This window comes from Allobosea sp. 10N428, assembly GCF_056394545.1.
Window position 1 is genome coordinate 1 of record NZ_JBFTIC010000008.1, and the last position, 225,466, is coordinate 225,466.

The following is a 225,466-nucleotide window of genomic DNA, read 5'->3' on the forward strand; positions in this document are numbered from 1 at the left end:
CTTCGATCGCGATCTCGTCGACCATCAATCCTGAAGGAACCAGGTTGGCTGGCCGAAATCGCTGCTTCATCATGCTGATTCCTTCTGGAAACCAGCGTCAGAACAGCCCCAACCTGCAGCGAAACTGAGTCAGACCCAATATTGGACGCCGATCGGGGGGCAACATTGCGCGCCGTTTGACACGCCAGTAGCCGTTCGAGTCTGAGCAATAGGTATAGTCGCGCCGAAGCGACGCGCCATAGGCGCTGGCGAGACCGCCGATCTCGTCGGCATCGAAGGTGAGCAGGTTCGACAGGCCCGGATTGTGCCAGCTCACAGATCGGATAGGCTGCTCGAGGATTAGTTCAAGACTGGCCCGCTCGCGCGATAAGGCACGTTCGACTTCCGATAGCGTCCAGGTTTCGATGCCATAGGCGGCCGCATCGAAATAGGTGGCGGTACGCCTTCCTCGGCTTCGATGGCCGCAAGCATGGCAGCCCGGTGCATCGAACAGTTGACGTCGTGCCGCCAGATGACGTGGCGATCGCCAGCATTCTCGCCGTAGCGTGCGAAGCGATAACGAGCTGTCTTCATCTGTCGGAGCAGATTGCGGAAGCCCACTTCGGTGAACTCTGTGAAGTCGCCGGAAGAGCCGCTCATGCGACGGTGTCCGCCAAGATCGCCATCACGACCTCGTCCTGCCAGCACCCATCGATGAAGGCAGCGCGACGAAGGCGCCCTTCTGTTTGCAGCCCGGCTTTCTCGTAGGCGCGGATCGCCCTCGCATTGTCAGCGAATACTTTCAGCGAGACGCGCTGCAGGTTGCGGTCGCGAAAGGCGAACTCCGTCATCAGCCGGACCGCCTCGCTACCAAAGCCCTGCCCGCGATCATCATCCACGCCGATGCGAATGATCAGCTCGGCACTGCGATGAACCGGGTGAAGATCGACCAGCTGGATGACTCCAACGAGCCGTTGCGTCGACAATTCACGGATGCCGAAGATGATGCGCCCGGGATCGGTCGTCACGCGTTCCAGCCAGGCGAGGTGGCCAGGCTCGTGGACAGGCGCGAAAGGCGCGTTGAACCGGACGGTCTCGGGGGTGTTGATCCAGTCAAACAGGATATCGGCGTCGTTCTTGCGCAATGCGGTCAGCGCTACCTTGGTCCCGGCAAGCACGCTAGTCCTCCATGAAGGCGTCGAGCGGCCGCCCGTCATGCATCAGGTAGTCGATGGTCGACAGGCCGGCAATGAAGCGCGCTTCATTGCCATAAGGTCGCGGCGCGAAGCCCTGATAGACGAGATCGATCCCTGCTGCGGCGAAGGCCTCGTCCTGCTGATAGCCGCCGGCTCCGCCACCGGCCAGATATGCCTGCCCTCCGGAGGCTTTGACGAGCGAAATCAGCAGATCGGTCGCCTTGCCTTCGCCCGGCAGGTTGGACTGCCGTACAAAACGCGTCTTCACCGCTAGCCGGTCTGCAATCGCCTCGATCGCCGCGATATTGAAGGCCGCCAAGTTGTTCTCGGGCGAGAGGATCAAGGGTTCTAGCAGCGTCATCGCCTCTGCGTAACACGCCGCCTTGCGATAATTGGCTTCGAGCGTTCGCAGCAGCTTCGTTCGCCAAGGTTGATTGTCGTCAATTGTGATCGCGTTGATCGGTTCGCCCAGGCTCGCTCGTTTGACTGGACAGGTGATCCATCGCGCTTCGCCCTGGACCTCGGCGCGAACCCTGTTGCACCAGGAGCCCATTCCGCCGGAGCCGGAGCGCGGATAGTCGACGGCATCGAGGAAAACGAAGACGTCGGCGCGCCGGATTTTGTCGAAATAGCCCATCCAGGGAAAGAAATTGGGCTGATGGATCGCGACGAGGGTCGGCATGGCCGCCGTCACAGCCGTGTGTCGAAGAATGATTTTAGGCGCCGGAACCACCACAGCCCGGCTGCGACGAGTGCAGACGATACCAGCGCGAGATAGGCGAGCATCCAGAGCTCCGGCAGGGTGCCGGTCAGGAGTGGCGCACGATAGCACTCAGCCAGGACGTAGAAAGGATTGAAGACCAGGATCTTCTGGATGACGGCAGGATACGAGGAGATCTGATAGAAGATGGGCGATGCGAACAGCAGGATGGTGAGCACGCTCGGCAGCGCGAGGGCCGTATCGCGGACGAACACGTTCAGCGCTGACAGAAATAGGCCGAGCCCCGAAACGAACACCAACTGCAGCGCGATCACCACTGGCACGGCGATCACGGTCCAGCTCAGCCCCTCGCCCGAGATCAGCTTGAGGACGACGACCAGACCGAGGCCGACGCTCAGCGGCACCAGCCCGAGCATCGCGCCGACCACCGGCAGCAGCTCTGATTTGAAGGCAATGTTCTTGACGATGCCGGCGCTGCTCGTGACCGAGCTTGTCGCCGAACTCAGTCCTTCGCTGATGCCCAGCCACGGCCCGTAGCCACTAATCAGCCAGATGACGAAAGGCAGCGCGCCGTCGCGCCCGGGCAGCCTGCTGGGAAACACGAAGGTGAAGACGAAGACGAAGATGCCCATCAACATGAGCGGCGAGAGCACAGCCCAGATGAGGCCCAGTGCAGAGCCCAGAAAACGGTCGCTCAGTGCCATTCGGAACAGACTGAGCAGCATGCCGAGATCGCGCCGGTCGAACCCAGCGAACGTCATGAGGTTTCTCCCAGCGGCTTTGAAGTGATCACGGGCGGATAATAGAGCAGGGGCACGCCGCCGAACTGCCCTTCCTCGTCGACGATTTCGACGACCCGGTGTACCGCGTCGATCGGGCCGCTCGAATCGAGCAGGGTGATGTCGAAGCGATAGAGCCCGGCTCCCAGGATCATCGGATCTAGAGTCACGGTGAGCCTGAAAGGGCCGCTGGACGGCAGCGCATGGCCAGCTTGGGCCAGGTGCCGGCTGAGGATGCGGCGCCCGTCCACCCTGAGGATCGAGATGCTTACGTCCGTCGCTCCGACGGGCCGGTGGATCTGGCCTGAGACTATGAGGTGCAACGGGACGAAGGCCCTTGCGCTCGCTGCGAGGACGGAACCTTCCTGCTCGAGCGCGGTGCTCTCCAGGCGGCCGATGTCCGGGCGCCGGGCCAGAGGTTCGCCGCTTCCGAATTTCGCAGCGAGTTCGGCTTCGTCCGCCTGTTCCACAGCCCGCTCATAGGCCGCAGTCACCTCTTCGGCCGGGCCGTCCATGACCAGTTCACCCTGATCGAGCCAAAGGCAGCGGTCGCAGATCTCGTTGATGACGGCCAGGGCGTGGCTGACCACGATGACGATGCGCCCCTGCGCCGTGATCTCCTTCATCCGGCGGCTTGCCTTAGCGGCGAAGAAGACGTCGCCGACGGATAAGGTCTCGTCGATGATCAACACATCCGGGTCGATGAAGGCGCCCATGGAGAAGGCCAGCCGCGCCTTCATCCCCGATGAGTAGGTACGCACCGGGCGGTCGATGAATTCGCCGAGCTCCGAGAAGGCGATGACCTCCTCGACATGCGCTTCGATCTCTGCGTGGCTTTTTCCGTGCACCGCTCCGTCGAGATAGATGTTCTCGCGCCCGCTTACCTCGTCGCGCAGGACCGCTCCGATTGTCAGCATGGCGTGAACATCGCCCTGGATCGCGATCGAGCCTGCCGTCGGCTCGGTGATCCCGGCGAGCATGGAGAGCAGGGTCGTCTTGCCGGCTCCGTTGCGGCCGATGATTCCGACGCGCTCGCCCTGATGAATCGCGAAGGAGACATCCCGCAAGGCGCGCACTTCGCGCTGCGTTGCCTGTCGCCGCCCCGTCCGCAGGGCATCGCGCAGCGAGACGGGGCCGCTGCCCATCTCGGACAGTGCAAAAGTCTTGACGAGATTGCGGACGTTAACGGACGCGTTCATCCGTGAATGGCTCCCGGTGCCGTCAGGGCCCAGGTCAGGGGCAGGGACATGCCTTGCTCGCTATCTCCCGTGACCTCGAGCGCAAGGCCGTTTCCATTCAGCCAGGTCCAGCCATCCAGCAGTACGCGGCGGCCAGCCTGCTCCKGGTCGGGTCCGGTCAGATGGAGACTGATCTGGTAGGAGCCGGCATCGAGCGGGAGGGCAGGCAAGCTCAGATGCAGTTCATGGCGGCCCACTGTGTCTCCGACCGGGACGGGCTTGCGCGTCATCAGGGCCGTTTCCCATCCGAAGCCGGGTTGCAGGCGTTCGATGGCGCAGGTGCACGCCACCTCGCCCGGGGCCGCGATCTCGACGACGAGCGACAGGCGGAGGTCGCTTCCGGTCGGCACGTTGATCGGCGACGCTGGGCGGGAGGCGAAGCGGGCGATTCCCGTCACATAATTCTGCTGGGCATCCTCGCCATAGAGGTAGATTCGGGCAGCCCGCTCCGCAGGGCCGCCAAAGACCACCTTGCCCTTGTCGAGCACATAGGCGGTTTCGCACATGCGCATGATGGCTGCCCAGTCATGCGTCACGAGGACACCGGATGCGCCTTGGGAAATGCGGGCGCGCAGCCTACGCCAGCACTTGGCCTGGAAATGCTGGTCGCCGACGGAGAGGATTTCGTCGAGCAGGTAGACATCATAGCTCCCGGCCGTAGCCGTCGAGAAGAACAGGCGTGCTGTCATTCCGGCCGAGTAGGTCAGAACGGGGTCCTCGAAGCGGTCGCCGAGTTCTGAGAACTCGTGGATATCGAGGATCATCTCGGCACGCTCGCGGGCGGAGAAGCCGTGCACGGTTAGCAGACGGTCGGCATAGGCGCGGCCGGTCAATTGGGGATTTCCCACGAGGCCGAGTTCATAGATGGCGGAGAGCGCACCGTTGACCGCGACCTGCCCGGTATCGCTGGCGTAGACACCGCCGATCACGCGCAGCAGCGTCGACTTGCCGGCGCCGTTGCGGCCGAGGATGCCGACGAACTGCCCTTTCGGCACCTCGAAGCTGACGTCCTGCAATGACTGGTAGACGGGCACGTTCCTGCCCGAGGCGAAGGCAAGCCGCCACGCATTGCCACCGTCGACCAGCGCGAAACGCTTCGACACGCCTTGGCAGGTAATGGCTATTGCTTCTGGCATCGGCAAAACAGCTGCGGGCAGGTCACGAGTCGAAGCGTTTGTGTGCCGAACGAAACAGATTGTCGAGTTGATGGACGCCGTCCTCGTTCGAAGCCTCCACGATTCGAAGCAATCCGTCGCTGGCGAAGGCCAGCGTCACGTCGGTTCCTCCGAGCAGCAGCAGGCTATCCGACATGGGAATGATCCCCGTTCAGAAACACCCGGCACCATTGCTCGAAGGAGAGGAAGGACCAAATCAGCAGCCGATGGTTCTTCTGGCCGGACATATGCTCGTCGACAGTCTCGTGAATGAAATCCGCGTCGAGATAGGCGCTCGAGACGAGATCCGAGCCGAGAAGCATCTCGCGGACATAATCGGCATTCTCGCCGCGATACCAGGAAGCTTCGGGCGAGGAAAAGCCTTGCTTGCGTCGTTCCATGATTTCGGGCGGCAGGACATGCGCCATCGCCTGCCGCAGACAGCTTTTGCCGCCGGAGAAGCTGTCCTCGGCGAGCAGCTTTTTACGCACTGCGTCCTCGTCCACGGTGAGCATGTGCTGGAGGTCGGCGAGCTTGTGCTGAGCCGGCAGGCGCATGGCGAAATCGACGAGCGCGTTGTCAAGGAAGGGAAAGCGCTCTTCGAGACCGCTCGCCATGGCGAGCTTGTCGCCGACGAGCAGGAGGCCAGACAGGAAGGTGCGGCACTCGAAATAGAGCGCTGCGGAGATGTGATCCTCCGGTGTTTCGAAGGACAGGCCGGGCGCATTGGCATAGACCGAGCGGAAGACATCGAACATTTCCGCCTCATCGTCGGCCGAGGCGCCGAAGAGCCGCTTGCGCTCCTGCGCCGTGGTCAGGCGCTGCCAGAAACCGTAGTAGTTCGAGAGATAGTCGTCGCGGCCGAGCGAGCGGAAGACCCGATAGTAGCGCCATGGATAGCCGCCGAAAAGCTCGTCTCCGCCTGCCCCGGACAGGCAGACCTTGACGAATTTCGAGGCCAGCCGCGCGATGTAGTAATTCGGATAGCTCATGCCGAGCCGCAGATCTTCGAGGTGCCAGACGACGCGCGGCAGCGACCAGCGGATATCGCCGGCATTGATGACCTGCTCGTAGTGCTCGGTCTTGTAGCTGTAGGCCATCAGCTCGGCGTCGCGGCGCTCGTCGAAGCCGGCCTCCGCGCCGCGAACCCGACTCATCTCGAAGCCGGCGGTGAAAGTCTGCATGCGCGGAATGTGCTGAGCGGCTAAAGCCACCAGCGTGCCTGAATCCATACCGCCCGAGAGATAGGCTCCGACCGGGACGTCGGACACGAGCTGGCGCTCCACGGCCCGGCCCATCAGCGTCTCTAGCTCTGCGACGGCCTCGTCGGGGCCGATGGCGAGGGGCTTGGAAAAATCGTAATCCCAATAGGTTTCGCGGCGCTCGCCGGAATCGTCGACGACGAGGATCGTCGCAGGCGGCAGGTGCTCGACGCCTTCGAAGAGGGTGTGCGGGCGAAACAGGTTTTGGAAAGTGAAATATTCCCGCAAGGCCGCTTCGTTGACCCTGGCCTTGAACTCCGGATGCGCCAGGAAAGCCTTGATCTCGGAGGCGAAGGCGAGGCGGCCGCCGGTGCGCCAGAGATAGAGCGGCTTCACGCCGTAGCGGTCTCGCACGAGGAAAAGCCGCCTTTCGACGGCGTCCCAGAGTGCGAAGGCGGCCATGCCGTCGATCCGACGCGCAAGTTCGTGGACGCCCCAGATCTCCGCACCGGCGAGCAGAACTTCGGTGTCGGACCGCGTCCGAAAGCGCCAGCCTTCCCGTTCGAGCTCCCGCCTGAGCTCGCGAAAATTATAGATCTCGCCGTTGAAGATGATCGTCCAGCGCCCGTCCGGCGAATGCATAGGCTGGCTCGCCACCGCGCGAAGGTCGATGATCGATAATCTGCGGTGGCCGAGCCCGACCGGACCGTCCAAGTGCAAGCCCTTGCCGTCGGGTCCGCGATGCGCGATCGCGTCCCGCATCGCGGCGACAATCTTGCCGTCCGCCGGCGCGCCGTCGCGATTGAGATAGCCGGCTATGCCGCACATGGCCGGCGACCTACCAGAGATTGGGGCGGCCGGAGCGGGCTACCGTTTCATCGTACCAGTTGCCCATTGCGGTCGCATAGCCGTCGATCGCACGCTGCAGTCGGGCACGCGGCGCCATGACATCTCGGGTCCACCATTCAGGGTGGGTCAAGACTTGGAGGTGCTCTTCCCGAGCTTCAGCTAGGACATCGCGGAGGCGACGGTACAGCCAGACACCGTTGGAATCGGACGCGTAGCCGTAGTCCTCGCGCAGTCGCCTTGAATAGGCATTCACCAGACCGGCTAGTTCGTCGTTTTCCGGCATCGGTTGTTCCAGCACTCCATAGAGGTGGAAGCTCACCGCGGTAGGAGCGACGCCAAATTCTCTGTGCAGCAGATCGCGCTCCTCGGCGATGGCCGAGATCAGAGCGTCTCCGTTCAATGCATGACGAAAATGCGTGGGATCGAAATGCAACGCGATCTCGTGGCCGAGGCCGAGAATGCGTTCGACGGCCCGGTGTATCTCGGTAGAGAGCAAGTTATAGAAGATCGATCGCGGATATACGAAATAGGTAGCCGAAACGCCTTCTTCGGCCTCGATTTCAGCCAATCTCAAACCACGGTGCATCGACACGTCGACATCGTGGCGCCACAGGATGCTCCGCGCCGCTCGCGGCGATCGATAGCCGCAAAATTGATAATTTTCCCGAGCAAGACGCAGGAGGTCGCGATAGCGGTCTTCCGTGAAGTCGCCGAACTCTCGCTTGTGGTCTGGATTTTGGCGCATATCGTCTTAGCTTCGATGAATGGAGGACGCGAGGTCCGGACCTTTGCGGAGGCCCGCCGCGGCGATCAGAAAGAAGATGGCTTGGTTGCCTTGATATAGACGCCGTAGCGGTGCCGATCGCCCTTCCAGCTGTACCGATGAACTGATTCGATCGCAAAGTCTCGCAGCAACCCCTGCAGCTCCCACTCGCGGAAATGATGGAAGTGCACGGTGTCCTTGATCAATGAGGCGTTGGAGAGCCAAACCAAGGACGCCAGATAAAGCGATCCGCCCGGCCGCAATACGCGGAAAGCCTCTTCCATCGCTTGTGAGGCGTCGAGAATATGGTCGAGGCTCGTCATCAGGGCCACGTTATCGAAGCTGGCATCGCGGAAGGGGAGGAACTCCGCCATACCGCAGATACAGAACTGTTCGCTGAGTGTAAGCGAGGGTTCCAGTCCGATATAGGTGACGGCGGCCGGGAACATCCGGCTACTGATCTCTGGTGTATCGCAGCCGATATCGAGCAGTGACCCGCTCGCATCTTCGGTCAGACGCCGCGCGCGAAACAGATGTCGCTCATACCATATGTCTCCATAGGCGGAGTTCTGCTCTCCTCCATGGGCCTTAACGTCCGCCAGGTAGAGATATTGCATGCCAGGTTGATCGAGCGATTCCGTATCGAAGTGATATCGGCCATCTCTAATCTGCGAGCGAGCAAAGGCGGGGAGCAGCATTGGGCGCTGGCCGAGCATGGGGACTGGAGTACCGTCCGAGAAGCTGAGGGCGCCGCCCGGCGAGCCGCGAAGTTCGGACTGGTCGTCGGGATCCGCAAGCATCGGCAGAGCTTCCCCTGCGGACAAGCAGTGCGCGGCGCCTTTTTGGCGCAAATCATCGAGCGATATGGCATTCTCGTCGAATTGGATCGCTATGCGCGCCCAAGGGGTTTCCATCTCTGGCAGCCTAATCCGTGGGGTCTATCGGTTGGCCGCTCTTATGCGAGATTGGGGTTTGTCAAAGCAAGCCCCGCGAGACCCGATTTTACGCCGGTGGGAGCTGGGCCGAGTTGCGTGACCATTCGGGTCGTATCGGCGACGAAATTGCCGGGTTTGCCATCGGTGCTTGAAAAAATAGGAGCCCTTCCAAGCAGCGCAGCGAGAAGATCCGCGATTTCCCGGATGCTTACGATTTCAGGACCAGCGATGTTGGAGACGAGCGGCTGAGGCAGATCAAGCGCTGCTGTGAAAGCGGCTGCCGCGTCCTCTACATGAATTGGATTGATGAGAGGTCCGGTCCCCCCTTCCAGGCGGATCGGAAGGCCGTCTCGAATCGAGCGGACCAGCCGCGGCATCAAAAACGTCTCATTTTGTCCGGCGCCGTATACGAAGAATGGGCGCAGTATATGGATCCTCAAATGCTTTTCGAAGTACTGCAGCATTTGCTCTGCAGCCGCCTTTGTGGCCAAGTAGAAGCCAAGGTCGGCAGCAGGCTTGATCGGCGTCGTTTCTGCGATCGGATGATCGGACGGGCCGTAAATTCCGCCGGACGAAGCTAGGACGAAGGTATCTGCTCCAACTTCAACTGCGGCTTCGGCAAGATGGGCTGTCGCTGCGACGCTGAGCGCTGCGACTTGGCCGGCATGCTTGGGAAAGTCATGCCAGCCGGGAGCTTGGGCTAAGTGAATGACAGCCTGCAACGGCCCAAGCGTGGCGAGCGACTTGGCAGATGCCTGCGCGAGGTCGAGCTCGATCCTTGTCACCTCGCTTGGGAATCGGGTCGTGCTTTGGGGACGGACAACGGCGACCACATCGTCGCCACGCTGAATCAGCCGATGGGTGACGGCGCGCCCGATCAGGCCAGTTGCTCCAGTTACCAGAACGCGTCGTCTAGTCATCTCTTCGGCCATTCATGCATACCGTTTGCCCGCGCGCTGCCTGCCGATCACGGAACCTCGTCCTCCGACGGCGGGCGCCCATGTTCTCGAAGATGGTCGTAAACACGTTCGAAGCGTTCGGCGAGGCGATCTCCGGACCACCATTGGATCGCATGCTCTCTGCTTGCCCGGCCGATGGAATCCCGCTTGGCCGGGTCGAGAGCGAGATCGCGGAGGACATCGATGATGGTCGTTTCATCCGCATTAACAATGGGAGTGTCCAAGATGCAACGTGTTGCCGGGAGGCTGTCTCCGTCCATTTTGTTGACTCGGCCGACGACCGGTTTGCCCAACATCATGCCCTCGCGGGCCAAGGCGCCATATCTGCCATAGTTGAGCTGATCAACGATGATATCGGCTTGCGCTTGGACGTAGCGGTTATCGCGTGTGGGCATGTTCTCGACGAAGTCGAGTCTAATTTTTATCCCTTCGCTTTGAAGCCTCTGGACTGCTCCAACCACGGCGCCGGTTCCCTTGACATTTCGTCCCTCCCGCGAACGGAGTTTGTAGTTCCCCATCGCATGGTAGACCACGACTTCGTCTTCTACCCTCTTTCTGTCGTACTCAGAGGGGATCTGCAGGTCTTCTGGCCAGAAATCAGGATCTATTGCGAATGTCAGCGGGGCTCGGAAGGTTTTTTCCGAGCTCTTGTAATCCAGCGGCGGGTCGGTTTCAGTGCAGAACAAGTCTACGATGCTTGTGGCTTTGCGGCCCCATTCTAGGTTGCGCGTGTCGGAGCAAACCGTGGGTTCGTTCTCCCAAGGGCAGTTCGCGCATGTTGAAGGGCTCCACGCCCTGAATGAGCTTTGTGACACACCGTCAAGGCAGCCGCTATGAGTATATCCAATCAGAACGCCACGGCGCTTCGCTTCGAGCACATCCCACGGATAGCCGGTTGTATGAGAGGGGGAAGCGTGATTTTCCGAGAATAAACTCAAAATACCAACACCGTAACTATGAATGATCCCGAATCTATCGGCGTTTTCTTTAAGAAAAGATTGAATCATCCGTTTGTGAACAGTCGGGTCTGAGTCAAATATGGTGATATCTTCGCCGTGATAGAATCGACGATTTGGATTTTCGGGATGTTCTACCGAAAGGGAAATGGCATCCCATCCACGCGAGCGTAATGATTTGGAAAGGTAGTAAAAATTATAATAGGAGTGGTGGGTGAATATTACAGATCTGCGTTTCGGTTGCGCCGGGATAAAATCTGGAAGCAAGGCCGGTTCATCGAACGGAGTATTCGTGACGACGGTCTTTTTTCCTGTCGTAAACGAGCCTAGCGCATGAAAATCCAGCCGGTCGAGATCGCTTAAAATATCGTCCAGTTTCGCAAAATAGTCTGTGTCGGGCTCGACCCGATTTCCGGGCGGCTTCCTTGCTTCCGCCCAGGCCAGGGCGCCCGATGGCGTCCTGACGATGGCGGCCAGGAATTCGGCGCAGCGATGCGGGATGGTCTGGCCCCCGCCGTCAGGCACGAGGACGATCGCTTCGCGAATCGAGCCGTCCAGCGCGGACTTGATCGCCAAAACAGGGTCGAGGCCGCCGAGGCTGTCGATCAGCGGGTCGTTCTGGGCGAGGAAAAGCGCGAGCAGGGTCCCGCTCCGCCGGGCGAGCAGGACCTGATAGTCATTACCGAGGGCGGCTATCGCATCTATGCGTTCCAGGAACGGGCCGGCCACGGCCGCCTGGAATGCGAGACCGTCCTGCCCCGCCAGAAGATCCTGGCGAAACGAGAGGCGATCCAGCTTGGCGGATAGCTCCTCGATCGTCGCCCGAAGCTCGGAAACCCGGTTTCGGCGGTCATGCTCGCTCTCCCGGATAGCTTCGAATGCCTGTTTGAGATGGGAAAGCTCGGAGGTGGCAGATGCGAGGATCCGCTCGACATGCGCCTTCCAAGCCTTGCCCCGCTGCAGCAGTTGAAAGGGTCTCGATATCACGGCTTGGACAATCCGGTGCTGGCGAGCAGCAGCGCAGACCCCCTGGCATCGGTTTTGGCGGCGGCCTGTCCTTGCATCGTCAGTCTGCTTTCTCGCTGTCCGCCTTGCGCCAGGCGATCAATCGGCGCAGTCCTTCATCGAGATCGACCTCCGCGGTGAAGCCGATCTCTTCGGAGGCCCGCTTGGGGCTGCCAATGCGGTTGCGGACTAGGGTTGCCTGGCTGCGAGGCGCATAATTGATTGGCTGATTGCTTCCGGTCAGATGGCAGATGCGTTCGGCAAGCTCCTTCAGCGACGTTCGTGTTCCGGTCCCGACATTGTAGAAGCGGTCAACAGTCTCGGCCCGCATCGCGCAGAGATTGGCCCGTGCGCAGTCTTCGACCGCGACGAAGTCGAATGCCTCGGAACCATCGCCAAGGATCGTCGGGCCTTCTCCACGGTCAATCGCGTCGAGCATCTTCATGATCACGGCGATATAGGCCCCGCGATAATCCTGCCGCGGTCCGTAGACATTCATATATCGCAATCCAACAAGATTTAGGCCGTAGCGGTGATGGAATGCGCGGGCCATCGCTTCGCCGGCGATCTTGGTGGCCCCGTAGAAGTTCTTGTTGTTGAAGGGGTGGTCCTCGGTCATGGGCTCTTCGACAGCATCGCCATAGACGGAGGCGGAGGAAGAATAGACGAGGCGCTTGACGTTCTTGGCAACGCAGGCTTCCAGGACGTTGAAAGTGCCGCGAACGTTCACGTCGAAAGCCGATCGCGGGAAGTCGTGGCATTGCAACAGCCAAAGGGCCGCGAAATGGAAGACACCGCTCGCGCCATCGAGCGCTGACTGGAGCACGTCGGTCTGCAGAATATCGCCGCCCACATCATAGATCTTAACACGCGGATCCGTAAGCGCGCCCGTGAGATTGCCCGTCCGGCCGCGCACGAAATTGTCGTAAACTAGGATCTCGCCGACATCGGTCCGTGTCAGCTGATCGACGGTGTGGGAGCCGATGAGGCCGGCGCCACCGATCACTACTACTTTCTCGCCGCTGAGCTTCATCGTCCGTCCAAGCCTGGATGTTGTCTGATTTCGGTGTGCCTAACGGCCTAAAGCGCCGCGTGCAGAAGCCGGGCGATGGCTTCCGCCGAGTGCCCGTCGCCATAATCCGGGATATCCCGGCGGGGATGGTAGTCTGGACCGGTCCAGAGGCGGTTCCAGCCGGCCTCGATCGTCTCGACCCATTCCGTCTCGTCGCGTAGCGTCACACAGGGGACGCGGTGGAAATAGGCTTCCTTCTGAAGGCCCCCGGAATCGGTAAAGACGGCTGTTGCGTGGCTGAGCAGGCGGGCCATGTCGAGATAGCCGATCGGGTCGATTAGGGTCACTGCAGCGGGAGCGAGGTCGCGGCCGGCAAGCAGCTTGCGGGTGCGCGGGTGGACCGGCATCACCACTGGCGCTTCGCGAGCGGCCACCTCGAGCCAAGCGATGACCCGTGCGAAGCGCTCTGGATCGTCGGTGTTCTCGGCACGGTGGATTGTTGCGACGGCATAGCCGCCCGGGGTCAAATTCTGCGTTTCGAGAATGTTCGAACGGCCCTCGGCTCGCTTCACGGCGGCAACCGTGGTGTCGAACATCACGTCGCCGACAGCGTGAACGCCTTTGGTGATACCTTCTGCTGCGAGATTGGCGACCGCGGTCTGCGTTGGGCAGAACAGTAGCGTGCTGACATGGTCGGCGATGACGCGGTTAACCTCCTCCGGCATGCGCCTGTTGAAAGAACGCAGTCCGGCCTCGATATGCGCTACGGGGATATTGAGTTTGGCGGCTGCGAGGGCGCCGGCTACGGTGGAATTGGTATCACCATAGATCAGGACGAGGTCAGGCCTCTCAGCAAGCATCGCGTTCTCGAGTTTTTCGAGCATGCGGCCTGTCATGGCGCCGTGGCCGAGGCTGTTGATCTCGAGATTGTAGCCAGGCTTCGGGATGTCGAGTTCGTCGAAAAAGACATCCGACATCAGCGCATCGAAATGCTGGCCGGTATGGACGATGATCTCGGTCATACCTGCTTCGGCGATGGCGCGGCTGACCGGCGCAGCTTTGATGAATTGCGGCCGGGCGCCGAGGACGGTGAGAATGTGAGACATTATCGATCCGCTGCCGAGGCAGGCTCTTCCTTGGGCTTGGCTTCTCATGTGGCGAATAGCCGACCGTCGCCGTCGACGCAAATGTGGAGGCAGTGATGCGGATACATTGCCGCAAGGCGCGGCGGCTGGCGGCGGGGATGGCAAGCTTCGGGCTTGAACAACGTCCCGATGCAAGGAATGGAAGCCAGATAAGCCCGACAGCGCTGCGATGCTTGACCGATCGTCTCGCTTCCACCTATGCACGGCTCGGCAAGAATGGGGTTCGAAATTTGTCAAGCGTTCGGCGTGCGCTGGTAGCTTATTCGATGTCGAGTACGTTCGTGCAGACGACGCTCGACTATCTCAAGGCATTCAAGCGGTTCAGCGGGTTTGATGTAGACTATGTTCATGTCACCCATCATGCGTCGATGGGTTTCGATTTCGATGGCTATGACATCGTTTTTCATAGCTACTGCGCGCGCTTATGTTTCGAGGGCTATGTTTCCGAGAGCTATCGCGAACATCTGCGGAATTTTCCTGGCGTCAAGGTTCTCGCCGTTCAGGACGAGTATGATCACACAGACACCTTGAAGGCGGCAATCAAGGATCTGAAATTCGACATCGTCCTGACCTGTGTTCCGCAGGACAGCCTGGAGTATGTCTATCCCCGGGCGGAGTTCCCGGATGTCGAGTTCATCACGGTCTTCACCGGCTATGTGCCGGACGATTTCGCCTCTTCTTTGCCACCGGCCAAGCCGCTGGCAGAACGCCCGATCTTCATCGGCTATCGCGGGCGCGATATCGGTGGCCGCTACGGCCGGCTGGGTTTCGACAAGTTCGAGATCGGCCGGCGGATGAAGGAACTCTGCGATGCCCGTGGCATCGAGACGGACATCGCCATGGACGAAGCCAGTCGGATCTACGGCACGGCATGGCTCGATTTCGTCGGGAGCTGCCGTGCTATGCTAGGCTCGGAATCCGGCTCCAATGTTTTCGATTTCGACGGTCGCATCGACGCCCGCTTCAAGGAGGCGACGGCGGCAAACGGGGGCGTTCCCCCGAGTTATTCTGATTTCCTGCCAATCGTTGCCGATCGCGATATAGAAATCGCGATGGGGCAAATTTCACCCCGCGTTTTTGAATGCGCGATAATGCGAACGCCGATGGTCCTGTTCAAAGGCCGGTACTCTGACGCGATCATTCCAGACGAGCACTATATTTCGTTGGAGAAGGACTTCTCCAACTTCGAAGACGTGTTGGCGCGACTACGCGACCTGCCGGAGCTCGAGAATATGACCCGGCGCGCCTTCGGCCATCTCGTCGGGACAGGGCGTTTCACATACAAAACCTTCTATGCAGGCGTCGCTGCGGCCATTGGGAAGAAGCTTGAAGGGAGGTTGCGGAAAACGGCGGGTCTCTCGACGCCGGTTTCGATACTTATGCTCGGCGAGGACGGTCGAATTGTTGAGACGCCGACATCGTGGCCGATGGGCCCCACGGCTTTCGAAATTCGACAAAGCGTCGAAGAGGCAATGAATTATCGGCGGCAGTGCGATACATTGATTGTGGAATTCGATCGCGTGCGATCTGTTTTTGAATTTGAACTTGATAGGGTTCAAGAAATTTATGCAAAAGAGCTTCAACACATTGACAGGGAAGGTAAAAGTCATGAAGAATTTTTGTCAAATTGTGATTTTTCTTGCTCTGAATTGACAAAATTAATCAATTATTACGATAATGAATGCGCTGATCTCTCAAGAGAGCGCCGTGAAGCATTTGATGCATTTCAAGCTGCGCTCGCCAATGGACTCGAGGTCCTGAGCTGCGAGGCGGCGCGGCTGCTCTTCAACCGCGAAAAATGCGGGTATTTCCGCATGATCGAGCGGCTCAAGCAGTTGAACGAAGCTTACCAGGCGGAGCGGGCCCAACTGGAGCGCGCGTATCGCGTTTATCTCGATGAACTGAGCAGGAAGGCGCCGTCGCCGGCGAGCGAGCATCTGTCAAACGAAGCGCCGCGCCCCGTCCTGATCCATCGCCTGTTAAAAGTCGTGTCTGCGGTCAAGTCGTTGATAAAGCGGATTGCGATTTGGCGTCGCGGTTGATGTGGTTCGGGATTGGCCGCAATGATTATTTCGTTGCGGTGGCGTAAAGGTCTAGGCCGAACCAGCGCGGAATCCAGCTCTTCAGGAGTTCACGCCGTGGCGGACTGCGTTCGAAGGGGGGGCCGTTATCGATGTTTTCGGTCTGTCCGGAGAAGGACGTATAGCCGCGGCAGAGCTTGCGCAGCGAGCGGATCGAGATCCAATCCGTGTGGGGCGCGCTTTCACCCGCCTGGTTCGCGTCATAGGCCGCACGCTCTGCCTGCGCGCTTTGGCCGACAACCCCGCGGTGGCCAAAAGTCTCGCGTAGCAGGTATCTCAGGGTTTCAGGGCGAGCTTGGCAGAGGCGTCGGTAGGAGTACGCGTAATAGACCATGAAGACGAGTTTGCCGCCAGGGCGCAGAACCCGCCGACACTCCTCAAGCGCCTTATGCAGGTCACCTGTATGATGCAGGCAGCCGATCGCAACAACGTAGTCGAAGCTCGCGTCCGCGAATGGTGCATGGAGGATTGAGCCTTGGCGAGCTTCGCCTTCGAGGCCAGCCTGCTTTAGGCGATGATTGACCATCGCAACCGGACCCGGTGCAATATCGAGTCCCTCATATCGCGCTCCGGCCTCGGCGAGACGCTGCGAAACGGTTCCATATCCCAGGCCGATTTCAAGAACGTCTTTGCCGTTCATGTCCTCGAACGGGATGTGGATGAAAAGATACGGATAGAAGGCGAAATACCAGTCGTCGAATTTCTTTAGCGACCTCGGTGAATCGTCGATGACGCCCAGCGACTTGGCGAACTGCGTCCCGCACAGCTCGCTCCAGAATGCGGAGTTGCGCGAATCGACTGCAGCTTGATCCACTGTGTTCGACATGGGAACCTTAATGATCGATGTCTTGCGCGGGTGAGCCGCGCCAGCGGCTTGATAGAAGCAATGGCACCGTATTCCAAGTCTGTTCTCCGATGGATTTCGGCGATTGCGGTGTCTTCAGTTGCGTGCCTGAGTTGCCGGAGGGGCGTCGCTTCGATTGCTCCTGCATGCGTCGACAGGGGTAATGGCATCGTGTAACAGGGCGCCTGCACACTGGTTCAGCCAGTGACGAAAATCCAGCATTTGCACTTAATGGCAGGTTCAGCAGTGGAAAGCTTCGATTCGGTCGTCCTGCTGACCTGGTCGGATTGGCATACCGAGCCGCGAAGCAACCGATATCATTATGCCGTTCGGTTTGCGCGTCGATGGCCGACTTTCTTCGTCCAGACGAACGGCGACGATGAGACAATTACCTTCGAGGCTGTCGAGGGGCACGACATCACGATCGTTCGGATCGGGCCAACCCACAGTCCGGCACAAGCGTCACGTTTGGCTGCGAAGCTGCGCGAGCGCGGCGTCACGAGGCCGCTGGTCTGGCTCTATAATCTTCATTTGGCAGAGGCTGCCCCGCGATTGCATCCGATTGCGGTAGTCTATCATGCTACCGAAGACTACCTCGCCAAGGCAGACAATGTCAGCATAACCAAGACCGATATCTCCGGGCTCGCCCTAAAGGCGATCGAGCGCGCCGATTTGGTCGTGGCGGTTTCAGAAGGCGTCGCCCAGACCCACCGTCGCGCTGTTCCATCAAGCAAGCCGATCGTCGTTCTGCCGAACGGTTGCGATTTTAGGTTCTGGCAACAGAGTGGCGCAGCCAAATATGTGAGGCCGGCCGCTGGCAAGGTTGCCTTATTTCAAGGGGGAATAAACGGTCGGTTGGACTTTTCCCTCCTGATGGAGCTCACGGAAATGTTGCCGGACTGGCAATTCTGGTTCTGCGGAAAGTCCGAGGACGGCGGCGATGATTGGGCGCGGCTGCAGCGACAGCCTAATGTCATATATCATGGGCTGCTTGACAGTGCCGGCATCGCCGATCTGGCTCGCCAATCCTGTGTCGGGCTGATCCCATTCAAGGACAGCGATCTGATGCGCAGATCGCTGCCGCTCAAGGCTTATGAATATCTGGCCTGTGGGCTGCCTGTCGTGACGACGCCGGTTGACGCTCTTGCCGACCGGCCCGAGTTATTCCTGACCGCGACCACTGCGGAGGAGTTCGCGACAGCGATCCGTCGGCTGGAGGTCTCGCGCAACAATACCGTCGTCGTCGCGCATCGCCTCGAAGCGGCGGCGTTGAGTTCTTATGATGCCCGATTCGACGAACTGCTGTCGCACCTCGACGGGTTCATCGCGCGTCAGGCGCAATTCCGGCCGGCCCTGAACGTGCTGATGCTCTATGACGACAACTCGACACATGTCAGCACGATCACAGAGCATCTCGAGGCGTTTCGAAAGCACTCACAGCACCGCTTTTTCTTTATGCCAGCAACTGAATTCGTCGGATTGGCGGACGCCCCCGGCGCCGAGCTGGACCTGTCCACTTATGACGCGCTTGCCATCCACTATTCCGTGAGAGTGTCGGTTCCCGCCCATCTGTCGGCCGGCATCGCCGCGACCATTGCAGCCTACCGCGGGCCGAAGCTGCTGTTTGTGCAGGACGAGTACGACAATGTCGAAATGGCTCGTCGCTGGATGGAAAGGCTCGGCGTTGACGCGCTCTTCACCAATGTACCGCAGGAAAGTCTCGACCTCGTCTATCCGCGCGATCGTTTCGCGAAGGTCGACTTCATCCCGACGTTGACGGGTTATGTTCCTGAAGATCCGGCGATCGATGCGTTCGTGATGCCGATGGCGGAGCGGGCGCTGCGTATCGCCTATCGCGGTCGCTCGCTGCCGCATCAGTACGGCGCGCTGGGCCGCGAGAAATATACGATCGGCCTCGATATGCGACGGCTGGCAATGCTGCGTGGGCTGGCGGCCGACATTGAGGTCGCCGAGGACAAGCGCATCTACGGTGCTGACTGGTATCGCTTCATCGGTTCTGCGCGTGCAACACTCGGCACGGAGAGCGGTTGCAATGTATTTGACTTCGACGGCGAGCTAAAAAAACTGGCGCGGGAACACGAGGACATGCCGTTCGAAATGTTCGCCGAGCGCTATTTGAAAGAGCATGACGGTCGGGTGAAAATGAACCAGATCTCGCCGAAGATCTTCGAAGCCATCCGCTTACGTACCGCTCTGGTGCTTTTCGAGGGGGAGTATTCTGGCGTTGTTCGCCCCCGAGAACACTATATTCCGTTGAAGAAAGATTATTCCAATGTCGATGACGTCTTTTCCCAATTGGAGGACGTCGATTCCCTCGACGCGATGACGGAACGCGCGTATCGCGACGTCGTCCTGACCGGTCAATACTCACTCCGGCGTTTCATCGAAGGCGTCGACGATTATCTGTCACGGCGTGCAATGGGGCGGCGGCGGGCAACTGTCATAAGCGTTCCAGTTGCGGCGATTTATGGCAATGAAGGGGCCGAGTTGCTGATGCGCCCCGGGCCGGACGCAATACTGCTTTCCGATACTGTTCTTGCGCATCAGCTCGGGCGGGCGCAGGTCTCGACAATCGGCGAAGCCTTGGCTGCAATCGGCGCAAGCGGAGGTCAGCACGACATGATCACCGACCTGCGGGGCGCGCAGGAACCTCGGCAACGCGGGATTGCTTTCAATCTGCTCAGGTTTCTTTGGCGTCGTGTGCCCAAGCGGCTGCGCTTTGCCTTCGTGGCACGGATTCGAACCCAATCGGACTTCGAGAACGGCGCGGTTTCGGGTCTTTTGCGCGCGATTCGAAGACGGTCGTTGTGAGTGCTGGTTTCGGCGGGGGGCGCACACCTCGGATCGGACTGATTTCGGTATCGACAATCGCGGATGATCCGCGCGTCCGGCGTCAAGGTGATCTGTTTCGGGAACGTGGCTGGAATGTCGTAGCCATCGGCCTCCCGGGCGCTCTTTCGCCGGAGCCGGCATGGCCATGCCTTTCAGTTGACACAGGTGGGCCGGCGAACAATGGCTCCACCACGGTGGTCGTCTCTGAGATAGGCACCGCGAACGATGCCGGTGACATCGAGCAGAGGGGAGGAGCCGAGGTAGTCCTGCGAGTCTGGCGCCGTCGTTTGCCGCCACTCGAGAGCACAATGCTGCGTCCCTTCTTGGTGTCGACACTGCGGCGTTTGCGCCGCGCCAAGGATGTCGCTGGTGTGTATCTGACGCCAGATCGAGCGATTTCGACCTATTGGGGGATCAACGACCGCTTCGACGGGATCTATCGTCTTGCAAGTGGTCAACACGCCGATGTCTGGTTGGCGAACGATTGGACGGCATTGCCAATCGTCCAGCGGCTGGCGACAGAGCAGGGCGTGCCTTACGCTTATGACACGCACGAGCTTGCCGTGGACGAGTATGCCCAGAGCTGGCGCTGGCGTTTGATCCACAGGCCCGTCATTGCCGCGATTGAGCGGATGGGTACAGCCGGTGCTGCCGTGACGAGCTGCGTCTCCCAGGGCATCGCCGACCGTCTGCACGCGCTTTACGCCCTGCCTGAAAAGCCGCTGCTGATCCGCAATATGCCGCGCTACGAAGCGCATTCGTTCCGCCTCTCCGGCGAGCGGATCGCGGTGCTCTACCATGGGGTGGTCAATGAGGGGCGCGGGCTCGAGGCCTGCATCGATAGCGTTGCGTTGTGGCGCCCGGAATTCCACCTGACCATTCGCGGCCCCAGTCCGGCCGCCTATCTCGAGAGCTTGGCCGCACGCATCCGTTCCGCCGGTCTGGAGGATCGTGTCACCTTGGCGCCGCCGGTGCCGATGATCGATCTGGTGCGGGAGGCTGCGCGGTTCGACGTCGGCCTGTTCGCGTTGCCCGGGCATTCGGCGCAGAACGTCCATGTCCTGCCCAACAAGTTCTTCGAATACACCATGGCCGGGCTCGCGCTCTGTGTCTCCGACCTGCCGGAGATGACGGCCTTGCTGCGGCAGCACGGGCTCGGCCGGTCGATTCCCGACGTGACCCCACAAGCCATCGCCGCCGCAATCAACGGCTTCACGCACGCGGAGATTGACGCTTGCAAGCAGCGCGCGCTCGACGCCGCCAAGCTGCTGAACTGGGAAGCCGAATCGGATCGCCTGTTCACAGCGATCGAGCGGGTCGTACTCTCGGCTCGCGGGGCCGGGCGCGACGCCGCGCAATAGGCTAAGGCGCGGCCTTAACGCGGGGTCCGGGGGCGGCAAGCCTGCCGATCAGCGCGAGCAGCTTGGTGCCTTCCATGTCAAAGTTGAGATCGCGAGCGCGTGCGAGCGCCGCATGCTTGCACGCATCGATGCGAACTGGATCGAGGCCGGCGAGGCAGCTTGCGATCGTCTCGGGCGTATCGCCGGCGAGCAAGGCGCCGCAGCCAGCGGTCTCAATGACGTTGCGAATTTCTGGCAGGTCGCTGCTGATGACCATCAGCCCCGCCTGCATGTACTCGAAGATCTTGTTCGGCATGGCGAAGCGCGCATGCGTCGTGCTGTTCGACAGGAGGAAAATGCCGATATCGGCTTGCGCGGCAGTGGCGATCAACTGAGCGGGCGGTACCGGCGGTTCAATCTTGACACGATCGCCGAATGGGTCCGCAAGCTGCTGCAGATGCCGCTCGAAGCCCCCCTGCGCCGGACCGCGGATCACCAGGCGGAAATGCGCCGGCCAGAGCCGCACGCTCTCGATCAGTGCTTCCAAACCGCGTCTTGGAACGATTGCACCATGATAGAGGACTGTAATCGGCGTCCTCGTCGGCCGGAATGAGGTCGCATGCCAGCTGGGCGTATTGGCGATGACCATGGGTCGAGGCAGAGTGTAGAGCCGGGCCAGGGCGTCCGCGATGCCTTCGCTGACGGTGACGACCGCGTCGGCGCCGCGGATATAGCGGTCTTCGATCCGCACGACATGCTGTCGCGCCAGCAGGTTCCAGCGCCAGCTATCGGCGAATTCCTCGGTTCCGAATTCGTGGCTGTCGTAGACGATGCGAGCGGCGCTGGTCCGCTTGGCCGCGAAGGCTACCGGCAGGGAGCGCCAGTCATTGGCGATGATGATCTCCGGCGCGAACCGCTTCAGTTCGCGCAAGGCTGTCAATTTTGTGTACGACAGCCAGTATGTGAAATCGGCGGTCGCCGACAAAATCGTCGCGGGGGCCTGCCTGAAGACCATGCCCAGGCGGACGCGCCAGTCATTGCCGGGGCCCGGCAGGGGCGTCACCGCGCAGGGCTGTTCGTCGGGCAGCGGGCGCTGTGCGAAGATGCGGACATCGTAGCCCGCTCCGGCCAGCAGCGTGGCGTGCCGAAGCACGCGTGAATCGTGCCGCAAGGGCGAGAGGCAGAGAAGGGCGACGCGCATCATTCACTGCCAGCGCGGAGCGCATGTCGATGCTTGGGTGCACCATGAGTTGTGCGTGGGATCATTCTGACGAAGCCCTGAATAGGGGCCATCCACCGGGTCGCATGCGTGGCTGGGAAGCGGGCAACCACATAAGCTTCCTATCAGCTCTTGGAAATGAAAATAAACGGAGGAGGTGAGCGCTAATACCAATTGTCGACAAGACCGGCGCGACAGGGGTGGCTTTCGCGATGTCCACCCGGCGCCGCCGAACCCGTTCAGCGGAATGCACGACATGCTTCTGGTACCTCAGCCGTTCCGGGCGGGGACTAAGGCCGGTTTTCGCGGCCATTCCGGATGAGGGGGGTTATCTGTTCGGCAATTTCCTTCGCGCGGCTCTGCCAGCTGGCAAAGCGCTCAACATATCGCCGGCCGTTGTCTCCACGCTGCTGCGCCAGACCCGGCTCCGCCGCAGTTTGCGATGCAGCTGCCGCCAAGGCAGAAGGGCTCGCCATCGGGATCACGATGCCTGTCTCGTGCTCCCGCACCACATCGCCCTGGAATGGCAGATCCGTGACGATGACCGGCACGCCGCTCGCCATCGCCTCGAACAGCTTCAAGGGGGCTACGCCCGTGTTCAGGTGCCCGGCTGAGTCTTCGGTTACCGACAGGGCCGCGATGGCGCCGCGCAGATAGCTTGCCACTTCCTTCGGAGGGCGCCGGCCGAGCCAGCGTACGCGCGGATGGGCGGCGGTATCCTTCAGCCGGTCGCGCTCGACGCCGTCGCCGATCATCACGAGCGCGACGCCCTCGGGCCAGCCCGGCTCCTTCGTCGCCGCAATCATCGTCGCGATCCCATGCCAGGCGGTGAGGCCGCCAACGAAGGCGATATAGCGCTCCGGCTCGGCCGGCCGGGGGCCGTCCGGGTTGAACAGGTCGATATCGGCGCCGTTGGTCACGACGCTGACCCGGTCATGCCCCGCCTCTGCCAGCGCCCAGCCACGCAGGCCGTCTGTCACCACGAAGACATGGGAGGCCATCCGCATCTGGGTGCGATAGAGCCAGCGGATCAAGGGGCCGATCCAGCGCAACCAGCGATAGGTGACGAGGATGTCGGCGGGAAGGCCGTTAATCTCCTGGAAAACCGGCACGCCGCGCAGCTTCGCCCAGGCGGAAAGCGGCATCGCAGCAAAATGGGCTCGCATGAAAACTGCGTCGTAGCTCTTCAGGCGCCAGGCCGCCTGCCATTGGACGCGGACGTAATCCGCGAGCCTCGCCAGATAGCGGGTGCCAGAACTGGCCCCGCCCCGGCTTGTCGCCAGCAGGTCCACCACCCAACCGATCTTGCGCAGGCCGCGGATGATCTCGTGGACATGCGTATACGTCGCCTGTCCCTCGCGCGGCGTCTCCAGCGAGAGGTAGAGGAGTCGCGGCTCGGTTGTCACGCCGCGACTGCGGTCTTCAACGCATCCTGAACCGCCGCGATGATGTAATCCTGCGTCGCCTCGTCGAGATAGGGGTGCATCGGCAGCGCGACGACCTCCTGCGCGGCGCGCTCCGAAATCGGCAGGCCGTTTCCGGCCACCGGATAGTGCTTATAGGCGGTCTGCTGGTGCAGCGGCTTCGGGTAGTAGACCGTGGTCGGCACGCCCTTGGCCTTCAGCGCCGCCTGGAAGGTGTCGCGGCGGTCGGCGGCGACGCGGATCGTGTACTGGGCCCAGGTCGAGACGCAATCAGCCATGACATGAGGCGTCACCACGACGTCCTTGAGCGCAGCGGTGTATCGCTGGGCCACGACCTGCCGCTTCTCGAGCTCCTCGGCATAAACCTTGAGCTTCTCGATCAGCACGGCCGCCTGGATGGTGTCGAGCCGCGAATTCACGCCGACGCGGACATTGTCGTATTTGTACGAGCCCTTGCCGTGGAACCGCAGCGACATCAGCAGCGCGGCGTGCTCGTCGTTGTCGGTCAGGATAGCGCCGCCGTCACCATAGCAGCCGAGCGGCTTGGCCGGGAAGAAGCTCGTCGTGGCGAAATCGCCGATCGCGCCGGCAACGCGGCCCTTGTAGCGCGCGCCGTAGCCTTGAGCCGAATCCGAGATCAGGACGAGGCCATTCTGCTTGCAGAAGGCTTCGATCGGCTCGTAGTCGCAGGCCTGGCCGAAGAGATCGACGCTGATCAGGGCGCGAGGATTGAGCTTGTGCTGCTTCGCGGTTTCGAGAGCGGCGCTGAGACCCTTCGGGTCGATATTGTAGGTGGCTTCGTCTATCTCGGCGAAGACGGGCGTCGCGCCCATCCACGCGGCCACTTCGGCGGTCGCGGCGAAGGTGAAGCTCGGGCAGATCACGGCGTCGCCGGGGCCGATGCCGAGCGCTTCGAGCACGAGGATCAGCGCGTCCGTGCCGTTGGCGACGCCGATCGCGTGCTTGGCGCCGCAGAAGGCGGCAAGCTCGGTCTCGAATTGCTGGACCTGCTGGCCGAGGATGTAGTTGCCGTCATGGACGACCTTGAGGATGGCGTCGTCCATGGCCTTGCCGATGTGCTGGCGCTGGGCTTTGAGGTCGATGAACTCGATCGCGGGGCGTTCGCTCATCAGGCAATCTCCTCCAGATGCTCCGGGCTTGTTTCCCGATAGCGCGTTCCGCTCAGTGGGCAGGTCAGATCCGGACCGAGCTTCTCGCCCGCCTTGCTCATCCAGCCGATTCGGCGCGCCGGCACGCCGGCCATCAGAGCATAGTCGGGCACGTCCCTGGTCACCACCGCGCCCGCGGCAATGAAGCAATACGCCCCGAGCGTATGACCGCAGACGATCGTCGCATTGGCGCCGATGCTCGCGCCCTGCTTGACCAGCGTACGCCGGAACTCGGCCTTGCGGTTCATGAAGGCGCGGGGGTTATTGACGTTGGTAAAGACGCAGGAGGGGCCGCAGAACACGTCCGCCTCCAGCTCGACGCCGTCATAGAGCGCGACATTGTTCTGGATCTTGCAGCCGTCGCCGATGCGCACGCGCGGGCCGGCCATCACGTTCTGGCCGAGCACGCAGTCGCGGCCGATCTCGGTCTGGCCGAGCACATGGACGAAGTGCCAGATCTTGCTGCCGGCGCCGAGCGCTGCACCCTCGTCGACATAGGCGCTCTCATGGATAAGCGCGCCAGGAAAGCGCGGATCTTCCCGCATCTGCGACGCGCCGGCCATGGTCAGCCCTTAATGTATTTCGCCGCGAAGGGGTGCTTCTCGCCGCCGGTCACAACGGGCAGCTGGCGGAACTGCGAGACGACTTCGATCGAGAAACGGACATCCTCGAGCCCGTAGCCCTTGCCGGCGAGAATCTCTTCGTAGCTGCGGGTGTGCAGGTCGGTGAAGCCGTCCGAGAACTCGACCTCCTCGCCGTCGACGGTGATCGAGCGGAAGGTCGTCTTCTGGCCTTTCACGCCGTCGGGCAGGTCGTCCGAGTCGACCGAGAGGAACCAGCGCACATCGGCCTTCTCATAGGAGAGGAGGCCACCCGCGCGCGCACCCTCGCGCAGATTGGCCGTCTGCGATTGCAGAGGGCCGAAGACGAAGGCCAGCATGTCAAAGAAGTGCACGCCGATATTGGTCGCGACGCCGCCGGACTTGGTGTCTTCGCCCTTCCAGGAGGCGTGATACCAGCGTCCACGCGAGGTGATATAGGTCAGGTCGACCGAATGGCGCTGGTTCGAGGCGGCGACGCGGTCGCGCAGCGCGATGATCGCCGGGTGAAGGCGCAGCTGCAGGATGGTGTTGACCTTGTGGCCGGTGTCGCGCTCGATTTCGGCCAGCCCGTCGATGTTCCACGGATTGAGGACGAGCGGCTTCTCGCAGATTACCTCGCTGCCGGCGCGCAGGCCGAAGCGGATATGGGCGTCGTGCAGGTAGTTCGGCGAGCAGATGCTGACATAGTTGATGCGCTCGTCGCGGCGGCGCAGCTTGTCGACATGGCGGTCGAAGCGTTCGAATTCGGTGAAGAAATGCGCCTGCGGGAAGTGGCTGTCGATGATGCCAACGGAGTCATTGGGGTCGAACGCGACCTTGAGATCGCCGCCGACCGCCTTCATGGCCTTCATATGGCGCGGCGCGATGTAGCCGGCAGCACCGATCAGTGCGAATGACGTCATGGTATTGTTCTCTGGCGTTTCCTGGTGCGTCCTGGCTCAGGCCTTGACGATGTTTTCACCGGTTAATCCGGCCTTGGCGCAAGCATTGCGCGTGTCGATGACGAGGCGGGCAGCGCTGACGAGCGCCTTGTAATCGACCGCGTCGTGGTCCGTTGCGATCAGTACGGCGTCGTAACCCTTGACCGCCTCGGACGAAAGCGAGACGGAAGACCGGCCGGTCAGGTTGGCGTGCTCGCGGGTCGGGGGGATCACCGGCACATGCGGGTCATGATAGTCGGCCTTCGCCCCACGCTCTTCAAGCAATTCGATCAGGCGCAGCGACGGGCTCTCGCGCATGTCGTCGATATTCTTCTTGTAGGCGATGCCCATCACCAGGATCTTCGCCTTGCTAAGCCCACGGCCTTGCTGGCGGTCGAGCGCCTCGGCGACGCGGTCGACGACCCAGTGCGGCATAGCGGTATTAATTTGGCCGGCGAGCTCGATGAAGCGCGTGGTGACGTCGAATTCGCGCGCCTTCCAGGTCAGGTAGAACGGGTCGATCGGGATGCAGTGTCCGCCGAGCCCGGGGCCGGGATAGAACGGCATGAAGCCGAAGGGCTTGGTCTTGGCGGCATCGATCACCTCCCAGACATCGATACCCATCTTGCCGTAGATCACCTTCAGCTCATTCACGAGCGCGATGTTGACGGCGCGGAAGATGTTCTCGGTTAGCTTCACCGCCTCGGCCGTGGCCGAGCTCGATACCGGCACGGTCTTGACGACGAGGGCGCTGTAGACGGCGTTCGCCAGCTCGAGCGCCTCGGCGCCGTCGCCGCCGACGACCTTCGGGATGGTCGAGGTGCCGAAATCCGGATTGCCCGGGTCCTCGCGCTCCGGCGAGAAGGCAAGATAGAAGTCGACGCCGCTCTTCAGCCCGGTCGCCTCGAAGATCGGACGCATCACCTCGTCGGTCGTGCCCGGCCAGGTCGTCGATTCCAGCACGACGAGATGGCCTTTGCGCAGCCGCGGCGCGATGGTCCGCGCCGTGCTCTCGACATAGGACAGGTCGGGCTCGCGATGCTTGGTCAGCGGCGTCGGCACCGCGATGATGATGGCGTCGACGTTGCGCAGTTCGTCGAAATCGACGGTGGCGCGAAAGCGCTCCTCTTTGATCGCGGCAGCAATCGCAGTGGTTGGAATGTGCTTGATGAAGCTCTCGCCGCGGTTGATCTGGTCGACGCGCTTCGCGTCGATGTCGAAACCGACAACCTTGAAGCCGGCCTTGCACGCCGTCAGCGCCAGCGGGATGCCGACATAGCCGAGGCCGATGATGCCGATCCGGTAGTCCTTGGTGGCGACACGGGCGAGTTGCCCGGACAGGCTCTCAGGGGCCGAGTCGGTACGAGCGGTCGTCGAGGCAGACATGAAGAGCTTTCCACCTAGTGGAGCGCGCGCAAGCGCTGGGACGAGAATGACGGGTCGCTTTGCCGCTGTGTTAGAACGATGTCAACCTATGCTGCCAGTGGCAGGGTCGGTAATCGCTCGTTTCGCAACGGTATTCCTGCGTTTTTGATCTGCGAATATTCACGGCCATTCCACCCGGTGCGAAAATCCGCGCTGCCGCTTCGCAGAGCGAAACGCGACGACCGCGCCCGGATAGGCTCGTCGTCGCGGCGTCCTTCACGCTCAGCAATATGGCGATTTTCCTGCGCGGCTCGCCGGCCTTTGAAAATCTTCCACAGTTCCTATCTGGAAACCGGTGGGGCGAGCGGCAAAAGGGCCCTCTTGCCCGCATCCTCTCGCCTGCGCGATAAGCGGATGTCCGGTCTTCTTGTGCCGGTGTAACGGAGTCTCCATGAGTTTCCGCAACATCCATTCGCACGGTCTCGTCCGGATCGCATGCGCCGCGCCGCGCCTCAAGGTGGCTGATCCGGCCTTCAACGTGGCCGAGACGATTGCGTTGCTGCGGCGGGCGGATGAGAGCGGGGCGTCGCTGACCCTGTTTCCGGAGCTCGGCATCAGCGCCTATGCGATTGACGATCTGCTGCAGCAGAATGCATTGCTGGATGCCGTACGCGACGCCTTGGGTCGCCTCGTCGAGGAGAGCCGTGCGCTGCGTGGCGTCGTCGTGGTCGGCGCGCCGCTCAGGGTCGAGGGGCGGCTGTTCAACTGCGCCGTCGCTGTTCATCGCGGGCGCATCCTCGCCGCTGTGCCCAAGACCTATCTGCCGAACTATCGCGAATTCTACGAGCGCCGGCAGTTTGCCTCGGGCGAGCGGGCGAGCGCGCTCTATATCGATCTTTGCGGCCAGGACGTGCCATTCGGCACGGATATCCTGCTGACGGCGACCGATATCCCGGATTTCGTCGTCCATATGGAGATTTGCGAGGACGTCTGGACGCCGATCCCGCCCTCGTCCTTTGCGGCGCTTGCGGGCGCGACCGTCCTGCTCAACCTCTCCGCGTCCAACGTCACCATCGGCAAGTCGGACTGGCGCCATGCGCTCTGCAAGGCCCATTCCGGCCGCTGTATCGCGGCCTACGCCTATTCCGCTGCCGGCACTGGCGAGTCGACCACCGACCTCGCTTGGGACGGGCAGGCGATGATCTACGAAAATGGTGCGCTGCTGGCCGAAGCCGAGCGCTTCGCCGCCGAGCCGCAGCTCATCCTCGCCGATATCGATCTCGAACGGCTAGCGATGGACCGCATCCGCCAGAACACCTTCGGCGACAGCGCCGACGTGAACCGCGACCGGCTCGGCTTCCGCCGCATCGAGTTCACTCTGGAGCCGGACCGCGAGAACGATCTGGGTCTCGCCCGCACCGTCGAGCGCTTCCCTTTCGTGCCGAGCGACGATGCCAGGCTGAACGAACTCTGCTTCGAGGCCTACAACATCCAGTCGCATGGCCTGCGCAAGCGGCTGGAGAGCACGCGGCTCGACAAGGTCGTGATCGGCGTTTCCGGCGGTCTCGATTCGACGCAGGCGCTGATCGTCGCGGCCCACACCTTCGATGCGCTCGGCCTGCCCCGCGAGAACATCCTCGCCTACACGCTGCCAGCCTTCGCCACCAGCAAGGACACCAAGGACAATGCCTGGCGGCTGATGCGGGCGCTCGGCGTCAGCGCCGAGGAGATCGACATGACGCCGGCCTGCCGGCAGATGCTGGTCGATATCGGCCATCCCTTCGCCGCGGGCGAGCCCGTCTACGATATTACTTTTGAAAACGTACAGGCCGGCGCGCGCACCTCCGTGCTGTTCCGCCTCGCCAACCGGCACAATGGCCTGGTGATGGGCACCGGCGACCTCTCGGAGCTCGCGCTCGGCTGGTGCACCTATGGCGTCGGCGATCACATGTCGCATTACAACGTCAACGGCTCGGTGCCGAAGACGTTGATCCAGCATCTGATCCGCTGGGTGGCGCAGTCCGGCCGTTTCGGCGCCGAGGCCTCGGATGTCATGCTCGACATCCTCGCGACCGAGATCTCGCCGGAGTTGGTGCCCGGCGATGGCGACAAGCCCGCGCAGAAGACCGAGGATTTCGTCGGCCCCTATGCGCTGCAGGACTTCAACCTGTTCTACACGACGCGCTACGGCTTCCGCCCGAGCAAGATCGCTTTCCTGTCCGAGCACGCCTGGCGCGATGCCGGAGCAGGCGACTGGCCGCCGAACATGGAAGCGGGCAAGCGCGTCGCCTACGACCTGCCCACCATCAAGCGCTGGCTCGGCGTCTTTATCCGCCGCTTCTTCGAGACCAGCCAGTTCAAGCGCTCGGCCGTGCCGAACGGCCCGAAGGTCTCCTCTGGCGGCTCGCTCTCGCCGCGCGGCGACTGGCGCGCGCCGAGCGATGCGTCGGCTGCGCCATGGCTCAAGGACTGGGAGCGGATTCCCGACTGAGGGAGGGAGCCGGAGCCGGCGGCCTCTATCCCAGCCTAAACGGCGAAACCCGTCACGTCGGCGGTCGACCCTGTGTGGCGCGTTTACTCTGAACGATCTCCCCAAGGCGCCGGGCAACCTATCCGAACCCGGCCGGGCCTCCTGACGGCGCCTTGATCGGCTCCCGGCGGCACCTTGTCGAGATCATCGTTCAACGAAGGTGATTACCGAGTTGCTGATCGAGGCTACATTCGCCTTGGGCGGTCAGGCGCCGGAGGCGGCTACGACGACGACGGGGATCGCGACCGAGCTGGGCAAAGCCCACCGATCTGTCCAAGAATAGGGGAGCGCCTTACTCGCCGGACAGAGCGGCTGAGCCAGCCGAAGACGGGGGAACAGGTCGATGCGATTTGTCCTATGGACAGGGGCTCTCCTCATCGTCGCCGCCCTCGCGGCGGCAATCCATTACTGGTCCCCGCACGCGACCTTGCGGGTGACAACGGGGGCCTTCGGCACCGACGCTCAGCGTTTTATCGGCGCTCTCATCACCGAGACGGCCAAGGATCACCCCCGCATCAGGCTCCAACCCGTTCAGGTCAACGATCTGGCTGCCAGTTCAAAAGCGATCGAAAACGGCGATGTAGACCTCGCGCTGATCCGCAGTGACGTCTCGCCTCCGACCAATGGCCAGACGATCGCGATCCTGCGCCGCGACGTCGTCGCTTTCGTGCTGCCGCCGAAATCGGCCATCGACAGCATTGGCAAGCTCGAAGGCAAGACGATCGCAATTCCGCAAGGGCGCCTGCAGGACACCAACGCCGCGCTGCTCGACGTGATCCTGAGCTTCTACAATGTCGCGCCTCAAGAGGTGAAGCGCCTGTTCCTCTCGCCTGACGAACTGGTCGCGGCGGTTCGCCAGCGGCACGTTGCCGCCATCCTTGCCGTGGGGCCCATCGGGCCGGGGGAGGTGGTGGGCGCCGTTACGGCGATGGCCAAGGGGGCCGCTGGGACACCGACGATCCTGGCGTTCTCTGATGCGGATGCCTTCAATCGGCGCTTTCCGGCGTTCGAATCGTATGATGTGCCGGAAGGTGCCTTCAAGTCTCGCCCGGCGACCCCCGACGACACGGTCACGACGCTCGCCGTGACATACCGGCTCGTCGCGCCCGATACGATGCTCGATCTTGTCGCCGGGGCCATAGGCCGGACCCTCTTCACCTCAAAGTCAAAGCTGACTGCACTCACCCCTCTGGCGAGCCAAATCGAAGCGCCAGACCCCGACGCGAAGAACCCCATCCTGCCGATCCATCCCGGCGTCGCCAATTACCTCAACAACGGCGAACAGAGCTTTTTCGATGAGTTTCAGGGCTATTTCTACCTTGCGGCGGCCCTGTTCAGCCTCCTGGCTTCGCTTGCGACGATTGTCATGGGGAGTGTGAAGTCGAGGCGCATGCATCAGGAACAGGGGCGGATCGGGCAGTTGATCCAGATCGCCGACCAGGCGCAGAGCGCTGATGCCGAGGCACTGGAGGCGCTTGATCGCTCACTTCATCACCTGATCGCCGAGGCCGTTGCCTCCGCTGGCCGCTCTGGCAATGATTCCACGATGGCCCTCGCGATCAACCACGCCCGTTATTCCGTCAGGGAGCGCCGGGCGCTGCTGAGTTCCCGGGGCGTGCGAGCCTCCGGGCATTCTTCGGTGTCGATCTAGAAGGCTGGGTCTCCGACCCAGGCAGGAGGATCGCATGAGCGCCCGCTTACGGTCCCGAGGCCAAGGTCGGCGCATGGCGCCGCCCAGCCCAGGGGAAGGCGCCCAACGAGCTTCCGCGTCCCACCCGACTGGGACATTCCCGCCGCCCAGTAAAAAAGCCCGCGGCGCGTGCCGCGGGCTGATCGTTTCAAGCTTCGACAGGCTCACGCCGCGACGGCGGTCGGCTCCTTCTTTTCCCATTCCTCGCCCCAGATCATCACGGCATGGCCGGGCGAGACCTCGCGGTACTGGCGCACGGGCACGACATAATCGGGCGCTCGCACCGGGCTCTTGATCTCGTCGTTCGAGACAGGGCGCTTCTCCAGGCGCCGGGCCGGATCGGCGATCGGCACGGCGGCGAGCAGCCGCTTGGTGTAGGGATGCTGCGGGTTCTGGAAGATCGCCTCGCGCGGGCCGATCTCGACGATCTCGCCGAGATACATCACCGCGACGCGATGGCTGACGCGCTCCACCACCGCCATGTCGTGCGAGATGAAGAGATAGCCCAGACCCATGCGGGCCTGCAGATCGAGCATCAGGTTGACGACCTGCGCCTTCACCGAGACGTCGAGCGCCGAGACCGCCTCGTCCGCCACGATCAGGCGCGGCTCCACCGCGAGCGCACGCGCGATGCAGATGCGTTGGCGCTGGCCGCCCGAGAATTCGTGCGGGAAGCGGTTGGCCATCTCAGGCAGCAGCCCGACGCGCTTGAGCAGGTCGGCGACCTTGTCGCGCGCTTCCGAGCGGGTGGCGAGGTTGTTGATCAGCAGCGGTTCGGCGACGGCCGTACCGACATTCATGCGCGGATTGAGCGAGGCGAACGGGTCCTGGAAGATCATCTGCATGCGCTTGCGCTGCTCGCGAAGGTCATGCTGGTTGAGCTTGAGGACGTCGACGCCGTCGAGCAGCACCGAGCCGGCGAGCGGCTCGATCAGACGCATCACCGAGCGGCCGGTGGTCGACTTGCCGCAGCCGGATTCGCCGACCAGCGCGAGGGTCTCGCCGGCCTTCAGGCTGAAGGAGACGTTCTCGACCGCGTGCACCCGGCCCTTGACCGAGGAGAGCAGGCCGCCGCGGATTTCGAAGCGAGTGGTGAGGCCGGCGACCTCGAGCACGGGGCGCTCGGCCGCCTGGACGGTATCGGGCACCTCGGTCGGCACGTCCGAGAGACCGGTCGCGCGGTCGACGACCGGAAAGCGCATCGGCCGCCGGCGGCCTTCCATCGAGCCCAGCTTCGGCACGGCCGAGAGCAGCGCCTTGGTGTAGGGCTTCTGCGGATTGCGGAAGATGTCGTCGGTGTTACCCGTCTCGATCTCGTCGCCGTTGTACATCACGACGGTGCGGTCGGCGATCTCGGCGACGACGCCCATGTCATGGGTGATGAAGAGGACGGACATGCCCTCTTCATCCTGCAACTGCTTGATGAGCTCGAGGATCTGCGCCTGGATGGTGACGTCGAGCGCGGTGGTCGGCTCGTCGGCGATCAGGAGCTTCGGCTTGCAGGCCAGCGCCATCGCGATCATCACGCGCTGGCGCATGCCGCCCGAGAAGCGGTGCGGATATTCGTGGAAGCGCGACTTCGCCGCGGGAATGCGGACCTTCTCGAGCAGGCGCACCGTCTCGGCTTCGGCCTCCGAGCGCGACAGGCCGCGATGCAGGATCAGCGCCTCGGCGATCTGGAAGCCGATGGTCAGCACCGGGTTCAGCGAGGTCATCGGCTCCTGGAAGATCATCGCGATCTCGTTGCCGCGGATGTGGCGCATGTCGGAATCCGGCAGCGTCAGCAGCTCCTTCCCGTTGAGCTTGATCGAGCCTTCGATCTTGCTCGACTGGGGCGGGGTGAGGCGCATGATCGAGAGCGCGGTCACGCTCTTGCCGGAGCCGGATTCACCGACGACCGCCAGCGTCTCCTTCGGCTTGATGTCGAAGGAGATGTTGCGGACTACTGATTTCCATTGGCCTTCCACGCGGAAGGAGGTCGAGAGGTTCGAAACCGACAGGATCGGGGAGGTCATTTCGGGTCCTTCTCTGGATCAGATCACGCGGCGCGGGTCGAGCGCATCGCGCAGGCCGTCGCCGATGAAGTTGATCGACAACACGGTCAGGAAGATCGCGGCGCCGGGGAACAGCGCCCAGTGCGGCGCCGAGTCGAGGTGGTCCTTGGCGTCGAACAGCAGGCGCCCCCAGGTCGGGATGTCCGGCGGGAAGCCGAGGCCAAGGAAGGAGAGCGTCGATTCGGCGATGATCGCCGATGACACCTCGATCGTCGAGGCGACGATGACCGGACCGAGCGCGTTGGGCAGGATGTGGCGCGTCATCTGGCGGAACTTGGTCGCGCCCTGGGCGCGGGCCGCCTCGACGAACTCCTTCTCGCGCAGCGAGAGGAACTGCGCACGCACCAGCCGCGCTACCGGCATCCAGCGCAGCCCGCCGATGACGACAACGATCAGCACGAAGACACCGCCCTCGACACCGAACACCGCCTTCAGCTGCTCGCGGAACAGATAGATGATCAGCAGCAGCAGCGGCAGCTGCGGCAGCGACAGGAACAGGTCGGTCACCCACATCAGGACGGGGTCGGCGACCTTGCGGGACATGCCGGCGAAGGCGCCGACGATGACGCCCACGATGGTCGCCACGATCATCGCGGCGAGGCCGACGGCGAGCGAGATGCGCCCGCCATACATCATCCGCGCCAGGATATCCTGGCCGAGGTCGTCCGTGCCGAGCGGGTGCGACCAGGACGGCCCCTGGAGCTGTGCCGAGAAGTCGATATCGTTGATCGGGATGGTCCAGAACCAGGGCCCGACGACGACGGCGAGGATCAGGAAGGCGAGCACGAAGGTGCTGGCCATGGCGAGCTTGTGCCGGCGGAACCGGCGCCACGTCTCGCGCCCCGGCGAGACCACGGCGGTGGTGGCTGCTGCGGTTGCCATCGGATCAGCTGAAGGAGATGCGAGGGTCGAGCCAGCCATAAAGGACATCCGCGATGAGATTGAACAGGACCACCAGGCAGGCGAAGACGAAAGTCACGGCCATGATCACAGGTGTGTCGTTGGCGAGGATCGCGTCGATCAGAAGCGAACCGATGCCGGGGATTCGGAAGATTTGCTCGGTCACGATGGCGCCGCCGAAGACGGCGGGCATCTGCAGCGCGACCAGCGTCACGACCGGGATCAGCGCGTTGCGCGTGATGTGCCGCAGCGTGACCTTGCGTTCGCTGAGGCCCTTGGCGCGCGCCGTGGTGACGTAGTCGAGCCGGATGACGTCGAGCACGGCCGAGCGCACATAGCGCGTATAGGAAGCCGCCTGGAACAGGCCCAGCACCATGATCGGCATGATCGCCTGGCGGAACATCTCCCAGTACCAGCGCCAGCCGGTGGCGGCGACGTCGGAGCGATAGACGAAGGGGAACCAGTCCAGCGTCACCGAGAAGAGCAGGATGAAGAGCAGGCCGGTGAAGAAGGTCGGCAGCGAGAAGCCGACGAAGGCGAGCGTGTTGGCGATCTGGTCGAAGACCGAATAGGGCCGCGTCGCCGCGTAGATGCCGACCGGCAGGGCGATGCATAGCGCCAGGATCTGCGAGGAGCCGACCACGAATAGCGTCGTCGGCACGCGCTGCAGAATGAGCTGGTCGACATTGATGCGGCTGGCGAAGGAGAAGCCCCAATCACCCTGCACCATCGCGCCGAGCCAGCGCAGATAGCGCACCATGATCGGGTCGTTCAGGCCAAAGCTGGCACGGATGGCTTCACGCACCTCGGGCGGCACGTTGGGATTCGTCGCCATCTCGGAAAAGGGATCGCCCGGCGCCAATGCAAGCACCGTGAACAGGATCAGGCTGATTCCGAGAAGGCTGGGAATGGCGATCAGAAGCCGCCGTATGAGATAGGTCGCCATGTAGTGTTTTTCTCTTTGCGTGCGCGGCGTTGCCGCGGACTGAACGCCGATTGCAACCTACTCATCCCTTGCAGCTACCGAAAGCCGAGGGGGTGAGCGGGTGCAAAAGCGCCCCTCGCGGAGATCATCTCTCCGCGAGGGGCTAATCGGCACTTAGCTGCGATACCAGGCCGCGAGGTTCCAGGTATCGACGTCCCAACCGGAATGGTCGTGGGAGATATTGTTCAAGGCTGCAGCCACGCGGGTGCGCGAGAGCAGCGGCAGGATGATGTTGGCCTCGCAGAAGATCTCGTTGACCTTGATCAGGAGCGCAGCGCGCTTGGCCGGGTCGAGCTCCTTCTGCGCGGCCTTGTAGGCCTTGTCGGCCTCAGGGTCCGAGTAGCGCGAGACGTTGCGGCCCAGCCACTTGTTCTCCTTGGTCGCGATCTCCCAGGAGGTGAACTGGTTAAGGAAGCGCTCCGGATCAGGCTGCGGCTGCGTGGTCGTATACATCTCCATGTCGACATAGAGCTTGGTGTAGGTGTCGGGGTTGGCAACATCCGACGAGAAGAACACCGAGGCCGTGACCGACTTCAGCTCCAGATCGATGCCGGCGCGCTGGCAGGCCTGCTTGATGATGGCCTGGGTCTTCTGGCGGGGGGCGTTGATCGAGGTCTGGAAGACGTATTTGAGCTTCTTGCCATCCTTCTCGCGGATGCCGTCGGCGCCCTTCTTCCAGCCGGCCTCGTCGAGGATCTTGTTGGCCTTGTCGATGTTGAATTCGTATTTGAGCTTCTGCGACTTGAACTGCTTGGGCTCGTTGACGAAGCTCGCTGTCGCGGTGCCGCCGCGGCCATAGATGAACTTCTGCACCGAATCGCGGTCGATCAGCAGGTTGATCGCCTGGCGGACGGCCGGATCCGACAGCGTCGGGTGCTTGGTCTTGATGCTCGAGCGCTCGCCGTCGACCTCGGTCCACGGATCGGTCGGGTTCAGGATGATGAACTCGATGTCGCCCGAGGGCACGGCGCTGACCTTGCCGCGTCCACCGGTCTCCATGCGCTTGAGGACCTCGTCCTCGACCTGCAGGTTCCAGGCATAGTCGTATTCGCCGGTCTGGAGCACGGCGCGGGCCGCCGAGACCGCGTCACCGCCGCCCTTGACCTCGAGCGTGTCGAAATGCGGCTGGTTCTTGACGTGGTAGTCGGGATTGCGCTCGGCGGTGATGATGTCGCCCGGCTTGAACTCGACGAACTTGTAGGGGCCGGTGCCGATGGGCTTCAGGTTGCCGGGAGCCTCGCGCGACTTGGCGCCGATGTAATCGCCGAACTGATGCTTCGGCAGGATCTGGCCGGTCACGCCGACGAAGGCGTCGGCCCAGAACGGCGTCGCCTCGGGGAAGATCACCTTGACGGTGAGGTCGTTGACCTTCTCGACCTTGATGTCCTTGTAGGCGCCGGTGGTGTAGGCGGCTGTCGCCGGATCCTTGGCATATTCCCAGGTGAAGACGACGTCGTCGGCGGTGAGCGGCTTGCCGTCATGCCACTTCACGCCCGGCTTCAGCTTCCAGGTGACGGACTTGCCGTCCTCGGACAGGCCGCCATTGGCGCGGGTCGGCACTTCAGCCGCGAGCTGCGGAATGAGGTTACCCTCCTTGTCCCAGCCGGCGAGCGGCTCGAAGAAGATGCGCGAGGCGATCTGGTCCTTGGTGCCCGAGGCGAAATGCGGGTTGAGCAGGGTCGGGGCCTGCCAGAGCAGGATCTTCAGCGGGCCGCCGCCGCCGGCCTTGGTCGGTTTGTAGGGCAGCGTGGCATCCGCCATCGCAACGCCGTTCCAGACGAGGATCTGGCTCGCGATCGGCGCGGCAATACCCACCGCCGCCATCTTCTGGATGAAGGATCGTCGCGACAGCGCGCCACCCTTCACATCCGCGACCATGCCGCGGATTTCCTGCTCATTCATCGAACTGCCTCCACCATATAAACAATAAGACATCCCCAGCGCTTTCGCGCCGTTTTCTCGTTGATGGTCTCAGCAAGGCATGTGCCAACGAAAGCGTCAACTGTGCGGCGCGGGACCGTTCGGTCCCGGTGAGGGCTTTGGGCGGTTTGAAGCGGTAAGCTTTGCATGAATGTGCCTTCCATTCACGCGATGTCGCAATTTTATGCGGGTCACCCCGTAAAGACGACAGTTTTCTTTCCGTTGAGAATGATGCGGTCCTCCAGATGATGGAGGACGGCACCCGCCAGGACGCGCCGCTCGATGTCGCGACCCTTGCGGACGAGGTCGTCGGGCGTGTCGCGATGCGAAATCCGCTCGACGTCCTGCTCGATGATCGGACCCTCGTCGAGATCGGAGGTCACGTAGTGCGCGGTGGCGCCGATCAGCTTCACCCCGCGCTCATGCGCCTGATGATAGGGCTTGGCGCCTTTGAAGCCAGGCAGGAAGGAATGATGAATATTGATGCAGCGCCCGGCGAGCTTGGCCGAAAGCCCGTCCGACAGGACCTGCATGTAGCGTGCGAGAACGACGAGGTCGGTCTGCGTCTCTTGGATCAACTGCCAGATCTGCGCTTCCTGCTCCATCTTGGTCTGGCGGGTGACCGGCAGATGGTAGAAGGGCAGGTCGCCGAGATCGGTCGAGGCGATGTGCTCGCGCGCGTGGTTTGAGACGACGCCGGTGATGTCCATCGGCAATTCGCCGATGCGCCAGCGGTAGATCAGATCCGCCAGGCAATGGTCGAATTTCGAGACCAGCAGCATGACGCGCTTCCGGCGGCTGGCCTTATGCAGTCTGAGCTCCATGCCGAAGCGCCGGCCGAGTTCGGCGAGCGCTTCGGCGATGGCCTCGTGCGGCTGGCTGCCTTCGAGCCGGTTGAACACGACGCGCATGAAGAACCGGTCGGACTCGGTGTCGTCGAACTGCTGGGCGTCGAGGATGTTGCAGCCGGCTTCGAACAGCAGGGTCGAGACGGCGGCAACGATGCCCGGGCGGTTCGGGCAGGCGAGGGTGAGGGTCGAGCTGAGATCGAGCATGGCTGATGCCGCCGAGGGGGCGGCCCTTTCAAGGAAACGACAAAGACGCGAAAAGAAGACGGCTGCGCGCGGCGCGCTGCGGTCAACCTCGTCCGGTCGCGCGCCGGAAGGCGACCGGTTCTGAGCAACGCTGTGGCCGGGAAAGGGCCTTCGGTCTCGCGGTCGTCATGATCGTATGGTTTGCACGGGCTCGCTGGTCGGGGACCATGCCGGACCAAACACCGCCTTCGCTGCTTTTTGTCAACGCGAGCGTCCGGATCGTCTTGACTTGGCTATGCCGGAAATGGAATGTTTATTCCATCGAGCGGGAGCCCTAAAAAATTCCTGCCGTTTCCGGGAGACAGCTACCTTGCCGCAAGCCAGTTCGTTCAGCCGTGACCTTCATGGCAAGGCGGCCGTCATCACCGGTGCCAGCCAGGGCCTCGGCGAGGCAATCGCGCGCGAATTCGTCGGCCGCGGCCTCAAGGCGGTGCTGCTGACCGGGCGCAATGCCGCGCGCGGCGAGGCGGTGGCGGAAAGCCTGCGCATCGAGGGCTGCGATGCCCGCTTCCATCAGGTCGATCTCGCCGATCTCGACGCCGTCAGGCAGATCGTCCCGGCAGCCGAGAAAGCCTTCGGCCGGCTCGACATCCTCGTCAACGCGGCGGGAGACACCGATCGCGGCACGATCTTCGACACCTCGCCCGCGCTCTACGAACGCATCATGGCGGTGAATCTGCGCGCGCCCTTCTTCCTGATCCAGGATGCGGCCGAGCTGATGCACCGGCAGGAGATCGCGGGCGCCATCGTCAATATCCAGTCCATGTCGGCCCATGGCGGCCAGCCCTTCCTTTCCGCCTACAGCGTCTCGAAGGGCGCGCTCGCGGTGCTGACGAAGAACGTCGCCTATGGCCTGATCAAGCACCGCATCCGCGTCAACGGCCTGAATATCGGCTGGATGGCGACGCCGGGCGAGGATGCCATCATGAAGCTGCGCCACGACGCCAAGGACGGGTGGCTGGAGGAGGCCGAGGCCGGTCAGCCCTTCGGCCGGCTGATCGATCCGCGCGAGGTCGCCAAGGCCGTCGCTTATCTCGCATCGGCCGAGTCCGGGCTGATGACCGGCGCCAATATCGACTTCGACCAGAACATTCTCGGCGCGCACGACTAGCGCCGGCCCCAATCGCGGCAGGAGCGCCGCCTGACATGACCACGGGACTGAAGACGACCATGAAAATCGGATTGCTGGGCGCCGGCCGCATCGGGCGCATCCACGGGCTGAACGTTGCCGCGCGTGGCGATGCCGAGTTGGTCGCCGTCACCGACGCGATGCCGGAGGCCGCCGCCTCGCTCGCCGCCGCTGCTGGTGCCAAGGCGACGACGACCGAGGCGATCCTTGCGGATGCCGCGGTTGACGCCGTGCTGATCTGCACGCCGACCGACACCCATGCCGATCTGATCGAGCAGGCGGTTTCGGCGGGAAAGGCCGTCTTCTGCGAGAAGCCGGTCGATCTCGACGCCGCCCGCATCCGCCGCTGCCTCGCCACCGTCGAGAAGTCCGGCAAGCCGTTGATGATTGGCTTCAACCGCCGCTTCGACCCGAACTTCGCCGCGCTGGAGAAGCGGCTGCGCGCGGGCGAGGCCGGCGCGATCGAGCTCGTCACCGTGATCTCGCGCGATCCGTCGCCGCCGCCGGTCGATTACGTCAAGCGCTCGGGCGGCCTCTTCCGCGACATGATGATCCATGATTTCGACATGGCCCGCTTCCTCTTGGCCGAGGATCCCATCGAGGTCTTCGCGCTGGGCTCGGCCCTCGTCGACAAGGCGATCGGCGAGGCCGGCGACGTCGATACCGCCGCGGTGGTGATGAAGACGGCCAGCGGCAAGATCGCCCAGATCTCCAATTCCCGCCGCGCGACCTATGGCTACGACCAGCGCATCGAGGTCCACGGCTCGCAGGGCATGCTGCGCGCCGGCAATATCCACGAGACGACCGTGGAAAGCGCCACCGCCTCCGGCTTCCGCGCCGATCCCGTGCAGAATTTCTTCCTCGAGCGCTACGCTGCGGCCTACCGCGCCGAGCTCGACGCCTTCATCGCCGCCTGCCACGGCAAGGCCGCGGCCTCGCCGACCGGCCTCGATGGGCTGAAGGCCCAGATCCTCGCCGATGCCGCGACCGAATCCGCGCAGACCGGCAAGCCGGTTCGCGTCGACCTGGGGGCCAAGTGATGGCTGGTGGTTCGATGACCCCGGCGGAACGCGATCTGCGCTACTATGCGGCGCTCGGCCTTGCGGCCGAGGCGAGCCATCTGGCGCTGGGCTACTTCAACAAGCGCGAGTCGCTCGGCGTCACCATGAAAGGCGCGCAGGATTGGCTCACCGTCGCCGACGGCAAGGTCGAGGACTTCCTGCGCCAGCGCCTGTCCACGCTGTTCCCGAACGACTCCGTCATCGGCGAGGAGGGCGGGGGCCAGGCTTCGGACGCGGTCTGGATCCTCGATCCCATCGACGGCACCGCCAACTTCGCCCATGGCGACCGCAACTGGTGCATCTCGATCGGCTTCCTCGCGAACCGCGCGCCCGAGATCGGTGTCGTGGCGGCGCCGGCGCTGGGCGAGGTCTATGCTGCCCGGCGCGGTGCCGGCGCGACCCTGAACGGCGATCCGATCAAGGTTTCCGGCGCCACCGACATCGCCCGCGCCTCGGTGGAACTGGGATGGTCGACCCGCGTGCCCGCGGCGAACTATCTCAAGGTGATCGAGCGTGGCTATACCGCGGGCGCGGCGATGAAGCGCGGCGGTTCGGGCACGCTCGGCCTCTGCCATGTCGCCAACGGCAGCAGCGATGCCTATGCCGAGCTGCACATCAACGCTTGGGACGTTGCGGCCGGCATCGTCATCGCCAGCGAGGCGGGTGCCTCCATCAACGATTTCTTCGCGGGCGAGGGGATCGCGAAGGGCAACCCGATCCTGTGCTGCACGCCGAAACTGGCTCCGACACTCCAGGAGATCACAGGAATCGCTTAGCCGGCGCTGTATTTCATTGATCTTTCGCAACCATTCGTCTCAGTTTCACATCAGTCACAAGAACCGGACATAGAAGCCGGGTTCTTCGATCAGGGAGGTTAGCATGTCATCGAAATCCTGGCTCAAGGCGGGGCTCTTCGCCGCGCTTGCCACAGCGGCCTTCGCCGCCACCCCGGCCCGCGCGCAAGGGTCGCTCGTCATGTATTGCGGGGTCCAGGAGGAATGGTGCCGCGCCATGTCGACGGCCTTCGAGAAGGACACCGGCATCAAGGTCGCCATGACCCGCAAATCGGCGGGCGAGATCTATGCCCAGCTCAAGGCCGAGTCCTCGAACCCGCGCGGCGACATCTGGTGGGGCGGCACGGGCGATCCGCATCTGCAGGCGGCGGAGGAGGGGCTGACCCTCGAATACGAGTCGCCGAAGAACGCCGAGCTGCACGGCTGGGCGCTCGATCAGTGGAAGGCGGCCAAGCAGCGCTCGATCGGCATCTACGCCGGCGCGCTCGGCTTCGGCTACAACACCGAGCAGATCAAGGCGAAGGGCATTCCGGAGCCGAAATGCTGGGCCGATCTGCTCAATCCCAAGCTCAAGGACGACGTCCAGGTCGCCGATCCCAACTCGTCGGGCACCGCCTACAACCTGCTCGCCACCGTCGTGCAGTTGATGGGCGAGGAGAAGGGCTTCGACTATCTGAAGCAGCTCCACAAGAACGTCAGCCAGTACACCAAGTCGGGTGCGGCACCGGCCAAGGCGGCGAGCCTCGGCGAGACCGCGGTCGGCATCGTCTTCATCCATGACGCGGTGGTCTTCGCCGTGCAGGGCGACCCGATCAAGCCGGTCGCACCCTGCGAGGGCACGGGCTACGAGATCGGCTCGATGTCGATCGTCAAGGGCGCGCGCAATCTCGACAACGCCAAGAAGTTCTACGACTGGGCCCTGACGCCTGCGGCCCAGGCGCTTGCCGCCCCGGCCAAGTCCTATCAGGTGCCGTCGAACAAGGCGGCGCCGGTGCCGGCGCAGTCGCCCAAGATGGATCAGATGAAGCTGATCAACTACGACTTCGTGAAATACGGCTCCTCGGCCGAGCGCAACCGCCTGCTCGCCAAGTGGGACAAGGAAGTCAAGGCGCTGCCAAAGTAAGGCGCGTCTCTCCGGCATGTTTCCGGATGATCTCGGAAACACGCCGTCATCCCGGGCTTGACCCGGGATCCATGCCTGAACCTCCGCCGGATGCGCTCCGGCATGGATCCCGGATCTCCGCTTCGCTGCGTCCGGGATGACGCTGGAGATTCGGGCGCAGGACAAGGGCTGGGCTCTGAAAGCCGGGGCAACCGGTTCGGGCCAACGGAAACTGTGAGGGCAGGGCAAGCATGGCACCGGCGACGCGATTCGTGCTGCTGATCGGCTGGCTCGGCTATGCGCTGATGCCCTGGTATCTCGTCGAAGGCATGAGCCTGACGAGCTGGGGCTGGCTGGCGGAATATCCGTTCGGCAAGGCCGGCAGCGCGCTGGCGCTCGCCCTCTCCGGTCAGACGCCCTGGCTCCTGCCGGTCGGCGTCGCGCTCGCGGCGGCGACATTCTTCTGGGGCAGTCAGGACCGGCAGCGCACGGCCGCCGTGCTGATCTGGGCCGGCGCGCTCGGCCTGCTGCTGTTCTTCGCCCAGGCCTTCGCCATCGTGCTGAAGGATCAGGGCATCGGCTGGCTCGCCGCCCTGCTCGGCGGGGCCGGCGCCGCGCAGCGCGGCATCGGCGGCGGCGCCTTCGTCACGCTGCTCTCGCTGCTCTTCCTGCTCTGTCACGGCCTCGCCTATCGCGGTGTCTGCCGGGGCGATCTCTTCACCACCTCGACGATCGGCCTGATCATCCTGCTGATCGGTGTCTTCATCTTCTTCCCGGTCGCGATCATCCTGAGGAGCGCGCTGGTCGACCAGAGCGGCGCCTTTGCCCTCTCGGCCTTCGTCGCGCGCTTCCTCGATTCCTCGATCTGGGGTCTTGGCTGCGTTACCAGCAACACCAATTGCGGTGTCGCCTGGAACACGCTTGTCCTGGCCGTGCTCTGCGGCGTCATCACGACGCTGCTCGGCCTCGCCTGCGCTTTGCTGATCCTGCGCACCGGCATGCCGGGCAAGCGCATCATGCGCGCGCTCACCGTGCTGCCGATCATCACCCCGCCCTTCGTTATCGGCCTCGCGCTGATCCTGCTCTTCGGCCGCGCCGGCGCCATCTCGACGCTGCTGTATGAGTGGTTCGACATCCCGCGCTCCCGCTGGCTCTACGGCCTGCCGGGCGTGCTGCTGGCGCAGGTGCTCGCCTTCGCGCCGATCGCCTTCCTCGTGCTGATCGGCGTGGTGCAGGGCATCTCGCCCAGCCTGGAGGAAGCCTCGCAGACCCTCGGCGCCAAGCGGTGGCAGACCTTCCGCACCGTGACCTGGCCGCTGCTCAAGCCCGGCATCGCCAATGCCTTCCTGCTCGGTTTCGTCGAGAGCATGGCCGATTTCGGCAACCCACTGGTGCTCGGCGGCAATTTCGAGGTGCTTTCGACCAAGATCTTCTTCGCGGTGGTCGGCGCTTCCTACAATCAGGGGCAGGCGGCGGTGCTCGCCATCGTGCTGCTCGCTTTCACGCTCGGCGCCTTCTGGGTGCAGCAGCGCTGGCTCGGCGGCAAATCCTATACGACCGTGACCGGCAAGGGCGATGCGGGCCTGCCGACGCCCTTGCCGCGCCGCATCACCTGGCTCTCCGTCGCTGTGATCGTGCCCTGGGTCGCGCTGACGCTGGTGATCTACATCGTCATCCTGATCGGCGGCTTCGTCCGCAACATGGGCCGCGACTTCACGCCGACGCTGCAGCATTATCTCACCGGCTTCGCCATCGATTTCAGCAACGGCATCTATTTCCAGGGCTCCGCCTGGCCGTCCTTCTTCACTACGATCAAGGTCGCGGCCATCTCGGCGCCGCTGACCGCGATCATTGGCCTGCTGACCGCCTATCTGCTGACGCGCCAGCGCTTCCGCGGCCGCGGCGCGCTCGAATTCGCGACGATGCTCTCCTTCGCCATTCCCGGCACAGTGCTCGGCGTCGCCTATATCCTCGCCTTCAACGTGCCCCCGATCGAGATCACCGGCACGGGGCTGATCCTCATCATCGCCTTCGTCTTCCGCAACATGCCGGTCGGCGTCCGCTCGGGCATCGCCGGCCTGTCGCAGATCGACAAGAGCCTGGACGAGGCTTCGACCACGCTGCGCGCCCGGAGCTTCACCACGCTCTGGCGCGTCGTGCTGCCGCTGCTGAAGCCCGCGCTGGTCTCGGCGCTGGTCTATTCCTTCGTGCGCTCGATGACGGCGGTCAGCGCCGTGATCTTCCTGGTCTCGGCCGAGTACAACCTCTCGACGGCCTATATCGTCGGGCGCGTGGAAGCCGGCGAGTTCGGTCTCGCCATCGCCTATTCCTCGGTGCTGATCGTCTTCATGGCGCTCGGCATCGGCCTCATCCAGCTCGGCGTCGGCGAGCGTAAGCTCGGCCGCCGCAAGCTCATCCCGCTGTCGAGTTCGGCCGCCGAGCCGCTCAAGCCAGGAGTAGCCGCATCGTGAAGGCCGGGCCCGCTTCCGTCGAATTCCGCAACGTCTCCATGCGCTACGGCGCGGTGACGGCGGTCGACAACGTCAATTTCACCATCGAGGCCGGCAAGCTCGTCACGCTGCTCGGGCCCTCCGGCTGCGGCAAGACCACGACGTTGCGCATGATCGCCGGGCTGGAGATCGCCAGCGAAGGCCAGATCCTGATCGGCGGCAAGGACGTGACGAAGCTCTCCGCCGCTGACCGCGACGTCTCCATGGTCTTCCAGTCCTACGCACTCTTTCCCCATATGAGCGTGCTGGAGAACGCGGCCTACGGCCCGACCGTGAAGGGTCTCGGCAAGGAGCAGGCGAAGCAGATGGCGCTGGAGAAGCTGGCGCTCGTCGGCCTCAAGGGCTTCGAGAACCGCTACCCGTCCGAGCTGTCCGGCGGCCAGCAGCAGCGCGTCGCAGTGGCGCGCGCCCTCGTGCTGGAGCCGCAAGTGCTGCTCTTCGACGAGCCGCTCTCCAACCTCGACGCCAAGCTCCGCCGCCGCGTGCGCGAGGAGATCCGCGAATTGCAGCAGGATCTCAACCTGACCGTCGCCTATGTCACCCACGACCAGGAGGAGGCGCTCGCCGTCTCCGACCGCATCATCGTGATGTCGAATTCGCGGATCGCGCAGGAGGCCGCCCCGCGCGACCTCTACGAGCAGCCTTCCAACGCCTTCGTCGCGGACTTCATCGGCGACGCCAATCTGGTGGATGTCACGGTGAAGGCGGTGGCGGACGGCCGCGCCGATGTCGGCATCGGTTCGGCGACCGTGTCGCTGCCGGCGCGCGGGCTCGGTCCCGGCCCGGCCAAGGTCGCGATCCGGCCGGAATCCCTGCTGCTCGGCGAGACCGGTCTGGCTGGCTCGCTGCCGGGCACGATCCGCAAATGCGCCTATCTCGGCAATCACCTCGACATCATGGTCGAGACCGAGGTCGGCGAGCTTTTCGTGGTGCAGTATGGTGCTCGCGATTTGCTGGAGCAGGGTGCTCCGGTCGCGGTTTCCTTCGCGAAATCGGGCGTGACGCTGATTCCGCCAGCCTGAAGGCCGCCACAGGAAATCGCGCACATATGCGGCAGGAAACTGCCGCATTCTCAGCACTTTCACTGCTTATATCTGTTGAGTTGGCTAATCAAAAACTGTTAGATTCGGCCTGTCATCATCACCTGAATCGGGAAAAGACCGCACAAAAATGGCCACGGGCGAGAGCGCAACCAATATCCTGATCCATCTGGCGGGCGGCGTCGCGCTGCTGATCTGGGCGGTCAGATTGGTGCGAACCGGCGCGATGCGCGCCTTCGGCTCGCAGCTCAGGCATGCCCTGCAGAGCTTCACGCGCAATCGCTTCGCCGCGTTCGGCAGCGGCGTCGTCGTGACCATGGTGCTGCAGAGCTCGACCGCCACGACGCTCCTGGTCTCCTCCTTCGCCGGTCAGGCGTTGATCGGCTCGGCCATGGCGCTCGCCGTGCTGCTCGGCGCCAATCTCGGCACGGCGCTCGCCGCCTTCGTCATCTCGATGGATCTCGGCTGGCTCTGGGGCCTCTGCATCGCCATCGGCGTCGCCATGTATCTTTCGAGCGAGGCGATGGAGCGGCCGCGCAACATCGGCCGCGTCCTCGTCGGCATCGGCCTGATTCTGCTCTCGCTGATCGAATTGAATACCGCAGCCGCGCCGCTCGCCCAGTCGCCGACCTTCCGGGTGGTTCTGGGCGCTCTCGGCAGCGAGCCGCTGCTCGCTGTCCTCGTCGCCATTGCGGCGACCTGGATGGTGCATTCCAGTATCGCGATCATCTTGCTGGTCGCGACCTTCGCGGCGTCGGGCCTGTTCCCGCCGGCCACCGCGCTGACGCTGGTCATCGGCGCCAATCTCGGCAATGCGCTGATCCCGGTGCTGGACCAGCTCGGCGCGCCCGCAGCCCAGCGCCGCGCCGCCGTCGGCAACCTGCTGACGCGCCTCCTGCTGGCGCTCGCCGTCATCCCCTTCGTCGGCCCGCTGTCGGCCTGGCTCACCAGCCTGCCGATCGCCGGCCAGCGTTTCGCCATCGAGTTCCATGTCGGGCTGAATCTGGTCGGCGCGCTGATCTTCCTGCCCTTCGTCGGGCCGATCGCCGCCCTGGTCGAGCGTTTCATGCCCGGCAAGCAGGTGAAATCCGAGGCTGTGGCGCCGCGCTATCTCGACCCCAACGCCCTCGACAGCCCGACCGAGGCGCTCGCCGGCGCGATGCGCGAGGCGCTGCGGCTGGGCGACCGCGTCGAGGCCATGCTGCGCGATACGATGACCCTGCTCGAGAAGGACGAACTCAAGCTTTCCCGCGCCATCGCCCAGGCCGATGACGGCGTCGACACCATCCACGAGTCGATCAAACTCTATCTGGTCAAGGTCTCGCGCAACGAGCTGACCGAGGAGGAGAGCCGCCGCCTGTTCGAGATCATCACCCTGATCACCAATCTCGAGCATATCGGCGACATCATCGACAAGAACCTGCGCGAGCTCGCCGAGAAGAAGATCCGCAAGCGCTACAGCTTCTCGCCTGAGGGGCTGGCCGAGATCCGCGATTTCCATCAGCGCGTCGCCTCGGCGCTGGCGCTGGCGCTCAACGTCTTCGCTACGCGTGACATCGTGCTCGCACGCCAGCTCTTCGCCGACAAGGCCGCGATGCGCGAGGCCGAGCGGCACGCTGCCGACAGCCATTTCCAGCGCCTGCGTTCGGGGCGGCCGGAATCGATCGAGACCAGCGCGATCCATCTCGACATCATCCGGGACCTCAAGCGCATCCACGGCCATGTCGTCTCGATCGCCTATCCGATCCTCGAGAGCGCCAACGAATTGCGCGAAAGCCGCCTGCGCGAGAACAAGGAAGCGGCGCGCAATCGTGAGACGCCGGCCGTGCTCATCCCCGCCCCGCATTCGGGCAGGTGAGGACTTTCTGAACGCCTGCTCCCGTCATGGTCGGGCTTGTCCCGGCCATCCACGTCTTCTTCGATGCAATGCGGTGTTCAAGACGTGGATGCTCGCCACAAGGGCGAGCATGACGGCGGCTTGAATGTCGGCGGCGTCTTGGTGGCCGGAAGAGCTGGCTTTACCGCGGCGCCGCCAGGATGAGCGCGGCGCCGGCGAGGCAGATGGCGCCGCCGGTCAAATCCCAGCGGTCCGGCCTGACGCCCTCGACGGCCCAGAGCCAGCCGAGCGAGGCGGCAATATAGACCCCGCCATAAGCGGCGAAGGCGCGCCCTGCCGCTGCGCTCTCGACCAGCGTCAGCAGCCAGGCGAAGAGCCCGAGCGACACCAGCCCCGGCAGCAGCCACCAGACCGGCTTGCCGAGCCTGAGCCAGCCCCAGAAGGCGAAGCAGCCGGCGATTTCGAAAAGCGCGGCGCCGATATAGGCGGCGATAGTGGGCATGGAGCGTCCTGCTGGGGCTTCTCGCGGCGGGAGCGCCAGTCTAAAGCCAAGCCTTGCGGAAACAACGCTGTCCTGGACCTCCGCTTCGCTCCGTCCGGGATGATGCCTCAGGATGCGAGAGCCCATGCCCGACATCGCCATCATCGGCGCCGGCCCTGCCGGACTGATCGCCGCCGAGCGGCTGGCCGAGGCCGGGCATCGCGTCACGATTTATGAGCGCATGGCCTCCCCGGCCCGCAAGCTCCTGCTCGCCGGGCGCGGCGGCCTGAACCTCACCCATTCCGAGCCGTTCGACGCCTTTCTCAGCCGCTATCGCGAGACGCAGGGCTGGCTGGAGCCGGCGCTGCGCGCCTTCCCGCCGCAGGCCCTGCGCGACTGGGCCGATGCGCTCGGCGCCGAGACCTTCGTCGGTTCGAGCGGCCGCGTCTTTCCGCGCGCGATGAAGGCCTCGCCGCTGCTGCGCGCCTGGCTACGGCGTCTCGAAGCGTTAGGCGTGACGCTCGCGTCGGGCCGGCTCTGGACCGGCTGGGGCGTGGATGGCGCCCTGAACTTTCGCCTTGCGAGCGGCGAAATGGAGCTTGTTCGCCCCGATGCGGCTTTGCTGGCGCTGGGCGGCGCGAGCTGGCCGCGGCTCGGCTCCGATGGCGGCTGGGTGCCTTTGCTGGCCGAGCGCGGCGTCGCTGTCTCGGCGCTCCGGCCGGCAAATGGCGGCTTCGCGGTCGCCTGGTCGCCATTGATGAAGGAGCGCTTCGCCGGCCATCCCCTCAAGCGCATCGTGATCCGTTTCGGCGGCGAGGCAGCCTCTGGCGAGGCGATGATCGATGCTGATGGCATCGAGGGCGGCGCGATCTACGCGCTCTCGGCGCCGATCCGCGAGGCGATCCTGCGCGACGGCGCGGCTGGGATCGCGATCGACCTGCGGCCCGATCTTGCGATGGGCGATCTTGCCATGCGCCTGGCGAAGCGCCGCAAGGGCGAGACGCTGAGCAACCACCTGCGCAAGGCCGGGGGGCTTTCGCCCGTCGCCGCAGCGCTCCTGCGCGAGTCGACCGGTAACGCACTGCCGACTGAACCCGAGGGTTTGGCATCGCTGATCAAGGCCGTGCCGCTGCGCCTCGACGCGCCGATGCCGATCGCACGCGCCATCTCGACGGCCGGCGGGATCGTTCATAACGAGCTCGATGCCGGCTTCATGCTGAAGCGCCTGCCGGGCGTCTTCGCCGCCGGCGAGATGCTCGACTGGGAGGCCCCGACCGGCGGCTATCTGCTGCAGGCGAGCTTTGCGACCGGCGTCGCTGCTGCCGCCGGAATCGCAACTTGGCTCCAGGAGGAAGGCCGCACCCGTTGAACCTCTGCCTGCCCCTCGGCGTTGTTTCCAGACCGAAGGAGGGGAGTGTCGTGCGATGATCATGAGGGGAGCGGCTGCGATGCAGCATGTCGACCTCACGCCGCCTGAAACCGTCGCCAAGGCGGCTGCGAAAGGTCTGAGATTGCGCCAGAAGTTTAACCGCGGCGGCACGCAGATCGGCGTCGCGCGCGCCCGCGATCTCAGTCATCGCAGGCCCCTGAGCGAGGAAACCGTGCGTCGCATGGTGAGCTATTTCGCTCGCCACGCCGTCGACTGCCAGGCCAAGGGCTTCGGCGACAAGGACAATCCCTCGCCCGGCTGGATCGCCTGGCTGCTCTGGGGCGGCGACGAGGGCCGCGTCTGGTGCGAGCGCAAGCAGGCGGAACTCGACCGGGCTGAAGGACACGGGCAGAAGCCAGCCTGAGCCCGCTCATCCCGTGGCGCTCAGGCGGCGCGCGAAGCGGCGCCCGCCATCGACAGTCGAGATTTCGCCGACGCGGGCCAGCGACACCAGGATGCAGCGGATTGCGCGCTCGACCTTGCGGCCCTGCCGGAAGCGCGCGGCGATTGCGGCAGCGTCGAGCGCTGTCGGCGCATAGACGAGAACCGACAGTAAGCGGGCGACCCTCTCCACCGGATCGAGCGGGAAGAGCGGTCGCTGCGTGCCAACCGGCAGCGCTGCAGCCAGCCCTTCCGCCTCGATCTGCTCGCCGCCCCGGCCGGCATCGCCGAAGCGCGGGCGCTGATAGTCCGGTCTCAGCCAGCGCACCATGCCACGCGCCTCTTCCTGAAGGCGCCGCCGGTTCAGGGCGACGAGCCGCGTCAGTACCTCTTCGGCGGTCAGATCGGCCGGCCAGCCATAGGCAGCGGCGACCGCGGCATCGATGGCGTCGTGATGCTCGTCGAGGATCAGCACAAGCCCGCGGTCGCGGATATCGGCCTCGGCCGTCGTCAGGGCGCGGCCGGCGCGGATCGCCTCGCGCACATTGTAGAGCTTGGTCAGGGTGAGATCGGGGTGATCGGCCAGCACCTGTTTGCGCAGCGCGTCCAGTTTCTCCGCAGGTCGGCGGATGGCTTCCTTCTGAAGCTCCGCCGCATCGGGAAGAGGGAAGGGGTCGAAGCAGCGGGATTTCGAGTAGCGCGGGCGATCTTCCAGGGTCGCGCCCTGCGCCAGGCACCAGGTGACGTGGATGCGCGAGGATAGCACGCCGAGATGGAACGCGTCGGAGAGAGCCACCGCGACCAGCATGTTGTCGGGCAGGATCGACGCGTCGAGGAACTGGAAAACCCGGTGCTTGGCGTTCTCGACCGTGGCGATATAGCGCTGAAGTGGCGCGAGGACGGGGCGGATTTCATCGCGCGTCCGTCCGAAGAGCCACCATCGTGCCCTGATATCGGCATCCCTGTTGCGGTCCCGCTCGACCTTCACGGTCCGGAGCAGATGCTGATAGACCTCCGGGTATTGTTCCCGGACATGGTCGGGCCGCAGCCCATAGAGATCGATGGCCATCGCGCCTCGCGGGCGAGCCATCAGGTCGCGGCCGTTGCGATAGAGGCGGATGTGCTCCTCCAGGCCTGCCCTGCGTCCGAGGCCGAGCGCTTCCGCCTGTTGAGGCGACACGATGAACCCCTTGCCGAACAGCATCATCCCGCGGGAGCTCAGCCCTGCATTGGCCTGCAGGCCCATGGCCTGGCTGGTATCGGTGCCGACCGTCAGATCGGCGTTGATCCGCCCCTCGCATGCGCGCAATTCGATATGAGGCTGGTCGGTGTCGAGCGCCGCCTCGGACGTGACCTCGCAAAGCCTTCCATCATGCCGCCCCGCCTGCGCCACCGTCATCGCGATCCGCACCGCGGCGGTGTCCTTGCCGGCCTTGGTCCAGGGGTGGTCGGGGATCGCCATGACCAGCGAGAGCGGCCGTCGCGCCGCCAGATGCCGCTCGATCGTGCGGCGCTGGAAGAGCTGCGTGATCGAGTTGGTGGTGACGAAGCCGAAACGCCGCAGTTTGGTGTCCGGCCGAGTCAGCCGCTCGGCGGCCCGGTCCCACCAATACATCACGAAATCGGCGCTCTCGTTCATCTGCGGATGCACCGCCCACAGCGCCTCCGCATAGACGTCGGTGAGTCGGCCGCGCAGATCCTTGCCGCCGATGAAAGGCGGGTTGCCGACGATGAACTCGCTCTCCGGCCATTCCGGACGGCGCGGATTCGGCAGGAACTCCTTGCCATTGCGCCAGCCCGGGATCGGCCAGTCGTCCCACGACAGAACGGCGTCGCGCTTGTGGATGTGATTGAGCTTTTCGAGGATCGGTTCCTTGGGAGCGAAGCCGCGCGTGCGGAAATGCCATTGCAGATGACCGATCCAAAGCACGAGATCGGCAATGGCGACAGCGCGGCGATTGATCTCCATGCCGAGGAACTGGTGCGGACCTACCGCATGTCGCGCAAAGCCGCCGAGCGTTTCGGCACTGCCGAGCTCACTTGCGGCGTCGAGCACCTCGCCTTCGAGCTTCTTCATCAGCTCCTGAGCGACGTGCAGAAAGTTCCCGGTTCCGCAGGCCGGATCGAGCACGCACGTTCGGCACAGGGCTTCGTGAAAGCTCTCGACCAACGCCAGGGCCTTGTTCGCGTCGCCGCCATCGCGCGCCTGCTGGGCGGCGGCGAGCACCGCCCGCCAGTCTTCGCGCAATGGCCCGATCACCGTTTCGACGACAAGCCGCTCGACATAGGCCCGCGGCGTGTAATGCGCGCCCAGCCGGGCGCGCTCCTTCTCGTCGAGCGCCTGCTCCAGCAGCGTGCCGAAGATCGCGGGCTCGACCTCCTTCCAGTCATGCTCGGCGGCGGCGAGCAATTCGCCGATCTCCTCGCGCCCGAGCGGGTAGACCTTGGCGTCCTCGTAAAGCTTGCCGTTGAAGCGCTTCATCCGCTCGCGTACCGAGGTCGAGTAGGAGCCCTTGTCCATCGCCTGCCACAGCTCCGATACCAGCGGCAGGAAGGAGGCGGGGTCGTCGCGACAATCGCGCAGCAATGTCTTGAAGGCGTCCTTGCGGATCAGTCCGACATCCTCGGCGAACATCGTGAACAGGCAGCGCATCAGGAAGAGCGCGACCTCCTCGGGGTCATGTTCGCGCTCCAACGCCTTGGAGACGGCCGCCAGCCTCTCGGCGATGGCGCGGGTGACGCGCGCGGCGTGGCGGGTCGGGTCGAGCGAAAGCGGCTCGGTCCAGATCATCGCGAGGCGGCGACGCACGGCCTCGTCGCGCAGATCGTCGAGATAGACGCGGTAGCTCTGCCGGTCCGGGAACTGGACGTAGTTCTTACCATGCCCGGTGAAGTCGGCGTAGAACTCGAAGCAGTGGCCGACGTCGCAGACGATCAGGAAGGGCGGCCAGCCATGCGGGGCCGGCAGGGCCTTGGCATAGTCCTCCGCCTGGCGCCTGGCGTTGAGCATCAGCACGTCCCAGGCGCGATCGGCGCCGCGCCGGCCGCGCGGTCCCGCCGGCTCCGCGAAGGGCAGGGCGCCCTGTGCCGGCAATATCTCCTTCGCTTGCCCCTTAAGCCGGCTCTGCTTGGCTTCGAGGACGAAGGCGCCCTTTCGGTAAAGATCGATGCGCGCCGTGCTGTGGCCGCCCTGCCCATCGGGAAAGCGCACGGGATATTCGAAGCGATAGGTCACAGCGTCGGTATCGCTGGTCGGCGGCTGCGGCGGCTCGACGCCGATCAGCCGGCAGAGCTCGCTAAGGAACTGCGCATAGGCGGCGCGCTCCGCTCCCTCCGAAACCCGCCAGCGGGCGATGAAGGTCTCGATTTCATCGCCCGCCGGCACGGACCTACTCCTCAATACGGCACGTCCTGCTGGTTGGTAATGTCAATTATATACAACTTAAAATAGCAAGACGGACCCCTGTCAACTCCTGTCACCAATCGCGCTGGCGAGGCGCCGCGCCCTCTCGCATCCGCAGCCGTTCCGCCCCATATTGCGGCCATGCCGAAAAGCCCCGACAGCACGACCACCAAGCCGAAAGCCGCGAAGAAGCCGTCGAGCGCCCGCACGCCGAATTCGAAGGCGTCGAAGCCGGAGCTGAAGCCGCTCGAAGGCTATCTCGCCGATCTGCTGAACCCCGCGATCAACCGCGGCACGGCGGTGCCTGGCGGCGCCTCTGGCTTCAGTGACCAGCCGCAGGCCGGCTATGAGGCCGAGGCCCGCCCCGGCGATGGCGACACCCGGCCGAAGAAGAAGCTGTCGAAGAAGGCCGATTCCGCTTTCGCCGGCGCCGAGGGGGCGGCGGCCGCGACCGCAACCTCGCTGCAGCATCTGCTCGAAACAGGCAGTCCCTTTATCGATCCGGGCAAGGCCTGGACGCCGCATCGCCCGCCGCGCCCCGAGAAGTCGGAAGGCGGCATCGCCTTCACGATGAAGTCGGAGTTCTCCCCGTCCGGCGACCAGCCGACCGCGATCGCCGATCTCGTCGACGGCATCCGCCGGCAGGAGCGCGACCAGGTGCTGCTCGGCGTCACCGGCTCGGGCAAGACCTTCACCATGGCCAAGGTGATCGAGGAGACGCAGCGCCCGGCGCTGGTGCTCGCGCCGAACAAGACGCTGGCGGCGCAGCTTTACGGGGAATTCAAAAGCTTCTTCCCCGACAACGCGGTCGAGTACTTCGTCTCCTATTACGACTATTACCAGCCGGAGGCCTATGTTCCGCGCTCGGACACCTATATCGAGAAGGAATCCTCGATCAACGAGCAGATCGACCGGATGCGCCACGCCGCGACGCGCTCCCTGCTCGAACGCGACGATGTGATCATCGTCGCCTCCGTCTCCTGCATCTACGGTATCGGCTCGGTCGAGACCTATACGGCCATGACCTTCTCGGTGAAGCTCGGCGAGCGCATCGAGCAGCGCCAGCTCATCGCCGATCTCGTTGCCCTGCAATACAAGCGCACGCTCGGCGATTTCGCCCGCGGCACCTTCCGCGTGCGCGGCGACGTCATCGAGCTGTTCCCGGCGCACTATGAGGACCGGGCCTGGCGCATCGGCCTGTTCGGCGACGAGGTCGAGAGCATCAGCGAGTTCGACCCGCTCACCGGCCAGAAGACCGGCGAGCTCGAATTCATCAAGGTCTACGGCAATTCGCACTACACCACGCCGCGCCCGACGCTGACGCAAGCGGTCAAGTCGATCAAGCAGGAGCTGAAGGCCCGCCTCGACGAGCTCAACCGCATGGGCCGCTATCTGGAGGCGCAGCGGCTCGACCAGCGCTGCACCTTCGACATCGAGATGATCGAGGCCACCGGCTCCTGCAACGGCATCGAGAACTATTCGCGCTATCTCACCGGCCGCAAGCCGGGCGAGCCGCCGCCGACCCTGTTCGAATACCTGCCCGACAACGCGCTGGTCTTCACCGACGAGAGCCATGTCTCGGTCCCGCAGATCGGCGCGATGTACAAGGGCGACTTCCGCCGCAAGGCGACGCTGGCCGAATACGGCTTCCGCCTGCCCTCCTGCATGGACAACCGGCCGCTGCGCTTCGAGGAATGGGACGCGATGCGGCCCCAGTCGGTGCATGTCTCGGCCACGCCCGGCGGCTGGGAGATGGACCAGACCGGCGGCGTCTTCACCGAGCAGGTCATCCGCCCGACAGGTTTGATCGATCCGCCGGTCGAGATCCGCCCGGCCAAGCATCAGGTCGCGGACCTCCTCGACGAGGTCAAGGAGGTCACTTCGAGCGGCTACCGCACCCTCGTCACCGTGCTGACCAAGCGCATGGCCGAGGACCTGACCGAATACCTGCACGAGAACGGTATTCGCGTGCGCTACATGCACTCGGACATCGACACGATCGAGCGCATCGAGATTCTCCGCGATCTCAGGCTGGGCGCGTTCGATGTCCTCGTCGGCATCAACCTGCTGCGCGAGGGCCTCGACATCCCCGAATGCGGCTTCGTCGCCATCCTCGACGCCGACAAGGAGGGCTTCCTGCGCTCCGAGACCTCGCTGATCCAGACCATCGGCCGCGCCGCCCGCAATGTCGACGGCAAGGTCATTCTCTATGCCGATCACATCACCGGCTCGATGGAGCGGGCGATGGCGGAGACCAATCGGCGCCGCGAGAAGCAGGTCGCCTATAACGAGGCCAACGGCATCACGCCGCAGACGATCAAGCGCGCCATCGGCGACATCCTCGGCTCGGTCTATGAGCGCGACCATGTCACGGTCGACAAGGGGCTGGTGGCGCCGGCCTCGGGCCACAACCTCAAGGCCGCGATCGCCGATCTCGAGAAGCGCATGCGCGAGGCCGCGGCCGATCTCGAATTCGAGACCGCCGCGCGTCTGCGCGACGAGATCAAGCGCCTGCAGGCGACGGAGCTGGCGATCTCGGACGACCCGCTCGCCCGCCAGAGCGATGTCGAGGCCTCCGCCGGCAAGTACAAGGGCGAGCGCTCTTACGGCTCCAGCGCCAACCTGCCGCCGACCCGCGCCCGGAAACCGACGGACGCCGACATGGGCCCGCATAATTTCGGCGGCGGCGAGGGCAAGCCGAAAGCCGGCGAGAAGCCGAACCCGCTGCTCACCGGCAGCTCACGCGCCCGCAAGCCGACCCTGGACGAGATGGGCCCGGTGCCGGAATCGCGGCCGAAGGGGGCGGGGGAGAGAAGGCGACGGAGGTAGATCGATAGATACGCTAACTGTGTGTATGTTATGAGATGCTGGTATCTGGCTGGCGTGAATGGCTAAACGGAGATGCGATCTGTCATCTGTCAATCCTTGTGTTACCCCGGTGGGTATGCTAAAAAATAAAAACGGCGGGGCCTAAACCCCGCCGCTGAGATTCGTTAACAAGAGCAATGGGTAACGAACGGGGACCAGCCGTCCGTGCCCGAGACGGTTTCGCACCGTCACTCTCCTTCCGCTCGGCGTCCATCGCCGGCTATGCCGCAGTCACGGAGGCCTCGGAACTCACCGAGGCCTTTGCGGTTTCTGGCCGCTTAGAAACCATAGCGGATGCATTCAGGACATACAAGCGGGTTTTCCTTGCGTGAGCGCGTTTTCGTATGTAGCGCTGTATGGAACGAATGGGGACCATCGGAATGGACGCGGCCTACAAGAACGCGATGGCAAGGCGCGACCAACTCGCCGCGGAAATAAATCAGATACAACAAAGGCTTGACGAGCTTCGCCGAGAGATTGGTCGCGTCGATAGCTTTCTTCGAGACTGGGCGGAATTCGCAGGTGCGCCCGCAGCCACCGTTGTGGATAGCCCGGATACGAGAGCAACTTCGTCTGACGAAACAAAGCCGCGAGCGAAGAATCCTCCGAAAGAAGCTGTTGTGGAGGTTGCGCGAGAAATCCTGCGGAGCAGAGGCGAGCCGATGGGACGTAGTGCTCTCTACAACGCTTTGCTTAAGCGCGGCGTGGTTCTTGAGGGGGCGGACCCTGAAATGGTTCTATCAACGATGCTGTGGCGGATGAAGGACGAGATTGTAAGGATTCCAAAGCACGGTTATTGGCTTGCAGATGTTTCTCACGAGTCATCTGGATATGTCGCTCCACAAGACGCAAAGGTAGAGCATAARTATCTTATTGAACAAATAGAGAAGGCTAATCACGAATATAACCGAGATTATCCTACTTTTTCAGATGCTGATTATGATAATATGAGAAGAAGAATAAGATATTTGGAGGAGATTTATCCCGATATTGTTTGATCGCACGTAGTTTAGTTTGCCATCGGCTCGCGCGATTTCGAGCGTTTCGTATCTGCCAAGCGCGGTAACGAAATCTGCGGGGAACCCCTCTCCCGGATGGAAGCAGGGCGGGGGGCAGGGCCTGCCGCAGATCGTCAAGCTGCAACGGCGCCGCTGCGCCTTCTACGGATAGCGCACACCCTCATCCGGCGCTCCGCGCCATCTTCTCCCATCCGGGAGAAGGATAGCGTCGCGGTTCATGCGCTCTGCCGTCATGCTCGGCCTTGTGCCGAGCATCCACGTCTTGCGACGTTGATGGCGGGCGGCCTCGTCGGGATGGTCGGCGAAGCCATGGCCAAGACGTGGATGGTCGGGACGAGCCCGACCATGACGGCGGTGGCGCCATCGCCCATCCTCCCGCCATGACCGTCCCCTCCACCTTCGTCTACGCCTCGCGCGATCTCGGACGCTTCCTGCTCGATGCGCGCGATGAAGCGAAGAGCGGGGAACCCCTCTCCCGCAGCGAAGTCGGCTGTTGCCGACTTCGCCACTTGAAGTGCTGATCTCGGGCAAGCCCGAGATCAGTGAGAGTGGCAGGGGTGAGGGACCGCCGCTGATTACCTGAGCGCAACGGAGCCGCTGCGCCTTCTCCGGCAACCGCACACCCTCATCCGGCGCTCCGCGCCACCTTCTCCCATTCGGGAGAAGGATGGCGTCGCGGTTCATGCGCTCTGCCGTCATGCTCGGCCTTGTGCCGAGCATCCACGTCTTGCGACGTTGATGACGGGCGCCCCCATCGGGAATGCCTCGCTCAGCCATGGCAAAGACGTGGATGGTCGGGACGAGCCCGGCCATGACGGCGGAGGCGCCATCGCCTATCCTCCGGCGGTGACCGTCCCCTCCGGTGTCGCGGTCCCCGCACGAAACTTGTCCCCGCCTTCCCAATTCGCCCTATCCTCGGCCCACCTCACCCCGAGGGGCGGCCATCCGGAGGCATGCTGCATGGCGGGGTGGGGGCGGCGCCCTGCGGCCGGGTTTGCACCCCGGACTCGGGAGGCTGCGGGGCACCGCCCTGGGGGTACTACGGCCCCTGTGCGAGGAGCTCGCTGGAAGGTTGGGGGCGTCCAGCTTTGACGCGGAGCGGATGACGAGGCGATGAGCCGAACTGATCCGCGAAGCGTCGGGCACGAGGAGACCCCGGCCGGATAAGCGCGGCCCGTGGCTTTCAAATCGCCGGCAAGCGGAGCGCCACGGGGCGTGCGGAAGGTGGCTCAATCCTTCCGCGCCGCATCCTGGCTCAACGGAAGCGGCCCGATACCCACGCGCCTCGCGGCGCTCCGCTGCCCCTCGTTAGCGAACGCCCGCGCGGAAGCGTGGGCGGGTGAAAACACGCGCGTCATTCTCGGGCGACCGGAGGGAGGCCCGGGAATCTCAGCCCGGAACAGCCTGCGGGAGACTCCTTGTCCGGAGATGGCCGGGTCAAGCCCGGGCATGACGCGAGCGGCAAGCCCGGGCGTGAGACGGGAGGGAGGCCCGGGCGTGATGCGACAACAAATACATCGATCGCCGCCAGCGCGTCCGGTCGGGCGCATGGTGGTCCACGTGCGGTCCCCTCAGGGGGAGATGCCTTGCACCGCCCAGGCGCGTGCCTCCAGCGGGATCGTGCCGTCGGAGGCGAAGGGCAGGCTTTCGCGCAGCCGCTGCCGCAGCTGCTCGCGCGCGGCCAGTGACAGATTCGCACAATAGCCGGGCGCCGGGCCGGTGCCGAGCGTGAAGGGCTGCCAGAAATCGTCGAAGCTGCGGAACAGCGTCGGCACCGACATCGCCTCGCAGGCGATGTCGATCAGCCCGGCGGCGGCGGCGAGCTCGGTCAGCCCCTCGGCCGTGCAGTACGGGAAGCGCCTGTCCACGGCCAGGTCCGTCGCCTGCGGGTCGAGCGCCGTCGCCGCGGTCCAGAAGGCGCGCACGAATTGTGGAGCGCCGCCCGGATAGTCCCAGACATAGAAGCTGACGAGCCCGCCCGGCCGCACGGCGCGGCGCATCTCGGCCAGCGCCCTCGCCCGGTCGGGCACGAAGTTGAGCATCAGCGCCGAGCCGACGGCGTCGCAGCTCGCGGTCTCGACCGGCAGCGCCTCGGCGCTGCCCTGCCGGAAGCTGACGCGCCAGTTGGTGATGCGCTCGCGCGCCAGTGCCAGGAGCCCCTCCGAGGGGTCGATCCCGATGATGCTGACCGGCACGGCGCCGCCGAGCAGCGCCTCGGTCAGCGCGCCGGTGCCGCAGCCGACATCGAGCCATTCGAAGCCGGGCAGGGGGTTGAGCCAATCGACGAAAAGAGGCGCGAGCTCGCGGCTCCAGCGCCCCATATAGCGATCGTAATTCTCGCCGGCCTGCCATGCGTCATGGCGAGTCTGGTCGGGCATTCTTTGGCCCTTTGGTCCGGAAAGGCTGACTTTACGTCATTTGGGCAGATTCTGCCAGTTGAAGATGTGTTGCAGCGCGCAAGCGGCGATGCCTCGACGGAATCTACACGAATTGGTTTCCGCTTTTTATTGGCTTCAACTTATTCGCGAGCTGTGCCATCAGAACGATATATCGTATTCGAGGTGGACGCGGCTGCGCTCATGCATCGACAGGCGGCCTCACGCCGCCAAAGCGGGCAGGCGTTCCAGCTTGCGGATGGCCGTGCTGAGCTCCGGCTCGTCGACGAGATCGGCGGCGTCGGCCAGCTTGAACCAGTGCAGGTCGCGCTGATGCTGCTCGGAGAAGTTCTCGAACTGCTCCTCGACCTCGAGCAGATAGAGATTGACCTCGCAGAGCACGAAATGGTCGCTCATGCGCTTCCAGTAATTGTAGCGCCCCGCCGGCTCGCTGCTGATGCGGCCGACGACGCCGGCCTCCTCGAAGGCCTCGCGGGCGGCCGCGTCATGATCCTTCAAGCCCTTCATGGGCCAGCCCTTAGGCACGATCCACCGGCGCGTCGTGCGCGAGGTGACGAGCAGAATCTCCCGCGAGCCGTCGGCAGCGTGGCGGATCGGCATGGCGGCGATCTGCGACCGCTTCTCCCCCGGTTTCCGCTTGGCCTTCTTCATCGGCTCTGGACGCTCCTCACTGGTTGCGGGCTCGCTCCGGCTACGAATCGGGAATGGCTGCCGGAGCGAATAAATATTGCATCGCTGCGCGAAAATGGAAGAGGCGTTCTGCCAAAAAGGTGAACAGATCAGCCTTGCTTCTTGTGCATAACCTCGCCCGGACAAAGCCTTAGCAGCAGCCAGCCGCCGATGCCGGAGAGCAGCGAGCCGGCCAGGACACCGATCTTCGTCTGGTTTTGGAGCGCCTCGGAATCCGGGAAGGCGAGCAGGCCGATGAAGAGGCTCATGGTGAAGCCGATGCCGCAGAGCAGGGCGATGCCATAGAACTGCGGCCAGGAGGCGCGGGCCGGCAGATCGGCGAGGCCGGCGCGGATCGCCAGCCAGCCGAAGCCGAAGACGCCGACCTGCTTGCCGAGGAACAGGCCGAGCATGATGCCGAGCGGCACCGGCGCGGCGAGCGTGCCGAGCCCGAGGCCGCTGAAGGAGACGCCGGCATTGGCGAAGCCGAAGACGGGGATGACCAGGAAGGCGACATAGGGGTGCAGCCCGTGTTCGAGCTTGTGCAGCGGCGATGCGGCGTCATCGGGCCGGGCGGGGGAGGGTTTCAGAGGGATGGTCAAGGCCAGCGCGACGCCCGCCAGCGTCGCATGCACGCCGGACTTCAGGGTGAAGTACCAGAGCGCCGCGCCGAGCAGGAGATAGGGCACCAGCCGCGTCACGCCGAAGCGGTTCAGCGCCGTCAGGACGACAAGCGTCGCCGCGGCGAGGCCGAGATACAGGCCCGACAGCTCGGCAGTGTAGAAGATCGCGATGATGATCACCGCGCCGAGGTCGTCGAGGATGGCGAGTGCCGTCAGGAAGACCTTGAGAGAGGCCGGCACGCGCGGCCCGAGCAGCGAGAGCACGCCGAGCGCGAAGGCGATGTCGGTCGCGGTCGGGATCGCCCAGCCCCGCAGGCTTTCCGGTGAGCCGAGATTGAAGGCGAGGTAGAACAGCGCCGGCGCGATCATGCCGCCGAGCGCAGCGAAGCCGGGCAGCACCCGCCGCCCCCAGCTGGAAAGCTGGCCGTCCAGCATCTCGCGCTTGATCTCGAGGCCGACGAGCAGGAAGAACACCGCCATCAGCGCGTCGTTGATCCAGTGCAGGACGGAGAGGCCCAGCACATAACTCTTCAGCGCGCCGAAATAGAGCGGCGCCGCTGGCGAGTTGGCGATGACGAGCGCAAGCGCCGCGACCGCCATCAGGATGATGCCGCCGGCGGCCTCGCTGCGCAGGAAGTCCCGCAATGCGGAAAGGGGTCTCGTCCGGGGGGCGGGGCCGGCCATCAGGCTCTCCTCTGTCGATCAGGCAGAAGGAGATACGACAGGCCGGCGCCGAAGGCCAAATTCGCTGTCGTCGCAGCGCGCTTCAGAGCTTCTTGCCGTCCTTGTCGAACTGCTTGAGGAAGACGATCAGATCCTTGATCTCCTTCTCGTTCTTGATGCCCGCGAAGATCATCTTGGTGCCGGGGATCTTGGCCCTGGGATCCTTGATGTAGTCGGTGAAGGTGGCCTCGTCCCAGGTCAGGCCGGAGCTCTTGTTGGCGGTCGAATAGCTGTAGGCTTCGACCGCGCCCGAATGCCGTCCGATGAGGCCGTTGAGCTCGGGGCCGACGAGGTTGCGCGCGCCTTCGCCGATCTGGTGGCAGGCGCGGCATTTGTTGAAGGATCGCTCGCCGGCAGCGGCGTCCTGCGCTGCGGCAGGCTGCGCGAAAAAGGGCAGGATCAGGAGGAGGCTCGGGAGAATCGCGCGCATGGGCAGGTCTTTCGACTTGGAGGCGTTCTCATTTAGCCCGAAGCCGCGCGGCGTCGCATGGGCCATTTCGCCGCGCCACGCGACTTCAGAGCCCCGGCCTCAGAGCTCGCCGATCCACTCCGCTACGGTCGCCGTGAAGGCGTCCGGCCGCGACACCGGGAAAAGATGCCCGCCGGTCTCCATGATCGCCCGGCGGCAGCCGGGCAGAGCGGCAGCGAGCGCTTCCTGATGGTAGACGGGGACGACGATGTCGTCGCGCGTGCCGAGGATCAGGATCGGCATCGGCAGCGAGCCGATATCGGCCGAGCCGTCGAAGGCGAGGAGGGCGTTGAGCCGCTCACGGGTCACGATCTTCGCGTGCTCGCTGACCGGGGCCGCTTCCAGCGCATCGTCATAGACGTGCCAATTCTGCTCGATCCAGCGCGGCTGATAGCCGCTGAGCACCGAAATGGCGGCATAAGCGTAGGGGTCCGCCTCGAGGATTGCGAGGCGCGCCCCGAACAGCGCGCTCAGGAAACGGCTGGGGGCAAGCCAGCTTGCGCTGAGGATGAGTCCGTCCACGCGCTCCGGCGCGAGTTTGGCGATCATCTGGGCGATGCAGCCGCCGGTGGAATGACCGAGCACCACCGCGCGCCCAACGCCGGCTGCGTCGAGCACGGCAAGGCTGTCGCGGGCCAGGAGTTCCATGTCGCAGGGAGCATCGCCGCGCGTGCTGGCGCCGATGCCGCGCTGATCGAAGCGGATGACCTGAAAGGAGCGCGACAGCGTCGTCGCGATGTCTTTCCAGAACGCGGCTGTGCCGCTGAGGCCGCTGACCAGAAGAAGCGGCTGCCCATGTCCTTCCTTGAAGGCGTGCAGCGTCGCGCCGTCGGGCGTTTCGACCTTGAAATCGGTGATCTCGGTGGTAGCTGTCATGCGTCACCTCGCGAAAGGCGGCATGCGTTGTTGCGCCTGGCGCGCAGGATCCCGGACATGGCCCCATCCTCCCTGAAAGCTTAGGTCGCCCACCCGCCGGTCGTTCGGCCTTGATCTGGCCGATAGGACCGGTTCGTGCGAGGATGGCGCATCAGGGCCGCACCTGCCATGGCTTGAGCGCAGGGGGCGGGATGTTTCTGGCGCAGGTCGAATAGACCAAAGACTAATTGGCCTGCGTCTAGTGCATGGCTTTGTGCCTTATCGCCGCAAGCCATTCCGCCGAGCGGAGAAGAGAGTTGGCGTACAGGTGTCAGCGACGCCGGTTCGCCGCTGCCGGATCGTCGCGCCAGGTCGTCACGGACATGGTCGGCAGGTCGAAATAGTCGCGCGTGGTCGCGTAGCCGTGTCCGCCCATGCGTCCGACGGCATCGAGCGCGGCCGGGTCGACATAGAGCTTCTGCGGATCGACCGCGTCGGCGCGGAAATGGGCGTAGACGACCTCGCCGAGAATGATTTCGCGCGAATTGCCGATGCCGAGCGTCGTGTGGTGCCGGCATTCGAAGGCTGCCGGCGCCTGTCCGATCCACGGGCAGGGCACCTTGACGCCGGGCATCGCGGTCAATCCGGCTTCGGCCAGTTCGTCGGCGCCGGGCTCGAAGGGCACCGCGCAGACATTCATGCCTTCCAGGAGCGCGTCCGAGACGATGTTGACGGTGAAGGCCAGGGTCTGTCGGACATTGCGGCCGGTGTCCTTCTGCGCGCCGGTCGGTCGGTATTCGACCCCGAGCGCGAGGATGGCCGGGTCGGCGGACAGGCAGTTGAAGAAGGAGAAGGGGGCGGCATTGACCGTGCCGTGCTCGTCGACCGTGGTCACCAGCGCGATCGGGCGCGGCACGACGGCGCCTATCAGCAGCTTGTAGCGCTCGCGCGGGGTCAGCGCTGCGAAGTCGAAGGTGACGACGCCGGGGGCGGTTTCGGCGCGCGGCTGTCCGGTCGGGTGGGCGGTCACGATGGGGTCAATCCTTCGCTGCGGGCGTAGGGGGCGAGCACGTCGCGGATGTCCCGCTCGACGCGTGGCGTCAGCAAGGCGCGGGTCACGACGGCGCGCAGATGGTGGTCCATGAGATCGGCGGCGCGGGCGGCATCGCCGGAGCGCAGGGCCTCGATCAACTGGCGGTGTTCGGAGACCGCGCATTCGCTGGAGTGCGGGCGGCCGTAAATGGCCAGGATCAGCGAGCAGCGCGACGATGCTTCCTGGACATAGCGCAGCAGCAGCGCATTGCCGGTCATCGTTGCGAGCTTGATGTGGAACTCGCCGGAGAGGCGGATCGATTCCGGCCCGTCCTGTTCATGCGCCTTCTCTTCCTGCTCGACATGGGCTTCGAGCTCGGCCGCCTGGGACGCCGTCAGGCGCCCGGCCAAGTTCTCCGCGACCAGCCGCTCCAGCCCGCGCCGGACCTCGAAGACGTCGCGCGCTTCTTCCAGAGTCGGATAGGCGACGGAGGCGCCGCGATTGGGCTTGAGCTCCACCAGCCCTTCGACGGCGAGGCGCCCGAAGGCCTCGCGCACCAGCGTGCGGCTGACCCCGAGCTGCTCCCCGATCGAATCCTCCGGCAGCTTCACGCCGGGCTTCAATGCCTGCTCGATGATCGCGCGCCGGAGCGCCCTGTATACGGATTCCGCCCGCAGAACCGGCGTACGACGCTCGCCCATCTCCGCTTTCCCTCGTCCTGATCTGACCATTTGCCGGGGCGTCAATGTCACGATCGTGGGCTCCGATCCAGTTTCTGCTTGTGTTCAATAATTGCATACAATACGATATTTTCATCGTATGCAAGTTTGTTCAATAATCGCACACGAGATGGCGATCAAAACGCCACGGTGCCCAAACAGGCGGCAACGATGATCCGGGCCCGCTACGGCGGGGTCGAACACAAAAGGGGAGAGTTGGATGAAGAAGGCCTGGTTACTGGCGGCCGTTGCCGCTTTAGCCCTGACGGGAGCCGCCGAGGCGAAGACGCTGAAATGGGGGTCGGCGCGCGAAATCGCCTCGCTCGATCCCTACTCCTTCGGTGAGACCTTCACCCTGTCGGTGCTGAACCATGTTTATGAGGGGTTGGTGCGCTACACCGGCGACCTCAAGATCGAGCCGGCGCTGGCGGAGTCGTGGGAGACGGTGTCGCCGACGATCTGGCGCTTCAAGCTGCGCCAGGGCGTCAAGTTCCACAACGGCAATCCCTTCACGGCCGATGACGTCATCGCCTCGCTGGCGCGCGTCACCCATCCGGATTCGCCGCTCAAGGGCAATTTGCCGGCCTATAAATCCTCGAAGAAGATCGACGACTACACCGTCGAGATCGAGGTCAACGGCCCCTATCCGCTGCTGCTCAACGACCTCACCAACATCTTCATCTTCGACAAGGAGTGGATGGAGGCCAACAACTCGCTGCTCCCCACCGATTCCGGCAAGGGCGTGAAGGGCTATGCCACCGACAACGCCAACGGCACCGGCCCGTTCTTTGTCGAAAGCCGCCGCGCCGACTCCAAGACCGTCTTCGCGAAGAACCCGAACTGGTGGGACAAGCCGAAGCACAACATCGACAAGATCGAGTTCACGCCGATCACCTCGTCCTCGACGCGGGTCGCGGCCCTGCTGTCCGGCGAGATCGACTTCACCAACGTCGCCCCGCTGCAGGACCTGCCGCGCCTGTCCGCCTCCCCGGACGTCAAGGTGCTGCAGACCAACGAGCTGCGTTCTGTCTTCTTTGCCTTCAACCTGACGGACAAGCTCTTCGAGAGCGACGTGAAGGACAAGAACCCCTTCAAGGACATCAAGGTGCGCGAGGCGCTCTACCGCGCCATCGACATCGACGCCGTCCAGAAGCGGGCGATGCGCGGCCTCTCGCGCAACACCGGCGCGCTCGTCGCTCCCGCGATCCCCGGCTACGAGCCCTCGCAGGACGAACGCCTGCCCTTCGACCTGAACGGCGCCAAGAAGCTCCTGGCGGATGCCGGCTATCCCAACGGCTTCTCCTTCCAGCTGAACTGCCAGAGCGACTCCCTCGTCAACGAGGAGGAGTTCTGTCAGGCGGTCGCCTCGATGTGGGCGCGCGCGGGCCTGAAACCCAATCTCAGCATGGCGCCGCGCAGCCAGCAGGCGCCGAAACGGGTCAAGGGCGATTTCGACGTCATTTCCTTCGGCTGGGCCAACGAGCCCATGATCGACGCCTATTCGCTGCTGGTGCAGGTGATGCGCTCGAAGAGCGGCACGGGCGGCGTCTTCAACTGGGGCAACTGGGGCGATCCGCGCATCGACGCGCTGATCGACAAGGCCGGTGTCGAACTCGACACGCCCAAGCGCATCGAGCTGATGAAGGAAGCGCTCAAGATCGCCAAGGCCGAACACCTCTTCATCCCGCTGCATCAGCAACCGATGGCCTGGGCGATGCGTTCGACCGTGGCCTCGACCGTGCAGGCCTCGGACAACAAGCCGCGCCTCTGGCTGACCATGATGAAGTGAGGCAGGCGCGACGTCATGGCCGGGCTTGACCCGGCCATCTCGGAAACCAGCGCCTCTCGTCCTGAGATTCCCAGGTCTTCGCTCTGCGAAGCCCGGGAATGACGCCGGAACGCAGGAGCTTTCCATGCCGGCCTTTCTCTTCAAGCGACTGCTCAACGCCGCCGGCGTCATGCTGGCGGTGGCCTTCCTCGCCTTCCTGATCTTCCGCTTCGTCGGCGATCCCGTCGAGCTGATGCTGAACGAGCAGGCGAGCCAGCAGCAGCGCGACGAGCTGCGCGTCCGGCTCGGCCTCGATAAGGGCTTCGCGATGCAGTTCGCAACCTTTGTCGGCAATGCCGCGCGCGGCGATTTCGGCATCTCCTACCGCAACCAGCAGGACGTCTTCACGCTGATCTCGGAGCGCTTCCCGGCGACCTTCGAGCTCGTGCTCGTCGCGACCTTCCTGTCGCTCGCCATAGGCATCCCGCTCGGCGTCTATACCGCCATCCGACGAAACAGCATTCTCGCCAGGGCGCTGGAATTCGTCTCGGTGCTGGGTGTTTCGCTGCCGAGCTTCGCGCTCGGCATCCTCTTCATCCTGGTCTTCTCGGTCTCGCTGCAATGGCTGCCGGCCTTCGGCCGCGGCGAGGTCGTCCAGATCGGCTGGTGGAGCACCGGCTTCCTCACCGCTTCCGGACGCAAGGCGCTGATCCTGCCCAGCATCACGCTCTCGCTCTTCCAGATCACGCTGGTGATGCGCCTCGTCCGCGCCGAGATGCTCGAGACCATGCGCACCGATTTCATCCGCTTCGCCCGGGCCCGCGGCCTGCCATCGCGCGCCATCCATTTCGGCCACGCGCTGCGCAACTGCCTGATGCCGGTCATCACCGTCACCGGCCTGCAGATCGGCAATCTCATCGCCTTCGCGCTGGTCACGGAGACGGTGTTCCAGTGGCCGGGCATGGGCATGCTCTTCGTCCAGGCCGTCACCTTCGTCGATATCCCGGTGATGGCGGCCTATCTGATCGTCGTCTCCCTCATCTTCGTCACGCTCAACACGCTGGTCGACCTCACCTATGCCTGGGTCGATCCGCGCCTGCGCGAAGACGCCCTCACGGGAGGCGCCAATGCTCGTTGAGAAGACCCGGCCCGCTGACACCGCCAGGAAACCCGGCCGCCTGCGCCGCTTCCTCGACAGCGACATCGGTTGGAGCTTCTGCCACAGCCCGGTCGCCTGGCTCTCGGCACTGGTGCTGTCGCTGCTCGTGCTCAGCGCGCTCTTCGCGCCGCTGATCGCGCCGCAGAACCCCTACGACCTCACCCAGATCTTCATCGACAAGGCGGAGATTCCGCCGATTTGGCAGGAGGGCGGCGAGTGGCCCTTCCTGCTCGGCACCGATCCGCAGGGCCGCGACGTGCTCTCCGCCATCCTCTACGGCTCGCGCATCTCGCTGATCATCGGTTTCTCCGCCGTCGTCGTCTCGATGCTGATCGGCGTCTCGATCGGGCTTTGCGCCGGCTTCTATGGCGGGCGCGTCGACAACCTGCTGATGCGCCTCGGCGATACCGTGCTGTCGATCCCGACGCTGCTGATGGCGATCCTGGTCTCCGCGATCTTCCGCGAGATGCTGCCGCCGGCGCTGCGCGAGCCCTTCGCCGCCGTGGTGCTGGTGCTCTCGATCGCGCTGACGAGCTGGGTGCAATACGCCCGCACCGTGCGCGCGCTGACCATGGTCGAGCGCCGCAAGGAATATGTGCTGGCAGCCCGGATCATCCGCGTGCCGGCGGCGCGGATCATGGGCCGCCACATCCTGCCCAACACGATGACGCCGGTGCTCGTCTCGGCCACGCTCAATCTCGGCCTCGCCATCCTCTCGGAGGCGACTTTGTCCTTCCTGGGCGTCGGCATGCCGATCACCCAGCCCTCGCTGGGCACGCTGATCCGCATCGGCAACCAGTACCTGTTCTCCGGTTCCTGGTGGCTCGTCGTTTTCCCCTCGCTGCAGCTCGGCCTGATCGTGCTCTCGGTCAACCTGCTCGGCGATTGGCTGCGCGATGCGCTCAACCCGAAACTCCGCTGACAAGAAACCATGAGGATACGCCTGCGATGACTGCCTCCCTCCTGATCCGCAATGTCCGCCCGAACGCCGGAGCGGCGGTCGATATCCTGGTCGAGAACGGCCGCATCAGCCGCATGGCGAAGGATATCGCCGCGCCCGCAGGCGCGGCGGTCGAGGATGGCCGCGGCGAGATCGTCATTCCCGGCCTCGTCGAGGCGCACACCCATCTCGACAAGAGCCTCTGGGGCCAGTCCTGGTACGTCAACGAAGTCGGCCCCAAGCTCCTCGACAAGATCGACAATGAGCGGGAGAGCAAGAAGCGCCTCGACATCGATCCCGCGCGCCAGTCGGCCCGGCAGGCGATCCAGTCCTCGCTGATGGGCACGACCCATATCCGCAGCCATGTCGACATCGACACCGAGCACGGGCAGTGGGGCGTCGAGGGCCTGATGAAGACCCGCGACGGCTATCGCGACATCGTCGACATCGAGCTCGTCGCCTTCCCGCAATCGGGCCTGCTGCGCCGCCCCGGCACGCTGGAGCTGATGGATCAGGCGATGAAGGCGGGCTGCGAGATCGTCGGCGGTCTCGACCCCTGCGGCATCGACCGCGACCCGAAGGGGCATCTCGATGCGGTCTTCGACCTCTGCCAGACCTATGGCAAGCCGCTCGACATCCACCTGCACGAGCCCGGCGAGATGGGCGCCTTCTCGATGGACCTGATCATCGAGCGCACCCGCGCGCTCGGCATGAAGGGCAAGGTCACGGTCAGCCACGCCTTCTGCCTCGGCTCGCCCGATATGGCCCTGGTCGATCCGCTGATCGAGCAGCTTGCCGAACTCGACATCGCGATCATGACGACGGCTCCATCCCGCAGCGCCGCGCCGCCGGTCAGGAAGCTGCTCGATGCCGGCGTGCGGGTCTGCTCCGGCTCGGACGGTATCCGTGACACCTGGGGCCCCTACGGCAACGCCGACATGGTCGAGCGCGCCATGTTTGTCGGCCTGCGCAACAATTTCCGCCGTGACGATGAGCTGAAGCTCGCCTTCGACGTCTGCACGACCGAGGGCGCCAAGGTCATGGAGATCGCCGATTACGGTCTCGCCGAGGGCAAGGCCGCCGATTTCGTCATCATGCCCGGCGAGACGCTGGCGGAGCTGATCGTCACCCGTTCGCCGAAGCGCCGCGTCGTCAAGCGCGGCCGCATCGTCGCCCGCGACGGCGTCTCGGTGAGGGCCGCCCCGTGAGCCTGCAGGCAGCCAAACGGCCGCAGGGCCGCGTCCTGATGACCGCGCGCTGGGTCGTCGGCCACAAGGACGGGCGCCATCGTCTCTACGAGAACGGCGAGGTCGTGTTCGAGAACGGCGCAATCGTCTTCGTCGGCCACGGCTTCCCCGGAGAGATCGGCAGGCGCATCGACTATGGCAATGCCCTGATCGGGCCGGGCTTCGTCGATTGCGATGCCCTCTCCGACCTCGACACCACGATCCTCGCCTATGACAACCAGCCGGCCTGGAAGAAGGGCCGGGTCTGGCCGCGCAGCTATCTCGAGGCCGGTCCCTACGAGATGTATACCCGCGAGGAGCTGGCCTTCCAGAAGCGCTATGCCTTCGCCTCGCTGATCCGCAACGGCATCACGACCGCCCTGCCGATCGCCTCGCTGTTCTACCGCGCCTGGGGCGAGACGGTGCAGGAGTTCGAGGATGCCGCGCAGGCTGCCGCCGATCTCGGCCTGCGCGCCTATCTCGGCCCGGCCTATCGCACCGGCAACCAGATCGTCGAGACCGATGGGCGCGTCGTCACCCATTATGACGAGGCGCGCGGCCTCACCGAGCTCGACGCCGCCATCGACTTCGCCCGGCGCCATGAGGGAGCCGCGGGCGGCCTCATCCGCGCCATGTTCGCGCCCGATCGGATCGAGACCTCGACCGCCGAGCTGCTGCGCCGCACCGCTGCCGCCTCGCGCGAGCTCGACGTGCCCGTGCGGCTGCATTGCTGCCAGTCGAAGATCGAATACGACCTCGTCCTCGCCCAGCACGGCGTGAGCCCGCCGGAATGGCTCGAGAGCCTCGGCTTCCTGAGCGAGCGCTGCCTCCTGCCGCATGGCACGGTCGTCTCCGGCAGCAGGCTGATCGACCGGCCCGGCCGCGATCTCGAGATCATCCGGGATTCCGGCGCGAGCATCGTCCACTGCCCCCTGGTCTCCGGTCGGCACGGCAATGCCATCGACCATTTCGGCCGCTACCGCGCCATGGGGCTGAACATCGCCATGGGCACGGATACCAGCCCGCCGGACATGGTGATGAACCTTCAGACCGGCATGATCCTCGCACGCATCATGGCGGGAAATGTCGCCGCCGTGCGCTCGGAGGACTATTACGACGCAGCGACCATCGGCGGCGCAGATGCGCTGCAGCGCCCCGATCTCGGGCGGCTCCAGCCGGGTGCGCGGGCCGATATCACCGTCTTCGAGCTCGACCGGCCCCATAGCGGCCAGGTCATCGACCCCATCCAGACGATGATGCTGACCGGCCATGGCCGCGATTTCTCGACGGTGGTGATCGACGGGCGCTTCGTCATGGAAAACCGGGCAATCCCCGGCCAGGACGAGGCCGCCGACAATGCCCGCGCCCAGAAGCAGTTCGAGGGCGTCATGGCGCGCTATCCCGAGCGCACGCTCGGCCACCCGCCGATGAGCGAGATCTTCTCGTCGAGCTACGCGATCGAACGCAGCGAGGCCATCGCATGACCGCTTCCGCCGCCGCGCCTCTCCTGTCCGTGCGCGACCTGCGCATCGTCTTCGACGGTCGCCACGGCCCGTTGACGGCGCTGGACGGCATCAGCTTCGACATCGCGCCGGGGGAGATCCTCGGCATGGTCGGCGAGTCCGGTGCGGGCAAGTCGCTGACGGGCACCGCGGTGATCGGTCTGCTCGATCCGCCCGGGCGCGTCGCCGGCGGCGAGATCCATCTCTCGGGCGAGCGCATCGACAACCTGCCGGCCGAAGCGATGCGCAAGCTGCGCGGGCGGCGCATCGGCGCGATCTTCCAGGACCCGCTGACCTCGCTGCACCCGCTGCTCAAGGTCGGCGACCAGATCGTCGAGACGATCATGACGCATCTGCCGGTGAGCCGGGCGGAGGCCCGCAAGCGGGCGCTCGAGCTGCTCAAGGAGGTCGGCATCCCCGCCGCCGAGACGCGTATCGACGCCTACCCACACCAGTTCTCGGGCGGCATGCGCCAGCGCGTCGTCATCGCGCTCGCGCTTTGCGCCGAGCCCTCGCTGATCATCGCCGACGAGCCGACAACTGCTCTCGATGTCTCCATTCAGGCGCAGATCACCACGCTGCTGAAGCGGCTCTGCCGCGAGCACGGGACGTCGATCATGCTGGTCACCCACGACATGGGCGTGATCGCCGAGACGGCCGACCGGGTCGCCGTGATGTATGCCGGCCGCATCGTCGAAATGGGGCCTGTCGAGGAGGTCGTGCGCCGCCCGCGCCACCCGTACACCGCCGGGCTGATGGCCTCGATCCCCAGCGTCCACGCCCGCCACGAGCATCTCAACCAGATCGACGGCGCGATGCCGCGCCTCAACGCCATCCCGCCCGGCTGCGCGTTCAATCCGCGCTGCGGCCGGGCCGAGGCCTTCTGCCGGGACCACAAGCCGGGCCTGCCGGTGATGGGCCATGCCGCAGCCTGCCATTTCCCGCTGAAGGAGGCGGCGCATGCGTGAGCATATGGAAGCCCCTACCGCGAGCCCTCATCCTGAGGAGCCGCGCGGCGGCGACTCGAAGGATGTTCCGGTGCGCTCTGAGGCATCCTTCGAGACGCAAGCTGCGCGTGCGCCTCAGGACGAGGGCTCAGTTGGCCGATCGTCTGGGGGAGGCAGCGATATCATTCTCGACGTCGCCGCGGCGTCCTGCCGCTTCGATGTCTCGGCGCCGGCCCTGTCCCGGCTGTTCTCGAAGGAGCCGCGCCGCATCCTGCGCGCGGTCGAGAACATCTCCTTCACGGTGAGGCGTGGCACCACCTTCAGCATCGTCGGCGAGTCCGGCTGCGGAAAGTCGACGCTGGCGCGCATGGTCGTGGGGTTGCAGCGTCCGACCGAGGGCAAGCTCAGCTTCCGCGACATCCGCCGCGGCGATGGCTCGTTCGGCCCGCCGCGCGTGCAGATGATCTTCCAGGACCCTTATGCCTCGCTCAACCCGCGCTGGCGGGTCGGGGATATCATCGCCGAGCCGATCCGGGAGCTGAAGCTCAGGCCCGACGAGACGGCGGTCCAGCAGCGGGTCGGCGATCTGCTGGAGGTCGTCGGCCTGTCCCGCACCGATGCGAGCCGCTACCCGCATGCCTTCTCCGGAGGCCAGCGCCAGCGCATCTCCATCGCACGCGCGCTCGCCACCGAGGCCGACTTCCTCGTCTGCGACGAGCCGACCTCGGCGCTCGACGTCTCCGTGCAGGCGCAGATCCTCAACCTGATGGTCCGGCTGCAGAAGGAATTCGGGCTGACCTATCTCTTCATCAGCCACAATCTCTCGGTCGTCCGGCACATGTCGGACGATCTCGCCATCATGTATCTCGGCCGTTTCGTCGAGGCGGGTCCGGCCGAGGAGGTCTTTACCAATCCGCGCCACCCCTATACGCGGCTGCTGCTCGACACGATTCCCGATGTCGAGCGGCCGAACCGGGAGCGCCGGCCGATGTCCGGCGAGGTGCCGAGCCCGATCGCCCCGCCGCCGGGCTGCAGCTTCAACCCGCGCTGCTCGCGTGTAGCCGAGCGCTGCCGGGCCGAGCGGCCGGAGTTGCGGATGCTGGGCGACGTCCGCGTCGCCTGCCATTATGCCTGACCGGCCAGGCGTTGTTCCCGGGCACCGCGGAACCCATGAACGCAACACCCGTCATGGTCGGGCTTGTCCCGACCATCCACGTCTTCGCTGGTCGAGGGCAGTGTTCAAGACGTGGATGCTCGCCACAAGGGCGAGCATGACAGCACGGCTCGTGAAACTCAGCCGACCAGCGTCGCTTCCAGCGTGATCGTCGCCTTGAACAGCTTCGAGACCGGGCAGCCGGCCTTGGCCTTGCCGGCCAGCGACTCGAACGTCGCCTGGTCGGCACCCGGCACCTTACCCTTGAGCGTCAGGTGGATCGCGGTGATCGCATAGCCGTCGTCGAGCTTGTCCAGCGTCACGCGCGCGCTCGTGTCGAGCGCATCGGCCTTGAGATTGGCTTCGCCCAGAATGAGCGAGAGCGCCATCGTGAAGCAGGCCGCATGCGCTGCGCCGATGATCTCCTCTGGGTTGCTGCCGGGCTTGCCTTCGAAGCGGCCGGAGAAACCGTAAGGGTAGGCGCTGAGCGCGCCGCTCTCGGTCGAGATCGTGCCCTTGCCGTCCTTGATGCCGCCTTCCCAATGGGCCGAGCCGGTCCTGTTGATCGCCATGACGCTGTCTCCTGTTCTGGTTGGGGTGGATATGCTGCGGCTGGAACGCTACCCTTCGATAACGGTTTCGGGGCGCCTCGGGTTCACTTGCTGGTGACCGGCACTCGAAGGCGGCGAAAAATGTGTTCGAATAGGATGATCATAGCGGGAAAGGCAGGATAGGTAAGTCGGCTTCCAGCCCACCCCGGACATCAGCCTGGGTCAAATCCGCAAATGCGGCTTCGCAGCGAAACGACTGAACATAGTTCGCAACGGGAGACAGGAAGATGAGAACGATTCAACGGGCATGCCTGTTTATCGCCATCGGGATGTTGCTGTCGGGCTGCGCGGTGACAGAATATCGGAGCCCGGAGCTTGCTTCCGTCTGTGCCGTTCCGGTCAATCGAACCATCCAATCCGCATACTGGCTTGACTGCCAGTCGTTCTATTCGTCCTCCGACCCTTATCTGAGCCACTATTAGGCGCCGATCGGGCGCTGGAACCGGCGCGCGCGTGGATCGTGTCTCCGCGGATGAGCCGCCTGTCATCCAATAGGGAAGCCCGCACCGATCGCTCGATGCGGGCTTCCGCGATGGCCAGGTGTTTGCGGTGCGCTCAGCGGAACAGAGCCAGCGATTTCGACAGCGTGATCCAGACGCCCCAGGCGATCGGCAGGCCGACCACGGCCCAGGCGAGCAGGGCCGTGCCGTCGAAGCCGCCTTTGCCGATGCCGTAGGAGCCGTAATGCGTGGTCGCGCTGGCATTGGCGGTCTTCGCCTGCAAGGAGGCGACCTCGGCATCCTTCATGAACCACTTCGCCGCGACGGGGCGGATCAGCAGGTTGCATATGAAGCCGAGCACCAGCATGCCGGCGAGGATGTACATGGTGCGGTCATAGACCTGCGCGCGCGGCACGCCGGCATTGATCTGCGCCTCGCGGATATAGTTCACCACGACCGGGCCGATGATGCCGGCGGTCGACCACGCCGTCAGCAGGCGGCCATGGATGGCGCCGACGAACTGGGTGCCGAACATGTCGGCGAGATAGGCCGGCACCGTCGCGAAGCCGCCGCCATACATCGACAGGATGATGCAGAAGAAGCCGACGAAGAGCGCCAGCGACCCGGCATGCGCCGCCCAGGGCGAAAGCGCATAGAGCAGGATGCCCAGCCCGAAGAAGGTGGCGTAGGTCAGCTTGCGGCCGAGCTTGTCCGACAGCGAGGCCCAGAAGAAGCGCCCGACGATGTTGAACAGCGAGAGCAGCCCGACGAAGGCCGCCGCGATCGTGGCGATCTGCGTCTTCTGCCCGGCGTCGAGGGCGGCGAAGCCGATCTCCGGCTTGCCGATGAGTTTGCCCGCGAAGATCTCCTGCAGCATCGGCGAAGCCATGCCGAGCACGCCGATGCCGGCGGAGACATTGAGGCAGAGCACGGCCCAGATCAGCCAGAACTGCGGCGTCTTATGCGCGTTCTTCAGATGGACATGGCCCGAGGTGATCATGGCGTTCTGGGTCGCGGGCGGCGTCCAGCCTTCCGGGCGCCAGTTCGACGGCGGCACGCGATAGCCGAAGGTGCCGGCCATCATGAAGACGAAGTAGATCGCTGCCATCGCGACGAAGGTCTGCCAGACGCCGACCGAGGCGGGCGTCTTGAAATAATTCATCAGCATGTCCGCCAGCGGCGAACCGATCATCGCGCCGCCGCCGAAGCCCATGATCGCCATGCCGGTGGCCATGCCGCGCCGGTCCGGGAACCACTTCACCAGGGTCGAGACCGGCGAGATGTAGCCGAGGCCGAGACCGATGCCGCCGATGACGCCCGAGCCGAGCCACATCATCCAGAGCTGGTGCCAGTAGACGCCGAGCGCCGAGATCATGAGGCCGCCGCACCAGCACAGGGTCGAGACGAAGGCCGCCTTGCGCGGGCCGACGCGCTCGAGCCACCCGCCCCAGATCGCGGCGGAGGAGCCGAGGAAGACGAAGAACAGCGTGTACATCCAGCCGAGATCGGCGACCTTCCAATCGCAGGCCGTGGTGAACAGCGAGGCGACGAGGCCGACATCGGTGGCGCAGGCCACCGGCTTGGTGATGCCGATCGCCTGGCTGAGCGGCAGCCAGAACACCGAGAAGCCATAGGCCATGCCGATGCAAAGATGGATGCACAGGGCGGCCGGCGGCACGAGCCAGCGGTTGAAGCCCGGTTTGGCGATGGTTCGTTCGCGGTCGAGCAGGCCGATGCCGCCCCCGATCTGTCCGATATCCTGTGCGACGCTCATTCCCCGTTTCCTTTCCCCATGGCTTCGCCGTTCGGGCCGGGTAGGTTCCCGGCTCGTTGAATTGCTCCGCGCACCGCTCTGGCGGCGCCTTGCTTGCTAACCGCCGCGCCCCGGCCTGATCCGCGGCAGGGCGCGCCGCAGCAGGGGCGGGAGGTCCTCCGGACAAGTGGCGAAGGCGGCGAGGAAGTCCCCGCGCATGCGCCCGGTCCAGAACTGGTTGATGTGATCGGCGACGGAGGCGGCCGCCTCCTCTTCCGGATAGGCCTTGAAGAAATCCGCGATCTGCCCGGCCATGCGCCGGAGCTTCGCGATGTTCTCGTCGTGATGGTCGCCTGGGGCGTGCCCGGTCGTCAGCGCAGCCTCCATCATTGGGCGATGGTCTCGGGCTCGGGCGCGAGCGCCCCGGTGAAGACGATGCAGCCGTCGCGCCGTGCGACAGCGGCGAGCGTCAGGCCGAGATGCCGGGCACGCTCGATCGCGAGCGAGGTCGGCGCGGAGATCGCGACCAGCGTTGCCGCGCCGAAGATCGCGGCCTTCTCGACCATTTCGAAGGAGGCGCGGCTGGTGACGAGCAGGAAGCCGTCGCTGGCATCCGCCCCGGCGCGCAGCCGCGCGCCGATCAGCTTGTCGAGCGCGTTGTGGCGGCCGACATCCTCGCGAACAGCGAGGATCGCGCCGTGGAGATCGCACCAGGCTGCGGCATGGACGGCGTGGGTGAGCTGGTTCAGCGGCTGACGGCGGTCGAGCGCGGCCAGCGCAGCTTCGACCGCCGAGGCGGGTACGGCGCGCGAGGCTCGCGTCGCGGCATCTGCCATCGGAATCTCCTCGATGGTCTCGACGCCGCAGAGTCCGCAGGAGGTGCGGCCCGAGAGATTGCGCCGCCGCGCCAGATGCTCGCGGAAGCGCCCGGGCGCGAGCTCGACCGTGACGACGACGCCCTCGTCTTTCGCCTCGACGGCGATGCCGCGGATCTCGGAGGCCTCCCGGACGACGCCCTCGGTCAGGCTGAAGCCGGTGACGAAATCCTCGAGATCGGACGGGCTCGCCATCATCACCGCATAGGGCATGTTGCCGTAGACGATGTTGATGGGAGTCTCGACCGCGACCTCGATCTCGCGCCCACACTCCGGCGCCGCGCCGAAGCGCAGCGGCTGCGCCTTCACGGCAGCCGAGGCCGGCGGCTGGGCGGGCGGGTTATCGGGCGGGTTATTCTGCGGCATCGGGCAGGCGCTCCGCGATCCGGCGCAGGGTCACGTCCTCCTCGAAGTTCTTCTCCTGCCAGGCCGACCAGGCGTTGGTGCGGCGCACCTCGACGGCGGTGACCTTGTATTCCGGGCAGTTCGTCGCCCAGTCCGAGAAGTCGGTGGTGATGACGTTGGCGCCGGTCTTGGCGTGGTGGAAGGTGGTATAGACCACGCCCGGCTGCATGCGCTCGGAGATTTCGGCTCTCAGCGCGATGTCGCCCGAGCGGCTGGCGAGCGCGACGAGATCGCCGTCGCGGATGCCGCGGCTCTCGGCGTCGAAGGGGTGGATTTCCAGCACGTCCTCGTCATGCCAGGCGCCGTTCTCGGTGCGCCGCGTCTGCGCGCCGACATTGTATTGCGAGAGGATGCGCCCGGTGGTGAGCAACAGGGGGAAGCGCGGGCCGGTCCGTTCCTCGGTCGGGACATATTCCGTGATCATGAACTTGCCCTTGCCGCGCACGAAGCGGTCGACATGCATCAAGGGCGTGCCGGTCGGCGCCTTGTCGTTACAGGGCCACTGCACCGAGCCGAGTTTCTCCAGCTTGTCATAGGAGACGCCGGCGAAGCTTGGCGTCAGCCGCGCGATCTCGTCCATGATCTCGCTCGGATGGCTGTAGCCCATCTCGTAGCCGAGTGCCCGCGCAAGATCGATCGTGACTTGCCACTCGTCCTTGCCGGAAAGCGGCGCCATCACCTGCCGCACGCGGTTGATGCGCCGCTCGGCATTGGTGAAGGTGCCGTCCTTCTCCAGGAAGGAGGCGCCGGGCAGGAAGACATGGGCGTATTTCGCCGTCTCGTTCAGGAAGATGTCCTGGATGACGACGCACTCCATCGCGGCGAGCCCCGCCGTGACATGCTTGGTGTTGGGGTCGGACTGGGCGATGTCCTCGCCCTGCACATAGAGGCCCTTGAACGTGCCGCCGACCGCCTCGTCCAGCATGTTGGTGATGCGCAGGCCCTGTTCGGGATCGAGCGGCACGCCCCAGAGCATCTCGAAGACCTGCCGGGTCGAATCGTCGGAGACGTGGCGATAGCCCGAGAATTCGTGCGGGAACGAGCCCATGTCGCAGGAACCCTGGACGTTGTTCTGCCCGCGCAGCGGATTGATGCCGACGCCGTCGCGCCCGATATTGCCGGTCGCCATGGCCAAATTCGCCATCGCCATCACCGTGGTCGAGCCCTGGCTGTGCTCGGTGACGCCGAGCCCGTAATAGATCGCGCCATTGCCGCCGGTGGCGTAGAGACGCGCCGCTGCGCGGACATCGGCCGCGGGCACGCCGGTATATTGCTCGCTCGCCTCGGGCGAGTTCTCCTCGCGGGCGACGAAGCGGGCCCAGTGCTCGAAATCGCCGAGGTCGCAGCGCTCGCGCACATAGGCCTCGTCGATCAGCCCCTCGGTGACGACGACATGGCTGAGCGCGTTGAGCAGCGCGACATTGGTGCCGGGGCGCAGCGGCAGGTGATAATCCGCCTTGATGTGGGGCGACTGCACCATGTCGATCCGGCGGGGATCGGCGACGATCAAACGCGCGCCCTCGCGAATCCGCTTCTTCATGCGCGAGGCGAAGACCGGGTGGCCGTCGGTCGGGTTCGCACCGATGACGAGGATCACGTCGGACTTGGCGATCGACTTGAAATCCTGCGTGCCGGCCGAGGTGCCGAGCGTCGTCCTGAGGCCGTAGCCGGTCGGCGAATGGCAGACGCGGGCGCAGGTATCGACATTATTGTTGCGGAAGGCGGCGCGCACCAGCTTCTGGACGAGGAAGACCTCCTCATTGGTGCAGCGCGACGAGGTGATGGCGCCGACCGATTCACGGCCATACTTCGCCTGGATGCGCTTGAATTCCGAGGCCGCGTAGTTGATCGCCTCTTCCCATGACACTTCGCGCCATGGGTCGGTGATCTCTGCCCGGATCATCGGCTTGGTCATGCGGTCGGTATGGGTCGCATAGCCCCAGGCGAAGCGGCCCTTCACGCAGGAATGGCCCTCGTTAGCCTTGCCGTCCTTGTAGGGCACCATGCGGATGACACGGTCGCCTTGCATCTCCGCCTTGAACGAGCAGCCGACGCCGCAATAGGCGCAGGTCGTGACCACGGAGTGCTCCGGCTGGCCGTGCTCGATGACCTTGTTCTCGATCAGCGTCGCCGTCGGGCAGGCCTGCACGCAGGCGCCGCAAGAAACGCATTCCGAGCCGAGGAAATCAGTCGGTCCCGCCGCGACGCGAGACTCGAAGCCGCGGCCGGTGATCGTCAGCGCGAAGGTGCCCTGCACCTCCTCGCAGGCGCGCACGCAGCGATTGCAGACGATGCATTTCGAGGGGTCGTAGGTGAAATACGGGTTGGAGGTGTCCTTCGCGAGCCAGTTCTCGTTGACCGCGCCGTCCTTGCCTTTGGCGAAGACGTGGTTCTCGCCCTCGTAGCCGTAGCGGACTTCGCGCAGGCCGACCGCGCCGGCCATGTCCTGCAATTCGCAATCGCCATTGGCCGAGCAGGTCAGGCAGTCCAGCGGATGGTCGGAGATGTAGAGCTCCATCACGCCTTTGCGCAGGCCGGAGAGGTTCTCCGATTGGGTACGCACGACCATGCCCTCTTCGGCCGGCGTGGTGCAGGAAGCCGGCGTGCCGCGCCGCCCCTCGATCTCGACGAGGCAGAGCCGACAGGAGCCGAAGGGTTCGAGCGAGTCGGTGGCGCAGAGCTTGGGGATCTTGGTGCCCAGGCTCATCGCCGCCGCCATCACCGAGGTGCCGGCCGGCACCGTGACGCTCTGGCCGTCGATGCTCAGCGTCACCGTCTTCTCGGAGAGCCGGATCGGCGTGCCGTAGTCGATTTCCTTGATCAGGCTCATCTCAGCCTCCTCACTCGGCCGCCAAAGGCAGCGGAGGACGGTCGAAATCCTCGGGGAAATGGTTGAGCGCGCTGAGCACCGGCATGGGGGTCAGGCCACCCATGGCGCAGAGCGAGGCGTCGGTCATCAGCTTCGAGAGATCGCGCAGCACGGCGATGTTCGTCGGCACATCGGCCCCGGCGATGATGCGGTCCATCGTCTCGACGCCGCGCGTCGCGCCGATGCGGCAGGGGGTACACTTGCCGCAGGATTCCTTGGCGCAGAAGGCGAAGGCGAAGCGCGCTTGTTTGGCCATGTCGACGGTGTCGTCGAACACCACGATGCCGCCATGGCCGAGCATGGCGCGCATGGAGGCGAGCGCCTCGTAATCCATCTGCACGTCGAGCTGCCCGGCCGTGAGATAGGCGCCGAGCGGCCCGCCGACCTGCACGGCGCGGATCGGCCGGCCCGAAAGCGTACCGCCGCCCATGTCCTCGATGATTTCGCGCAGCGTAATGCCGAAGGCGAGCTCGATCAGCCCGCCGCGTTTGACGTTGCCGCCAAGCTGGATCGGCAGCGTGCCGCGCGAGCGGCCCATGCCGGAATCCGCATAGGCCTGCGCGCCATGGTTCATGATCCACGGCACGGCCGCGAAGGACAGCACATTGTTGACGACGGTCGGTTTGCCGAACAGACCCTGTAAAGCCGGCAGTGGGGGCTTGGCGCGGACGATGGCGCGCTTGCCTTCCAGGCTTTCGAGCAGCGAGGTCTCCTCGCCGCAGATATAGGCGCCTGCGCCGAGCCGTACCTCGAGATGGAAGGCGTGCTCCGAACCAAGCACCGAGGCGCCGATCAACCCCGCCGCTTCCGCCTTGAGGATCGCGCGCTGGAGCATGCGATGGGCGTGCGGATATTCCGAGCGCAGATAGATGTAGCCGCGTGTCGCACCGACCGCGATGGCCGCGATCGCCATCCCCTCGATCGTGAGATAGGGGTCGCCTTCGAACAGCATGCGGTCTGCGAAAGTGCCGCTGTCGCCCTCGTCGGCATTGCAGACGATATATTTCTGCTCGGCCTTGGCGTCGTGCACCGTCTTCCACTTGATGCCGGTCGGGAACCCCGCCCCGCCGCGTCCGCGCAGTCCAGAGGCTTTCACGGCCTCGACGATCTCGCCGCCGGTCATGGCGAGCGCCTTCTTCAGCCCGATGAGGCCGCCATGGGCGCGATAATCCGCAATCGACAGCGGGTCGATGACACCGACGCGCTCGAAAGTCAGCCGCTGCTGGCGCTTCATCCAGTCGAGCTCTTCGGTCTTGCCGAGGCGCAGTGCATGCGCCCCGCCGGCGATCAAGCCGGCATCGAAGAGCGAAGGCACATCCTTGGCCGCGACCGGCCCGTAAGCGATACGCCCTTCCGGCGTCTCGACCTCGACCAGCGGCTCCAGCCAGAGCATGCCGCGCGAGCCGTTGCGGATGATCTCGACGGAAAGCCCGCGCGCGGCCGCTTCGCTGGCAGCCGCCTGCGCGACGGCTTCTGCGCCGACCGAAAGGGCGGCGGCGTCGACGGGGATGAAGATGCGAACCGGGGCGGCGCTCATCGTTGCGCCTTTCCGTGCTGGCAGAACCCGGCGATGCGGGCGGCGTCGACGCGCCCGATCAGTTCGCGATCGACCAGGGCCGAAGGCCCGAGCGCGCAATTGCCGAGACAATAGACCGTTTCGACCACGGCGTCGCCGGCGCGGTGGTCGTCGACCGTGATGCCGTGCTCGGCGGCGAGCTCGGTAACGATCTTTTCGCAGCCGAGCGACTGGCAGGCTTCGGCCCGGCAGAGCTTGATCACGCGGGCAGGCTGCGGCGCGGTCTTGAAGTCGTGATAGAAGGAGATCGCGCCATGGACCTCGGCGCGCGACAGGTTCAGCGCCTCGGCGATCAGCGGCACGGCCTGCGGGTCGACATAGCCGAACTCGTCCTGCAGGGCATGCAGCATCGGCAGCGTGGCGCCCTCCAGATGCGCCAGGCTGGCAATGAGCGTGCGCGCGTTGTCCTGATCCCAGGCTGGATAACCCGCCATCTTTCCTCCATCGGCCCGGTTCGCCGGGCGCTCCTTGTCGGAAAAGGTGGGGTATTCTGGAATGATTTCAAATCGTTTGTTTCAACCGCATGATAGTTTTTAGCTATCAAACTTGCGCAGTTGCTGGGCCTCGCGGCCAAGTGAGCCGACGCGGCGGTCCAAAAATTTCGCAATCAAGCAATTTTGCGCCGCACAATGCTGCGGTGCTTCTAAGACGATAGGCTAGGTCTATCGCACGATGGGCCGCCGCGGCAGCCGCGCATCTGTCACCGGCTTCGTCATCATCAGCAGGTTGCGGGCGAGTGGCGCGACGGGCTGACGGTCCGCCACGATCAGCCCGATCGTGCGCTGCGCCTCGGGCTCGACCAGCGACAGCGCCCTGGTGCCGAGCGGCACGCCGAAGAATTCCAGCAACTGCAGCGAGACGATGCTGGCGACGCCCTGAATGCCGGCATGGGAGCACAGGTTGAAGATCGAATTGGTCTCGATGACCGGGCGCGGCGCCGTGCCGACCGAGCGGAAGATACCGTCGATGATGCGCCGGTTCTGCATGTCGCCGGTGAGCAGGCAGAGTTTGTGCTCGGCGGCTTCCGCCCAGGTGATGGTGTCGCGCGCGCCCAGCGGCCCGTCCTCGCGCGTCAGCAGCACATAGGATTCCTGATAGATCGGCTTGGAGATCACCCGGTCGAGCGGTTCGTTGTCGAGATAGGTCAGCCCGACATCGAGCTCGAAATCGTCGATGCCCTGTTGAATTTCCTGCGAGGTCAGGGAGAGCACCGTGAGCGATACCGCCGGGTAGCGATCCGAGAAGGGCGCGGTGATATGCGCGATCATCGGCAGCGCGGTCGGGATCGCGCCCAGCCGGATGCGGCCGGAGACGCCCTCGCGCAGTTCGGCGATCGAATCCTTCATGATCTCGGCTTCGGCCAGGATGCGCCTGGCATGGGCGAGCACGACCTCGCCCTCCTTGGTGAAACCCTGGAAGCGCCGCCCGCGCTCCACGATCATCACGCCGAGTTCTTCTTCGAGCTGCACGATCGCGGCCGACAGCGTCGGCTGCGAGACATGGCAGGCCTCGGCCGCGCGGCGGAAATGCTTCTCGCGGGCGAGCGCATCGAGATAGACCAACTGGCGAATGATCATGGTGTCGTTTCGGAAGCGGCGGAGAGCGCCGCGCGCCCGAGCATCGGCAGCTTGCGCGGGCGATGCAAGCGCGGCGGTTGCATCCGTGCAAACAGCCTGTTGCTGCCGGGGCAACGCCTGGAGAATTGCGCTGCGGCAATCCCGACCCTAACTCCCGGAGGCCGGGATGGCCGGCAGACAACAGGCTGCATCGCGGCCTTGGGATGATCATGGCACGGGAACTGGAATTCGGGCTCGACACTTTCGGCGACGTCACCAATGGAGCGGACGGCAAGCCGCTGCCGCATGCGCAGGTGATCCGTAATCTCGTCGAGGAAGCCGTCCTGGCTGATAGCGTCGGCATCGATTTCATCGGCGTCGGCGAGCATCACCGAGCCGATTTTGCCGTGTCGTCGCCGGAAACGGTGCTGGCCGGCATGGCCACGCGCACCAGCCGCATCAAGCTGGGTTCGGCGGTCACCGTGCTGAGCTCGGACGACCCGATCCGCGTCTTCCAGCGCTTTTCGACGGTGGATGCGCTCTCGAACGGGCGCGCCGAGGTCATTCTGGGTCGCGGCTCCTTCACCGAATCCTTCCCGCTCTTCGGCTTCGACCTGCGCGACTATGAAAAACTGTTCGAGGAGAAGCTCGATCTCTTCGCCGCGCTGCTGCCGCAGGAGCCGGTGAGCTGGCAGGGCTCGATCCGCCCGCCGCTCAAGGACCAACTCGTCTACCCGCCGGTCGAGAATGGGCCGCTCAAGACCTGGATCGGCGTCGGCGGCAGCCCGGAATCGGTGGTGCGCGCGGCGCGCTACGATCTGCCGATGATGCTCGCCATCATCGGCGGCGATCCCCTGCGCTTCAAACCCTATGTCGATCTCTACCACCGCGCCTATGCGCAGCTCGGCAAGCCCGCGAAGCCGGTCGGCGTGCATTCGCCGGGCTATGTCGCCGCGACCGACGAGCAGGCCAGGGAGGAGTTCTTCCCGGCCTTCAAGGCAAACCGCGACCGCATCGGCGCCGAGCGCGGCTGGCCGCCGATGAGCCGGGAGGATTTCGAGCAGGAGGTCGCGCGGGGCTCGCTCTATCTCGGCTCGCCCGAGACGGTGGCGCGCAAGATCGCAGCGACCGCCAAGGGGCTCGGCATCGCCCGCTTCCAGCTCAAATACAGCGCAGGGCCGCTGGAGCATGAGAAGGCGATGGAGTGCATCCGGCTCTACGGCGAGAAGGTCGTGCCGTTGGTGCGGGAGATGTTGGCGTAAGGGGCCGGTCGGGCTCTTGTACCGCGGCGCTGTTTCCTTCTCCCGGATGGGAGAAGGTGGCCCGGAGGGCCGGATGAGGGCCCGCGCTCACCGCCGAGGGCGCAACGGCACCGCTCCGTTTCAAACAGCGGCAGGCCCTCACCCCTGCCCCTCTCCCATCCGGGAGAGGGGTTGCCCGCGCCTGTCATCGACGACACCGCTCACCCCACAACCTTCAACGGATCGACCGACAGCGTCCGCTTCAGCGCCCTGAGTCCGAAGGTCGTCCGTGTCTGGCGCACGCCGGGGATGCGGTAGATCGTTCCGCGCAGGAAACGCTCGTAATGGTCGGTGCCGCTGACCACGACTTTGGCGAGATAGTCGTACTCGCCCGTCACGAGATGAGCCTCGACCACCTCCGGCGCCCGGCTCAGCGCTTCGCCGCACTGGTCGAGCACCTTGTCGTCATGCTTGTCGAGCGTGATCTCGACGAAGACGATATTGTTGTAGCCGAGCGCCTTGTGGTCGAGCAGCGCGACATATTTCTCGATCGCGCCGGACTCCTCCAGCCGCTTCACCCGCGTCCAGCACGGAGAGGGCGAGAGCCCGACCTTCTCGGCCAGCGCCTGCGTCGTCAGCCGTCCATCCTCCCGCAACGCGGCGAGAATCTTGCGATCGATCAGATCGAGAGCAGGACCGTTCTGGCTCTTTTTATTCATCGGTAGATCATTCTGCTTGTGATGCATTATGCAGAAATATCTTCTGCAGGAATTTGAGGTTTCCGGCAAATTCGGAAGGAACCTCCGGGGCGGCACCGCTAGCGTTGGTTGCAAGGGGAACGATCGCAGCGCCGGCTGCGTTCGCCGCGGCATCACGGCTGGGCGCGAGAGGCGCTTGCGGGATGGGCGCGAAGGCGGAATGCTGGCGGCGACAGGGATGGAGGCGCTCATGAGCAGCGACAAGGCAGGCCAGGCGCCGGCGGCAACCCAGCCACTGCAGTTCCATGTCCCCAAACCGGCGAGCCGTCCCGGCGAGAAGCCGGACTTCTCCCATGTCGTGATCCCGAAGGCGGGCTCCGTCGCCCGCCCGCCTGTTGATGTCGATCCCAAGGACATCCGTGACCTCGCCTATTCGATCATCCGCGTGCTCGACCGCGAAGGCGAGGCGGTTGGCCCCTGGGTGCCCGATCTCTCGCATGAGGACCTGATCCGGGGCCTGCGCCACATGATGACGCTGCGCACCTTCGACGGGCGCATGCAGATGGCGCAGCGCCAGGGCAAGACCTCGTTCTACATGCAGCACACCGGCGAGGAGGCGGTGAGCTGCGCCTTCCGCATCGCGCTCCAGCCCGGCGACATGAATTTTCCGACCTATCGCCAGGCGGGCCTGCTGATCGCGAACGACTATCCGCTCGTCGACATGATGAACCAGATCTACTCGAATGAGCGCGACCCTCTTCGCGGCCGGCAATTGCCGATCATGTACTCGTCGAAGGAGCACGGCTTCTTCTCGATCTCGGGCAATCTCGCCACCCAGTTCGTCCAGGCCGTCGGCTGGGCGATGGCCTCGGCAATCAAGCAGGACACCCGCATCGCCGCCGCCTGGATCGGCGACGGCTCGACCGCGGAATCGGATTTCCACGCCGCGCTCGTCTTCGCCTCGACCTACAAGGCACCTGTCGTCCTGAATGTCGTGAACAACCAGTGGGCGATCTCGACCTTCCAGGGCATCGCGCGCGGCGGCTCCGGCACCTTCGCGGCCCGCGGCCTCGGCTTCGGCATTCCGGCGCTGCGCGTCGACGGCAATGACTACCTTGCGGTCTATGCGGTCGCGCAATGGGCGATCGAGCGCGCCCGCCGCAATCTCGGGCCGACGCTGGTCGAATACGTCACCTATCGCGCCGGCGCCCATTCGACCTCGGACGATCCTTCCGCCTACCGCCCCAAGCATGAATCCGACGATTGGCCGCTGGGCGATCCGCTGATCCGGCTGAAGCAGCATCTGATCGCGGTCGGTGCCTGGTCGGAGGAACGCCACAAGCAGGCGGAGGCCGAGATCCTCGCCACCGTCATCGCCGCGCAGAAGGAGGCCGAGAGCTTCGGCACACTGCATTCCGGCGGCAAGCCTTCGGCGCGCGACATCTTCGAGGACGTCTATGCCGAGCTGCCGCCGCATCTGCGCCGCCAGCGCCAGCAGATCGGGGTGTGACGATGGTTTGCGACGAATTTCACCGCGTCATTCTCGGGCGAAGCGAAGCGCAGACCCGAGAATCTCAGGACGCGAAGGCTCTGGCTTCCGAGATGCTCGGTTCAAGCCCGAGCATGACGCCCTGCAACGCCCGCAATGTCGTCATCGGAGTCCGCTGAGCATGGCCAGGATGACGATGATCGAGGCGATCCGCTCCGCCATGGACGTCTCCATGGGCCGCGATGACGATGTCGTGGTCTTCGGCGAGGATGTCGGCTTCTTCGGCGGTGTCTTCCGCTGCACGCACGGGCTTCAGCAGAAATACGGGGTGTCGCGCTGCTTCGACGCGCCGATCAGCGAGGCCGGCATCGTCGGTACCGCGATCGGCATGGCGGCCTATGGCCTCAAGCCCTGCGTGGAGATCCAGTTCGCCGACTACATGTACCCGGCCTACGACCAGATCGTCTCGGAAGCCGCTCGCCTCCGTTACCGCTCGGCCGGCGATTTCACCTGCCCGATGGTGATCCGCATGCCGACCGGGGGCGGCATCTTCGGCGGCCAGACCCATAGCCAGAGCCCGGAAGCGCTGTTCACCCATGTCTCCGGCCTGAAGACGATCGTCCCGTCCAATCCCTACGACGCCAAGGGCCTGCTGATCGCCGCGATCGAAGACCCAGATCCGGTGATCTTCCTGGAGCCGAAACGGCTCTATAACGGCCCCTTCGACGGCCATCATGACCGCCCGATCACGGCCTGGTCGAAGCATGAACTCGCCGAGGTGCCGGAAGGCCACTACACCGTGCCGCTCGGGAAGGCGGTGACCCGGCGCGAGGGCAATGCCGTCACCATCCTCGCCTATGGCACCATGGTCCATGTCGCGCTGGCGGCGGCTGAGGACACCGGTATCGACGCCGAGGTGATCGACCTGCGCACCCTCGTCCCCCTCGATCTCGAAGCGATCATCGCCTCGGTCGAGAAGACCGGCCGCTGCATCGTGCTGCACGAGGCGACGCTGACCTCAGGCTTCGGCGGCGAACTCGTCGCACTGGTGCAGGAGCACTGCTTCTACCATCTGGAGGCGCCGGTGATGCGCGTCACCGGTTGGGATACGCCCTATCCGCATGCGCAGGAATGGGACTATTTCCCCGGCCCCGCCCGCCTCGGACAGGCGCTGCTAGATATCATGGAGGCACGCTGATGGGCGAGCGCATCATCAAGCTGCCGGATGTCGGCGAAGGCATCGCCGAGGCGGAGCTGGTCGAGTGGCACGTCAAGGTTGGTGACATCGTCCGCGAGGACGATCTGCTCGCTGCCGTGATGACCGACAAGGCGACGGTGGAGATTCCCTCGCCGGTCGAGGGTGAGGTGACCTGGGTCGGAGCCGAGGTCGGCGACACCGTCGCGATCGGCTCGGCCATCGTGAAGCTGAAGGTCGCAGGCGCGGGTGCCGCGGCAGAGGAACCCGCGGAAGAAGCGCCCGCCGAGAAGCCGGCTCCGGCTCCTATCGCTGCTCCGCCCAAGGCCGAAAAGCCAGCCGCGTCGGCGGTTCCGGCCAAGCCGGCAGCTCCGCCTCCGCCGGCTCCCAAGCCCATGCGCGCCGACGCAGCCCCCGCCCAGCGCCGCGCGCCGGGAGAGAAGCCGCTGGCGTCGCCGGCCGTGCGCCTGAAGGCGCGTGAGGCCGGCGTCGACCTGCGCCAGGTGCCGGGCACCGGCCCAGCCGGCCGCATCACCCATGAGGACATCGACGCCTTCCTGCTGCGCGGGCCGGAGCCGGTCCGGGGCGGCGGGCTCGTCGAGCAGAGCGCCGTCACCGAGGTCAAAATCGTGGGCCTGCGCCGCCGCATCGCCGAGAAGATGGCGCTGTCGAAATCGCGCATTCCACACATCACCATTGTCGAGGAGATCAACGTCTCGCCGCTGGAGGATTTGCGCGCGACGCTGAACAAGAAGCCGACGCCCGAGCGGCCGAAGCTGACGCTGCTGCCCTTCCTGATGCGCGCCATGGTCAAGGCGCTGGCCGAGCAGCCGGCGCTGAACGCGCTCTATGACGACGATGCCGGGATCGTGCGCCAGCATGCCGCGATCAATATCGGCATCGCCACGCAGACGCCGACCGGCCTGATCGTGCCGGTGGTGAAGCATGCCGAGGCGCGAGACCTCTGGGGCTGCGGCATCGAGCTCGCGCGCCTCGCCGAGCGCGGCCGCGACGGCACCGCGACGCGCGACGAACTGACCGGCTCGACCATCACCATCACCTCGCTCGGCGCGCTCGGCGGCATCGCGACGACGCCGGTGATCAACTACCCGGAGGTCGCCATCGTCGGCGTCAACAAGATGGTCGTGCGCCCGGTCTGGGACGGCACTACCTTCGTGCCCCGCAAGATGATGAACCTCTCCTCCAGCTTCGACCATCGCGTGATCGATGGTTGGGACGCCGCCGTCTTCGTGCAGCGGCTGAAGGAGCTGTTGGAGAACCCGGCCACGCTCTTCGTGGACATCTGAGGGGCGTGCCATGACAGAAATCACCTGCAAGCTCCTCGTCATCGGTGCCGGCCCCGGCGGCTATGTCTGCGCCATCCGCGCCGGCCAGCTTGGCATCGACACCGTCATCGTCGAGAGCACCAAGCTCGGCGGCAGCTGCCTCAATGTCGGCTGCATCCCCTCCAAGGCGATGATCCATGTCGCCGAGGAGTTCGAGAAGGCCGCGGACGCAGCCGCCGGCAAGACGCCCTTCGGTCTGACCGCGGCCGAGCCGAAGCTCGACCTCAAGCAGGCCGTGGCCTGGAAGGACGGCATCGTCCAGCGCCTCAACAACGGCGTCGCGGCTCTGCTGCGCAAGGCCAAGGTCAAGATCGTCCATGGCAAGGCGAGGTTCCGCGACGGCAAGACCGTCGTTGTCGAGACCGAGACCGGCCCCAAGACGATCCAGGCCGAGGCCATCGTCATCGCCACCGGTTCCGCCCCGGTCGAGCTGCCCTTCCTGCCTTTTGGCGGCAATGTCATCTCTTCGACCGGCGCACTGGCGTTGACCGAAATGCCGAAGCGCCTCGTGGTGGTCGGCGGCGGTTATATCGGATTGGAGCTGGGCACCGCCTTCGCCAAACTCGGAGCCAAGGTCACCGTCGTCGAGGCGCAGGACAAGATCCTGCCGCTCTACGATGCCGAGCTGACCGGCCCGATCTCCAAGCGCCTGACCGCGCTCGGCGTCGAGGTGCTGACGGGCGCCAAGGCATTGGGCCCCACCGCCAAGGGCGATGGCCTGCGCATCGAGACGGCCGACGGCACCGAGCGCAGCCTGCCGGCCGACAAGATTCTTGTCACGGTCGGCCGCAAGCCGGTCACCGATGGTCTCGGCCTCGAAAACCTCGTCCTCGACATGGACGGCCGTTTCATCCGCATCGGCGAGCGCTGCGAGACCGCGATGCGCGGCATCTACGCCATCGGCGACGTCACCGGCGAACCCATGCTGGCGCATCGCGCCATGGCGCAGGGCGAGATGGTGGCGGAGATCGTCGCCGGCCTGCCGCGCGCCTGGGACAAGCGCGGCATCGCGGCGATTTGCTTCACAGATCCCGAGATCGTCTCGGTCGGCCTCTCGCCGGAGGAGGCCAAGCGCGCCGGCCTTGAACTCAAGATCGGCCAGTTCCCCTTCGCCGCCAATGGCCGGGCCATGACCCGCCATGGCGAGGCCGGCTTCGTGCGCGTCGTGGCGCAGGCCGGCAGCGAACTGGTGCTCGGTATCCAGGCGGTCGGGCAGGGCGTTTCGGAGCTCTCGGCCGCCTTCGGACTGGCCATCGAGATGGGGGCGACCCTGCAGGACATCACCGGCACGATCCACGCCCACCCGACGCTGGGCGAGGCCTTTCCGGAGGCCGCGATGAAGGCGCTGGGACACGCGCTGCATATTTGAGGGGACCGGCGCTCCTCTCCCTAAAAGGGCGCGGGTCATCCCGGCCGGAGCGCAGCCCAGAGCCGGGATCCATTCCGGAGCGCCCCGCCGTCATGCTCGGGCTTGACCCGAGCATCTCCTGCCGGAGGAGGCTTTTGTGCCTCACCTGCCAGAGATTCTCGGGTCAAGCCCGAGAATGACGCTCTGCATTGGTCTCGGCCTTCGGGGCTCTTCGCTAAGGCGAGCGCCGCAATCAGTGGTTCTTGGTTCTGACAGACCATGCCATCCCGCGACCGATCCGCGCAGGCAGCCAGCTAAGATGCATACAATCTTGACATTGTCTTCATCGAAGAAGATCTGAAAGGCGACGCCGATCGAACGGCGCCGTCCCAAGGAGACATCCCATGTCCGGCGAGCATTGGCCGCCACTTTCTCCGCTCCAGACCGGCCTGCGCGGCCGCTGCCCGCGCTGCGGACAGGGCAAGATGTTCGAGGGCTTCCTGAAGCTGAAGCCGAAATGCGAGGTCTGCGGCCTCGATTATTCCTTCGCCGATCCCGCCGACGGCCCGGCCTTCTTCGTGATGATGTTCGTCTGCATTCCGGCCGCGGCGTTTCCGCTCTGGCTGGAATTGACCTACAACCCGCCGACCTGGGTGCATCTCGTCACGACGCTGCCGCTGATCCTGCTGACCTGCATTCCACCGCTCCAGCCGCTCAAGGGCTGGCTCGTCGCCTCGCAGTTCTTCCACAAGGCCGAGGAAGGCCGGCTCGCCCGCCCGGCTCCGCAGGACAAGCCGGTCGCCTCCAACTGAGCTGACCGGGCGCGCTCAGCGCCCGGCTTCCCCACCGTCGCGGATCAGGCCGGCGAGAAGGCTGAGTGCCTCCGCCAGCCTCGCCCGCTCCGGTATCGCACCGAGCGCGATCCGGACCGCGTCCGGCGCCGTGCCGTCAGTGCTGAACGCATCGGCGGCCATCACGCCGAGCCCGGCGACGCGGGCGCGCCCAATCAGGCTGTTGCGGTCCCAATGGGCAGGCAAGGGTTGCCAGACATGCAGCGCATGCGGATGGCCCTGCATCGTCTCGGGCAGGATTTCCCTCGCCAGTAATTGTCGCTCGGCTGCTTCGCGCCGGACGCCCTCCAGCAGATCCTTGGCCGCGCCGATCCTGATCCAGTGCGCGGCGAGCGCCGTCATCAGCGGCGCGGGCACCAGGGCCGTCGCGCGCAGGGCGGCGAGGAACGGAGCGCCGTCGGCTCGCTCCGGCATGACGACGAAGGCCGTGCGCAGGCCGGGCGTCAGCACCTTCGACAAGGTCGCGACATGCCATGTCCGCTCGGGCGCCAGCGCGGCCAGCGGCGCGGGCGCATCCCCTGCGAGCAGGCTGTAAGGGTCGTCCTCGATCAGGATGAGGTCGCGCCGGCGGGCTACCGCGACGAGGTCCCGCCGCCGCCGCTCGGACAGCGTGATGCAGGTCGGATTCTGCAGCGTCGGCGTCAGCGCGAACACTCGCGCGCCATGACGGGCAGCAGCCTCGTCCAGTGCATCCGGCAGCGGTCCATCCGCGTCGCTGGTCACGGGCACCATGGAGAGAGCACGCTGCCGCGCCGCGCCGATCAGGCCGGGATAGGCGAGGGGCTCCATCAGGATCGTTTCGCCGGGCCGGGCCAGCAGCGAGAGCAGCGCGTTGAGCCCGGGCTGGGCGCCCGGCACCACGGCGATCCGCAGCGGCGTGATTGAGCCCATGAGCGGCGCGAGCCAGGCCGCTCCGGCCGCGCGCTCGGCCAGCGATCCCGCGCCGCCATGATAGTTCATCAACTGGTCGGCATCGCTGCGCGCCAGGATTTCGGCAATGCCGCGTTGCATCAGCTCGCCCAGCCGCAGGCCCTTGGGGGCGGGCGGGATCGTCATGCTGAGGTCGAGCGGCGGCCCTTTCTGCTCCTGCCGCGCGGAGATGAAGGAGCCGCGCCCCGTCACAGCGTCGGTCAGGCCGCGCTCGCGAGCCTCGCCGAAGGCGCGCGTGACCGTGGTGAGATCGACCGCGAGATGTTCGGCCAGCCGGCGCTGCGGTGGCAGACGGTCGCCCGGCCTGAGCAGCCCGTCTGCAACCGCCCGCTCGAGCTGTGCGACGATCTGGAGGTAGCGCGGTCCTGCCGCCGGGTCGAGCCGGCCGACCCAGTGGAGCGCTTCGTCGCTAGCGGCCTTCGCTCGAACCAATTCCATACATTCCTGCGATTGTAGGCATCGCATAACGCGGACGGCCCATCCGCGCCAGTGGCATGTCGTTGCTGCCGTCTGGCGCCGCCGCGATGCTGGTGGTAGCGAGCAGCCGCTCCTGTAAGAGAGCCAAGTCAGCCGGGACCGGAGACAGGGAATGGCACGCCTGCGCCTCGATGCGCTCGACCGCAAGATCATCGCGGAACTGCAGATCAATTCGCGCCTTTCGGTGCAGGACCTCGCCCAGCGGATCGGGCTGTCGGCCTCGCCCTGCGCGCGCCGCATCCGCATGCTGGAGGAAGCCGGCGTCATCCAGGGTTACGCCGCGATCATCGACCAGACCAAGGTCGGGCTGCCGATCAGCGTCTTCGTCTCGATCAAGCTGGAGCGCCAGCGCGAGGACGAGCTCGACCGCTTCTCGCAAGCCGTGGCGCGCTGGCCCGAGGTGGTCGACTGCTATCTGATGACCGGCCAGCGCGACTATCTGCTGCGCATCGTGGTGCGCGACCTGCCGGCCTATGAGCGCTTCCTCAAGGATAAGCTCACCCGCCTCGACGGCGTCGCCTCGATCGAGTCGAGCTTCGCGCTGGGGCAGGTGAAGCGTTCGAGCGCCCTGCCGATCGCGGCCGTGGCGGAGGAGGATTGAGCCGTGCCGTCATTCTCGGGCGCCGCGCAGCGATGACCCGAGAATCTCGGGATGAGAAGGCACTGGTCGAAGAGATGCTCGGGTCAAGCCCGAGCATGACGGGCAGTGTCACCGCTCCGCCGAGGCTGCCCAGATATTGATCCCGCCCTCGACGGCGTGCCTGTCGATCGCCGCCAGCTCTTCGGCGGAAAATTCCGGGTTCTTCAGCGCCGCGACGCAGTCCGTCACCTGCTCCGGCCGGCTCGCGCCGATCAGCGCCGAGGTGACGCGCCCCCCGCGTAGCACCCAGGCGATCGCCATCTGGGCGAGGCTCTGGCCGCGCGCCCTCGCGATCTCGTTCAGCGCCGCGATGCTCTTGAGATTGGCCTCGCTCAGGAACCCGTCGCGGAAGGAGGGCGCCTTCTTGTCGGCGCGGCTGCCGGCTGGCACGCCCTTGAGGTACTTGTCGGTCAGCATGCCCTGCGCCAGCGGCGAGAACACGATCGAGCCGATGCCCTCGGCGTCGAGCGTGTCGAGCAAGCCGTCCTGCTCGATCCAGCGGTTGAGCATCGAATAGCTGGGCTGGTGGATCAGACAGGGCGTGCCGAGCCGGCGCAGGATCGCGGCCGCCTCCTGCGTGCGCTTCGAATTGTAGGAGGACAGGCCGACATAGAGCGCCTTGCCCTGGCGGACGATGGCGTCCAGCGCGCCCATCGTCTCTTCCAGCGGCGTGTACGGGTCGAAACGGTGCGAATAGAAGATGTCGACATAGTCGAGCTTCATCCGCTTCAGGCTCTGGTCGAGGCTGGAGATCAGGTATTTGCGGCTGCCCCATTCGCCATAGGGTCCCGGCCACATCCGGTAGCCGGCCTTGGTCGAGATCACCAACTCGTCGCGAAGCCCGTCGAAATCCTGCTGGAGGATCTCGCCGAAGGCGGTCTCGGCCGAACCGGGCGGCGGCCCGTAATTGTTGGCGAGGTCGAAATGCGTGATGCCGAGATCGAAGGCCGTGCGGCAGATATCGCGCATGTTCGCGCGGCTGCCGGTCTCGCCGAAATTCTGCCAGAGGCCGAGCGATAGCGCCGGCAATTGCAGCCCGCTGCGGCCGCAGCGATTGTAGCGCATCGCGTCATAGCGGTTGGGATTGATCATGGCCCCTGCCTCTCAATCGATTGAATGGGTCATAAAATGAAGGCCCGGTGGCGTTTCGTCCACCGGGCGCATCAATGGGAACCACGCCGTCATGCTCGCCCTCGTGGCGAGCATCCACGTCTTGAAAGAGGCTTTCGACCAGCGAAGACGTGGATGGTCGGGACAAGCCCGACCATGACGGGAGCCGCGTGTTCACGGGCTCCGGGCTCGGGCCTGACGGCCCGCCCCGGAAAGACACGCGGTGAACCGATCAGGCCGCGGCGTAACCGACCGTGCCCTTGATCTCGAGGAATTCCTCGAGGCCGAAATCGGCGTATTCGCGGCCGTTGCCGGACTGCTTGTAGCCGCCGAACGGCGCGCCCGCGTCCCAGGCCGGGTAGTTGATGTAGACATTGCCCGCGCGCATCTGCGACGCGACCTTGCGGGCGCGATCCTGCGAGCCGGACTGGACATAGGCCGCAAGGCCGTAGGGCGTGTCGTTGGCGCGCTCCACCACCTCGTCGTCGCTCTTGTAGGGCAGGATCGAGAGCACCGGCCCGAAGATTTCCTCGCGCGCGATGGTCATCTCGTCGGTGACGGCGCCGAACACGGTCGGGCGGACATAATAGCCCCGGTTCAGCCCTTCCGGACGGCCGGGGCCGCCGGTGACGAGAGTCGCGCCTTCCTTGATGCCGGCCTCGATCAGGCGCTGGATCTTCTCGTACTGCACTTCGCTGACGACCGGGCCGAGGAAGACGCCGTCCGCCGAGGGAGCGCCGACCTTGAGCGGCTCGGCGACCTGCTTGGCGATGGCGAGGGCTTCCTCATGCAGCTTCTCCGGCACGAACATCCGGGTCGGCGCGTTGCAGGACTGGCCGGAGTTGCGCATCACGCTCTCGACGCCGAGCTTCACCGACTTCTTCAAATCGGCATCATCCAGGATGATGTTGGCCGACTTGCCGCCGAGCTCCTGATGCACGCGCTTGACCGTATCCGCCGCCGCCTTGGCGACGAGGATGCCGGCGCGGGTCGAGCCGGTGAAGGAAACCATGTCGACGCCGGGATGCCGGGAGATGGCTTCGCCGACCGTCGGGCCGTCGCCGTTGACGAGGTTGAACACGCCCTTCGGCACGCCAGCCTCCTCCATCGCCTCGGCGAAGATCAGCGCGTTGAGCGGCGCGATCTCGGAGGGCTTCAGCACCATCGTGCAGCCGGCGGCCAGCGCCGGCGCGACCTTGCACATGATCTGGTTGAGCGGCCAGTTCCACGGCGTGATCATGCCGACGACGCCGATCGGCTCCTTGGCGATCAGGGTGGTGCCGCGCAGCTCCTCGAACTCGAAGTTCTCGAGCGTCTCGATCATCTTGGCGAGATGGGCGGTGCCCATCGCGGCCTGCGCCCGGTGCGCCAGTTCCTTCGGCGCGCCCATCTCGCGCGAGAGGACATTGGCGATGGCGTCGTAACGCTTCTTGTAGGCCTCGGCGAGGCGGCGCATCAGGGCGAGGCGCTCGGCTTTCGAGGTCTTCGCGAAGGCGGTGAAGGCGGCGCGGGCGGCGGCGACGGCCTTGTCGACATCGGCCTGCTCGCCGAGCGCGATGGTGGCGAAGACCTCCTCGTTCGACGGATCGACCACGCCGAGCGTGCGATTGCCCGACGGCTTCACCCACTGGCCATCGATATAGAATTCGAGTTCATGCGCCATGGTCTGATCTCCCTGAACATGTCTTGGCTCAAAGCGCGAGGAGCCGGCCGGGAAGCGACCGGCGGTCCATGCCCCAAGCAAGGAACTGTCGATGTCGGACGTGAACGGGCGGCCTTGCGCGATCATGCATCGCCGGCCGCCATCGACGCTTTCGTCTGACGGAGGGCACGTTAGGGGGGCGGCGCGTGCCTGTCACGGGGCAGCGTGTCGCATTTGCGGATGGCGGCCATGCAGCGGCGCTTCTTGTGGAGCGATCGGTGTCGTTCGGCATCCGCCAAACCCTCCGCGTCATCCCGGACAAGCCGCGACAGCGGCGCCGATCGGGGATCCATCGTAGAGTGCGGGGGCCCTACGATGGATCCCGGGTCTACGCTTCGCTTCGCCCGGGATGACGGCGTGGTTCGCGCAGATTGACTTCTACAACCGCGCCTTGACGCTGCGTGGCGTCGCCAGCAGCAGGCTGGTCTCGCTGTTGGTGACGCCGGGGATCAGGCGGATGCGCCGGAGCACCTGGTCGAAGGCGATCAGGTCGGAGGTGCCGAGCTCGACCACGAGGTCCCAGTTGCCGTTGGTGGTGTGGATGCTGGAGACCTCGGTGAAGCCTGACAACGCGTCGATCACCGAATCCGCGGCCTGGCCGGCGATCTCGATCATGGTGATGCCGCGCACCGGCAGATCGATCGCGTCCGAGCGCAGGATCACGGTGAAGCCGATGATCTCGCCGGACTGCTCCAGCTTTTCCAACCGTGCGCGCACGGTCGCCCGCGTCAGGCCGAGATCGGCCGCGAGGTCCGAGATGCTGCGGCGCCCGTCATGGCGCAGCAGGGTGATGAGCTTGCGGTCTAGATCGTCCATCGCCCGAAATGGATAATTCTGTTTGCCGTTTCGATCAATATCGGCGCCGATAGGATCATTCTGGCTTCTTTCGGCTGCCGCCGAAAACGAGGACAATGGACCCTTCAACGAGAACAGCGCGGGGACCCATGATTCAGCAGCTCAACGTCGTGCCTTTCGTCAGCGTCGACCACATGATGAAGCTGGTCCATGCGATCGGCATCGAGCGGATGCTGGCCGACATCGCCGCCTATATCGAGGACGATTTCCGGCGCTGGGAGATCTTCGACAAGACGCCGCGCATCGCCTCGCACAGCCTCGAAGGCGTGATCGAGCTGATGCCGACCAGCGACGGCAAGCTCTACGGCTTCAAATACGTCAACGGCCACCCCAAGAACATGAAGGCCGGTCTCCAGACCGTCACCGCCTTCGGCCTGCTCTCGGATGTCGCGACGGGCTATCCCGTCCTGCTCTCCGAGATGACCTTCCTGACCGCCCTGCGCACGGCGGCGATGTCGGCGGTGGCGGCCAAGCACCTCGCGCCGAAACACGCTGCGACCATGGCGATCATCGGCAATGGCGCCCAGTCCGAATTCCAGGCCTTCGCCTTCCGCGCCCTGCTCGGCATCGAGAATCTGCGGCTCTATGACGTCGATCCCGCGGCGACCGAGAAATGCGCACGTAACCTCGCGCGCCACGGCTTCAAGATCACGCGCTGCGCCACGGCGATGGAGGCGGTCGAGGGCGCCGAGATCGTCACCACCGTTACCGCAGACAAGCAATATGCGACGATCCTGACCGACAACATGGTCGGCGCCGGCATCCACATCAACGCGGTCGGCGGAGACTGCCCCGGCAAGACCGAGATCCACCGCGACGTGCTGCTGCGCTCCTCGATCTTCGTCGAATACCCGCCGCAGACCCGCATCGAGGGCGATATCCAGCAGCTCGACGCCGACCATCCGGTCGAGGAGCTCTGGAAGGTCATCACTGGGGCGGCGGCGGGCCGCACCGATGACAGCCAGATCACGCTGTTCGACTCGGTCGGCTTCGCCATCGAGGATTTCTCGGCGCTGCGCTATGTCCATGAACGCATCCGCGAGGCCGGCACCTATGTCGATCTCGACCTGATCGCGGACCCCGACGATCCGCGCGATCTCTTCGGCATGCTGATGCGCGCCGCGCCGAGCGCCGTCGCGGCGGCCTGAGGCCATCCGGCTTGTTGGTTCTCGTTGTAACCACGTCGTCATCCCGGGCTTGACCCGGGATCCATGCCAGAGCGCTTCCACAAGAGGTTCAGGCATGGATCCCGGATCTCCGTTTCGCTGCGTCCGGGATGACAGCGACGTTTCGACTTACGCTGCGTCGCGCTCCCAGCGCGGGAACGGGTCTTCGAGCCCGAGCAGCGCCTGCGTCAGCCCTGTGCTGGGGCTCCCGGTCAGGCAGGCGTCGAGTTCGGCGCGGATCGCCGCCTCGTCCATCTCCGGGCCGCCGATGAACACCATCTCCTGGCGCCGGTCGCCCCATGTCGGCGACCAGTGCTTGTTCATCAAGGATTGGAATTCCTCCGAGCGCGGCCAGCGTTCCCGGGGAACCGCCGCCCACCAGCGCCCCATGGCTTCGGTGCGGGTGATGCGTCCGGCCAGTGAGTACTCGCCGACCCAATGCGGCCGGGTAGCCAGCCAGAAATGGCCCTTGGCGCGGACGACACCAGGCAGGCGCTTGCCCATGAAGCCGTGCAGCTTCGCCGGATGGAACGGCCGTCGCGCCCGGTAGACGAAGGAGCGGATGCCGTATTCCTCGGTCTCCGGCACATGGTCCCTGAAGCCGTAGAGTTCCTTGTGCCAGAGCGGATGGGTCTGCGCCTTCTCCTCGCTGTAGAGCCCGGTATCCAGCACCTGAGCCAGCGGCACGCGGCCGAAATCGGCCTCGACGATGCGGGCATCGGCGTTGAGGCCACGCACGACCTGCCTGACCTTCTCTAGCTCTTCCCGCGAAACCTCGCTCGCCTTGTTGATCACCACGACATCGGCGAATTCGATCTGCTCGACCAAGAGGTCGACCAGCGTGCGTTCGTCGCCTTCGCCGGCCGTCTCGCCGCGGTCGCCGAGGAAGTCGCGGCTGTCATAGTCATTGAGCAGGTTGAGTGCATCGACCACCGTCGCCATCGTGTCCAGCCGTGCGACATCGTCGAGCGAACGGTCCTCCTCGTCGCGGAAGGAGAAGGTCGCGGCGATCGGCAGCGGCTCGGCGATGCCGGTGCCCTCGATCAGCAGGTAGTCGAACTTCCGCTCCTCGGCGAGGCGGCGCACTTCGGTCAGCAGGTCCTCGCGCAGCGTGCAGCAGATGCAGCCATTGCTCATCTCGACCAGGCTCTCCTCGGTCTTGGAGAGGTTGGCGCCGCCCTCGCGCACGAGATCGGCGTCGATGTTCACCTCGCTCATGTCGTTGACGATGACGGCGACGCGCCGGCCCTCGCGGTTGTTCAGGATGTGGTTGAGCAGCGTGGTCTTGCCGGCGCCGAGGAAGCCGGAGAGGACGGTGACCGGCAGGCGCCGGTCGACGAGGAGGGAAGACGAAGCCATCGGAAAGACTCGGTTCGATGAAGGATAATTTGTTACATTATAACATTGCATCATTGTCAATCGCGCCGCGGTGGCGCGGCAGCGCCAGGACGTTCAGGGCTTGTTGTTTTCAGCCAGCGCGAGAAAGGCTGCTGCCGCCTTGGCGAGGTAGCGTTCCTTGTGGCGCAGCGCGAGGAAGCGGCGCTTCGGCAATGGCAGTGCGACCGTGACGAGGCGCCCTGCCGCGATGGCATTGGCGGCGACGAGCCGCGAGATCGCGGTGGTGCCCGCGCCGGCGGCGACCGCGGCGCAGATCGCTTCGTTCGACGGCAGTTCGAGCGCGACAGCAAGGTCCGTCGCGACAAGGCCGAGCCCCGGCAGCGCCGCCTCGAACATGGCGCGCGTGCCGGAGCCGGGCTCGCGCAGCACCCAGGCGCCCTGCTTGAGTTCAGCGGGTGAGGGAGGCGTCTGCGCCCAGGGATGACCGGCCGCAACGATGATGACGAGTTCGTCCTCCGCCACCGCGGTCATGGCGAGGGCCGGATCGTCGATCTCGCCTTCGATGAAGCCGAGATCGGCGTCGCCGTTCTGGATGGCCGCGCTCACCGTTTCGGTATTGCCGATGGCAAGCGAGACCGTGATGCCGGGATGCTCCCGGCGAAAGCGCTGGATCAGCGGCGGCAGCCAGTAATTCGCGACGGTCTGGCTAGCCATCAGCGCGAGCGAGCCACGGGCGAGTCCCGAGAGATCGGAGAGCACCGCTTCGGCGGCGGCTGCTCGTGTCAGCACAGCGCGAGCCTCGGTCAGAAAGAGGCGGCCGGCATCGGTCAGCGCGATGCGCCGGCCGATCCTGTCGAACAGTTTTGTCGCATAGCGCGCCTCCAGCGTCGCGATCGCGGAACTCACGGCCGATTGGGTGAGGTTGAGGGCGCGGGCGCCTTGCGTCAGATGCTCCCGCTCGGCGACGGCGACGAAGATGCGGAGTTGTTCGAGCGTCATGCCCTGACCTTACAGCTCGGTTGTAAACACTCAGCCCTCATCCTGAGGGTGCCCGAAGGGCTGCATCGAAGGATGATCCAGAAGGTTCCGGAGCCTCCCGGCCCATCCTTCGAGATGCGCCTGCTGCGCTCCTCAGATGAGGGCTGCAGGGCGGCGGCCTGATGGTCAATCCGCTCCGGTGCCCTCCGACAGGAAGGAGAGATAGGCCGGGTTTTCGCTCTCGCTCCAATAGGGGTAGCCGAGCGCATCGAGCCGCTTGGTCAGCTGGCTGCGCTGGGCCAGAGGTATCTGGACGCCGGCGAGCACGCGGCCGTAGTCGGCGCCGTGGTTGCGGTAGTGGAACAGCGAGATGTTCCAGTCGGCCGACAGGCTGTTCAGGAACTTCAGCAGCGCGCCCGGCCGTTCGGGGAATTGGAAACGAAACAGCAATTCGTCGCCGAGCCCTGGCGCCTTGCCGCCGACCATGTAGCGGATATGCAGCTTGGCGAGCTCGTTGTCGCTCATGTCGAGCACGGGATAGCCGTGCTCGGCCAGCATCGCGATGATCTGGCGCTTCTCGGCCTCGCCCTCGGACAACTGCACGCCGACGAAGATGCGCGCCGCTTTGGGGTTGGAATAGCGGTAGTTGAATTCGGTTATGGCGCGCCTGCCCAGCAACTGAATGAAGGCGCGATAGGCGCCGGGCTTCTCGGGGATGGTCACCGCCAGCAGCGCCTCGCGGTGCTCGCCGATCTCGGCCCGCTCGGCGATATGGCGCAAGCGGTCGAAATTCATGTTGGCGCCGCTGTTGATCGCGATCAGTGCGCCGGTGCGTTTGGCCCCACGCGCCGCATAGGCCTTCAGCCCCGCGAGGCTGACGGCACCGGAAGGCTCGGCTATGGCGCGGGTATCCTCGAAGATGTCCTTCACCGCCGCGCAGATCTCGTCGGTCGAGACGGTGACGACCTCGTCGAGCAGTTCGCGGCAGAGCCGGAATGTTTCCTCGCCCGCCTGCCGAACCGCGACGCCGTCGGCGAAGAGCCCGACCTGATCGAGCACGATGCGCTCGCCGGCGGCGATGGCGCCGGCCATGGAGGCGGCATCCTCCGGCTCGACGCCGATCACCTTGATCTCGGGCCGCAGGAACTTGGCGTAGACCGCGACGCCGGCCGCGAGCCCGCCGCCGCCGATCGGCACGAAGATCGCCTCGATCGGATCGGGATGCTGGCGCAGGATTTCCATGCCGACGGTGCCCTGGCCGGCGATGACGTCCGGATCGTCATAGGGGTGGACGAAGGTCAGCCCCTTCTCGGCCTCGAGCTTGCGGGCATGGCCATAGGCTTCGTCGAAATTTTCGCCATGCAGCACGACACGCCCGCCGAGGCTGCGCACCGCCTGCACCTTGATGTCGGGCGTGGTGCGCGGCATCACGATGGTCGCCTTCATGGCGAGCTTGCGCGCCGCCAGCGCCACGCCCTGCGCGTGATTGCCGGCCGAGGCGCAGATCACGCCGCGCTCGGCCTCCTCTGTCGAGAGGCCGGCCATCTTGTTGTAGGCGCCGCGCAGCTTGAACGAGAAGACGGGCTGCAGATCCTCGCGCTTCAGCAGCGCCTGCCCGCCGATCCGGGCCGAAAGCCGCGGCAGCGGGTCGAGCGGGCTCTCGATCGCGACGTCGTAGACGCGCGCCCCGATGATCTTGCGGATGTAGTCTTGCATGGCAGCCCGTCCTCTCGGGCGGCGATAGCCCGCTGTACCGCGATGTCAATCTCCCGGCCGCGCGGGCGCTGGTTCGGAAGGCGCTCCAGCTGTGCGAGCCCTCATCCTGAGAAGCCGCGCCCGCGGCGTCTCGAAGGATGCTCCGGATGGTTCCGGAGCCTCCGCGAACATCCTTCGAGACGCGCCCGCGACGCTCCTCAGGATGAGGCTGCCTGTCTTTGGCGCGGTTATGTCGGCCATGCGCGGGGCGGGATTGCCAAGCCCCCGGCCGGCGCGCCAAAGCCTTGTGCGAAACGAGCGCCCCGAAACGAAGGCGCGCTAGAGGCGGAGACGACGGATGAGTTGGGGCAATCGCGATTTCATGGTGCCGGGCCGGCCGGTTGCGGTCGGTGACCGCGGCATGGCGGCGACCTCGCATCCCGCCTCGACACTGGCCGCCGTCGATATTCTGCGCGCCGGCGGCAACGCCATCGACGCTGCCATCGCGGCGGTCGCCGTCCAGGCCGTGGTCGATCCGCACATGACCGGCATCGGCGGCGACTGCTTCGCGATCTATGCGCCGGCCAATGCCAAGATGGTCGCGCTCAACGGCTCCGGCCGCTCCGCCGCCAAGGCCGAGCTCGGCTGGTTCCTCGGCCAGGGCATGACCGCGATCGCGGCGGATTCGCCCCATGCGGTCACCGTGCCCGGCGCTATCGACGCCTGGTGCCGCCTCGTCGCCGACCACGGCAGCAAGAGCCTCGACGAGATCTTCGCGCCGGCGATCCGCGCCGCCGAGGAGGGCTTCGTGGTGACGCCGCGTGTCGCGCTCGACTGGGCGAAGGCCCGCGGTCGCATCGAAAAGCACGGCCTCGGCAACGCCGTCTACCTGCCGGGCGGCAATCCCCCTGCCGTCGGCGACAAGATGGTCCATCCGGCGCTCGGCAGGACGCTGCGCCGCATCGCCCGCGAGGGCCGTTCAGCCTTCTACGAAGGTGAGCTCGCCGAGGACATGGTCGCGGTGCTCAAGGGCGCCGGCAGCCTGATCGACCTCGATGACTTCGCCACTTCGAAGTCGGATTATGTCGACCCCATCGGCGCCGATTATCGCGGGCACCGCCTCTGGGAATGCCCGCCGAACGGCCAGGGCATCGCCGCGCTACTGATCGCGCGCATTCTCGAAGGCTTCGACCTCAAGGACGGGGCGCTGAGCGAAGCCGATCGCATCCATCTCCTCGCCGAAGCCAGCAAGGCCGCCTATCGCCAGCGCGACGCGCTGGTGGCCGATCCCGCCGTCAGCCCCTTCGACACCGAGGCTTTCCTTTCCGACCAGTTCGTCGGCCGCATCCGCAAGGAGATCAGCCTCGAGAAGGCGGCGGCGCCGGAAGCCTTCGACATGCCCCTGCACAAGGACACGATCTATCTCTGCGTCGTCGACGGCGACGGCAACATGGTGTCCTTCATCAATTCGCTGTTCTCCGCCTTCGGCAGCGGCATCTACGCATCGAAGGCCGGCGTCATGCTGCAGAACCGCGGTTCCGGCTTCCGGCTGATCGAGGGACACCCCAACGCCATCGCGCCGCGCAAGCGCCCCTTCCACACGATCATTCCGGGCATGCTGGCCAAGGACGGCAAGGCGATCATGCCGATGGGCGTGATGGGCGGCCAGTACCAGTCGACCGGCCATGTCCATTTCCTGTCCGGCATTCTCGACCGCGGCCTCGATCCGCAGCAGGCCTCGGATGCGCCGCGCAGCTTCGCCTATGACGGCAAGCTCTCGCTGGAAACGACGATCCCGGCCGCTGTCGCCGGTGATCTCAAGGCGCGCGGCCATGACGTGGTCTGGGCCGAGGAGCCGCTCGGCGGCTGCCAGGCGATCTGGGTCGACCATACCAGCGGCGTGATGTTTGGCGCCTCCGACCATCGCAAGGACGGCTTCGCGCTGGCGGTGTAAGGCCGCCACGCCCGAGGCGTGAAACGCATTGAAGCACCGTGCGCCCATCGAGGCGCACGGTGTTTTCGTTTTTGGGCTCAGGCCGCGCCGATGGCGTTCGACGGCGTCTGCCGGTCGGTGATCTGCTGGCCGAACAGGCTGCCGGCGAGCTCGACGGCGAGGCGGGCCGTCTGGCCGCGATCGTCGAGGAAGGGGTTGAGCTCGACGATGTCCATCGAGCGCACCAGCCCGGAATCGTGCAGCAGCTCCATCACCAGATGCGCCTCGCGATAGGTCGCGCCGCCCGGCACGGTGGTGCCGACGCCGGGCGCCAGCGGCGGGTCGATGAAATCGACGTCGAAGCTGACATGGAGCACGCCATCCGCTGCGCGCACCTTGTCGATCACCTTGCGGATCAGCACGCCGACGCCGTGCTCGTCGATGGCGCGCATGTCGGCGATATCGACGCCGCGTGCCTTCACCGCCGCCTTCTCCAGCGGGTCGATCGAGCGGATGCCGAACAGGCTGAGCTGCTCCGGCGAGATCGAGGCGCGCGGCTCGGAGCCGAGCAGGTCGTCGAGGCCGGCTTCGCCGCAGAGGAAGGCGGAGGACATGCCGTGCATGTTCCCGGAGGGCGAGATCGCCGGCATGTTGAAATCCGCATGGGCGTCGAGCCAGAGCACGAAGAGCTTGCGGCCCTGCTCCTGCCAGTAGCGGGCAACGCCATTGACCGAGCCCATCGACAGGCTGTGATCGCCGCCGAGGAAGATCGGCGTGTCGCCGGTGCGGGCAAGCTCATAGGCGCCGGCGCTCAGCGCGCGCATCCAGGCGGCGATCTCATGGTAGAAGCGGGCATTGTCGGGCGCCGGGCCGTCCACCGGTTTCAGGTCGCGCGCGAGAATGTCGCCATGGTCCGCGACGGCGTAGCCGAGGTCTTCCAGCACGCGCACGAGGCCCGCCGTGCGCAGGCCGGCCGGACCCATCAGCGCGCCGCGACGCGAGGCGCCGACCTCGATCGGGCAGCCCAGCAGGGCGATGCGGCCCTGTGCGGCCGGGTTCGTGGCGGAAATGTCGGTCATGAGAGCAGGCTGTCCATGTCTGCGAAGGGGCGTCTGTCGCCGATGCGCCGTCCATGGCGCATCGGCTGCAGCCTGTCGAGTGCCGCGCTCGCGTGACCGTTCTGTGTCAGGTCGGCTTCCCGAACTGCGGAAGCCGCTCCCCTCGAAGATCCGATGCGGGCTCAGCCGAGGCCGAGCACGCCGCGCAGCTTGGAGAGGTCCTCGGCCAGCGTCGTGATCATCGCGGCCAGCGCCTTGCGGTCGGCCTCGCTCAGCTTGTCATAAGTCTCGAAGCCGCCATCCCCGAGCTTGTACTTCGCCAGCGTCTTGTCGACGGTCGCGAAATTCGCGTCGATCTTGGCCGCGAGCGCCTTGTCTTCCTTCGTGACCAGGGGCCGCAGCAGGTCGACGATCTTCTTGGCGCCGTCGACATTGGCCTGGAAGTCCCAGAGGTCGGTGTGGCTGTAGCGGTCTTCCTCGCCGGAGATCTTGGTGGCCGCAACCTCCTCGATCAGCACGGCCGCGCCGCCGACCATCTTGTCCGGCGGGATCGTCAGGCCCTTGATGCGGCCCTGCAACTCGGTGACATCGGCGAGCAGCTTGTCAGCAAAGGGCGCGAGCCCGTCCGTGCTGTTCTTGGCGAAGAGCCCGTATTCGATGCGGTGGAAGCCGGTGAACTCCGGATCTTCCTCCTTCTTCTCATGGTCGTCGGCGCGCGAGTCGATCTTGCCGTCGAGGTCGCTGAACAGCTCGGCGACCGGCTCGATCTTTTCGTAGGAGACGCGGGTCGGCGCATACAGCGCCCTGGCCTTGGCGAGATCGCCGGCCTTGACCGCGTCGGTGAAGGCCTTGGTGTCCTTCACCAGCTGGTCGACGCCCTTAGAGACATAGATCTTGTACTCGGAGACCGGTGCCACGAGGTCGAGCGGCGAGACGGCGAAGGCCGGCCCTGCCGCGATGATGGCGAACAGGCCGGCCCCGGCCAGCCATGCGAAGCGCAAGCTCATATCAGTCTCCTGTCTTGCGGGGGAAAGTCCTGGCCGAGGCCGGCGCGATGCCGCGCGCGGCCCGGATCAAACCGGCGCCGAGATAGCTCCCGGCATCGGGCACGCCGGGCAGGGCGAAGAAATAGCCGCCCCCGACCGGCTTGATGTATTCCTCCAGCGGTTCGCCATCGAGCCGCTTCTGCACGGCGATGAAGCTGCGCTCGAGGTCTTGCTGGAAGCAGATGAAGAGCAGCCCCATGTCGAGCTGGCCGGCGCGGGTGACGCCGTTGGAATAGTTGAAGGGCCGGCGCAGCATCCGGCTGCCTTCAGTCTCCGACCGGCGCGGATTGGCGAGCCGGATATGGGCGTCGAGCTTCGTGCGCTTTCCCTCGAGATCGTCGGCATAGACCGGCTCGTCATATTCGCGCTGGCCGCCGATCGGCGCGCCGCTCGCCTTCTCGCGGCCCATGATTGCCTCCTGCTCGCCGAGTGGCGTGCGATCCCAGCGCTCGACGAAGTTCCGGATGATCCGGACCACCTGATAGCTGCCATTGGCGGCCCATTCCGGCTCGTCCGAGCCGGCCTGAACCCAGACGAGACGGTCCATCGACGCCTTGTCGGCGGCGTCGGGATTGGCGGTGCCGTCGCGGAAGCCGAGCAGGTTGCGGGCGCTCTCGGCCGGCCCGCTGGACTTGGGTTTGAGGACGGGGACAGTACCCTCCTGCTTCCAGCGCAGCAGGATGAGGTCCGGCGCGTTCTTCAGGATATCGCGCAGTGCGTGGATGCTGGTGTCGGCCGTGTTGGCGCAGAATTGCAGCAGCAGGTCGCCATGGCAGAGCGCGCCGTCGAGCGCGTCGTTGCGGAAGCGCTTCATCCGCTGCAGGCGTTTCGGCTTCAGCGGATCTAAGCCGAAGCGCTCGTCGAAGAGCGAGGCGCCGAGCGCGACTGTGATCGTCAGGTTGTCGGGTGCGATGACCGGGCCGAGAATGCCGCTGTCCGGTGGGGGGAAGCCGGGATCGGCGGTGGGGGCCGGCCCACCCTGCATCAGGAAGGCGATGCGTTCGCTGAGCAGCCGGAAGAGCCGTTCGAGCTCGTCGAGCGAGGTCGCGGTGACGTCGAAGGCGGCCACCAGGCCGGTCGCCGGGCGCGGCGTGACGATGCCGGATTGATGGATGCCGTGAAAGGGCTGGCGCTGGGCGGCGGAGTCGCTCTCCGGCGCAGCCGCAGGATTCTGTGCCGGTTCGCTCGCCGCCCGTACCAGCGAGGCGCTCCCGATCGCCGCTGCGCCGCCCGTCAGCAGCGACCGCCGCGATGGTGTGAAGCTCTTGCCCGGCCTGGTCATGATTTGCGCTCCGCTTCGGGCAGGGCGAGCGCCTTACGCATGGCCGAAAGATCCTCGGCGAGCGGCCGGATCGCGCCGCCCGGCTTGGCGTCATTGGGGAGGGCCGCGAGCACGGCTTTCGTCCGCGCCGCCAGCTCGGGGGCGATCCGCGCCGTCAACGGCAGCAGCAGCTGCGCGATGCCGCTTGCAGCGGCAACATCGTCCGGCGAGGCCGTCTCTCCGTCCTGAGAGGATAGAAGAGCGATCGCACCTGCCAGCATCGTGTCGGGCAGGACGGTGCGTTGGCCGAGAGCGGCGCGGAAGGCTTCGGCATCCGGCTTGACCTCGGACGCCGCGACCGCGCCAGCGAGGGCTATCTGCACCTTGCCGAAGAGGGCTTCGAGTCTGGCATCCCCCGTGGTTGCCGGGCGCAAAGCGGGTAGCAGCACGGCGGTATCACGGCGGGCCTCGTCCGCAGCCTCGGCATTGCCTGCGCCCTGCGCTTGCTCGAAGGCGTCGAGTGCCACGCCGAGGGCGGCCGAGCGCTCGCTCAGGAAGGCGCGATATTCGGCGGCCGGGCCGACCATGTCCATCAGGGTGAGGGCAGGGCGCGGCTGCTCCGCCGAGGCCTGGGCGATCAGGCGGCCGCGCGGGGCGCTGAGCAACCCGCAGGTGATCGCGTATTCGCCGGGATGGAGTTGCGTCGTCAGCCGCCGGGACTGGCCGGGCGCGATGTTCTCGCGCTCCTCCAGCACCATCACGCCGTCGAGGATTTCCCATTCCAGCACGCGCTCGCCGCGATTGGTCACGACGAAACTGGCCTTGCCGGCGGGAATGGTCAGCGTCGAAGGCTCGCAGGTGCGATCGGTGATGGCGACGGCGATGTCGCTCGTGCTGGCCTCGGCGCCACGGCGCGCGCCGTTTCCGGCTGCGTAGATGAAGGCACCGACGCCGCCGCAGATCAGCAGCAGCGTCACGATGCCGGCCAGCCGCAGGCGCGGCGAGTGCCTGGCCTCGGGCCGGGGCATGACTGCGTTGCCCCGCTCTTCGCGCCCGGCAAAGAGAAACAGGGCAAGCGTCGGGAGCAGGAAGCCCAGATAGGCGATGACTTCGCCGAGCGTCGCCCGCTCCTGATAGCCCAAGAAACCAGACAGGACGGCGCCGAGCGGGCCATCCGCCGGTAGGGTTGCGCCGAGGTCGTAGACATTCTGCTGGAGATGGTTCCAGAGTCCCGCTTCGTGCAGGGAGCGCACGGCATTGGCCACGAGCCCGGCGGCGACGAACTGGATCAGGATGCCGGTCCAGCGGAAGAAGATGCGCAGGTTGAGCTTCACGCCCAGCGCATAGATTGCGTAACCGGCTGCCGCCGCAAGCAGGATGCCCAGAGTGGCGCCGAGTGCTGGAGCCCAACCGCCGTTCTGCTGGAAGATCGCGAGCAGGAAGAAGACGGACTCCAACCCCTCGCGCACCACCGCGAGAAAGGCGAGGCCGATCAGGGCGAGACCTTGATGCCCGCCGGCTAGCGCGGCGTCGACGCCAGCCTGCAGCTCGCCCTTGATCGAGCGCGCCGCCTTGCGCATCCAGAACACCATCGAGGTCAACATCGCCGCGGCGATCAGGCCGATCGCGGCCTCGAACAATTCCTGCCCGCGCTGCGGCAGTTCACCCAGAATGATGTCGAGCGCCGCACCGGCGGCGAGGCTCACCGCGCAGGCGAGTCCGACCCCGAGCCAGAGCGCGGGCAGCCACTCGCGCCGGCCGGTCCGGACCAGATAGCTCGCGACGATGCCGACGATCAGCGCGGCCTCGATGCCTTCGCGGAGCATGATGAGAAACGGAACGATCACGACGAGCTTGGCCCGGTTGCGCGTCGCGATCAGCTATTCGCGGCGCATGTAGCCAGTGCCTAGGCACCCGAGCGGCAAGGGTCAATCAAATATTATCAGTTTAGAATCGTCGTAAACTGATGATGTTGCGTCGGATACTTGCTGAAAGCGCAGTCGTTGCCGAGTTTTGTCTTGTGGGGGCACTCTGGATTCTGCCGGCTGGCAGGGCGCGGCGAAGCGTCACGCTCCGCCGCGCCGCGTGTTCAGCGCCGCTTCAGGAGGATCATCTTCTCCTGCGTCATGTCGCGCATGGTGTAGGGGATGCCGCCGGTGCCGTAGCCCGAGACGCGCCGGCCGGCGAAGGGCATCCAGTCGGTGCGGAAGGTCGTGGGGTCGTTCACCATCACCGCCGAGGCCTCGAGCCGGTTCGCGGCCCTCATGGCCACGTCGATGTCCTGCGCGAAAATGCTGGCCTGGAAGGAAACGGGCAGAGAGTTCGCCCGCGCGATGGCGTCGTCGAGCTTGCCGTAGCGGTAGATCGCGACGACCGGGCCGAACACCTCCTCGCTCGAGATGCGGGCCTCCGGCGCCGGGTCGATCAGCACCGCGGGCTCCAGCGTCGTCTCCGACAGGCGCTTGCCGCCGGTCGCGAGCTTGGCGCCACCCTTCACCGCTTCGTCGATCCAGGACGCCACGCGGTCGGCCTCCTTGGGGATGATCAGCGGGCCGACCTCGGTATCCCCCAGCGTCGGATCGCCGGTGCGCAGCTTCTTCACCCGCGCGACGAGCCGTTCGGTGAAGTCGTTGACGATCGTGTCATGGACATAGATGCGCTGCGTCGACACGCAGACCTGGCCGGCATGATAGTAGCCGCCCTTCACGAGCGGCTCGATAATCGCGTCGAGATCGGCGCTCTTGTCGACGATCGCCGGCGCGACGCCGCCATGCTCCAGCGCCGAGCGGGCGCCATGGGCGAGCTTGGAGTGCAGATACCAGCCGACCTTGGCCGAGCCGATGAAACTCAGGAAGGCAACGCGCGGATCGGTCGCGAGCTTCTCGGCCAGCGCCGTCTCGGTGGGCACGAAGGTCTGGCACCACGCCTCCGGCAATCCGGCCTCATGCACCAGCTTGACGAAGTCGATGCAGGAGAGCGGCGTCGTGCCGGCCGGCTTGACGATGACCGGGCAGCCGACAGCGATGGCCGGCGCTACCTGATGGACGATCAGGTTGAGCGGGTGGTTGAAGGCCGAGATCGCGGCGACGATGCCGATCGGCTCCTTGGTCGTGAAAGCCCAGCGATCGGCGGCGGCGGCCGAGAGCCCCATCGGGATCTCGCGCCCGGCGAAATTGCGCAGCTCGTCGGCGGCATTATGGACGCCGTCGACGGCCCGGTTCGCCTCGACGATCGCGTCAGGCAGGGGCTTGCCGCCTTCGCGGGCGATCTGCATGGCGAAATGGTCGCGCTTCGCTTCGAGGAGGCCGGCGAGCTTGCGCAGGATCGCGATGCGCTGATGCGGCTTCAGCCAATTGTCACGGTCCCGGAAGACCTCTTGGGCCGCCTGAAGCTTGCGTTCGAGCGCGGCCTCGTCGTCGGTCTCGATCTCCGTGATCGTGGCGCGGTCATAGGCTTGAACAACCCTGAGCATGGTCGTCTCTCCTTTAGAACGTTGATCGTCACGCTCCGGAGCCCCCATCCTGAGGAGCCATTCCCTAGTGAATGGCGTCTCGAAGGATGTTTCAGGAGGCTCCGGAAGCATCTGGACCATCCTTCGAGACGCAAGCTCCGCTTGCTCCTCAGGATGAGGGCTTCGGTGATGGCGACTGCTAAGCCAGATCGACGTCCGGGACCTTGTTGCGCAGTTCCTCGACCAGGACGCGGGTGTTCTCGGAATAGTCGATCGGGCAGTCGACGAGATGGACGCCTCCGCCCTTGAAGGCGGCCTCCAGCGTCGGCACCAACGCCTCTGCCGAGGTCACGCGCGAGCCCTTCGCGCCATAGGACTCGGCATAACGCACGAAATCGGGGTTGCCGAAGGTCATGCCGTAATCGGGGAACTTGTCGACGGCCTGCTTCCAGCGGATCATGCCGTAGGCGCCGTCGTTGAGCACGAGCACGACGAGGTTGAGGCCGAGCCTGACGGCGGTCTCCATCTCCTGCGAGTTCATCATGAAGCCGCCATCGCCGCAGACGGCCATGACGCGCCGCTCGGGATGGAGCATCGCCGCCATCATCGCCGAGGGCAGGCCGGCGCCCATCGTCGCCAGCGCATTGTCGAGCAGCAGCGTGTTGGCGACATGGGTGCGGTAGTTCCGCGCGAACCAGATCTTGTACATGCCGTTGTCGAGGCAGACGACGCCATCCTCCGGCATCACCGCGCGCACGTCATGGACGAGCCGCTGCGGCGTCACCGGGAAGCGATCCTCCTCGGCGCGGGCATTGATCTTCGTCAGGATCTTCTGGCGCAGCTCCAGCATCTGCTTCTGCTCGGGCAATTTGCCTTCGAGCCGGTCTGCGAGCCCCGTTACCGTCGCGCCGATATCGCCGATCACCTCCGCATCGGGGTGATAGACCTGTTCGACATTGGCCGACTGGTAGCCGATATGGATCACCTTCGGCCCGCCCGCATTGCGCATCAGGAAGGGTGGCTTCTCGATGGTGTCGTGGCCGACGGCGATGATGAGATCGGCCAGCGCCACCGCCTCATGGACATAATCGCCCTCCGACAGCGCGGCCGTGCCGATATAGAGGTTCGAGCCGCCGGTGACGGCGCCCTTGCCCATCTGCGTGTTGAAGAAGGGCAGGCCGGTGCGGCGCACGAAGGCGGAAAGCGGTTCGACCAGTCGCGGCCGGTTGCCGGCGGCGCCGATCATCACCAGCGGCCGTTTAGCGGCAAGGATCATCTCGGCTGCGCGGTCCAAAGGCGCGTCCGGAGCGATCGGCCGATCCAGCGGATGCACCGGGATCAGCGCGGTATCCTCGATCTCCTCGGCGGCGACGTCCTCGGGCAGCTCGAGATGGACCGGGCCCGGCCGCTCCTCCATCGCGACGCGGAAGGCATCGCGCACCACGGAGGGGATGCTGGCCGGGCTGACGATCTGGCGCGTCATCTTGGTGAGCGGCCGCATCGAGGCGACGACGTCGACGATCTGGAAGCGCGCCTGCTTGGCGGTCATGATCGCCTTCTGCCCGGTGATCAGGATCATCGGCATGGCGCCGAGATGGGCGTAGGCCGCGCCGGTCGAGAAGTTGAGCGCGCCCGGGCCGAGCGTCGCGATGCAGACGCCGGGGCGGCCGGTCAGCCGCCCATGCGTCGCGGCCATGAAGGCGGCGGCCTGTTCGTGGCGCGTCAGCACCAGCTCGATTTTCGATTTGCGCAGGGACTCGACGACATCGAGGTTTTCTTCGCCCGGAACGCCGAAGACGCGATCGACGCCTTCATTCTCCAGCGCCTCGACCAGAAGATCCGAACCCTTCTTCATCGCCCGTGCCTTTCGTGGAAGCGGCCTTGCCTGAACGGCCAAGCTAGGCGCTCGACGTAGGAAGGCAACAGGGGATGCGTCAGCGCGCGCGGCGCATGGCAGCCGCGCATTCCAGGGCGTATTCGCCGTTCACGCCCGCCGGCGGCGGCTGGTTCAAGCGGGTAGCGCATGTACTCGGCGAGTTTCGGGCGATACACGTGAAAGTGAGTGAAAGCAGTCAACGAGGAGTATTGGCAGCCACTGCGGGATGGTTACTTGAGCTTGACGGGTGACAAGGACAAGGTGCAGGAGGCCGTCATGCTTTCACGCAAGATCGTTGCCGTCGCCGCCGTGGTGATTCTCTCGGGGGCCGGGTCGGCCGCTTATGCCGCCGAACTCGGTGCGGAGAGCATCGTGCACGAACAGAGCGAGAGCCAGCGGGCCGCGGCGGAACAGGCGCAGTATCTGGCCTATCACAATCACTTCAATGCCCGGTCCGACCAGTCCAATCAATCAGACCAGTCGGGCGGCAATGGCGTGCTGCCCCACCACAACTGAGGCCCGGCACCGCTTTGGGAGAGGGGCCGTGCATAGCGGCCCCTTTCCAACTGCCTCTCGGTGCTGCTGCCGGTTCAAGCCGCCTGCCGCAGCCCGACCAGGAAGGGCGCAAGCGTGACCTTGCCACCCTCGACCCTGGCCAGCGTATTGCAGGGCAGGGCCTGCCAGCATTCGCGGGCGGCGTCGACGGGCTCTGAGGCGACGACGACACTATCTGGCCGCGGGCAGACATAAAGGCTCGGCGGCCTCGTGTCGGAGGACCAGCGGATCGCGTGGATCGTTTCTCCGTCGGCGAGCGCGGCCGCGCAGCGCAGCGGCTCGCGGACGCCCGTCCGTTCCATCAGGGAGAGTGTGTCGGAGAGGGCGGCGGCAAGCGCTTCGCCCGGTGCCATTCCCTCGGCGAGATGGGAGAGGGCGAGCAGGAAGAGGGCCTCGGAATCGGTGGTGCCGGCGCGGGCGCCGTAGAGCGCGTCCGGGATCAGCGCCTCGAGTTGCCTGCGGATCAGGCCGTAGCCGCCGATCTGGCCGTTATGCATGAAGAGATAGCGGCCATGAACGAAGGGGTGGCAGTTGGCCCGCGTCGTCGCGGTGCCGGTCGCGGCCCGGACATGGGCGAAGAAGAGATGGGAGCGCACCTGCCGCGCGATCGAGAGCAGGTTCTCGTCGGACCAGGCGGGGCGAACCTCGCGATACTGCCCCGGCTCGGCCCGCTCGCCATACCAGCCGACGCCGAAGCCGTCGCCATTCGTGCCGGTCTTGGCCTCCTCGGCATGGAGCGACTGATGGATCAGCGAATGGCAGGGCGAGGCGACGAAATCCTCGAGAAAGACGGGTGCGCCTGAATAGGCGAGGAAACGACACATCGCGGCCTCGAATCAGCCGGTTGAAGCGGTGATGGAGAATATTGTTCCCCAAAGGTGAACGCGAACATAATAAATCATCTCCGCCGTTTCTGTGGCGGACCGGCACAGCCGTTGGCGCAAAAATGTGCAGGCCGGGGCGTCGTCCTTTGGTCCAATGGATAAGAACGACACAGTCTTGCGTGGTGCGCATCCCTCCTATACCGATCCTGCCGACAAAGGGGCGGAAACGGCGCAGAATTGCGCCCTCACGGGAGCGGGAATGTGAAGGGTCTCCTCGCCATCAGCCGTGTCATCGACGCGGTCAACGGCTTCATCGGCAGGAAGGTCGCCTGGCTGATCCTCGCGGCGGTGATTGTCGCGACGGTCAACGCGATCGTCCGCAAGATCTTCAACGTCTCGTCGAATGCCTGGCTCGAACTGCAATGGATGCTGTTCGGCGCGGTCTTCCTGATGTGCGCGTCATGGACGATGCAGGTGAAGGAGCATATCCGCATCGACATCGTGAACAGCATGCTGCCGAAGCGCGTGCGCCAGTGGATCGAGCTGTTCGGCCATATCTTCTTCCTGATGCCGTTCTGCCTGCTGATCGTCTACCACTCCTGGCCGTTCTTCCTGCGTTCCTATGCCATCAACGAGCAGTCGCTCTCGGCTGGCGGCCTGCCGCAATGGCCCGCCAAGGGCCTCGTCGTCGTCGGCTTCGTGATGCTGAGCTTCCAGGGCGTCTCCGAGATCATCAAGCAGATCGCGATCATGCGCGGCGACCTTGAGGATCATGAGGCCGCCGCCGGCCATGCGGCCGCGGCCGAGGCGGAAGCCCAGCGCCTGCTCGATCAAGCCAAGGAACAGGGCCTCGCTTCGTGAGCGGCCCGCAAGAAGTCCGGAACGATCCCATGCACGCACATCGCCTCCCGCGCGTCGCCGGCCTGCTGCTCGCGCTCACCGTCATCGCCTTCTTCGGCCTCCACACTGGCGACGCCTTCGCGGCGGGCGGCGGCGTCGGCGATTTCCTGCGCGTCAACATGGCGCCGGTGATGTTCGCGACGCTCGTCGTCTTCCTGCTGCTCGGCTACCCCGTCGCCTTCGCGCTTGCCGCCAACGGCCTGCTCTTCGCGCTGATCGGCATCGATCTCGGCATGTTCCAGGAGAATTTCCTCCAGGCCCTGCCGGAACGCATCTACGGCACGATGAACAACGACGTGCTGCTGGCGATCCCGTTCTTCACCTTCATGGGCTTGGTCCTCGAGCGTTCCGGCATGGCGGAGGACCTGCTCGACACCATCGGCCAGCTCTTCGGCCCCGTCCGCGGCGGCCTCGCCTATGCGGTAATCTTCGTCGGCGCGCTGCTGGCGGCAACCACCGGTGTCGTCGCCGCTTCCGTGATCTCGATGGGCCTGATCTCGCTGCCGATCATGCTGCGCTACGGTTATGACAGGCGCCTCGCATCGGGCGTCATCGCTGCATCCGGAACGCTGGCTCAGATCATCCCGCCCTCGCTCGTCCTGATCGTGCTCGCCGACCAGCTCGGCCGCTCGGTCGGCGATATGTATGAAGGCGCCTTCATCCCCGGCCTCGTCCTGGCGAGCCTCTATGCCGGCTACGTCTTCCTCGTCACCATCGTCTACCCGCAACGTGCGCCGGGACTGCCGCCGGAGGCGCAGACGCTGCGCGATGCCGACGGCAAGACGCGGCGCTTCTCGCTGCTGGTCGTGACGCTCATCGCCTTCGCCCTGTCCTATGCCTACATGAAGCTGTTCACGAAGGTGACGGCAGGCTCGGACTTTGTCGTGCTCACCATGTCGCTGATGGTGGCGGTCTCCTTCGTCATCGCGCTGATCAACAAGTTCCTGAAGCTCAACCTGCTGTCGCGGATGACCGAGCAGGTCATCTTCGTGATGGTGCCGCCGCTGGCGCTGATCTTCCTGGTGCTCGGTACGATCTTCATCGGCGTCGCCACGCCGACGGAAGGTGGCGCGATGGGCGCTGCCGGCGCGATCCTGCTCGCCTGGGGCAAGAAGCGGATGACCTTCGAGCTGCTCCGGCAGGCGACGGAATCGACCGCCAAGCTCTCGGCCTTCGTGCTCTTCATTCTGGTTGGCGCGCGCGTCTTCTCGCTGACTTTCTACGGCGTCAACGGCCATCTCTGGGTCGAGCATCTCCTCGTCGGCCTGCCGGGTGGCGCGACGGGCTTCCTGATCGTCGTCAACGTGATGGTCTTCCTGCTCGCCTTCTTCCTCGACTTCTTCGAGCTGGCCTTCATCATCGTGCCGTTGCTCGGACCGGCGGCGGACAAGCTCGGGATCGATCTGATCTGGTTCGGCGTCATCCTCGGCGTGAACATGCAGACGTCGTTCATGCACCCGCCCTTTGGCTTCGCGCTGTTCTTCCTGCGCTCGGTCGCGCCGAAGAACCCCTACAAGGATCGCGTCACCGGCAAGATGATGGCGCCCGTCACCACCGGCCAGATCTATTGGGGCGCGGTGCCCTTCGTGGTGATCCAGTGCATCATGGTCGCGCTCGTCCTGCTCTTCCCGCAAATGGTGATGCACTACAAGGCATCGGCCGTGCAGCTCGACCAGAAGGCGATCGACAAGCAGTTCGATTCGATCCAGATCCCCGGCCTCGGCGGACCGGGCCTGCCCGGCGGCTTCGATTTGAATGCGCCGCCGGTGATCGAGGCGCCGAAGCCTTGACGGCCGGTCTCTGAGATGACGCGGCGCGGGGGAGCCTTGATCGCGGCGGTGCCGGCCGTTCTGGCCGGGGGGCCGGCGCTTGCCGCCGGCGATATCGGCGGGGCGACGATGGGGGCCGGCTGGGCTTTGCCCTTCGCCGGCATGCTGCTCTCGATCGCGCTTGGCCCGGTGGTGTTCCCGCATCTCTGGGAGCGTCACTACGGCAAGTTCGCCGCCTTCTGGGCCGCCCTCATGCTCGTCCCGCTGGTGCTTCTCAGAGGGCTCGACCCGGCGCTCGGTGCGCTGCTCCACACGGCGCTGCTCGACTACATCCCTTTCATCATCCTGCTCTTTGCGCTCTTCACCATCGCCGGCGGCATCCTGATCAGCGGCAACCTGCGCGGAACGCCGCTGACTAACACCACCCTGCTGGCGATCGGCACCGTGCTCGCGAGCTTCGTCGGCACGACCGGCGCTTCGATCATCATGATCCGCCCGGTCCTGCGGGCGAATGACGACCGGCGCTCTAACGTCCATGTCGTCGTCTTCTTCATCTTCCTGGTCTCGAATATCGGGGGATCGCTGACGCCGCTCGGCGACCCCCCGCTCTTCCTCGGCTTCCTGCGCGGCGTCGACTTCTTCTGGACCACGACGCATCTGCTGCCGGAGACCGCCTTCGCAGTGATCGTCCTGTTGGCGCTGTTCTACGCACTCGACAGCGTCCTCTTCCGCAAGGAGAAGGGCTATCCGACGCTCAAGGACCCGACGCCGGATCGCGCCATCAAGCTCTGGGGCAAGGTCAACATCCCGCTGCTGGCCGGCGTCATCGCCGCGATCCTGATGTCGGCGAACTGGAAGCCGGGCACCGCCTTCACCGTGCACGGTGTCGCCGTCGAAGGACAGAACCTGCTGCGCGACTTCATTCTGCTCGCCCTCGCCGGTCTCTCGCTCAAGCTCACGCCTGGCCCCGTCCGCGCCGGCAACGAGTTCTCCTGGGGGCCGATCAAGGAGGTCGCCAAGCTCTTCGCCGGCATATTCATCTGCATCATCCCGGTTCTGGCGATGCTGCAGGCGGGGCGGGAAGGCGCCTTCGCGCCGCTGGTCGCGCTGGTGACGAATGCCGATGGCGGCGCCAATACGACCGCCTATTTCTGGCTGACCGGCGCGCTCTCCTCCTTCCTCGACAACGCGCCGACCTATCTCGTCTTCTTCGAGCTCGCCGGCGGTGACCCCAGGGCACTGATGACGAACGGCGCGTCGACGCTGGCGGCGATCTCGGCGGGCGCGGTGTTCATGGGGGCGAACAGCTATATCGGCAACGCACCGAACTTCATGGTCTATGCCATCGCCAAGGACCGCAAGGTCGCGATGCCCAGCTTCTTCGGCTACATGCTCTGGTCGGGCGCAATCCTCATCCCGCTCTTCGTGGTGCTGACCTTCCTGTTCTTCAGGTAGGGCGCCGAGCCGATCCGTCAGGTCGGCCTCGTGCCGATCATCCCCGTCTTCGTCGATACAGAGCGGCGTTCAGGACGTGGATGCTCGCCACACGGGCGAGCATGACGCTGAGAGCTTCGGGGCGGGGGGCTAGGCCGGCCCGCGGCCCCGTGCCCGGCCATGACGGCACGGTGCCTCACGGCCGCCCCGTCGGAACGCCTTCCCTGATCTTCGCGGAGAAATCCGGGTCGTCGAGCGAGAGCGTGCGAGCGTGGTCGCCGATGCGGGCGAGCCGGACCAGTTCGGCCAGCGGGATATCCTGCCGGATCGCGCCGATCTGCTGCAGGTAGCCCGGCAGATAGCCGGAGAGCAGCACACGGGGGTCGAGCGGCAGCGAGAACTTCCAGCCGGGCGCGACGCTGCCGACGAGGTGGTAGACCACGGTCGTGCAATTGGTCGTCAGCGTGTTGTACCAGCGCGGCCTGGCGGCAAGGTCGTTGATGTCGGCGATATAGGCGAGCAGCAGGTCGCGAGCCTGCCTGGCGGAGGCGCTGAGGCGGAAGAGCCTGGCATCCTCATGCCGCGCATGGGTGCGCAGACCCACGATGTCGCGCTCGTCCGCGGCGACATAGGCCATCTCGTAGCTGCGGAAGAAGCCGGCCAGGGCCGACCATTCCTCGCCCTTCTCGCGCCGGACCTCGATCGAGAAGGTCAGCGGCACGGAATCCGAGAAGGTGAAGCTGACCAGGAGATGCGCGATCGCCTCGCCCGACCAATAGGAGAGGAAGATGTCGGCGCCGCTGATCGCAGCGAGGTTGTAGTGGCGCGTTTCCCAACGCTGGTCGTAGTCCTCCTCCGTGCGCCAGCGGAAATGGCGCAGGTTGGAGACGGTCAGCACGTCGCCCTCGCGTGCGATCGTCGGAAGACGGGCGAGCTCGGGAATCCAGTCGCGATCATGCGAGGGCTGGAAGCTGCTCCACCAGGAAAGCAGGCCGACGAAGACCATGGCAAAGCCGAGCGGCAGGCGCGTATCGCTCGTCCAGGTGCCTATGAGGCCGGCCAATGCGGCGATGCCGAAGCCGATCGCGCCGACGATCGCGATCGCGCCCGTGAGCCGGAACAGCAGGAAGCCCGTGCCCCAGGTTGCGGCACCGAGAATGACGAGGGTCAGGAGAAGCTTCAGCACAATCGAAAAGAGGCGGCCCATGGCCGCCTCTCGTAACACATGCCGGATGGCTTGGCGTCAGGCCGCGAGCGAGTTCGTCGGGGCGGCCGCCTTCACGGCGTCGTCGACATGGGCCTCGAACTTGGCGAAGTTCTTGGCGAACATGCCGACGAGATCATTCGCTGTCTCGGCGAAGGCGGCTTTGTCGGCCCAGGTCTTCACCGGATAGAGGATGTGCGGCTCGACGCCGGGCACCGAGCTCGGCACCGCGAAGCCGAAATAGGGGTCGCGGCGGAAATCGGCGCGGTTGAGCGAACCGTCGAGCGCTGCCGAGAGCAGGCGGCGGGTGACGCGGATCGGCATGCGCCGGCCGGTGCCGTATTTGCCGCCGGTCCAGCCGGTGTTCACCAGCCAGCAATCGACATGGTGCTTGGCGATGAAGTCGCGCAGCAGATTGGCGTATTCCGACGGGTGGCGCGGCAGGAAGGGCGAGCCGAAGCAGGTCGAGAATTCCGGCTCGACGCCGGTGAGGCCGCGCTCCGTGCCGGCGACCTTGGCGGTGTAGCCGGAAAGGAAGTGGTACATCGCCTCTGCCGGGGTCAGCTTGGCGATCGGCGGCATCACGCCGAAGGCGTCCGCCGTCAGCATGACGATGTTCTTCGGGATGCCGGCGCGGCCGATGCGCGAGGCGTTGGGGATGAAGTCGAGCGGATAGGCCGAGCGGGTGTTCTCGGTCTTCGACTGGTCGTCGAAATCGACCTCGCGCGTCAGCGGGTCCATGACGATGTTCTCGAGAACGGTGCCGAAGCGCAGCGATGCCGCGTGGATCATCGGCTCGGCCTCGGCCGAGAGGCGGATCGTCTTGGCGTAGCAGCCGCCCTCGAAGTTGAAGATGCCTTCCTTCGACCAGCCATGCTCGTCGTCGCCGATCAGGGTGCGGTCGGGATCGGCCGAGAGGGTCGTCTTGCCGGTGCCGGAGAGGCCGAAGAAGATCGCGGAATCGTCCTTCGCGCCGACATTGGCCGAGCAGTGCATCGGCACGACGCCCTTGGTCGGCAGAACGTAGTTCAGATAGGTGAAGACCGATTTCTTCATCTCGCCGGCATAGGCCGAGCCGCCGATCAGCACGATCTTGCGGGTGAAGTCGATGGCGACGACGGTCTCGCTGCGGCAGCCATGGCGCTTGGGATCGGCCTTGAAACTCGGCAGGTCGACGATCGTCATCTCCGGCGCATAGCCGTCGATCTCGTCGCGCGGCGGGCGGATCAGCAGGTTGCGGATGAACAGCGAGTGCCAGGCCATCTCGGTGTAGACGCGGGCGCGGACGCGGTGAACCGGGTCGGCGCCGCCATAGAGATCCTGCGCGAAGAGCTCCTTGCCTTCGGTATGGGCCAGGAAGTCGCCGAGCAGCGTCTCGAAATGCTCAGGCGACATCGCCTGGTTGTTGTCCCACCAGACCGTATTCTCGGTCAACGCGTCGCGCACCGTGAACTTGTCCTTGGGCGAGCGGCCGGTGTGGGTGCCCGTATCGGCGCAGAGCGCGCCACCACGCGCCAGCTGGGATTCGCCACGGCGCAGCGACTCTTCATAGAGCTGCGGCGCTTCCAGGTTCCAGCGCACGGCCTTGAGCTTGCGGAAGCCGAAGGCCTCGGCACCATGGGCGGCGTTGAACTGACCGATATTGTCCACTGAATTCCTCCGGAGGCCGGTCCCTGTCAGGGCAACCTGTTGTCGAAACACATCCGCACGGGCCGGTCGACGGTCCGGGCGTCTAGGCAAGGCACTGGGCCACGCCCGGTCTTTACGGCCATGATCGCCCGGGCTCAAGCATTGGAAAAGCCCGGTCTCCTGCCAGAATTCGCTAAATCGATTGAAATGCCGGCGTGATGAATCGGTAGGCGGTGCCCCCCGAGCCAGGCCGGCCGATCTGGTCTTCCGGCTGCGTCAGGCGGCCTGCGCACGCGCCTTTCCGGCGAGCTCGGCGAGGGTCCGGCGCAGGGCCGCAGGACCGTCTACGGAAGCAGGGAAGGGCAGGCGCAACGCGGCGCTGCCGAGCGTCATGTCGAGCCCGTCGGGGTCGAGACCGATCGCCCGCCAGCCCCCAGGCCTGGCAGCGAGAAGCCGGGTCGCATAGAGCCCGATCGCCTCGGCGTGGTCGGCATTCATATGCTCCACAGCCCCTTCCTCGACATCGGCGAGCGCAGCGGCATGGGCGGGATCGCTCATCAGATCGGCCGGCGTCGGCGCGAAGGCGCGGGCGAAGCCGCCATTGAGGCTGGCCCCCTCGACCATCAGCGCGAAAAAGCTGAAATCGGGGAAATCGGCATAGAGCGCGGATTTCGGCTGGCGTGCCAGATAGCGGCGGCGGATGCGCAGGCCTTCCTCGCTCTCGCGCTCGATCTTGCGGGCCCGGACCTTGAGCGTGATGCGCGCATGGGCGAGCGGATCGCCCTTGCCGCCGGGCGAGATCAAAAGGGAAGCGCGGGGATCGGCGATAAGGTTCGCCGTATGGGCGGCCAGAGCCGAGACCAGGATGATCGGCGTGCCGTCGATGTCGGTGGCGAGCCCGACCAGGCTGGCCGATGGGTGGCCGTCGGGCCGGAGCGTGGCGAGAGCCGCCGAGCGGGCGCCGCGCAGCAATCCCTTGGCCTCCGCGCGTACGGCGTCGTCCATCGGCTGGATGACGTCTTTGGGGTTCTTGGCCATGGAACCTCTCTCCGATTTCAGGCTTGTGATACGGGGACATAGGCAAACCGCCACGTCCCGGCTAGATTGCCGCCACGCTTTGGCCTCTCTCCCGCGAGAGGGGAACCCGTTTATTGCAACGAGACCAAGAGACGAAAGCCTTATGCCAACGATTGCGCTGGTCGATGACGACCGCAACATCCTGACGTCGGTTTCCATCGCTCTCGAAGCAGAGGGCTATCGCATCATGACCTATACGGACGGTGCCTCGGCTCTCGACGGGTTGAAGCAGAACCCGCCGGATCTCGCGATCTTCGATATCAAGATGCCGCGCATGGACGGCATGGAGCTGCTGCGCCGCCTGCGCCAGAAATCCGATCTGCCGGTCATCTTCCTGACCTCGAAGGACGAGGAGATCGACGAGCTGTTCGGCCTCAAGATGGGCGCCGACGACTTCATCCGGAAGCCGTTCTCGCAGCGGCTGCTGGTCGAGCGCGTCAAGGCGATCCTGCGCCGCGCCGGTGCCAAGGACACCACCACCGTCGCCCGCGCCGAGGACGCCAAGGCGCTGGAGCGCGGCTTGCTGCGCATGGACCCCGAGCGCCACACCTGCACCTGGAAGGGCGAGCCGGTGACGCTCACCGTCACCGAGTTCCTGATCCTGCAGTCGCTGGCGCAGCGTCCCGGTGTGGTGAAAAGCCGCAACGCATTGATGGACGCCGCCTATGACGACGAGGTCTATGTCGACGACCGCACGATCGACAGCCACATCAAGCGCCTGCGCAAGAAATTCAATCAGGTCGATCCCGAGTTCGATATGATCGAGACGCTCTACGGCGTGGGCTATCGTTTCAAGGAAGTCTGAGGCAGGAAGGCGGGACGCGCCGCCTCCGGCGCATCGATCGTCTCCTGAGCGGGAAGTCAGCCGCAAACCATGGCAACCGTCGACAACCAGGCCCGGCCGTCAAAGCCAGCCGCCGGCTGGCGCGGGGCGCTGCGCCGCCGTGTCGGCCTCGTCTGGCGGCGGATGGGCCGCGCGATCTCGGCACGCGCAGCCTCGAGCCTGACGCGGCGTATCCTCGTCCTCAACCTCGGCGGCCTTGTGGCGCTGTTGCTGGGCTTCCTCTACCTCAACCAGTTCCGCGAGGGCCTGATCGAGGCCCGCGTGCAGAGCCTGCTGACACAAGGCGAGATCATCGCCGGCGCGATCGCCTCTTCGGCCACGGTCGAGATCGACACGATCACGATCGATCCCGACAAGCTTCTGCAGCTCCAGGCGGGCGAGAGCGCCGGCATCGCCGAGGATCCGCTCGACTTCTCGATCAACCCGGAAAAGGTGGCGCCGCTGCTGCGCCGGCTGGTCACGCCGACCAAGACCCGCGCGCGGGTCTACGACAAGGACGGCCTGCTCACACTCGACTCGCGCAGCCTCTATTCGCGCGGCGACGTGTTGCGCCTCGACCTGCCGCGCGTCGGCGAGCCCGACGAGCCACCGCTGCTGGAGCGCACCTGGAACATGCTGCGCAACCGGCTCGGCAAGGCCGACGTGCCGGCCTATGACGATTTCGAGAACGCCAACGGCAAATCCTACCCTGAGGTCGCCCGCGCACTGGCCGGCTCGCCGGCGAGCGTGGTGCGCGTGAACACCCGTGGGCAGACGATCGTCTCCGTCGCGGTGCCGGTGCAGCGCTTCCGCACAGTCAAGGGCGCGCTGCTGCTCTCGACGCAGGGCGGCGACATCGATGCCGTCATCGCGGCCGAGCGTTTCGCCATCTTCCAGGTCTTCGCCATCGCGGCGGGCGTGATGATCGTGCTCTCGGTCCTGCTCGCCGGCACCATCGCCGAGCCGATCCGCAAGCTCGCCGATGCCGCGCAACGCGTGCGCAAGGGCGTAAAATCGCGCGAGCAGATCCCGGATTTCAGCAGCCGGCACGACGAGATCGGCCATTTGTCAGGCACGTTGCGCGACATGACCAAGGCTCTCTACAGCCGCATCGAGGCGATCGAGAGTTTCGCCGCGGACGTCGCGCATGAGCTCAAGAACCCGCTGACATCGCTGCGCAGCGCCGTCGAGACCTTGCCGCGCGCCAAGACCGACGATTCGCGCTCGCGTCTGCTCGCGGTGATCCAGCACGATGTGCGCCGTCTCGATCGCCTGATTTCGGACATCTCTGACGCCTCGCGCCTCGATGCCGAACTCGCACGCAACGATTCGGCGCCGGTCGATATGGGACGGGTTCTGGAAGCCGTGGTGACGATCCAGAACGAGACTCGCCGCGAGGGCCAGGCCAGGATCGAACTGGTGGCCGACCGTCGCAGCCAGCGCGCCGGCAATGATGCCTTCCTCGTGCTCGGCCACGATTCGCGGCTCGGCCAGGTCATGGTCAACCTCATCGACAACGCCCGCTCCTTCTCGCCGCCGGACAAGCCGGTGCGCGTCATGCTCTCGCGCATCGCCAACGACGTGCTCGTCACCGTCGAGGACGAGGGGCCGGGCATCGAGCCGCATGCGCTGGAGCGGATCTTCGAGCGCTTCTACACAGACCGCCCCAATGAGGGCTTCGGCCAGAATTCGGGCCTTGGCCTCTCGATCTCCCGCCAGATCGTCGAGGCGCATCGCGGCTCGATCCGGGCGGAGAACCGGCTGGGTCCGGTCGGGCCGGATGGCGAAGCCTGCCGGATCGGCGCCCGCTTCATCGTCTGCCTGCCGGCTGCCTATTCACATGCCGGCTGAGACGAGTGCGAAGATGGGCGAGCGCATCCACGCCACGGCGATCGCGATCGGCGAGGCAGGCATCCTCCTGCGCGGGGCCTCCGGCAGCGGCAAGTCGTCCCTCGCGCTGGCCCTCATCGGCCTCGCCGGGCGGTCCGGTCGCTTTGCGCGGTTGGTCGCCGACGATCGCGTCGCCTTGACGGCGGCTGGCGGCCGTCTGCTGGCGCGGCCGGTCGCGCCGCTGGAAGGGATTATCGAACGGCGCGGCCTCGGCCTCACGCCCGAGCCCTTCACCGGGGCCGCCGTCGTGCGTCTGCTCGTCGACCTCATCGGCGAGGAGCCGGCCCGCATGCCTGAGCCCGAGGAACTGGTCGATCGCATTGCCGGCCTGGACCTGCCGCGCCTGCGGATCTTCGGCCGCGCCGGCGACGAAGGGCAGGTCCTGACCGCCCTCGACTTATTCACAGAGTCGGATTTGTAACCACGATTTTGACAAGTTTAACGGCTGACACCTTGCGATTGTCTCGCACCTGCCGCATAAACCGCGACCTTGTCCGGGCGCCGATGTGCGCTCTCCGGTGCTGGATTGAATGATCGGACTGGTCCTTGTGACTCATGGGCATCTGGCGACGGAATTCCGCGCCGCCCTGGAACATGTCGTCGGCCCCCAGGCATACCTGGCGACGATCGCCATCGCTCCCGATGACGACATGGAAAGCCGCCGCCGCGACATCATCGCTGCCGTCGAGCAGGTCGAGAACGGCGATGGCGTCATCATCCTGACCGACATGTTCGGCGGGACCCCCTCCAACCTGGCTATTTCGGTCATGGAGCCCGGCCGCGTCGACGTCGTCGCCGGCATCAACCTGCCGATGCTGATCAAGCTCGCCAGCGTCCGCGAGGAGAAGACCCTCGACGAGGCCGTGACCAGCGCGCAGGATGCAGGCCGGAAGTACATCACCGTCGCCAGCCGCGTGTTGGCCGGCAAGTAAGCGCGCGCGACCGGGGAGGGCGGCTTGGACGAGAATTGTGACTGCCCCGAAATCCAGGTTCCCGACGGCGCTCTCCACGGCGAGTTCGAGATCGTCAACAAGAAGGGGCTGCACGCCCGCGCCACCGCGAAATTCGTGCAATGCGCCGCCCGCTACGATGCCGACATCACGGTGAGCCGCTGCGGCGAGACTGTCGGCGCCACCTCGATCATGGGCGTGCTCACGCTCGGCGCCGGCATCGGCTCGACGATCACCATCGTCGCCAAGGGCGCCGAGGCCAAGCCCGCGCTCGATGCGCTGGCTGCCCTGATCGCCGACAGGTTCGGCGAAGGCGAGTAACCCGGCGACCGGGCGAGGTCGGCATTCCCGTCGTTGGGAGCGAAAGCGAAGGTGGCTCCCAAGGCCGCCCCGTCATGGTCGAGCTCGTCCCCACCATCCACGTCCTTGCCGGCCGAATGCGGTGTTCAGGACGTGGATGCTCGCCACAAGGGCAAGCGAGCCGGCGACACATAAAGACATCTTTATATCTTTGATTGCCTTCCGCCTCGGCCGCTGCTAGAGAGCCGGCACGTTTCAGGTGCCAGGATTGGAGCTCCCCGTGTCGGATTACATCGTCAAGGACATCGCGCTTGCGGATTACGGTCGCAAGGAAATCAACATGGCCCAGGACGAGATGCCGGGCCTGATGGCGATCCGCGGCGAGCACAAGGGCAAGGCGCCGCTCAAGGATGCGCGCATCGCCGGCTGCCTGCACATGACCATCCAGACCGCGGTGCTGATCGAGACGCTGAAGGAACTCGGCGCCGACGTCCGCTGGTCGTCTTGCAATATCTTCTCGACCCAGGACCATGCCGCCGCCGCGATCGCCGCGACCGGCACGCCGGTCTTCGCCATCAAGGGCGAGACGCTCGAGGAGTACTGGGAGTATGTGCTGAAGACCGCCACCTGGGGCGATGGCGGCACGCCGAACATGATCCTCGACGATGGCGGCGACCTGACCATGCTGATCATCCTCGGCGCCGAGGCGGAAGCCGGCAAGGCCGAGTTCCTCGACAAGCCCGGCAATGAGGAAGAGACGATCTTCTTCGCGCTGATCAAGCGCCAGCTCAAAGCCAATCCGGGCTGGTTCACCAAGACCCGCGCCGCGATCAAGGGCGTCTCCGAGGAGACCACCACCGGCGTCCACCGGCTCTATGAGCTCGCCAAGGCCAGCCGCCTGCCGTTCCCGGCGATCAACGTCAACGACAGCGTCACCAAGTCGAAGTTCGACAACCTCTATGGCTGCCGCGAGTCGCTGGTCGACGCCATCCGCCGCGGCACCGACGTCATGATGTCGGGCAAGGTCGCGGTCGTCGCCGGTTATGGCGACGTCGGCAAGGGCTCGGCGGCTTCGCTGCGCCAGGCCGGCTGCCGCGTGCTCGTCACCGAGGTCGATCCGATCTGCGCGCTGCAGGCGGCGATGGAAGGCTACGAGGTCGTGACCATGGAAGATGCGGCCCCGCGCGGCGACATCTTCTGCACCGCGACCGGCAATCTCGACGTCATCACCGTCGACCACATGCGCGCGATGAAGCACCGCGCCATCGTCTGCAACATCGGCCACTTCGACTCGGAGATCCAGGTCGCCGGCCTGAAGAACTTCAAGTGGGACAACGTCAAGCCGCAGGTCGACGAGATCGAGTTCCCCGACGGCAAGCGCATCATCCTGCTGTCGGAAGGCCGCCTCGTGAACCTCGGCAACGCCACGGGCCACCCGTCCTTCGTGATGTCCTGCTCGTTCTCGAACCAGACGCTTGCCCAGATCGAGCTTTGGAACCACCACGCGAAGTATGAGAACAAGGTCTACACCCTGCCGAAGCATCTCGACGAGAAGGTCGCGGCGCTCCACCTCGCCAAGGTCGGCGCCAAGCTGACGAAGCTCAACGACGCCCAGGCGAAATACATCGGCGTGTCGCAGGCCGGCCCGTTCAAGCCGGAGCACTACCGCTACTGACGCGCACCAACGCACAGGCTCTCGAAGGCCCGGCATCCGCCGGGCCTTTTTTTATCCCTGTGCCATTATGGAATCACGCAGCGCGATACTACAAATTGTAGGTCGAGCCGATTTTGAGGCTATTTCTTGATATTCTGCTCTCGGTGAACCGGGCTGCCCGAAAATCTCTCCATTTACCGGCGATTAAGCACTTCCTGACGGACTCCACCGATGATTACAGTGGGGGTGATTCGGGCTTCCGCCATGGCGCGGAACGGATCAAAGCTCTGATGTGATTGGCGTGGTGGTGCGCGTGCATCGGCCCTCGAGACGGCGGTTTCCGCCGGCTCTCCAAGCCGATTCCGACGAGTGTGGCGGATATGGCGGCTGCGGCCGCCGCGAGATGATGGGCGCAGGATGAGACGGTTGAGGCAACAGAGGCGGGCTGGGGACTGGACTCCGCGCGCATTGCTGCCTGCCTTGACCGCTTCGGTCGCTTCCGCCCCCGCCTTTGCGCAGGATCACTGGCTGGCGCCGATGCGGGTCGACATGATGAGCACGGGCGCGCTTTCGCTGACGCTCACCGGACTGACGGTCTTCGCCGCGACGACCTCGCTTCTCTATGTCCGCGAGCGCGCCCGCTGGCAAAAGCGCGAAGCCAAGCTGGCGGCAGATCTCGAAGCCGCGCGCAGCCATCAGGAGCGACTCTCGATCCTTCTGGGAGCTGACCCGCAAGTCGTCGTGAGCTGGAACGGGCGGGACGCGCAGCCGGTTTTCGAGGGTGACAGTGGCTTTCTCGGCGCTCCAGGAGCTGCTCTCGCACTGGCCTATGGCAGCTGGGCGGCTCCTGCCGACGCCAAGCGGCTGGAACTCGCCACCGACGCGCTGAAGGAACGCGGAGAGGCTTTCACGGTCACTTTGCGCAGCAAGGCCGGACCTTTCATCGATATCGAGGGACGGCCCGTGGCGGGCCGGGCCGTCATCCGCTTCCGCGAGGTTACCGGCGAGCGGGCGCAGGTCATGACGCTGCGCGGCGAATTGGAGCGCGTCACGGCGGATCACGCGGCGCTCGCCCATTTGCTCGCGGGTCTCCCGCACCCGGCCTGGATGCGCGACGCCGATGGTCGCCTGACATGGGTCAACGGAGCCTATGCGCGGGCTGTCGAGGCCAGCGATGCGGCGAGCGCGGTGAAGGGCGGTCTCGAGCTGCTCGACCGGGCCGAGCGCGAGGCGGCGACGCGGGCGCGGCGCGAAGGCAGCCCCTTTACGGCACGGGCTCCGGCGGTTGTCGCGGGCCAGCGCCGGACCTTGGACATCGTCGAGCTGCCGGTTGCGACGGGCTTTGCCGGGTTCGCCACGGATATGAGCGAGCTGGAAGCGGTTCGGGCCGATCTTCAGCGCCAGATGGATGCCCATGTCCGCACGCTCGACCGGCTGAAGACGGCGGTTGCGGTCTTCGACGGCTCGCAGCGCCTCGTCTACCGCAACTCCGGCTTCGACACGCTCTGGTCGCTGGACGGCGGCTTCCTCGACGGTCTGCCGACCGACGGCGAAATCCTCGATCGGCTCCGGGCCGAGCGGCGCCTGCCCGAACTCGGCGACTACCGCAGCTGGAAGGCGGCGGCCCAGGCTGCCTACACCGCGACGCGCGCCAGCGAGGATTGGTGGTATCTGCCGGACGGGCGCACCATCCATGTCGTCGCCAGCCCCAATCCGCAGGGCGGCGTCACCTATCTCTATGACGATGTCACCGAGCGCTTCACGCTCGAATCGCGCTTCAACGCGCTCTCCCGCACCCAGCGCGAGACGCTGGATTCGTTGCGCGAAGGCGTTGCCGTGTTCGGCTCGGACGGGCGGCTCAAGCTTTCCAACCCCGCCTTCGCCCAGTCCTGGCGCATCCAGGGCGGCGACCTCGCCGCCAGCACCCCGCATATCGACGAGGTCATTCGGCTGTGCCGGCCGCTCTTCCCGCAGGACGAGGTCTGGAGCGAGCTGCACAGCGTCGTTACCGGCGTGCGCGATGCGCGCGAGGATTATCGCAGCCGGATGGAGCGACGCGATGGCACCGTGCTCGACATGGCGGCCGCGCCGCTGCCGGACGGCGCGACGCTGATTTCCTTCGCCGACGTCACCGCCAGCGTGAATGTCGAGCGGGCGCTGACCGAGAAGAACGAGGCGCTGGAGCGCGTCTCGCGGCTGCGCGAGGACTTCGTCCACCACGTCTCCTACGAGCTGCGCTCGCCGCTGACCAACATCATCGGCTTCGCCCAGCTGCTGGGCACCGAAACGGTTGGCCCGCTCAATGAGAAACAGCGCGACTATGCCTCGCATATCGTGCGCTCATCGGGCGCGCTGCTCGCCATCATCAACGACATTCTCGACCTCGCCACCATCGACAACGGTGCGCTGACGCTGGAGATCCAGGATGTCGACGTCGCCGATACGATCGCCCAGGCCGCGGCCGGGCTGCACGACCGGCTGACCGACAGCAGGCTGGAGCTCAAGGTCGAGATCGATCCGCGCACCGGGCCGCTGCGCGCGGATGGCAAGCGCTTGCGACAGGTGCTGTTCAACCTGCTCTCCAATGCGATCGGCTTCTCCTCGCCCGGCCAGGCCGTCGCCGTCAGCGCGACGCGGCAGGGCAGCGACATCCGTATCACCGTGGCCGATCAGGGCCGCGGCATCCCGGCCGAGGTCATGGAGAAGGTCTTCGAGCGCTTCGAGAGCCATTCTCTCGGCTCGAGCCATCGTGGCGTCGGCCTCGGGCTATCGATCGTCCGGTCCATCGTCGAATTACATGGCGGCCATGTCGAGATCGACTCCGCGCCGGGCCGTGGCACGAAGGTGACGGCCATCTTCCCGGCCCAGGGCATGCCGCTGTCGGACGCCGCTGAATGACGGAAGAAGCCCGCAAGGCCGGCCTGCACCGGCTCGTGCTGGTGGACGAGGCGGCGACGCTGCGTCTCGCCGCCGACATCGCCGCGATCCTGAAACCGGGCGACATCGTCGCGCTTTCCGGCCATCTCGGCTCCGGCAAGTCGCTGCTGGCCCGCGCCATCCTGCGCGATCTCGCGGACGATCCCGCGCTGGAGGCGCCGAGCCCGACCTTCACCCTCGTCCAGAGCTACGACACCCGGCGCGGCCTCGTGCTGCACGCCGACCTCTACCGCGTGCGCTCGCCGGACGAGCTCGACGACATCGGCCTGATCGAGGATGTCGAGCGGCTGATCACGCTGGTCGAGTGGCCGGACCGCGCCGGCACGCGCCTGCCCGCAGGTCGCAGGCTCGACATCGTGCTCGACGTCGATCCCGACAATCCGGAGACCGGCCGCATTGCCGATCTCTCGGGCGGCGTGCTCTGGAAGCAGCGGCTCGCCATCGCCGTGGCCTCGCGCCGCCTGCTCGACGCTTCCGGCTGGGGCGGCGCGCGCCGCGATTTCATGCTGGGCGACGCCTCGACGCGCGCCTATGAGCGGCTGACGCAGCCAACCGGCGAGACCGCCGTGCTGATGATCTCGCCGCCGCGTCCCGACGGCCCGCCGATCCGCCTCGGCAAGCCCTACAGCACGCTGGCTCACCTCGCCGAGGACGTCGACGCTTTCGTCGCGATGGATCGCGGCCTGCGCTCGCTGGGCTACTCCGCGCCGGAGATCTTCGCCGAGGATCTGAACACCGGCCTGCTCGTCATCGAAGACCTCGGCAACGAGGGCGTGATCGACGCCGAGCGTCGGCCGATCGCCGAGCGTTACGAAGCCGCCGCCAGGCTGCTCGCCGACCTCCACCGTCACACCCTGCCGGCGATCCTGCCGGTGGCGGAGGGGCGAGACCATGCGATCCCGGAATACGACCGGCAGGCGCTGGCGATCGAAACCGAGCTCATCCTCGAATGGTACGCCCCGCATATCGCCGGCGTCACCCTGCCGGCGGTGACGCAGGCCGAATTCGCCCGCATCTGGAACAAGCTCTTCGACGAGATCCTCGCCCAGCCCACGACCTGGACGCTGCGTGACGTTCATTCGCCGAACCTGATCTGGCTGGAACGGCGCGAGGGCCTCGCCAAGCTCGGTCTGATCGATTTCCAGGACGCGGTGCTCGGTCACCCCGCCTATGATCTCGCGGCGCTCGGCCAGGATGCGCGCGTCGATGTTCCCGCCTCGCTGGAACTGAGGCTGCTGGCTGCCTATGGCGCAGCCCGGCGCACTGAGGCGCCCGACTTCGACCTCGCCGGTTTCGCCCGCGCCTATGCGATCCTCGGCGCCCAGCGCAACACCAAGATCGCGGGCATCTTCGCCAGGCTCGACAAGCGCGACGGCAAGCCGGACTACCTCAAGCATCTGCCGCGCATCGAGACCTATCTGCGCCGCAACCTCGAACACCCCGCCCTCGAAGAGCTGAAGGGCTGGTATCAGGCCCATATGCCCAAGCTGTTCGAGACGGAGTGACCGGGCTCTTCGTCATGCTCGCCCCAGGGGCGAGCATCCGCGCTTCGAACACGGCCTTGAAGACGTGGATGGTCGGGACAAGCCCGACCATGACACGCTATGGATGGCCATCCGTCCGCTTCGGGAGATTCGCGTGACTTCAACCGCTTCGCTGCCGATCCGCCGGGCGATGGTGCTGGCGGCCGGGCTCGGGCAGCGCATGCGCCCCATCACCGACACGCTGCCGAAGCCGCTGGTGAAGGTCGGCGGCAAGACGATGCTGGACCATATGCTCGACCGGCTGGCGGATGCCGGCGTCGAGGAGGCCGTCGTCAACGTCCATCATCTCGCCGGGCAGGTCGAGGCGCATGTCGCCGGACGCACCACCCCGCACATTACCATCTCTGACGAGCGCACCGAGTTGCTCGAGACCGGCGGCGGCGTGAAGAAGGCGCTGCCGCTGCTCGGCGCCGCGCCGTTCTTCCACGTCAATTCCGATGCGCTCTGGCGCGAAAGCGGGCGGCCCGCCATGCAGGCGATGGCCGAAGCCTGGAATCCCGGGCGGATGGACATGCTGCTTTTGCTCGCCGAGCGCGAGACCAGCCTCGGCTTCGACGGCGCCGGTGATTTCTTCCTCGGAGAGGACGGCCGCCTGACCCGTCGCGGCGCGGCAGCGAGCGCACCCTGGGTCTATGCCGGCGTCGCCATCCTGAAGCCGGAGCTCTTCGCCGAGACGCCCGAGGGGCCGTTCTCGCTGAACCTGCTCTTCGATCGCGCCATCGCCCGCGGCCGCCTGTTCGGCGAGGTGCTGGAGGGGCGCTGGCTGCATGTCGGCACGCCCGAGGCAATCGCGCCGGCTGAGGCTGCCTTCGCCGCACAGCCGGTCGATGCCTGAGCTCAACCTGTTCAGCATACCCGCCGGCGCACCCTTCCTAGAGGTGCTTGCGGGGGCGATGCTGGATGGGCGGCTGGGGCCCGTCCACGACCCGGCCGATCCGGCCGCGATGGCACGGGCCACGCTTTACCTGCCGACCCGCCGCGCCGCCCGCGCCTTCACCGCGATCCTGGCCGAGAAGCTCGGCGGCAAGCCGCTGCTGCTGCCGCGCATCGTTCCGCTCGGCGATGTCGACGAAGCCGAGACGGCGCTGATCGGCTCCGGTGCCTGGACGGGCGAGCGTCTTGCTCCGGTCGAGCCGCTGCAGCGCCGCATGCTGCTGACCCGGCTCGTCGATGCCTGGGGTCGCACCGCCAACCGCAATCATCTCAGGCTCGACCCTTCCGAGCCGTCGCTGGTGCCGGCCACGCTGGCGGAGGCCTATGGACTCGCCGGCGATCTCGCCGCCCTGCTCGACCAGATGCAGACCGAAGGCGTGCCGGTCGAGAAGCTCGCCGGCCTCGACGCCGCCCGTTTCGACAGGGTCTGGCAGCTCAATGCCAGCTTCCTCGCCATCCTCGGCGAAGCCTGGCCGCAGATCCTTGCCGATCAGGGCGCCGTCGACCCGGCCGAGTTTCGCAATCGCATGCTGGCAGCCGAGCGCGAGCGCTTGCTCGCGGGCGGGGCGAGGGGGCCGATCATCGCCGCAGGCTCGACCGGCACCGTCCCGGCCACGGCGCGGCTGCTCTCGGCCATCGCTCGGCTTCCAAGCGGCGCGGTGATCCTGCCCGGCCTCGATCTCGGACTGGACGAGCGCGCCTGGAACGCCATCGCCAAGGAACCCGCCCCGTCGCATCCACAGGCGGCGCTGCATCAGCTGATGGAGACGCTTCGAGCCGAGCGCGCCGATGTCCGCGAACTCGCTGTGCCCGACGCCGCACGCCATGCACGGCGGGAGCTGCTGCGCGAGGCGATGCTGCCGGCCTCGGTGACGGAACTCTGGGCCAGCCTCGGCCAGCGCTTCGCGCCCGGCGAGGCGGAAGCAGGCTTCACCGGACTGCGTATCGTCGAGACGGCCGACGAGCGCGAGGAGGCGCTCGCTGTCGCCATCGCACTGCGCGAGACGCTGGAGCGGCCGCAGGCGCGGGCCGCGCTGGTCACGCCGGATCGCGGCCTTGCGGAGCGCGTCGCCGTCGAGCTGGCGCGCTGGGGCGTCGAGGTCGATGATTCCGCGGGCCAGCCGCTCGGCCGATGGCCGGCCGGGTCGCTGCTGCGGCTGATCCTTGAAGCGGCCTTGGGACATATGACCCCGGCCTCGCTCGTCCCGCTCTTCGGTCATCCGCTCTGCCGGCTGGGCTTGAGCCGGGAAGCCCTGACGCGGGGCGCCGCGGCTCTGGAAATTGGCTGCTGGCGCGGCAATGCCGTCGGCCGGGGGCTGGCGGGCCTGCATGTCGCGCTCGCTCAGTGGAACGAGCTGCGCCAAGCCGGACACGTTCCCGGCCCGCGCAAGCGTTTGACGGGGGAGGATGCAGCCGCTGCGGCGAGCGTGCTCCATGCGCTGGAAGCAGCCAGCGCGCCGCTGCTCGAAGCGCTTTTCCTCGGGGAGCCCTCGCTTGCCGTGGTCGCAGCAGCCGCACGGGCGGCCGTCACCGCTGTCAGCGCGACGGAGGCCGGCACGCCGCTCGCTTTCGTCGGCCCTGACGGCGAGGCGCTGGCCGGGCTGTTCGACGATCTCGACGGGGCGAAGGACGTCATGCCGCCCGGCGGACGGCCGCAGGATTTCGTCGCGATTCTCGACGGCCTGCTCGCCGAGCGAGCGGTCAAGCGGGCGACGCCGGGGCATCCGCGCGTGGCGATCTGGGGTCTGCTCGAAGCGCGCCTGCTCGAAGCCGATCATGTCGTGCTCGGCGGCCTGAACGAGACGGTCTGGCCGCCGCAGACCACGACCGATTCCTTCATCAACCGGCCGATGCGCGCCGAGCTCGGCTTGTCGCCGCCGGAGCGCCGCATCGGCCAGACCGCGCATGATTTCGTTCAGGCGCTGATGGCGCGCGAGATCACGCTGACGCGGCCGCGCAAGGTCGGCGAGGCCGAGACCATCGCCTCGCGCTTCTGGCAGCGCCTGCAGGCGGTGACGCCGAAGGAGGCGTGGAGCAGGGCGCGCACGGACGGGGACCGCCTGCGCGGGCTCGCTGCGCTCTTGAGCGCCCCCGCAGCCGCGAAGCCGGTCGCGCGGCCGGCGCCGCGCCCGCCGCGCGCATTGCAGCCGCTCTCGCTCAGCGTCACCGAGGTCGAGACGCTCTATCGCGACCCCTACCAGATCCACGCCCGCAAGATCCTGAAGCTCGATGCGCTCGACGCGCTGATCGAGGATCCGACCGCGCAGGATCGTGGCCGACTGCTGCACGATATCGTCGAGAGCTTCACCGCGACCTATCCCGAGCAACTGCCGGCGGACGCGTTGGGACAGTTTATCGCCATCGGCGACAGGCTGTTCCGCGACTTCGACGACGTGCCGGAGGTACGCGCTTTCTGGTGGCCGCGCTTCCTGCTGACGGCCGGGCATTACATCCGCTGGGAGGAGCGCCGACGGCCCGTTATCGCTCGCATCGGCGTCGAGCTGTTCACCGGGGCGAGTTTCAAGCTGGCCGACGGCAGCGAATTCCGGCTCAGCGGCCGCGCCGACCGCATCGAACTGACGCGCGAGCCGGCGCTGCGCATCGTCGATTTCAAGACCGGTGCGCCGCCGAGCAAGGCGCAGGTCGAAAAAGGATTCGCACCGCAATTGACCTTGGAAGCCGAGCTCGCGGCGCGCTCCGGCTTCAAGGGGCTCGCGGGGCCGACGCCGGTCGAGGCTGTCATCTACATGAAGCTCCACCACGACCCGAAGGGCTGGGCCAAGGACAAGCCGCTCGATTTCGACGGTGAGCCGCTGGCCGATGTCGCGGCGCGCCATCTCGAGAACCTGCTCAAGCACCTCGATGCCTTGCGCTCCGGCCGCGAGGCCTATGTCTCCCGCCGCGCGCCGGACTACATCCGCTACGCCAGCCCCTATGACCACCTCGCCCGGGTCAAGGAATGGTCGGCCGCACCCGGCGGCGACGAAGGAGGCGAGGCGTGAAGCCGGGTTGGATCGTCCCGCCGCTGACCAACCAGCGCCAATCGCTGGCCGCCGATCCCGGCCTCTCGGCCTGGGTCTCGGCCAATGCGGGCTCCGGCAAGACCCATGTGCTGGTCAACCGCGTCCTCAGGCTCCTGCTCGACGGTGTGCAGCCGAGCCGCATGCTCTGCATCACCTACACCAAGGCGGCCGCCGCCAACATGGCGAACCGCATCTTCAAGGCGCTCGGCACCTGGGCGACGCTGGACGAGGCCGTCCTTGCCAGAGAACTGACCAATCTGACCGGTCGCGTTCCCGCTGCGGTAGAGCGCGCCAAGGCGCGCCGCCTCTTCGCCGAGGCGCTGGAGACGCCGGGCGGGCTGCGCATCGAGACGATCCACGCCTTCTGCACCCGCGTGCTGCAGGCCGCGCCCTTCGAGGCCAATGTGCCGCCGCGCTTCGAGGTGGCGGATGATCTCGCCCAGGCCGAGATGCTGCGCGAGGCGCGGCGCGAATTGCTGGCCTTGGTCGCCGCGAATCCGGGCGGAGCGGAGGCCCGCGCGCTCGATCTGCTGGCGCAGCTCGCGGCGCAGGATTCCTTCGAGACGATGGTGCAGGAGGCTTTGCGCCAACGCGCGCTGTTCAGTGACGAGAACGGCCGTGCCCGCGACCCTGCTGTGATGAAAGCAGGCATCGCCGCCTTCCTCGGCATCGCCGCGGATCTCGATGCCGACACGGTGAAGCGCCAGTTCCGCGCCGAGCTCGCCGCCTTGCCGGGTTTGCAAGCGCTGATCGAGGCGTTGCAGGCCGGCAGCGCGACGCGTCAGAACCTCGCCGCGAATCTGCGCGCCCTGCTTGCCGGGCAGGACGACGGCGACCCCATTGCCTTCTGTAGGCGCGGTTTCATCACCGAGGCCGGCACGATCAATGCAAACATCCGCGGCAAGGGCAAATCCGAATTCGACGGCGCCGTGCTGGCGACGCTGGAGGCTCTCGCCGCCTGCCTGCTGACGGCGGCAGACGCGGTCAACGCTATCGCGATCCGCGACCGCAGCGCGGCGCTCGCTTTGCTGGTGACGCGCATGCTTGCCTCCTACCAGCGCCAGAAGAGCCTGCGCTCGCTGCTCGATTATGACGACCTGATCGCCCGGACGCGCTCGCTGCTGGAGCGCGTCGAGGCGGCCTGGGTGCTCTACAAGCTCGACGCCGGCATCGACCACATTCTGCTCGACGAGGCGCAGGACACCGGCGAGGCGCAATGGGCGATCCTGCGCAAGCTCGCCGAGGAATTCACCGGCGGCGGCGACCTCAGGCCGAAGCCGCGGACGATCTTCGTCGTCGGCGACGAGAAGCAGTCGATCTATGGTTTCCAGGGTGCCGCGCCCGCCGCCTTCAGTGAGGAGCGCCGGGCGCTCGGCCGGCGCGTCGCGGAGGCGGAACTCGCCTTCGAGGCGATCAGCCTCAACACCTCCTTCCGCTCGGCACCGGATATCATGCAAGCGGTGGATGCGGTCTTCGCCTTGCCTGACCATGCGCGCGGTCTCGTCTTCGACGGCGCCGCACGGCCGGAGATGCACGACACGGTGCGCCGCAGCGCGCCCGGAACGGTCGATATCTGGCCTGTAGCTGCCAACGACACCGGCGAGCCGCCGGACGCCTGGACCACGCCGGTCGACGCGCCGGAGCGGCGCGGCGGCACGGTAAAGCTCGCCGAACGCATCGCACGGACCTTACAGCGCTGGCATCGCGACCGCCGCGACGACCGCGGCAACCCCTTCGCCGCCGGCGACGTGATGATCCTGCTGCGCCAGCGCGGCGCTCTCTTCGAGGCGATCGTCAAGGCCCTGAAGGATGCCGGCGTGCCCGTCACCGGCCGTGACCGGCTGACGTTGGCCGAGCATCCGGCGGTGGAGGATCTCGTCGTGCTCGGCCGGGCGCTGTTGCTGCCGGACGACGACCTGACGCTCGCCACCGCTTTGAAGACGCCGCTGATCGACTTGAACGACGACGATCTGCTGCGGCTCGCGCCCGGCCGCACGGGTTCGCTCCGAGCTGCCCTGCAGGAAGCTGCGGCGAGCGAGCTGCGCTATGCCGCTGCCGAAGCCAAGCTCGCCGGCTGGGCGCGCGAGGCCGGCCGTTCCGGCCCTTTCCGCTTCTTCGCCGGGCTGCTCGGCCCCGGCGGCGGGCGCAATCTCGCTCTGGCCCGGCTCGGCGCTGAAGCGGGCGATGCGCTCGATGCCTTCCTCAACGCCGCGCTCGACCATGAGCGGCGCTACGGCCCCTCGCTCGCCGGCTTCCTCCAGCACGTCACCGGCAGCGCCGCCGATGTGAAGCGCGACCTCTCGGCCAGTGCCGGCGAGGTCCGTGTCATGACCGTCCATGGCTCGAAGGGACTCGAGGCGAAGATCGTGATCCTCGCCGATCTCGGCGTCGAGCCCGGCGCCAAGCGCCTGCCGAAGATCCTCGCCGTGCCGGCGCTGCGCACGGGCCTCGTCCCGATCTGGCCACCGGCGAGCGCCGAGGACACGCAGGCGACCTCAGCGGCCAAGGCCATCGTCGTCGCGCAGATGGTCGAGGAGCATCACCGCCTGCTCTATGTCGCCATGACCCGCGCCGAGGATCGGCTGATCGTCTGCGGCGCGCAGCCCAAAGGCGAGGCGCCGGCCGGAAGCTGGTACGCGATGATTGCGGAAGGGCTCGCCCAGTCGGAGGCGGGCTTGCGCCAGATCGGCGAGGGCGAGGAGGCGGTCTTGCGCTTCTCCGTCACGCCGCCTGTTTCGATGGGCGAGGAGATCGAAGCTCCTGGAGGCGAGCCGGCCCTGGCGCCGCCCATCTGGCTGACGAAGCCGGTTGTGCGCGAGGCCGAGCCCGCGCCGCCGTTGAAGCCGTCGAACGCCCTCTCCGCAGCCGATGGCGAGGAGCGGCCGGGCGACGGCCCGTTCCTCGCCGAGGCGGCTGCCGCCGGCCGGCTGGCGCATCTCCTGCTCCAACTCCTGCCCGATGGGCCGGTCGAGCGTCGCGCCGGGGCGGCCGAGGCGCTGGCGCAGGCGCGCGGCGGCGCGCTGCCCCCGGAACGGCGAGCCCGCATCGTCGCCCAGGCGCTTGCTCTGCTGGATGAGCCCGCCCTTGCCGCACTCTTCGCCGAAGGGGCGCTGGCCGAGGTGCCCGTTGCCGGCGCCATCCGCTTGCCGGACGGTGCGGTGCGCGCGGTATCGGGCCGGATCGACCGCCTGGCCGTCACGGCCGACAGCGTCGTCATCGCCGATTTCAAGACGACGGCCCGGCCGCCGGAGCGAGCCGATGCGATTTCGGCCGGGACGCTGGCGCAGCTCGCGGCCTATGCCGCGCTGATGCGGGAGATCTATCCGGGTCGGACAATCCGGGCGCTGGTCGTCTACACCGCGAATCTCGCCCATTTCGAGCTTGCTGCCGCGCAACTCGACGCGGCGCTTCTCGCCTTGGCCGGTACGGCGGCGAACGATAGCGTCGGCCTCTCCTAGAGCACTTCCGCGCTTCTCCGAAACGCGGAAGTGCTCTATCTCTTTGTTTTATTGCATTTTCTTCACGCGAATCGGTGTCCGCTTCGCTCGAAAATGCTCTAGGGATCGTCCCGGCCATGAAGCTCCTGCCATCCCTGCTGCTGCGTCCGCGGCTTCTGGCGGCCCTGGGTGCCGGGGTGGGGTTGACGGTGCTGCTACCCGGCGACTGGCGGTGGGCAACGCGCTTCCTGGTTGCCTGGGATGCCGGCGCGATCTTCTATCTCGGCCTGCTTGGCTCGACGATGTTCACCGAGACCGTCGACGAGATCAGGGCGCGGGCCGAGCGGCAGGACGAGGGCGCCTTCGCCATCCTCATCATCGCCTGCCTGGCGGCGAGCGCCAGCCTGGTCGCCATCGTGGTTCAGCTCAGCGGGATCGGGGCGGTTCCGGCCGGCGAGCGCGGCTCCCATCTCGCACTGGGCGGCGTCACGATCCTGTGTTCATGGACGCTGCTGCACGCCTTTTTCACGCTGCACTACGCCGGCATCTACTATCGCGGTGGCAAGGCCAAGCCCTGCCTCGATTTTCCGGGCAAGACCGACCCGAACTACGTCGATTTCCTGTATTTCTCCTACACGATCGGCTGCACCTCGCAGACCTCGGACATCGGCGTGACGACGCGGCAGGCGCGCGCCGTCGTGCTGCTGCATTCCGTCCTCGCCTTCGTCTTCAACACCTCGATCCTGGCCATGGCGATCAATGTCGGCGCGAGCCTGGTCTCGGGCGGCTCGTGACGCGCCGGCCTCGCCTCAGCCCTGCGATGCACGCGCCTTGACCAGAGGGGCGGGCGTTCATAGCTTCGCTGGCGAAGGGTGGCACTGCCGCCCGTTGAAACCGAAAGGCGGCCAGTCATGGCAACGAGCAAGGTAACCGATCAGAGCTTCGAGGCCGATGTCCTGAAGTCGTCCGAGCCGGTTGTGGTGGATTTCTGGGCGGAATGGTGCGGCCCCTGCCGCATGATCGGCCCGGCGCTCGAGGAGATCGCGACCGAGCTCAACGGCAAGGTCAAGATCGTCAAGATGAATGTCGACGAGAATCAGCAGATCCCGGCGCAGTTCGGCATTCGCTCGATCCCGACGCTGATGCTGTTCAAGGACGGCAAGCTCGCCTCGCAGAAGGTCGGCGCCGCGCCGAAGAGCGATCTGTCGCGCTGGATTTCGGCAGCAGTCTGAGCTCTCGCGAATTCCTTATGAAGATGGCCCGCTTTCGGTTGAAAGCGGGCCTTTTCGATTCGTCGAGCCGGAGGCCTTTGAATTCTGGTTCTCAGGCGCGGCTTTGCTTGTCGACCGCGAAGGCGCCCGAGCCGGCGAAGACGAAGTAGAGGAAGACGAAGCAGTAGAGGATCGCGGCGTCGCCGCCGTTGAGAGCCGGGTAGAGGCTCTTCGGCGCATGCGCCATCCAGTAGGCGAAGGCCATCTGGCCCGAGAGGACGAAGGCGACAATCCTGGTCTGGAAGCCGACCAGCATCAGCAGGCCGCCGACGACTTCGAGGACGCCCGCGAACCACATGAGCGTAAAGGCCGATGGCAGCGCGCCACTGGCCGGTGGGGCCGGGAAGCCGAAGAGCTTCTGCGTGCCGTGCAGTATGAAGATCAGTGCGGTGACGATACGCAGCAGGCCGAGTACATGCGGCGCATAGCGATTGAGCGAGTTCATCTGTGTCCTCTGTCGGAGAAAACGAAACGAAAGACGATAGGTTCCTGCGCGTTTCCCGCCCGGCTTGTAGGCAGGGCTTCAGATTCTGCGCAATATCCCGTTCGATGACGATTTCGTTTGCGCATTTGCAAGTTTGGTCACGTTCTCGCGATGGATGTGTCCTCCTTGCCGCGCCGCACCCTTAACCGTCCCTTAAAAGCGCCATGTTTGAATCCTGTGTGACCTGACCGCATTTGCGAAGGCGGCGTGTCGGCCGAAACGGGGCAGGATGAACGACCGGACCAAACGGGGCGAGCGGCGCGAGCCGTCCTTCGACGACGAGAGCGGCGCGAGCCGCGACGAATTCGACATGCGCGTTTCTGACGACGATCGCCCGCTTCACCGCCACCGCGCTGCGCCGCGCCCGCAGCCGCGCAGCCAGCCCGTGCGCAACAAGCGCAGCGGCGGGGGAGGTGGCGGCAAGCGCCGCGGGCGCCGGCGGCGTTCGCTGCTCGGCGGGCTGTTCTACTGGACGATGGTGCTCGGCCTGTGGTGCGCCATCGGGCTCGGCGGGTTCATCGCCTATCACGCTTCGCAGCTGCCGCCGATCGATCAGCTCACCGTCCCCAAGCGACCGCCGAACATCGCGATTCTCGCGGCCGACGGCTCGCTCCTCGCCAATCGTGGCGAAACCGGCGGGCGCACCGTCACGATCGGCGAAATTCCGCCTTATCTGCCGAGGGCCTTCGTCGCGATCGAAGACCGACGCTTCTACGAGCATTTCGGTATCGACCCGGTCGGCATCACCCGCGCCATCGTCACCAATCTGCGCGGCCGGAGCGGCATGCAGGGCGGCTCGACGCTGACGCAGCAGCTCGCCAAGAACCTGTTTCTGACGCAGGAGCGCACCGCCGCCCGCAAGATCCAGGAGGCGATCCTGGCGCTCTGGCTGGAGCGAACCTACACCAAGGATCAGATCCTCGAGCTCTACCTCAACCGGGTCTATTTCGGCTCGGGCGCCTATGGCGTCGAGGCGGCGGCACAGCGTTACTTCAACAAGTCGGCGCGCTCGGTGACGATCGCGGAGGCGGCGATGCTCGCCGGCCTCGTCCAGGCGCCCTCCCGCCTGGCGCCCAACCGCAACCCGGATGCTGCCGAGAAGCGCGCCCAGCTCGTCATCTCGGCGATGGCCGAGCAGGGCTTCATCTCGCAGGCGGCGGCCAAGACCGCGCTGACCACGCCGGCCGAGGTGCCCGAGCGCGTCGGCGCCGGTTCGGTCAACTATGCCGCCGACTACGTCATGGACGTGCTCGATGACTTCATCGGCGCGGTCGAGGGCGACGTGACCGTGCTCACCACCCTCGATACCAAGCTGCAAGCTAGCGCCGAGACGACCCTGGTCGATGCGCTCTCCGCACAGGGTGCGAAGCTCAACGCCTCGCAGGGCGCGGTGGTGTCGCTCGCGCCTGATGGAGCGATCCGCGCGCTGATCGGTGGGCGGGACTACACCAAGAGCCAATTCAACCGGGCAACGGCGGCGCGGCGCCAGCCGGGCTCCTCCTTCAAGCCCTTCGTCTATCTCACGGCGATCGAGAAAGGCATGACGCCGGACACGATCCGCGACGACGCGCCGGTGTCGATCAAGGGCTGGGAGCCGGAGAACTATTCCCGCACCTTCCGCGGTCCGGTGACGCTGGCGACGGCCATGCAGCATTCGCTCAACACGGTCGCCGCCCGGCTGATCCAGGAGGTGACGCCCAAGGAAGTCGTCCGCACCGCCCAGCGCCTCGGCATCTCCTCGGCCCTGCAGCCGAACCTGTCGCTGGCGCTAGGAACCTCGGAGGTGACGCCGCTGGAGATGACCGCTGCCTACGCCACTTTCGCCAATGGCGGCCAGTCGGTGCTGCCCTATGTCATCCGCGAGGTGCGCCAGACCAATGGCAAGGTCGTCTATGCTCGCAAGGCCGCGGGTCTCGGCCAGGTCATCCAGCCGCAACAGCTCGCGATGATGGACACGATGTTCAACGGCGTGATGAACGGCGGCACCGGCAGCAAGTTCAACATCCCGGGTTGGCAGGTCGGCGGCAAGTCCGGCACGACGCAGGATTACGGCGACGCCTGGTTCATCGGCTTCACCGCCAAGCTCGTCACGGCCGTCTGGGTCGGCAACGACGACAATTCGAAGATGAAGCGCGTGACCGGCGCCGGCCTGCCCGGCGAGATCTGGGGCAAGTACATGAAGGCCGCCCATGCCGGCGCGCAGCCCATTCCGCTGCCCGGAGGCCTCTGGCAGGGCGCGCCGAAGACGATCTTCGGCGACGGCGCGCCGGTGGCCGATGCCGGTACTCCGGCGCCGGCCCAGCCGGCCAGCTCGGATCGCGCCTGGGTCAAGCCGGCGCCGCAGGAGCGCAACTTCTTCGAGCGGCTCTTCGGCGGCTGAACCGGCCTAGGCCTTCGCCCCTCGGATGGAGCGCGTCGCCCGGAACAGCACGAGGGCGGCGACACCGAGCGTCGACATCACCAGCGGCAGCGGCAGCGCCGCGTTCTTGAGCAGATGGCCGACGAGCAGCCCGACGCAGGCCGAGAGCAGCATCTGGCACAGGCCGTTGAAGGACGAGGCGGCGCCGGCCCGGTCCGGGAAGGGCATCATCGCCGAGGCCTGGGCCTGCGGCATGGTGAGCCCGACGCCGCAGGCATAGAGCGCCATCGGCACGACGACGCCTGCTGCCCCGCCGAAACCGGTGAGCACGCCGACGAGCATGGTGAGACCGCCCCCGGCGAGGCAGGCGACGCCGATGGCGATGACGCCGTCCATGCCGCGCCGGCCGACGAGGCGCTGAGCGATGATCGTGCCGGTGATGTAGCCGAGCACGCCGAAGCCGAAGGAGAAGCCGTACGCGACCGGCGTCAGCCCGTAGATGCCGATCAGCACGAAGGACGAGCCGGAGATGAAGGCGAAGAGCCCGGCATAGGCCAGGGCCGTCAGCGCGACATAGACGCGGAAGGCGCGGTTCTGCAGTAGGACGCCGAAGCCGCGGAAGATCGCTACGGCTGAGAGCGGCTGCGGCGAACGCACGCGCAGCGTCTCCGGCATTACGGTCATGATGACGGCGGCGAGAGCAAGCCCGAAGGCGAGCGAGGCGAGGAAGGTCGAGCGCCAGCCGAAGGCGACCTGCAGCACGCCGCCGAGCACCGGCGCGACGGCTGGGACGAGGCCCATGATCATGCCCATGCGCGCGAGTTCCCGCCCGGCGCGCGGGCCGTCATAGAGATCGCGCACCATGGCGCGCCCGAGCACGATTGGGCCGGAGGCACCGAGCGCTTGCAGGGCCCGCGCGAATGTCAGCGCCCCGATCGAAGGCGCGAGCGCGCAGACCAGTGTCGCCAGCGTGAAGAGGCTCAGGCCCGCGAGCAGGACAGGCTTGCGGCCGAGGCGGTCCGAGAGCGGCCCCCAGAAGATCTGCCCCGCCGCGAAGCCGAACAGGAAGGAGGAGAGCGTTGCCTGCGCGCCCGCCACATCCGTCTCCATCACCCGCGCGATCTCGGGCAGCGAAGGCAGGTAGAAATCGGTGGAGAGCGGGCCGAGCGCCGTCAGCATGGCGAGGACGGCGGTCATCGCCAGCGTATCGGGACGAAGCTTCATGAACGGCCTCCGGCGCAGCCGGATCCGGCTGCGCGCCCCTGCTACGACGCCAACGCGCTATCCGGCAATCGGGGTCGGCGCGGGGCCGTCCTGTGTCTCGCCGTGATAGGCCGTGGCACGCATCGAGGAACGCTCGGAGAATTCCTGGTACCAGCGCGCCAGCCGGGGGCGCCTGGCCCGGAAATCCGGCAGGGCACGGAATTCCAGCCAGGCCAGCGCCGTTGCCAGCCCGATCTGCCCGACATCGACGGGGCCGTCGAACGGCGCCTGCTGCTCCAGCAGGTCATAGGATTCGGCCAGCTTGGCAGTCTGTCCCTCCTGGAGCGGCGGGTAGCGCAGAGGCTCCGGCCGCCGCAGCGTTTCCCAGCGCAGCGCGATGCCTGCATCGCACAGCCCCTGCGCCACGGAATGCAGCCGCAGCGCCTGCCAGCGCTCGGCCCCAGTGGCGGGGATCGGCCTGCGCCCCGTGTGCAGCGCGTCGAGATAGTCGCAGATCACCAGCGAATCGAAGATCGCTCCGGCCTCGGGCGTGACCAGCACGGGCACCTTGCCGAGCGGATTGACCGCGAAGACGGCCGGATTGCGGTTCGTGGGACTGGTTTCATGATCGACGATGACGAGACGATCGGCGATGCCGGCCTCATGCGCGAAGACGATCGTTTTGCGCGCATAGGGCGAATGGCTCTGCGAAAAGAGCGTCAGCCGCTCGGGCTGGACCTGCATCGATCCGGTCATGCCGCAACCTCGGCCGGCTCGAGGCCGACCAGCTCGGCGTAGCGAACGGGGTCGGTCGCGCCCTCCGTATTGACCAGGAAGACGCGCGAGGAGGCGTCGAGCTTGAGCGCCGCCCGCGTTTCAGGGTTGCGCAGCGCCGCGATCAGCCCGGCGAGCCCGGCCGACCCGCTTTCGCCAGCGACGATGGCGGGATCGTCCGCGACGGGGCGGGCGAGGCGATTCATCGCCTCGACGGCATCGGAATCCTCCGCCGTCAGGAAGGCGTCGGCGGCGCGATAGAGCACGCGCAGGGCCAGCGGCGAGGGATCGTAGCATTCGAGCATCGCCATCACGGTCGGCGCGCCATGGGCGATTTTGACCGGCCGGCCCAGCCGTGCCGCTTCGAAGATGCAGGCCGCCCGCGACGGCTCGACCACGGTGAAGAACGGCCGCTCATCGCCGAAGCGCGTCTGCATCTGCGCGGCAAGCGCCGCCGCGATGCCGCCGACGCCGGCCTGCACGAAGATGTGGGTTGGCTGCGCTGGCATCTGCGCCAGCGCCTCGCATGCGATAGCGGTGTAGCCCTGCATGACCAGACCGGGGATGCGCTCATAGCCGTCCCAGGAGGTGTCGGAGACAATGGTCCAGCCCTGCTCGGTCGCGACACGCGCCGCCTCGACGACGGAATCGTCATAGGTGCCGGAAACCCGCACCATCTGCGCACCGAAGCGGGCGATCGCCGCGACGCGTTCGTCGCTGACGCCGCCATGGACGAAAATCACCGCCTTGGCGCCGAGCAGCTCGGCGCCCTGCGCTACCGAGCGGCCGTGATTGCCGTCGGTCGCGCAGGCGAAGGTCATTCCGGCGGCCACGGTGCGGACGGCGGGGTCGTTCATGTCGGCATCGCTCAGGGGGCGGCCAAGCTTCTGGGAAGCGGCCTCCAGGGCCAACCGGATCACCGCATAGGCACCGCCCAGCGCCTTGAAGCTGCCGAGGCCGAGGCGCTGCCCCTCATCCTTGATGAAGAGCGCGCCGATCCCGAGCGCAGCAGCGAGGCCGGGCAGGCTGTGCAGCGGCGTCGGGGCATGGTTCCGGCGCTGGGCGAGATGCGCCTCGATCGCATGCGCTCCGGCGGGGCCGAGCGTCTCGACATCCTCGGGATGGAGAGCGGAGCGGTAGTCGGGATGGTGGTTGAGCAGGAACATGGCGACCTCGGTGCTTGCTCATGAATGGATATTGCAAGCGCGGCGAAATAGGCGCTGGATTTCCGCCAAGCCGATGCAAGTTTCTTTCTCAGGACGCGCCATGCCCGAGCCTGCCGCTCACGATCTCGACGCCTTCGACCGCGCCATCCTCGGCATCCTCCAGCAGGACAACACCACGCCGCAGCGGGTGATCGGCGAGCGCGTCAATCTCTCGGCCCCGGCCGTGCAGCGCCGCATCCGCCGGATGGAGGCGAGCGGCGTCATCCGCGCCAATGTCGCGGTGGTCGATCCGGCGGCGCTCGGCCATCCGATCACACTCTTCGTCGAGGTCGAGCTGGTCAGCGAGACGGCTGTCGATATCGACGCGGCCAAGACCGCCTTCCTCGCCGCGCCCGAAGTGCAGCAATGCTACTACGTCACCGGCGAGGTCGATTTCATGCTGGTGGTGCTGGTGCCGAGCATGGCGGCCTATGAGGCGCTGACGCGTCGGCTCTTCTTCGCCAATTCCAATATCCGCAAGTTCCGCAGCTTCGTCGCCATGGACCGGGTGAAGACGGGGCTCGCCGTACCGGTCTCTTAGCGGTCCCGCGGCAGGCGCAGGCGCGGCATCGCCCGCGCGTCTTGTTCTGGCCGCGACGATATGCGACCGCGGGAGGATGTGACGAACGAGCCTGACGGGCCTTGCCTTGATCACTGTGAAAGCCACCCCAGCAACCGCCGGAGCGGGCGATGCGCCGCAGGGCTGGCGCGCGCTCATCCGTTCGAGCGAGATCGGCGTCGTCGTGCTGGCGTCGGTCGTCGGCGTCTTCGCCGGGCTGATCGTGCTGGCGATGTCCTTCGCGACCCAGCTGCTGCACGAATTGATCTTCGGTCTCGCGCATAGCCAGCGCCTGTCGCTCACCACGACGATCCCCGCCTGGCGGGCGCTCGTCGGCCCCATCCTCGGCGGTCTCGCCATCGGCGTGGCATCCTGGCTGTTCTTCCGCCGACGCAAGCAGCCGGTCGACCCGATCGAGGCCAATGCGCTGCATGGCGGGCGCATGTCGCTGCGCGACAGCGTCTTCGTCGCGCTGCAGACCATCGGCTCCAGCGGCGCGGGCGCCTCGGTCGGCCTGGAAGCCGGCTATACCCAGGCCGCGAGCGGGCTCGCCTCCCATATCGGCCGCCGCTTGCGCCTGCGCCGGGCGGACATGCGCCTGATGGTGGGCTGCGCCGCCGGCGGCGCCATCGGGGCTGCCTTCGATGCGCCGCTGACCGGCGCCTTCTATGCCTTCGAACTCATCCTCGGCAGCTACGCGATCGCGGCCTTCGTGCCGGTGATGGCCGCGACCTTCATGGCGACCGTGACCCACAGCCTGCTCGCGCCCTCGCTGCTCGCGGTCGAAGTGCCGCCGATCGGGCCGATCATCATCTCCGACCTGCCGCTCGTCGTCCTCTTGGGCGCGGCCTGCGGGCTCGCCGGCATCGTCGTCATGCGCGCCGCCGCCTTCGTCGAGGCCGGCTTCCGGCGTTCGCGGATTCCGACATGGCTGAGGCCGGCCTTCGGCGGCCTCCTCGTCGGCGCGCTGGCGATCTGGAGCCCCTCGGTGTTCTCGGCCGGCCATGGCGCCATCAATCTCTATCTCGGAGCGGACCGGGATCTGGCGCTCTTTGCCCTTGTGCTCGTCGCCAAGGCGCTGGCTTCCTCCATATCGATCGGCTCGGGCTTCCGCGGCGGCCTGTTCTTCGCCTCTCTGCTCCTCGGCGTGCTGACCGGGCGCCTCTTCATCGGCGTGCTGACGCTCGCTTTCCCGAACCTCGCCGGTCACGAGACCCTTTTTGCCCTCGTCGGCATGAGCTCGCTTGCGGTCTCGGTTGTCGGCGGGCCGATGACCATGGCGCTGCTCGCGCTCGAGATGACCGGCGATCTCAAGCTGACTCTCGCCGTCGTCGGCGCGGCCGGCGCGGCCTCGCTCGTCACGCGCCGCCTGTTCGGCTTCTCCTTCGCGACCTGGCGCTTCCATCTGCGCGGCGAGAGCATCCGCGGCGCCCATGATGTCGGCTGGATGCGGGACCTCACCGCCGGCAACATGATGCGTATCGAGGTGCCGAAGATCGCAGCCGACGCCACCATCGCCGAAGCTCGGCTGAAATACCCGCCGGGTTCCACCAATTATCTCGTCGCGATCGGCCCCGGCGAGGCCTATGCCGGCATGGTGCCGCCCGGCGCGCTCTACGAGCCGGACGCTGCGCTGGACGAGGAGGCGGAGGCCGAGCCGGCGCCGCGCACCGTGCGCCATCTCCTGCGCAATCCCGACCGCATGTTGCTGGCCGACATGTCGGTGCGCGACACGCTGAAGCTCTTCGACGAGTCGGAGAGCGAGGCGCTGCCGGTCGTCGCCGATCGCGACAGCCGTCGCCTCGTCGGCATCCTCAGCGAGGCGCATGCGATCAAGCGCTATAGCGATGAGGTCAGCCGCCGCAATCGCGAGCTGACCGGCGAGTAGCGGCCTGGCTCAGGCCGCGCGCAGGGCGACGCTCGCGACCACCCGCCACTCCGCGATCGGGATGTCCTGCCCCGACGTCACGATGCCGATCCGGTCGAAATGGATCGCCCGGCCGGCGAGACGTGCATGCACTTCCGCGATCGCAGCTGCCTTGGCCGCCGCTTCGACAGGTCCATAGAGCAGCGAAACATGCGGCATGAAGCTGTCGAGGCCTTCCGGATCGAGCGCGCGCTTCAGCTGCGCAAGCGGCTGCGAGATTGCGAAACGGGCATAGAACGAACGGAAGAAGGCTTCGCTCCCCTCGACCAGCGCGACGGGTTCCGAGAAGGCCGCGACCGTTTCCGCGGCAGCTGCGATCGCTCGCTCCAGCGCAGCGGTCGGCATCGCCGTGTCACCTTGCAGTGTCAGATGTGGCGCGAAGACGGGGGTGCCGAAACGCCCTGCCAGATCGCCGACGAGACCGCTCAGCATCGCCTCGTCGGAGGGAGACGCCATGAGCCAGAGAGAATGTATCTGCGCTGTCATCCAAGTTTCACAAAGCTCTTGCACATAGTGCGCCCCATACGTAATGTTTATTTCAATCACTCCAGTGAATGGAAGAAAAATTCCATTCACTGGACACAAAAACGAAGGCGGGGAGTGGGCACCTTGCAGCCGGAAACGCAAGCCAGAGCGGGTAGTGGCGCGGCCATCGGCGTGCGCGCGCTCAAGGTCTCCTATAGCGGTACGCGCGTGCTGCACGGCATCGATCTGGACTTCGCACCGGGAAGCTTCACGGCGCTGCTCGGCTCCTCCGGCTGCGGCAAGACGACCCTTCTGCGTTCCCTCTCGGGTTTCGTGCCGGTCGACTCCGGCTCGATCGTCGTCGGCGGCAAGGATGTCGCCGGATTGCCGCCGGAGAAGCGCGGCATGGCAATGGTCTTCCAGTCCTATGCGCTCTGGCCGCATATGACCGTGCTGCAGAACATCGGCTACGGCCTCAAGCTGCGGGGCAAGTCCAAGGCCGAGATCACGGCCAAGGTTGGGCAGATGCTGAGCTTTCTCGGGCTTGCCGGCTATGAGGATCGCAAGGTCACGGCGCTCTCCGGCGGCCAGCGCCAGCGTGTCGCGCTCGGCCGCGCGCTCGCCATCGACCCCGGCATCCTGCTGCTCGACGAACCGCTCTCGAACCTCGATGCCAAGATCCGCATGACGATGCGCCACGAGATCCGCGCCATCCAGCAGCGGCTCGGTCTCACCGCCGTCCATGTCACCCATGATCGCGAGGAGGCCATGACCATGGCCGACCGGCTCGTCATCATGCAGGCCGGGCGCGTCGCGCAGGTCGGGACGCCGGAAGAGGTGTATGATCGTCCGGCCAGCGCCTTCGTCGCCAATTTCATGGGTGCGGAGAACGTGCTGCCGCTGCGCATCGAGCGCGGCGAGGGACGGGCTTCCGTCGCTGCCGGCGAAGCCCGCGCGACCCTTGCGGGCGAAGGCGCCGCCGCGCTGCCGGCCGGCGAGACGCTCGCCTATTTCCGCGACGATGTCGCGAGCCTCGGCGCGCTCGATGCGACGGCTGCCGATGGCGATCTCGTCGTCCCCGGCACGATCGCCGCGCGCGCCTATCCCGGTGGCATCTACCGCTACAAGGTCGAAGCCGCCGGCCGCCAGATCACGGTCGACGACGCCGACCGTCACGAACTCGGAAAGAAGGTTGGACTGCGCATCCCGCTGCAGCGCCTTCACATCTTCCCGGCGACCGAGGCCGGGATCGCCGCCTGACAGGGAGTCAGACACATGCGCATTATCACGCTTGCCTGCTCGCTCGCTGCGCTGATGGTGGCTTCGCCGCTATCCGCGCAGACCCTCAACGTCGCCTCCGCGGGCGACCAGAACATGGTCGACTACGTCAAGGACTATCTCGGGCCGATGTTCGAGAAGACCCATCCGGGCGTGAAGGTCGTCTCGGTCGGCACCGGCCCCGGCGATTCCGGCTCGCAGAAGATCTATGAGAAGCTCGATGCCCAGAAGGGCGCCGCCGCGACCGATTTCGACGTGCTCGTCATCCATCAGAAGGCCGCCGGCCAGATGGTCAAGGAAGGGCTGCTGAACAAGTACACGGCCAATGTCGACACCTCGAAGCTGGTCTCCAGCGAGACGGCCAAGAACTCGCTCGGCTCGGATGTCTCCGGCTACGTCATGCCGATGTTCCAGTCGCAGACGGCGCTCGCCTACAACGCCGACATGCTGAAGAACCCGCCCGCCAACTTCGCGGAGCTGAAGGAGTGGGTGAAGAAGAACCCGAAGCAGTTCGGCTACAACGGCATCAAGGGCGGGATGTCCGGCGTCGCCTTCGTCGCAGGCTGGGTCTACGCCTTCGGCGGCGACGCCAACAAGCTGATCCAGGGCCCCTATGACGCGGCCGAGAAGGCCAAGTGGGACGCCGCCTTCAGCGAGCTCAAGGACTTCAACAAGAACGCGGTGATCACCCCCGGCAATGCCGGCACGCTCGACATGCTCAATCGCGGCGAGATCGCGATGGGCCCGGTCTGGGTCGACATGTTCTATTCCTGGCAGGCCGACGGCAAGCTGCCGCCGAGCATGAAGCTGAAGCTCGCCTCCCCCGGCATGCCCGGCCAGCCGATGTACTATGCGGTGCCGGAGAAGTCGGCGCAGAAGAAGCTGGCGGAAGAGTTCATCGCGCTCGCCACCAGCCCGCAGGTCCAGGCTGACGGCATCGTCAAGAAGTTCAACTGGTATCCGGGCATCGACGCCAAGAACCTCGAAGGCAAGCTCGACAAGGCCGCCTGGGACAAGCTCTTCACCGACATCACTCCGACCGACCTGTCGCAGAACGCCAAGCCCTTCCCGATCGCGCCCTACTTCAACGACATCCTTGAGGGCTACGAGAAGAAGGTCGCGAACTGAGGTTCGTTCTCTCGAAGGGCCGTCATTCGCGGAGTGCCTCCGCCGTCATCCTCGGGCTCGACCCGAGGATCTCATGACCAGCTCGCTCTGGTTGCCGAGATGGTCGGGTCAAGCCCGACCATGACGGCCTCTCCGGCCCGGCCATGACGGCCTTTTTCCTTTTCGCGTATAGGCGGCAGGTTCGATGTCTCTTTCCCAACGCCAGCTCGCCCTGCTGCTGATCGCGCCGGGCCTCGCGCTCGTCGCGGCGCTGTTCCTCTATCCGCTCTGCTTTTCGCTGATCTCGGCCTTCACAGGCCCGGACGGCGGCTTCTCGCTGCAGGCCTTCGCCAAGGCCTATGAACTCTATTCCGGCGACATCCTCTTCACCGTCGTCATCGTGCTCTCCTCCTGCCTGCTGACGGGGCTTGCCGCCATCATCATCGCCGGCACGCTGACGCTGGGCGAGAACCGCTACATCGTCGGCACGCTCAAGGCGCTCTATCGCTGGCCGCTGTTCATCCCCTTCATCGTCGCGGCGCAGTGCATGCGCACCTTCCTCGCCAAGAACGGGCTGATGAACAATTCCTTCGTCGCCATGGGGCTGATGGAGCCGCTGCAGGCCGTGAGCTTCCTCGACTGGCGCGGCATCATCGCTACCTTCGTCTGGAAGCAGACGCCCTTCGTCGCGCTGCTGCTGGCCGGCGCGCTCGCCGCGCTCGACCGCGCCACGCTTGAGGCCGGCCGCAATCTCGGCGCTTCGCGCATGCGCGTCCTCGTCGAACTCGCGCTGCCGCAGGTGATGCCGCAGCTCCTCGTCGCGCTCGTCCTCTCCTTCGTGACGATGCTCTCGGTGCTCTCGGTGCCGATGATGGTGGCGGGCTCGCAGCCGACGATGCTGACCGTCGACATGGCCTTCCGCATCAACGCCTATGGCGACTACGCCACGGCCAATGCGCTCGGCGTCATCACCTATCTGATCTCGGCCGGCGCGGCGATCATCTACCTCAAGCGCGGCATGGCAAAGGAGGGCACGCCATGATCCGCGCGGTCTCTAGCTTGCGCATGGTCCTCGGCGCCTTCGCGCTCGCGGCCTTCGCCTTCTTCCTGATCGGGCCGCTGGTCAATCTGGCGCTGTGGTCGGTCGCCGAGCGCTGGTACACGCCCTACAAGCTGCCGGTCGTCTATGGCACGCGCTATTGGGAGCAGGTCTTCCGCCCGACCGGCGATGCCATGGCCTCGCTCGCCACCTCGGTCTGGATCGCGGTGCTCACGGTCATCGTCGCGCTCGTGCTCTCGATCCCGGCCGGCTACGCTCTGGCGCGGCTGAAGCTGCCGGCGCGCGCTCTCTTCATGGTCGTGTTCCTGCTGCCGCAGGCCTTTCCATCGGTCGCGATCTACATCAACGTCGCGCGCATCTTCTACCAGCTCGGCATCAACGGCACCGTCTTCGCCGTCGTGCTCGTGCACGCCGCGCACGGCCTGGTCTATTCCGTCTGGATCGCGGCCGCGGCCTTCGCGGCGGTCGACAAGGACCTGGAGCTGGCGGCCCGCAACATCGGCGCCCCGCCGCTCAAGACCTTCTTCTCCGTGACGCTGCCGCTCGCTGCCCCCGGCATCATCGCCAGCGGCATCTTCGTCTTCCTGGAATCGCTCGACGAGTTCACCGGCACCTTCTTCGTCGGCGTGCCGCAGGTCACCACGCTGCCGCTGCTGCTCTACAATGCGGCGATGGGCGGCAACTATCAGGTCGCCTCGATCACGGCGCTGATCCTGCTGGTGCCTTCGGTGCTGTTCATGCTGTTCATCGAGCGCTTCCTGCGCGCCGATGTGCTCGCCAAGGTCGGGGCCTGAGGGGGGAGGGCTTGCGCGCCCCCGGGCGATCCGCAAATCTCCCGCTCCCCCCTGCCTTGCGGATCCGCGATGACGAACGGCGTTGAACTCCCCCCATCCGGGCCAATCCCGGATTCCGTTCCGCGCGGGCGGCCGATCGCCGGGCTCCAGCCCAGCCGGATCGGCTTCGGTGGCGCGCCGCTCGGCGATCTCTACGGCCATCTCAACGAGGTGACGGCGCAGGGCACGGTTCGCGCCGCCTTGGCCGCCGGCATCAACCTCGTCGACACCTCGCCGCTCTATGGCCATGGCCTCTCCGAGCATCGCATCGGCGCGGCGCTCCGCAGCGTGCCGCGCGAGAGTGTCATCGTCTCGACCAAGGTCGGCCGCTGGATGCAGGCCGGCCAGCCGAAGCATGACGGCTCGGGCTATGCCGGCGGCCTGCCGCACCCGGCGGTGATCGACTATTCCTATGACGGCGCGATGCGCTCCTTCGAGCAGTCGCTGCTCCGGCTCGGCACCGACCATATCGACATCCTGCTGATCCACGACGTCGATGTCTGGACCCATGGCGACAGGATGGAGCAGCGCTTCACTGAAGCGATGGACGGCGCCTATCGCGCGCTGGAGAAGCTGCGCGCATCCGGCGCGGTCAAGGCGATCGGCGTCGGCGTCAACGAGGCCGAGATGTGCGCGCGCTTCGCACGTTCAGGCGATTTCGACGTGATGATGCTGGCCGGTCGCTACTCGCTGTTGGAGCAGGGCGCGCTGACGGAATTCCTGCCGCTCGCGCTGGAGAAGAAGATCGCGGTGATGCTGGCCGGTGTCTTCAACTCCGGCATCCTCGCGACCGGCGCCAAGCCCGGTGCGTTCTACAACTATAAGCCGGCGCCGCCGGAGGTGCTGGCCCGCGTCGCCCGGATCGAGGCCGTCTGCGCCGCCCATGGTGTCGCCCTGCCTCAGGCGGCACTCGCCTTCTGCGCCGCCCATCCAGCGGTCGCGACGATCGTGCTCGGCGCCGTCACGCCGCAGGAGGTCAAGCGCAACCTCGACCTCGTCGCGCGGCCGGTGCCGCCCGCGCTCTGGCGTGATCTCAAGTCCGAAGGCCTGCTCGCCGCTGAGGCGCCGGTCCCCCAGGGCTGAGCCCTACTTGGCCACCGGGCCGGGCGCGCCGAGATAGTCGACCGCGCAGGCGACGTGAAGCTTCATCACCGCGATCGCCTCGTCGATGGTGACGTGCTCCTCGTCGGTGCCCATGCTGATCGGGGAGGGGCCGCAGATCAGCGCGGGCACCCCACGCCAGCGCCAGTAACGGGTGTCGGTGCCCCCCAAGCTCGACACCGGCGGCGCGTCATGGCCGAGCAACTCGCGGATGTTGCCACGCAGGATGTTCGCCATCTCGCTGAAGGGATCGGTCAGGCTCGCCGGATAGCTGTGGTCCTCGTTGACGACCATTTCGCAATCGGCCTCGCGGGCGAGCGCTTCGAGGTCGGCGCGGATCGCGTCGCGGTCGGAGCCGATCGGGATGCGCATGTCGAGATGGGCGATGCAATGCGTCGGGATCTGCGTCGCCTTCTGCCCACCCTGCAGGATACCGACATTGACGGTGATGCGCCGGGCGACATCGCCTGCACCTTTGCCGAGATTGAGGTCGGCGGCGGCAATCGTCTCCGGCGAGGTCAGAACCGCATCGATCTCCGGCGGCAGCGTCGCCAGCTTGAGGTGGTAGCGGTCGTAGATCACGGTCACGAGCCGGCTGACATCCGCTATCGGGTTGCGCGCCCGGTGGGCATAGCCGCCATGGCCGCCGATGCTCTTGGCCGAGAGCGAGAAGCGCAGCGTGCCCTTCTCGGTGAAGCGCAGATTGGCAAGCCCGCTCGGCTCGCCATTGAGGCAGCAATCGGCCTCCATCTCGTCTGCGAATTCGTCGAACAGATATTTGGTGCCGTAGCGCCCGCCCGACTGCTCGTCCGAGACCACGGTCAGGGACAGCGCGCCGCTCAGCTTCTCGCGATGGGGATAAAGCTTGCAGTAGGCGAGGATCGAGGCGAGCGTCCCGGTCTTCATGTCGGAGGCGCCGCGGCCCATGATCTTGCCGTCGACGATCTCGGCCTCCCACAGCTTCTCGTTGGTGACCGGGAAGATGTCCATATGGCCGTTGAGGATGAGATGGCGGCCGGGATTGCCGCCCTCCCAGCGGCCGATGATGTTCGGCATCTCCGGCACGAAGGACTCGGTGCGATGCGGCACGCCGGCTTGGTCGAGCAGCTCGCGCACAAAGGCGGCAGCCTCGCGCGTATCGCCCGGCGGGTTGACGCTCTTGATGCGCAGGAAGCGGCGCAACAATTCGACGATCTCGTCGCGGCGATCGTCAATCGCCTGAAGCAGCTCTGCCTTCAGGGCGGCGGTATTCGTGGACATGATGGGTCGTCTTCTTGGTGGTGGCGTTAGGAGGAATGCGAATTCGTGTCAGGCCCGGGCGAGGAGCGACATCGCCCGCGTAAGCTCAGTCTTCTCCAGCCGGGCGGCGACGCAATAGGCGGGGTTGAAGACGTTGGCGATGTCGTAGCGCACCGCCTGACCCAGCAGATGGCTCGCCTCGATCGGATCGACGCCGAGGTCCTCGCCGACCCAGCGCAGCAGTTCCGTGGTGGCGAATTGCAAGGGCTGGTCGAGCGGGCGCCCGGCAGCGATCACCAGGAGGTCGGTCTCGGTCTCGCAGCGCGGCCAGCGCAGCCCGAGCTTCTTCACGAGCTTCACCGAGAACTCGACCTCGAACGAGGTCTCGACGCCGGTGCCGGCGATCTCGCCGTCGCCCTGGCAGGCATGGCCGTCGCCGAGGAAGAACAGCGCGCCCGCCTCGAAGACCGGGAAGGCGATGGTCGCGCCCGGCCCGAACAGCCGGTAGTCCATATTGCCGCCATAGGCGCCGCTCGTCGCGGTCGAGATCGCCTGGCCGCGCTCCGGCGCGACGCCGAAGCAGCCGAGCATCGGCGCGAGCGGGAAGCTCCAGTCTTTGATGCGGGCGGAGGGCTCCAGGAGCTTCACGGTGCCGGCCTCGGCATCGACAGCCCACTCGTAGCGCTCGCGCTTCGGCAGTTCTGCCAGGATCGACGGGTCGAGCACGGCAGGCGCCAGCGGCGAATAGGTCCAGCCGGTCTTCCGGTTCGGAGTCATCCGCTCGATGGTAACGAGCAGCGCGTCGCCCGGCTCGGCGCCGGTGACGAAGAACGGGCCGGTCATCGGGTTGCCGCGCGGCGCTTGCTGCACGCCGTCATGGCCGAAGCCGGCGGCATCGAGCGTGGTGGTGACCACGCTGTCGCCGCTGGCGATCTCCAGAACCGGGGGCAGGGTGCCGATCACGTTCGAATAGCGGGTCGGGACGAAGTGATGGCGCGCCATGAAAGCCTTCCGGAGCAGGTTCGCGTCGATGTCGTGGCCGGGCGTTGGCCGCCCGGCGCACAGACCGTAGGGGCTCGCCCATTCCGTGAGAAGCGCTTGCCGGCGAAGGGGCGCCCTGCGTCAGGCTCGCCCCGGCTTGTCCGGCGGAGGCCTCAGTCCCTCAAGCCCTGGATGATCGGGCTTCGATAGGAGATCGCCGCCGGCAACAGCGCGAGCAGGCTTCCCACGACGCAGAGCAGGCCCGCCTGCGCGAGCTCGCCCAGGCCGATCGCAGGAGAGAGCGAAAGCCCCGTGCGAGCCGCGACGAGGCCCGAGATCGCATGGGTCGCGATCACGCCCAGCACCAGCCCGGCGACGCAGCCCGCGGCGATCAGGACGATCGTGCCGATCCACGTGACCAGCAGCACATAGGAGCGCGGCGCGCCGAGCGCCCGAAGCGTCGCATAGCGACGCCGGCGCAGCCCGTTCACGGCAATGAGGAGAAGCACGACGCTGGCAAGGATCAACACCGCGTTGGAGGCGGAGGCGACGACGAGGATGTCCCGCATGTCGCCGAGCGCTCCGTAGAGCGAGACGAGAACCTCTGCCGGGAAGAAGGCCATGGTTCCGCCCTGCCGGTATTGCGCGCGCAGCGCATAGGCGCCGGCGACGCTTTTTGGCTTCACCACGATCGCCGGAACGCCCGGCACGCGCTTGCCGTCGAAGGGCGGCCCGATCCGGGCTTGCTCGGCCGGGCGTCGATCGCCTGTGCCCGACCCGGCGTGCCAGAACGGAGCGTCGCCGCGCGCCTCCTCGGCATGGCCGTTGCCGAGGCCATGGACCTCCCAGACGCTCTCGATCGGCACCAAGATGGCGCGGTCCCAGGGCGAACCCAGCCGCGGCAGCCGGCCCACGGCGGTATAGCCATGGCCCTCGTGTCTGTGGCTGAGTTCCTCCTCGTCGGCCTGGCCGGGTCTGGACACATGGCCGGCGACGCCGTGGGAGGGTTCGATCGTGTCGCCCAGCCGGTAAAGGACATCGGCGCCGAGCACGGCTTCGCCTTCCGTCGTGAAAAGCCGGCCTTCGCTCGGCGCGATCCGGCCCCATCGAGAGGCAAGGGCGGCCGTCGTGCCGACGACGGGATAGCCGCGGCTGACATCGCCGAAGGCGACCGGCGCGAAACTCCCGGCGCGCTCGTCCAGCGCCAGCGCCTTGAGGACCCGCCCGTCGACCAGCGGCAGCGCGTCGAGCTGCAGATAGACACTCGACATCAGCAACTGCGTCTGGCTGCCGGGAGCGCCGATGATCAGGTCGAAATCATCGGCAGCCCGGGCCGAACCCTGGCGCAGTGCCCGTTCCTGCGCGCCGATCGCGATCCCGGTGGCGACTGCGAGCGCAACGAGCAGCATGATCGCCGGCGCGGTCCAGCGCAGGGCCCGCAGATCGGCCAGCACCATCGGCCAGGGGTTCATGCCGCGTGTCCCGCCCTGAGATCGAGCCTCTGCGCCAGCCGAGCGAGCAGGCGCGGGTCATGCGATGCGCAGATAAGGGTGGCGCCGCTCTCCTGCGCAGTCTCGGTGAGCAGGTCCGCGACGCCATCGGCGTGATCGGCGTCGAGGCTGGCGGTCGGTTCGTCGGCCAGGATCAGGCGCGGTGCGTTGAAGAGCGCGCGGGCGATCGCGACGCGCTGCTGCTCGCCGCGCGAGAGAACCGCTGCCCGCGGGTGAGGGTCCTTCAGCCCGACGCGGGATGCCAACGCGAGGGCGCGTTCGCGGCCGGACGCCCTCAGGCGCCAGGAGGAGAAGCTCGCAGGCAAGGCGATGTTGCCGGCGACATCGAGCTCCGGCACCAGATGGAAATCCTGGAAGACGAAGCCGAGGGTCTGCCTGCGCCAGCGGTCGCGCCGCGCTTCCGGCAAGCTGGAGACCTCGGTCTCGCCCCAGCGCACCGAGCCGGTGCCAGGGCGCAGCAAGCCGGCGATCAGATGAAGCAGCGTGGACTTGCCGCAGCCGGACGGGCCGCTGATGCCGAGCGCGGCGCCGGGCTCGATCACCAGCGCGGGAATATCGAGAACGCGGAAGGACTGCCCATCGCCGTCGCGGTGATCCAGTGCGATATCAGCGAGAACGAGCCGTTGCGCGCTCGCCTCAGGCGAGGGAGAAGCCGGCATCGGCGATCCTGATCTGGCTGACGAAGCCGGTCTCGGCATCGGTCGCGGAGCCGATCTCCAGCCGCCCGCTTACCGCGACCTTGCGGCCGGCGCTGACCATCGCCGTCTCGTTCTTCATGAACACGACGACGATGTCGACCGGCCAGTCGGCGTCGGACTGGCAGAACGGGCAGATGGCGAGCGGTTCGCGCGTCAGCACGAAGAAATGGCTTTCCGGCTTCAGCGGCGGCGCCATGTAGCCGACCATGCGCACGGCCTTGCCGCGCAGGGCCGTGACCCTGTCGGAGAACTGGAAGCCCAGAACCCCGAAAGACTTGTAGAGCCCGTCGAAGGAGATCGACTCCGTCTCGGCGGCGGCGCGGGCCGGCCCGCCAAGGCTCGCCGCCGCGAGGCCGAACACGGCCCCGCGGCGGGTGATGGTCACGATGGGGTTTCGCCGGCGCATGGATGCCTCCGCAGCCCCGATCATCGGCTCACTTGCCGCCGAGAGCCAGCGCTTCGGTCATGACGCGGAACACGAATGTGTTGGGCTTGTGGCCGCGGAAGCGCTCCGCGCCGGGGCCCATCGCGGTCAGGATCACGTCGTCGGCCGAGTGGACGCCGCTATTGGCGTCGAGCGGGAGATTGCCGACCTTGCGTGTGGCGAGCGGACCCGAGCAGTCCTTCTCGTTGGCGATATTCGCCTTGCCGTCCGGGCCCTTCACGGCCGGAACGCGCTCGCCATCCATGGCGGGGCGGCCGGTGTCGCAGGTGTCCGGATACGAGCCATAGACGACGGCCAGGCGACGCGAGGTGTTGATGTCGGTCGGATAGCCCTCGGCATCGAGCGGGCCGTAGTTCGGCGGCAGCGACTCGTTGTAGACGCCGAGCTTGTCGCGCAGCTGCTGGCCGGGGCGCTCGTCGTCATAGGTGCCGATGATCGAGATCGGATGGGCGTGGTCGGGGACGACGATGATCAGCGTGTCGTTGCGCTCGCCGGCGAAGTCCTTGGCGACCTTCACCGCGTTGTCGAGCATGATCGTGTCGAAAACCGAGCGCTCCCAGTCCAGCGAGTGGCTGTACTTGTCGATGCGGGCGGATTCGACCATCAGCAGGAAGCCTTCGGGATTGCCCTTCAGCATGTCGATGGCGGCCTTGGTCTGCTCGACGACATCAGGCTGGTCCGGGAACTTCGAAATCGTGCCCTTCTTGGCGAGGCGCAGGTCGAAGGCGCCGTCGATATTGCCGGTGTTGTAGAGGCCGAGCAGCTTCTTCTGGCCGGCGGCGACCGCCGCGTTCATTTCGGTCTTGGTCGTGGCGAGGGTGTAGCCGGCTTCCTTGAACTTCGCGATGAAATCCTGATCGTCGGTGCGCTTCGAGCCCGGCGTCGCCTTGGACAGKAAGTTCGGCGAACCGCCGCCCATGATCACGTCGGGCTTCACGTCGAAGAACATCTTGACGATGTCGTTGAAGTCCGAGCGGCGGCGGGTATGGGCGACCATCGACGCGGGGGTCGCGTCCTCGATCTCGGAGTTGGTCACGACGCCGACGGACATGCCGGTGCGGCGCTTGGCGAGCTCGGCAATGGTCTCGACCTTCGGATGGTCGAGGGTCAGCGCGTTCTTGGCGCAGTAGACGCCGAGCGCGTTGACGCAGGATTTATGGCCGGTGGTGTAGGCATGCGCGGCATTGGCGCTGTCGGTCACGATCGAGTCGGTGCCCGAGGTCGAGATCAGCGCCATGTTGGACATGTCGTCCATGGCGAGCTCGCCGTCATATTTGCCTTCCTTCCAGCCCTTGGAGAGGATGCGCGCGGCGGTGCGATTGGCGACCGACATGCCGTCGCCGATGAAGAGGATGACGTTCTTGGCGCGGCGCGGCTGTGCCGTGGCGAAGACGTCCCAGTTCACGGTCGCCTTGTTGCCGCCCTGCGTGGCTTCCACCACATAGCGGCCGGCCGGCAGCGAAGCGCCGCGCAGCCACAGGGCGGAGTGCTTCTGGCCCTCCTCGCTCTGGATGAAGCTGGTCGGGCGGCCGAACACCTCGGCGGCCGGCTTGCCGTTGATGGTGACGTTCACATCGGCCGAGGTTGGCGCATTCGGGAACTCGACCTTGAAATCGAAGCGCGAGCCTTCGAGGATCTCGGCACGGTCGATCGGATAGACGGTCTGCGCGGCGGCCGACCCTCCCGTGACGCCCGCGGCGAGGATCGCCGCCAGCCATTGATATGCGCGCATTGTGGTTCTCCGCCTAAATGCTCGTGCCGGTGGCCCTCGCCTAAGGCCGGAACGTGACAGTTTGAACAAACTCGCGGCGACCGGGCCGCGCGATTTTCGGTTCCGTCCATCCGCCTGTCATTGGGGCCCGGCGGCGAGAGGCGGACGCATCGGCGCGAACGATATTGGGAACAATTTGAACGAAATCGCGACCCCTGTCTTAGGAACAGGCCGGCATGCTGGCGGCTGTTCACCGAGGAAAAGACATGGATATTTTCAGCATGCTGGGCCTGATCGGCTTCATTGCGCTGGCCTATGCATTCAAGCTGGCGACGGAGAGCGTGACCTAAGGATAAAGCTACCGGGGCTGGCGCATCCGGGCGCATGCAGGTAAGGATTGATTTACCTTACGTTGCGCCAGGCTGCCAACATGATCGACGTCGCTCTCAACCTGCTCGGCATAGTCGCGTTCAGCCTGCTCGGCTATGCGATGCTCATGGCGGTCAGAGGCCCGAAAGCCGAGGCTTGAATCGGAATGGCGCGCCAGCCATTCGTGCTTCTGCTTTGAATGGTCGTGCAGCCGCCTTTGCGGCAGGGCGATGCATGTTCGCGCTCAATCCCGATCCTGATTTGACCGGCTCTCGCTGAGAGCGATGGGGATCGCGACTCCCAGGCGGCGAGCGCGGCTGCGCAACGCATCGAGCGTTTCTCCTCCCAGGCGAGAGGAGCCGTCGAAACGGCTTCTGGCCTGGACTGCGCGATCTCCCGGCAGACGCGCGGGGCCGGCGCCCGGAGCCGTCCGCGAGCTGCGGATGCGATCGGCAAAACCGGAGGCGGCAGCCTCGAATTCCGCAAGGGGCCGCAACCCTTCGACCTGGATCGCCATGAACAGGTTGGCGCTGCCATAGGCGCGGGCGAGGTCGCCATAGAGTGGCTGCACCGCCTCGCCGATGCCGCCGGCCGAGAGCCCGCCGGCCAAAAGGTCGACCATCACGGCAAGGCCGAAGCCCTTGGCCCCCGCGGCTGGCAGGAGCGTGCCCAGCAGCGCCTCTCGAGCGTCCCGTGTCGGCTGGCCTTCCGCCGTCTGCGCCCAGCCCTCCGGAATCGACTCGCCCTTGCCGGCAGCCAGCCTGATCTTGCCCATGGCGCCCGCGCTCATCGCGAAATCCAGCGTAATGGGTTCTCTGCCCGTCGGGACCGCGATCGCCAGCGGATTGTTGCCGACGACGGCTTCGACAGCGCCGGGGGCCGGCAGCATGGGCCGTGTATTGGCCATGACGATGCCGATCTGTCCGCTCAGCGCGATCTTCCGCGCGAAGCGTCCGGCCGCGCCGAAATGGAAGGCGTTGCGCACCGCCACCACCGCAACGCCATGCGCGGTGGCCCGCTCCGTTGCGATCTCGCAGGCCCGCTCGGCCGTGACCTGCCCCAGCCCGTTCCCGGCATCGATCGTCAGGCGCGAGCCCAGATCCGCGACGATCTCGCCCCTCGCGCGTGGATCGACGGAGCCTCCTGCGATCCGGTCCAGATACATCGGAAGGTGCAGCAAGCCGTGCGAGGCCAATCCCTCGATATCCGCATCGACGAGAGCCTCGGCCACCAGGGTCGCATTGTCGGACGGCGCCCCGGCCGCTTCGAGCAGCGAGACGGCGAAGCCCTTCAGGATTTTCGCAGGATAGACATCCGAAACCGACATCGCTTCGCCTCGATGCAGCACGCCCGGCGCGATGACCGGGCGTACAAGCCAGTTTTCAAATCCCGGCAGAGCCGGATCGGGACGATGTCGCTCAGCGCGCCGGTGGAGCGTATTGCAGGCCGCCGGCGGTCCAGAGCTTGTTGAGGCCGCGCCCGATGCCGAGCTTCGAGCCGGCGCCGACATTGCGCTCGTAGACTTCGCCGTAATTGCCGACCTGCTTGACGATCTGCAGCGCCCAATCGGGCTTCAGCCCCATCGACTCGCCGAAATTGCCGTTGCCGCCGAGCAGGCGCTGGGCTTCAGGAGAACCGGTGCGCTTCTGCTCCTCCGCATTGGCGGCGGTGATGCCGAGTTCCTCGGCATTGATCATGGCGTAAAGCGACCAGCGCACGATGCTGGTCCAGGTCTCGTCGCCCTGACGCACGACCGGGCCGAGCGGCTCCTTCGAGATCAGCTCCGGCAGGATGACGTATTCGGCCGGGTTGACCAGCTTGAGCCGGTAGGCGGAGAGCGCCGAGACGTCGTTGCTGAACACGTCGCAACGGCCGGATTCGAAGGCCTTGGCGACCTGGTCGCCGGATTCGAAGGCGACGCCCTCGTATTTCATGCCGTTCGCCCGGAAATAATCGGCGATGTTGAGCTCCGTCGTGGTGCCCGTCGGCACGCAGACCGAGGCGCCGTTAAGGTCCTTGGCCGAGGCGATGTTCTGCGACTTGCGGACCATGAAACCCTGTCCGTCATAATAGGCGATGCCGACATAGCGCAGGCCCATCTGGGTATCGCGGCCGAGGGTCCATGTCGCCTGCCGGGACAGGACGTCGATTTCGCCCGTCTGCAGGGCGACGAAACGGTCCTTCGGGCTGAGCGGGGTGTAGCGCACCTTCCCGGCATCGCCGAGGACGGCGGCCGCGACCGCGCGGCAGATGTCGACATCGAAGCCGCCCCAGCGCCCCTTCTCGTCGGGGACGGAGAAGCCGGCCACGCCCGGGCTAACGCCGCAGACCAGTTCGCCGCGATTCCTGACATTTTCGAGCGAACCGGCAGCGGCAGGCAGGGCGGAGGCGGCCAGCAGGCCGGCGATCAGCAGGAGGCGCTTCTTCATTTGGGATGGCCTTTCAGACGGTGCGATCCGCCGCTTCATTGAACCTGGCTCGATCTTGCCGCCTTTCTGACCAAAGGGCAGGCACGCATCAATGCATTTCGAAGCGTGAAACGCGGCAACTTCCGGCCGCGCTCGGCAGAGCTGGTGCCATCATCGCCGCAACCGAAACCGGCACGTTGCAGCATGCAAGCTCCCGCACCCAACAGCTTCCGCCAGCGCCTTCTCAGCGGCGCCTTCCTGGCCGGCAGCTTCATCAAGACACCCACCGCCCACGCCACCGAAATCCTCGGCAATAGCGGCTTTGACTTCGTCGTCGTCGACCAGGAACACGCCCCCTTCGACCGCAACGCGACCGATATCGCGCTGCTGGCGGCGCGCGCGGCCGGCATCTCCGGAGTCGTCCGCGTTCCCACGCTCGCGACGGACGCGATCCTGTCGGTGCTCGACTGCGGCGCCGTCGGGGTCCTCGCGCCCCATATCGCTGATGTGGCCGATGCCGAGGCGCTCGTCGCCGCCTGCCGTTATCGCGGCGGCCGGCGCGGCTTCTCCGGCGTCACCCGCGCCGGCCGCTATGGCGGCTCGAAGATGTGGGACCTCGTCGATGCCTCCGACGCGGCCGTAGCCACCATCGCCATGATCGAGGACCCGTCGGCCATCGAACGGATCGACGCGATCCTCGCAGTCGAGGGACTGGATGCGGTCTTCATCGGTCGCGGTGATCTCACGGTCGCCTTCGGCGCGCCCAATCGCGACGCTCCGGTGGTTCGCGATGCTGTGGACGCGATCTTCCGGGCGGCGAAAGCGGCCGGGAAGCCGGTCTGCGTGATGACGGATAATGGCGAAGAATCCGCCGCCTTCGCCGAGCGCGGCGCCAGCGCCTTCATCCTTTCTTCGGACCAGGGCTTTTTGCGCAAGGCCGCAACCGACGCGCTCTCACAAATGCAGGCAGCCCGAAGCCGGGTCGAAGCCTCCGCAGCGCGATAGGAGTACCGAACCCGTGTCGAACTATCCTTCCAGCGATCCACGCTCGCAATTGTCGGCGCAGCCGGCGGCCAAGGCACCTGCGGTCAAAGCCTATGCCGGCGCCGACTACGCCCGCTTCTATGCGCAGGAGCCGCAGCAGGCCGGCGACGGTTTCAAGACCTGGCTGGCGCGCGGGCAGAACTTCATCGTCGCCTATTCCGATGTCGAGGCCGGAGCCGTGCTGGAGCGAGCATCGCAGCCCGACGAGTATTGCCTGATCCTGCCCGAGAAGACGCTCGGTGCGACGGTTTCCGCCGGGGGCGCGACCGTCGACGTGCCGGGCGGCTCGATCGCATTCATCCCGCCGGGCGCATCGCGCATCACGACGACGGGCACGGGCCGCCTCATTCGCATCTTCTCCAGCGCCGCGCCCGATCTCGCGGCAGCCTGCTCCAACGCGGCTTCCTACGCGCAGCCCCACGCCAATGTCGCGCTGCTCAAGCCCTGGCCGGAGCCGACAGGCGGCTGGAAGATCCGCAGCTACAGTCTCGATGCCAGTGGCGGCGAAGGGCGCTTCGGGCGCATCTTCCGCTGCACCACGCTGATGGTGAACATCCTCGATCCGCGCATGGGCTTGCGCGACATCACCGCGCTCTCGCCGCATCACCATGACGATTTCGAGCAGGGCTCGCTCGTCATCGACGGCGGTTATATCCACGACATCCGCTGGCCCTGGACGCCGGACATGCGGATCTGGCGCGAGGACGAGCACGAGCTGATGGCCGCGCCCTCGCTCACCGTCATCCCGCCGCCGTCGATCCACACCTCGCGCTCGGTCCTGCCCGGGCTGAACCAGATGATCGACATCTTCTCCCCACCCCGCCTGGATTTCTCGCAGAAGCCCGGCTGGGTCATCAACGCCGCGGATTATCCGATGCCCGGCGAAACCGCGTGAGGGCCACGGACATGACTGCCACTGCCATGAATGCCGATGCGCGCAGCCGCCAGATCGCCGACCTCCTCGTCGGCGCTGTTGACCTGCATTGCCATAGCGGCCCGGCCGCGATGCCGCGCATCCTCGACCATCACGAGGCGATGCTGGACGCTGCCGAGGCGAAGTTCCGCGCCGTCGTCTACAAGGACCATTTCTATCTCGGCACGGCGCATGCGATCCTGCTGGAGAAGCTCGTGCCGGATACCGGCGTCAGGCTGTTCTCCGGCATCGCGCTGAACAATGCCTCGGGCGGATTCAACCCGCATGCAGTCGACCATGCCATCAAGCTCGGCGGCAAGATCGTCTGGCTGCCGACGCTCTCGGCCAAGAACCATATCGACGTGCTCGCCTCGGGCGCTGTGAAGACCTTCCCTAAGACCGCGCAGAAGATGCTCGATCCGATCCCGCTGACGGCCTTCGGCGCGGATGGCAAGCTCATCGACGAGGTCAAGCAGATCCTCGACCTGATCGCGGCCGGCGACATCATCCTCGCCGGCGGCCATCTCTCGACGCCGGAGCTTTTCGCGGTGTTCGAGGAAGCGAGGGCGCGCGGCGTGAAGAAGCTGCTCGTCAATCACCCGACCTACATGGTCAACCATTGCAGCGATGCGGAAATCCGCCATCTCGTCGATCTCGGCGCGGTGATGGAGCATTCGATCTGCATGTTCGTCGAAGGCAAGTCGAAGAAGTTCGAACCGTCGGAGCTGCGCCGCGTCATCGAGGTCGCCGGCGTCGAGAAGACCGTGCTGTGCTCCGATCTCGGCCTCGTCGGCTCGCCGCGCCCGGTCGACGGCTATCGCGAGATCGTCGGCCATCTGCTCGACCTGCAGTTCACGGAAGCCGAGATCAAGCGAATGACCGGCGGCCATGCGGCGGAGCTGCTGGGGTTGGACGGTGCTTAGGACCCAACCCGATCCATCTCTAGTCTCGCGGACTCTTCTTCCGGGTAGGAGCGTTGGAAAAATGAAGGGCGCGGGGAACCCTTCTCCCGGATGGGAGAAGGGCAGGGATGAGGGCCTGTCCTACCGCAGGAGACACAACGGGACCGCCGCGCTCCAATGAACAGCGGCGGTCCCTCGCCCCTGCCCGTCTCCCATCCGGGAGAGGGGTTCTCCGCGCGCATCCCTGCGCCATCGTTAGCTGGAAAACCTAGTCGAGTGAAATCCCCGCGGCCTTGATCACGTCCCCCCACCGCGCGATTTCCTGCGTCTGTGCGGCCCGCAGAGCGGCGGCATCGCCGGTGCGGGCCCGCACGCCGATCACTGCGAGTTTTTCGCGCCCCTCGGCACTGTCGACATAGGCGCGGGTGATCGCGGCGAGGCGCGTCGCCACCGGCTCGGGCAGCCCCTTGGGGCCAACGAGCCCGAACCAGCCCGTCGCGTTGACATCCGCAAGCCCCGCCTCCGCCACGGTCGGTACCTCAGGCAGTTGCGGGGCGCGTTGGTCGCTGGTGACCGCGAGCGCGCGGATTGCGCCGCTCTTCACATGCGGGATGTAGCTCGGCAGGAAATCGATGGCGACATTGACGGTCCCCGCCAGCAAATCGGTCGCGAGCGGCGCCGAACCGCGATAGGGCACATGCGTCATCTCGAAGCCGGCCTTGCGCTGGATCAGCTCGCCCGTGATGTGCCCCATCAGGCCGAAGCCCGGGCTGCCGAAGGTCAGCTTGCCCGGATTGGCTTTCCCATAGGCGACGAGCTCCGCGAAGGACGAAACCGGCAACGAAGGATGCACCGCAACGATGCCCTGGACGTCGCCGAGCAACGCGATCGGCGTGAAATCGGCGAGCGGATCGAAGGACAGCTTCTTGTAGAGCAGCTTGTTGGTCGCGAGCGGTCCCGAGGACGAGAACATCAGCGTATAGCCGTCCGGCGCTGCCCTGACGACGCTGGTCGCCGCGATGTTGCCGCCGGCGCCCGTCTTGTTCTCGACGACGAAGCCCTGCCCCAGTTCGCCACGCAGCCGCTCCGCCAGCAGCCGGGCGACGACATCGGTAGAGGCGCCGGCCGGGAAGGGAACGACGATGTTGGTGGGGCGGCTCGGCCAGGTGTCGGCGAGTGCCTGCCGCTGGCCGGCCAGAAGCCCGGCTCCAGCAATCGAGGCCATAAAACTGCGGCGTGAGAGCTGTCGCTCCATCGAGATCTCCTCCGGACAACGCCTCTTCGGACGTGTTGGCCGGAGACTAGGGGCCGCCGGCCGGCGGCCCGCGGAAAAGGCAGGCTATTTCTCACCTTGAAATGCGACGCCCATCGACTGCGACAGCGCTTCGAGCTGTGCCTCGATGCTGGCCGCAGCCTTCTTCAGGGGATGGATGATCCGCGCCTTGTCGTCGGGGTTCGCCACGGCCGCGCGAAAGAAGGTGACTCCGAAGGTCGCGAGCACCCGCTCGCCGAGCCTGATAGGTACCGCGACCGTGGCCGAGTTGCGTGGCTCGGCGGCCGCATCCCGCTCGGTATAGCCGCGCCAGCGGGCCTGCGCGATCAGCTGTTCGATATCCTCGTCCGTCAGGCTGCTATTCTCGGGGTCGGAGGAGGCCCGCATCGCCGCGAGCAGCACGGCGCGCTCCTCATCCGGGCAGAAGGCGAGATAGGCGCGCCCGAGCGCCCGGCCGCCGAGGCTCAGGCGATAGCCCAGCGTCGCATGGAAAGGCGAGATCGGGCTGTCGGGAATCGTGCTGAAGCGGACGATGACGGCGTCATAGTCGAGCAGGCACACGGCGCAGGGCCATTTGATCTGGCGGGTCAGCGCCGTCGCCCAGGGGCGGGCGGCCTCGATCACCATTGGCGCGCCGTGGAAGCCAGAGCTCAGATGCGCCACCTGCGACGTGACAAGATAGCCGCGCATCCGCTCGTCGCGCGTCACGTAGCCGGCTTCGATCAGCGTCTCGAGCAGGCGCACGATGGTCGGCTTCGGCAGGCCGGTGCGGCGATGCAATTCGCCGACGGTGGCCGCGCTCAAGCGATTGACTTCGGTCAGCAGCCTGAGGGCCTTGAGAACGGATTGAACGGGCGCGAACGAGAACACTCTGCGGAGTCCGGCATGACGGAGACGAACGCCGACTCTAGAGCAGATTGCCCCGCGCTTGCTCGCTGTTTTTCAGATCGCGCCTGCGGCACTCAGCCCGGCATGGTCAGGACGACCTTGCCGATCTGCTCGCCCGCATCCATCAGCGCGTGCGCGTCACGGACATCGCTCCAGTCGAAGGTCGCGCAGATATGGCTGCGGATCGCGCCGCTGGCGAGCAGCGGCCAGACCTGTTCCACAAGTCTGGCGGCGATCCGGCCCTTATAGGCGGCGTCGCGGGGCCTGAGCGTCGAGCCCGTCAGGGTCAGCCTGCGACGGACGATGTTGCGCACATTCACCTCCGCCGTCTGGCCGAGATGGCTGGCGATCAGTACGACCCGTCCGTCGGGCGCGAGCAGGCTGAGCTGCTTCTCGGTATAGGGGCCGGCCTGCGCGTCGAGCGCGACATCGATCTTCTCCTTGCCGATCGCGGCCTCGATCTCGGCGACCCAGTCGCCGCGATAGTCGATGGCGTAATCGGCGCCGATCTCCAGGCTGACCGCGCGCTTTTCGGCCGTTCCCGCGGTGGCGATCACGCGCGCCCCGCGCAACTGCTTGGCGATCTGGATGGCCGCCATGCCGACACCGCTGGTGCCGCCCTGGACCAGCAGGGTCTCGCCCTCAGCCAATCGGCCGAGCCAGATCACGTTGTTCCAGGCGGTGAAGAAGACCTCCGGCAGCGCGGCGGCCTCGGCAAAGGAGAATCCATCCGGCAGCGGCAGGCATTGCGAGGCCGGAACCGCGCAGAACTCGGCATAGCCGCCGCCATTGGCGAGCGCGCAGACGCTGTCGCCGACCTTGGGCCAGACCACATCGGCACCGACAGCCTCGACCACGCCGGATACGTCGAGGCCGGGCAGGTTGGTCGCGCCGGGCGGCGGCGGATAGAGGCCGCGCCGCTGCTGGATGTCGGGGCGGTTGACCCCGGCCGCGCGGACCCGGATCAGCACATCGGCGGCGCTGAGCTGCGGCAACGGACGTTCGCCGAACGCCAGAACCTCGGGGCCGCCCGGTCGGGTGATTTCGATCGCTTTCATCGTGGTGTCTCTGTCTCGTCTGGAGAGGAGCGAAGCGACTGCATGATCTCGGGCATCCGTGCGCGGGCCGATGTCATCAGGCGCTCATAAATCGAGTTGCCATGGGCATCGATGGCGACGATGACCGGGCCGAAGCCGTCGAGCCGCACGCGGTTCAGCCGGAACTGCATGATGAGATCGGTCCAGGCGCAGTCCGTCACCGCCCGGACGCCTTGGCTCAGCAGGGCGGAAGCGCCGCCGACGAAAGAGAAGTAGACGCACCCGGCCTCGCGCATCGCCGCGACGCTTTCCTGCCCGAGCCCGCCCTTGCCGCCGGTTGCGGTGAGGCCCAGCGTCCGGATCAGGGTCGGCATCAGCTGGTCGAAGCGGCTCGACGTCGTCGGGTTGACGTAGTGGAGTGGGCCGGGACCGGCCTCGCCCTCCTCATAGCTGACGCCCATATGGAAGAACGAGCCGCCACGCAGCGGCAGCGGCAATTCGCGGCCGGCGGCGAGCTCGGAGACCATGCGCTTCTGCGTGGGCATGCCGACAGTCGCGACCGCGTCGCCGTCGAGCAGCACGACATCGCCGAGCTTCAGCGCCCGCGCGGCCTCGGGCGTCAAGGGCAGGGAGAGGCGCCGGGGCGAGGGGGCCATCATTCGATCCGCTCCACGATGCCCGAATTGTAGATGCGAGCCCGCGTGCGCCGGTTGATCCAGCAATTGAACGAGACCGCGACCGGCGTGAAGCCATGGCCGGAGGCGTATTCGACATGGACGCCGAAGGTCGTGGTCGCGCCGCCGACGCCCATTGGGCCGAAGCCCATCCGGTTGACCGCGCTGGTCAGGCGTTCCTCCATCGCCGCGACCATCGGCTCGGGATTGCACTCGCCGAACGGGCGCAAGGTCGCGTCCTTCGAGAGTTTCGCCGCATGGTCGAAGGTCCCGCCGATGCCGACTCCGACGACCACGGGCGGGCAATGCTGGCCGCCCGCACGCAGCACGAGCTCGAGAATGCAGCGTTCGATCTCCTCGAGGCTCGGACTGACCAGTGTCTCGATCGCGGCCCAGCGGCCGCCGCCGAGCGCCTTTGGCGCGCAGGTGATGTCGAGGTATTCGACATCGCCGATGAGCTCGCAGGAAACCAGCGGCATGTCCTTGCCGTGATAGCTGCGCTCATTCGTCAGCGGATTGGTGACGAAGCGCAGGATCGGCGGCTGGATCGTGCGGGCGAGATCGGCGAAGCCATCGACGATCGCCTGGCGGATATCGCCCTCCATCCGCACGCCGGAGCCGATCTTTATGGTGTAGCTGGGAACCCCGGCATCCGAGCACAGGAACTTGCCGGTCTGTTCGGCGTGCTCGGCACTGTCGAGCATGAAGGCCAAAGTCTGCCGCGCCTGCGGCTCGGTCTCCGTCGCCAGCGCCTTGCGGAATTCGGCCTTCGAGGATTCCGGAATCTGGCGCAGCGACCAATCATAGAGATTGGCGGTGACTTCCTTGACCAGATCGTAGGTGATGGCCATGCGCTACGCCCGCGTTTCGACGGCGCGAAACTAGCCGATCCCTGCGATCCGGGCGGAAGCGCGTGCGGTATTTCAAGGCATGAAACGAAGGTCTTTCCCGGCCCTACTCCTGCGCTTCCCATTAATGACGGAATCGGTCAGGCGTGATTGCGCTGCGCGGGCTTTGTTGGGAACGGATCTGCCATGAGCCAAGTGGACGTCACCGGTTTCGATCTCACGATCGAGCAACTCGTCCGTATCGCGCGGGAGCGGGCGCCGGTCTCGGTCGCACCCGAGGCGGTCCAGCGGATGGTGGCGGCCCGCGCCGTAGTCGACAATGCCGTGGCGCGTGGCGAAAAGGTCTATGGCGTCACCACCAGCGTCGGCGCCAAGACCGGCGTGCCGCTCGCGCCCGATCGCATCGGCGAATTCAACCGCCGCCTCCTGCTCACCCACAACGTCGCGCATGGGCCTCTCGCGCCGCATGAAGCCGTCCGGGCGATGATGGCGGTGCTGCTCAATTCCATGGCGAGCGGGCGCCTCGGCGTCCGGCCGCTGCTCGCCGAGCGGCTTGCGGCTGCTCTGAACGACGACCGCAGGATCGAGGTCCATATCTGGGGCTCGATGGGCCAGAGCGACATGGCGCCGATCACCGATCTGGCGCTGGCGCTCTATACGGATATCGAATTGCAGGCCGGCGAAGCCCTGGCGCTGCTGAACTCCAGCGCTCTCGCCTTGGGCACCGCCGCGTTGGCCATGGCCGACCTGCGCGATAGTCTCGACCTTTGGAGCCTGATCGCCGCGCTCAGCATGGAGGGCTTCGCGGCCAACCCGTCGACCGTCTCGGAAGCGGCCTTGCGGTCGCGCCCCTTCGCCGGGCTCAACCGACACGGCACCCGCATCCGCCACTACCTCACCGGCAGCTATCTCTTCGCCAAGGGCGGGCCGCGCCATCTCCAGGATCCGCTGAGCTTCCGCTCGCTGCCGCTACTCCACGGCACGGCGGCGGACAGCCTCGAATTCGCCTACGGCCAGGTCGAGGCCGAGCTGCGCGCGAGCCAGAACAACCCGATCGTCTCGATCGAGGAACAGGCGCTCGTCTCCGTCGCCAATTTCGATACGGTCTCGCTGTCGATGGCGCTCGACGTCGCCCGGCTGGGCTTTGCGCCGGTCGTGACCGGCTCGGCCGAGCGCGTCGCCAAGCTGGTCGATTCCTTCTGGTCGGGACTCACCGTCGGGCTCATCGAGGAGGATGGCGTCGGCCTGCCCGGCTTCAACGGGTTGGCCCAGTTCCACAAGGCGATTACGTCCGAGGCGCGCCTGGCGACCGCGCCCGTCGTGCATGAGCTCGCCAGTTCGAGCCATTCCAACGGCAATCTCGACCGGGCCGGCATGGCGGGCCTTGCCGCACGCAGGACGGCCGAGGTGGCCGGCCTGTGCCGCTCGATCGCAGCGATCGAGCTACTTGTCGCCGCACAAGCTGTCGAAATCCGGAAGGCCGCGCCGCTCGGTGCCGTCACGGGCCGGCTGCACGCGCTGGTTCGCGAGGCGTCTCCTTTCGCCGCTGCGGGCGACCGGGTGCCCCATATCGATCCGCTGCTGCAGCACATGAGGCAACGCGACGCGGAGATCCGGGGCATGCTTGCTCTCGGCTGATGGTCCCACGGACCGATCCGGAATCAGGCTGTGCCGACCGCTATCGGCCGCGCTGCTAGGCTGCGTCCGCCCATCGGCGTTCGTGCTGCAGCCGTGTCCTATGCCGCATCCGGGACCAATCGTACCGCATCCGCCGATCGTGCGTTGCGCCACAACCGGACATTGGGGCCCCAGCTGAAAGCCGACGGTCAGACGAGGTGCCGGAGCCAGTTCGCCAGGCTGCCATCGCCCGCTTCGAGTGATGGCGACAGGCGCAGATGGACGACGTCGCGCGGCGCGATGCCGAATTGAGCCTTGAAGGCGCGCGAGAAGGCATCGTCGCTCGAAAAGCCGAACTGGCGCGCGATTTTCCCGATGCCGCCCCTTCCGCGCGTCGAAGCATTGAGCGCCAGACGGGCTCGCGCCAGCCGGCGCTGGCGGATATAGTCAGAGACCCCGCCGATGGGGGCGAAGAGGCGGTAAAGCGCCGAGCGCGACAGGCCGAATGCACTGCAGAGCATTCTGGCATCCAGAGCGGGATCGCCGATCCGGCGATCGATGAAGCGGCAGATCATCGCCACGCTTGCCGTCAGCGTTGCAGGGGCATCTCTGTCGCGCCTCAGTACAGGCGATAGGCAGGCCGAAAGCAGTTGCGCGCTTGCCTTGGCGATGTCCGGGGCTGCTGTCGGTTCCAGTGTGGGCGCCCCTTTCAGCAGGCTGCGCAGATGGTCCCCCGCCAACGAACCGAGAGCGCTTGTCCCGGACAGAACGGTGCCATGCACGCGGTCCAGACTGCCGGCGTCGAGTGCTAGCAGGCCGCGCGGCAGGACGAGGCTGACCGCCCGCATATCGGTGGCATGAGACCGGACCGGACGGGACAGGTCGAAAATCAGGACGTCGCCCGGGCCGGCATGAATTTCCTCCCCATCCAGGTCGAGCGTCGTATGACCGGCCTCGTACCGCTGGATCAGCAGGTGATCGACGCCGACCGCGCCGATCAGGCTTTCCGAGCGTTCATAATGCTGGGCGCTCGTCGCCACCTGCCCGACCAGCGCGGTGCTCAGATGGTGCCGATCGAGCTCGGCGTGGAAACCGGCATCCCAATCGCCCGCGAGCGGCCGGACATCGAAGATCGGCGCAATGGTCTCACGCCAGCTCCCGAAAAGCTGGCGCGCGTGATCGCCTTCCTTGCCCATCGCCCGGCCTGCCCCCCATCGCCGCACCGCCCGTTACCAGGCATCCGCGACGTTTTTCTAGACGAGAGAGAGCTGCGATAACGTAAAGAGGCCGACGAGAGAGCGCTGATACGCCGCCCCGGATGATTGGGACGCAGCGTCGCCTCTCCACCGTCTCCCCGGTTTTCGTTCCATGTTACGCGCCGAACGACCGGTCCACGCCTGCTGGACCACGTTGACGAGCCTTGCCTATGCCGATCATCGCCGCGCGCCGCGCCGTCCTTCGCTCCGCCTTCCTCTGCGCGACAGCGGCGTCGCTTCTCGCCGCTCTCATGCCGATGGCGGCTTCGGCATCGGATCTGCTTGCGCTGCCGGACGCTTTTTTCGGCCGCCCCGTCCGCAATCTCCCGCGTGCCGCAATGACCCCTGCGCCCGCGGACTTCGCGACGCCAGAATACAACGCCAATTACGGCCTGGCGCAGATCAACGCCGCCGACGCCTATGCGCTTGGACTCAGCGGAAAAGGCGTGCTGGTGGCGGTGGTCGACAGCGGCATCGACCTCACGCATCCTGAATTCGACGGCAGGCTCTCGCCGCTCTCGCGCAATTTCGGGTTCGATCGGCCCGACCCGGCCGATATCCTCGATCGGGATAGGTTCTCACACGGAACTCACGTGGCCGGCACGATCGCCGCCGCGAGAGACGGCAACGGCATGCAGGGCGTCGCCTATAACGCCCAGATACTGGCCTTGCGCGCGATCGTTCCGGGCGGCGGGGATATCGCCGCCGCCATCCGCTATGCGAGCGAGCACGGCGCCAAGGTCCTGAACGGCAGCTACGGCCCTTCCTATCCCTCGCCGACCTTGCCGGACGGCAGCCCCAACCCCGACTACGTCGTCTTCCCGATCCAGCCCTACCATATCGACGGCACCTCTGCCGAAGTCTCAGCCATTCGACAGGCCGGCGCATCGGACATGGTCATGGTCTTCGCCGCGGGCAACGAGCGCGAGGACCAGCCGGTGATCGCGCGCAATCCGACGGGTGCGGCCTTCTACCCCGCGATCCGGCCGGAGAATGCCGGCAAGAATCTCTATGTCTTCCTCGACGGCAATGGCGACCAGGTCAGTTCGAGCAGCCTCAATTATTCGGATCTCCAGCCCTACACGATCTCCGTCGTCGCGGTGGACCGCGATCGCAAGATAGCGTCGTTCAGCAACTATTGCGGCATCGCCGCCGCCTGGTGCCTTGCGGCGCCCGGCGTCAACATCGTCTCGACCGTAACCCCGGCCAATGGCAGCTCGCCGACCGAGCCGTACAATCTATCCAGCGGAACCTCGATGGCTGCTCCGCATGTGGCAGGGGCAGCAGCCCTCGTCCGCGAAGCGTTTCCATTCATGACCGCGCCGCAGGTGGTCCAGTCCATCCTCACCACGGCGACCGATCTAGGCTCGCCCGAGATCTATGGCTGGGGCCTGCTCAATGTCGGCAAGGCGGTGCGCGGCCCCGGCCAGTTCGTGCAGACCTTCGACGTCGACACCAAGGGCTATTCGGCGACTTTCGGCAACGACATCACCGGCGCGGGCGGGCTGGTCAAGCGGGGCGAAGGCCGGCTCGAACTGAGCGGCCGCAACACCTACGCCGGCGGCACCGCTGTCATCTCCGGAACGCTGGCGCTGAATGGCTCCGTTACCTCCGCAGTCACCGTCGGCCAGCAAGGCACCTTGCGCGGCACCGGCTCGATCGAGGCTGGCCTGTTCAGCGCCGGCACGGTCATGCCGGGCAACTCCCCCGGCACGCTGTTCGTCAAGGGCCCGGTGAGCTTCGGCGTCACCAACCGCTTCGTGCTCGACATCGACGGGACCGGCACGGGCAACGGGGCAGGCAACTATTCGCGTCTCGTCGCACAGACCGTTTCGGGACATGTCACCGTGGATGGGCGGATCGCCCCCGTGCTGCGCGGCATCGCCGGCGATGCGAGCAACGGCTTTACGCCCGTGTCCGGAACCGCTTTCCGGGTGCTGGTGGCCGAGGGAGGCCTGAGCGGCAGCTTCACCGGGCTGGACCAGCCGGCCAATGGCTTGCCTGCCAATGCCCGCTTCGACGCCCTCTATGGCGCCACCGGGCTGTCGCTGGTCGTGACACCCGGCTCCTATGCCGCGCTCGCAGGCCTGAACGGCAATGGCTTTTCCGTCGCAAGGGCGCTCGATTCCGTGCGGCCAGCCGCCGGGACGCGCCCCGATGCCGCGCGGCAGGAGGTATTCGACGCGCTCTACACGGCCGCATCGGGCACGCTTCCTGGTGCGCTGAGCTCGCTGTCAGGGCAGAGCTACGCCGATGCCCGCATGGCGATGATGAACGCCCAGCGGACGGTCAGCGCGGCTCTCGATCAGCGCCTGACGGCCGGCTGGTCCTCCCGATATGACCAGCTCACCGGGCTGGGAGCGGCGGGCTATGCCAGCCTTGGCAGCGCTTCGGTCGAGCCTGGACGGGTGCAGCCGGCCAGGGACGGCGTGATCTGGGGGCAGGCCCTCTACGGTTTCGGGCGGACGGGAGGAGACGTCAACGGGACGGGCTCGCGCTTCGGCCTCGCCGGCGCCATGATCGGTGCGGAAACCGCCGCCTTCCCGGCCGGAACGATCGGCGCCGCCCTGGGGTACACGCGTTCGAGCGCAGACCCGAAGGCCGATACGGCCGGCCGCGTCGCGCTCGACAGCTACAGCCTGGCGACCTATGGCCGCGCCGATTTCGGTGCCCTGACCCTGCGCGGCTCGATCGGCGCCAACTATGGCAAGACAGACGTTCGCAGGACGATCCAGCTCGGCAATGCCCAGCGGGCCGCACATGGCGAGGGCGATAGCTACGGCTTCTTCGGCAATGCCGTCGCCGGATATCGCCTCGCCTCCGTAGCGGGCCTCGATCTGTCGCCTGAAGCCGGGATCAGCCTGCTTCATTCCCGACAGGATGGCCTGACCGAGACGCAGGCCGGGGCTTTCGCGCTGAGCCTGCGTGGTCAAGACCAGACCTCCGTGCGTTCCCTGGCGGGCGCCCGGCTGTCGACGCCCCTGGCCGGCGACGCGAAGCTGCGCCTCGACCTCAAGGCCTACTGGTCTCATGAGTTCGCTGACAACGTCGCGGTCCTGCAAGCGAGCCTGCTGGGTGCGAGTGTCGTGACGCGAAGCCCGGAGGCAGCCCGCGACGGAGCGGTGATCGGCGCAAGCCTGTCGGGCTTCGTCACCCCGCAGATCGAGGTGGCCGGTTCCTATGACGGCGACCTGCGGCTGGGAGCCACGACCCATCGCTTCTCCTTCCAGGCGATGACCCGCTGGTAGGCCGACCGGAGATGCCTATGCTGCCCCCCTTCGGACGACGCCTGCTGGGCGCCGGCCTGCCCGCCTTCCTCCTCGCCTGCATTCTCGGGGCGATGCTGTGGCACCAGCATCGCAGCGTCGAACAGGTCGCCTCCCGCAACCGCGAGGAACAAATGCGGCTTGTCGGCACGTTGCTCGGCTCGAGCTTTGATCAAGCAGCCAGGTTCTCGCTCTCGCTCGCCGAATCCTTCGCGCGCAATGCCGAGATTCGCGACGCGCTTGCGGCCGAGGATCGCGCTCGGTTGCGGGCCCTGTCGGAGGACACCTACCAGTATCTCAGCCGGCAGGCGAACGTGCAGATCTTCGGCTATCACGACAAGGAGCTGCGTTACCTGCTGCGCATGCATCGCCCCGATCAGCATGGCGACGACATATCCGCCTTCCGGGCCATGATCGTCGCAGCAAACCGGTTGCGGCGCGCCCAGACCGGAATCGAGATCGGCATCGCCGGCATCGGCATCCGCGGTGTCGCACTGGTCCAGCGCGGTTCGGAGTTCTTCGGGACGATGGAGGTCGGGCTGGACCTTCGGCCGTTGATCGAGCTCGTCAAGACGGCGACCAACAGCGAGATTGGGGTTATCGCTGCTGCCTCTCTCACCGGCGTCGCACTCGACCCGAAGCTGCCTTCCGTCGGCGGTCTCAGCGTCATGGCATCGACCGACGATCAGCTTTTCCTGAACCTGCTGCGTTCCCGGGGAGCGCAGCTGCAACGGGATATCGAGTTCGGCCGCAGGCAGATCGGCGAGCGCAGCTACGCCTTCATGAGCCAGCCACTGGTCGACTTCTCCGGCAAGCTGGTCGGAACCGTCCTGATGCTCAAGGAAGAAACCCGGTCCGACTGGCGCCGCCTGAGCACCGAACTATGGGTCATCGCCCTCTGCGGCGGGATACTCGCCTTTGTCGGCTTTCTCGTGTTGTCGCGCCCGCGGCGGGCCGTTTGATGATCGGCCGCCTGCTTCTTCTCCCCCTGATGCTCCTCGGCCTCGCTCAAGGCGCATGGGGCGAGGAAAGGACGGGTAACGGCAAGGCCACGCTGCCGGAGGCCTTCGGCTTGCCCGTACGCGTCCATATCGCGCTGCGCGTGCTCAACGTCCTGGAGATCAAGGAAGTCTCCGGGCAGGGGCGATTGCATCTCGAGTTGACCCAGCGCTGGCAGGACCCGCGCCTGGCCTTCGATGCGGTCGCGCGCGGCCTTGCCCGGGAAGATCGGGTCGGCGAAGAGGCCGACGACTATCTGAAGACCATCTGGTCGCCCGGCCTCGCGCTCGACAACCAGATCGGAGACAAGGACGCACGCATCGTCGCTCTTTCAGTGCATGCCGATGGCGAGGTGGTGTTGATCGAGCGCTTCGAAAGCGATTTCCGCTTTCGGATGGACATGGACGCCTTTCCCTTCGATCGGCAGAACCTGACGATCGGCCTCTCGCTGCCGCGTTATGCGCAGCAGGAGGCGATCATTCTGACGACGGAGGCCGACCGTCCCTTCTCCGGCGTCGAGGATACGCTCTCGGTCGTCGACTGGCGGCCGGTCGGCCTGCGCTTCACCAACGAGCTCGCGATCGGCTGGAACGCGCGCTCCTACTCGCGCCTCAACGCGACCGTGACGATCGCGCGCTATGCGGAGCGCTACCACCTGCGGGTCTTCATTCCCATTATCGCGGTGCTCGCGGTCTCGCTGTTCGTGCTGTGGTCTCCGGGTTTGAAGGAGCAAGACAAAGGAGGCCTGATCTTCTCCTCCCTGCTGGCCCTTGCCGCGATCAGCTTCACCTTCGAATCCTCGTTTCCGGGCTCGATCTCCCTCAATACCCCCGTCGCCGAGATGATATCGCTCGGATACCTCTACCTCGTCGCGGTGCTGATGTTCGAGATCGCGCTGTCGGTGGCGATCGCTCACCCCAGCTTTCGCTGGCGCGACCAGGCCGCCGATTTGCGTTGGCATTTGCGCTGGGCGGTACCGGCGATGATGTTGATCATCTGCATCGGGGCAGCGGTCCGCGTCCTGCCTGGATAGTTCCTCCCTCCCGCCACCGGGCATTCGAGGCTAGTTCGAAGAGCGCACGATCCGGAAGGTTATCCGAAGTCATATGATGGTTTCGGAAATCGCTCGCATCCCGAAACGGGTCGCAACGGCGCCATAACCGGACATTTGAGCATCGCCTCGCCGCGCCGCAGCAAAGTGGCGCAGCGTAGATGATCCCGGGAAACGGTTCCCTATTGGACGCCGATCACCGGAATTGGCGGAGACGCATCGTACCCCCGATTTCTTCCCTGGGCCTGCCTCGCCGCCCCGAGCCTCAAAGCCGCGGCCGGAGGACGACGCTGACAAACCCGCGGGCCAGCGGCCATAAACGCGCCCTTAACCTTGATCGGTCATCCGTCGGACTAGTGAGTGGCTTCGCGCGGGCTGTACCTGCTGCGGCGCGAGGGTGGCAAACCATGCGGCTGATCGTCGGCACAATCATCGTCTTCGTCTGCGTCTTCGGCAGCTACGCGGCGATGGGTGGCCACCTCGAGGTCCTTTGGCAGCCGTTCGAGTTTGTTATCATCCTCGGTGCAGCGATCGGTGCCTTCGTCATCGGCAACCCCGCGCCGGTGCTCAAGGCCGTGCCCGCCATGCTCGGCACGCTCATGAAGGGCTCCAAGTACAAGCAGGAATGCTATGTCGAACTGCTGGGGATGCAGTATTCATTGTACAAATTCGTGAAGCAGAAGGGCATGCTCGCGGTCGAGGAGCATATTGAAAATCCAAGCGAGTCGACGCTGTTCAACGCCTTCCCGACTTTTGCAGCGAACCATCATGCAGTCGAGTTCGTCTGCGACTACATGCGTATGTTGACGATGGGCGCCAACAACGTCCACGAGATCGACGCTCTCATGGACGAGGAACTGGAGACGCACCATCAGGAGCAGGAGCGTCTCGTTGCGGCCATGCAGTCGCTTGCCGATGGAACACCGGCGCTCGGCATCGTCGCCGCCGTGCTCGGCGTGATCAAGACGATGGGGGCGATCACAGAGCCGCCGGAAGTGCTGGGACATCTGATCGGCGGCGCGCTCGTAGGCACCTTCTTCGGCGTCTTCGTCGCCTACGGCTTCTTCGGGCCCATGGCGCAGTCGCTCAAGGGCACCTTCGAGGCGGAATCCAAATACTTCCTTTCACTCAAGGCGGGTCTCCTCGCCCATATCGGCGGCCAGCCGCCGGTGGTGGCGGTAGAATTTGCCCGCAAGGCTCTGATGAGCGACGTCCGCCCGACTTTCAGCGAAGTGGAAGCGGCAACCGCCAATCTGCCCGCCTAGATCTGACCCAATCTCCAGCAGGGACTCGATGGCCAAGCCCACCCAGCCGATTATCATCAAGAAGGTCAAGAAGGCCGCTCATGCGCACCATGGCGGGGCCTGGAAGATCGCCTATGCGGACTTCGTGACCGCCATGATGGCGTTCTTTCTGCTGATGTGGCTGATCAGCATGACGACGCAGGAGCAGAAAGTCGGCTTGGCGGAATACTTCGCGCCGGCGGCTCCAAGTCTTACAACCAGTGGCTCCGGCGGTGTCATGATGGGCACCGCCCTGGACAAGTCAGGCAGCAGGCCGTCGGCGCCCCGCGACGCGGCGAGGGGCACTAACGGGCAAGAGGACAAGGCGCGCCCACCCAGCTCGGGCCGCAGCGACCGCGAGGTCAGCCGCCCGGCCGCCGGCGTGCAGGCCAACTACAGCGCCATAGCCAGCCTCCGGCAGGCGCTCCAGAAAATGCCCGAAATTTCCGAGCTGTCGCGCAACATCGTGATCGAGCCGACCAAGGAGGGGGTGAACGTTTCCCTCGTGGACGAGTACGGCCGCTCCATGTTCCCCGAGGGCTCGGTCCAGCCCTACGACCGCACCCGTCTCGTGCTGGAGGCGCTCGCGCCCACCCTGCGCCGGCTACCCAACCAACTGTCTGTCGCCGGCCACACGGCCCCCGCGCGCCCGGGCTCGGTGCAGGCAGCCGATTCCTGGAGCCTCACCGCCGGGCGCGCGCTCGCCGTGCGCGAGATCCTGTCGGGTGCCGGGCTCCCCAGCAACCGCTTTGCTTCCGTGGTAGGACGTGCCGACACCGAGCCGCTCTTCCTCGACGATCCCTACAACCCGTCGAACCGACGGGTGACGATCACGCTGCTCAATGCGGAGCCGCCGCTGCCGCCGGGCGTTCCCTGACGATAAGGCGCCTCGGCCGCCTCAGACTCCGTTGAGATTGAGCTCAGTGGCTGACACGCAAGAGGCTGACCATTACGACGTGGATCATGGCCTCGGAGACGTCGATGCGCTGCGCGAGTTGCGGACCGGGCGCCGCGAGCAGTCATCTACCGAGGGTCCGTTCTACGGCCTATGGCGCCGGTGGGACCCTCGAAGCCTTTCCGGTTCGTAAGCGCTCGGCTTGGATGCAGGAGCGGAAGGCAGCTTCACCTGGATGTGAAGCGTATCCGGGGCGAGGAGCCTCAGCCCGAATGCCATCAGGAGGCCTGTGATTGTCCTACACCGCTACGACGCTGTCCTGTCGGTTGCCGTGCTCAGCGTCGGTTCGCTGATCTGCTGCTTGCAGCTGTTCTCTCTGTTATTCCTGTTCTTGCTTGGAAAAAGCAGTCGATATCCGACCCGGCAATGTAGCTCATGGCCGAGCCGGAATCGGGGCTTGGGCTGATCGTCGTTCCCAATTCCCTGCATTTCAGGGGGTTATCGCCGAGTGGTTGGCATCAGTACGCCTACTTCTAGGAAACCGACTGGCAAGTCCCGTTGCGATTTTCCGGTATCCGATTGTCGCAGCAGGACTGGATTGTCGTTTGCCGGAGTCCAATTGTCGTTACGCGGGATGGCATTGTCCGATAGCAGGAATGCATTGCCTACGAGCGGGATCGGCCGGTCGTGGACGGGATCGAGTTGTCGTTTGGCGACGCGGATTGCACGAGAAAGCGGTGGCGAGAGGCGAACCTGGCACGTGGGTGTCGGGCGCTCCGCGCGCAGAGTGATTCGCTCGGGCAGTCAGCATTTTTCGGCCGGCAACGGTCTGACGTAGTGTTCTGAAAATAATCCGATCGTTCTTTTTGAAATACATCGCCGCTTTTGAAAATATTCAAGCGGTCTTGAAGTGCTTTTGAAGTCGTTTTTGAAGCAGAATCTTGGCGAGGGGCAGTGCAGAGGGATTTGGCCCCAGTTTTCGCTTGATCCAGGCGCATAAAGTTTCACTTTTGTTCCTTCTGGCGCGGGTTTCGCACCGTAAGGAGCCGCTACATGCTACAGCCGCATCCGAAGATCGAGATGCATCCGACTGCGTCTCTGCGTCCCTATGCTGGCAATGCCAGGCGTCATTCCCGCAAGCAGGTCCGCCAGATCGCCGAGAGCATTAAACGCTTCGGTTTCGCCAACCCCGTGTTGATCGGCGACGACAGCGAGATCATCGCAGGCCACGGCCGCATGCTGGCAGCCAAAGAGCTCGGCATTGCCGAGGTGCCAACGTTGCGACTGTCCCATCTCAGTGCAGTCGAGCGGCGGGCCTATGTACTGGCCGACAACAAGCTCGCCCTCAATGCCGGTTGGGATCAGGAGATCCTGGCTATCGAACCGGGCGCGCTGATCGATCTCGGCTTCGACGTCTCGCTGACTGGCTTCTCGATCGCGGAGATCGACTTTACCCTCGAGCAGGCAAAAGAGGCCAAAGCCGATTCCGTCCCAGCGGCGCATGTCATCCCGCCGCTGCCGACACGGCCCGTGACCCGCCACGCTGAACTTTGGCAGTTGGGCCGTCATCGTCTACTTTGCGGCGACGCCCGGTCCGCCGAGGATCTGGGTCGCCTGCTCGACAATGATCGCGCCGATCTGGTCTTCACCGACCCGCCCTACAATGTGGAGATCGACGGCCATGTCTGCGGGCTCGGCTCCGTGCGTCATCGCGAGTTTGCGATGGCCTCTGGTGAGATGTCGCGCGCGGAGTTTACGCAGTTCCTGACCACGACGCTGTCGAATGCGTCGGCTGTCTGCCGCGATGGTGCGATCGCTTTCGTCTGCATGGACTGGCGTCATATGCGCGAGATGCTCGACGCCGGCGAGTCGTGGACTTGTCGTGTTGGAAGTCAGGATATCGCCGACATGTCGCTGACAAGCATGGCGACGACGGCCCGGGCTATGATTTCGCCATCAGCAATGGCGGCACCAGTTGGTTCTTTGAAGTCAAGGCCACCGAAACGGGAGAAGCCCTTCCTCGCATATGATCGAGCTTGGCCCGAGCGAGATAGCCCAAGCAGAGGTTTGTCGAGCCGATAGGCGTTTTCGCTCCCGCATCCTTTACGTGCTCGACGCCCTTCACCCGGAAAAGGCTCGGATAGCCGAGCCGAAGGCAATGAGCTTAGGCGCCCGCGTCTCACCACTTGAAGCGGATGGCCCCCTTCCCACCGAGGCTCCGGCTGTTCTCTGCGAACTCGCCGTCGAAGGTGGCCGCCAGCGAGATGTTTTTCGTCAGGCTGAACTCGGCGATCGCGGTGGTGCGCAGCGCATTGCGATCAACTGCCGCGCCACTGACCAGGAAGGTCGAGCCCGGCAACGACTGGAAACTCGCCACTGCCTGGGCGCTGGGGTTGAAGTTGTGCACCCAGGCGACGCTGCCCCGCAGCGTCAGCGGTAGCCCGGCAAGGGTGAGATTCGTGTCGGCGCGCAGGCCGAGCTCGCTGCGTGTCGTGCTGACGTCGCGCGCTGCGTAGCCCAGTGCAAAAACCCCGGTCCCGGTCAGCGCCGTTTCGGCATAGTTTGGCAGCGACATCGCGGTGAACTGTGCCGCGGCGTAGGGGGTGACCCCCATCCCGGTTACCTCGAAGCGATAGCCGCCCTCAAGCCGGCCCGACCAGCCGTTGACGTTGAAGCGGCCCTGGAGTTGTTCGCCACCGACGCTGCGGTCGGTGGTGACGTCCTGCCAGCCATAGGCCAGTGCGGCCGAGAGGTAGCCCTGTCCGAAATGCTGGCGGATGAAGAGGCCGGCCTGGAATAGGTCGGATTTGCCGGAGCCCAGCCCGTAGGTGTTGAAGCTGGTGGCGCCGCCTGCAAGCGCGAAGCCGGCGACGGTCGAAGGGGTCAGCTTGTAGTCGGCGCCGACCGCGCCGCCGTAGACGCGGCTGGTGTTGGCGGCGGCGCCTGCGCTTGCGTCGGCGCCAACGAACTGCGCCCCTCCGAAGCCGCTCGCCCAGACGCTCCAGCGCCAGAGGTCCGGGTCGGCAGCCAGCGGCAGCTTGCGCGTCGGCAGGTCGACCGCCTTGCCCGAAGCGGAGGAATAGGAGGCGAAGCCGCTGGGGCCGGCCCCGAGCGAGACGCCGCGCCCCTCGGGAGAGGGGTCGGCCATGGTGCTGACGAACTGGCCCATCGCGCTGTTGGTCGTGGTCTGCGCGCCGGTCGCGGGCTCGCCCGCCGCCTGCGAGAGCCCGGTGGCACCCAGGCTGCCGAAGGCCACCGGGATGCCACCATGGCTGTTGAAGTAGTTGGTCAGGGCGTTGGCGACGCCGCTCTGGTTCGGGTTGAGACCGCTGTTGGGGAAAGGCGAGGACCCCGTCGCGGGCGGCGTGAAGTCCAGTGCCAAGTCGAGATAGGCGTTCTCCGCATCGTAGCTCAGACTGGACTTGAAGCCGGAGGGCAGGTTGGTGTCGACCTTGCTGCCGAAGGTGCCGCTGATGCCGCCCGTCGCGTTGACGATCGCATACTGCTTCGCGACATAGGTGCCGGAAGCGAAGCTCGCGGCAACCTTGGCTCCGCCGAGCGTGGCCGTGCCGGTGACGTTGACCCGGTCGGCGGCGGAAGGCGAGACCTCGACCGCATAGGTCGAGCCGGCGGTGAAGGCGAGGTTGCCGCTGACCGTCAGCAGGCCGATGGAGTTGCCCGGCGCCAGCGTGCCGCCGTTGACCGTCGTCGCGCCCACGGTGCCGTTGCCGCCGAGCGTGCCGCCGGCATTGACCGTCACCGCCGAAACGATGGAACCGTTTACGGCCAGCGTGCCGCCGGAGATTGTGGTCGGCCCGGAATAGGTGTTGGCGCCCGAGAGCGTCGCGGTCCCGTTCGTGGACTTCGTCAGGCTGGCGCTGCCGGCGAGGACGCTCACGACGCTGCCGGAGCGTAGGTCGTAGAGGCCGGTCGAGGTCAGCGTGCCACCGTTGAGGGTGCCACCGTCGGACACATAGGTGCCGGTCAGGGAGAGCGGGTTGGCGAGCGTGAGGTTCGCGCTGTTGACTAGGGCGTGGCCGGTGACGTCGACGTCGCTGTTCAGCAGGATGTTGCCGCTGGCGAAGACGAAATCGGCGGTGGAACTGGAGAGCGTGCCCTTGTCGGCCGCGCCGATGCCGCCACTGCTGCCGGTCAGCGTGCCGCCGACTATGGTGCCTGCGCCGCCGGTGATGGTCAGGTTGCGGACAGACTGGTTGATGATGTTGCCCGCGATCACACCGGTATTGGCGATCGTGTTCAGCGTGCCTGTGCTCGTGTTGACGATCGCGTTGGTCGTTCCTTGGATCGTCCCGTTGTTGATCAACGCCCCGATCGTGCCGCTGTTCAGGATGCCGGCACCTTTGCCGCTGATCAGCGCGCCGGCATTGTTAAGGATCCCGCCGATAAAGCCGCCGTCATGGTTCTGGATGCCATAGGCAAAGTCGGACGCGCCCGTGTCCTGGGCAGTGATCGCGCCGCCGGCGAGGTTGTACAGGCCGTAGATCGTCGCCTTGTTGAAGATCGCGGCATTGCCGCTCTGCCCATCCTGCGCGGTGCCGGAATAGGAGATGGTTCCGAAATTGGAGATCGAGTCGAAAGTGCCGGCCAGGTTGGCGATGCCGGCGATGATGTTGGGCATCGCGCCGCCCGAAGGGGCGCCGCTCACATTGATGGTTCCGGCGCCGGAGATCGCGCCGCTATTGCTCAAACTGCCGATGCGCCCGCCGTTGTTGGTAATGCCGGCGATGACGTTGCCCCCGCTGGCCGCGATGCTGCCGCCGTTGATCGTGCCGCTGCCGGTGATGGTGCCGGTGCTGGTGATGGTGGTGATGGTGCCGGTATTCAGCAAACCGGCGACATACGCATCGAAGCCGGATGTGACGGTATTGATAGCAACAAGTCGGCCGTGATTGAGCAACGTGCCGCCAGGCGTGTTGGCTGTAAGCGGAGAAACCCCGTAGTCGGTGAGCGCGCCGTTGCTGGACAGGGTCAGATTGCCGCCCCCCCAGGTTACGCACCCGGTGGGTCCTTGGACGGTGGCGCTGGCATTGATCGGGATGCACTGGACCGCTTCGGCCGGCGTCGGGTTGCTCAGGCTTGCGGCAGTCGCCAGCAGCGAGGCGCTGGCCAGAAGGCGGCCGCGCGTCAGCCGGAACCCGGCTCGTAGTCCAGTCTGCACCGTGTTCCCCCGAGAAACACCAACGTCCGTGCGATGGATATCGCATTGCGGCTCAACCCGCGGACGAAGGCCCTATTCAAACACATCTTAAGAACCGGATGAGATATCTTTGCTACCGCCGCTGCGATCGAGCCTTCTCTCACCCGACGCAGGCTTAGCATTGCAACGCTTTGATTCGGCTAGGCGAAACCTCGTGCGAAACCGCCTCTGACGGAATGCGTTCGACTTTTCATCGCCCTGCTGCCGATATATCACAGTCGAATACGGCGGGGTCGGGCGTCGACCCTATCCCCGAAAGGCCGCCAGCGCGTCGCGAACCTGCTCCATCACGGCTCCCCAATCTCCGGGGCTGTTCTGCCGGAAAAGGCGCAGGCTCGGATACCAGGGCGTGTCGTCCCGATCGAGCAGCCAGCGCCAGTCCGGCACGAAGGGCAGCAGCACCCAGGCCGGACGCCCCAGCGCGCCGGCGAGATGGACCGGCGCGGAATCCACCGAAATCAGCAGGTCCGCCACCGTGAGGATCGCCGCGGTATCGTCGAAATCCTTGATGCGATCGTCCAGCAGCTCGACCTTTAGGCCGCCGGGCGCACCCGTGGCCTGCTTGACGGCGGGTCCCTTCTGCACCGCGAGGAAGGTCAGCCCGAGCGATGCCAGCGGAACGAAATCGGCCAGCCGCATCGAGCGGTTGGCGTCGTTTGCGTGGGTGGGGCTGCCCGCCCAGACCAGCGCCACCAGCGGGCGCGGCAAGGAGGCGAGCCGCTTGCGCCAGATCTCCACCCGTTTCGGGTCCGGCGACAGATAGGGCATGGGTCCAGGCAGGTCGTCCATGGCCAGCTTCGTGACCATGGGCAGCGACATCAGCTCGCAATGCACGTCGAAGGCCGGCGGCAGGTCGCCGCGCGTGGCGATGGCATCGAAGCCGCTCATCCGCGAGGCTAGCGAAAGCAAGGGCGGCGTGACTTCAAGCAGCACCCGCGCGCCGCTGCGCGCCTTGGCCGCGGGCACCATCCGCAAGAACTGCAGGCTGTCGCCGAAGCCCTGCTCGTCATGGATTAGCAGGGTCTTGCCGGGTATGGGCGTGCCGTCCCAGCGCGGGCGCTGCACCTTGCGCTCGATCCCGGCTGTATGGGGCATGCTGTAGCGCCACCGGTACTCCCGCCAGCCGCGCGCGAAATCCCCCAGCAGCAGCGAGCTCTCCGCCAGGTCGAAGCGCCCGGACAGGTCGCCGGGAAAGGCCTCGACGATCTGCGCCTGGAGCTCGCGCGCCTCGACGATGCGGCCCTGGGCGCGGATCACGCGCGCCAGTTGCTGCCACAGCGGCAAGCCCCCCGTTCCCGTGGCCAGATGCCGGCGGAGCAATGCCTCCGCCTCCTCGAAGCGCCGCTCCGCCATTAGCGCTTTGAGCTGCTGCTCCAGCGCCGCGTTGTCCGCCGTCATGGGGCGGCCTGATCGAGGGCGGCGAGCAAGGGCTGCAGATGCGCGGCATAGGCCTTCCAGCGGCCGGCCGAGCTCTTGTAGATGGGCTGACGCACCTGCATGAGGCTGGCCGTCCGCACGATGCGCGGCGTCTCGTGGAAGGCGAGGCAGCGGTCGTCCCAGGGCAGGCCGAGCGCCGCCAGCAGGCGTCGCGCCTCGCCTTCCAGATCCTCGACCACGGCCTCATAATCCACCTCGATGAAATGCGAGGCCGGCAGAGTCGCGCGCCAGTGGTCGGTCAGGGCCTGGTAGTCGCGATGAAATCGGCCCAGCTCGGCCAGGTCGTAGGTGAAGCGCTGCTCGGTGGTGAACAGCTTGGTATAGCAGGACAGGCAGGTGTCGACGGCGTTGCGACGGCAATGGATGATCCGCGCCTGCGGCAGGATGAGGCGGATCAGCCCCGCATGCACGAAATTCCCGGGCATCTTGTCCACCACATGGCGCCGCCCCTTTGCGAATGGCGCGAGCCGCGCTGTATAGGCTTCTCCCATCTGCCGGAACCTGTCGCCGGTGGCCGCGGCGATGCCCGCGGGATAGCCAGGCAGGCCGCCGGTCAGCAACTGCATCGTCGGCAGTTCGCCGGCCCCGCGCACATCGGGATGGGAGGCCAGGATCTGCTCGATCAGCGAGGTCCCCGAGCGCGGCATGCCCAGCACGAAGATCGGCATGTCGGACGGGTGCCCCCGGCCCGCGAGCCGCTCGAGCGCCGGCGCCGTGAACGTATCGGCGATCTCCTCCATCCAGCGGCCCGATGCCTCCAGGTCGAAGGTGAAGGTCGAGCGCTTCATGCGGTTGCCTTCGTCCAGATGCGCGAAGGCGCGGTCCGGCCGGCCGGCGTCGAGATAGGCTTTGCCCAAGGCAAAATGCAGTGCGATGCGATCGTTGAACCCGAGCGCGGCATCCGGTGCCAGCAGGCTCTCCATGCGCGCGATGTCGGGGTCGTCCGCCGCGAAGCGCTTCAGCTCGGCGCGGTTGGCCCAGGCGCCGGCATGGCGCGGATGGTCGGCGATCACCGCGTCGAACCCGGCCAGCGCGGCATCCTTGGCGCCCTGCTCCATCAGCAAGGTGGTGCGATTAACCAACGCAGTCGCTTGCGCGCCGGGCAGGCTGACGGCCTGGTCGAAAGCGGCGAGGGCCTCGTCGCCGCGGTTCAGGGCCTGCAGTGACTGGCCCAGGGCGTCGTGGGCCTCCCCGTTCTGCGGGCCGGCCTCCACGGCGCGTCGCGCCGCGTCGAGGGCCTCGTCGAGATGGCCCACGCGCCTGAGGAGGTGGGACTTGGCCGCCAGCGCCCCCGCATGCATGGGGGCAAAGGCCAGCAGCGCCTCGAGCCAGCGCAGCGCCTCTGCGTGGCGCAGACGGCCCGCTTCCACCCCCGCCAGATTGATATAGGCGTCGGCCAGCCGGGGATTGAGGTCGATGGCGAGGCGCGCCGCCTCGGCCGCGGCGTCGAACTGGCCGAGCTCGTTCAGCAGATAGGCGATATTGCTCTGGGCCTCGGCATAGTCGGGCCGCAATTCCAGCGCTCGCGCATAATGGAGGCGGGCCTTCTCCAGCGCACCGGAGCGATTATAGGTATTGCCGAGATTGTTGTGCGCCTCTGCGGCCTGCGGCTGCCAGGCGACAACGCGCTCGAGGCAGGCTGCGCTTTCTTCCAGCTTCCCGGCCTCCTGCAGGATGATGCCGAGATTGTTCCAGGCCGAGACCAGCCCCGGATCCAGCGCTACGGCGCGCCGCGCCGTCTCCTCCGCCTCGGCGAGAGTGCCCTTCTGCCGGCACATCTCGGCCAGATTGCTGAGATACAGCGCTGGTACCCGCGGCGAGAGGCAGGCTTGACGCAGATGCTGGATAGCCAGATCCAGATTGCCATAAGCATGCGCCATGAGCCCGAGGATATGCAGCGCGTCTGGTTGTCCGGGCCACGCTGCCAGGACGCGCTGGCATAGGAGCTCCGCCTGCTCCGCCTGTCCGGCGTTCCAGTGATCATTGGCGCGCTGCAGGGCCTCCTGGATGCTCAGCGGAGACGGCTGGGCGGCGGGAGTGGGTTTACGTGCCATGAGCGCCAATCAATACCGTCGTTCAGCCTGGCAAGGAGGAGCTTGGTCCCTGCATCGCCCGAGTCCTGAGCAATTCGCACGCCGCCGCTATTTTTCCAAGCCGGGTTGCAGCCGGCCGCGTGACCCGAGGCTGAGGTGCTGACGCCGGACAGGAACGCCCCGGTGGCACTTTCGCCGACACGTCGATTGCATGGCCGCAGAGTGCCGGCTACACGCTGTCCATGAGCTCGTTCGGGGACGGCGTCACGCGGCACGCGAACGACGTGCGGCACGGGGCGCTCCGAGGTCCCGCATGATTTCCGACGAGACAGTTATCGATGCGTTTCGGTCGCTCCGGCTGCTGGTGGTCGGAGACGTCATGCTCGATCGCTTCGTCTACGGTGACGTACGGCGCATTTCTCCCGAGGCCCCGGTCCCGATCATCAGCATGGAAGCGCCGCAGGACCGTGCCGGCGGAGCCGGGAACGTCGCCCGCAACATCGCGGCCCTCGGTGCGCATTGCGACCTCGTCGGGATCATCGGTGCCGACGAGGCTGGAGAGAGCCTCTCCGCCCGGCTTGCCGCCAGCCCGGCGGTCACCGCGCATCTGATCCGGGATACGCAGCGCCGCACGACGCTCAAGACGCGCTATGTCGCGACGCTGCATTCCACCCATCTGCTACGGGCCGACTATGAGGACACCCATCCGATCGCGCCCGAGCTCGAGGATCGGGTGATCGCGGCGGCGGCGGCCTGCCTGCCTGCGGCCGATGCGGTCGTGCTGTCGGATTACGCCAAGGGCGTCCTCACTGATCGGGTGCTGCGCTCGATCATCTCGGCGGCCCGATCCCTGGGCCGGCCGGTGATCGTCGATCCGAAGAACACCGCCTTTGCGCGCTACGCCGGAGCCTCCGCGCTGACGCCCAATCTCGGCGAGCTCGCGGCAGCCGCCGGTGGGCCTGTGCCGCGAGACGAGCCGTCGATCGTGGCTGCGGCCCGGCAGGTGATGATGGACGCGGGTTGTGCCGCCCTCCTCGTCACCCGCGGCGAGCACGGCGCCACGATCGTGGCGCGCGAGGGCGAGGCTGTCTCGTTCGAAGCGACGGCAAAGCGCGTCATCGACGTGTCCGGCGCCGGCGACACTGTGGCTGCGACCTTCTCCCTTGCCCTGGCTGCCGGGGCGGGCTTCGTTCACGCGAGCCGCCTGGCCAATGCCGCCGCAGGTCTCGCGGTGGCGAAGCCCAGCACCGGTGACGTTACGGCGGATGAATTGCGGGCCGTTCTTCTGCAGCGGCCGCGTTTCGACGTCGCGGCTCGCATCATGCGGAGTGCGGCGCAAGCCGAGGCCGTCGCGAGGGGCTGGCAGGAGGAGGGGCTGGTGGTCGGCTTCACCAATGGCTGCTTCGATCTCCTACATGCGGGCCACATCGCGCTTCTGGCCGGTGCTCGGGCGCAATGTGATCGCCTGATCGTCGGTTTGAACAGTGACGCCTCAGTTTCCCGCCTCAAGGGGGCGCAGCGCCCGATTCAGCAAGAAGCGGCGAGGGCGACGGTGCTCGCCGCTCTGCAAATGGTCGACGCAGTCGTCGCGTTCGAAGGGGACACGCCGCTCTCGCTGATCACCCGCCTTGCGCCGGATGTGCTCGTCAAGGGCGCGGACTACACGCTCGATCGTGTCGTCGGGCGCGAGGTGGTCGAGGCCGGGGGAGGGCGCGTCTGTCTGATCGATCTTGTGCCCGAAGCGAGCACGACGGGCCTCATCGCCTCGATCGCACGCAGCGGATCGTCGAGGACCGGATGACGCTCGCACATCCGGACGTGCTCTCCCTCGCCGTGAAGCCCGCCGCCTTCCTGGACAGGGACGGAGTTCTGAATCGGGAAGTCGGCTATCTGCACGAGCCCGCACGGTTCGTGTGGATGCCGCAGGCCGTCGAGGCCGTTGCATTCCTGCGCGCCAGGGGCTTTCGCGTCTTCGTCGTCTCGAACCAGTCGGGCGTCGCCCGCGGATATTATTCAGAGGCCGCAGTCGAGGGGCTGCACAGCTTCATGCAGGACGCCCTGCGTGCCGCCGGGACGGGAATCGACGCCTTTGCCTATTGTCCTCACCATCCGGAAGGAAGCGTCGAGCACTACCGCGTGAACTGTACTTGCCGTAAGCCGGGCCCCGGCATGCTTGTCGGCCTGATGGAGCGCTTCCCGACTTTGCCACGGAGCAGCTTTCTCGTCGGCGACCAAGAGACCGATCTGGCAGCCGCTGCCGCCGCCGGCCTTCCCGGGCACCTCTATGCAGGCGGCTCCCTTCTGGATTTCGTCAGGGACATCGTGGAACGGGATCGCGAAGGAGACGCGGCGTGACCACTGCGGCCGGGCGCTGGCTGCGGGAGCTCGCCCTGCCGCTCTGGATCGAGGTCGGTTGGGACGCGCGAAATGCCAGCTTCGTCGAGGGGCTCGACTTTGCCGGTCGTCCCCTTTCCGTCATGCCCCGCCGGACGATGGTGCAGGCGCGCCAGATCTGGGTTCTCTGTGTCGCGGCGCGGCATGGCTGGCATCCGCAGGCGGGCGCGCTCGCCACCAAGGCGGTCGCCGCATTGCTGGCCCAGGCAGATGGAACAGGATTTCCGTTCTCGCGAGACCCGCTTGGCGGCGTGATCGATGCGCGCCGCGACCTCTATACTCATGCCTTCGTGCTGCTCGCGCTCGCCGAGGTCTGCAGGCTGACGGGCAACTCCGCCTGTCTCGCCGCGGCCGACCGGACGCTCGCCTTCCTTGACGCGGCGATGGCGACGCCCGAGATGGGCGGCTATGCGGAATGCCTGCCGTTCCGCAGCACGCCGCGGCGGCAGAATCCGCATATGCATCTGTTCGAGGCCCTGCTCGCCCTGCACGAGGTCGATGGCGGCCGCGGCTACCTTGAGCGAGCCGCCGGAGTGCACGATCTGCTGTGCCGGAATTTCCTGCGCGGATCGCAGCCCGTCCTGGCTGAGCTGTTCGACGAGGCGTGGCGGCCGCTCGACGAGCCCGACGTAATCTTCGAGCCTGGCCACCATTTCGAGTGGGTCTGGCTGCTCGATCGCTTTGCAACGCTGTCGGGTCGTCCCGACGCGGGGCTGCCCGGTCGTGGCTTGTGGCAGGCGGCGATGGCCTACGGCGTCGGCGGCGATCTCTGGATCTACGAGCGTGTCGCAGCTTCAGGACGCATCGTTGCCCCTTCGAGCCGGCTCTGGACCTATGCCGAAGCCGCAAAGGCCGCCGCTTCCCCTCTGGCGGGCGACCCGTCGAGCGATCTCGCGTTGGGCTTTCTCAATGCGTTGATGCGCGATTTCGTGATCGACGGAACCGGCCTTTGGGCGGACCGTCTGGACCCGGACAGCTCGTCCCCCTCGACCTTCGTTCCGGCCAGTTCGCTCTACCATCTCTGCGGCGCGGTCTGTGCCGTCGAAGACGCAGTCGGCAGGGCCCAGCGCTGACGGGCTGAGGTCGGACGCCGCAGACGTTCTCCGCCATTGTCCGGCAACGCCAACTCGGATACTAGCCTCCCGGTCGAATTGAGTGTCGGACATCCGGAACGGTGGATCATCTAAGGAGACTGGAAGAGGAAGCGATCTTCATATTGCGGGAAACAGCGGCCCTGTTCCGGCACCCGGTCATGCTCTATTCGACAGGCAAGGACTCTACCGTTCTCGCTCATCTGGCCGCAAAGGCCTTCTGGCCGGCGAAACCGCCATTCCCTCTTCTCCACATCGATACGACCTGGAAATTCCGTGAGATGATCGCCTTCCGCGATCGTCTGGCGAATGCGCTCGGCTTCGATCTGCAGATCTATGTCAATCGCGATGGGTTGGCACGCGGCATCGATCCGTTCTCCGTCGATGCGAGCACCTACACCCGCATCATGAAAACCGAGGCGTTGAAGCAGGCCCTCGAAGCCGGCGGGTTCGACGCCGCTATCGGCGGGGCGCGCCGCGACGAGGAAAAGAGCCGCGCGAAGGAGCGGATCTTTTCCCGCCGCAGCCCGCAACATGGCTGGGATCCCCGCAATCAGAGGCCGGAACTCTGGCGGCTGGTCAATCCGCGACTGGGGGCGGGCGAGACGATGCGCGTCTTTCCGCTCTCGAACTGGAGCGAGCGCGACATCTGGCGCTATACGCTGGCGGAGCGCATTCCGGTCGTACCCTTGTATCTCGCGCGTCCGCGGCCCGTCGTGCGGCGCGCGGGAGGCCTGATCGTCGTCGACGACGAGCGCTTTCCGCTCATGAGCGGCGAGAGTGCGGAACATCGGTCCGTCCGCTTCCGATCCCTGGGCTGCTATCCGCTGAGCGCGGCAATCGACTCGGGCGCAGCGACGGTTGACGAGGTCGTCGCGGAGCTGGAGATCGCCACGACCTCCGAGCGGTACGGACGTTTGATTGACGGGTTGGACAGCGCCTCGATGGAAGCCAAGAAGCGCGAGGGCTATTTTTGATCCCGCTCACGGCACGCTACGAGGCGGCTTTCGGCCCCGCCGCGCGAACATCCGTCGAGCCGCGTCCGCCGGCCCTGCGCGTCCTGACCTGCGGGGCGGTCGATGACGGCAAGTCGACGCTGATCGGCCGGCTTCTCTACGAGGCAGGGGCCTTGCCGGAGGATCAGCGCGCGCTCCTTCGGGCAGACTCACGTCGTTACGGCGCGGTGGAGGGCGAGCTCGATTTCGCACTGCTGACAGACGGCCTCGAGGCCGAGCGCGAACGCGGCATCACCATCGACGTCGCCTATCGCTACATGTCGACCTCGCAGCGTGACTTCATCATCGCCGATACGCCCGGCCATGAGCAGTACACGGCGAACATGGCCACCGGAGCGTCGCAGAGCGAGGTCGCGATCATTCTGGTGGACGCCGCACGCGGATTGCAGGCCCAGTCCCGTCGACACGCCGCCATCTGCAGCGTCCTCGGAATCAAACGAGCGGTGCTGGCCGTCAACAAGATGGACCAAGTCGAATTTGGGCGGGAACGGTTCGATCAGCTCGTCGGAGACTTCGCGCCGATCGCGGCTCATCTCAGCCTCGATATCGTTGCAATCCCGATATCGGCCCGCCTCGGCGACAATGTCGTCGCCCTGAGCGGGAACATGCCCTGGTATCGAGGGCCGACACTCCTGCAGCATCTGGAGCGCGTGCAGGCACGCCCGGGCCCGTCGCTCTCGGGGTTGCGCTTACCGGTCCAGGGCGTCTCGTGCACGGTTTCGGGCGCGCGGGTCTATCTGGGCTCGATCGCCGCGGGCAGCTTGTCGCGAGGAGACATGGTCGTGGTGGCGCCGAGCGGGGCGAAAGCCTGCGTCGAGCAGCTGTCGGGCGCGCAGGGGCCGACCGATCATGCCGAGCAGGGCGCTGCGGTCGCCTTCACGCTCCAGCCCGAGATCGATCTCGGCCGTGGCGATATCCTGCACGCCGAAGCCGATCCTCCCCTCCGCTCCAACCAGTTCGCAGCGGATGTGATCTGGTTCGACCGCGCCCCCATGCTGGCCGGGCGTGATTACGAGCTGCGGCTCGGCATGACGGCGAGCCCCGTGACGATCACCTCGATTCGGGGCCGGCTGGACGTCGAGACGGGTGCGCGCCTCGCCGCCCCGGAAATTCAGCGCGACGAGATCGCGATCTGTCATCTTGCGGTGCCGGCCGCCATCGCATTCGACCTCTATGCGCGCTGCCCCGCGACCGGGAGCTTTCTCCTGGTGGACCGCCTGACCGGCGATACTGTCGGCGCCGGAATGATACGCAATGCGCTCGACCGCGGCGTCAATCTCGTCTCRCAGAAGCTCACCGTCGATCGGCGAGCGCGAGAGGCACTACTCGGCCAGACCGGGGCGGTGATCTGGTTCACCGGCCTTTCGGGAGCCGGAAAATCGACGATTGCCGACGCCCTCGATCGCAGGCTTCATGCCAGGCGCAAGCTGACCTTTCTGCTCGACGGCGACAATGTTCGCCTCGGCCTCAACCGCGATCTCGGCTTCACCGACGCTGATCGCGTCGAGAACCTGCGCCGCGTCGCTGAAGTTGTGCGCCTCATGGTCGAGGCCGGCCTGATCGTGCTGTGCAGCTTCATTTCCCCGTTCGAGCGGGATCGCGCGGCGGTCCGCGAGCGGCTTGCGGACATGCGCTTCCTTGAAATCTTCGTCGACGCACCGCTCGAACTCTGCGAGCAGCGGGACCCTAAGGGGCTTTACGCCAGGGCGCGCCGGGGCGAACTGCGTAACTTTACCGGCATCGATTCGCTCTATGAGCCGCCGCGTGCGCCCGATCTCGTCCTCGACAGCGGCACCGATGATGCCGAAGCGCTCGCGGACAGATTGTTGGAGCTGCTGCTCGACCGCGGCATCGTAAACTAGTGGCGATCCTCAAGGCGCCGCGCCGCGCGTGAAGTCACCCAAGCGCTGTCCACGAGATATCGCCCGTTCTGCACCGCTTTGGCCTATAGGCGCCAAGCTGCAACAATGCCGGCCAGTTGCACAAGCAAGCCTCGCGTGCTTCGAGCGCCTCGAAGACATGGGCCGCGAGGTAGCCGTAGATTGCGTGGCTGATGAGGCTCATGAAGGACAGGCGCGGCACGTCGTTCAGTAGGAAATACTGCCCGGCCAGCGACGCAAGGAAAAGCTTCGCTTTTGCCGCATAGCAAGCATTGCTGTGTTTGCCGTTCGCCTCCGCGACGCGGCGGCAGCGCCCCTTCGTCACTGAGCGGACTGGGGCTCCGCTCAGTGACGGAGCGATGTGCTCCGGTCCGATTGAACGGAGCTTCAAATGCCTGGTCTCACACTCAGCGACACTCAGCTTCTCATCCTGTCAGCAGCCGCACAGCGTGACGATCTACGGATCGTGCCACCCGTTCGCCTTCGCGGCGGCGCCGGCCAGAAAGTCCTCGCCGCGCTTCTTGGCAAAGCGCTAATCGAAGAAATCCCCCCGAGCGAGGTTGAACGGGCCGCCTTCGATCCCGATTCCGCAGAACAAACCGCCTACCGCATCAGCATTGGGGGATTGTCCGCCATAGGTCTCGAAACCGACGAACAGCGTGACAGCGTAACCGCGATCGGGATCGAAGCTGGCGCACGCGCGCGCCTGTATAGGCAGCAACGAATGGAACCCAGCGCCGTAGAGAATCGTCGGATTGTCGTGCAGCCAGCAAGAGCGCCTTTGCCTCTTCATCTTTATAGGCGCGGATCCGCTTGGCATGCGTTCCTTTGGTGCTGATCGTGATGCGCTCGGCCACATTCTCATTCAGGAGCCTATTCTTGACAGCCCAAGCTAAAATCGCCTTCACAGGGGCGAGCTTGGCGTCCCGGATCGTTTTCCCGCTAAGACCTTGCGCAACCATCGCATTTTTCCAAGCGATCAGATCGTCCGCCGAAAGTTGCGTGGCGTCGCGATGACCGACGAACTTGCTGAGCGCCTCGACGACACGCGGATATGCGTAGGCGGCCTTCTTGGCTGGCTTGCGTTCGAGTGCCCAGCCGTCGACCAGTGCTTGAAAGGTCACGGGCTTTCGTGGTGATCCTGCGGCGCGGCTCCCCGCCGGCAGGCCGATGTCTTGTGATCCGTTGGCAGCTGGCGCTCCGCCCGAGTGCGGTGCTCCCCACCCGAGCGCAGGTTTCATCTGCAAGGAAGCGTGCTGTTGGCCGCTTGCAGCCGCTTTAGCCAGTCGAAGCCTCCCTTCTTCGTCGACCTCCAGGGTCTCTTCGCCAGCGAACCCGTCGGCGCATTGATAGGCGAAGAGCTTCATCTGCTAGTGTGGCGACATCGCAGCGACATGAGCATCATCGGCAGCGATGCGGATTGGAGGAGGGGGGACCACCGAAAATGGATTGGCCTCTGCTTCCCACAATCCATCGTACAGCTCGGTCCGCCAGAAATTCTGCTTACGCGCGCCGGTATGGTGAGCCAGCCAGCGGTGGCTCATACTCTCTTCGAGCTGTTGAACAACGAGCTCCGTCAGTCGGGGACCGAGCCCCTTGCGCAGCGCAGACCATTCTGCCTCGATTAGGGCCAGCGCCGTTGCATGCCGCTCTTTCGCCTCGGCAGGATCTCGCGTGCCGAGAGTTTTCGTCACCTCGCGCTTGCCGATGACCGCTAGAAGATCATCTGGAACACGCTTTCTCAGCCAGAAAATTCCAGTCGTGGGATGCCGAACAGGACGCGCCATGGGAAGGGCCATGTGTACCACTCGAGCGGCCAAACCCTTTGAAGTCAAGGATGTTATTGAAAATGCAGGCTATTTTGGGACGTGGCGGACAGGGCGGGATTCGAACCCGCGATACGGTTTCCCGTATACACACTTTCCAGGCGTGCGCCTTCAACCACTCGGCCACCTGTCCGGCGCGCTGCTTATGACCGCCGTGCCGTCATCTTTCAAGGCCCGAGATGAAGGGTTTTGCACAATCCCGCTAAAACCTGTGCGCGCGGTTGCGCCGAGCGCCGCTGATGAGCACATCTTGAAGCTGGGGGCAGGTGCCGGATACGCGAACGGCAAACGGTGACGGGGAGCAGAGTGAGATTCCTTCTACGACTGTTGGGATATCTGTGGGTCGCGGCCGGCTTCGTCGCGCTTGTGATCGACGGCGCCCGTTCCATCGCCAATTCGGCACTGCGCTTCACCGCGGTGAGCGAAACCCTGACGGCCTTGATCCACGAGCGCTACGCGCAGATTCAGCCAGCCATCGAACGCAATCTCCATCCGCTGCTCTGGGATCCCATGCTGCTGTCGGTGATGCGGATGCCGACTTCACTCGCGGCGCTTCTGCTCGGATTCGCGCTGCTTTGGCTGGGGCGGCAGCCGGAGCCGCAAATCGGCATCGTCACGCGTCGGTGAAGCGCGGGCTGGCGAAGCCCCCCTGTGCGAAGGGCCGCAGGAGGCTTACATAGGCGCCGAAGCTCGAACGAACGGAGCGAGGAATGTTCTCTTTGCGCAAGAAGACCGAGATGCCGACGGCGGCCGAGACCCTGCCGGGCCGTCCCGCTGCGATTCCCACCGCTGAAACCCATTTCGTCAACGGACGCGCGCTGGCCGGCCCTTATCCGGAAGGCACGCGCAAGGCGCTGTTCGGGCTCGGCTGCTTTTGGGGCGCCGAGCGCAAGTTCTGGCAGAGCGGTGAGGGAATCTGGGTCACCGCGGTGGGTTATGCCGGCGGCGCCACCCCGAATCCGACCTATGACGAGGCGTGCAGCGGCCTGACCGGGCACACCGAGGTCGTGCTGGTGGTCTACGATCCCGCCAAGATCGCCTATGAGGATCTGCTCAGGATCTTCTGGGAGAACCATGACCCGACTCAGGGCATGCGCCAGGGCGGCGATATCGGCACGCAGTATCGCTCGGCGATCTACACCTATGACGCCGAGCAGAAGGCCGCTGCCGAGAAGTCCCGCGCGGAGTACCAGAAGGCTCTGGCCGCCGGCGGCTACGGTCCGATCACGACCGAGATCCGCGAGGCGCCGACCTTCTACTTCGCCGAGGACTACCATCAGCAGTATCTCGCCAAGAACCCGGCAGGTTATTGCGGCCTCGGTGGGACCGGTGTCGCCTGCCAGATCGGCCTGGGCGTCGACGCCTGAACCTTGACGGGCAGGGAGGCCTTCGCCTCCCTGCCTATCCGAAAGTTCTCGATATGTTCTTGCGCTGCCGCTGAAGCTCCGCTAGCCTCCCCAAGGGGAATGGGGCGAGGCGGAGATGGTGACGCGGGTCGCGACGGTGGCGTTCGAGGGGATCGAAGCGCGCGCCGTCGATGTTCAGGTGCAGGTCGCGGCCGGCGGCGTCGCCTTCATTCTGGTCGGGCTGCCGGACAAGGCCGTCGCCGAGAGCCGCGAGCGGGTGCGCGCCGCCCTCATCGCCTCGGGGCTTGCCCTGCCGGCCAAGCGTATCACCGTCAATCTGGCACCGGCCGATTTGCCCAAGGAAGGCAGCCATTACGACCTGCCGATCGCGCTCGCGGTCATGGCGGCGATCGGCGCGATTCCCGCCGATGCACTCGCCGGCTATGCCGTGCTCGGGGAACTCGCCCTTGACGGCTCGATCACGCCGGTGGCAGGTGTCCTGCCGGCAGCGATTGCTGCCTACGCAAGAGGGCAGGGTCTCATCTGTCCCGCTGCTTCCGGTCCGGAAGCTGCCTGGGCCGCCGCCGATATCGATATTCTGGCGCCGCGCTCGCTTATCCAGCTCGCCAACCATTTCAAGGGGACGCAGGTGATGGCGCGGCCCGAGCCTGCAGTGGCCCGTCAAGGCGGAGTTCTGCCCGATCTGGTCGATATCAAGGGGCAGGAGAGCGCGCGCCGCGCGCTCGAGATCGCCGCCGCCGGCGGGCACAACCTCCTAATGAACGGACCTATTAATCCTTAGAGCGTGTGAGGCCGCCAGTCACTGATTTCGTTGGGAGGGTAGCCGCGCAGAAGGAATAAGAGCAGCGCACTTCGCGATGGCGGCGCTGAGAGCGCGAGCCGAAGTTATTTGCGCCCTAGCCCAAGTCTGGAACGTCTGCTCTCCGGTAACCCAATTCGGGTGGCGTCGCGACGGCCAAGCTGGCCCCTTGCGGACTCCCGGAACGTCCGCTTTCCGCCACCGAATTATTCCAGAGACCAAGCCGAGCACCTTCTCGCAGCGCATGGGCAATCGCCGGCGAGATTGAAATGCTTCGGCTCGCGGAACATATCGCCTCTTCCCTTGTTTCGTTGAGATCGAGCGGACCGTACCGTCCGCAATGCGTCGGCCTTTTTTGTCCGCGCCCTTAAAGTTCATCACTCATGACAGACACCACCTTACGAGGCGTCCCCGACGCCACGACCGTTCGCGCGTCTTCTGCAGTGTCGTGGGGCGCCGTCCTCGGAGGCGCCGTGGTCAGTGCGTCGATCTCCCTTATGCTCCTCGCCGCCGGAGCCGGGCTGGGCTTCGTCTCGGTTTCGCCTTGGACGAATGTCGGTGTCACGGCCGCCACGTTCGGCATGGCAGCCATGATTTGGCTTGCCGTCGTTCATCTCCTTTCGGCCGGCGCCGGGGGCTATCTCGCCGGTCGTCTCCGCACCAAGCGTGTGGGTCTTCATACTGAAGAGGTTGCCTTCCGCGACACCGCTCACGGCTTCATGGCCTGGGCCGTCGGTGCGATCCTCAGCGCGCTCCTGCTAGCATCGGCCGCCTCTGCGGTGATTGGCGGCAGCGCCCGCCTTGGTGCCAGCGCGGCGTCCGGTGTCGGCTCTGCCGTCTCCGGCGCAGCGAGCCAGGCTGCCGGTCGCCTCGATCTGTCGAGCCTCGACCCGTCGGCCTATGTCACCGACACGCTGTTTCGCGCCGAGAGACCCGCTCCCTCCTCGGCGGACACGGCTCCGGCTCGTGCCGAGGTCGGCCGGATCATCGCGATGAGCATCCGCAACGGCGATATGTCCCCCGCTGACAAATCCTACGTTGCCAACGTTATCGCCGCCCAGACCGGCATCAGCCAGCCCGACGCCGAAAAGCGCATCACCGATGCGATCGCGAAGACCAAGGAAACCGCTGCCAAGGTGGAGCAGACCGCTCGCGAGGCGGCTGACATGGCCCGCAAGGCCGCCGCCTCCTTCGCCCTTGCGACCTTCATCGCGATGCTCATCGGCGCGCTGGCGGCCAGCTATGGCGCCACGCTTGGTGGTCGCGCCCGCGACAAGGTCCACGCCTGATCCACGCTTGCAATCCCGACAACCGGAGAGTTCCAATGGCTACGAATGCACCGAAGGCCCTCGATGACATGTTCCATGACATGCTCAAGGACGTCTACTACGCCGAGAAGCAAATCCTGAAGGCGCTACCCAAGATGGCGAAGGCGGCCAAGTCGCCCGAGCTCAAAAAGGCCTTCGAGACGCATCGCGAAGAAACTGAGGGCCATGTCGAGCGCCTCGGCGAGGTCTTCGAGGTGATCGGCAAGGCGCCTCGCGGAAAGACCTGCGACGCCATCCTCGGGATTCTGGAGGAAGGCAAGGCCGTCATGGAAGACTACGCCGACAGTCCGGCCCTCGATGCCGGTCTCGTCGCCTCGGCCCAGGCGGTCGAGCATTACGAGATGACGCGCTATGGCACGTTGAAGTCATGGGCGAAGCAACTGGGGCACAATGAAGCAGTGACGTTGCTCGATGCCACGCTTGCCGAGGAGACCAAGACCGACAAGCTGCTCACGCAGCTCGGCGGGCCGGCAAACTTGGCGGCTGTCGCGCAAGCCAAGGCTGCGTGATCCAATCGCTTCCTGGGGCCCTCTCTCCTCACCGGAGAGAGGGCTTCACTGCGTTCATATTTATGCGTCGCGACACGATGGCTTCCCGAAACATTTCCTGATCGCCTCGACGAAACCAACTCCGCGTTGCGCAAGACCTCCTCAGGTCCCGAGGAAAAAGCGGACCATCTCACGCGAGGCATCGGGGCCCGTCTCATCCGTATAGCTTCCGCCGCGGTCACCTCCTGACCAGGCATGACCGCCGCCGTGGATCAGCCAGTGCTCGGCGAGTGCAGGAGCATTGCCGTGCCCGACCAGCGACCGGGTTACGCGTTTGCCATTGATCACTGCATCGGTCTGAAACTCTGCTGGCTTCCCCTGCGCGGATCCTGCGAGATCGAAAACAGCCTTGCCGTTAGATGGATGAACTGTGGTATCGGCGGTTCCGTGGAAAATGATCTTCCTGATGGGCGAATGGCACTGTGCCGTCGCTTTCGCATTTCCCTTCATTGCAGCGAATGCGGACATGACGTCGCAAGCCGCGCCATGAGGCAGGCCGGAATGAATGCCGGCTGCGGAAAAGACGTCGGGATGGGTCGAGGCGAGGACATCGGCCATGGCTCCGCCCGCCGACAGGCCGGCAACGAAAACCCGCTTGCGATCGATCTTGAATTCAGACGCCAGTTCCTGGGCGAGCCCAGCCAGAACCGCCGGCTCCCCGGCGTCACGCCGTTGATGACGAAGGTCAAACCAGTTCCAGCAGCCCTGCGCGTTGGCCGATTTCGGTTGCAAAGGATAGGCGACGATCAGGCCGAACTCGTCGGCCAAAGCGTTCATCCGGGTCCCACGCGCGAAATCATCCGGGTTTTGTGTGCAGCCGTGAAGCATCATCACCAGCGCAAGTTCACGATCGGCGTGATCGGGCGGCACGTAGAGCTTGTAGGCCACCGAGCCGACGGCCGATTGGAACCTGCGTGTCCGGAAGTTTGCACTGTCCCGCGCATCTTCCGTAACCGTGTCGCCATGGCTCGGCGCTTGGACGAAGTTCGCCCGCTCCTGTCGTAGCTTGTGCAGGATCGCCCGAAGACCGCGCGCCGGCGGTGCTTCGGGACTGTCATCGCTTTGTGTCCCGCTATCCAGATCAGCCGGGCGTATCGGTCCGCGCCCGGCGAGAGCGTGCCGTATCGTCGCCGTTGCGCCTGTCACGTCGGATGTTCGCAGGCGGTTCATGGCTTCGCCGATGGCGGCGTGAAAACGCGGGTTCATGGCGAAGGTCCTTTGGGTCATGTCAATCGATCGGCCAGGGCGGCCTTGATCTCGGGGGATGCGTGCAGGGCCCCGAGGATGGTGAGGGAGGCGATGGCCTGCCGTGCCAGCTCCGGGGGGACATCGCTATCGATCACGGCGAGGCCGAGAACCCGGATCTCAAGCTGCTCGCCGGCTGCGACCACGGCTTCCAGGTCCCCGCGTGTGAAGGTCCGAAGGCCCAATTCGAGTGCCAGGCGCGTTGTGGCCTTCGCGGCGATGTCGGAATGGGTCGAAAGCTGGTTGCGGATCGCCGTGCGGATGAAGTCCGAGCGGTTGGAGTAGAAGCCGTCCCGGACCAGCAGGTCGATGCGGCCGAGATCCACGAAGCCGAGGTTCAGCGTTAGTTTCTCGCTCTCAGGAGTTTTCATCGTCAATCCATATACCATCCAATTGGATGGTATATGGATGAGATCGGATGGATATCAAGAGGGCCCGCGCCCGGCGACCAATCCAAAACGTCAAAAGACAGAGACAGGCATTTGGCCGCGTGGCAGCACGTGGCATAAATGGGAACGCTCCCTAGACGGGAACGAGATCGGGGACATTTTGCCGACGCCGGAACTTCGGGACGCCCGTTTCATGCGCAGCCTGCTGGCGGCGTCGGACGATTGCATCAAAGTCATAGACCTCGACGGCAAGCTCTCCTTCATGAGCGAAGGCGGCCAGCGCGTCATGGAAGTCAGCGATTTCAACGCCATCAAGGGCTGCCCCTGGCCGGATTTCTGGGCTGATCAGGGCAACGCCGAAGCCAAGTTCGCGATCGAGGAGGCGCGTTCTGGTCGCAGCTATCGCTTCCAGGGTGCAGCCGACACGGCCGCCGGCAATCCACGGTTCTGGGACGTCCAAGTTGGTCCGATCCTGGGCCCGGATGGCAAACCCGAGGCGATCCTGTCCGTGTCGCGAGATATCACGGCCATCAAGGAGGCCGAGCAACGCCAGCGTCTGCTCGCGCTTGAACTCAAGCATCGGATGAAGAACACCGTCGCCATGATTCAGGCGATCGCCAATCAGACGATCCGTGGTGGTCCCGAGGTGGATGCGCTCAAGGAGGCCTTCATCGCAAGGCTGAACACGATGGCCTCGGCACAGGACATCCTGACCCAGACCGTTTGGGCCAGAGCGAGCCTAGCATATCTCGTCGAAGAGTCTCTGAAGGGGCAAAGCGACCTGTCGCGCTTCCGCATCGACGGCCCGCCGGTTGAACTCTCGTCCAAGACTGCCCTGGCGATGGCGCTCGCGCTCCATGAGCTGGCGACCAATGCCGCGAAATACGGCGCTCTCAGGCAGGATGGTGGGCGAATCGACATAACCTGGTCGGTTGAAGACGGTCAGTTCGCATTCGAGTGGCGTGAGAGCGGCGGCCCGCTGGTCGAGCCGCCAACCCGCCGCGGCTTCGGATCGCGCATGATCGAGCGCGCTTTGGCGGGATATTTCAGCGGTGCAGCCGCCATGGACTATCAGCCGGCCGGAGTGGTCTTTTCGCTTCGCGGCCCCATCGACGCGCTCATTGCCGACTGATCAGGCCGTCGGCCGGAAGGCTGCGATGACTTCGGCTGCCCGGTATGGCTTTCTGATATACTGAACGTTCTCAGGCAGCTCGCGTTCGCGCGGCATGACGCGCCCGCTTGCGACGACGATGAGGATGGGCGGCCACCCCAGTCGCACGACATGCGCGAGCTTCATACCATCCATGGAGCCCGGCATCTCGATGTCGGTGAATACGACGGCGATGTCGTGGCGGGCTTTGAGGATCGCGATTGCTTCCTCGGCATGGGCAGCCTCCACTACCTCGAAACCAGCCTCCTCGATGAAGTCGACGGCGTCCATCCGGAGGAGCGGCTCGTCTTCGACGATCAGGACAACCAGCTTCGACATCATGTGCTTTCGAGAGTGATCCTCGGCCAACTGCCGACGCGAGCTCTTGTTGCCTCGCATTGTAAAGAATTGCGCTTTTTGTCCTTAGCACTTGGTTACGATGGCCAACTCTGGCCTGCGCGACGAGGCGGGCGCTATGCGTCCGGGAAACATCAGGTTTCAGGAGGGGGATCCGCCTGTAGCGCAGACCGCGGTTTTCATCCGGCGGAGGAAGTCCAGCAGGTGGAACACCCAGCTTTGATCGTATTCGGCGCGATGGATCACCCGAGGGCGTCGCCCCCTGTATGCCCGGGAACTCCAACAAACTGCCAGCGTTCCAAATTTGCCCACCCGAAGCCACGTCGGCCGCGGCGCTTTGGGTCGGGGGAAGTTTTGTCCGCTCTGGCCGAGTGCCTTGAGTTCGTCACGACGGCGGCGACCCTTCGACCCATTTCACGCTGGTATCCAGATTCAAGGAAACTGATCGATGCCGGCGATTGAGGTTCCCTCCACCGTCGCAGCTCCATCGACACGGTCGCCCTCTGACGTCGTCTCGAATGTAGCCATCGGCGCCTTCATCATCGCCGCGCTCTATTTCGGACGTGAGGTTTTCGTCCCGGTGGCGCTCGCGATCCTGTTCAGTTTCGTCTTGGCGCCGCTGGTCAAAGGGTTGCAGAAGCTGCGTGTCCCGCGGGCGTTGGCGGTTTTCGTCGTCGTCCTGATTGCGTTCGCGACGTTGGCGGCCTTGACGATGGCTATGGTTGGCCAGGCCACGCAACTGGCCAGTGAGCTGCCGACCTATCAGAGCACCATCCGGGCCAAGATCGCCGCTTTGAAAGGCTCGGGAGCCGGAAGCGGGGTTTTGAGTCGCGCCGCGGATGTCCTGCAAGACCTGGGCAAGGAACTCGATCGCCCCAAGGCGGAATCTTCTGCCCCAAGCGAAACGCCAAGTCCTGTGCGGGACGGACGCCCGATCCCTGTCGAAGTGCATCATCCGGAACCCGGCGCGATCGAAACGCTGCAGGCCTTTCTGGCTCCGCTGATCCACCCTCTGACCACAACCGGAATCGTGCTGATCTTCGTCGTCTTCATTCTCTTGAAGCGTGAAGACCTTCGAAACCGGTTTATCCGATTGACCGGCACCTACGACCTGCAGAAGACCACGGCCGCGTTCGATGACGCCGGCAAGCGCCTCAGCCGGCTGTTTCTGACGCAACTCATCGTCAACGCCGGGTTCGGTGTGGTGATCGGTTGCGGCCTTGCTGCCATCGGCGTTCCCAGCGCTCTGCTTTGGGGAATTCTGGCGGCGATCCTCCGGTTCATTCCCTATCTCGGCGCCGTTCTCTCGGCCGTTTTTCCGATGGTGATCGCGGCATCGGTCGATCCCGGTTGGATGATGCTCGCGTTGACGGCGGCCTTGTTCGTGATCGCCGAGCCCCTCGCCGGGCATGTGATCGAACCGTTGGCCTATGGCCGCTCGACCGGGCTCTCGCCCATCGCCATCGTGGTCGCCGCGACCTTCTGGACCTGGTTATGGGGTCCTATCGGGCTGGTTTTGGCGACACCCTTGACCGTGTGTCTCGTGGTCCTCGGCCGGCATGTCGAGAGGCTGGAATTTCTGGACGTGATGCTGGGAGACCGACCTGCACTGTCGGCGGCGGAGATATTCTATCAGCGGATCCTCGCGGGAGACCCCGCGGAAGCAGCCGACAAGGCTGAGGAGGTTCTGAAAGAGCGCTCGCTATCTGCCTATTACGACGAGGTCGCGCTCGAAGGCTTGCGGCTCGCCGCAGCAGACGAAGCGCGCGGCGTTCTCGATGCTCCCAGGCGAAACCAGATCCTTGCGACAATTCGCGAAGTGGTCGAGGACTTGTCCGACCATGACGACCGCCGACCCTCGCGCGACGCTGGTGCGGCAGACCCCGAGACCGAGGCCGCGGTTGAACAGACCAACGAACAGGAAGGTGCCTCCGACCTGCCGGTACTCACCGGGGCTGAGTTGAAGGAAACGTTTCGAGACGGTGGTGGAGTGGTCTGCATCGGTGCGCGATCGCAACTCGATGAGGCCGCCGCACTGATGCTGGGCCAAATCTTAGAAAAGCATGGATTGGCGGCGGATACGCTCCCGCCGAGCACATTGTTGACCACCGGCATGGAGCGGCTTGCCGAACGCGGTCCGGCTCTGATCTGCCTATGTTACATCGGCCCGCACAATGCCGCCCACATGAAGTATGCGCTCCGGCGCCTTCGCCGCCGTCTGCCGATGGCGATCCTGGTTCTCGGTGAACTGTCGCAAGTTTCCAGTCCCTTGGCGGATATCAAGGGACCCTTGCTTGCCGACGAAGTGGAAACGTCTCTTCGGGGCATCTGCCGGCTGTGCCTTCAGTTCGCGGAGAAAAGGGACATGGCAGGCGATCAAGCACCTAGTCGCGGATGAATAAGGCTTCATAACCGTATATTCCGAATTACTGCAGCTGAATCGGCATTTTAGGGATCGCGGACTCACATAAATCGGGAGGCGAAAATAATATTCGATCTCGTCTTCGTGAGAAAAATAAACAGAATTATTTTCTATTTCTGTGCTACATTATTTCACGGGAGGTTTCTCTTCCGCAATTCGGAAGGATTCTCCATGAAATTCCCCTCTCAAACCAAACCTGCCATCTGGGGTGCCGTTGGCGGCGCTATTGCTCTCACCGTTGTCGGCTTTACCTGGGGTGGGTGGTCGACGGCTTCGTCGAGCGAACGCGTGGCGAAGCTCAGGGCTGAGAATGCCGTTGTCGCGGCCTTGTCTCCGATCTGCGTGAGCAACTTTCAGAAGCAACCCAATGTCGATGCCGCTCTCGCAGAACTGAAGAAAATCAGTTCGTGGAGCCAGGGCGATTTCATCGCCAAGGGCGGCTGGGCAACGATGATCGGCAGCACGTCACCGGACTCGGCGGTCGCCAAGGCCTGCGCCGAAACGCTCGGCATGTCCAAGACCTGAGACGATCGTAACGGCGACAGCCGCACCGAGCGATCTCGCTCGACGATCATGAACCATTCCGCGTGAGCAGCGCGGAGATGGTGGCGTTCATGTCGCCTCCTGCTCGGCAAGAGGAGTTTCATATGGCCAAGGGACAGATGCGCGGCAATCGGGAAGCCAAGAAGCCCAAGAAGAAAAAGGAAGCAGCGGCAGTGCCAAAGGGCCTTCCGGTGACGCTCGAACTTGCAGGAAAGCCGAAGAAGAAGAGTTGACGTGAACATTCGTAGCCGGGAAACCACCGTCACGTTCAGGAAGCCGTTCAGGCTGAGCGCGATAGACCATATGCAGCCTGCCGGCACTTACCGCGTTGTGGTCGACGAGGAGGAGATTCCAGCCACCTCGTTCCTGGCCTATCGCCAGATCGCCACCATGCTGCACACACCGTCGCTGTCTTCGCCTGGCAGCTCCCAGGTGTTCACGGTGAGCCCGGGCGAGCTAGCCAGTGCCTTGGAGGCAGACATCGGCGCTTAGACGGCGCCGACGAGAAGGGCCGCGCGCCGGCCTCCGCGGACCCGGCAAATGCGATATCGCGCAGCGGGTGAGCTCGACGCCTCATTCCGCCATCGCGCGTTTTAATCCCGCGTCGAGCGACCCGATCGATACGATCACTCGGAAAATTGCTCTAAAAATCAGGGGTGCATCTGGCGCCCTTCTGGCACGTGCAAGCCACGCTATGCCGCTCGCGATCCGTGATTGCCTGCGCCAGCGCCCCGCTAACCGCCGCAGCCCAAGGCTGCCGCGCAGCCATACGTCGGTCGATTTCCGACCGAACGAACCAGGAGCCCTATAATGGCGCTCGAACAAGCCTGCATAGAGATGATTCCCAAGCCTTGGGGATCGACTGATCTCCTACCCTGGGGCGGAGCAGAACATCCCAGCGTCCCGATCGGCGAGCTCTGGTTCCAGCGCTGCAATAAGGAAGCTCCAGAGCCCGCCTTGCTGCTCAAACTCCTGTTCACGCAGGAGCCCTTGTCGATCCAGGTGCACCCGGACGATGTTGCCGCCCATGGGATGGGGTTGCCGCGCGGTAAGACCGAAGCCTGGTACATCCTGTCCGCCGCATCCGACGCCACAGTAGGAGTCGGTCTCGAGGCGGTCGCCACCCCGGAGCAATTGCGGGGGGCCATTGCCGATGGCTCGATCGCCCAGCTTGTCGCCTGGCATAAGCCGCACGCGGGGGAGGTCATCGCCGTCCCGGCCGGGACGATCCACGCGATCGGCGCAGGTCTCGTGCTCGCCGAGATCCAGCAGCGCAGCGACACGACGTTCCGGCTTTTCGACCACGGCCGTGCCCGCGAACTGCACATCGAACAAGGCGTTGAGGTCGCTCATGCAGGCCCCACGAAACGAACCGTGCCGCCGCGGCGCCTGAGCGACGTCCGGACCCTGCTCGTCGCAAACCCCTACTTCGTCTTCGAGCGGATCGACCTGCCTGCCGGATCGATCTGGGAGCTCGACGCGCGATGCGAGACCTGGCTGGTCGCTATCGCCGGCGCTGCCACGATCGGCGCGCTTCAAATCGGCGTCGGTCAGGGCTGCTTCGTCGAGGCTCAGAGCGTGCGCATCGTGCCGGGCGAAGCCGGCCTGTCCTGCCTCGTCGCCTATGACGCCGCCGCACCCAGTCGCGATCTCCTGCGCCGTGTCGACGGCGACGGCATGCCCCCATTCCGCGAGACGGTTTCACTGCCGACAGGGCCGCCGCAGGCCGTTTTGAATTCGCCAGTTCCGTCCAAGGAGGCACGATCATGAGCCCGACCAAACGCATCGCCTTGATCGGCAACTCGCTGCCCCGCCGCTGCGGGATCGCGACCTTCACCACCGATCTGCAGCAGGCGATCGCCTCCTCCGATGTCGACACCTCCATCGTCGCCATGAACGACCATCTCGACGGCTACGACTACCCGTTCTCCGTCCACTGCCAGATCGCCGAGGACCGGCTCGAGGACTATGCGCGTGCCGCCGATTTTCTGAACGAGGGCCGCTTCGACGTCGTCTGCCTCCAGCACGAGTTCGGCATCTTCGGTGGTGAGGCCGGGAGCCATATCATGGCGCTGCTGTCCCGCCTGACCATGCCCGTGGTCACGACGCTCCACACCGTCCTGTCCGAACCCGATGCTGCGCAGCGCGACGTGATGGAACGGATCGTCGATGCCTCGGCCCGCGTGGTCGTCATGGCGGAGAAAGCCCGCGACCTGCTCCGAACCGTCTATCGTCTGCCGGCGGACAAGATCGAGGTGATCGCTCACGGCATTCCCGAATTCGCCTTTGTCGAGCCCGATGAGGCCAAGGAGCGACTGGGCTTTGGCGGTCACTCCGTCATCCTGACCTTCGGCCTTCTGTCACCCAACAAGGGCATCGAGGTGATGATCGACGCAATGCCCTCGATTCTGAGGCGGCGCCCCGACGTGATCTATGTCGTTCTGGGCGCGACACATCCCCATCTCGTCCGCGAGCATGGCGAGGCCTATCGCGCAAGCCTGATGGCCCGTGTAAGCGAGCTCGGGGTCGAGGATCACGTCGTCTTCCTCGACCAGTTCGTCGATCAGGCGACGCTGCTGGGCTTCATCGCGATGTGCGATGTCTATGTCACGCCCTATCTCAACGAGGCGCAGATGACGTCGGGCACGCTGTCCTACAGTTTCGGGCTGGGCAAGGCGGTGGTTTCGACGCCCTATTGGCATGCCAGGGAATTGCTCGCCGACGGGCGTGGCATCCTCGTGCCTTTCGGCGACGTCGTCGCCATCGGTAACGAGATCGCGGGTCTGCTGACCGATGCGCCCCGGCGCCAGGCCATGAGGCTGCGCGCCTATGCGAGCAGTCGCTCGATGACCTGGGAGCGGACCGCGAAACGCTATCTCGCCGCCTTCAAGACGGCCCGCCGAGGCCGTGTGCTGAGCGCTGTTGCGGGCTCAAGCCAGCCGAGGGCCCTGCCGGCAGTGGCGCCGCCACCGGAGATGCAGACCGGCCACCTCCTGTCCATGTGCGACGATACCGGGTTGTTCCAGCATGCCGTCCATTCCGTGCCGGACCGCTCGCATGGCTATTGCGTCGATGACAATGCCCGCGCTCTGCTCCTCGCCAATGCTTTGAACGGCGTAGGCGAGACGCGTTTGCCGGACGCGCTCACGGCGCGTTTCGCCTCCTTCATCCAGCACGCCTGGAATCCCGATCGGCGGCGCTTCCGCAATTTCATGAGCTTCGATCGGCGCTGGCTCGAGGAAATCGGGTCGGAAGATAGCCACGGGCGCACGCTCTGGGCGCTCGGCATCTGCGCGCGTGACGATGCGAGCGTTTCGCGGCGGCGATGGGCGGCGGCCCTGTTTGTCGAGGCTCTGCCCGCCATCGAGCGTTTCAGTTCCCCGCGTGCCTGGGCCTTTGCCTTGCTGGGCCTCGACGCTCATTGCACGACGGCGGTGGCTGCGTCCTTGCGCACGCTTCTCGCCGACCGCTTGCTCGGCCTCATCTCGGCGGTCGAAACGCCGGACTGGGTCTGGTTCGAGGAGGGGCTCTCCTACGACAATGCGCGCCTATCCCAGGCCCTGATCGCGACGGGATTGGCGGCGAAGGTGCCGGCCTATGTCGAGGCCGGCCTGCGTTCGCTGCGTTGGCTCACGCATCTCCAGACGACGCGGGCCGGCCTGTTCAGGCCGGTCGGCTCGGAAAGCTTCGGCGACAGGCGCAGCTCTCCGAAGGCTTTCGACCAGCAACCGCTGGAGGCGACGGCCGCGATTTCGGCCTACCTCGCAGCCTGGCGCGCCGACGGCGATCCGCAATGGCGCAACGAAGCTGCCCGCGCTTTCGCCTGGTTCCTGGGCGACAACGATCTCTCCGCGCCTCTGGTCGACCTGGACACCGGTGCCTGCCGTGACGGTCTCCATCGCGATCGGCCGAATGAGAACCGTGGCGGTGAATCCGTAGTATCGTACCTGCTCAGCCTCGCCGAGATTCGCCAGCTTGCCCGCGTCAGCGGGGATCGCCCGAAACTGGCGCCGCTTCGGGCCTTGCACGCCTGAGCCTTCGGCGGCCTTGCTCAAAACAGATCGGCGGACGCCTTGTCCCAGCACAGTTTCCTGAACCGACAGACCCTGTACCTGCATCCCGACCCGTCTCGGGTCGTCGTGCGTCGGTTCGGCCCTGCAGGCGAGCCCAGGGATTTCAATCCTGCCGAGAAGGCGAAGGCGAACCACATCGTCGAGCGGGTTCTGTCGCTCGCCCCGGAGAAGGCGGCGAACCTTCTTGCCGAGGTTCTGGAAAATTTCAACGGCCGGCACCGCAACCTGCTGGCGAGGTTCGAGACGCGTGCCGATGAGATGGAGGATGCCTTCGCCGCTCACGGCGCCTTCACCAAGGTCCAGCGCCAGCTGGTTGGGGCCTATTTCCTGCACGAGTATTCGTTCGAGGCGGCCGCGCTTTTCAACCCGAGCATCATCGCGCATCCTGACCAGTCCAATGCTCCAGCTGGCGGGCTTCGCTTCATCCTCAGCGTTCGCGCCGTCGGAGAGGGGCACATCTCGTCCCTGACGTTCCGCTCCGGGTCGATCGCGACCGGCGGCGAGGTCAGCGTCGACCCGACCTCGCGCCTGGCGACGATCGCCACCCTGCACAATCGCATGGCGCGGCTCGATGGCGAGGATGTCGAGGTCGCCTTCGCAGCCGACAGCGACATCAGCGAGCGGGTGATCTTTCCCGTGACCGCGTCGCAGTCGAACGGCATCGAGGATGCGCGTTTCGTCGCGTTCGAGGAGGATGACGGCATCGTCTATCGCGCCACCTATACGGCCTATGACGGTAGGTCGATCCGCTCGGAGCTGATCGAGACCCGCGACTTCCTGTCGTTTCGGCTGTCGCCGTTGCGCGGCTCCGCCGCCGTGAACAAGGGCATGGCGCTGTTTCCGCGCAAGCTCGGCGGGCGCTATGCGATGATCTCCCGGCAGGACAATGAGAACCTCCACCTGATCTATTCGGATGATCTCCTGACCTGGAACGGCGGGGTCGCGATCCTGAAGCCGCAATACCCATGGGAGTTCGTGCAGATCGGCACCTGCGGCTCGCCGATCGAACTCGACGAAGGCTGGCTGCTCTTGATCCACGGCGTCGGGGCAGTCCGAAAATATACGATCGGTGCGGTTCTGCTCGACAAGGCGGACCCTTCGAAAGTGCTGGGGCGCCTGCGGCAGCCTTTCGTCCAGCCCGAGCCTTCGGAACGGGAAGGCTATGTGCCGAACGTCGTCTATACCTGCGGTGCGCTGCGGCACGGCGACACGATTGTCCTGCCCTATGCGGTCTCGGACACCTTCTGCCATTTCGCCACGGTAAAGATCGCTCCGCTGCTGGAAGCAATGGAACCGGGCTGCGCAGTCACAAATGCGCCCGGCAAAGACAAGCGGCTTCTCGCCGGGCAACTCACTCTCGAAAGCGAAAAGCCATGACCGAGCGTCCCATCAAGGTCGGCGACACCGTGCGCCTGTCGTTCGGCTTCGCCGATCGCTCCGGAGAGGGCGATTACGAGATTATTCGCGTAATGCCGGCGCGGGAGAGCGGTGAGCGCCATTACCGGGTTCGAGGGATCGATGGCCACGAGAGGGCGATCGGTCACAACCAGATCATCGTTTCAAAAGCAAAGGCTAAATCGCCGGTATCCGGCTCTCAAGGATGATCCGGAGCGATGACCGGGCGGAGCGGCAGCTGTAGCCGCGCATCAGGAGGAAGCAGAATGACCGAGCATTCAAAATCCCGGACCCAGGTGGAGGCTGCGTTCCTGAAGACGCAGACCCAATCGCTGTCGCGGAATCGCCTTCTGTCGGAGACAGAAAGCCTCAACCAGGAGCGCGACGCGAAGACGGCCCGGCTGAAGGAACAGCGGCTGCGCAAGGAGGCTGACGAGCGCTCAGATCGCGCGACAATTCCGTCGAGAACCTAGCGTGAAGCCGCTGGGCCTTCTACGCGGCATCGCAATTTTCGATCGTAAGCCCTTCTAAGCGGCTTGGTTGTTCAACAGGCGACGATAGTGATCAGCCTGCTGATGGAATCGCTCGGCTTCGACCTTGTCGCCGATCATTTCCGAGCCGCGGGCGAGGATCAGCGTGCGCTCGTATTGTGACTGAAGGTCGGGCCGCCCGTGGGGGGCCTCAACTCTGCCCCAGCTATCGTGAGCGCGTAGCTTGCGATGATTCACGGTCATGCTTCTTCTCCCCTCAGCCCAGGATCTGGGCAACGATCTCACGCAATTCAGCGCGCGAGAGACCGCCGGAAACGGGATTGCAGATCGGCGCAGGGCGTGGAGACAGGGGTGCCGGCGCTGCCTTGTCGATACGGTGTTCATTTTTGTTTTTGTCGATGATCTTATTCATAAGAACCCCATGGCGCGCGGCTGCGCCGCGCAACGTGTCAGGCAGCCGACACAATGCCGGCAGCGGATACCGCAAAGCGTTGAGCTATGTCGAAAGAGAAAAGAAGTCGGGCAATACGCGAATTCGCGATGCCAGATAGACGATTCCGTCGATCATCTTCTATTAGACGATCATTGTCGCCGTTTGACGTTCCGCGAGACCAAATCGAGCCGGAGCGAGCTTCGAACAATCCAGGGGCAGGTTGAAAGCGTTCGACCCGCGAGTGTCTTTCAAGCGACCTGATTGAACTCAGGTAATGGGCACCCCCCGACGGCCATATAACTGTTCGTCCAGTTGGTAACGGCGAGTTCAACCGCTATGCCGTCTTCACATTGAAGGAGAATTTTGTAGCAAAACTCGCTCGGATCGACAGTTTCCGTATCGCAGATCAGATATCCGACCCAATGATGCTCCTGATGCGTGCCAAACTGATATTTGGCGGGCAGCCTTCGACCACTGCGTAAAGTGACCGAACCGGTTCCGTTGAGCATGGGTTGTGTCTCCGTTGAGTGGCGTCACAGGCGCCACGACGGTCATTTCCAGAAGCGGTATGGAGACAACTGTAGCTGAACAGCGCGCCCTTTCGCCGAACATAGCAAGTCACGTTTCAGGCATGAAGCATCGGCGCCGGCCGGCATCTCCGCGCAATACGCGGCGGATCCGCCTAATTCGCTGCAGAGACTTGCGGTCACGAAGCAAAGGAAATCGCGCGCCCCCGTCGTGGGACAGGACGATCCCCGCAAGCGGCGGCCGTGCCAACGACTTTGGCGACGATCGACATCCGCCTCAGGGCCGGTTCGCGTAGGGAGGCACATCGATGAGCGTCCCGATCAGGCGGAGCAAGGCTTGTCGCTCGGGGCGATCCGTCATTCCGGAGCCGAGAAAGACTCCCAATTCGATATGCGACAGCTGGCCGCCTCCCGGACCGTTCGGTTGATGGATCACGAAGGCTGCGCCGCTCGTCGGCTCCCGCCCCAGAAACCAACAGTCACCGGTGGGGCTGCGATATAGCTCTCGCCGTTCGCTCATGATCTCGCGTGCTCCTGCGATTGACGATGGCTGGACAAACGCGAAGTCGCCACGTGAGACAGGCCGAAGTCCACGCTGTCCTCGCCGGCCCTTTACGCGCAGCCGAAAGCTCCGGCCCTTGCTAGCGGAAGTCGCCGGCCGAGAGCCGATGATAGCCCCCGCGCTTCTTCAGATAGGCGGAGCGAGCGGCCTGCAATATGGCTGAGCGATTGAGGTCGAACGCGACCAGGAACGACCCCTCGCTTCCGTCGATGACAGCGGGACTTAAAGTCCGCAGAACATCGAGCTCGATCTGGAACATCACTTCCAATGACGCCTCGGAACCCCAGAAGCTCACGCAACCGCAGCTAGGTTCGTAACGCCGGATCGAGTTGGGAAAATCGAGGCTCATGATCTGCGCCCTCCGCCAAGACGCGCCAGCTCAGCCTGACAGGCATCGACATGGCGCCGCTTCCGCTTCTTTCGCAGCCAGATGCCAACGGGAAACGCGATCAGCGAACCAACAACAATGAACGACAAGTGGGAGATCAGAGATAGGTCATAAAACCTGCCCGCTCCCCACATGCCGACGCTGAAGAGCGCCATGCCGATCATTCTGAACCGCCCCGGGTTTGTCGGAGGCTCCAACTCCTGAGAAGGTGGAGCCATGACGAGCAAGACGACGAACAAGTTCTCGCCTGAGGTGCGTGCCCGCGCGGTGCGGATGGTGCTGGATCACGAGGCCGAGCATCCGTCACGCTGGGCGGCGATCACGTCGATCGCGGGCAAGATCGGCTGCACGGCGCAGACGCTGAACGAGTGGGTGAAGAAGGCCGAGGTCGACAGCGGCCGCAAGCCTGGGCTGACGACGGACATGGCGGCCAAGCTCAAGGCTCTCGAACGCGAGAACCGGGAGCTTCGGCAGGCGAACGAGATCCTGCGCAAGGCATCGGCGTATTTTGCCCAGGCGGAGCTCGACCGCCGACACCGGTCATGATCGCGTTCATCGACGCTCACCGCGGGGCCTATGGGGTCGAGCCGATCTGCAAGGTGCTGCCGATCGCCCCTTCCACCTACCATGAGCATGTGACCAAGCGGGCCGATCCCGGGAAGCTGTCGGCTCGGGCGAAGCGGGACGCGGCTTTGTTGCCTGAGATTGCCCGCGTGTTTGCCGAGAACTTCGAGGTCTATGGCGTGCGCAAGGTCTGGCGGCAGATGATGCGCGAGGGGTTCGACGTTGCCCGTTGCACTGTCGAACGCCTGATGAGCGACCTTGGCCTGCAAGGTGTCATTCGCGGCAAGCCAAACCGCACGACCGTTCAGGACAAGGCCGCGCCGTGCCCGCTCGACCATGTCAACCGGGTGTTCCATGCGCCGGCGCCGAACCGGCTCTGGGTCTCAGACTTTACCTACGTCTCGACCTGGTCGGGCTTCGTCTACGTTGCCTTCGTGATCGACGCCTATGCTCGGCGGATCGTCGGTTGGAGGGTATCGCGGACGGCACATGCGGGCTTCGTGCTCGACGCGTTGGAGCAGGCGCTGCACGAGCGCCGACCTGTGCAACGCGGTGGGCTGGTGCATCACTCGGATCGCGGCTCGCAATATGTCAGCATCCGCTATACCGAGCGCCTCGGAGAGGCGGGTATCGAGCCCTCCGTCGGAAGTGTGGGCGACAGCTATGACAACGCTCTCGCCGAGACGATCAACGGCCTCTACAAGGCCGAGTTGATCCATCGGCGCGGGCCGTGGCGATCCTTCGAGGCCGTCGAATTCGCGACGCTGACCTGGGTCGACTGGTTCAACAACCGCCGCCTGCTGGAGCCCATCGGCAACATCCCGCCGGCCGAAGCCGAGGAACGCTACTACGCCATGCTGGACGAGCCAGCCATCGCGGCGTGACTCAAACCAAATGGCCTCCGGCGAACCCGGGGCGGTTCATTCCATAGATTAGCGCCGACGCCTCCGGCGCCGGAGCATAGCCAGCGGTTGCAAGCCGAGCCTTTTCCAGGTGCGGTTCCATGGGAGACATCATTTCAGCACGAGTGCGAAGACCAGTGCGAATGCGGCGATGAGGCCGCCATGCGCGAACCAAACCAGATAGCGGTCTGCGGCCCAAACGCGATAAATGAACCAGTGCCCGGAAACATTTGTCATAGCTGGGCTCCGTTTGGCCCAGATCGGGGCGCGTCGCGCAAATGCTCTGAAGTAAAATCCCGATGCGTTTCGAGACTGCCTTAAAATGGTGCGCGTAAGATGCTCTTACAAGGCAAGGATTCGTGCGGCTTCGTATTATTTCGAAGCTAGCGATTATAATTGTATTTCATGAGCGCTAGATCGATCTTTTGATCGAGAATATGTCACTTGAGGCCTCAATTTGTCATGCGGGCTGGTGCCGAGCGCCGCCGGCAAAGATGAGATGAGGCTCCAACTGAAGATCACTTCCTAGAACGCGGATGTCTGGCCGCAGGATGTCGCCAACTTCCGCTTCTGGCGCGACACTATCTCAACGCATGGAGCAACGGTTCAGAACAGATCTGAGATTGAAGCGAAGGCGTTCAACCGCTCTCGGCAATAGAACCGCCTTAATTTTTGATATTGCCGGCGAGCTCCGCCTTCATAAAATCCCCGATGAGAGAAACCCCTCGGAGGAAGGAGCGTGCCGTTCTCGTCGTTGAGTGATCCGGTTGACCTCGGCCGGGCGCAGGCGGCCCTGGAGGCCGCGTGGAACGAAGTCAGATCGACCATTCCTGATGCGTTTGATGAGCGAGGGCGAACCGGGCTGGCCTACATCGTGGCTGCGCTGGTGGCGATCGCCGAAGATGAAGATGACCTGGCGCGGCGAGCTGTCGAACGATACCGGCGATCTGCTGCTGCTTGAAGGCGACGCGGCCTCTCGTGGAGCCTACCCATTGAGGGCCTGAGCCCTGCTAATGCGCGAAGAGCTTTGGCAGATCGTCGAAGGGATGCTGGGATGAGGGCCGCTGGCTGTCCGTGGCGACCACAGCTCACGCAGCCGGCGCTATCGCATACGCCCGAAACACGGCTCCATAGAAGCAGCCGGAAGCCACCAGAACGAAGCCGTGCCAGATCGCATTCTGGAACGGCAGGCTTTCCCAGATATGGAAGATGACGCCGATCGAGTAGAGGATGCCGCCTGCGACGATCAGCCAGAGGGTGGTTGCGGGCAGGAGGCTAACGCTCTCCCAGATCAGGAGGCCGCTCCATCCGATCAGCAGATAGAGCGCGATCGACAGGCGGTCGAACCGGCCGGGCAAAACCACTTTGATCGCGACGCCGGCAGCGGCCGCGAGCCACACGATGACGAGCAGAACCTGGGCGAAAATGCTTCCACCCAGCTTCATCAGGAACGGGGTGTAGGTGCCGGCTATCAGCACGTAGATCGCCGAATGGTCGAAACGCCTGATGAACCATTTGCGCGGTGAGATCGGCCACATGTTGTAGGTGGCCGAGACGATCAGAACTGCGAGGAGCGCGGCGCCATAGATCGAAACGGGGAGGAGGTCGAACAGCGGCGCGCTGTTGGCGACCTGGACGATCAACGTCGCGACGGCCCCTAGCCCCAGGACAACGCCGAGGACATGGATCACGCCGTCAGCCCAGAGCTCGGCGCGCTTGAAGGCGAAACGTCCTACGATGGGAACGTTCACAGCGTTTCCTAACGTGTCGGCAGGTGGAGTTGGTTTGGCACCTACCGCGAGCCTGTGTCATCTCAATGTCGGCGTGCAAGAGCGCGTTCTCCCGGATGTCCGCGGCGATGGATCTGAAGAAGAAGTAGAACTTCTTTGAGACCGGCATCAGTGGGAATAATTCGCCGAAGCCCACCCGAATATCTGCTTGCGGGCCGACACTCAGTGTCCGGAAGTGATGCTGTGGACGGCTCTCCACCCCTGCGGGAGCCTAAGCTCCTGCAACGCAGGAGGAGAGCGTCATGTTCAAGGCCGTCACAGTCCGTCTAGATATCGCCAAGTCGGTTTTTCAAGTTCACGGGGTGGATGTCGATGGGGGAGTTGCAGTCCGTCGGCAGCTCCGGCGGTCGCAGGTCTTGCCGTTTTTCGCCAAGCTGCCGGCGTGCCTCATTGGCATTGAAGCCTGCGCTACGAGGCACTATTGGGCCCGCGAGCTCGGCGAGCTGGGCCACCAGGTTAAGCTCATACCGCCGAGCTATGTGAAGCCGTACGTGAAGCGGCAAAAGAATGATGCTGCCGACGCCGAGGCGATCTGCGAGGCCGTGACCCGGCCGACGATGCGCTTCGTGGAGGTGAAGAGCCCTGAGCAGCAAAGTGTGATGGTGCTGCACAGAGTTCGGCTGACTTTGATCCGCCAACGCATCCAGCTGTCCAACACGATCCGGGGGCACATGGCTGAGTTCGGCTTGGTGGCGCCGATCGGGCGCGAGGGGATGCAACAGCTGATCAGGTTGGTGGAAGAGAGCGATTCACGCGTGCCGGATGAGGCAAGGGTTTGCCTTGTGTTTCTGATTGCCCAACTGCAGCTGGTGAACCTACAGATGCTGGAGACTGATCGACGGATTAGGACCAGCGCACGATCCACCGAAGTCGGCCGCAGGCTTATGGTCCAGGCGTCGGGCCGCTGCTGGCCAGCGCCCTGGTCGCGACGGTGGCTAATCCGACAGCCTTCAAATCCGGCCGTAACCTGGCCGCCTGGATCGGGCTCGTGCCGAAGCAGAACTCAAGCGGCGGCAAGGACCGATTGGCCGGGATAACTAAGCAAGGCGACCGCTATCTGCGGCAGCTCCTGGTCGTCGGCGCCCTGGCCGTGGTTCGCTACGCCGACGACACGGGACCCGCCGGCCGTGGCTCGTTCAATTGCTGGCCAAGCGACCGACGAAGGTGGCGACGGTGGCCTTGGCCAACAAGATCGCCCGGATCGCTTGGGCCATCATGACCCGCGGCGAAAGCTACCGCGAACCGGAGCCGGCTGCCGCGTAGATCAGCGCTAAGGCGTCGACAAACTTGGGAAGGGCACCGACGGACTAACGCATCCAGCCGGTCGATACCGAAGGACAGGAAAACCCTCTTGCGCCACAGCGCCTCCAATCGCGCGGAATTGGTCGGGACCCGTCCTCGCGGAAGGTATTATGGCCAGCGGCTTTATTTGCCGCACCAACAGGTCGAACACATGGCCGCACCGACCAGCGTTGCCGCAGTCCAACTAACCGTTGCCAACGGAGAGCCGTCCACACATGGCGCAAACTTGCCTCGCAATCGCGCGCCGGCGAGTCCAACTTGGATCGACAGACGATGCCTGAGCAGACGGCCAACGTCCGCTTCCAGGCGGTGTCCCAACGTCCGCTGCTGGCGCGCTTCTTAGACATCTCTAGTTGGCCAATTTCGTCGCTCGCTACACTACCTCCTCGGTCCAGACCTTAAAACCTATCAACGTGTTCGGCCCGAACGTGGTGGCGATGGCGACATCGGCGGCGTCACGACCGCGCGCGATCAGCACACGGCCGATGCGCGGCACGTTGTTGCGTGGGTCGAACATTTGCCAGCCACCTTCGAGGTAGGCCTCGAAGGACGCCGCGAAATCGCCGGGCGGGTAAGGCGGCGGGGTGCCGGCATCACCGAGATAGCAGGTGCAATAGCGCGCGGGGATATTCATCGCCCGGCAGAAAGCGATGGCGAGATGGGCGTAGTCGCGGCAGACGCCGCGGCCTTCACGATAGGCGTCGGTCGCCGTGCGGGTCACGCTGGCATCGTTGTAGTTAAAGGCGATGCGCTGGTTGACGAAGTCGCAGATTGCCTGAACGCGCGGCGCGCCCGGCCGGGCATGGCCGAAGAGCTGCCAGGCCAGATCAAGCAGGCGGTCACTGTCGCAGAACCGGCTCGCCAATAGGAAGACAAGGCTTTCCTCCGGTAGCCGTTCGACCGGCACCTGGCCGGCGTTGAGGTCGTGGCTTTCGGGAAGGCCGCTATCGGAGATGATCGCGTCTGCGGTGATCCGCATGAGCCCCTGCGGGGCCAGCAGCCGCGTGCACCAGTTGCCGAAGCCGTCACGGTAGGCACTGACGGGAACCGAAGGCCGAATCCGGATATGGTCGGGTTCGGCAAGGTCAGAGACCCGGCTGAAATGCACGTTCAGCATCAGGATGACGGGTGTCGGTTGCGGAAAATCGTAGTCGAGCTCGTAGCCGATTTTGAGTTTCACGCGGTTCCTTCTGCGCGATCATTGCGCGCCAACACTGGCTGGCCCGTTGACCAGACAGACCATCATGCATGTTCCCGGCTACGGCGATATAGGCTGCCTTGATCTGATACACGGGAGCCGCCTCGGCCATGTCCATTTTCAAACATGGGGTTATAAAAGAACATATGGTATAGTATTGTTTAGTATTCGTGCTCGACATCTGGTGGGCACGTAATTCTGATGAACGGACCTATTAATCCTTAGCGCGAGCACGGGCGCAAGCCCTTGTTTTCGCTGGGGCGTTAGCCGCCAACAAGGAATGAAGGTGCTATTCTTCATCCCCTATTGGTGAGCTTGAGGGCCCGGGATCGGGGAAACACAGTCAAAGTTCTCGCTGTGGCTCCTGGCAGATGCTGGGAAGGTCTGCTTCATGGCAACTGAGATCAATATGCGTCGGGCTAGAGCGGCGGCACTACACGGCTCGCTAATGGGCATCGGCGCGATCCTGGTGAATGCCTATCGCTTCATCGCGAGTATCAGCCTTTGACGCGGGCAGAAAAATTCAGCAGCCGCCTCTTGCCAACTTTACCCGAGCCTCCCATCTCGGCCGGGCGACGTTGAATCTGATCAATTCAACTGACCCCTTTTGATAGAAAACGCTAGCTCACGCTCCTCGTAAAACGCCGCAAACGCTCTCTCGCAAACGACACTCCGCAAAACGCGCCAACGCACCAGCTCATCAACGCACCACAGAACCCAACGCACCAAAGCACAGCTCGCAAACGACACTCCGCAAAGCATCCAGCGCAAGACTCACAAACTCGGAATACCGGTAGCGCCCGCAATGCGCATTGCGCCGTCGCCGTAGGACTACACGCTGGTATCCGGATGCCGAACACTAATCCTTTTTGAAGGGTTCTGTCGGCCGGCGAACCTGGAGACCCTATCATGGGCTTTCGGCTCGCTTTCGAACTGCAGATGAGCTCTGACCTGAGACCCTGATCTTCCTCCAGATTTGAGTAGAGTCCGTCGATCATGGAGACGGACGATGCGCCCCTCACGATTCACGGAAGAGCAGATCATTGGGATGCTGAAGGAGCAGGAGGCTGGAGCGGCGACGGCTGATGTCTGC

Annotated in this window: 187 protein-coding genes, 1 tRNA gene, 3 pseudogenes and 1 other annotated feature; of the genes and pseudogenes, 91 read left to right on the top strand and 100 right to left on the bottom strand. The window is 65.5% G+C overall.

The window, feature by feature from the left end; all coding sequences use genetic code 11:
- Window positions 1-339 precede the first annotated feature (339 nt).
- The 14 genes from AC1DDA_RS21305 to wecB all read right to left on the bottom strand — a co-directional run bounded on the left by AC1DDA_RS21305 (window position 340) and on the right by wecB (window position 13,854).
- A complete protein-coding gene (locus AC1DDA_RS21305) occupies window positions 340-639 on the bottom strand; it encodes a hypothetical protein (RefSeq protein ID WP_476797270.1) in 300 nt (99 codons plus the stop codon).
- The gene (locus tag AC1DDA_RS21310; protein WP_476797271.1) at window positions 636-1,124 is read right to left on the bottom strand and encodes a GNAT family N-acetyltransferase; all 489 of its coding nucleotides are present in this window, start codon (window positions 1,122-1,124) and stop codon (window positions 636-638) included. The genes AC1DDA_RS21305 and AC1DDA_RS21310 overlap by 4 nt, the downstream gene beginning before the upstream one ends.
- Before the next feature lie 34 nt (window positions 1,125-1,158).
- Window positions 1,159-1,857, bottom strand: a complete 699-nt coding sequence (locus AC1DDA_RS21315) for a WbqC family protein (RefSeq protein ID WP_476797272.1) — start codon at window positions 1,855-1,857, stop codon at window positions 1,159-1,161.
- An 8-nt stretch (window positions 1,858-1,865) separates the two neighbouring features.
- The gene (locus AC1DDA_RS21320; RefSeq protein ID WP_476797273.1) at window positions 1,866-2,657 is read right to left on the bottom strand and encodes an ABC transporter permease; all 792 of its coding nucleotides are present in this window, start codon (window positions 2,655-2,657) and stop codon (window positions 1,866-1,868) included.
- Entirely contained in the window at window positions 2,654-3,874 is a 1,221-nt protein-coding gene (locus AC1DDA_RS21325) for an ABC transporter ATP-binding protein (protein WP_476797274.1), read from the bottom strand. Before AC1DDA_RS21325 ends, AC1DDA_RS21320 begins: the two co-directional genes overlap by 4 nt.
- Window positions 3,871-5,016, bottom strand: coding sequence for an ABC transporter ATP-binding protein (locus tag AC1DDA_RS21330; protein ID WP_476797275.1), 1,146 nt, complete (start codon window positions 5,014-5,016; stop codon window positions 3,871-3,873). The genes AC1DDA_RS21325 and AC1DDA_RS21330 overlap by 4 nt, the downstream gene beginning before the upstream one ends.
- 55 nt (window positions 5,017-5,071) lie before the next feature.
- Complete coding sequence (locus AC1DDA_RS21335; protein WP_476797276.1) at window positions 5,072-5,224, bottom strand: hypothetical protein; 153 nt, start codon at window positions 5,222-5,224, stop codon at window positions 5,072-5,074.
- Complete coding sequence (gene asnB / locus AC1DDA_RS21340) at window positions 5,214-7,097, bottom strand: asparagine synthase (glutamine-hydrolyzing) (RefSeq protein WP_476797277.1); 1,884 nt, start codon at window positions 7,095-7,097, stop codon at window positions 5,214-5,216. The genes AC1DDA_RS21335 and asnB overlap by 11 nt, the downstream gene beginning before the upstream one ends.
- Before the next feature lie 10 nt (window positions 7,098-7,107).
- Window positions 7,108-7,863 (bottom strand): hypothetical protein, encoded by a 756-nt coding sequence (locus tag AC1DDA_RS21345; RefSeq protein WP_476797278.1) that lies wholly within the window; start codon window positions 7,861-7,863, stop codon window positions 7,108-7,110.
- Between the two features lie 65 nt (window positions 7,864-7,928).
- Window positions 7,929-8,795 carry a class I SAM-dependent methyltransferase gene (locus tag AC1DDA_RS21350; protein ID WP_476797279.1) on the bottom strand — a complete coding sequence of 289 codons (867 nt, stop codon included), beginning with the start codon at window positions 8,793-8,795 and terminating at the stop codon, window positions 7,929-7,931.
- A gap of 41 nt (window positions 8,796-8,836) precedes the next feature.
- Window positions 8,837-9,748, bottom strand: coding sequence for an NAD-dependent epimerase/dehydratase family protein (locus AC1DDA_RS21355; protein WP_476797280.1), 912 nt, complete (start codon window positions 9,746-9,748; stop codon window positions 8,837-8,839).
- A 35-nt stretch (window positions 9,749-9,783) separates the two neighbouring features.
- Complete coding sequence (locus AC1DDA_RS21360; RefSeq protein WP_476797281.1) at window positions 9,784-11,718, bottom strand: hypothetical protein; 1,935 nt, start codon at window positions 11,716-11,718, stop codon at window positions 9,784-9,786.
- Between the two features lie 79 nt (window positions 11,719-11,797).
- Window positions 11,798-12,769 (bottom strand): NAD-dependent epimerase/dehydratase family protein, encoded by a 972-nt coding sequence (locus tag AC1DDA_RS21365; RefSeq protein WP_476797282.1) that lies wholly within the window; start codon window positions 12,767-12,769, stop codon window positions 11,798-11,800.
- 47 nt (window positions 12,770-12,816) lie between these two features.
- Window positions 12,817-13,854: a non-hydrolyzing UDP-N-acetylglucosamine 2-epimerase gene (gene wecB, locus AC1DDA_RS21370; RefSeq protein WP_476797283.1), complete on the bottom strand. Its 1,038-nt coding sequence runs from the start codon at window positions 13,852-13,854 to the stop codon at window positions 12,817-12,819.
- A 95-nt stretch (window positions 13,855-13,949) separates the two neighbouring features.
- Between wecB and AC1DDA_RS21375 the strand changes: the two genes are divergently transcribed.
- Window positions 13,950-15,935 carry a hypothetical protein gene (locus AC1DDA_RS21375; protein ID WP_476797284.1) on the top strand — a complete coding sequence of 662 codons (1,986 nt, stop codon included), beginning with the start codon at window positions 13,950-13,952 and terminating at the stop codon, window positions 15,933-15,935.
- 25 nt (window positions 15,936-15,960) lie between these two features.
- Here AC1DDA_RS21375 and AC1DDA_RS21380 read toward each other — a convergent pair whose 3' ends face one another.
- A complete protein-coding gene (locus AC1DDA_RS21380; RefSeq protein ID WP_476797285.1) occupies window positions 15,961-16,800 on the bottom strand; it encodes a class I SAM-dependent methyltransferase in 840 nt (279 codons plus the stop codon).
- A gap of 222 nt (window positions 16,801-17,022) precedes the next feature.
- Here AC1DDA_RS21380 and AC1DDA_RS21385 point away from each other — a divergent pair, with 222 nt between their 5' ends.
- Together AC1DDA_RS21385 and AC1DDA_RS21390 are read left to right on the top strand one after the other, a co-directional pair.
- Complete coding sequence (locus AC1DDA_RS21385) at window positions 17,023-19,650, top strand: glycosyltransferase (protein ID WP_476797286.1); 2,628 nt, start codon at window positions 17,023-17,025, stop codon at window positions 19,648-19,650.
- A gap of 329 nt (window positions 19,651-19,979) precedes the next feature.
- On the top strand, window positions 19,980-21,032 hold the full coding sequence (locus AC1DDA_RS21390; protein WP_476797287.1) for a glycosyltransferase: 1,053 nt from the start codon (window positions 19,980-19,982) through the stop codon (window positions 21,030-21,032).
- 1 nt (window position 21,033) lies between these two features.
- Here the strand turns inward: AC1DDA_RS21390 and AC1DDA_RS21395 are convergent, their stop codons facing one another.
- The 6 genes from AC1DDA_RS21395 to AC1DDA_RS21420 form a co-directional block, all read right to left on the bottom strand.
- Entirely contained in the window at window positions 21,034-22,215 is a 1,182-nt protein-coding gene (locus AC1DDA_RS21395) for a glycosyltransferase (protein ID WP_476797288.1), read from the bottom strand.
- 305 nt (window positions 22,216-22,520) lie between these two features.
- The gene (locus tag AC1DDA_RS21400; protein ID WP_476797289.1) at window positions 22,521-23,636 is read right to left on the bottom strand and encodes a glycosyltransferase; all 1,116 of its coding nucleotides are present in this window, start codon (window positions 23,634-23,636) and stop codon (window positions 22,521-22,523) included.
- Entirely contained in the window at window positions 23,633-24,784 is a 1,152-nt protein-coding gene (locus tag AC1DDA_RS21405) for a DegT/DnrJ/EryC1/StrS family aminotransferase (protein WP_476797290.1), read from the bottom strand. The genes AC1DDA_RS21400 and AC1DDA_RS21405 overlap by 4 nt, the downstream gene beginning before the upstream one ends.
- Entirely contained in the window at window positions 24,784-25,386 is a 603-nt protein-coding gene (locus AC1DDA_RS21410) for an acyltransferase (RefSeq protein ID WP_476797291.1), read from the bottom strand. Before AC1DDA_RS21410 ends, AC1DDA_RS21405 begins: the two co-directional genes overlap by 1 nt.
- 2 nt (window positions 25,387-25,388) lie before the next feature.
- Window positions 25,389-26,327, bottom strand: a complete 939-nt coding sequence (locus AC1DDA_RS21415; RefSeq protein WP_476797292.1) for a Gfo/Idh/MocA family oxidoreductase — start codon at window positions 26,325-26,327, stop codon at window positions 25,389-25,391.
- Window positions 26,328-26,363: 36 nt separating this feature from the next.
- Window positions 26,364-27,731: a nucleotide sugar dehydrogenase gene (locus AC1DDA_RS21420; protein WP_476797293.1), complete on the bottom strand. Its 1,368-nt coding sequence runs from the start codon at window positions 27,729-27,731 to the stop codon at window positions 26,364-26,366.
- A gap of 430 nt (window positions 27,732-28,161) precedes the next feature.
- Between AC1DDA_RS21420 and AC1DDA_RS21425 the strand changes: the two genes are divergently transcribed.
- Complete coding sequence (locus tag AC1DDA_RS21425; RefSeq protein ID WP_476797294.1) at window positions 28,162-30,201, top strand: NAD(+) synthase; 2,040 nt, start codon at window positions 28,162-28,164, stop codon at window positions 30,199-30,201.
- 472 nt (window positions 30,202-30,673) lie between these two features.
- On the top strand, window positions 30,674-31,891 hold the full coding sequence (locus tag AC1DDA_RS21430) for a TAXI family TRAP transporter solute-binding subunit (RefSeq protein WP_476797295.1): 1,218 nt from the start codon (window positions 30,674-30,676) through the stop codon (window positions 31,889-31,891).
- Between the two features lie 203 nt (window positions 31,892-32,094).
- Here AC1DDA_RS21430 and AC1DDA_RS21435 read toward each other — a convergent pair whose 3' ends face one another.
- The 5 genes from AC1DDA_RS21435 to purU all read right to left on the bottom strand — a co-directional run bounded on the left by AC1DDA_RS21435 (window position 32,095) and on the right by purU (window position 38,844).
- Complete coding sequence (locus AC1DDA_RS21435) at window positions 32,095-33,945, bottom strand: ABC transporter ATP-binding protein (protein WP_476797296.1); 1,851 nt, start codon at window positions 33,943-33,945, stop codon at window positions 32,095-32,097.
- Window positions 33,946-33,963: 18 nt separating this feature from the next.
- Window positions 33,964-34,905: an ABC transporter permease gene (locus tag AC1DDA_RS21440; protein WP_441509395.1), complete on the bottom strand. Its 942-nt coding sequence runs from the start codon at window positions 34,903-34,905 to the stop codon at window positions 33,964-33,966.
- Window positions 34,871-35,830, bottom strand: a complete 960-nt coding sequence (locus AC1DDA_RS21445; protein WP_441509394.1) for an ABC transporter permease — start codon at window positions 35,828-35,830, stop codon at window positions 34,871-34,873. Before AC1DDA_RS21445 ends, AC1DDA_RS21440 begins: the two co-directional genes overlap by 35 nt.
- Window positions 35,831-35,983: 153 nt before the next feature.
- On the bottom strand, window positions 35,984-37,771 hold the full coding sequence (locus AC1DDA_RS21450) for a peptide ABC transporter substrate-binding protein (protein ID WP_476797297.1): 1,788 nt from the start codon (window positions 37,769-37,771) through the stop codon (window positions 35,984-35,986).
- A 209-nt stretch (window positions 37,772-37,980) separates the two neighbouring features.
- On the bottom strand, window positions 37,981-38,844 hold the full coding sequence (purU, locus tag AC1DDA_RS21455) for a formyltetrahydrofolate deformylase (RefSeq protein ID WP_476797298.1): 864 nt from the start codon (window positions 38,842-38,844) through the stop codon (window positions 37,981-37,983).
- Between the two features lie 349 nt (window positions 38,845-39,193).
- Between purU and AC1DDA_RS21460 the strand changes: the two genes are divergently transcribed.
- The 7 genes from AC1DDA_RS21460 (at window position 39,194) to AC1DDA_RS21490 (ending at window position 48,377) form a co-directional block, all read left to right on the top strand.
- Window positions 39,194-39,994, top strand: coding sequence for an SDR family oxidoreductase (locus AC1DDA_RS21460; RefSeq protein WP_476797299.1), 801 nt, complete (start codon window positions 39,194-39,196; stop codon window positions 39,992-39,994).
- Between the two features lie 35 nt (window positions 39,995-40,029).
- Window positions 40,030-41,052: an inositol 2-dehydrogenase gene (gene iolG, locus AC1DDA_RS21465; RefSeq protein ID WP_476797300.1), complete on the top strand. Its 1,023-nt coding sequence runs from the start codon at window positions 40,030-40,032 to the stop codon at window positions 41,050-41,052.
- The gene (locus AC1DDA_RS21470) at window positions 41,052-41,849 is read left to right on the top strand and encodes an inositol monophosphatase family protein (protein WP_476797301.1); all 798 of its coding nucleotides are present in this window, start codon (window positions 41,052-41,054) and stop codon (window positions 41,847-41,849) included. The genes iolG and AC1DDA_RS21470 overlap by 1 nt, the downstream gene beginning before the upstream one ends.
- Window positions 41,850-41,952: 103 nt before the next feature.
- On the top strand, window positions 41,953-42,990 hold the full coding sequence (locus AC1DDA_RS21475) for an ABC transporter substrate-binding protein (RefSeq protein WP_476797302.1): 1,038 nt from the start codon (window positions 41,953-41,955) through the stop codon (window positions 42,988-42,990).
- 230 nt (window positions 42,991-43,220) lie between these two features.
- Window positions 43,221-45,440: an ABC transporter permease gene (locus AC1DDA_RS21480; RefSeq protein WP_476797303.1), complete on the top strand. Its 2,220-nt coding sequence runs from the start codon at window positions 43,221-43,223 to the stop codon at window positions 45,438-45,440.
- A complete protein-coding gene (locus AC1DDA_RS21485; protein WP_476797426.1) occupies window positions 45,434-46,501 on the top strand; it encodes an ABC transporter ATP-binding protein in 1,068 nt (355 codons plus the stop codon). The genes AC1DDA_RS21480 and AC1DDA_RS21485 overlap by 7 nt, the downstream gene beginning before the upstream one ends.
- A gap of 148 nt (window positions 46,502-46,649) precedes the next feature.
- Window positions 46,650-48,377, top strand: coding sequence for a Na/Pi cotransporter family protein (locus tag AC1DDA_RS21490; protein WP_476797304.1), 1,728 nt, complete (start codon window positions 46,650-46,652; stop codon window positions 48,375-48,377).
- A gap of 160 nt (window positions 48,378-48,537) precedes the next feature.
- Here the strand turns inward: AC1DDA_RS21490 and AC1DDA_RS21495 are convergent, their stop codons facing one another.
- Window positions 48,538-48,858 carry a YnfA family protein gene (locus AC1DDA_RS21495; protein ID WP_476797305.1) on the bottom strand — a complete coding sequence of 107 codons (321 nt, stop codon included), beginning with the start codon at window positions 48,856-48,858 and terminating at the stop codon, window positions 48,538-48,540.
- 124 nt (window positions 48,859-48,982) lie between these two features.
- Here AC1DDA_RS21495 and AC1DDA_RS21500 point away from each other — a divergent pair, with 124 nt between their 5' ends.
- Entirely contained in the window at window positions 48,983-50,206 is a 1,224-nt protein-coding gene (locus AC1DDA_RS21500) for a TIGR03862 family flavoprotein (RefSeq protein WP_476797306.1), read from the top strand.
- Between the two features lie 55 nt (window positions 50,207-50,261).
- Complete coding sequence (locus AC1DDA_RS21505) at window positions 50,262-50,630, top strand: hypothetical protein (RefSeq protein WP_476797307.1); 369 nt, start codon at window positions 50,262-50,264, stop codon at window positions 50,628-50,630.
- Between the two features lie 6 nt (window positions 50,631-50,636).
- Here AC1DDA_RS21505 and AC1DDA_RS21510 read toward each other — a convergent pair whose 3' ends face one another.
- On the bottom strand, window positions 50,637-54,032 hold the full coding sequence (locus AC1DDA_RS21510) for a class I SAM-dependent DNA methyltransferase (protein ID WP_476797308.1): 3,396 nt from the start codon (window positions 54,030-54,032) through the stop codon (window positions 50,637-50,639).
- Window positions 54,033-54,191: 159 nt separating this feature from the next.
- Here AC1DDA_RS21510 and uvrB point away from each other — a divergent pair, with 159 nt between their 5' ends.
- Entirely contained in the window at window positions 54,192-56,879 is a 2,688-nt protein-coding gene (uvrB, locus tag AC1DDA_RS21515) for an excinuclease ABC subunit UvrB (protein WP_476797309.1), read from the top strand.
- 419 nt (window positions 56,880-57,298) lie between these two features.
- Complete coding sequence (locus AC1DDA_RS21520; RefSeq protein ID WP_476797310.1) at window positions 57,299-57,916, top strand: hypothetical protein; 618 nt, start codon at window positions 57,299-57,301, stop codon at window positions 57,914-57,916.
- Window positions 57,917-59,508: 1,592 nt separating this feature from the next.
- Here the strand turns inward: AC1DDA_RS21520 and AC1DDA_RS21525 are convergent.
- The 7 genes from AC1DDA_RS21525 to AC1DDA_RS21555 form a co-directional block, all read right to left on the bottom strand.
- Window positions 59,509-60,315: a class I SAM-dependent methyltransferase gene (locus tag AC1DDA_RS21525; protein WP_476797311.1), complete on the bottom strand. Its 807-nt coding sequence runs from the start codon at window positions 60,313-60,315 to the stop codon at window positions 59,509-59,511.
- A gap of 219 nt (window positions 60,316-60,534) precedes the next feature.
- Window positions 60,535-60,984 carry an NUDIX hydrolase gene (locus tag AC1DDA_RS21530; protein WP_441509377.1) on the bottom strand — a complete coding sequence of 150 codons (450 nt, stop codon included), beginning with the start codon at window positions 60,982-60,984 and terminating at the stop codon, window positions 60,535-60,537.
- A gap of 128 nt (window positions 60,985-61,112) precedes the next feature.
- The gene (nhaA, locus tag AC1DDA_RS21535) at window positions 61,113-62,309 is read right to left on the bottom strand and encodes a Na+/H+ antiporter NhaA (RefSeq protein WP_476797312.1); all 1,197 of its coding nucleotides are present in this window, start codon (window positions 62,307-62,309) and stop codon (window positions 61,113-61,115) included.
- A gap of 82 nt (window positions 62,310-62,391) precedes the next feature.
- Entirely contained in the window at window positions 62,392-62,778 is a 387-nt protein-coding gene (locus AC1DDA_RS21540; RefSeq protein ID WP_476797313.1) for a c-type cytochrome, read from the bottom strand.
- A gap of 99 nt (window positions 62,779-62,877) precedes the next feature.
- Window positions 62,878-63,693 carry an alpha/beta fold hydrolase gene (locus AC1DDA_RS21545; RefSeq protein WP_441509374.1) on the bottom strand — a complete coding sequence of 272 codons (816 nt, stop codon included), beginning with the start codon at window positions 63,691-63,693 and terminating at the stop codon, window positions 62,878-62,880.
- 310 nt (window positions 63,694-64,003) lie between these two features.
- Entirely contained in the window at window positions 64,004-64,702 is a 699-nt protein-coding gene (locus AC1DDA_RS21550; RefSeq protein ID WP_476797314.1) for a flavin reductase family protein, read from the bottom strand.
- Window positions 64,699-65,406, bottom strand: a complete 708-nt coding sequence (locus tag AC1DDA_RS21555) for a GntR family transcriptional regulator (RefSeq protein ID WP_441509372.1) — start codon at window positions 65,404-65,406, stop codon at window positions 64,699-64,701. Before AC1DDA_RS21555 ends, AC1DDA_RS21550 begins: the two co-directional genes overlap by 4 nt.
- A 238-nt stretch (window positions 65,407-65,644) precedes the next feature.
- Between AC1DDA_RS21555 and AC1DDA_RS21560 the strand changes: the two genes are divergently transcribed.
- The 7 genes from AC1DDA_RS21560 (at window position 65,645) to AC1DDA_RS21590 (ending at window position 74,101) form a co-directional block, all read left to right on the top strand.
- Window positions 65,645-67,213 carry an ABC transporter substrate-binding protein gene (locus AC1DDA_RS21560; protein ID WP_476797315.1) on the top strand — a complete coding sequence of 523 codons (1,569 nt, stop codon included), beginning with the start codon at window positions 65,645-65,647 and terminating at the stop codon, window positions 67,211-67,213.
- Window positions 67,214-67,337: 124 nt separating this feature from the next.
- Window positions 67,338-68,330 (top strand): ABC transporter permease, encoded by a 993-nt coding sequence (locus AC1DDA_RS21565; protein WP_476797316.1) that lies wholly within the window; start codon window positions 67,338-67,340, stop codon window positions 68,328-68,330.
- Entirely contained in the window at window positions 68,320-69,273 is a 954-nt protein-coding gene (locus tag AC1DDA_RS21570) for an ABC transporter permease (protein WP_476797317.1), read from the top strand. Before AC1DDA_RS21565 ends, AC1DDA_RS21570 begins: the two co-directional genes overlap by 11 nt.
- 26 nt (window positions 69,274-69,299) lie before the next feature.
- A complete protein-coding gene (locus tag AC1DDA_RS21575) occupies window positions 69,300-70,499 on the top strand; it encodes an amidohydrolase family protein (protein ID WP_476797318.1) in 1,200 nt (399 codons plus the stop codon).
- Window positions 70,500-70,537: 38 nt separating this feature from the next.
- Window positions 70,538-72,001: an amidohydrolase family protein gene (locus tag AC1DDA_RS21580; protein ID WP_476797427.1), complete on the top strand. Its 1,464-nt coding sequence runs from the start codon at window positions 70,538-70,540 to the stop codon at window positions 71,999-72,001.
- Entirely contained in the window at window positions 71,998-72,987 is a 990-nt protein-coding gene (locus AC1DDA_RS21585; protein WP_476797319.1) for an ABC transporter ATP-binding protein, read from the top strand. The genes AC1DDA_RS21580 and AC1DDA_RS21585 overlap by 4 nt, the downstream gene beginning before the upstream one ends.
- Window positions 72,980-74,101, top strand: a complete 1,122-nt coding sequence (locus AC1DDA_RS21590) for an ABC transporter ATP-binding protein (RefSeq protein WP_476797320.1) — start codon at window positions 72,980-72,982, stop codon at window positions 74,099-74,101. The genes AC1DDA_RS21585 and AC1DDA_RS21590 overlap by 8 nt, the downstream gene beginning before the upstream one ends.
- A 158-nt stretch (window positions 74,102-74,259) precedes the next feature.
- On the opposite strand, the gene AC1DDA_RS21595 is transcribed toward AC1DDA_RS21590, so the two are convergent.
- The 8 genes from AC1DDA_RS21595 to AC1DDA_RS21630 all read right to left on the bottom strand — a co-directional run bounded on the left by AC1DDA_RS21595 (window position 74,260) and on the right by AC1DDA_RS21630 (window position 84,225).
- Window positions 74,260-74,691 (bottom strand): OsmC family protein, encoded by a 432-nt coding sequence (locus AC1DDA_RS21595; protein WP_476797321.1) that lies wholly within the window; start codon window positions 74,689-74,691, stop codon window positions 74,260-74,262.
- A 594-nt stretch (window positions 74,692-75,285) separates the two neighbouring features.
- On the bottom strand, window positions 75,286-76,944 hold the full coding sequence (locus tag AC1DDA_RS21600) for an OFA family MFS transporter (RefSeq protein ID WP_476797322.1): 1,659 nt from the start codon (window positions 76,942-76,944) through the stop codon (window positions 75,286-75,288).
- Between the two features lie 96 nt (window positions 76,945-77,040).
- The gene (locus tag AC1DDA_RS21605; RefSeq protein WP_441509363.1) at window positions 77,041-77,313 is read right to left on the bottom strand and encodes a formate dehydrogenase subunit delta; all 273 of its coding nucleotides are present in this window, start codon (window positions 77,311-77,313) and stop codon (window positions 77,041-77,043) included.
- Window positions 77,310-78,164, bottom strand: a complete 855-nt coding sequence (gene fdhD, locus AC1DDA_RS21610; RefSeq protein WP_441509362.1) for a formate dehydrogenase accessory sulfurtransferase FdhD — start codon at window positions 78,162-78,164, stop codon at window positions 77,310-77,312. The genes AC1DDA_RS21605 and fdhD overlap by 4 nt, the downstream gene beginning before the upstream one ends.
- A complete protein-coding gene (gene fdhF / locus AC1DDA_RS21615; protein WP_476797323.1) occupies window positions 78,151-81,033 on the bottom strand; it encodes a formate dehydrogenase subunit alpha in 2,883 nt (960 codons plus the stop codon). Before fdhF ends, fdhD begins: the two co-directional genes overlap by 14 nt.
- Window positions 81,034-81,043: 10 nt before the next feature.
- Window positions 81,044-82,609 (bottom strand): formate dehydrogenase beta subunit, encoded by a 1,566-nt coding sequence (locus tag AC1DDA_RS21620; protein ID WP_476797324.1) that lies wholly within the window; start codon window positions 82,607-82,609, stop codon window positions 81,044-81,046.
- The gene (locus AC1DDA_RS21625; protein ID WP_476797325.1) at window positions 82,606-83,082 is read right to left on the bottom strand and encodes an NAD(P)H-dependent oxidoreductase subunit E; all 477 of its coding nucleotides are present in this window, start codon (window positions 83,080-83,082) and stop codon (window positions 82,606-82,608) included. Before AC1DDA_RS21625 ends, AC1DDA_RS21620 begins: the two co-directional genes overlap by 4 nt.
- A 228-nt stretch (window positions 83,083-83,310) precedes the next feature.
- Window positions 83,311-84,225 (bottom strand): LysR family transcriptional regulator, encoded by a 915-nt coding sequence (locus AC1DDA_RS21630; RefSeq protein WP_476797326.1) that lies wholly within the window; start codon window positions 84,223-84,225, stop codon window positions 83,311-83,313.
- A 209-nt stretch (window positions 84,226-84,434) separates the two neighbouring features.
- Here AC1DDA_RS21630 and AC1DDA_RS21635 point away from each other — a divergent pair, with 209 nt between their 5' ends.
- A complete protein-coding gene (locus AC1DDA_RS21635; protein WP_476797327.1) occupies window positions 84,435-85,466 on the top strand; it encodes an LLM class flavin-dependent oxidoreductase in 1,032 nt (343 codons plus the stop codon).
- Window positions 85,467-85,666: 200 nt separating this feature from the next.
- Here AC1DDA_RS21635 and AC1DDA_RS21640 read toward each other — a convergent pair whose 3' ends face one another.
- Window positions 85,667-86,164 (bottom strand): Lrp/AsnC family transcriptional regulator, encoded by a 498-nt coding sequence (locus AC1DDA_RS21640; RefSeq protein WP_149131193.1) that lies wholly within the window; start codon window positions 86,162-86,164, stop codon window positions 85,667-85,669.
- 229 nt (window positions 86,165-86,393) lie between these two features.
- Between AC1DDA_RS21640 and AC1DDA_RS21645 the strand changes: the two genes are divergently transcribed.
- The 5 genes from AC1DDA_RS21645 to AC1DDA_RS21665 all read left to right on the top strand — a co-directional run bounded on the left by AC1DDA_RS21645 (window position 86,394) and on the right by AC1DDA_RS21665 (window position 92,333).
- Window positions 86,394-87,653 (top strand): thiamine pyrophosphate-dependent enzyme, encoded by a 1,260-nt coding sequence (locus AC1DDA_RS21645; protein ID WP_476797328.1) that lies wholly within the window; start codon window positions 86,394-86,396, stop codon window positions 87,651-87,653.
- Between the two features lie 160 nt (window positions 87,654-87,813).
- Complete coding sequence (locus AC1DDA_RS21650; RefSeq protein ID WP_476797329.1) at window positions 87,814-88,830, top strand: alpha-ketoacid dehydrogenase subunit beta; 1,017 nt, start codon at window positions 87,814-87,816, stop codon at window positions 88,828-88,830.
- Window positions 88,830-90,134 carry a dihydrolipoamide acetyltransferase family protein gene (locus tag AC1DDA_RS21655; protein WP_476797330.1) on the top strand — a complete coding sequence of 435 codons (1,305 nt, stop codon included), beginning with the start codon at window positions 88,830-88,832 and terminating at the stop codon, window positions 90,132-90,134. Before AC1DDA_RS21650 ends, AC1DDA_RS21655 begins: the two co-directional genes overlap by 1 nt.
- A gap of 10 nt (window positions 90,135-90,144) precedes the next feature.
- Window positions 90,145-91,542: a dihydrolipoyl dehydrogenase gene (gene lpdA / locus AC1DDA_RS21660; RefSeq protein ID WP_476797331.1), complete on the top strand. Its 1,398-nt coding sequence runs from the start codon at window positions 90,145-90,147 to the stop codon at window positions 91,540-91,542.
- Between the two features lie 383 nt (window positions 91,543-91,925).
- Window positions 91,926-92,333: a DUF983 domain-containing protein gene (locus AC1DDA_RS21665; RefSeq protein WP_441509351.1), complete on the top strand. Its 408-nt coding sequence runs from the start codon at window positions 91,926-91,928 to the stop codon at window positions 92,331-92,333.
- A gap of 15 nt (window positions 92,334-92,348) precedes the next feature.
- Here AC1DDA_RS21665 and AC1DDA_RS21670 read toward each other — a convergent pair whose 3' ends face one another.
- On the bottom strand, window positions 92,349-93,740 hold the full coding sequence (locus AC1DDA_RS21670) for an aminotransferase-like domain-containing protein (RefSeq protein ID WP_476797332.1): 1,392 nt from the start codon (window positions 93,738-93,740) through the stop codon (window positions 92,349-92,351).
- Between the two features lie 151 nt (window positions 93,741-93,891).
- Between AC1DDA_RS21670 and AC1DDA_RS21675 the strand changes: the two genes are divergently transcribed.
- The gene (locus AC1DDA_RS21675; RefSeq protein ID WP_441509349.1) at window positions 93,892-94,380 is read left to right on the top strand and encodes an Lrp/AsnC family transcriptional regulator; all 489 of its coding nucleotides are present in this window, start codon (window positions 93,892-93,894) and stop codon (window positions 94,378-94,380) included.
- Between the two features lie 108 nt (window positions 94,381-94,488).
- On the opposite strand, the gene mgrA is transcribed toward AC1DDA_RS21675, so the two are convergent.
- From mgrA to AC1DDA_RS21690, 3 genes are all read right to left on the bottom strand, one after another.
- Entirely contained in the window at window positions 94,489-95,511 is a 1,023-nt protein-coding gene (gene mgrA / locus AC1DDA_RS21680) for an L-glyceraldehyde 3-phosphate reductase (RefSeq protein ID WP_476797333.1), read from the bottom strand.
- A 250-nt stretch (window positions 95,512-95,761) separates the two neighbouring features.
- Window positions 95,762-97,192, bottom strand: a complete 1,431-nt coding sequence (locus tag AC1DDA_RS21685; protein ID WP_476797334.1) for an aldehyde dehydrogenase family protein — start codon at window positions 97,190-97,192, stop codon at window positions 95,762-95,764.
- A gap of 417 nt (window positions 97,193-97,609) precedes the next feature.
- Window positions 97,610-98,047: an Lrp/AsnC family transcriptional regulator gene (locus AC1DDA_RS21690; protein WP_441509346.1), complete on the bottom strand. Its 438-nt coding sequence runs from the start codon at window positions 98,045-98,047 to the stop codon at window positions 97,610-97,612.
- 128 nt (window positions 98,048-98,175) lie between these two features.
- Here AC1DDA_RS21690 and AC1DDA_RS21695 point away from each other — a divergent pair, with 128 nt between their 5' ends.
- A complete protein-coding gene (locus AC1DDA_RS21695) occupies window positions 98,176-99,234 on the top strand; it encodes an ornithine cyclodeaminase (protein WP_476797335.1) in 1,059 nt (352 codons plus the stop codon).
- A 147-nt stretch (window positions 99,235-99,381) separates the two neighbouring features.
- Here AC1DDA_RS21695 and AC1DDA_RS21700 read toward each other — a convergent pair whose 3' ends face one another.
- From AC1DDA_RS21700 to ilvA, 3 genes are all read right to left on the bottom strand, one after another.
- Window positions 99,382-100,611, bottom strand: a complete 1,230-nt coding sequence (locus AC1DDA_RS21700) for a GTP-binding protein (RefSeq protein ID WP_476797336.1) — start codon at window positions 100,609-100,611, stop codon at window positions 99,382-99,384.
- 93 nt (window positions 100,612-100,704) lie between these two features.
- Window positions 100,705-101,589 carry a LysR substrate-binding domain-containing protein gene (locus AC1DDA_RS21705; RefSeq protein ID WP_476797337.1) on the bottom strand — a complete coding sequence of 295 codons (885 nt, stop codon included), beginning with the start codon at window positions 101,587-101,589 and terminating at the stop codon, window positions 100,705-100,707.
- Window positions 101,590-101,754: 165 nt separating this feature from the next.
- Window positions 101,755-103,284: a threonine ammonia-lyase, biosynthetic gene (ilvA, locus tag AC1DDA_RS21710; RefSeq protein ID WP_476797338.1), complete on the bottom strand. Its 1,530-nt coding sequence runs from the start codon at window positions 103,282-103,284 to the stop codon at window positions 101,755-101,757.
- Between the two features lie 337 nt (window positions 103,285-103,621).
- On the opposite strand from ilvA, the gene ggt reads away from it, so the two are divergent.
- The gene (ggt, locus tag AC1DDA_RS21715; protein WP_476797339.1) at window positions 103,622-105,217 is read left to right on the top strand and encodes a gamma-glutamyltransferase; all 1,596 of its coding nucleotides are present in this window, start codon (window positions 103,622-103,624) and stop codon (window positions 105,215-105,217) included.
- A 77-nt stretch (window positions 105,218-105,294) separates the two neighbouring features.
- On the opposite strand, the gene rocF is transcribed toward ggt, so the two are convergent.
- The 7 genes and pseudogenes from rocF to AC1DDA_RS21750 form a co-directional block, all read right to left on the bottom strand.
- Window positions 105,295-106,275, bottom strand: a complete 981-nt coding sequence (gene rocF, locus AC1DDA_RS21720; protein WP_476797340.1) for an arginase — start codon at window positions 106,273-106,275, stop codon at window positions 105,295-105,297.
- Between the two features lie 161 nt (window positions 106,276-106,436).
- Window positions 106,437-107,261: an iron uptake system protein EfeO gene (gene efeO / locus AC1DDA_RS21725; RefSeq protein ID WP_476797341.1), complete on the bottom strand. Its 825-nt coding sequence runs from the start codon at window positions 107,259-107,261 to the stop codon at window positions 106,437-106,439.
- Window position 107,262: 1 nt separating this feature from the next.
- Entirely contained in the window at window positions 107,263-108,582 is a 1,320-nt protein-coding gene (gene efeB / locus AC1DDA_RS21730; protein WP_476797342.1) for an iron uptake transporter deferrochelatase/peroxidase subunit, read from the bottom strand.
- Complete coding sequence (locus tag AC1DDA_RS21735; protein ID WP_476797428.1) at window positions 108,579-109,589, bottom strand: cupredoxin domain-containing protein; 1,011 nt, start codon at window positions 109,587-109,589, stop codon at window positions 108,579-108,581. Before AC1DDA_RS21735 ends, efeB begins: the two co-directional genes overlap by 4 nt.
- A 33-nt stretch (window positions 109,590-109,622) precedes the next feature.
- Window positions 109,623-110,408, bottom strand: a pseudogene (gene efeU / locus AC1DDA_RS21740) (iron uptake transporter permease EfeU); the annotation flags it as partial.
- A 242-nt stretch (window positions 110,409-110,650) separates the two neighbouring features.
- Entirely contained in the window at window positions 110,651-112,033 is a 1,383-nt protein-coding gene (locus AC1DDA_RS21745; protein WP_476797343.1) for an aldehyde dehydrogenase family protein, read from the bottom strand.
- Between the two features lie 178 nt (window positions 112,034-112,211).
- Window positions 112,212-113,867, bottom strand: a complete 1,656-nt coding sequence (locus AC1DDA_RS21750; protein ID WP_476797344.1) for an acetolactate synthase large subunit — start codon at window positions 113,865-113,867, stop codon at window positions 112,212-112,214.
- A 255-nt stretch (window positions 113,868-114,122) separates the two neighbouring features.
- Here AC1DDA_RS21750 and AC1DDA_RS21755 point away from each other — a divergent pair, with 255 nt between their 5' ends.
- Window positions 114,123-114,404 (top strand): hypothetical protein, encoded by a 282-nt coding sequence (locus AC1DDA_RS21755; protein WP_476797345.1) that lies wholly within the window; start codon window positions 114,123-114,125, stop codon window positions 114,402-114,404.
- Between the two features lie 74 nt (window positions 114,405-114,478).
- Here the strand turns inward: AC1DDA_RS21755 and AC1DDA_RS21760 are convergent, their stop codons facing one another.
- Window positions 114,479-115,267, bottom strand: a complete 789-nt coding sequence (locus AC1DDA_RS21760) for a class II glutamine amidotransferase (protein WP_476797346.1) — start codon at window positions 115,265-115,267, stop codon at window positions 114,479-114,481.
- 261 nt (window positions 115,268-115,528) lie between these two features.
- On the opposite strand from AC1DDA_RS21760, the gene AC1DDA_RS21765 reads away from it, so the two are divergent.
- The 3 genes from AC1DDA_RS21765 to AC1DDA_RS21775 all read left to right on the top strand — a co-directional run bounded on the left by AC1DDA_RS21765 (window position 115,529) and on the right by AC1DDA_RS21775 (window position 119,391).
- The gene (locus AC1DDA_RS21765) at window positions 115,529-116,128 is read left to right on the top strand and encodes a TRAP transporter small permease subunit (protein ID WP_476797347.1); all 600 of its coding nucleotides are present in this window, start codon (window positions 115,529-115,531) and stop codon (window positions 116,126-116,128) included.
- Between the two features lie 158 nt (window positions 116,129-116,286).
- Entirely contained in the window at window positions 116,287-117,957 is a 1,671-nt protein-coding gene (locus AC1DDA_RS21770; protein ID WP_441510091.1) for a TRAP transporter large permease, read from the top strand.
- A 15-nt stretch (window positions 117,958-117,972) separates the two neighbouring features.
- A complete protein-coding gene (locus AC1DDA_RS21775; RefSeq protein WP_476797348.1) occupies window positions 117,973-119,391 on the top strand; it encodes a sodium:proton antiporter in 1,419 nt (472 codons plus the stop codon).
- A 175-nt stretch (window positions 119,392-119,566) separates the two neighbouring features.
- On the opposite strand, the gene AC1DDA_RS21780 is transcribed toward AC1DDA_RS21775, so the two are convergent.
- The 3 genes from AC1DDA_RS21780 to AC1DDA_RS21790 all read right to left on the bottom strand — a co-directional run bounded on the left by AC1DDA_RS21780 (window position 119,567) and on the right by AC1DDA_RS21790 (window position 123,241).
- The gene (locus AC1DDA_RS21780; RefSeq protein WP_476797349.1) at window positions 119,567-120,577 is read right to left on the bottom strand and encodes an Lnb N-terminal periplasmic domain-containing protein; all 1,011 of its coding nucleotides are present in this window, start codon (window positions 120,575-120,577) and stop codon (window positions 119,567-119,569) included.
- Between the two features lie 36 nt (window positions 120,578-120,613).
- Window positions 120,614-122,224 carry a phosphoenolpyruvate carboxykinase gene (locus AC1DDA_RS21785; protein ID WP_476797350.1) on the bottom strand — a complete coding sequence of 537 codons (1,611 nt, stop codon included), beginning with the start codon at window positions 122,222-122,224 and terminating at the stop codon, window positions 120,614-120,616.
- 255 nt (window positions 122,225-122,479) lie between these two features.
- On the bottom strand, window positions 122,480-123,241 hold the full coding sequence (locus AC1DDA_RS21790; protein ID WP_476797351.1) for a HugZ family pyridoxamine 5'-phosphate oxidase: 762 nt from the start codon (window positions 123,239-123,241) through the stop codon (window positions 122,480-122,482).
- Between the two features lie 142 nt (window positions 123,242-123,383).
- Between AC1DDA_RS21790 and AC1DDA_RS21795 the strand changes: the two genes are divergently transcribed.
- The 13 genes from AC1DDA_RS21795 (at window position 123,384) to trxA (ending at window position 142,003) form a co-directional block, all read left to right on the top strand.
- A complete protein-coding gene (locus AC1DDA_RS21795; RefSeq protein WP_441509329.1) occupies window positions 123,384-124,085 on the top strand; it encodes a response regulator transcription factor in 702 nt (233 codons plus the stop codon).
- 69 nt (window positions 124,086-124,154) lie between these two features.
- Window positions 124,155-125,954, top strand: coding sequence for a stimulus-sensing domain-containing protein (locus AC1DDA_RS21800; protein WP_441509328.1), 1,800 nt, complete (start codon window positions 124,155-124,157; stop codon window positions 125,952-125,954).
- 13 nt (window positions 125,955-125,967) lie between these two features.
- On the top strand, window positions 125,968-126,414 hold the full coding sequence (locus AC1DDA_RS21805) for an HPr kinase/phosphorylase (RefSeq protein WP_441509327.1): 447 nt from the start codon (window positions 125,968-125,970) through the stop codon (window positions 126,412-126,414).
- 109 nt (window positions 126,415-126,523) lie between these two features.
- A complete protein-coding gene (locus tag AC1DDA_RS21810; RefSeq protein ID WP_149131162.1) occupies window positions 126,524-126,925 on the top strand; it encodes a PTS sugar transporter subunit IIA in 402 nt (133 codons plus the stop codon).
- A gap of 24 nt (window positions 126,926-126,949) precedes the next feature.
- Window positions 126,950-127,264, top strand: a complete 315-nt coding sequence (locus tag AC1DDA_RS21815; protein WP_441509326.1) for an HPr family phosphocarrier protein — start codon at window positions 126,950-126,952, stop codon at window positions 127,262-127,264.
- Between the two features lie 259 nt (window positions 127,265-127,523).
- Complete coding sequence (gene ahcY, locus AC1DDA_RS21820; RefSeq protein WP_476797352.1) at window positions 127,524-128,918, top strand: adenosylhomocysteinase; 1,395 nt, start codon at window positions 127,524-127,526, stop codon at window positions 128,916-128,918.
- Between the two features lie 459 nt (window positions 128,919-129,377).
- Window positions 129,378-131,795, top strand: coding sequence for a sensor histidine kinase (locus tag AC1DDA_RS21825; RefSeq protein WP_476797353.1), 2,418 nt, complete (start codon window positions 129,378-129,380; stop codon window positions 131,793-131,795).
- Complete coding sequence (gene tsaE, locus AC1DDA_RS21830) at window positions 131,792-133,339, top strand: tRNA (adenosine(37)-N6)-threonylcarbamoyltransferase complex ATPase subunit type 1 TsaE (protein WP_476797354.1); 1,548 nt, start codon at window positions 131,792-131,794, stop codon at window positions 133,337-133,339. Before AC1DDA_RS21825 ends, tsaE begins: the two co-directional genes overlap by 4 nt.
- Before the next feature lie 169 nt (window positions 133,340-133,508).
- Entirely contained in the window at window positions 133,509-134,213 is a 705-nt protein-coding gene (locus AC1DDA_RS21835; protein WP_476797429.1) for a nucleotidyltransferase family protein, read from the top strand.
- Window positions 134,206-137,313, top strand: a complete 3,108-nt coding sequence (gene addB / locus AC1DDA_RS21840; RefSeq protein ID WP_476797355.1) for a double-strand break repair protein AddB — start codon at window positions 134,206-134,208, stop codon at window positions 137,311-137,313. Before AC1DDA_RS21835 ends, addB begins: the two co-directional genes overlap by 8 nt.
- Window positions 137,310-140,792, top strand: coding sequence for a double-strand break repair helicase AddA (gene addA, locus AC1DDA_RS21845; RefSeq protein ID WP_476797356.1), 3,483 nt, complete (start codon window positions 137,310-137,312; stop codon window positions 140,790-140,792). The genes addB and addA overlap by 4 nt, the downstream gene beginning before the upstream one ends.
- 116 nt (window positions 140,793-140,908) lie before the next feature.
- Window positions 140,909-141,565, top strand: a complete 657-nt coding sequence (locus AC1DDA_RS21850; RefSeq protein WP_476797357.1) for a DUF1345 domain-containing protein — start codon at window positions 140,909-140,911, stop codon at window positions 141,563-141,565.
- Window positions 141,566-141,682: 117 nt separating this feature from the next.
- Window positions 141,683-142,003: a thioredoxin gene (trxA, locus tag AC1DDA_RS21855; RefSeq protein ID WP_038366779.1), complete on the top strand. Its 321-nt coding sequence runs from the start codon at window positions 141,683-141,685 to the stop codon at window positions 142,001-142,003.
- Window positions 142,004-142,094: 91 nt separating this feature from the next.
- On the opposite strand, the gene AC1DDA_RS21860 is transcribed toward trxA, so the two are convergent.
- Window positions 142,095-142,487, bottom strand: coding sequence for a DoxX family protein (locus tag AC1DDA_RS21860; protein WP_476797358.1), 393 nt, complete (start codon window positions 142,485-142,487; stop codon window positions 142,095-142,097).
- Between the two features lie 268 nt (window positions 142,488-142,755).
- Here AC1DDA_RS21860 and AC1DDA_RS21865 point away from each other — a divergent pair, with 268 nt between their 5' ends.
- A complete protein-coding gene (locus AC1DDA_RS21865) occupies window positions 142,756-144,906 on the top strand; it encodes a transglycosylase domain-containing protein (RefSeq protein WP_476797359.1) in 2,151 nt (716 codons plus the stop codon).
- A gap of 6 nt (window positions 144,907-144,912) precedes the next feature.
- Here the strand turns inward: AC1DDA_RS21865 and AC1DDA_RS21870 are convergent, their stop codons facing one another.
- From AC1DDA_RS21870 to AC1DDA_RS21880, 3 genes are read right to left on the bottom strand one after another with little or no spacing between them, the layout of a single operon-like run.
- A complete protein-coding gene (locus tag AC1DDA_RS21870; RefSeq protein WP_476797360.1) occupies window positions 144,913-146,109 on the bottom strand; it encodes a multidrug effflux MFS transporter in 1,197 nt (398 codons plus the stop codon).
- A gap of 57 nt (window positions 146,110-146,166) precedes the next feature.
- Window positions 146,167-146,844, bottom strand: a complete 678-nt coding sequence (locus AC1DDA_RS21875; protein WP_476797361.1) for a glutathione S-transferase family protein — start codon at window positions 146,842-146,844, stop codon at window positions 146,167-146,169.
- Window positions 146,841-148,028 carry a diaminopropionate ammonia-lyase gene (locus AC1DDA_RS21880; RefSeq protein WP_476797362.1) on the bottom strand — a complete coding sequence of 396 codons (1,188 nt, stop codon included), beginning with the start codon at window positions 148,026-148,028 and terminating at the stop codon, window positions 146,841-146,843. Before AC1DDA_RS21880 ends, AC1DDA_RS21875 begins: the two co-directional genes overlap by 4 nt.
- A 100-nt stretch (window positions 148,029-148,128) precedes the next feature.
- Here AC1DDA_RS21880 and AC1DDA_RS21885 point away from each other — a divergent pair, with 100 nt between their 5' ends.
- Window positions 148,129-148,608: an Lrp/AsnC family transcriptional regulator gene (locus tag AC1DDA_RS21885; RefSeq protein ID WP_476797363.1), complete on the top strand. Its 480-nt coding sequence runs from the start codon at window positions 148,129-148,131 to the stop codon at window positions 148,606-148,608.
- 115 nt (window positions 148,609-148,723) lie between these two features.
- Complete coding sequence (locus tag AC1DDA_RS21890) at window positions 148,724-150,514, top strand: chloride channel protein (RefSeq protein ID WP_476797430.1); 1,791 nt, start codon at window positions 148,724-148,726, stop codon at window positions 150,512-150,514.
- 9 nt (window positions 150,515-150,523) lie between these two features.
- Here AC1DDA_RS21890 and AC1DDA_RS21895 read toward each other — a convergent pair whose 3' ends face one another.
- Window positions 150,524-151,039 (bottom strand): hypothetical protein, encoded by a 516-nt coding sequence (locus tag AC1DDA_RS21895; RefSeq protein ID WP_476797364.1) that lies wholly within the window; start codon window positions 151,037-151,039, stop codon window positions 150,524-150,526.
- Between the two features lie 114 nt (window positions 151,040-151,153).
- On the opposite strand from AC1DDA_RS21895, the gene AC1DDA_RS21900 reads away from it, so the two are divergent.
- The 5 genes from AC1DDA_RS21900 to AC1DDA_RS21920 all read left to right on the top strand — a co-directional run bounded on the left by AC1DDA_RS21900 (window position 151,154) and on the right by AC1DDA_RS21920 (window position 156,379).
- The gene (locus AC1DDA_RS21900; RefSeq protein WP_476797365.1) at window positions 151,154-152,278 is read left to right on the top strand and encodes an ABC transporter ATP-binding protein; all 1,125 of its coding nucleotides are present in this window, start codon (window positions 151,154-151,156) and stop codon (window positions 152,276-152,278) included.
- A gap of 15 nt (window positions 152,279-152,293) precedes the next feature.
- Complete coding sequence (locus tag AC1DDA_RS21905; protein WP_441509312.1) at window positions 152,294-153,424, top strand: ABC transporter substrate-binding protein; 1,131 nt, start codon at window positions 152,294-152,296, stop codon at window positions 153,422-153,424.
- Between the two features lie 184 nt (window positions 153,425-153,608).
- Window positions 153,609-154,445 carry an ABC transporter permease gene (locus AC1DDA_RS21910; protein WP_441509311.1) on the top strand — a complete coding sequence of 279 codons (837 nt, stop codon included), beginning with the start codon at window positions 153,609-153,611 and terminating at the stop codon, window positions 154,443-154,445.
- Entirely contained in the window at window positions 154,442-155,257 is an 816-nt protein-coding gene (locus AC1DDA_RS21915; protein WP_476797366.1) for an ABC transporter permease, read from the top strand. The genes AC1DDA_RS21910 and AC1DDA_RS21915 overlap by 4 nt, the downstream gene beginning before the upstream one ends.
- 69 nt (window positions 155,258-155,326) lie before the next feature.
- On the top strand, window positions 155,327-156,379 hold the full coding sequence (locus AC1DDA_RS21920) for an aldo/keto reductase (RefSeq protein WP_476797367.1): 1,053 nt from the start codon (window positions 155,327-155,329) through the stop codon (window positions 156,377-156,379).
- A gap of 3 nt (window positions 156,380-156,382) precedes the next feature.
- On the opposite strand, the gene AC1DDA_RS21925 is transcribed toward AC1DDA_RS21920, so the two are convergent.
- The 8 genes from AC1DDA_RS21925 to AC1DDA_RS21960 all read right to left on the bottom strand — a co-directional run bounded on the left by AC1DDA_RS21925 (window position 156,383) and on the right by AC1DDA_RS21960 (window position 165,780).
- Window positions 156,383-157,657, bottom strand: coding sequence for a M20/M25/M40 family metallo-hydrolase (locus AC1DDA_RS21925; RefSeq protein ID WP_476797368.1), 1,275 nt, complete (start codon window positions 157,655-157,657; stop codon window positions 156,383-156,385).
- A gap of 48 nt (window positions 157,658-157,705) precedes the next feature.
- Window positions 157,706-158,638: an acetamidase/formamidase family protein gene (locus tag AC1DDA_RS21930; protein ID WP_476797369.1), complete on the bottom strand. Its 933-nt coding sequence runs from the start codon at window positions 158,636-158,638 to the stop codon at window positions 157,706-157,708.
- 152 nt (window positions 158,639-158,790) lie between these two features.
- Window positions 158,791-160,089: an FtsX-like permease family protein gene (locus AC1DDA_RS21935; RefSeq protein ID WP_476797370.1), complete on the bottom strand. Its 1,299-nt coding sequence runs from the start codon at window positions 160,087-160,089 to the stop codon at window positions 158,791-158,793.
- Complete coding sequence (locus tag AC1DDA_RS21940; RefSeq protein ID WP_476797371.1) at window positions 160,086-160,787, bottom strand: ABC transporter ATP-binding protein; 702 nt, start codon at window positions 160,785-160,787, stop codon at window positions 160,086-160,088. Before AC1DDA_RS21940 ends, AC1DDA_RS21935 begins: the two co-directional genes overlap by 4 nt.
- The gene (locus tag AC1DDA_RS21945) at window positions 160,765-161,232 is read right to left on the bottom strand and encodes a hypothetical protein (protein ID WP_476797372.1); all 468 of its coding nucleotides are present in this window, start codon (window positions 161,230-161,232) and stop codon (window positions 160,765-160,767) included. The genes AC1DDA_RS21940 and AC1DDA_RS21945 overlap by 23 nt, the downstream gene beginning before the upstream one ends.
- A 28-nt stretch (window positions 161,233-161,260) precedes the next feature.
- Window positions 161,261-163,003: an alkaline phosphatase gene (locus AC1DDA_RS21950; protein WP_476797373.1), complete on the bottom strand. Its 1,743-nt coding sequence runs from the start codon at window positions 163,001-163,003 to the stop codon at window positions 161,261-161,263.
- 592 nt (window positions 163,004-163,595) lie between these two features.
- The gene (locus tag AC1DDA_RS21955) at window positions 163,596-164,678 is read right to left on the bottom strand and encodes an Ldh family oxidoreductase (protein ID WP_476797374.1); all 1,083 of its coding nucleotides are present in this window, start codon (window positions 164,676-164,678) and stop codon (window positions 163,596-163,598) included.
- A gap of 91 nt (window positions 164,679-164,769) precedes the next feature.
- On the bottom strand, window positions 164,770-165,780 hold the full coding sequence (locus AC1DDA_RS21960) for an amino acid ABC transporter substrate-binding protein (RefSeq protein WP_441509301.1): 1,011 nt from the start codon (window positions 165,778-165,780) through the stop codon (window positions 164,770-164,772).
- 183 nt (window positions 165,781-165,963) lie between these two features.
- Between AC1DDA_RS21960 and AC1DDA_RS21965 the strand changes: the two genes are divergently transcribed.
- The 3 genes from AC1DDA_RS21965 to AC1DDA_RS21975 are packed head-to-tail and all read left to right on the top strand — an operon-like array spanning window position 165,964 to window position 168,639.
- Complete coding sequence (locus AC1DDA_RS21965) at window positions 165,964-166,764, top strand: HpcH/HpaI aldolase family protein (RefSeq protein WP_476797375.1); 801 nt, start codon at window positions 165,964-165,966, stop codon at window positions 166,762-166,764.
- A gap of 13 nt (window positions 166,765-166,777) precedes the next feature.
- A complete protein-coding gene (locus tag AC1DDA_RS21970) occupies window positions 166,778-167,698 on the top strand; it encodes a cupin domain-containing protein (protein ID WP_476797376.1) in 921 nt (306 codons plus the stop codon).
- Between the two features lie 11 nt (window positions 167,699-167,709).
- Window positions 167,710-168,639, top strand: a complete 930-nt coding sequence (locus AC1DDA_RS21975; RefSeq protein ID WP_476797377.1) for a DUF6282 family protein — start codon at window positions 167,710-167,712, stop codon at window positions 168,637-168,639.
- Window positions 168,640-168,886: 247 nt separating this feature from the next.
- Here the strand turns inward: AC1DDA_RS21975 and AC1DDA_RS21980 are convergent, their stop codons facing one another.
- The 5 genes from AC1DDA_RS21980 to AC1DDA_RS22000 form a co-directional block, all read right to left on the bottom strand.
- On the bottom strand, window positions 168,887-169,873 hold the full coding sequence (locus AC1DDA_RS21980; protein ID WP_476797378.1) for a Bug family tripartite tricarboxylate transporter substrate binding protein: 987 nt from the start codon (window positions 169,871-169,873) through the stop codon (window positions 168,887-168,889).
- 84 nt (window positions 169,874-169,957) lie between these two features.
- Window positions 169,958-170,761, bottom strand: a complete 804-nt coding sequence (locus tag AC1DDA_RS21985; protein WP_476797379.1) for a DNA-binding transcriptional regulator — start codon at window positions 170,759-170,761, stop codon at window positions 169,958-169,960.
- A gap of 92 nt (window positions 170,762-170,853) precedes the next feature.
- Entirely contained in the window at window positions 170,854-171,837 is a 984-nt protein-coding gene (locus AC1DDA_RS21990) for an NAD(P)H-quinone oxidoreductase (RefSeq protein WP_476797380.1), read from the bottom strand.
- Entirely contained in the window at window positions 171,834-172,472 is a 639-nt protein-coding gene (locus AC1DDA_RS21995; protein ID WP_476779793.1) for a fumarate hydratase C-terminal domain-containing protein, read from the bottom strand. The genes AC1DDA_RS21990 and AC1DDA_RS21995 overlap by 4 nt, the downstream gene beginning before the upstream one ends.
- The gene (locus tag AC1DDA_RS22000) at window positions 172,472-173,341 is read right to left on the bottom strand and encodes a fumarate hydratase (RefSeq protein ID WP_476797381.1); all 870 of its coding nucleotides are present in this window, start codon (window positions 173,339-173,341) and stop codon (window positions 172,472-172,474) included. Before AC1DDA_RS22000 ends, AC1DDA_RS21995 begins: the two co-directional genes overlap by 1 nt.
- 183 nt (window positions 173,342-173,524) lie before the next feature.
- Between AC1DDA_RS22000 and AC1DDA_RS22005 the strand changes: the two genes are divergently transcribed.
- Window positions 173,525-174,976, top strand: coding sequence for an aromatic amino acid lyase (locus tag AC1DDA_RS22005; protein WP_476797382.1), 1,452 nt, complete (start codon window positions 173,525-173,527; stop codon window positions 174,974-174,976).
- A 188-nt stretch (window positions 174,977-175,164) separates the two neighbouring features.
- Here AC1DDA_RS22005 and AC1DDA_RS22010 read toward each other — a convergent pair whose 3' ends face one another.
- Complete coding sequence (locus AC1DDA_RS22010; protein WP_476797383.1) at window positions 175,165-176,151, bottom strand: AraC-like ligand-binding domain-containing protein; 987 nt, start codon at window positions 176,149-176,151, stop codon at window positions 175,165-175,167.
- 230 nt (window positions 176,152-176,381) lie between these two features.
- On the opposite strand from AC1DDA_RS22010, the gene AC1DDA_RS22015 reads away from it, so the two are divergent.
- The 6 genes from AC1DDA_RS22015 to AC1DDA_RS22040 all read left to right on the top strand — a co-directional run bounded on the left by AC1DDA_RS22015 (window position 176,382) and on the right by AC1DDA_RS22040 (window position 185,787).
- Window positions 176,382-179,459, top strand: a complete 3,078-nt coding sequence (locus AC1DDA_RS22015) for a S8 family serine peptidase (RefSeq protein ID WP_476797384.1) — start codon at window positions 176,382-176,384, stop codon at window positions 179,457-179,459.
- A gap of 17 nt (window positions 179,460-179,476) precedes the next feature.
- Entirely contained in the window at window positions 179,477-180,439 is a 963-nt protein-coding gene (locus AC1DDA_RS22020) for a cache domain-containing protein (protein ID WP_476797385.1), read from the top strand.
- Window positions 180,439-181,509 carry a neurotransmitter-gated ion-channel ligand-binding protein gene (locus AC1DDA_RS22025; protein ID WP_476797386.1) on the top strand — a complete coding sequence of 357 codons (1,071 nt, stop codon included), beginning with the start codon at window positions 180,439-180,441 and terminating at the stop codon, window positions 181,507-181,509. Before AC1DDA_RS22020 ends, AC1DDA_RS22025 begins: the two co-directional genes overlap by 1 nt.
- 203 nt (window positions 181,510-181,712) lie before the next feature.
- Window positions 181,713-182,792 (top strand): flagellar motor stator protein MotA, encoded by a 1,080-nt coding sequence (motA, locus tag AC1DDA_RS22030; RefSeq protein ID WP_476797387.1) that lies wholly within the window; start codon window positions 181,713-181,715, stop codon window positions 182,790-182,792.
- Between the two features lie 28 nt (window positions 182,793-182,820).
- Window positions 182,821-183,687: a flagellar motor protein MotB gene (locus tag AC1DDA_RS22035; protein ID WP_441512153.1), complete on the top strand. Its 867-nt coding sequence runs from the start codon at window positions 182,821-182,823 to the stop codon at window positions 183,685-183,687.
- A gap of 1,071 nt (window positions 183,688-184,758) precedes the next feature.
- On the top strand, window positions 184,759-185,787 hold the full coding sequence (locus tag AC1DDA_RS22040) for a ParB N-terminal domain-containing protein (RefSeq protein ID WP_476797388.1): 1,029 nt from the start codon (window positions 184,759-184,761) through the stop codon (window positions 185,785-185,787).
- 97 nt (window positions 185,788-185,884) lie between these two features.
- Here AC1DDA_RS22040 and AC1DDA_RS22045 read toward each other — a convergent pair whose 3' ends face one another.
- The 3 genes from AC1DDA_RS22045 to AC1DDA_RS22055 all read right to left on the bottom strand — a co-directional run bounded on the left by AC1DDA_RS22045 (window position 185,885) and on the right by AC1DDA_RS22055 (window position 192,414).
- Window positions 185,885-188,884, bottom strand: coding sequence for an autotransporter outer membrane beta-barrel domain-containing protein (locus tag AC1DDA_RS22045; protein WP_476797389.1), 3,000 nt, complete (start codon window positions 188,882-188,884; stop codon window positions 185,885-185,887).
- Window positions 188,885-189,169: 285 nt separating this feature from the next.
- A complete protein-coding gene (locus tag AC1DDA_RS22050) occupies window positions 189,170-190,276 on the bottom strand; it encodes a hypothetical protein (RefSeq protein ID WP_476797390.1) in 1,107 nt (368 codons plus the stop codon).
- 41 nt (window positions 190,277-190,317) lie between these two features.
- Window positions 190,318-192,414, bottom strand: a complete 2,097-nt coding sequence (locus AC1DDA_RS22055; protein WP_476797391.1) for a sulfotransferase — start codon at window positions 192,412-192,414, stop codon at window positions 190,318-190,320.
- 292 nt (window positions 192,415-192,706) lie between these two features.
- Here AC1DDA_RS22055 and rfaE1 point away from each other — a divergent pair, with 292 nt between their 5' ends.
- The 5 genes from rfaE1 to cysC all read left to right on the top strand — a co-directional run bounded on the left by rfaE1 (window position 192,707) and on the right by cysC (window position 198,756).
- Window positions 192,707-194,194, top strand: coding sequence for a D-glycero-beta-D-manno-heptose-7-phosphate kinase (gene rfaE1, locus AC1DDA_RS22060; RefSeq protein ID WP_476797392.1), 1,488 nt, complete (start codon window positions 192,707-192,709; stop codon window positions 194,192-194,194).
- Complete coding sequence (locus AC1DDA_RS22065; protein ID WP_476797393.1) at window positions 194,191-194,748, top strand: D-glycero-alpha-D-manno-heptose-1,7-bisphosphate 7-phosphatase; 558 nt, start codon at window positions 194,191-194,193, stop codon at window positions 194,746-194,748. Before rfaE1 ends, AC1DDA_RS22065 begins: the two co-directional genes overlap by 4 nt.
- Window positions 194,745-195,860 carry an AGE family epimerase/isomerase gene (locus AC1DDA_RS22070; protein ID WP_476797394.1) on the top strand — a complete coding sequence of 372 codons (1,116 nt, stop codon included), beginning with the start codon at window positions 194,745-194,747 and terminating at the stop codon, window positions 195,858-195,860. The genes AC1DDA_RS22065 and AC1DDA_RS22070 overlap by 4 nt, the downstream gene beginning before the upstream one ends.
- A gap of 101 nt (window positions 195,861-195,961) precedes the next feature.
- Window positions 195,962-196,855, top strand: a complete 894-nt coding sequence (gene cysD, locus AC1DDA_RS22075; RefSeq protein WP_476797395.1) for a sulfate adenylyltransferase subunit CysD — start codon at window positions 195,962-195,964, stop codon at window positions 196,853-196,855.
- On the top strand, window positions 196,852-198,756 hold the full coding sequence (cysC, locus tag AC1DDA_RS22080) for an adenylyl-sulfate kinase (protein ID WP_476797396.1): 1,905 nt from the start codon (window positions 196,852-196,854) through the stop codon (window positions 198,754-198,756). Before cysD ends, cysC begins: the two co-directional genes overlap by 4 nt.
- A gap of 34 nt (window positions 198,757-198,790) precedes the next feature.
- Here cysC and AC1DDA_RS22085 read toward each other — a convergent pair whose 3' ends face one another.
- The 4 genes from AC1DDA_RS22085 to AC1DDA_RS22100 all read right to left on the bottom strand — a co-directional run bounded on the left by AC1DDA_RS22085 (window position 198,791) and on the right by AC1DDA_RS22100 (window position 200,733).
- Window positions 198,791-199,099, bottom strand: a complete 309-nt coding sequence (locus tag AC1DDA_RS22085) for a hypothetical protein (protein ID WP_476797397.1) — start codon at window positions 199,097-199,099, stop codon at window positions 198,791-198,793.
- A 286-nt stretch (window positions 199,100-199,385) separates the two neighbouring features.
- The gene (locus AC1DDA_RS22090; RefSeq protein WP_476797398.1) at window positions 199,386-200,141 is read right to left on the bottom strand and encodes a hypothetical protein; all 756 of its coding nucleotides are present in this window, start codon (window positions 200,139-200,141) and stop codon (window positions 199,386-199,388) included.
- Window positions 200,142-200,144: 3 nt separating this feature from the next.
- Window positions 200,145-200,573: a DUF6538 domain-containing protein gene (locus AC1DDA_RS22095; protein ID WP_476797399.1), complete on the bottom strand. Its 429-nt coding sequence runs from the start codon at window positions 200,571-200,573 to the stop codon at window positions 200,145-200,147.
- A gap of 70 nt (window positions 200,574-200,643) precedes the next feature.
- Window positions 200,644-200,733: transfer RNA gene (locus AC1DDA_RS22100), tRNA-Ser, on the bottom strand.
- 233 nt (window positions 200,734-200,966) lie between these two features.
- Here AC1DDA_RS22100 and AC1DDA_RS22105 point away from each other — a divergent pair.
- The 5 genes and pseudogenes from AC1DDA_RS22105 (at window position 200,967) to AC1DDA_RS22125 (ending at window position 204,603) form a co-directional block, all read left to right on the top strand.
- Entirely contained in the window at window positions 200,967-201,227 is a 261-nt protein-coding gene (locus tag AC1DDA_RS22105; protein ID WP_476797400.1) for a hypothetical protein, read from the top strand.
- A gap of 83 nt (window positions 201,228-201,310) precedes the next feature.
- Window positions 201,311-201,967, top strand: coding sequence for a peptide-methionine (S)-S-oxide reductase MsrA (gene msrA / locus AC1DDA_RS22110; protein WP_476797401.1), 657 nt, complete (start codon window positions 201,311-201,313; stop codon window positions 201,965-201,967).
- A 115-nt stretch (window positions 201,968-202,082) separates the two neighbouring features.
- Window positions 202,083-202,736, top strand: a pseudogene (locus tag AC1DDA_RS22115) (magnesium chelatase domain-containing protein); the annotation flags it as partial.
- 503 nt (window positions 202,737-203,239) lie between these two features.
- The gene (locus AC1DDA_RS22120) at window positions 203,240-204,055 is read left to right on the top strand and encodes a hypothetical protein (protein WP_476797402.1); all 816 of its coding nucleotides are present in this window, start codon (window positions 203,240-203,242) and stop codon (window positions 204,053-204,055) included.
- 35 nt (window positions 204,056-204,090) lie between these two features.
- Window positions 204,091-204,603: a YciE/YciF ferroxidase family protein gene (locus AC1DDA_RS22125; RefSeq protein ID WP_476797403.1), complete on the top strand. Its 513-nt coding sequence runs from the start codon at window positions 204,091-204,093 to the stop codon at window positions 204,601-204,603.
- 141 nt (window positions 204,604-204,744) lie between these two features.
- Here AC1DDA_RS22125 and AC1DDA_RS22130 read toward each other — a convergent pair whose 3' ends face one another.
- Together AC1DDA_RS22130 and AC1DDA_RS22135 are read right to left on the bottom strand one after the other, a co-directional pair.
- Window positions 204,745-205,848, bottom strand: coding sequence for an extracellular catalytic domain type 1 short-chain-length polyhydroxyalkanoate depolymerase (locus AC1DDA_RS22130; RefSeq protein WP_476797404.1), 1,104 nt, complete (start codon window positions 205,846-205,848; stop codon window positions 204,745-204,747).
- 17 nt (window positions 205,849-205,865) lie between these two features.
- The gene (locus AC1DDA_RS22135) at window positions 205,866-206,258 is read right to left on the bottom strand and encodes a CopG family transcriptional regulator (protein WP_297255782.1); all 393 of its coding nucleotides are present in this window, start codon (window positions 206,256-206,258) and stop codon (window positions 205,866-205,868) included.
- 22 nt (window positions 206,259-206,280) lie between these two features.
- On the opposite strand from AC1DDA_RS22135, the gene AC1DDA_RS22140 reads away from it, so the two are divergent.
- Window positions 206,281-207,408, top strand: coding sequence for a sensor histidine kinase (locus AC1DDA_RS22140; RefSeq protein WP_476797405.1), 1,128 nt, complete (start codon window positions 206,281-206,283; stop codon window positions 207,406-207,408).
- Here AC1DDA_RS22140 and AC1DDA_RS22145 read toward each other — a convergent pair whose 3' ends face one another.
- A complete protein-coding gene (locus tag AC1DDA_RS22145) occupies window positions 207,409-207,768 on the bottom strand; it encodes a response regulator (RefSeq protein WP_476797406.1) in 360 nt (119 codons plus the stop codon).
- Window positions 207,769-208,231: 463 nt separating this feature from the next.
- On the opposite strand from AC1DDA_RS22145, the gene AC1DDA_RS22150 reads away from it, so the two are divergent.
- The 9 genes from AC1DDA_RS22150 (at window position 208,232) to AC1DDA_RS22190 (ending at window position 216,689) form a co-directional block, all read left to right on the top strand.
- Complete coding sequence (locus tag AC1DDA_RS22150) at window positions 208,232-210,181, top strand: AI-2E family transporter (protein WP_476797407.1); 1,950 nt, start codon at window positions 208,232-208,234, stop codon at window positions 210,179-210,181.
- A gap of 195 nt (window positions 210,182-210,376) precedes the next feature.
- A complete protein-coding gene (locus AC1DDA_RS22155) occupies window positions 210,377-210,730 on the top strand; it encodes a hypothetical protein (RefSeq protein WP_476797408.1) in 354 nt (117 codons plus the stop codon).
- A gap of 122 nt (window positions 210,731-210,852) precedes the next feature.
- Entirely contained in the window at window positions 210,853-210,981 is a 129-nt protein-coding gene (locus tag AC1DDA_RS22160) for a hypothetical protein (protein ID WP_476797409.1), read from the top strand.
- Between the two features lies 1 nt (window position 210,982).
- Window positions 210,983-211,240, top strand: coding sequence for a hypothetical protein (locus AC1DDA_RS22165; protein WP_476797410.1), 258 nt, complete (start codon window positions 210,983-210,985; stop codon window positions 211,238-211,240).
- A 318-nt stretch (window positions 211,241-211,558) separates the two neighbouring features.
- Window positions 211,559-212,518: a class I mannose-6-phosphate isomerase gene (locus AC1DDA_RS22170; protein ID WP_476797411.1), complete on the top strand. Its 960-nt coding sequence runs from the start codon at window positions 211,559-211,561 to the stop codon at window positions 212,516-212,518.
- On the top strand, window positions 212,515-214,782 hold the full coding sequence (locus AC1DDA_RS22175) for a glycosyltransferase family 4 protein (protein ID WP_476797412.1): 2,268 nt from the start codon (window positions 212,515-212,517) through the stop codon (window positions 214,780-214,782). Before AC1DDA_RS22170 ends, AC1DDA_RS22175 begins: the two co-directional genes overlap by 4 nt.
- Before the next feature lie 39 nt (window positions 214,783-214,821).
- On the top strand, window positions 214,822-216,198 hold the full coding sequence (locus AC1DDA_RS22180; RefSeq protein WP_476797413.1) for a glycoside hydrolase family 130 protein: 1,377 nt from the start codon (window positions 214,822-214,824) through the stop codon (window positions 216,196-216,198).
- Complete coding sequence (locus AC1DDA_RS22185) at window positions 216,195-216,425, top strand: hypothetical protein (RefSeq protein WP_476797414.1); 231 nt, start codon at window positions 216,195-216,197, stop codon at window positions 216,423-216,425. Before AC1DDA_RS22180 ends, AC1DDA_RS22185 begins: the two co-directional genes overlap by 4 nt.
- 57 nt (window positions 216,426-216,482) lie before the next feature.
- Complete coding sequence (locus tag AC1DDA_RS22190; protein ID WP_476797415.1) at window positions 216,483-216,689, top strand: hypothetical protein; 207 nt, start codon at window positions 216,483-216,485, stop codon at window positions 216,687-216,689.
- A 54-nt stretch (window positions 216,690-216,743) separates the two neighbouring features.
- Here the strand turns inward: AC1DDA_RS22190 and AC1DDA_RS22195 are convergent, their stop codons facing one another.
- The 6 genes from AC1DDA_RS22195 to AC1DDA_RS22220 all read right to left on the bottom strand — a co-directional run bounded on the left by AC1DDA_RS22195 (window position 216,744) and on the right by AC1DDA_RS22220 (window position 218,772).
- Entirely contained in the window at window positions 216,744-216,950 is a 207-nt protein-coding gene (locus AC1DDA_RS22195; RefSeq protein ID WP_476797416.1) for a DUF4167 domain-containing protein, read from the bottom strand.
- A gap of 13 nt (window positions 216,951-216,963) precedes the next feature.
- On the bottom strand, window positions 216,964-217,119 hold the full coding sequence (locus AC1DDA_RS22200; protein WP_476797417.1) for a hypothetical protein: 156 nt from the start codon (window positions 217,117-217,119) through the stop codon (window positions 216,964-216,966).
- Window positions 217,120-217,388: 269 nt separating this feature from the next.
- Window positions 217,389-217,649 (bottom strand): hypothetical protein, encoded by a 261-nt coding sequence (locus tag AC1DDA_RS22205; protein ID WP_476797418.1) that lies wholly within the window; start codon window positions 217,647-217,649, stop codon window positions 217,389-217,391.
- 295 nt (window positions 217,650-217,944) lie between these two features.
- Window positions 217,945-218,187 carry a hypothetical protein gene (locus AC1DDA_RS22210; RefSeq protein ID WP_476797419.1) on the bottom strand — a complete coding sequence of 81 codons (243 nt, stop codon included), beginning with the start codon at window positions 218,185-218,187 and terminating at the stop codon, window positions 217,945-217,947.
- Between the two features lie 121 nt (window positions 218,188-218,308).
- The gene (locus AC1DDA_RS22215; protein WP_476797420.1) at window positions 218,309-218,578 is read right to left on the bottom strand and encodes a DUF1488 family protein; all 270 of its coding nucleotides are present in this window, start codon (window positions 218,576-218,578) and stop codon (window positions 218,309-218,311) included.
- Window positions 218,575-218,772: a hypothetical protein gene (locus AC1DDA_RS22220; protein WP_476797421.1), complete on the bottom strand. Its 198-nt coding sequence runs from the start codon at window positions 218,770-218,772 to the stop codon at window positions 218,575-218,577. The genes AC1DDA_RS22215 and AC1DDA_RS22220 overlap by 4 nt, the downstream gene beginning before the upstream one ends.
- A 61-nt stretch (window positions 218,773-218,833) precedes the next feature.
- On the opposite strand from AC1DDA_RS22220, the gene AC1DDA_RS22225 reads away from it, so the two are divergent.
- A protein-coding gene (locus AC1DDA_RS22225) for an IS3 family transposase (protein WP_476797422.1) occupies window positions 218,834-220,065 on the top strand; the annotation gives its coding sequence in 2 pieces (ribosomal slippage) (window positions 218,834-219,125 and window positions 219,125-220,065; 1,233 coding nt in all).
- Window positions 219,118-219,234 (top strand) — a sequence feature (AL1L pseudoknot). (Overlaps the previous gene by 117 nt.)
- 129 nt (window positions 220,066-220,194) lie before the next feature.
- Here AC1DDA_RS22225 and AC1DDA_RS22230 read toward each other — a convergent pair.
- Window positions 220,195-220,320 carry a hypothetical protein gene (locus tag AC1DDA_RS22230; RefSeq protein WP_457928295.1) on the bottom strand — a complete coding sequence of 42 codons (126 nt, stop codon included), beginning with the start codon at window positions 220,318-220,320 and terminating at the stop codon, window positions 220,195-220,197.
- Between the two features lie 502 nt (window positions 220,321-220,822).
- On the opposite strand from AC1DDA_RS22230, the gene AC1DDA_RS22235 reads away from it, so the two are divergent.
- A complete protein-coding gene (locus AC1DDA_RS22235) occupies window positions 220,823-221,044 on the top strand; it encodes a hypothetical protein (protein ID WP_476797423.1) in 222 nt (73 codons plus the stop codon).
- A 127-nt stretch (window positions 221,045-221,171) separates the two neighbouring features.
- On the opposite strand, the gene trhA is transcribed toward AC1DDA_RS22235, so the two are convergent.
- Complete coding sequence (trhA, locus tag AC1DDA_RS22240; RefSeq protein WP_476797424.1) at window positions 221,172-221,834, bottom strand: PAQR family membrane homeostasis protein TrhA; 663 nt, start codon at window positions 221,832-221,834, stop codon at window positions 221,172-221,174.
- A 281-nt stretch (window positions 221,835-222,115) separates the two neighbouring features.
- Here trhA and AC1DDA_RS22245 point away from each other — a divergent pair.
- Window positions 222,116-223,136: pseudogene (locus tag AC1DDA_RS22245) on the top strand (IS110 family RNA-guided transposase).
- A gap of 412 nt (window positions 223,137-223,548) precedes the next feature.
- On the opposite strand, the gene AC1DDA_RS22250 reads toward AC1DDA_RS22245, so the two are convergent.
- On the bottom strand, window positions 223,549-224,355 hold the full coding sequence (locus AC1DDA_RS22250; protein WP_476797425.1) for a transglutaminase-like domain-containing protein: 807 nt from the start codon (window positions 224,353-224,355) through the stop codon (window positions 223,549-223,551).
- A gap of 1,027 nt (window positions 224,356-225,382) precedes the next feature.
- Between AC1DDA_RS22250 and AC1DDA_RS22255 the strand changes: the two genes are divergently transcribed.
- Window positions 225,383-225,466 (top strand): transposase (locus tag AC1DDA_RS22255; RefSeq protein ID WP_476796546.1); only part of this gene is annotated, 84 nt, incomplete at its 3' end.

Bases quoted from the DNA above. Each gene is read 5' to 3' on its own strand.
- AC1DDA_RS21565 (WP_476797316.1), top strand. From the start codon at position 67,338: ATGCCGGCCTTTCTCTTCAAGCGACTGCTCAACGCCGCCGGCGTCATG.
- AC1DDA_RS21770 (WP_441510091.1), top strand. From the start codon at position 116,287: ATGGCGCCGGTGATGTTCGCGACGCTCGTCGTCTTCCTGCTGCTCGGC.
- AC1DDA_RS22175 (WP_476797412.1), top strand. From the start codon at position 212,515: ATGAGCCCGACCAAACGCATCGCCTTGATCGGCAACTCGCTGCCCCGC.
- AC1DDA_RS21750 (WP_476797344.1), bottom strand. From the start codon at position 113,867: ATGAAGAAGGGTTCGGATCTTCTGGTCGAGGCGCTGGAGAATGAAGGC.
- AC1DDA_RS21805 (WP_441509327.1), top strand. From the start codon at position 125,968: ATGGGCGAGCGCATCCACGCCACGGCGATCGCGATCGGCGAGGCAGGC.
- AC1DDA_RS21790 (WP_476797351.1), bottom strand. From the start codon at position 123,241: ATGGCCAAGAACCCCAAAGACGTCATCCAGCCGATGGACGACGCCGTA.
- AC1DDA_RS21390 (WP_476797287.1), top strand. From the start codon at position 19,980: ATGCTGCGTCCCTTCTTGGTGTCGACACTGCGGCGTTTGCGCCGCGCC.
- fdhF (WP_476797323.1), bottom strand. From the start codon at position 81,033: ATGAGCCTGATCAAGGAAATCGACTACGGCACGCCGATCCGGCTCTCC.
- AC1DDA_RS21580 (WP_476797427.1), top strand. From the start codon at position 70,538: ATGACCGCGCGCTGGGTCGTCGGCCACAAGGACGGGCGCCATCGTCTC.
- AC1DDA_RS21925 (WP_476797368.1), bottom strand. From the start codon at position 157,657: ATGTCCACGAATACCGCCGCCCTGAAGGCAGAGCTGCTTCAGGCGATT.
- AC1DDA_RS22130 (WP_476797404.1), bottom strand. From the start codon at position 205,848: ATGAACCCGCGTTTTCACGCCGCCATCGGCGAAGCCATGAACCGCCTG.
- AC1DDA_RS21605 (WP_441509363.1), bottom strand. From the start codon at position 77,313: ATGATGGAGGCTGCGCTGACGACCGGGCACGCCCCAGGCGACCATCAC.
- AC1DDA_RS21865 (WP_476797359.1), top strand. From the start codon at position 142,756: ATGAACGACCGGACCAAACGGGGCGAGCGGCGCGAGCCGTCCTTCGAC.
- AC1DDA_RS21955 (WP_476797374.1), bottom strand. From the start codon at position 164,678: ATGTCGGTTTCGGATGTCTATCCTGCGAAAATCCTGAAGGGCTTCGCC.
- AC1DDA_RS21525 (WP_476797311.1), bottom strand. From the start codon at position 60,315: ATGCCCGACCAGACTCGCCATGACGCATGGCAGGCCGGCGAGAATTAC.
- AC1DDA_RS21670 (WP_476797332.1), bottom strand. From the start codon at position 93,740: ATGGAATTGGTTCGAGCGAAGGCCGCTAGCGACGAAGCGCTCCACTGG.
- AC1DDA_RS21380 (WP_476797285.1), bottom strand. From the start codon at position 16,800: ATGTCGAACACAGTGGATCAAGCTGCAGTCGATTCGCGCAACTCCGCA.
- AC1DDA_RS21335 (WP_476797276.1), bottom strand. From the start codon at position 5,224: ATGTCGGATAGCCTGCTGCTGCTCGGAGGAACCGACGTGACGCTGGCC.
- AC1DDA_RS22055 (WP_476797391.1), bottom strand. From the start codon at position 192,414: ATGGCACGTAAACCCACTCCCGCCGCCCAGCCGTCTCCGCTGAGCATC.
- AC1DDA_RS22190 (WP_476797415.1), top strand. From the start codon at position 216,483: ATGACCGAGCATTCAAAATCCCGGACCCAGGTGGAGGCTGCGTTCCTG.
- AC1DDA_RS21800 (WP_441509328.1), top strand. From the start codon at position 124,155: ATGGCAACCGTCGACAACCAGGCCCGGCCGTCAAAGCCAGCCGCCGGC.
- AC1DDA_RS21810 (WP_149131162.1), top strand. From the start codon at position 126,524: ATGATCGGACTGGTCCTTGTGACTCATGGGCATCTGGCGACGGAATTC.
- AC1DDA_RS21980 (WP_476797378.1), bottom strand. From the start codon at position 169,873: ATGGAGCGACAGCTCTCACGCCGCAGTTTTATGGCCTCGATTGCTGGA.
- AC1DDA_RS21315 (WP_476797272.1), bottom strand. From the start codon at position 1,857: ATGCCGACCCTCGTCGCGATCCATCAGCCCAATTTCTTTCCCTGGATG.
- AC1DDA_RS21450 (WP_476797297.1), bottom strand. From the start codon at position 37,771: ATGAATGAGCAGGAAATCCGCGGCATGGTCGCGGATGTGAAGGGTGGC.
- AC1DDA_RS21545 (WP_441509374.1), bottom strand. From the start codon at position 63,693: ATGACAGCTACCACCGAGATCACCGATTTCAAGGTCGAAACGCCCGAC.
- AC1DDA_RS21530 (WP_441509377.1), bottom strand. From the start codon at position 60,984: ATGAAGAAGGCCAAGCGGAAACCGGGGGAGAAGCGGTCGCAGATCGCC.
- AC1DDA_RS21395 (WP_476797288.1), bottom strand. From the start codon at position 22,215: ATGATGCGCGTCGCCCTTCTCTGCCTCTCGCCCTTGCGGCACGATTCA.
- AC1DDA_RS22150 (WP_476797407.1), top strand. From the start codon at position 208,232: ATGCCGGCGATTGAGGTTCCCTCCACCGTCGCAGCTCCATCGACACGG.
- AC1DDA_RS21910 (WP_441509311.1), top strand. From the start codon at position 153,609: ATGTCTCTTTCCCAACGCCAGCTCGCCCTGCTGCTGATCGCGCCGGGC.
- AC1DDA_RS21500 (WP_476797306.1), top strand. From the start codon at position 48,983: ATGCCCGACATCGCCATCATCGGCGCCGGCCCTGCCGGACTGATCGCC.
- AC1DDA_RS21375 (WP_476797284.1), top strand. From the start codon at position 13,950: ATGCGGATACATTGCCGCAAGGCGCGGCGGCTGGCGGCGGGGATGGCA.
- rocF (WP_476797340.1), bottom strand. From the start codon at position 106,275: ATGACCGACATTTCCGCCACGAACCCGGCCGCACAGGGCCGCATCGCC.
- AC1DDA_RS21470 (WP_476797301.1), top strand. From the start codon at position 41,052: ATGGCTGGTGGTTCGATGACCCCGGCGGAACGCGATCTGCGCTACTAT.
- AC1DDA_RS21555 (WP_441509372.1), bottom strand. From the start codon at position 65,406: ATGGGCGAGCGTCGTACGCCGGTTCTGCGGGCGGAATCCGTATACAGG.
- AC1DDA_RS21760 (WP_476797346.1), bottom strand. From the start codon at position 115,267: ATGTGTCGTTTCCTCGCCTATTCAGGCGCACCCGTCTTTCTCGAGGAT.
- AC1DDA_RS21930 (WP_476797369.1), bottom strand. From the start codon at position 158,638: ATGGCGCGCCATCACTTCGTCCCGACCCGCTATTCGAACGTGATCGGC.
- AC1DDA_RS21780 (WP_476797349.1), bottom strand. From the start codon at position 120,577: ATGGGCCGCCTCTTTTCGATTGTGCTGAAGCTTCTCCTGACCCTCGTC.
- AC1DDA_RS22025 (WP_476797386.1), top strand. From the start codon at position 180,439: ATGATCGGCCGCCTGCTTCTTCTCCCCCTGATGCTCCTCGGCCTCGCT.
- msrA (WP_476797401.1), top strand. From the start codon at position 201,311: ATGTTCTCTTTGCGCAAGAAGACCGAGATGCCGACGGCGGCCGAGACC.
- AC1DDA_RS21940 (WP_476797371.1), bottom strand. From the start codon at position 160,787: ATGCCGGCTTCTCCCTCGCCTGAGGCGAGCGCGCAACGGCTCGTTCTC.
- AC1DDA_RS21505 (WP_476797307.1), top strand. From the start codon at position 50,262: ATGATCATGAGGGGAGCGGCTGCGATGCAGCATGTCGACCTCACGCCG.
- AC1DDA_RS21590 (WP_476797320.1), top strand. From the start codon at position 72,980: ATGCGTGAGCATATGGAAGCCCCTACCGCGAGCCCTCATCCTGAGGAG.
- AC1DDA_RS21435 (WP_476797296.1), bottom strand. From the start codon at position 33,945: ATGACCTCCCCGATCCTGTCGGTTTCGAACCTCTCGACCTCCTTCCGC.
- AC1DDA_RS21700 (WP_476797336.1), bottom strand. From the start codon at position 100,611: ATGGCTTCGTCTTCCCTCCTCGTCGACCGGCGCCTGCCGGTCACCGTC.
- AC1DDA_RS21320 (WP_476797273.1), bottom strand. From the start codon at position 2,657: ATGACGTTCGCTGGGTTCGACCGGCGCGATCTCGGCATGCTGCTCAGT.
- AC1DDA_RS21410 (WP_476797291.1), bottom strand. From the start codon at position 25,386: ATGGCCGGCGCGTCGCAGATGCGGGAAGATCCGCGCTTTCCTGGCGCG.
- AC1DDA_RS22145 (WP_476797406.1), bottom strand. From the start codon at position 207,768: ATGATGTCGAAGCTGGTTGTCCTGATCGTCGAAGACGAGCCGCTCCTC.
- uvrB (WP_476797309.1), top strand. From the start codon at position 54,192: ATGCCGAAAAGCCCCGACAGCACGACCACCAAGCCGAAAGCCGCGAAG.
- AC1DDA_RS21325 (WP_476797274.1), bottom strand. From the start codon at position 3,874: ATGAACGCGTCCGTTAACGTCCGCAATCTCGTCAAGACTTTTGCACTG.
- AC1DDA_RS21745 (WP_476797343.1), bottom strand. From the start codon at position 112,033: ATGCTCAGGGTTGTTCAAGCCTATGACCGCGCCACGATCACGGAGATC.
- efeB (WP_476797342.1), bottom strand. From the start codon at position 108,582: ATGACCAGGCCGGGCAAGAGCTTCACACCATCGCGGCGGTCGCTGCTG.
- AC1DDA_RS21650 (WP_476797329.1), top strand. From the start codon at position 87,814: ATGGCCAGGATGACGATGATCGAGGCGATCCGCTCCGCCATGGACGTC.
- AC1DDA_RS21920 (WP_476797367.1), top strand. From the start codon at position 155,327: ATGACGAACGGCGTTGAACTCCCCCCATCCGGGCCAATCCCGGATTCC.
- nhaA (WP_476797312.1), bottom strand. From the start codon at position 62,309: ATGGCCGGCCCCGCCCCCCGGACGAGACCCCTTTCCGCATTGCGGGAC.
- AC1DDA_RS21440 (WP_441509395.1), bottom strand. From the start codon at position 34,905: ATGGCTGGCTCGACCCTCGCATCTCCTTCAGCTGATCCGATGGCAACC.
- AC1DDA_RS21905 (WP_441509312.1), top strand. From the start codon at position 152,294: ATGCGCATTATCACGCTTGCCTGCTCGCTCGCTGCGCTGATGGTGGCT.
- AC1DDA_RS21445 (WP_441509394.1), bottom strand. From the start codon at position 35,830: ATGGCGACCTATCTCATACGGCGGCTTCTGATCGCCATTCCCAGCCTT.
- AC1DDA_RS21705 (WP_476797337.1), bottom strand. From the start codon at position 101,589: ATGACGCTCGAACAACTCCGCATCTTCGTCGCCGTCGCCGAGCGGGAG.
- AC1DDA_RS21305 (WP_476797270.1), bottom strand. From the start codon at position 639: ATGAGCGGCTCTTCCGGCGACTTCACAGAGTTCACCGAAGTGGGCTTC.
- AC1DDA_RS22155 (WP_476797408.1), top strand. From the start codon at position 210,377: ATGAAATTCCCCTCTCAAACCAAACCTGCCATCTGGGGTGCCGTTGGC.
- AC1DDA_RS21540 (WP_476797313.1), bottom strand. From the start codon at position 62,778: ATGCGCGCGATTCTCCCGAGCCTCCTCCTGATCCTGCCCTTTTTCGCG.
- lpdA (WP_476797331.1), top strand. From the start codon at position 90,145: ATGACAGAAATCACCTGCAAGCTCCTCGTCATCGGTGCCGGCCCCGGC.
- AC1DDA_RS22200 (WP_476797417.1), bottom strand. From the start codon at position 217,119: ATGAATAAGATCATCGACAAAAACAAAAATGAACACCGTATCGACAAG.
- AC1DDA_RS21655 (WP_476797330.1), top strand. From the start codon at position 88,830: ATGGGCGAGCGCATCATCAAGCTGCCGGATGTCGGCGAAGGCATCGCC.
- AC1DDA_RS21795 (WP_441509329.1), top strand. From the start codon at position 123,384: ATGCCAACGATTGCGCTGGTCGATGACGACCGCAACATCCTGACGTCG.
- AC1DDA_RS21640 (WP_149131193.1), bottom strand. From the start codon at position 86,164: ATGAATAAAAAGAGCCAGAACGGTCCTGCTCTCGATCTGATCGATCGC.
- AC1DDA_RS22020 (WP_476797385.1), top strand. From the start codon at position 179,477: ATGCTGCCCCCCTTCGGACGACGCCTGCTGGGCGCCGGCCTGCCCGCC.
- AC1DDA_RS22065 (WP_476797393.1), top strand. From the start codon at position 194,191: ATGACGCTCGCACATCCGGACGTGCTCTCCCTCGCCGTGAAGCCCGCC.
- AC1DDA_RS21415 (WP_476797292.1), bottom strand. From the start codon at position 26,327: ATGACGTCATTCGCACTGATCGGTGCTGCCGGCTACATCGCGCCGCGC.
- AC1DDA_RS21645 (WP_476797328.1), top strand. From the start codon at position 86,394: ATGAGCAGCGACAAGGCAGGCCAGGCGCCGGCGGCAACCCAGCCACTG.
- ggt (WP_476797339.1), top strand. From the start codon at position 103,622: ATGAGTTGGGGCAATCGCGATTTCATGGTGCCGGGCCGGCCGGTTGCG.
- AC1DDA_RS21885 (WP_476797363.1), top strand. From the start codon at position 148,129: ATGCCCGAGCCTGCCGCTCACGATCTCGACGCCTTCGACCGCGCCATC.
- AC1DDA_RS21685 (WP_476797334.1), bottom strand. From the start codon at position 97,192: ATGGCGCATGAACTCGAATTCTATATCGATGGCCAGTGGGTGAAGCCG.
- AC1DDA_RS21405 (WP_476797290.1), bottom strand. From the start codon at position 24,784: ATGAGCGAACGCCCCGCGATCGAGTTCATCGACCTCAAAGCCCAGCGC.
- AC1DDA_RS21570 (WP_476797317.1), top strand. From the start codon at position 68,320: ATGCTCGTTGAGAAGACCCGGCCCGCTGACACCGCCAGGAAACCCGGC.
- AC1DDA_RS21560 (WP_476797315.1), top strand. From the start codon at position 65,645: ATGAAGAAGGCCTGGTTACTGGCGGCCGTTGCCGCTTTAGCCCTGACG.
- AC1DDA_RS22000 (WP_476797381.1), bottom strand. From the start codon at position 173,341: ATGGCCATCACCTACGATCTGGTCAAGGAAGTCACCGCCAATCTCTAT.
- AC1DDA_RS21595 (WP_476797321.1), bottom strand. From the start codon at position 74,691: ATGGCGATCAACAGGACCGGCTCGGCCCATTGGGAAGGCGGCATCAAG.
- AC1DDA_RS21665 (WP_441509351.1), top strand. From the start codon at position 91,926: ATGTCCGGCGAGCATTGGCCGCCACTTTCTCCGCTCCAGACCGGCCTG.
- AC1DDA_RS21675 (WP_441509349.1), top strand. From the start codon at position 93,892: ATGGCACGCCTGCGCCTCGATGCGCTCGACCGCAAGATCATCGCGGAA.
- AC1DDA_RS21775 (WP_476797348.1), top strand. From the start codon at position 117,973: ATGACGCGGCGCGGGGGAGCCTTGATCGCGGCGGTGCCGGCCGTTCTG.
- iolG (WP_476797300.1), top strand. From the start codon at position 40,030: ATGACCACGGGACTGAAGACGACCATGAAAATCGGATTGCTGGGCGCC.
- AC1DDA_RS21735 (WP_476797428.1), bottom strand. From the start codon at position 109,589: ATGCCCCGGCCCGAGGCCAGGCACTCGCCGCGCCTGCGGCTGGCCGGC.
- AC1DDA_RS21345 (WP_476797278.1), bottom strand. From the start codon at position 7,863: ATGCGCCAAAATCCAGACCACAAGCGAGAGTTCGGCGACTTCACGGAA.
- AC1DDA_RS21575 (WP_476797318.1), top strand. From the start codon at position 69,300: ATGACTGCCTCCCTCCTGATCCGCAATGTCCGCCCGAACGCCGGAGCG.
- AC1DDA_RS22210 (WP_476797419.1), bottom strand. From the start codon at position 218,187: ATGAGCGAACGGCGAGAGCTATATCGCAGCCCCACCGGTGACTGTTGG.
- AC1DDA_RS21495 (WP_476797305.1), bottom strand. From the start codon at position 48,858: ATGCCCACTATCGCCGCCTATATCGGCGCCGCGCTTTTCGAAATCGCC.
- AC1DDA_RS22090 (WP_476797398.1), bottom strand. From the start codon at position 200,141: ATGAAGCTCTTCGCCTATCAATGCGCCGACGGGTTCGCTGGCGAAGAG.
- AC1DDA_RS22160 (WP_476797409.1), top strand. From the start codon at position 210,853: ATGGCCAAGGGACAGATGCGCGGCAATCGGGAAGCCAAGAAGCCCAAG.
- AC1DDA_RS21490 (WP_476797304.1), top strand. From the start codon at position 46,650: ATGGCCACGGGCGAGAGCGCAACCAATATCCTGATCCATCTGGCGGGC.
- AC1DDA_RS22050 (WP_476797390.1), bottom strand. From the start codon at position 190,276: ATGGCGGAGCGGCGCTTCGAGGAGGCGGAGGCATTGCTCCGCCGGCAT.
- AC1DDA_RS22035 (WP_441512153.1), top strand. From the start codon at position 182,821: ATGGCCAAGCCCACCCAGCCGATTATCATCAAGAAGGTCAAGAAGGCC.
- efeO (WP_476797341.1), bottom strand. From the start codon at position 107,261: ATGAGCTTGCGCTTCGCATGGCTGGCCGGGGCCGGCCTGTTCGCCATC.
- AC1DDA_RS21585 (WP_476797319.1), top strand. From the start codon at position 71,998: ATGACCGCTTCCGCCGCCGCGCCTCTCCTGTCCGTGCGCGACCTGCGC.
- AC1DDA_RS21990 (WP_476797380.1), bottom strand. From the start codon at position 171,837: ATGAAAGCGATCGAAATCACCCGACCGGGCGGCCCCGAGGTTCTGGCG.
- AC1DDA_RS21695 (WP_476797335.1), top strand. From the start codon at position 98,176: ATGATTCAGCAGCTCAACGTCGTGCCTTTCGTCAGCGTCGACCACATG.
- tsaE (WP_476797354.1), top strand. From the start codon at position 131,792: ATGACGGAAGAAGCCCGCAAGGCCGGCCTGCACCGGCTCGTGCTGGTG.
- fdhD (WP_441509362.1), bottom strand. From the start codon at position 78,164: ATGCCGCAGAATAACCCGCCCGATAACCCGCCCGCCCAGCCGCCGGCC.
- AC1DDA_RS21935 (WP_476797370.1), bottom strand. From the start codon at position 160,089: ATGAACCCCTGGCCGATGGTGCTGGCCGATCTGCGGGCCCTGCGCTGG.
- AC1DDA_RS21870 (WP_476797360.1), bottom strand. From the start codon at position 146,109: ATGAAGCTTCGTCCCGATACGCTGGCGATGACCGCCGTCCTCGCCATG.
- AC1DDA_RS21475 (WP_476797302.1), top strand. From the start codon at position 41,953: ATGTCATCGAAATCCTGGCTCAAGGCGGGGCTCTTCGCCGCGCTTGCC.
- AC1DDA_RS22215 (WP_476797420.1), bottom strand. From the start codon at position 218,578: ATGAGCCTCGATTTTCCCAACTCGATCCGGCGTTACGAACCTAGCTGC.
- AC1DDA_RS22010 (WP_476797383.1), bottom strand. From the start codon at position 176,151: ATGGGCAAGGAAGGCGATCACGCGCGCCAGCTTTTCGGGAGCTGGCGT.
- AC1DDA_RS22005 (WP_476797382.1), top strand. From the start codon at position 173,525: ATGAGCCAAGTGGACGTCACCGGTTTCGATCTCACGATCGAGCAACTC.
- AC1DDA_RS22135 (WP_297255782.1), bottom strand. From the start codon at position 206,258: ATGAAAACTCCTGAGAGCGAGAAACTAACGCTGAACCTCGGCTTCGTG.
- AC1DDA_RS21960 (WP_441509301.1), bottom strand. From the start codon at position 165,780: ATGAAGAAGCGCCTCCTGCTGATCGCCGGCCTGCTGGCCGCCTCCGCC.
- AC1DDA_RS21420 (WP_476797293.1), bottom strand. From the start codon at position 27,731: ATGTCTGCCTCGACGACCGCTCGTACCGACTCGGCCCCTGAGAGCCTG.
- AC1DDA_RS21860 (WP_476797358.1), bottom strand. From the start codon at position 142,487: ATGAACTCGCTCAATCGCTATGCGCCGCATGTACTCGGCCTGCTGCGT.
- AC1DDA_RS21850 (WP_476797357.1), top strand. From the start codon at position 140,909: ATGAAGCTCCTGCCATCCCTGCTGCTGCGTCCGCGGCTTCTGGCGGCC.
- AC1DDA_RS21875 (WP_476797361.1), bottom strand. From the start codon at position 146,844: ATGACCGGATCGATGCAGGTCCAGCCCGAGCGGCTGACGCTCTTTTCG.
- AC1DDA_RS21965 (WP_476797375.1), top strand. From the start codon at position 165,964: ATGCAAGCTCCCGCACCCAACAGCTTCCGCCAGCGCCTTCTCAGCGGC.
- AC1DDA_RS21630 (WP_476797326.1), bottom strand. From the start codon at position 84,225: ATGATCATTCGCCAGTTGGTCTATCTCGATGCGCTCGCCCGCGAGAAG.
- AC1DDA_RS22040 (WP_476797388.1), top strand. From the start codon at position 184,759: ATGCTACAGCCGCATCCGAAGATCGAGATGCATCCGACTGCGTCTCTG.
- AC1DDA_RS22230 (WP_457928295.1), bottom strand. From the start codon at position 220,320: ATGACAAATGTTTCCGGGCACTGGTTCATTTATCGCGTTTGGGCCGCA.
- rfaE1 (WP_476797392.1), top strand. From the start codon at position 192,707: ATGATTTCCGACGAGACAGTTATCGATGCGTTTCGGTCGCTCCGGCTG.
- AC1DDA_RS21620 (WP_476797324.1), bottom strand. From the start codon at position 82,609: ATGAGCGCCGCCCCGGTTCGCATCTTCATCCCCGTCGACGCCGCCGCC.
- AC1DDA_RS21350 (WP_476797279.1), bottom strand. From the start codon at position 8,795: ATGGAAACCCCTTGGGCGCGCATAGCGATCCAATTCGACGAGAATGCC.
- AC1DDA_RS21975 (WP_476797377.1), top strand. From the start codon at position 167,710: ATGACTGCCACTGCCATGAATGCCGATGCGCGCAGCCGCCAGATCGCC.
- asnB (WP_476797277.1), bottom strand. From the start codon at position 7,097: ATGTGCGGCATAGCCGGCTATCTCAATCGCGACGGCGCGCCGGCGGAC.
- AC1DDA_RS21945 (WP_476797372.1), bottom strand. From the start codon at position 161,232: ATGCGCCGGCGAAACCCCATCGTGACCATCACCCGCCGCGGGGCCGTG.
- AC1DDA_RS21365 (WP_476797282.1), bottom strand. From the start codon at position 12,769: ATGAAGCTCAGCGGCGAGAAAGTAGTAGTGATCGGTGGCGCCGGCCTC.
- AC1DDA_RS21425 (WP_476797294.1), top strand. From the start codon at position 28,162: ATGAGTTTCCGCAACATCCATTCGCACGGTCTCGTCCGGATCGCATGC.
- AC1DDA_RS22205 (WP_476797418.1), bottom strand. From the start codon at position 217,649: ATGCTCAACGGAACCGGTTCGGTCACTTTACGCAGTGGTCGAAGGCTG.
- AC1DDA_RS21355 (WP_476797280.1), bottom strand. From the start codon at position 9,748: ATGGCCGAAGAGATGACTAGACGACGCGTTCTGGTAACTGGAGCAACT.
- AC1DDA_RS21995 (WP_476779793.1), bottom strand. From the start codon at position 172,472: ATGGCCCCCTCGCCCCGGCGCCTCTCCCTGCCCTTGACGCCCGAGGCC.
- AC1DDA_RS22095 (WP_476797399.1), bottom strand. From the start codon at position 200,573: ATGGCCCTTCCCATGGCGCGTCCTGTTCGGCATCCCACGACTGGAATT.
- addB (WP_476797355.1), top strand. From the start codon at position 134,206: ATGCCTGAGCTCAACCTGTTCAGCATACCCGCCGGCGCACCCTTCCTA.
- AC1DDA_RS21835 (WP_476797429.1), top strand. From the start codon at position 133,509: ATGGTGCTGGCGGCCGGGCTCGGGCAGCGCATGCGCCCCATCACCGAC.
- ilvA (WP_476797338.1), bottom strand. From the start codon at position 103,284: ATGCAAGACTACATCCGCAAGATCATCGGGGCGCGCGTCTACGACGTC.
- AC1DDA_RS21690 (WP_441509346.1), bottom strand. From the start codon at position 98,047: ATGGACGATCTAGACCGCAAGCTCATCACCCTGCTGCGCCATGACGGG.
- trxA (WP_038366779.1), top strand. From the start codon at position 141,683: ATGGCAACGAGCAAGGTAACCGATCAGAGCTTCGAGGCCGATGTCCTG.
- AC1DDA_RS22185 (WP_476797414.1), top strand. From the start codon at position 216,195: ATGACCGAGCGTCCCATCAAGGTCGGCGACACCGTGCGCCTGTCGTTC.
- AC1DDA_RS21880 (WP_476797362.1), bottom strand. From the start codon at position 148,028: ATGTTCCTGCTCAACCACCATCCCGACTACCGCTCCGCTCTCCATCCC.
- wecB (WP_476797283.1), bottom strand. From the start codon at position 13,854: ATGTCTCACATTCTCACCGTCCTCGGCGCCCGGCCGCAATTCATCAAA.
- AC1DDA_RS22170 (WP_476797411.1), top strand. From the start codon at position 211,559: ATGGCGCTCGAACAAGCCTGCATAGAGATGATTCCCAAGCCTTGGGGA.
- AC1DDA_RS21895 (WP_476797364.1), bottom strand. From the start codon at position 151,039: ATGACAGCGCAGATACATTCTCTCTGGCTCATGGCGTCTCCCTCCGAC.
- AC1DDA_RS21480 (WP_476797303.1), top strand. From the start codon at position 43,221: ATGGCACCGGCGACGCGATTCGTGCTGCTGATCGGCTGGCTCGGCTAT.
- AC1DDA_RS22015 (WP_476797384.1), top strand. From the start codon at position 176,382: ATGCCGATCATCGCCGCGCGCCGCGCCGTCCTTCGCTCCGCCTTCCTC.
- AC1DDA_RS22195 (WP_476797416.1), bottom strand. From the start codon at position 216,950: ATGACCGTGAATCATCGCAAGCTACGCGCTCACGATAGCTGGGGCAGA.
- AC1DDA_RS21625 (WP_476797325.1), bottom strand. From the start codon at position 83,082: ATGGCGGGTTATCCAGCCTGGGATCAGGACAACGCGCGCACGCTCATT.
- purU (WP_476797298.1), bottom strand. From the start codon at position 38,844: ATGCTCGATCTCAGCTCGACCCTCACCCTCGCCTGCCCGAACCGCCCG.
- mgrA (WP_476797333.1), bottom strand. From the start codon at position 95,511: ATGATCAATCCCAACCGCTATGACGCGATGCGCTACAATCGCTGCGGC.
- AC1DDA_RS21915 (WP_476797366.1), top strand. From the start codon at position 154,442: ATGATCCGCGCGGTCTCTAGCTTGCGCATGGTCCTCGGCGCCTTCGCG.
- AC1DDA_RS21600 (WP_476797322.1), bottom strand. From the start codon at position 76,944: ATGAGCGTCGCACAGGATATCGGACAGATCGGGGGCGGCATCGGCCTG.
- AC1DDA_RS22125 (WP_476797403.1), top strand. From the start codon at position 204,091: ATGGCTACGAATGCACCGAAGGCCCTCGATGACATGTTCCATGACATG.
- AC1DDA_RS22220 (WP_476797421.1), bottom strand. From the start codon at position 218,772: ATGGCGCTCTTCAGCGTCGGCATGTGGGGAGCGGGCAGGTTTTATGAC.
- AC1DDA_RS21635 (WP_476797327.1), top strand. From the start codon at position 84,435: ATGGCACGGGAACTGGAATTCGGGCTCGACACTTTCGGCGACGTCACC.